This window comes from Domibacillus tundrae, assembly GCF_000970675.1.
GTDB lineage: Bacteria > Bacillota > Bacilli > Bacillales > Domibacillaceae > Domibacillus > Domibacillus tundrae.
Genome location: NZ_LAJA01000004.1, coordinates 1 through 219,928, shown reverse-complemented (window position 1 = coordinate 219,928; position 219,928 = coordinate 1). Strand labels below are relative to the sequence as shown.

At 42.0% G+C, this 219,928-nt stretch carries 217 protein-coding genes, 14 pseudogenes and 1 riboswitch; of the genes and pseudogenes, 42 read left to right on the top strand and 189 right to left on the bottom strand.

All coding sequences use genetic code 11. The features are described from left to right. Nucleotides 1-171: 171 nt before the first annotated feature. On the bottom strand, nt 172-948 hold the full coding sequence (locus tag VQ00_RS06490) for a PAS domain S-box protein (protein WP_046179324.1): 777 nt from the start codon (nt 946-948) through the stop codon (nt 172-174). A gap of 770 nt (nt 949-1,718) precedes the next feature. Beyond that, nucleotides 1,719-1,796: a DUF192 domain-containing protein gene (locus tag VQ00_RS19495; protein WP_425388354.1), complete on the bottom strand. Its 78-nt coding sequence runs from the start codon at nt 1,794-1,796 to the stop codon at nt 1,719-1,721. 702 nt (nt 1,797-2,498) lie between these two features. Here VQ00_RS19495 and VQ00_RS06480 point away from each other — a divergent pair. Next, nucleotides 2,499-2,948 carry a hypothetical protein gene (locus tag VQ00_RS06480; protein WP_046179323.1) on the top strand — a complete coding sequence of 150 codons (450 nt, stop codon included), beginning with the start codon at nt 2,499-2,501 and terminating at the stop codon, nt 2,946-2,948. 237 nt (nt 2,949-3,185) lie between these two features. On the opposite strand, the gene VQ00_RS06475 is transcribed toward VQ00_RS06480, so the two are convergent. The 5 genes from VQ00_RS06475 to VQ00_RS18490 form a co-directional block, all read right to left on the bottom strand. Further along, nucleotides 3,186-3,584 carry a hypothetical protein gene (locus VQ00_RS06475; protein WP_046179322.1) on the bottom strand — a complete coding sequence of 133 codons (399 nt, stop codon included), beginning with the start codon at nt 3,582-3,584 and terminating at the stop codon, nt 3,186-3,188. Nucleotides 3,585-4,428: 844 nt separating this feature from the next. Next, nucleotides 4,429-4,593: a DUF3954 domain-containing protein gene (locus VQ00_RS18040; protein WP_245618058.1), complete on the bottom strand. Its 165-nt coding sequence runs from the start codon at nt 4,591-4,593 to the stop codon at nt 4,429-4,431. Nucleotides 4,594-4,905: 312 nt separating this feature from the next. After that, entirely contained in the window at nt 4,906-5,163 is a 258-nt protein-coding gene (locus VQ00_RS06465) for a hypothetical protein (RefSeq protein ID WP_046179320.1), read from the bottom strand. Then, on the bottom strand, nt 5,142-5,450 hold the full coding sequence (locus VQ00_RS06460; protein ID WP_046179319.1) for an IDEAL domain-containing protein: 309 nt from the start codon (nt 5,448-5,450) through the stop codon (nt 5,142-5,144). The genes VQ00_RS06465 and VQ00_RS06460 overlap by 22 nt, the downstream gene beginning before the upstream one ends. 428 nt (nt 5,451-5,878) lie before the next feature. Then, a complete protein-coding gene (locus VQ00_RS18490) occupies nt 5,879-6,028 on the bottom strand; it encodes a hypothetical protein (protein WP_156153988.1) in 150 nt (49 codons plus the stop codon). Nucleotides 6,029-6,186: 158 nt separating this feature from the next. Between VQ00_RS18490 and VQ00_RS19100 the strand changes: the two genes are divergently transcribed. Then, entirely contained in the window at nt 6,187-6,471 is a 285-nt protein-coding gene (locus tag VQ00_RS19100; RefSeq protein WP_046179318.1) for a hypothetical protein, read from the top strand. Here the strand turns inward: VQ00_RS19100 and VQ00_RS18485 are convergent. The 5 genes and pseudogenes from VQ00_RS18485 to VQ00_RS06440 form a co-directional block, all read right to left on the bottom strand. After that, nucleotides 6,448-6,591: a hypothetical protein gene (locus VQ00_RS18485; protein WP_156153987.1), complete on the bottom strand. Its 144-nt coding sequence runs from the start codon at nt 6,589-6,591 to the stop codon at nt 6,448-6,450. The genes VQ00_RS19100 and VQ00_RS18485 overlap by 24 nt on opposite strands. An 11-nt stretch (nt 6,592-6,602) precedes the next feature. Beyond that, nucleotides 6,603-6,704: pseudogene (locus VQ00_RS18035) on the bottom strand (RusA family crossover junction endodeoxyribonuclease); the annotation flags it as partial. 428 nt (nt 6,705-7,132) lie between these two features. After that, nucleotides 7,133-8,538, bottom strand: a pseudogene (locus tag VQ00_RS06450) (methyl-accepting chemotaxis protein); the annotation flags it as partial. 226 nt (nt 8,539-8,764) lie between these two features. Then, nucleotides 8,765-9,178 (bottom strand): hypothetical protein, encoded by a 414-nt coding sequence (locus tag VQ00_RS06445; RefSeq protein ID WP_046179317.1) that lies wholly within the window; start codon nt 9,176-9,178, stop codon nt 8,765-8,767. Then, nucleotides 9,175-9,465 (bottom strand): hypothetical protein, encoded by a 291-nt coding sequence (locus VQ00_RS06440; protein WP_046179316.1) that lies wholly within the window; start codon nt 9,463-9,465, stop codon nt 9,175-9,177. Before VQ00_RS06440 ends, VQ00_RS06445 begins: the two co-directional genes overlap by 4 nt. 417 nt (nt 9,466-9,882) lie before the next feature. Between VQ00_RS06440 and VQ00_RS06435 the strand changes: the two genes are divergently transcribed. The 5 genes from VQ00_RS06435 (at nt 9,883) to VQ00_RS06425 (ending at nt 14,018) form a co-directional block, all read left to right on the top strand. Then, a complete protein-coding gene (locus VQ00_RS06435) occupies nt 9,883-10,062 on the top strand; it encodes a small acid-soluble spore protein H (protein ID WP_046179315.1) in 180 nt (59 codons plus the stop codon). A 507-nt stretch (nt 10,063-10,569) separates the two neighbouring features. Beyond that, nucleotides 10,570-10,740 (top strand): DUF8096 family protein, encoded by a 171-nt coding sequence (locus tag VQ00_RS18795; RefSeq protein WP_245618064.1) that lies wholly within the window; start codon nt 10,570-10,572, stop codon nt 10,738-10,740. Between the two features lie 382 nt (nt 10,741-11,122). Next, nucleotides 11,123-11,281 (top strand): hypothetical protein, encoded by a 159-nt coding sequence (locus VQ00_RS18480; RefSeq protein ID WP_156153986.1) that lies wholly within the window; start codon nt 11,123-11,125, stop codon nt 11,279-11,281. A 409-nt stretch (nt 11,282-11,690) separates the two neighbouring features. Continuing rightward, the gene (locus VQ00_RS06430; protein WP_046179314.1) at nt 11,691-12,284 is read left to right on the top strand and encodes a hypothetical protein; all 594 of its coding nucleotides are present in this window, start codon (nt 11,691-11,693) and stop codon (nt 12,282-12,284) included. Between the two features lie 435 nt (nt 12,285-12,719). Further along, nucleotides 12,720-14,018, top strand: a complete 1,299-nt coding sequence (locus VQ00_RS06425; protein ID WP_046179313.1) for an ATP-binding protein — start codon at nt 12,720-12,722, stop codon at nt 14,016-14,018. A gap of 255 nt (nt 14,019-14,273) precedes the next feature. Here VQ00_RS06425 and VQ00_RS06420 read toward each other — a convergent pair whose 3' ends face one another. The 3 genes from VQ00_RS06420 to VQ00_RS06405 all read right to left on the bottom strand — a co-directional run bounded on the left by VQ00_RS06420 (nt 14,274) and on the right by VQ00_RS06405 (nt 17,014). Continuing rightward, nucleotides 14,274-15,095: a methyl-accepting chemotaxis protein gene (locus VQ00_RS06420; RefSeq protein ID WP_046179346.1), complete on the bottom strand. Its 822-nt coding sequence runs from the start codon at nt 15,093-15,095 to the stop codon at nt 14,274-14,276. 156 nt (nt 15,096-15,251) lie between these two features. Then, nucleotides 15,252-16,193, bottom strand: coding sequence for a DUF2971 domain-containing protein (locus VQ00_RS06415; RefSeq protein ID WP_046179312.1), 942 nt, complete (start codon nt 16,191-16,193; stop codon nt 15,252-15,254). A gap of 494 nt (nt 16,194-16,687) precedes the next feature. Then, nucleotides 16,688-17,014: a hypothetical protein gene (locus VQ00_RS06405; RefSeq protein ID WP_046179310.1), complete on the bottom strand. Its 327-nt coding sequence runs from the start codon at nt 17,012-17,014 to the stop codon at nt 16,688-16,690. A gap of 257 nt (nt 17,015-17,271) precedes the next feature. Continuing rightward, nucleotides 17,272-17,362: riboswitch (cyclic di-GMP riboswitch) on the top strand. An 18-nt stretch (nt 17,363-17,380) separates the two neighbouring features. Between VQ00_RS06405 and VQ00_RS18025 the strand changes: the two genes are divergently transcribed. Further along, nucleotides 17,381-17,521, top strand: coding sequence for an anti-repressor SinI family protein (locus VQ00_RS18025; protein WP_082091486.1), 141 nt, complete (start codon nt 17,381-17,383; stop codon nt 17,519-17,521). A gap of 287 nt (nt 17,522-17,808) precedes the next feature. Here VQ00_RS18025 and VQ00_RS06400 read toward each other — a convergent pair whose 3' ends face one another. After that, nucleotides 17,809-18,189, bottom strand: a complete 381-nt coding sequence (locus VQ00_RS06400) for a DUF6173 family protein (protein ID WP_052728390.1) — start codon at nt 18,187-18,189, stop codon at nt 17,809-17,811. A 224-nt stretch (nt 18,190-18,413) separates the two neighbouring features. Continuing rightward, nucleotides 18,414-18,602, bottom strand: a complete 189-nt coding sequence (locus VQ00_RS06395) for a hypothetical protein (RefSeq protein WP_046179309.1) — start codon at nt 18,600-18,602, stop codon at nt 18,414-18,416. 265 nt (nt 18,603-18,867) lie between these two features. Here VQ00_RS06395 and VQ00_RS06390 point away from each other — a divergent pair, with 265 nt between their 5' ends. Continuing rightward, a complete protein-coding gene (locus VQ00_RS06390) occupies nt 18,868-19,818 on the top strand; it encodes a sporulation protein (RefSeq protein ID WP_052728389.1) in 951 nt (316 codons plus the stop codon). Nucleotides 19,819-19,959: 141 nt separating this feature from the next. Here VQ00_RS06390 and VQ00_RS06385 read toward each other — a convergent pair whose 3' ends face one another. After that, entirely contained in the window at nt 19,960-20,667 is a 708-nt protein-coding gene (locus tag VQ00_RS06385; protein WP_046179308.1) for a M48 family metallopeptidase, read from the bottom strand. A gap of 98 nt (nt 20,668-20,765) precedes the next feature. Further along, complete coding sequence (locus VQ00_RS06380; RefSeq protein ID WP_046179307.1) at nt 20,766-21,299, bottom strand: YehS family protein; 534 nt, start codon at nt 21,297-21,299, stop codon at nt 20,766-20,768. Nucleotides 21,300-21,670: 371 nt separating this feature from the next. On the opposite strand from VQ00_RS06380, the gene VQ00_RS06375 reads away from it, so the two are divergent. After that, complete coding sequence (locus VQ00_RS06375; RefSeq protein WP_082091485.1) at nt 21,671-22,024, top strand: MOSC domain-containing protein; 354 nt, start codon at nt 21,671-21,673, stop codon at nt 22,022-22,024. Nucleotides 22,025-22,111: 87 nt separating this feature from the next. Here VQ00_RS06375 and VQ00_RS19340 read toward each other — a convergent pair whose 3' ends face one another. Beyond that, nucleotides 22,112-22,237 (bottom strand): hypothetical protein, encoded by a 126-nt coding sequence (locus tag VQ00_RS19340; protein ID WP_281175903.1) that lies wholly within the window; start codon nt 22,235-22,237, stop codon nt 22,112-22,114. A 343-nt stretch (nt 22,238-22,580) separates the two neighbouring features. Further along, a pseudogene (locus tag VQ00_RS18475) lies at nt 22,581-22,694 on the bottom strand (LLM class flavin-dependent oxidoreductase); the annotation flags it as partial. 341 nt (nt 22,695-23,035) lie between these two features. On the opposite strand from VQ00_RS18475, the gene VQ00_RS06370 reads away from it, so the two are divergent. The 4 genes from VQ00_RS06370 to VQ00_RS06355 all read left to right on the top strand — a co-directional run bounded on the left by VQ00_RS06370 (nt 23,036) and on the right by VQ00_RS06355 (nt 27,305). Beyond that, a complete protein-coding gene (locus VQ00_RS06370; RefSeq protein WP_046179306.1) occupies nt 23,036-24,019 on the top strand; it encodes a glutathione S-transferase family protein in 984 nt (327 codons plus the stop codon). A gap of 29 nt (nt 24,020-24,048) precedes the next feature. Continuing rightward, nucleotides 24,049-24,570, top strand: a complete 522-nt coding sequence (locus VQ00_RS06365; RefSeq protein WP_046179305.1) for a GNAT family N-acetyltransferase — start codon at nt 24,049-24,051, stop codon at nt 24,568-24,570. A gap of 1,220 nt (nt 24,571-25,790) precedes the next feature. Then, nucleotides 25,791-26,789, top strand: a complete 999-nt coding sequence (locus tag VQ00_RS06360) for a metallophosphoesterase (protein ID WP_052728387.1) — start codon at nt 25,791-25,793, stop codon at nt 26,787-26,789. A 132-nt stretch (nt 26,790-26,921) separates the two neighbouring features. After that, a complete protein-coding gene (locus VQ00_RS06355) occupies nt 26,922-27,305 on the top strand; it encodes a helix-turn-helix domain-containing protein (RefSeq protein WP_046179304.1) in 384 nt (127 codons plus the stop codon). A 338-nt stretch (nt 27,306-27,643) separates the two neighbouring features. On the opposite strand, the gene VQ00_RS06345 is transcribed toward VQ00_RS06355, so the two are convergent. From VQ00_RS06345 to VQ00_RS19490, 3 genes and pseudogenes are all read right to left on the bottom strand, one after another. Then, the gene (locus VQ00_RS06345; RefSeq protein WP_046179302.1) at nt 27,644-27,832 is read right to left on the bottom strand and encodes a hypothetical protein; all 189 of its coding nucleotides are present in this window, start codon (nt 27,830-27,832) and stop codon (nt 27,644-27,646) included. A 250-nt stretch (nt 27,833-28,082) separates the two neighbouring features. Further along, nucleotides 28,083-29,528, bottom strand: a complete 1,446-nt coding sequence (locus VQ00_RS06340) for a DEAD/DEAH box helicase (RefSeq protein ID WP_046179301.1) — start codon at nt 29,526-29,528, stop codon at nt 28,083-28,085. Between the two features lie 212 nt (nt 29,529-29,740). Next, nucleotides 29,741-29,884, bottom strand: a pseudogene (locus tag VQ00_RS19490) (GTP pyrophosphokinase family protein); the annotation flags it as partial. A gap of 199 nt (nt 29,885-30,083) precedes the next feature. On the opposite strand from VQ00_RS19490, the gene VQ00_RS06335 reads away from it, so the two are divergent. Continuing rightward, nucleotides 30,084-30,893, top strand: coding sequence for an MOSC domain-containing protein (locus VQ00_RS06335; RefSeq protein WP_046179300.1), 810 nt, complete (start codon nt 30,084-30,086; stop codon nt 30,891-30,893). A gap of 916 nt (nt 30,894-31,809) precedes the next feature. Here the strand turns inward: VQ00_RS06335 and VQ00_RS06325 are convergent. The 3 genes from VQ00_RS06325 to VQ00_RS19085 all read right to left on the bottom strand — a co-directional run bounded on the left by VQ00_RS06325 (nt 31,810) and on the right by VQ00_RS19085 (nt 32,579). Further along, complete coding sequence (locus tag VQ00_RS06325; RefSeq protein WP_046179298.1) at nt 31,810-32,112, bottom strand: hypothetical protein; 303 nt, start codon at nt 32,110-32,112, stop codon at nt 31,810-31,812. 61 nt (nt 32,113-32,173) lie between these two features. Then, nucleotides 32,174-32,389, bottom strand: coding sequence for a hypothetical protein (locus VQ00_RS06320; RefSeq protein ID WP_046179297.1), 216 nt, complete (start codon nt 32,387-32,389; stop codon nt 32,174-32,176). Between the two features lie 46 nt (nt 32,390-32,435). Continuing rightward, a complete protein-coding gene (locus VQ00_RS19085) occupies nt 32,436-32,579 on the bottom strand; it encodes a hypothetical protein (protein ID WP_245618055.1) in 144 nt (47 codons plus the stop codon). Nucleotides 32,580-32,955: 376 nt separating this feature from the next. On the opposite strand from VQ00_RS19085, the gene VQ00_RS19485 reads away from it, so the two are divergent. From VQ00_RS19485 to VQ00_RS06310, 4 genes and pseudogenes are all read left to right on the top strand, one after another. Continuing rightward, complete coding sequence (locus VQ00_RS19485; RefSeq protein ID WP_156153985.1) at nt 32,956-33,078, top strand: helix-turn-helix domain-containing protein; 123 nt, start codon at nt 32,956-32,958, stop codon at nt 33,076-33,078. Continuing rightward, nucleotides 33,038-33,133: pseudogene (locus VQ00_RS19480) on the top strand (helix-turn-helix domain-containing protein); the annotation flags it as partial. The gene VQ00_RS19485 and the pseudogene VQ00_RS19480, both read left to right, overlap by 41 nt. A gap of 66 nt (nt 33,134-33,199) precedes the next feature. Continuing rightward, a complete protein-coding gene (locus VQ00_RS19080; protein ID WP_245618054.1) occupies nt 33,200-33,355 on the top strand; it encodes a hypothetical protein in 156 nt (51 codons plus the stop codon). A 54-nt stretch (nt 33,356-33,409) separates the two neighbouring features. Continuing rightward, nucleotides 33,410-33,697, top strand: coding sequence for a DUF5316 domain-containing protein (locus VQ00_RS06310; protein WP_052728386.1), 288 nt, complete (start codon nt 33,410-33,412; stop codon nt 33,695-33,697). Between the two features lie 1,061 nt (nt 33,698-34,758). Here VQ00_RS06310 and VQ00_RS06295 read toward each other — a convergent pair. Continuing rightward, complete coding sequence (locus VQ00_RS06295; protein ID WP_052728384.1) at nt 34,759-35,376, bottom strand: class I SAM-dependent methyltransferase; 618 nt, start codon at nt 35,374-35,376, stop codon at nt 34,759-34,761. Nucleotides 35,377-35,778: 402 nt separating this feature from the next. Here VQ00_RS06295 and VQ00_RS18465 point away from each other — a divergent pair, with 402 nt between their 5' ends. Then, nucleotides 35,779-35,940, top strand: coding sequence for a hypothetical protein (locus VQ00_RS18465; protein ID WP_156153984.1), 162 nt, complete (start codon nt 35,779-35,781; stop codon nt 35,938-35,940). 208 nt (nt 35,941-36,148) lie between these two features. On the opposite strand, the gene VQ00_RS06290 is transcribed toward VQ00_RS18465, so the two are convergent. Then, entirely contained in the window at nt 36,149-36,931 is a 783-nt protein-coding gene (locus VQ00_RS06290) for a TerC family protein (RefSeq protein ID WP_046179293.1), read from the bottom strand. Between the two features lie 244 nt (nt 36,932-37,175). Further along, on the bottom strand, nt 37,176-38,306 hold the full coding sequence (gene tnpB / locus VQ00_RS06285) for an IS200/IS605 family element RNA-guided endonuclease TnpB (protein ID WP_046179292.1): 1,131 nt from the start codon (nt 38,304-38,306) through the stop codon (nt 37,176-37,178). A 727-nt stretch (nt 38,307-39,033) separates the two neighbouring features. Here tnpB and VQ00_RS06280 point away from each other — a divergent pair. The 5 genes from VQ00_RS06280 (at nt 39,034) to VQ00_RS06265 (ending at nt 41,227) form a co-directional block, all read left to right on the top strand. After that, nucleotides 39,034-39,384 (top strand): hypothetical protein, encoded by a 351-nt coding sequence (locus tag VQ00_RS06280; protein ID WP_046179291.1) that lies wholly within the window; start codon nt 39,034-39,036, stop codon nt 39,382-39,384. Nucleotides 39,385-39,463: 79 nt separating this feature from the next. After that, nucleotides 39,464-39,922, top strand: a complete 459-nt coding sequence (locus tag VQ00_RS06275; protein ID WP_052728381.1) for a sensor histidine kinase — start codon at nt 39,464-39,466, stop codon at nt 39,920-39,922. Continuing rightward, complete coding sequence (locus tag VQ00_RS19075; RefSeq protein ID WP_245618053.1) at nt 39,873-39,995, top strand: hypothetical protein; 123 nt, start codon at nt 39,873-39,875, stop codon at nt 39,993-39,995. The genes VQ00_RS06275 and VQ00_RS19075 overlap by 50 nt, the downstream gene beginning before the upstream one ends. A gap of 215 nt (nt 39,996-40,210) precedes the next feature. Continuing rightward, on the top strand, nt 40,211-40,681 hold the full coding sequence (locus tag VQ00_RS06270) for an ImmA/IrrE family metallo-endopeptidase (protein ID WP_046179290.1): 471 nt from the start codon (nt 40,211-40,213) through the stop codon (nt 40,679-40,681). Nucleotides 40,682-40,768: 87 nt separating this feature from the next. Further along, nucleotides 40,769-41,227, top strand: coding sequence for a tyrosine-type recombinase/integrase (locus VQ00_RS06265; protein WP_046179289.1), 459 nt, complete (start codon nt 40,769-40,771; stop codon nt 41,225-41,227). Between the two features lie 561 nt (nt 41,228-41,788). Here the strand turns inward: VQ00_RS06265 and VQ00_RS06260 are convergent. Both VQ00_RS06260 and VQ00_RS06255 read right to left on the bottom strand, forming a co-directional pair. Then, nucleotides 41,789-43,528, bottom strand: coding sequence for a sensor domain-containing phosphodiesterase (locus tag VQ00_RS06260; protein ID WP_052728379.1), 1,740 nt, complete (start codon nt 43,526-43,528; stop codon nt 41,789-41,791). Nucleotides 43,529-43,676: 148 nt separating this feature from the next. Next, nucleotides 43,677-45,287, bottom strand: coding sequence for a sensor histidine kinase (locus VQ00_RS06255; RefSeq protein WP_046179288.1), 1,611 nt, complete (start codon nt 45,285-45,287; stop codon nt 43,677-43,679). A 145-nt stretch (nt 45,288-45,432) separates the two neighbouring features. Here VQ00_RS06255 and VQ00_RS18460 point away from each other — a divergent pair, with 145 nt between their 5' ends. Beyond that, complete coding sequence (locus VQ00_RS18460) at nt 45,433-45,606, top strand: hypothetical protein (RefSeq protein ID WP_156153983.1); 174 nt, start codon at nt 45,433-45,435, stop codon at nt 45,604-45,606. On the opposite strand, the gene VQ00_RS19070 is transcribed toward VQ00_RS18460, so the two are convergent. Further along, nucleotides 45,593-45,826, bottom strand: a complete 234-nt coding sequence (locus VQ00_RS19070) for a LytTR family DNA-binding domain-containing protein (protein WP_245618063.1) — start codon at nt 45,824-45,826, stop codon at nt 45,593-45,595. The two genes, VQ00_RS18460 and VQ00_RS19070, sit on opposite strands and share 14 nt — an antisense overlap. Beyond that, on the bottom strand, nt 45,784-46,323 hold the full coding sequence (locus VQ00_RS06250) for a LytR/AlgR family response regulator transcription factor (RefSeq protein ID WP_245618051.1): 540 nt from the start codon (nt 46,321-46,323) through the stop codon (nt 45,784-45,786). Before VQ00_RS06250 ends, VQ00_RS19070 begins: the two co-directional genes overlap by 43 nt. Nucleotides 46,324-46,825: 502 nt before the next feature. Here VQ00_RS06250 and VQ00_RS19065 point away from each other — a divergent pair. Then, complete coding sequence (locus VQ00_RS19065; RefSeq protein ID WP_245618049.1) at nt 46,826-47,050, top strand: hypothetical protein; 225 nt, start codon at nt 46,826-46,828, stop codon at nt 47,048-47,050. Nucleotides 47,051-47,154: 104 nt separating this feature from the next. Further along, nucleotides 47,155-47,535: pseudogene (locus VQ00_RS19060) on the top strand (transposase); the annotation flags it as partial. Nucleotides 47,536-48,096: 561 nt separating this feature from the next. Here VQ00_RS19060 and VQ00_RS19475 read toward each other — a convergent pair. The 3 genes and pseudogenes from VQ00_RS19475 to VQ00_RS06230 form a co-directional block, all read right to left on the bottom strand. Then, nucleotides 48,097-48,480: pseudogene (locus tag VQ00_RS19475) on the bottom strand (IS4 family transposase); the annotation flags it as partial. 176 nt (nt 48,481-48,656) lie between these two features. After that, nucleotides 48,657-49,871, bottom strand: a pseudogene (locus VQ00_RS06235) (gamma-glutamyltransferase). Between the two features lie 420 nt (nt 49,872-50,291). Further along, nucleotides 50,292-50,552, bottom strand: a complete 261-nt coding sequence (locus tag VQ00_RS06230) for a hypothetical protein (RefSeq protein WP_046179286.1) — start codon at nt 50,550-50,552, stop codon at nt 50,292-50,294. 340 nt (nt 50,553-50,892) lie between these two features. Here VQ00_RS06230 and VQ00_RS06225 point away from each other — a divergent pair, with 340 nt between their 5' ends. The 5 genes from VQ00_RS06225 to VQ00_RS06215 all read left to right on the top strand — a co-directional run bounded on the left by VQ00_RS06225 (nt 50,893) and on the right by VQ00_RS06215 (nt 54,691). Continuing rightward, nucleotides 50,893-51,078 carry a YjcZ family sporulation protein gene (locus VQ00_RS06225; RefSeq protein ID WP_046179285.1) on the top strand — a complete coding sequence of 62 codons (186 nt, stop codon included), beginning with the start codon at nt 50,893-50,895 and terminating at the stop codon, nt 51,076-51,078. A 387-nt stretch (nt 51,079-51,465) separates the two neighbouring features. After that, entirely contained in the window at nt 51,466-51,576 is a 111-nt protein-coding gene (locus VQ00_RS18005) for a YjcZ family sporulation protein (RefSeq protein ID WP_082091482.1), read from the top strand. A gap of 488 nt (nt 51,577-52,064) precedes the next feature. Next, nucleotides 52,065-52,205: a hypothetical protein gene (locus VQ00_RS18455; protein ID WP_156153982.1), complete on the top strand. Its 141-nt coding sequence runs from the start codon at nt 52,065-52,067 to the stop codon at nt 52,203-52,205. A 524-nt stretch (nt 52,206-52,729) separates the two neighbouring features. After that, a complete protein-coding gene (locus VQ00_RS06220) occupies nt 52,730-53,557 on the top strand; it encodes a protein-glutamine gamma-glutamyltransferase (RefSeq protein WP_046179284.1) in 828 nt (275 codons plus the stop codon). A 435-nt stretch (nt 53,558-53,992) separates the two neighbouring features. Further along, nucleotides 53,993-54,691, top strand: a complete 699-nt coding sequence (locus VQ00_RS06215) for a DUF421 domain-containing protein (protein ID WP_046179283.1) — start codon at nt 53,993-53,995, stop codon at nt 54,689-54,691. A gap of 351 nt (nt 54,692-55,042) precedes the next feature. Here VQ00_RS06215 and VQ00_RS06210 read toward each other — a convergent pair. Then, nucleotides 55,043-55,833, bottom strand: a pseudogene (locus VQ00_RS06210) (phosphotransferase). After that, nucleotides 55,826-56,166: pseudogene (locus VQ00_RS19050) on the bottom strand (IS1595 family transposase); the annotation flags it as partial. The pseudogenes VQ00_RS19050 and VQ00_RS06210, both read right to left, overlap by 8 nt. Nucleotides 56,167-56,357: 191 nt before the next feature. Between VQ00_RS19050 and VQ00_RS19470 the strand changes: the two are divergent. Then, the gene (locus tag VQ00_RS19470) at nt 56,358-56,726 is read left to right on the top strand and encodes a DUF7674 family protein (protein ID WP_046179338.1); all 369 of its coding nucleotides are present in this window, start codon (nt 56,358-56,360) and stop codon (nt 56,724-56,726) included. A 107-nt stretch (nt 56,727-56,833) separates the two neighbouring features. Then, nucleotides 56,834-57,514, top strand: coding sequence for a DUF2711 family protein (locus VQ00_RS06200; RefSeq protein WP_046179282.1), 681 nt, complete (start codon nt 56,834-56,836; stop codon nt 57,512-57,514). 384 nt (nt 57,515-57,898) lie between these two features. On the opposite strand, the gene VQ00_RS06195 is transcribed toward VQ00_RS06200, so the two are convergent. The 10 genes and pseudogenes from VQ00_RS06195 to VQ00_RS06155 all read right to left on the bottom strand — a co-directional run bounded on the left by VQ00_RS06195 (nt 57,899) and on the right by VQ00_RS06155 (nt 68,272). Then, entirely contained in the window at nt 57,899-59,074 is a 1,176-nt protein-coding gene (locus VQ00_RS06195; RefSeq protein WP_425388352.1) for a Gfo/Idh/MocA family protein, read from the bottom strand. Beyond that, complete coding sequence (locus tag VQ00_RS06190) at nt 59,062-60,030, bottom strand: sugar phosphate isomerase/epimerase family protein (protein WP_046179281.1); 969 nt, start codon at nt 60,028-60,030, stop codon at nt 59,062-59,064. Before VQ00_RS06190 ends, VQ00_RS06195 begins: the two co-directional genes overlap by 13 nt. A gap of 16 nt (nt 60,031-60,046) precedes the next feature. Further along, nucleotides 60,047-60,877 carry a carbohydrate ABC transporter permease gene (locus tag VQ00_RS06185; protein WP_046179280.1) on the bottom strand — a complete coding sequence of 277 codons (831 nt, stop codon included), beginning with the start codon at nt 60,875-60,877 and terminating at the stop codon, nt 60,047-60,049. After that, on the bottom strand, nt 60,874-61,806 hold the full coding sequence (locus tag VQ00_RS06180) for a carbohydrate ABC transporter permease (RefSeq protein WP_046179279.1): 933 nt from the start codon (nt 61,804-61,806) through the stop codon (nt 60,874-60,876). The genes VQ00_RS06185 and VQ00_RS06180 overlap by 4 nt, the downstream gene beginning before the upstream one ends. 48 nt (nt 61,807-61,854) lie before the next feature. Further along, nucleotides 61,855-63,108 carry an ABC transporter substrate-binding protein gene (locus VQ00_RS06175; RefSeq protein WP_046179278.1) on the bottom strand — a complete coding sequence of 418 codons (1,254 nt, stop codon included), beginning with the start codon at nt 63,106-63,108 and terminating at the stop codon, nt 61,855-61,857. Further along, nucleotides 63,105-64,121: a Gfo/Idh/MocA family protein gene (locus VQ00_RS06170; protein WP_046179277.1), complete on the bottom strand. Its 1,017-nt coding sequence runs from the start codon at nt 64,119-64,121 to the stop codon at nt 63,105-63,107. Before VQ00_RS06170 ends, VQ00_RS06175 begins: the two co-directional genes overlap by 4 nt. Before the next feature lie 212 nt (nt 64,122-64,333). Beyond that, a complete protein-coding gene (locus VQ00_RS06165; protein WP_046179276.1) occupies nt 64,334-65,368 on the bottom strand; it encodes a LacI family DNA-binding transcriptional regulator in 1,035 nt (344 codons plus the stop codon). 1,220 nt (nt 65,369-66,588) lie between these two features. Next, nucleotides 66,589-66,904: pseudogene (locus VQ00_RS19335) on the bottom strand (IS3 family transposase); the annotation flags it as partial. Beyond that, a pseudogene (locus VQ00_RS19035) lies at nt 66,895-67,167 on the bottom strand (DUF4372 domain-containing protein); the annotation flags it as partial. The pseudogenes VQ00_RS19035 and VQ00_RS19335, both read right to left, overlap by 10 nt. Before the next feature lie 466 nt (nt 67,168-67,633). Beyond that, entirely contained in the window at nt 67,634-68,272 is a 639-nt protein-coding gene (locus VQ00_RS06155; protein ID WP_046179275.1) for an esterase/lipase family protein, read from the bottom strand. 245 nt (nt 68,273-68,517) lie between these two features. Between VQ00_RS06155 and VQ00_RS17995 the strand changes: the two are divergent. Both VQ00_RS17995 and VQ00_RS06140 read left to right on the top strand, forming a co-directional pair. Next, nucleotides 68,518-69,562: pseudogene (locus VQ00_RS17995) on the top strand (IS630 family transposase). Between the two features lie 81 nt (nt 69,563-69,643). Continuing rightward, nucleotides 69,644-70,606 (top strand): annotated as a pseudogene (locus tag VQ00_RS06140) (tyrosine-type recombinase/integrase); the annotation flags it as partial. Nucleotides 70,607-70,725: 119 nt separating this feature from the next. On the opposite strand, the gene glnA reads toward VQ00_RS06140, so the two are convergent. The 3 genes from glnA to VQ00_RS06125 form a co-directional block, all read right to left on the bottom strand. Then, nucleotides 70,726-72,060, bottom strand: a complete 1,335-nt coding sequence (gene glnA, locus VQ00_RS06135; RefSeq protein ID WP_046179273.1) for a type I glutamate--ammonia ligase — start codon at nt 72,058-72,060, stop codon at nt 70,726-70,728. A 47-nt stretch (nt 72,061-72,107) separates the two neighbouring features. Continuing rightward, nucleotides 72,108-72,503 carry a MerR family transcriptional regulator gene (locus VQ00_RS06130; RefSeq protein ID WP_046179272.1) on the bottom strand — a complete coding sequence of 132 codons (396 nt, stop codon included), beginning with the start codon at nt 72,501-72,503 and terminating at the stop codon, nt 72,108-72,110. A 111-nt stretch (nt 72,504-72,614) separates the two neighbouring features. Further along, the gene (locus VQ00_RS06125) at nt 72,615-73,877 is read right to left on the bottom strand and encodes a methionine gamma-lyase family protein (protein ID WP_046179334.1); all 1,263 of its coding nucleotides are present in this window, start codon (nt 73,875-73,877) and stop codon (nt 72,615-72,617) included. A gap of 149 nt (nt 73,878-74,026) precedes the next feature. Between VQ00_RS06125 and VQ00_RS06120 the strand changes: the two genes are divergently transcribed. Continuing rightward, nucleotides 74,027-74,635 (top strand): trimeric intracellular cation channel family protein, encoded by a 609-nt coding sequence (locus VQ00_RS06120; RefSeq protein ID WP_256519623.1) that lies wholly within the window; start codon nt 74,027-74,029, stop codon nt 74,633-74,635. A 236-nt stretch (nt 74,636-74,871) separates the two neighbouring features. Here VQ00_RS06120 and VQ00_RS06115 read toward each other — a convergent pair whose 3' ends face one another. From VQ00_RS06115 to VQ00_RS06085, 7 genes are all read right to left on the bottom strand, one after another. Next, nucleotides 74,872-75,507 (bottom strand): TetR/AcrR family transcriptional regulator, encoded by a 636-nt coding sequence (locus VQ00_RS06115; protein ID WP_046179271.1) that lies wholly within the window; start codon nt 75,505-75,507, stop codon nt 74,872-74,874. A 37-nt stretch (nt 75,508-75,544) separates the two neighbouring features. Next, nucleotides 75,545-76,453: an AAA family ATPase gene (locus tag VQ00_RS06110; protein WP_046179270.1), complete on the bottom strand. Its 909-nt coding sequence runs from the start codon at nt 76,451-76,453 to the stop codon at nt 75,545-75,547. Nucleotides 76,454-76,530: 77 nt separating this feature from the next. Continuing rightward, entirely contained in the window at nt 76,531-76,764 is a 234-nt protein-coding gene (gene hfq, locus VQ00_RS06105) for an RNA chaperone Hfq (protein ID WP_046179269.1), read from the bottom strand. A gap of 43 nt (nt 76,765-76,807) precedes the next feature. Then, nucleotides 76,808-77,749 (bottom strand): tRNA (adenosine(37)-N6)-dimethylallyltransferase MiaA, encoded by a 942-nt coding sequence (gene miaA / locus VQ00_RS06100; RefSeq protein WP_046179268.1) that lies wholly within the window; start codon nt 77,747-77,749, stop codon nt 76,808-76,810. A gap of 54 nt (nt 77,750-77,803) precedes the next feature. After that, a complete protein-coding gene (locus VQ00_RS06095; protein WP_046179267.1) occupies nt 77,804-79,426 on the bottom strand; it encodes a glycerol-3-phosphate dehydrogenase/oxidase in 1,623 nt (540 codons plus the stop codon). Between the two features lie 150 nt (nt 79,427-79,576). After that, entirely contained in the window at nt 79,577-81,067 is a 1,491-nt protein-coding gene (gene glpK / locus VQ00_RS06090) for a glycerol kinase GlpK (RefSeq protein ID WP_046179266.1), read from the bottom strand. Nucleotides 81,068-81,080: 13 nt separating this feature from the next. Next, on the bottom strand, nt 81,081-81,896 hold the full coding sequence (locus VQ00_RS06085; protein WP_046179265.1) for an MIP/aquaporin family protein: 816 nt from the start codon (nt 81,894-81,896) through the stop codon (nt 81,081-81,083). A 240-nt stretch (nt 81,897-82,136) separates the two neighbouring features. Here VQ00_RS06085 and VQ00_RS06080 point away from each other — a divergent pair, with 240 nt between their 5' ends. Next, nucleotides 82,137-82,901 carry a polyphosphate kinase 2 family protein gene (locus tag VQ00_RS06080; RefSeq protein WP_046179264.1) on the top strand — a complete coding sequence of 255 codons (765 nt, stop codon included), beginning with the start codon at nt 82,137-82,139 and terminating at the stop codon, nt 82,899-82,901. A 31-nt stretch (nt 82,902-82,932) separates the two neighbouring features. Here the strand turns inward: VQ00_RS06080 and VQ00_RS06075 are convergent, their stop codons facing one another. From VQ00_RS06075 to VQ00_RS05985, 19 genes are all read right to left on the bottom strand, one after another. Then, a complete protein-coding gene (locus VQ00_RS06075; protein ID WP_046179263.1) occupies nt 82,933-83,493 on the bottom strand; it encodes a glycerol-3-phosphate responsive antiterminator in 561 nt (186 codons plus the stop codon). A gap of 12 nt (nt 83,494-83,505) precedes the next feature. Next, nucleotides 83,506-85,329 (bottom strand): DNA mismatch repair endonuclease MutL, encoded by a 1,824-nt coding sequence (gene mutL, locus VQ00_RS06070; RefSeq protein WP_046179262.1) that lies wholly within the window; start codon nt 85,327-85,329, stop codon nt 83,506-83,508. 11 nt (nt 85,330-85,340) lie between these two features. Beyond that, nucleotides 85,341-87,917 (bottom strand): DNA mismatch repair protein MutS, encoded by a 2,577-nt coding sequence (gene mutS, locus VQ00_RS06065; RefSeq protein WP_046179261.1) that lies wholly within the window; start codon nt 87,915-87,917, stop codon nt 85,341-85,343. Between the two features lie 85 nt (nt 87,918-88,002). Continuing rightward, nucleotides 88,003-88,503, bottom strand: coding sequence for an outer spore coat protein CotE (cotE, locus tag VQ00_RS06060; protein WP_046179260.1), 501 nt, complete (start codon nt 88,501-88,503; stop codon nt 88,003-88,005). Between the two features lie 152 nt (nt 88,504-88,655). Beyond that, a complete protein-coding gene (locus tag VQ00_RS06055; RefSeq protein WP_046179259.1) occupies nt 88,656-89,090 on the bottom strand; it encodes a YlbF/YmcA family competence regulator in 435 nt (144 codons plus the stop codon). Nucleotide 89,091: 1 nt separating this feature from the next. Further along, a complete protein-coding gene (gene miaB, locus VQ00_RS06050; protein WP_046179258.1) occupies nt 89,092-90,627 on the bottom strand; it encodes a tRNA (N6-isopentenyl adenosine(37)-C2)-methylthiotransferase MiaB in 1,536 nt (511 codons plus the stop codon). A gap of 125 nt (nt 90,628-90,752) precedes the next feature. Next, nucleotides 90,753-91,634: a 2-oxoacid:ferredoxin oxidoreductase subunit beta gene (locus VQ00_RS06045; RefSeq protein WP_046179257.1), complete on the bottom strand. Its 882-nt coding sequence runs from the start codon at nt 91,632-91,634 to the stop codon at nt 90,753-90,755. 2 nt (nt 91,635-91,636) lie between these two features. Beyond that, the gene (locus VQ00_RS06040) at nt 91,637-93,379 is read right to left on the bottom strand and encodes a 2-oxoacid:acceptor oxidoreductase subunit alpha (protein WP_046179256.1); all 1,743 of its coding nucleotides are present in this window, start codon (nt 93,377-93,379) and stop codon (nt 91,637-91,639) included. Nucleotides 93,380-93,609: 230 nt separating this feature from the next. After that, nucleotides 93,610-93,870 (bottom strand): stage V sporulation protein S, encoded by a 261-nt coding sequence (locus tag VQ00_RS06035; protein ID WP_046179255.1) that lies wholly within the window; start codon nt 93,868-93,870, stop codon nt 93,610-93,612. A 67-nt stretch (nt 93,871-93,937) separates the two neighbouring features. Continuing rightward, nucleotides 93,938-94,738, bottom strand: a complete 801-nt coding sequence (locus VQ00_RS06030) for a TIGR00282 family metallophosphoesterase (protein WP_046179254.1) — start codon at nt 94,736-94,738, stop codon at nt 93,938-93,940. Nucleotides 94,739-94,975: 237 nt separating this feature from the next. After that, a complete protein-coding gene (gene rny, locus VQ00_RS06025; RefSeq protein WP_046179253.1) occupies nt 94,976-96,535 on the bottom strand; it encodes a ribonuclease Y in 1,560 nt (519 codons plus the stop codon). A gap of 242 nt (nt 96,536-96,777) precedes the next feature. Continuing rightward, nucleotides 96,778-97,827, bottom strand: coding sequence for a recombinase RecA (gene recA, locus VQ00_RS06020; protein ID WP_046179252.1), 1,050 nt, complete (start codon nt 97,825-97,827; stop codon nt 96,778-96,780). Nucleotides 97,828-98,136: 309 nt separating this feature from the next. Next, nucleotides 98,137-99,429, bottom strand: a complete 1,293-nt coding sequence (locus VQ00_RS06015) for an O-acetylhomoserine aminocarboxypropyltransferase/cysteine synthase family protein (protein WP_046179251.1) — start codon at nt 99,427-99,429, stop codon at nt 98,137-98,139. A 78-nt stretch (nt 99,430-99,507) separates the two neighbouring features. Further along, nucleotides 99,508-100,743 (bottom strand): competence/damage-inducible protein A, encoded by a 1,236-nt coding sequence (locus VQ00_RS06010; protein WP_046179250.1) that lies wholly within the window; start codon nt 100,741-100,743, stop codon nt 99,508-99,510. Between the two features lie 189 nt (nt 100,744-100,932). After that, nucleotides 100,933-101,511 (bottom strand): CDP-diacylglycerol--glycerol-3-phosphate 3-phosphatidyltransferase, encoded by a 579-nt coding sequence (pgsA, locus tag VQ00_RS06005; RefSeq protein WP_046179249.1) that lies wholly within the window; start codon nt 101,509-101,511, stop codon nt 100,933-100,935. Nucleotides 101,512-101,535: 24 nt separating this feature from the next. Next, complete coding sequence (locus tag VQ00_RS06000) at nt 101,536-102,417, bottom strand: helix-turn-helix domain-containing protein (RefSeq protein WP_046179248.1); 882 nt, start codon at nt 102,415-102,417, stop codon at nt 101,536-101,538. Between the two features lie 18 nt (nt 102,418-102,435). Beyond that, nucleotides 102,436-103,227, bottom strand: a complete 792-nt coding sequence (locus VQ00_RS05995) for a DUF3388 domain-containing protein (protein WP_046179247.1) — start codon at nt 103,225-103,227, stop codon at nt 102,436-102,438. Nucleotides 103,228-103,416: 189 nt separating this feature from the next. Continuing rightward, on the bottom strand, nt 103,417-103,779 hold the full coding sequence (locus tag VQ00_RS05990) for a hypothetical protein (protein WP_046179246.1): 363 nt from the start codon (nt 103,777-103,779) through the stop codon (nt 103,417-103,419). Between the two features lie 237 nt (nt 103,780-104,016). After that, the gene (locus tag VQ00_RS05985; protein ID WP_046179245.1) at nt 104,017-104,769 is read right to left on the bottom strand and encodes a hypothetical protein; all 753 of its coding nucleotides are present in this window, start codon (nt 104,767-104,769) and stop codon (nt 104,017-104,019) included. Between the two features lie 220 nt (nt 104,770-104,989). Between VQ00_RS05985 and VQ00_RS05980 the strand changes: the two genes are divergently transcribed. Beyond that, a complete protein-coding gene (locus VQ00_RS05980) occupies nt 104,990-106,051 on the top strand; it encodes a beta family protein (protein WP_046179244.1) in 1,062 nt (353 codons plus the stop codon). Here the strand turns inward: VQ00_RS05980 and VQ00_RS05975 are convergent. The 11 genes from VQ00_RS05975 to VQ00_RS05920 form a co-directional block, all read right to left on the bottom strand. Continuing rightward, a complete protein-coding gene (locus VQ00_RS05975) occupies nt 106,013-106,582 on the bottom strand; it encodes a sce7726 family protein (protein WP_046179243.1) in 570 nt (189 codons plus the stop codon). The two genes, VQ00_RS05980 and VQ00_RS05975, sit on opposite strands and share 39 nt — an antisense overlap. Before the next feature lie 759 nt (nt 106,583-107,341). After that, nucleotides 107,342-108,385, bottom strand: a complete 1,044-nt coding sequence (locus VQ00_RS17675; RefSeq protein WP_052728372.1) for a hypothetical protein — start codon at nt 108,383-108,385, stop codon at nt 107,342-107,344. A gap of 441 nt (nt 108,386-108,826) precedes the next feature. Continuing rightward, entirely contained in the window at nt 108,827-109,039 is a 213-nt protein-coding gene (locus VQ00_RS05960) for a hypothetical protein (RefSeq protein WP_046179241.1), read from the bottom strand. 6 nt (nt 109,040-109,045) lie between these two features. Continuing rightward, nucleotides 109,046-109,579: an HK97 family phage prohead protease gene (locus VQ00_RS05955; RefSeq protein ID WP_046179240.1), complete on the bottom strand. Its 534-nt coding sequence runs from the start codon at nt 109,577-109,579 to the stop codon at nt 109,046-109,048. Further along, a complete protein-coding gene (locus VQ00_RS05950; RefSeq protein ID WP_046179239.1) occupies nt 109,576-110,106 on the bottom strand; it encodes a hypothetical protein in 531 nt (176 codons plus the stop codon). The genes VQ00_RS05955 and VQ00_RS05950 overlap by 4 nt, the downstream gene beginning before the upstream one ends. A gap of 29 nt (nt 110,107-110,135) precedes the next feature. Continuing rightward, nucleotides 110,136-110,978 (bottom strand): hypothetical protein, encoded by an 843-nt coding sequence (locus tag VQ00_RS05945; RefSeq protein ID WP_046179238.1) that lies wholly within the window; start codon nt 110,976-110,978, stop codon nt 110,136-110,138. A 376-nt stretch (nt 110,979-111,354) separates the two neighbouring features. Further along, nucleotides 111,355-114,057 carry a phage NrS-1 polymerase family protein gene (locus VQ00_RS17670; RefSeq protein WP_052728371.1) on the bottom strand — a complete coding sequence of 901 codons (2,703 nt, stop codon included), beginning with the start codon at nt 114,055-114,057 and terminating at the stop codon, nt 111,355-111,357. Between the two features lie 262 nt (nt 114,058-114,319). Further along, nucleotides 114,320-114,532 carry a YozE family protein gene (locus tag VQ00_RS05935; protein WP_046179237.1) on the bottom strand — a complete coding sequence of 71 codons (213 nt, stop codon included), beginning with the start codon at nt 114,530-114,532 and terminating at the stop codon, nt 114,320-114,322. Continuing rightward, nucleotides 114,529-114,984, bottom strand: coding sequence for a hypothetical protein (locus VQ00_RS05930; RefSeq protein ID WP_046179236.1), 456 nt, complete (start codon nt 114,982-114,984; stop codon nt 114,529-114,531). The genes VQ00_RS05935 and VQ00_RS05930 overlap by 4 nt, the downstream gene beginning before the upstream one ends. Before the next feature lie 70 nt (nt 114,985-115,054). Further along, nucleotides 115,055-115,387 carry a helix-turn-helix transcriptional regulator gene (locus VQ00_RS05925; protein ID WP_052728369.1) on the bottom strand — a complete coding sequence of 111 codons (333 nt, stop codon included), beginning with the start codon at nt 115,385-115,387 and terminating at the stop codon, nt 115,055-115,057. Further along, on the bottom strand, nt 115,387-115,620 hold the full coding sequence (locus tag VQ00_RS05920; RefSeq protein WP_245618059.1) for a helix-turn-helix domain-containing protein: 234 nt from the start codon (nt 115,618-115,620) through the stop codon (nt 115,387-115,389). The genes VQ00_RS05925 and VQ00_RS05920 overlap by 1 nt, the downstream gene beginning before the upstream one ends. Before the next feature lie 197 nt (nt 115,621-115,817). On the opposite strand from VQ00_RS05920, the gene VQ00_RS05915 reads away from it, so the two are divergent. Together VQ00_RS05915 and VQ00_RS05910 are read left to right on the top strand one after the other, a co-directional pair. Continuing rightward, nucleotides 115,818-116,429, top strand: a complete 612-nt coding sequence (locus tag VQ00_RS05915) for a helix-turn-helix domain-containing protein (protein WP_046179234.1) — start codon at nt 115,818-115,820, stop codon at nt 116,427-116,429. A gap of 32 nt (nt 116,430-116,461) precedes the next feature. Then, nucleotides 116,462-117,625: a site-specific integrase gene (locus tag VQ00_RS05910; protein WP_046179233.1), complete on the top strand. Its 1,164-nt coding sequence runs from the start codon at nt 116,462-116,464 to the stop codon at nt 117,623-117,625. Between the two features lie 223 nt (nt 117,626-117,848). Here VQ00_RS05910 and VQ00_RS05905 read toward each other — a convergent pair whose 3' ends face one another. From VQ00_RS05905 to recG, 100 genes are all read right to left on the bottom strand, one after another. Then, nucleotides 117,849-118,094, bottom strand: a complete 246-nt coding sequence (locus tag VQ00_RS05905; protein WP_046179232.1) for a DUF3243 domain-containing protein — start codon at nt 118,092-118,094, stop codon at nt 117,849-117,851. Between the two features lie 58 nt (nt 118,095-118,152). Further along, nucleotides 118,153-118,875 carry an elongation factor P 5-aminopentanone reductase gene (gene ymfI / locus VQ00_RS05900; protein ID WP_046179231.1) on the bottom strand — a complete coding sequence of 241 codons (723 nt, stop codon included), beginning with the start codon at nt 118,873-118,875 and terminating at the stop codon, nt 118,153-118,155. Beyond that, nucleotides 118,876-120,171, bottom strand: coding sequence for an EF-P 5-aminopentanol modification-associated protein YfmH (gene yfmH, locus VQ00_RS05895; RefSeq protein ID WP_046179230.1), 1,296 nt, complete (start codon nt 120,169-120,171; stop codon nt 118,876-118,878). Then, nucleotides 120,171-121,448, bottom strand: coding sequence for an EF-P 5-aminopentanol modification-associated protein YfmF (gene yfmF / locus VQ00_RS05890; RefSeq protein WP_046179229.1), 1,278 nt, complete (start codon nt 121,446-121,448; stop codon nt 120,171-120,173). The genes yfmH and yfmF overlap by 1 nt, the downstream gene beginning before the upstream one ends. Nucleotides 121,449-121,560: 112 nt before the next feature. Beyond that, nucleotides 121,561-122,520, bottom strand: coding sequence for an ABC transporter permease (locus tag VQ00_RS05885; protein WP_046179228.1), 960 nt, complete (start codon nt 122,518-122,520; stop codon nt 121,561-121,563). Further along, nucleotides 122,521-123,570, bottom strand: coding sequence for an ABC transporter permease (locus VQ00_RS05880; RefSeq protein ID WP_046179227.1), 1,050 nt, complete (start codon nt 123,568-123,570; stop codon nt 122,521-122,523). Beyond that, nucleotides 123,563-125,089, bottom strand: coding sequence for an ABC transporter ATP-binding protein (locus tag VQ00_RS05875; protein ID WP_046179226.1), 1,527 nt, complete (start codon nt 125,087-125,089; stop codon nt 123,563-123,565). Before VQ00_RS05875 ends, VQ00_RS05880 begins: the two co-directional genes overlap by 8 nt. A 155-nt stretch (nt 125,090-125,244) precedes the next feature. Continuing rightward, nucleotides 125,245-126,333: a BMP family lipoprotein gene (locus VQ00_RS05870; protein WP_046179225.1), complete on the bottom strand. Its 1,089-nt coding sequence runs from the start codon at nt 126,331-126,333 to the stop codon at nt 125,245-125,247. A gap of 46 nt (nt 126,334-126,379) precedes the next feature. After that, a complete protein-coding gene (locus tag VQ00_RS05865) occupies nt 126,380-127,105 on the bottom strand; it encodes a GntR family transcriptional regulator (protein ID WP_046179224.1) in 726 nt (241 codons plus the stop codon). 263 nt (nt 127,106-127,368) lie between these two features. After that, nucleotides 127,369-129,651 (bottom strand): FtsK/SpoIIIE family DNA translocase, encoded by a 2,283-nt coding sequence (locus VQ00_RS05860; RefSeq protein WP_046179223.1) that lies wholly within the window; start codon nt 129,649-129,651, stop codon nt 127,369-127,371. Nucleotides 129,652-129,753: 102 nt separating this feature from the next. Further along, nucleotides 129,754-131,421, bottom strand: a complete 1,668-nt coding sequence (locus VQ00_RS05855) for a ribonuclease J (RefSeq protein ID WP_046179222.1) — start codon at nt 131,419-131,421, stop codon at nt 129,754-129,756. A gap of 377 nt (nt 131,422-131,798) precedes the next feature. Next, nucleotides 131,799-132,665, bottom strand: coding sequence for a 4-hydroxy-tetrahydrodipicolinate synthase (gene dapA, locus VQ00_RS05845; protein ID WP_046179220.1), 867 nt, complete (start codon nt 132,663-132,665; stop codon nt 131,799-131,801). A gap of 54 nt (nt 132,666-132,719) precedes the next feature. Further along, the gene (dapG, locus tag VQ00_RS05840) at nt 132,720-133,916 is read right to left on the bottom strand and encodes an aspartate kinase (protein WP_046179219.1); all 1,197 of its coding nucleotides are present in this window, start codon (nt 133,914-133,916) and stop codon (nt 132,720-132,722) included. Between the two features lie 41 nt (nt 133,917-133,957). Beyond that, nucleotides 133,958-135,010 (bottom strand): aspartate-semialdehyde dehydrogenase, encoded by a 1,053-nt coding sequence (gene asd / locus VQ00_RS05835; RefSeq protein WP_046179218.1) that lies wholly within the window; start codon nt 135,008-135,010, stop codon nt 133,958-133,960. Nucleotides 135,011-135,179: 169 nt separating this feature from the next. Beyond that, nucleotides 135,180-135,785, bottom strand: coding sequence for a dipicolinate synthase subunit B (locus VQ00_RS05830; RefSeq protein WP_046179217.1), 606 nt, complete (start codon nt 135,783-135,785; stop codon nt 135,180-135,182). A 3-nt stretch (nt 135,786-135,788) separates the two neighbouring features. Then, nucleotides 135,789-136,661, bottom strand: a complete 873-nt coding sequence (gene dpsA / locus VQ00_RS05825) for a dipicolinate synthase subunit DpsA (RefSeq protein WP_052728368.1) — start codon at nt 136,659-136,661, stop codon at nt 135,789-135,791. Between the two features lie 103 nt (nt 136,662-136,764). Then, nucleotides 136,765-138,006: a M16 family metallopeptidase gene (locus VQ00_RS05820; RefSeq protein ID WP_046179329.1), complete on the bottom strand. Its 1,242-nt coding sequence runs from the start codon at nt 138,004-138,006 to the stop codon at nt 136,765-136,767. Nucleotides 138,007-138,566: 560 nt separating this feature from the next. After that, a complete protein-coding gene (gene pnp / locus VQ00_RS05815) occupies nt 138,567-140,690 on the bottom strand; it encodes a polyribonucleotide nucleotidyltransferase (protein ID WP_046179215.1) in 2,124 nt (707 codons plus the stop codon). An 88-nt stretch (nt 140,691-140,778) separates the two neighbouring features. Beyond that, a complete protein-coding gene (gene rpsO, locus VQ00_RS05810; RefSeq protein WP_018392393.1) occupies nt 140,779-141,048 on the bottom strand; it encodes a 30S ribosomal protein S15 in 270 nt (89 codons plus the stop codon). 109 nt (nt 141,049-141,157) lie between these two features. Next, nucleotides 141,158-142,120, bottom strand: a complete 963-nt coding sequence (gene ribF / locus VQ00_RS05805; protein ID WP_046179214.1) for a bifunctional riboflavin kinase/FAD synthetase — start codon at nt 142,118-142,120, stop codon at nt 141,158-141,160. A gap of 21 nt (nt 142,121-142,141) precedes the next feature. Further along, the gene (gene truB / locus VQ00_RS05800; RefSeq protein WP_046179213.1) at nt 142,142-143,035 is read right to left on the bottom strand and encodes a tRNA pseudouridine(55) synthase TruB; all 894 of its coding nucleotides are present in this window, start codon (nt 143,033-143,035) and stop codon (nt 142,142-142,144) included. 83 nt (nt 143,036-143,118) lie between these two features. Then, nucleotides 143,119-143,469 carry a 30S ribosome-binding factor RbfA gene (rbfA, locus tag VQ00_RS05795; protein WP_046179212.1) on the bottom strand — a complete coding sequence of 117 codons (351 nt, stop codon included), beginning with the start codon at nt 143,467-143,469 and terminating at the stop codon, nt 143,119-143,121. A 24-nt stretch (nt 143,470-143,493) separates the two neighbouring features. Next, the gene (gene infB / locus VQ00_RS05790; protein WP_046179211.1) at nt 143,494-145,494 is read right to left on the bottom strand and encodes a translation initiation factor IF-2; all 2,001 of its coding nucleotides are present in this window, start codon (nt 145,492-145,494) and stop codon (nt 143,494-143,496) included. A 37-nt stretch (nt 145,495-145,531) separates the two neighbouring features. Beyond that, complete coding sequence (locus VQ00_RS05785) at nt 145,532-145,840, bottom strand: YlxQ family RNA-binding protein (protein WP_046179210.1); 309 nt, start codon at nt 145,838-145,840, stop codon at nt 145,532-145,534. 1 nt (nt 145,841) lies between these two features. Next, nucleotides 145,842-146,117, bottom strand: a complete 276-nt coding sequence (gene rnpM / locus VQ00_RS05780) for an RNase P modulator RnpM (protein ID WP_046179209.1) — start codon at nt 146,115-146,117, stop codon at nt 145,842-145,844. Nucleotides 146,118-146,131: 14 nt separating this feature from the next. Continuing rightward, a complete protein-coding gene (gene nusA / locus VQ00_RS05775) occupies nt 146,132-147,274 on the bottom strand; it encodes a transcription termination factor NusA (RefSeq protein WP_046179208.1) in 1,143 nt (380 codons plus the stop codon). A gap of 42 nt (nt 147,275-147,316) precedes the next feature. After that, nucleotides 147,317-147,790 (bottom strand): ribosome maturation factor RimP, encoded by a 474-nt coding sequence (gene rimP / locus VQ00_RS05770; protein ID WP_046179207.1) that lies wholly within the window; start codon nt 147,788-147,790, stop codon nt 147,317-147,319. A 148-nt stretch (nt 147,791-147,938) separates the two neighbouring features. Continuing rightward, nucleotides 147,939-152,252, bottom strand: coding sequence for a PolC-type DNA polymerase III (locus tag VQ00_RS05765; protein WP_046179206.1), 4,314 nt, complete (start codon nt 152,250-152,252; stop codon nt 147,939-147,941). A gap of 59 nt (nt 152,253-152,311) precedes the next feature. Then, on the bottom strand, nt 152,312-154,018 hold the full coding sequence (locus VQ00_RS05760; protein ID WP_046179205.1) for a proline--tRNA ligase: 1,707 nt from the start codon (nt 154,016-154,018) through the stop codon (nt 152,312-152,314). Nucleotides 154,019-154,052: 34 nt separating this feature from the next. Beyond that, nucleotides 154,053-155,309 carry an RIP metalloprotease RseP gene (gene rseP, locus VQ00_RS05755; RefSeq protein WP_046179204.1) on the bottom strand — a complete coding sequence of 419 codons (1,257 nt, stop codon included), beginning with the start codon at nt 155,307-155,309 and terminating at the stop codon, nt 154,053-154,055. A gap of 162 nt (nt 155,310-155,471) precedes the next feature. Further along, nucleotides 155,472-156,623 carry a 1-deoxy-D-xylulose-5-phosphate reductoisomerase gene (locus VQ00_RS05750; RefSeq protein ID WP_046179203.1) on the bottom strand — a complete coding sequence of 384 codons (1,152 nt, stop codon included), beginning with the start codon at nt 156,621-156,623 and terminating at the stop codon, nt 155,472-155,474. Between the two features lie 12 nt (nt 156,624-156,635). Continuing rightward, nucleotides 156,636-157,424, bottom strand: coding sequence for a phosphatidate cytidylyltransferase (locus VQ00_RS05745; RefSeq protein ID WP_046179202.1), 789 nt, complete (start codon nt 157,422-157,424; stop codon nt 156,636-156,638). Nucleotides 157,425-157,448: 24 nt separating this feature from the next. Then, a complete protein-coding gene (locus VQ00_RS05740) occupies nt 157,449-158,210 on the bottom strand; it encodes an undecaprenyl pyrophosphate synthase (RefSeq protein WP_046179201.1) in 762 nt (253 codons plus the stop codon). A 117-nt stretch (nt 158,211-158,327) separates the two neighbouring features. Beyond that, nucleotides 158,328-158,870, bottom strand: a complete 543-nt coding sequence (gene frr, locus VQ00_RS05735) for a ribosome recycling factor (RefSeq protein WP_425388353.1) — start codon at nt 158,868-158,870, stop codon at nt 158,328-158,330. A gap of 16 nt (nt 158,871-158,886) precedes the next feature. After that, nucleotides 158,887-159,609, bottom strand: a complete 723-nt coding sequence (gene pyrH, locus VQ00_RS05730) for a UMP kinase (RefSeq protein ID WP_046179199.1) — start codon at nt 159,607-159,609, stop codon at nt 158,887-158,889. Between the two features lie 91 nt (nt 159,610-159,700). Then, on the bottom strand, nt 159,701-160,582 hold the full coding sequence (gene tsf / locus VQ00_RS05725) for a translation elongation factor Ts (RefSeq protein ID WP_046179198.1): 882 nt from the start codon (nt 160,580-160,582) through the stop codon (nt 159,701-159,703). Between the two features lie 106 nt (nt 160,583-160,688). Further along, on the bottom strand, nt 160,689-161,441 hold the full coding sequence (gene rpsB, locus VQ00_RS05720) for a 30S ribosomal protein S2 (protein WP_046179197.1): 753 nt from the start codon (nt 161,439-161,441) through the stop codon (nt 160,689-160,691). 145 nt (nt 161,442-161,586) lie between these two features. Then, on the bottom strand, nt 161,587-162,066 hold the full coding sequence (locus tag VQ00_RS05715; RefSeq protein ID WP_046179196.1) for a DUF6115 domain-containing protein: 480 nt from the start codon (nt 162,064-162,066) through the stop codon (nt 161,587-161,589). A gap of 121 nt (nt 162,067-162,187) precedes the next feature. Next, entirely contained in the window at nt 162,188-162,949 is a 762-nt protein-coding gene (locus VQ00_RS05710) for a FliA/WhiG family RNA polymerase sigma factor (RefSeq protein WP_046179195.1), read from the bottom strand. 125 nt (nt 162,950-163,074) lie between these two features. Further along, the gene (locus VQ00_RS05705) at nt 163,075-163,575 is read right to left on the bottom strand and encodes a chemotaxis protein CheD (RefSeq protein WP_046179194.1); all 501 of its coding nucleotides are present in this window, start codon (nt 163,573-163,575) and stop codon (nt 163,075-163,077) included. After that, on the bottom strand, nt 163,565-164,206 hold the full coding sequence (locus VQ00_RS05700) for a chemotaxis protein CheC (RefSeq protein WP_046179193.1): 642 nt from the start codon (nt 164,204-164,206) through the stop codon (nt 163,565-163,567). Before VQ00_RS05700 ends, VQ00_RS05705 begins: the two co-directional genes overlap by 11 nt. Before the next feature lie 12 nt (nt 164,207-164,218). Next, nucleotides 164,219-164,656 carry a chemotaxis protein CheW gene (locus VQ00_RS05695; RefSeq protein ID WP_046179192.1) on the bottom strand — a complete coding sequence of 146 codons (438 nt, stop codon included), beginning with the start codon at nt 164,654-164,656 and terminating at the stop codon, nt 164,219-164,221. A gap of 15 nt (nt 164,657-164,671) precedes the next feature. After that, nucleotides 164,672-166,708, bottom strand: a complete 2,037-nt coding sequence (locus VQ00_RS05690) for a chemotaxis protein CheA (RefSeq protein WP_046179191.1) — start codon at nt 166,706-166,708, stop codon at nt 164,672-164,674. Between the two features lie 6 nt (nt 166,709-166,714). Further along, entirely contained in the window at nt 166,715-167,806 is a 1,092-nt protein-coding gene (locus tag VQ00_RS05685; protein WP_046179190.1) for a protein-glutamate methylesterase/protein-glutamine glutaminase, read from the bottom strand. Continuing rightward, on the bottom strand, nt 167,803-168,693 hold the full coding sequence (locus VQ00_RS05680; protein WP_046179189.1) for a MinD/ParA family protein: 891 nt from the start codon (nt 168,691-168,693) through the stop codon (nt 167,803-167,805). Before VQ00_RS05680 ends, VQ00_RS05685 begins: the two co-directional genes overlap by 4 nt. 5 nt (nt 168,694-168,698) lie before the next feature. After that, nucleotides 168,699-169,805: a flagellar biosynthesis protein FlhF gene (locus VQ00_RS05675; protein ID WP_046179188.1), complete on the bottom strand. Its 1,107-nt coding sequence runs from the start codon at nt 169,803-169,805 to the stop codon at nt 168,699-168,701. Continuing rightward, nucleotides 169,802-171,838, bottom strand: coding sequence for a flagellar biosynthesis protein FlhA (gene flhA, locus VQ00_RS05670; protein WP_046179187.1), 2,037 nt, complete (start codon nt 171,836-171,838; stop codon nt 169,802-169,804). Before flhA ends, VQ00_RS05675 begins: the two co-directional genes overlap by 4 nt. A gap of 22 nt (nt 171,839-171,860) precedes the next feature. After that, nucleotides 171,861-172,940: a flagellar biosynthesis protein FlhB gene (gene flhB, locus VQ00_RS05665; RefSeq protein ID WP_046179186.1), complete on the bottom strand. Its 1,080-nt coding sequence runs from the start codon at nt 172,938-172,940 to the stop codon at nt 171,861-171,863. A 4-nt stretch (nt 172,941-172,944) separates the two neighbouring features. After that, nucleotides 172,945-173,721: a flagellar biosynthetic protein FliR gene (gene fliR / locus VQ00_RS05660; RefSeq protein WP_046179185.1), complete on the bottom strand. Its 777-nt coding sequence runs from the start codon at nt 173,719-173,721 to the stop codon at nt 172,945-172,947. A gap of 5 nt (nt 173,722-173,726) precedes the next feature. After that, a complete protein-coding gene (fliQ, locus tag VQ00_RS05655) occupies nt 173,727-173,996 on the bottom strand; it encodes a flagellar biosynthesis protein FliQ (protein ID WP_046179184.1) in 270 nt (89 codons plus the stop codon). 12 nt (nt 173,997-174,008) lie between these two features. Then, a complete protein-coding gene (fliP, locus tag VQ00_RS05650) occupies nt 174,009-174,674 on the bottom strand; it encodes a flagellar type III secretion system pore protein FliP (protein WP_046179183.1) in 666 nt (221 codons plus the stop codon). Further along, a complete protein-coding gene (locus tag VQ00_RS05645) occupies nt 174,667-175,338 on the bottom strand; it encodes a flagellar biosynthetic protein FliO (RefSeq protein ID WP_052728366.1) in 672 nt (223 codons plus the stop codon). The genes fliP and VQ00_RS05645 overlap by 8 nt, the downstream gene beginning before the upstream one ends. Before the next feature lie 13 nt (nt 175,339-175,351). Further along, nucleotides 175,352-175,717 (bottom strand): response regulator, encoded by a 366-nt coding sequence (locus tag VQ00_RS05640; RefSeq protein ID WP_046179182.1) that lies wholly within the window; start codon nt 175,715-175,717, stop codon nt 175,352-175,354. A gap of 22 nt (nt 175,718-175,739) precedes the next feature. Further along, nucleotides 175,740-176,951, bottom strand: coding sequence for a flagellar motor switch phosphatase FliY (gene fliY, locus VQ00_RS05635; protein ID WP_046179181.1), 1,212 nt, complete (start codon nt 176,949-176,951; stop codon nt 175,740-175,742). After that, nucleotides 176,941-177,942 (bottom strand): flagellar motor switch protein FliM, encoded by a 1,002-nt coding sequence (gene fliM, locus VQ00_RS05630; RefSeq protein WP_046179180.1) that lies wholly within the window; start codon nt 177,940-177,942, stop codon nt 176,941-176,943. Before fliM ends, fliY begins: the two co-directional genes overlap by 11 nt. Before the next feature lie 31 nt (nt 177,943-177,973). After that, nucleotides 177,974-178,423 (bottom strand): flagellar basal body-associated protein FliL, encoded by a 450-nt coding sequence (fliL, locus tag VQ00_RS05625; RefSeq protein WP_046179179.1) that lies wholly within the window; start codon nt 178,421-178,423, stop codon nt 177,974-177,976. Next, nucleotides 178,413-178,634 carry a flagellar FlbD family protein gene (locus VQ00_RS05620; RefSeq protein ID WP_046179178.1) on the bottom strand — a complete coding sequence of 74 codons (222 nt, stop codon included), beginning with the start codon at nt 178,632-178,634 and terminating at the stop codon, nt 178,413-178,415. Before VQ00_RS05620 ends, fliL begins: the two co-directional genes overlap by 11 nt. A gap of 63 nt (nt 178,635-178,697) precedes the next feature. After that, nucleotides 178,698-179,486, bottom strand: coding sequence for a flagellar basal body rod protein FlgG (flgG, locus tag VQ00_RS05615; protein WP_046179177.1), 789 nt, complete (start codon nt 179,484-179,486; stop codon nt 178,698-178,700). 84 nt (nt 179,487-179,570) lie between these two features. Next, nucleotides 179,571-179,957 (bottom strand): TIGR02530 family flagellar biosynthesis protein, encoded by a 387-nt coding sequence (locus tag VQ00_RS05610; protein ID WP_156153980.1) that lies wholly within the window; start codon nt 179,955-179,957, stop codon nt 179,571-179,573. Between the two features lie 13 nt (nt 179,958-179,970). Then, complete coding sequence (gene flgD / locus VQ00_RS05605) at nt 179,971-180,621, bottom strand: flagellar hook assembly protein FlgD (RefSeq protein ID WP_046179176.1); 651 nt, start codon at nt 180,619-180,621, stop codon at nt 179,971-179,973. A gap of 3 nt (nt 180,622-180,624) precedes the next feature. Beyond that, nucleotides 180,625-181,929, bottom strand: a complete 1,305-nt coding sequence (locus tag VQ00_RS05600; protein WP_046179175.1) for a flagellar hook-length control protein FliK — start codon at nt 181,927-181,929, stop codon at nt 180,625-180,627. Between the two features lie 53 nt (nt 181,930-181,982). Further along, nucleotides 181,983-182,600 carry a MotE family protein gene (locus tag VQ00_RS05595; protein ID WP_046179174.1) on the bottom strand — a complete coding sequence of 206 codons (618 nt, stop codon included), beginning with the start codon at nt 182,598-182,600 and terminating at the stop codon, nt 181,983-181,985. A gap of 7 nt (nt 182,601-182,607) precedes the next feature. Next, on the bottom strand, nt 182,608-183,054 hold the full coding sequence (gene fliJ / locus VQ00_RS05590; RefSeq protein WP_046179173.1) for a flagellar export protein FliJ: 447 nt from the start codon (nt 183,052-183,054) through the stop codon (nt 182,608-182,610). A 3-nt stretch (nt 183,055-183,057) separates the two neighbouring features. Beyond that, a complete protein-coding gene (gene fliI / locus VQ00_RS05585; RefSeq protein WP_046179172.1) occupies nt 183,058-184,374 on the bottom strand; it encodes a flagellar protein export ATPase FliI in 1,317 nt (438 codons plus the stop codon). A 3-nt stretch (nt 184,375-184,377) separates the two neighbouring features. Then, nucleotides 184,378-185,136 carry a flagellar assembly protein FliH gene (gene fliH, locus VQ00_RS05580; RefSeq protein ID WP_052728365.1) on the bottom strand — a complete coding sequence of 253 codons (759 nt, stop codon included), beginning with the start codon at nt 185,134-185,136 and terminating at the stop codon, nt 184,378-184,380. Then, the gene (gene fliG / locus VQ00_RS05575) at nt 185,129-186,142 is read right to left on the bottom strand and encodes a flagellar motor switch protein FliG (RefSeq protein ID WP_046179170.1); all 1,014 of its coding nucleotides are present in this window, start codon (nt 186,140-186,142) and stop codon (nt 185,129-185,131) included. Before fliG ends, fliH begins: the two co-directional genes overlap by 8 nt. Nucleotides 186,143-186,151: 9 nt before the next feature. Further along, entirely contained in the window at nt 186,152-187,720 is a 1,569-nt protein-coding gene (gene fliF / locus VQ00_RS05570; RefSeq protein ID WP_046179169.1) for a flagellar basal-body MS-ring/collar protein FliF, read from the bottom strand. 32 nt (nt 187,721-187,752) lie between these two features. Further along, a complete protein-coding gene (gene fliE / locus VQ00_RS05565; protein ID WP_046179168.1) occupies nt 187,753-188,058 on the bottom strand; it encodes a flagellar hook-basal body complex protein FliE in 306 nt (101 codons plus the stop codon). A gap of 13 nt (nt 188,059-188,071) precedes the next feature. Next, nucleotides 188,072-188,518, bottom strand: coding sequence for a flagellar basal body rod protein FlgC (gene flgC / locus VQ00_RS05560; protein ID WP_256519619.1), 447 nt, complete (start codon nt 188,516-188,518; stop codon nt 188,072-188,074). 2 nt (nt 188,519-188,520) lie between these two features. Further along, nucleotides 188,521-188,907: a flagellar basal body rod protein FlgB gene (gene flgB / locus VQ00_RS05555; RefSeq protein WP_046179166.1), complete on the bottom strand. Its 387-nt coding sequence runs from the start codon at nt 188,905-188,907 to the stop codon at nt 188,521-188,523. A 241-nt stretch (nt 188,908-189,148) separates the two neighbouring features. Further along, nucleotides 189,149-189,928 carry a GTP-sensing pleiotropic transcriptional regulator CodY gene (gene codY / locus VQ00_RS05550; protein WP_046179165.1) on the bottom strand — a complete coding sequence of 260 codons (780 nt, stop codon included), beginning with the start codon at nt 189,926-189,928 and terminating at the stop codon, nt 189,149-189,151. A 20-nt stretch (nt 189,929-189,948) separates the two neighbouring features. Beyond that, nucleotides 189,949-191,343, bottom strand: coding sequence for an ATP-dependent protease ATPase subunit HslU (gene hslU / locus VQ00_RS05545; RefSeq protein ID WP_156153990.1), 1,395 nt, complete (start codon nt 191,341-191,343; stop codon nt 189,949-189,951). Between the two features lie 26 nt (nt 191,344-191,369). Further along, nucleotides 191,370-191,912, bottom strand: coding sequence for an ATP-dependent protease subunit HslV (gene hslV, locus VQ00_RS05540; protein WP_046179164.1), 543 nt, complete (start codon nt 191,910-191,912; stop codon nt 191,370-191,372). 15 nt (nt 191,913-191,927) lie between these two features. Next, a complete protein-coding gene (gene xerC / locus VQ00_RS05535; protein WP_046179163.1) occupies nt 191,928-192,827 on the bottom strand; it encodes a tyrosine recombinase XerC in 900 nt (299 codons plus the stop codon). 62 nt (nt 192,828-192,889) lie between these two features. After that, nucleotides 192,890-194,194, bottom strand: coding sequence for an FADH(2)-oxidizing methylenetetrahydrofolate--tRNA-(uracil(54)-C(5))-methyltransferase TrmFO (gene trmFO, locus VQ00_RS05530; protein ID WP_046179162.1), 1,305 nt, complete (start codon nt 194,192-194,194; stop codon nt 192,890-192,892). Nucleotides 194,195-194,338: 144 nt separating this feature from the next. Continuing rightward, nucleotides 194,339-196,417 carry a type I DNA topoisomerase gene (gene topA / locus VQ00_RS05525; RefSeq protein WP_046179161.1) on the bottom strand — a complete coding sequence of 693 codons (2,079 nt, stop codon included), beginning with the start codon at nt 196,415-196,417 and terminating at the stop codon, nt 194,339-194,341. 204 nt (nt 196,418-196,621) lie between these two features. Beyond that, a complete protein-coding gene (gene dprA, locus VQ00_RS05520; protein ID WP_052728363.1) occupies nt 196,622-197,500 on the bottom strand; it encodes a DNA-processing protein DprA in 879 nt (292 codons plus the stop codon). A 65-nt stretch (nt 197,501-197,565) separates the two neighbouring features. After that, nucleotides 197,566-198,468: a succinate--CoA ligase subunit alpha gene (gene sucD / locus VQ00_RS05515; protein ID WP_046179159.1), complete on the bottom strand. Its 903-nt coding sequence runs from the start codon at nt 198,466-198,468 to the stop codon at nt 197,566-197,568. A gap of 34 nt (nt 198,469-198,502) precedes the next feature. Beyond that, on the bottom strand, nt 198,503-199,663 hold the full coding sequence (sucC, locus tag VQ00_RS05510) for an ADP-forming succinate--CoA ligase subunit beta (RefSeq protein ID WP_046179158.1): 1,161 nt from the start codon (nt 199,661-199,663) through the stop codon (nt 198,503-198,505). 154 nt (nt 199,664-199,817) lie between these two features. Beyond that, nucleotides 199,818-200,090, bottom strand: coding sequence for an EscU/YscU/HrcU family type III secretion system export apparatus switch protein (locus VQ00_RS05505; RefSeq protein WP_046179157.1), 273 nt, complete (start codon nt 200,088-200,090; stop codon nt 199,818-199,820). Then, nucleotides 200,087-201,823 (bottom strand): hypothetical protein, encoded by a 1,737-nt coding sequence (locus tag VQ00_RS05500; RefSeq protein WP_046179156.1) that lies wholly within the window; start codon nt 201,821-201,823, stop codon nt 200,087-200,089. The genes VQ00_RS05505 and VQ00_RS05500 overlap by 4 nt, the downstream gene beginning before the upstream one ends. Nucleotides 201,824-201,892: 69 nt before the next feature. Further along, the gene (locus VQ00_RS05495; protein ID WP_046179155.1) at nt 201,893-202,657 is read right to left on the bottom strand and encodes a ribonuclease HII; all 765 of its coding nucleotides are present in this window, start codon (nt 202,655-202,657) and stop codon (nt 201,893-201,895) included. A 73-nt stretch (nt 202,658-202,730) separates the two neighbouring features. Beyond that, nucleotides 202,731-203,585: a ribosome biogenesis GTPase YlqF gene (gene ylqF / locus VQ00_RS05490; protein ID WP_046179154.1), complete on the bottom strand. Its 855-nt coding sequence runs from the start codon at nt 203,583-203,585 to the stop codon at nt 202,731-202,733. Nucleotides 203,586-203,609: 24 nt separating this feature from the next. Continuing rightward, nucleotides 203,610-204,149 carry a signal peptidase I gene (lepB, locus tag VQ00_RS05485; RefSeq protein WP_046179153.1) on the bottom strand — a complete coding sequence of 180 codons (540 nt, stop codon included), beginning with the start codon at nt 204,147-204,149 and terminating at the stop codon, nt 203,610-203,612. A gap of 96 nt (nt 204,150-204,245) precedes the next feature. Further along, nucleotides 204,246-204,593, bottom strand: coding sequence for a 50S ribosomal protein L19 (rplS, locus tag VQ00_RS05480; RefSeq protein ID WP_046179152.1), 348 nt, complete (start codon nt 204,591-204,593; stop codon nt 204,246-204,248). Between the two features lie 129 nt (nt 204,594-204,722). Continuing rightward, nucleotides 204,723-205,454, bottom strand: coding sequence for a tRNA (guanosine(37)-N1)-methyltransferase TrmD (trmD, locus tag VQ00_RS05475; RefSeq protein WP_046179151.1), 732 nt, complete (start codon nt 205,452-205,454; stop codon nt 204,723-204,725). Beyond that, nucleotides 205,451-205,966, bottom strand: a complete 516-nt coding sequence (gene rimM, locus VQ00_RS05470) for a ribosome maturation factor RimM (protein ID WP_046179150.1) — start codon at nt 205,964-205,966, stop codon at nt 205,451-205,453. Before rimM ends, trmD begins: the two co-directional genes overlap by 4 nt. Nucleotides 205,967-205,970: 4 nt before the next feature. Continuing rightward, complete coding sequence (locus VQ00_RS05465; RefSeq protein WP_046179149.1) at nt 205,971-206,360, bottom strand: YlqD family protein; 390 nt, start codon at nt 206,358-206,360, stop codon at nt 205,971-205,973. Between the two features lie 81 nt (nt 206,361-206,441). Beyond that, on the bottom strand, nt 206,442-206,714 hold the full coding sequence (gene rpsP, locus VQ00_RS05460) for a 30S ribosomal protein S16 (protein WP_046179148.1): 273 nt from the start codon (nt 206,712-206,714) through the stop codon (nt 206,442-206,444). 102 nt (nt 206,715-206,816) lie between these two features. Next, nucleotides 206,817-208,166 carry a signal recognition particle protein gene (gene ffh, locus VQ00_RS05455; RefSeq protein WP_046179147.1) on the bottom strand — a complete coding sequence of 450 codons (1,350 nt, stop codon included), beginning with the start codon at nt 208,164-208,166 and terminating at the stop codon, nt 206,817-206,819. Between the two features lie 12 nt (nt 208,167-208,178). After that, the gene (locus tag VQ00_RS05450) at nt 208,179-208,493 is read right to left on the bottom strand and encodes a putative DNA-binding protein (RefSeq protein WP_046179146.1); all 315 of its coding nucleotides are present in this window, start codon (nt 208,491-208,493) and stop codon (nt 208,179-208,181) included. A 92-nt stretch (nt 208,494-208,585) separates the two neighbouring features. Further along, entirely contained in the window at nt 208,586-209,605 is a 1,020-nt protein-coding gene (gene ftsY, locus VQ00_RS05445; RefSeq protein WP_046179145.1) for a signal recognition particle-docking protein FtsY, read from the bottom strand. Between the two features lie 20 nt (nt 209,606-209,625). After that, complete coding sequence (smc, locus tag VQ00_RS05440) at nt 209,626-213,183, bottom strand: chromosome segregation protein SMC (protein ID WP_046179144.1); 3,558 nt, start codon at nt 213,181-213,183, stop codon at nt 209,626-209,628. Between the two features lie 17 nt (nt 213,184-213,200). After that, nucleotides 213,201-213,935, bottom strand: coding sequence for a ribonuclease III (rnc, locus tag VQ00_RS05435; protein WP_046179143.1), 735 nt, complete (start codon nt 213,933-213,935; stop codon nt 213,201-213,203). A gap of 117 nt (nt 213,936-214,052) precedes the next feature. Then, entirely contained in the window at nt 214,053-214,286 is a 234-nt protein-coding gene (gene acpP / locus VQ00_RS05430) for an acyl carrier protein (protein ID WP_045850123.1), read from the bottom strand. Between the two features lie 59 nt (nt 214,287-214,345). Next, complete coding sequence (fabG, locus tag VQ00_RS05425; RefSeq protein WP_046179142.1) at nt 214,346-215,089, bottom strand: 3-oxoacyl-[acyl-carrier-protein] reductase; 744 nt, start codon at nt 215,087-215,089, stop codon at nt 214,346-214,348. Next, nucleotides 215,086-216,033 carry an ACP S-malonyltransferase gene (fabD, locus tag VQ00_RS05420; RefSeq protein WP_046179325.1) on the bottom strand — a complete coding sequence of 316 codons (948 nt, stop codon included), beginning with the start codon at nt 216,031-216,033 and terminating at the stop codon, nt 215,086-215,088. Before fabD ends, fabG begins: the two co-directional genes overlap by 4 nt. 8 nt (nt 216,034-216,041) lie before the next feature. Further along, nucleotides 216,042-217,034, bottom strand: coding sequence for a phosphate acyltransferase PlsX (gene plsX / locus VQ00_RS05415; RefSeq protein WP_046179141.1), 993 nt, complete (start codon nt 217,032-217,034; stop codon nt 216,042-216,044). Next, nucleotides 217,018-217,608 carry a transcription factor FapR gene (fapR, locus tag VQ00_RS05410; protein ID WP_046179140.1) on the bottom strand — a complete coding sequence of 197 codons (591 nt, stop codon included), beginning with the start codon at nt 217,606-217,608 and terminating at the stop codon, nt 217,018-217,020. The genes plsX and fapR overlap by 17 nt, the downstream gene beginning before the upstream one ends. A gap of 88 nt (nt 217,609-217,696) precedes the next feature. After that, on the bottom strand, nt 217,697-219,754 hold the full coding sequence (gene recG, locus VQ00_RS05405; protein WP_046179139.1) for an ATP-dependent DNA helicase RecG: 2,058 nt from the start codon (nt 219,752-219,754) through the stop codon (nt 217,697-217,699). Nucleotides 219,755-219,928 lie beyond the last annotated feature (174 nt).

Sequence of the window (219,928 nt, the reverse complement as noted above, 5' to 3'; positions counted from 1 at the left end):
TCTAACAGGAATGCTGCCCCGTTAGCCATCCATGCAACACAACCACTGCACCACAAGATTATGTAAGGAAACTCGTTCTTACATGGAAGTTCAATAACCACTAAAAAAACCTCCAGTAGTGGAGGCTTTAAATATATGATCACTCATACTGATATTCCACTTTATTTTCAATCATTTACCCTTTAAAGAAGTTAAAGCCTTTTTAACCGTACTCTCGGTCCTGATATTTGACAGGTCTCTCCCAATTGCAACTACCCCTACAGCTAATTCAGGTCTTATGCCTGTAAAAATAGGGTTAATTCCAAGTAATCTCATAATCCCTTCAATTTTAAACAAAAATTCAATAACCAGTTCATCTATATTATAAATACCCGAAAAATCAATAATAATATGTTTTGTATCTTGGAATCCCTTGATTTGTGAAGGTAAATTTTCAATAAGCATTCTTGCCTTTTCCTCATCAATGTTACCTACCAATGGAATAACAGAGATTCCATCCAATAAAGGAACAATAGGTGTTGAGTATTCATTTATCTTATTCTTTAATTGTCTTTCCAATTCTTTTTTCTCACCAATGTCTCTAAAAACAGAAAGAACGGCTCTTTCTCCTTTAAATTCGAAAGGATGACAGTATAATTCTACTTCATATTGAGTTCCATTTAAGGATTGAATGGTTTCTTCGATTAGCCCGCCAGCCTTTTGTTCTTCTAAGGCACATCTAACCCTTTCTCGAATCGCTTCTTTTGATTCTTCCAAGAAGAGATCCAGGACGTTTGCTCCCCGTAGTTCCTCACTACTGTCTCCGAGCAGTCTTGCTCCTGTTTCATTTATATAAACGACTTTATAATCGGCATGTAAAACCATCGCTTCAAATGTATTGTCAACGATTAGGCGAAATAAATCATCGCTATAAAAATTAAAAATATCTTTTTTCGTATGCTCGCTCATTATGGGACACTCCCTTGCTTAATTACTTATGGAATAAAAAGAAACTTAGTGCCATCTTACCATTTAATCTGTGTAAAAAAATAGCAATAAAAAATAAAAGTCATGGATTAGGTTTTAATCGCACCCCAAATAGAGTTTTTTTACATATTTTATCATTTCTTCTTCAACTAACCAGCATGGTTAGTACTATAAGAAAATCAAAACATTCTTTTTTATTGGGAAGAGAAGGTTTTCTTTATATAAATATCATCATCTGCTTTATAAACTAAAGCGATCATCTGGGCGTAGCTTATGTCCTCTACAGGCGTTTTTCCACTTTTCATCTTGTGTCTATACTGCCTTCTTTATAAAATAGGCTACAAATGCCTTTAAGGGCTTGCTCATCATAGTCTATTCGTTTCATCATCTTTATCATAAAAATCAATCCATTTAATCGCTGTTTAAAATACGTTTAATTGTTTTTTTGGTCCTATCATAAAATTTCACTAGGAATTCTCCGTTACTTGAAGCCGTCTCCGCTAGGGAGTTTATGATACCTGCTTTTGTACGCTACCATATGTAAATAAGCGGAACAGCCAAATATGGGTTTATGGCATAGCTTAAATAAGGCACGTTTAATAAATAGGATCCGCTAATTTTTAACCAAAGAAAAAGACAACGATTCACGTTGTCCTTTCAACCTAATTTTGTAAAGATAATACAGTTATATAAAAATCTCTTACTTCCTCTTTACAAGGCTTCATATCCAGTATTTCGATAATTTTACCATCTCAATCAAGAAAAGCAATAGATAAAGGAATTAAGGTGTTTTTCATCCAAAAACCGCCATATGTTTTTTCTGGAAACATAAATAATATTCCCTCGTTGTCGGGTAGTTTTTCAACAAACATTAAGTCCTTTACGAGAAAAACCAGCAAGCTGCATTTACAAAAACCTAAATAACAGCAAACCGAGTGAAGTGATAAATCAAGTTTTAGAAAAATAAAAATGCTTTTATGTTCGTCTTAACTTTGAAAAAGCCTCCTTTTTGATCAAGGGAGGACTTTTTTATTTTGAAACAAATTGTCTCATCCAAGCATTTTAAATGATATGTACTTGAATCCGCTTCCCTCTCGGCTTCTATAATACCTGCTTTTGTATGCAACCATGTGCCCAAATGCGTCGCACCCTTTTGCATTAATATTTTTGCTTTGCTTAGCTACATTTGGAATAGTAATAAAAAGCAATACCGTAATCACCAAAAGGACGATCATCATTTCAATGAATAGGAGTGATAACCCATGTATAAGTTTTTTACACTGCAAAAAATAAAAAAAAGCCCCCCTCATTTTCTGAATAATCCTTCTTTCTTCTATTATAACGTTGCTTTCGTCCACCGATAAAGGAAATTTCGTGTAAAAACTTTGAGAATCGTGATTTTACTAGTTTAGATCAAATCGCTATCTTTTACATAGGCTCCATTAAAGAACGTTGTTGATTTTCTTGAACAGGCTGGCGGCTTGGTTGTTATACTAAAACAAGAAGGGAACCATTCGTAGAGGAGACAAAGCATGTTTGAAATCAAAACCTTTTTAGAGAAGCATTCATATGAACGTCCAAACTTAAACAGCCTTGAGTATACAAGAGCACACTATATTGGATTAGAGGAATTATCCAAGTTAAAGGACTACTTTGCTTATAGAAAGTTTACTCCTGAGTATATTCAGGTGCATGTGACCATTCAGTACAAAAATAAAGTGTTGGTTGGAATCGACGCAGTAAATGGATTAGATTTGTGGGAACAGACTTATTTAGATGCGATTGAACAATATGTAGAAATGCGCAACGCTGAAACGATGTATGGCATTGACCCTGTGATATTGAAGTTAACTGCATTAGATAACAACTTGTTACATTTTCTCATCATCGATGAGTGGAAAACAAAACATATTCACGCCGAGGCTGTGCTCCCTGAAAAAGAGTTTTTAGAAGCCCTTATAACCGAAGCAGAACATTTCTGACAAGTGCTGCTCGATTATAAGGTATTTGAAGAAAAAAAGATGCGAGAAACAACTCCAAGTGATTATCCAGCACAAATGATTAAAAAAAAGATTACCTATTATCTTTTTGTTTTCCATTTGATTGCCCGCTGTTCCAAGTTTTTAACAAACTCATCCTTACCATCACTATATCCTTTAATGTCTTAAGGTTTCAAATATCAACAATCTTCTTTAACACATCCTAAAATTAAAAACCGCTCATGAAAGAGCGGCTTCTTCTTCATATTCCTCAATCAATTGTTTGCAGTTTTCCACCTTTTCGTTCATGGATCTTTCTAAAGTGTCAGCTCGTTCCGTTTGATCTTGAGCGCGGATTTCCTCAATATAATTCTCCTGCGCTTCCCGAAACGCTTGCATCATTGATTCTAATTCGACCAACAGTCTTTCTTCTTTCGATATTTCAACTTCATACCCATTTTGCAAAGCCGAAACCAACAAAGTCATATTGTTTTCTTTATCTGCCCATGTGCGAATGTGTGCATTTTCCAGAGCTAACACTAGCCTTTTTGACGTTTTTACATCATCTGCGATTAAAAACACTTGTAACGTATCTCTTAAATGAGTATCGATTTTCTTAGATAGCTTTACTTTTTCCATCTTACTTTTCCCCCTCATTATTTTTGATGAGTCTTTTTAAATCTGTTTTATCTATAACCCGAGTTTTTCTGCTGCTTCCTTTACACCAATAACATTGTCGAGCGGATCCATTATCAATATCACCCCTAAGATATACTTATGCGTCACCACACATAAAATAATATTTAAGAATATAACCCCGGCCAAAACTGGGGATTTTTTCGGTTTATTCCTTTGTACCTTGGATCAATCCACGTTCAATAGCTATAAACAATAGACCTGTTGCATCAGATTCAGTCAATGTGCCATCATCCAGCTTTTTAACCCATTACGGATCAATGCCATTCGGATCTTTTGCTACAAGACGATTTAATACTGTACGAGTTGAATTTTTAAGGGATGCGTTCGATGGCTGGTACAATTTGATTTCCTCCTCTTTTTCAACTGGCGCCGGCGTTGCAGCTGCAGTCGTTTGTTTAAGCCGGCGTGCGATTTCCTGTTTAGATGAAGGTATTTTTTCAGCAGCTGTTTCGTTACAGTTTTTTATCGTTACAGCTTGTTTTGGAGCAAAGAAAAAAGCACCGCAGTGGGTGCTTTACATTTTAATAATTTTCAATGTATTCATGACCAGCCGTTATTTTTTGTTATTATTCATTAATGCAGTTAAAAGTATGTGTAATCGATGTTAAATCCAACTCAAGCGCTTATACTTCATATTCATCCCACTTTAAAGGCTCATTACTTCTAAGGTAGGAATAATGGGCACACAGCCAGCCAATCCTAAAATATTTCTTTGTAATTAAAAGCAGTTGATCCTCTTTCAATAATGCTGAGGTTTTCCATGTTCACACCTTCCTTTTGGTGTTCATCTCCAACGATTTACTCGACCGCCCATCGTAACGATGATGGTCTGGCCATAATCGGGCAATTCATGTGCAATGAGCCTGCCTTCTTTCACCACATACATTTTCTTTTCATTCATGAGATCGATCTCTGCTGTCATTTTTATATCTAATTTTGATTTTTCCACCCCGGACGCCCCCAGTCTGTTAAAATAGAATTGCGAGTAATATTGAAACAGGCCGGGGACTTTTTCTCGGCTTTTTTGTTTACTTTTTTCTAGACCGGGTACACTTAATATGGTTGGAATACATAAGTCTGTAATAGATTATCTCCGGGCCGAGAAAAACCTCGGCTTTTTTGTATAAATTTTTATCAAGTGGTTTATACTGGTACTGTCATTTGCAAAACCCAACTCCTACAACTCGAAACCATTTTTGCAGTCAGGCCTTTGCCTGGCTGTTTTTTTTGCAAACCCCCACCGCTTCTTCGCCATTTCTAATCATTTCGGCGTCAAATCCTGATACTTTGCTAAAATGTGTTCATCACTCAAGCCTTTCTCCATAAACCGCATGTATTGAGCTTTGCTGAGATTTCCGTTTGAATTGACTGTCCGTTTCCCGCGTGACGAGAAACGGTTCCACAGTTGTTCGTCTGCCTCTCTAACATAGGCCGGGCGCTTTGCTTCAAATTTCTTGCAATACGCTGCCATTTCCTCTGGCGTCCACTGCTGCTCAATTACTGCTCCACGATAGGCCATTTTTGTTTTCTTCCTGTCAACTCTTCAAACCATTTCTTATCTCTTGTCATAAGCGCTAGATCAATAAGTGCTGTCTTATCCTGCATATCATCCAGCAATGTGCCAAGGGATTCAAGACGATGCTCCTTAAATAGTGCCCTCGTTGGCGTTGTCCATTCCAGTTCACCGTTTTTGATTCTGGCGACTGTTATTATTTCAATTTGAATGCCGTAATAACCGATGTGACTGACATATCCAATGACTGTAACGTCCCCGATTTCGACTTTTTTCCACTCTCCGCTCTCCAAGTTTGTCTCCCCTTTTTTCAATAAGCAAAATACAAACCACATTAGGTATAAAAAGACGATAAATTTATGGATTTCCTTACAATACATACAAATTTTTAGAACTCTGTTATTGCGATTTTAGATGTTTTAGTACTAACATATCTGATAAAAATTTTTTTAAAACTCCTAAATCATTCGTTTCAACAATAGTACTGGTAATCGGCTTACAAATTTTAATATTTATAAGCCACAGAGGTCATTAAGTTGCCGGCTTGTTTAAAACTTCACTATTCAGCAAACTACGTTTCACTTCCTCAATCGTTACTACATATAATAAATTTGCCCGGATACTTTTTTGCACGTATTCAGAAATTTTCGAAGTAACTATTCTTGGTTGAGATAGTTACTTTTTTGTCCAATAATGCACCTCAAATCTCTACTGTTTAATGTCACTGCCTCCGCTCCCCCTGTTTATATTCTATTACCGTTACCCCCTGCCCGATTGCTTGTTCAAGCAATTTCCGACGGATCGAAAAATCCCATGAAGTTGTTCCGCCTCCAGACTCGACAATGACCCAATCCCCCTCTGAAAACTGCAAGGATCCCACCCCTTTAGAATAGTTTCACTGGTACTAGTATCAATATTAGTATGACATTAGTACTAACGAGGGTTTTAATGGCCTATGATTTATTCTGAACGTACTTTGAATAAAAAATGAAAACCTTGGCATGATATCGATAAAAAGGTGATATCTACATGGACTTCCCAACCATACATACAAATTTTTGGGATGCGGTTACTGCCGTCCCAATAGTTCTTATTCTCACACAGTTAATTAAAGTGTTCTTTAAGCCCTCGAAAGCATTAGTTCCAGCCATTGCGCTAATCGTCGGTTTACTTATTTCTGTCTTTATCAGCCATAGAGGGGATCTAGTTGCCGGTATGTTCATGGGATGGTTTTATGGATATTCCGCTATCGGTTCCTACGCCTCATTAAAAACGAGTATTGTATCGTATTTAAAGAAAGTTCGCCGTGAATAACTGGGACGAACTATTGAGCTTGCACTGGTCAGCAAGATCAAGATGCATTTTTGTCCGAACCTGGTTACCGTCTTTTTCATGCTTGGCTGCCTGCGCCATGTGGTATTCGTACGCTGTCATTTCAAGCTCCCTTATCCCTGTTCTAATTCTTCAATGAGCACTTCTACTCGTGGTGATTCGCTATAAAACTTTGAAACGATTAAATCCACTACCTGGCTGTCATCCTTCCAGATCACCTTGTATACTGTAAACTTTAATCACCTCTCGTATCCTCCTTCGAAGTTTTTATAGCTATTCGTTCATTTAAATTATTTTTTAAAATTTATGCATATTTTTCATACTTTAGAGTAGTTATATTATGATTCTAGTTTTTTAAACCTGTTTATATGTTTCTAGAAAGTATTAAAACTTTCATATAGAACACATTGTATCCAAATCAAAATACTCATAAAAGGGGCGATCACCTTGTTAGAAATAGCTATTATTCTATCCAATGAACTGATCCGATTAATAGACGATTACTATAAGTGCAAAAATTTGCACCATAGAGAACTAATACAAGGTGATATTCAACTTTTGAATGAAGCATTGTTGCAGTGTGAACAATCAGTGTAGAAGTATCTTGGTTGTTCTTTTTTGATTTCTTTTATTGATTTTTGCACAATGCTGCTTGATTCTGTGCAAGGCTGCTTATTTTGTCCATATAGGTAAGGATTATTTCAATAAGATTCTTCATTTCATTCAAACTGCTTTCGATATTCCCTGTAGCCTCTGCGCTATTGATTGCCAATTTTCTTACCTCATCCGCTACCACGCCAAAACCACAGCCTAGTTCACCTGCACGGGCAGATTCAATAGCGGCGTTTAGACCCAAAAGATTTGTTTGATCAGCAATTCCTTTTATAAAATTAGAAATATTTTGAGTTTCATCAGCACTGCTTTTTGCTTTAATCGCAGCATTAGTGGATTGTTCCTGAGCCGCAACGAGATCCTGTGCATCATTAGTTATGGAACTGATGCCTCTCACCACCTCTTCAATCGAATTAGAAAGCTCCTGCATTCTGGAAGTCATTGTTTCCACAATATGCTCTTTATTTCTTTCATGCGTTATATCATGTATAGTTCCGGCTACACGCAAGGGAATTCCCTTAGCATCCCGAATCGTTTCTCCACCTGCATGGAACCAGCGGTATTCACCGTTTTTTAATTGCAGGCGATAATTGAGATCAAATGGTGTCTTTCCAGTATAATCATTTAAGTGGGCAGCAAAAGCTTGAATTACACGTTCCGTATCTTCTGGATGAAGCCGATCACTCCAGCTGCTCATCACATTTGGAAAATCTGTCTCATCTTTGAATCCTAGCGTTTTTCGAAATTGCGGCGACCACCAAAATTCATTATTCGGATTTACTACATCGCCTGCTGCCACTGTCATATCCCAAGGGGCTTCAACCAAAGCCTTATTAATCAAGTCATAGCGTGTTACTAGATCTTCCAATTGCTGTTCTTTCATCTTCTTATCATGTATATCAAATAATGCACCTGCAACTTTTAGAGGGAGGCCATTCACATCCCTGATTGTCGCTCCAGTAGCATGCATCCAGCGATATTCACCATTTTTAAAACGCACACGATATTCTATATCAAATGGGTTCTTTCCCGTGTGGTCAATCAAGTGATCCCCAAAAGATTCAAGCGCCCAGTCCAGGTCGCCCGGATGTAAAATCCTCACCAGACTATCAAGGCTGTTAGGGAATTCCTTTTCATCCCGGTAACCACAAACATTCTACGGGCCGCGTCTCCCCATACAAACGAATTATCCGGATGATTAGGATCGCCTTCTACAATATCCATTTCCCATAAACCAACTTCAATAGCTTCGGTCACCAGTTCAAGACGAAGGCAGACCTTTTCTGTGTTCTTTTGCATCATCTGGAAAACCACATTCAGATTTTCCGCTATTTCTTTTGATTCGTGACTATCGCCAAAAACGTCAAACAACCCGGAAAAGTCATTTGCTTCTACCTTAAAAGGAACATTAGGTGCTGATTCAATTGAAGATGAGATGGGTTACGCTCGGGTTTGGCAAAATATTGGCGGGAAAATGAAAATTATTTCAGGCCATTGCAGTTCTGCTATGTAATAATTAAAAAGTATTTGGGACTTGTTTTGATCAATCTTTTTTTAATGATTTATCAAGGCTATTAGTATTAAATCCAAAATACTTCACTCGTTTAGTACAAATTAATTCTTTATTGAATAATTTGAGTTCAACTGTTGAGAAGATCTATTTTCAATGCCCTTCACGGATTACCGGCAAATACTCGACTACTTGAAGACCGGAAAGATCCGGCGGACGGTATGGATCTGTCACTTCGTATTTGGCCAGAAGCATTTTGACTGGCGTTTTATTTTCAATCGAATCTTTCATGAGCTCTTTCGCCTGGGCATTGCATCTTCTTTCATCATCAGAAGTCAGTTCCCTTTTTCCGTTCCCGATAAAGGCAGATGTGATTGACCGGCTGATGGCCGCGAAGTAAAACCAGTACTCTGTGGAACGTTTGTCGTGTGGCAGCCCCATCACAATATTGTCAGGAAGAATGCCAATGATTTCGCCAGCTTCTCCCCAGTATTTTTCATCGCCCCAGTGCCATCCGTTCGAATAATGCACCTGGGATTCGTTAAAAGGTGCTGCTGGCTGACTCATTGTTCCACCGCCGTTTTTTCAAGGCTGATTGTTTTTGCCGCTTCAACAATGCTTCGCTTTGCACCAATAACAATTTTGACAAGTTCGGCCAGGTTTTTGGCATTACTCACTTTCATTTCTCGTTCCAGAAGCGCTTTGCAAACAGACTCAAAGTTTTTGTGATAGCTCAGTGACTTTTGAGCAAATTCGCCGGTTCCCGCACCATCAATTTTCGTTTTATATACTTCGTTTACGTTCACATTTACGCTGTCTAATGTGAGCAGATACTTACCAACCGTAATATTCATCTGTTTTTTTCTCCTCGCTGGCAATGTGCCAAGTAATCAAGTCCAATGCCTCGTGCCGGCATGATCGGCGGACAGTGTTTATCGATGCCTGCAAAAGGAATATTGTTTCGGTCCGCTGTTTTTTGATACAAACCAGTATTTTTAAAAAAATTCTGCAGATACAAAGTAAGTTTTATGCAGCACCAAAAACTCTATAATGAGGAAGGCAATACCCAGTTGCTTATCAACCGTTTTAAAAAGTTTGTCTGGTGCTTATGCATATTATTCAGCGACAACAGGTTTCTTTCCAGATTTAAGTAATTAAGAGCATCACTATAAAAGATGTTGTATATTGCCGCTTAATATTTATTAATAAGAATAATTAAAGCTCCCTAAGTAAATGTTATTACTGTTACAAATTAAAAGGAGATCATGATCATGAATAAACAACGAGCTCAAGAAATTGCCGCTTCACCAGTGATGGTCAATGTCACTTTCAATGAAGTACCCGTCTTTATTCAACATGTGGAAGAAAGCAATGAAACGGCTAGAATTTATCCTCTTAATGAGCCGCAAAAAGAGCAAAATGTTCCTTTAGCTTCCTTAAGAGAACATTAATCATTTAGGTTTTCTCCATTAGAAAGTGAACCTGGTATTTATGGGTAGTTATTCAGATATTAAAGAAACCCCCAGTAAATAACCTTTACTGGGGGTTTCTTTTGATGCATAATCTCACTATAGATTTGTATGCATTCTCTACTCCGTCAATATCATTAATTGTTTGTTTTGGAGAAAAGAAAAAAAGCACCGCGATGGGTGCTTGTAGAGAATGAAATTAAAATTTATGTCGTACTCATAATTTTTAATTTATCTTTATTCGTATTCAATTTTTGGCTTAATGCTTCTTGAACCAGCACACTTACACTATCAATCGAGTTTGGATTTATCTTTACTTGTTCATAAATTTGACGTCCTTCAGGCATCCCATCACAGTCTAAGGTGTAATAACTCACTTTAATTTTTATAAGAACATCCCCTTTTACCTTATTTTCGACAAAAGGAGATAAATTCCTGCCTCTCTCGCCACCATTTAAGTGATATGATTATCCGGGTGAGGTGAATATGATGGAAACAGAACAGAAAATTGATTTAAGCGTGACCTACAACATTCTTGAGTATCCCGACATTAAAAGCGGCCGGTGCGATAATTGCGATAATGCCCAATTCAAGAGCTCCATCAAAAATGCTATTTTCTTACGTGAATGCCGTAATTGCGGTATGAAGAAGATTATTTAACCCTGTCAATTGACGGGGTTTTTTATTCCGTTCTTGTTATTTACATCTTTTATCCTTCATAGCATAATTGACCCACAAACAAATGTAGGAGGTATTAGAATGAACAAAAAATGATACTTAAAGTTGGTCTGTCTTTAATTTTATTATTATCGCTGACATTGCAATTTAATGCTCTCGATCTTAATGCTGCATCAACTAAGCCAGGATGGTCAACCCTTGCCATACCTTTTTGTTTATAAAAATTCAATTATAATTTTTGTCCTGTATAGTATTTATATCTCCCTTTGAATTTTCAGCTTTTTTTGTTTTTTTAGAAAATACCATAAATCTTCATGTATAATACATTTGAACTAAGATAAACTACTCAAAAGGAAGAGAGGAGATGTTCGCTCTGGAAGAAGTAACCGTCATTCTATCTATTGAGCTTGGCCGTCTAATAGATGATTATTATAAATGCGAAGATTCAAACCTTAGAGAATTTATCCAAAGTGACATTCAACTTTTGAGTGAAGCATTGGCGGAATATGAACAGCCAACATAAAAAAATGTTGGTTTTTTAAAATTTTAATTATTGAATTTTGCACATTGTTACTTATGTTTTTATTTATCAATGAAGTAACAGTAACTCTTGAAGAAGAAACTCCCGAGCCTGCAGAACCTGTTGAAGAAGAGCCTGTCGTAGAAGAAGAACCGAGAGTTATTTAAAAGTCCGTATCGCTTAATAATCATAATGAATTACAAAACCGACTATAAGTCAAAGACATAATACCCTCAATCTTTTCTGTTTTCCGAATCGGCTGTACAAAATTCATGAAACCGCGCCATTCAGCAATTCCCTCTCCTTTTTGCTCATATAAAGGGTAAAAGAAGAATATAAAAATGAAAGAAGCATTTCCAAGTAGTTGTTGAGTTCATTATATAGTGGATCATATACAGGGGGTGTTTAGAAAGTGCCAGCTGCCAAACTGCTGCGGCAAAAAAAGCCTTTCTATAAAACATGGTGGGCTCTTTTGCTGTATGCTTGTATCTGCTTCGTTCTTTTAAAAGGTGTCATAACAGAATTATGGGAACCTGATTCGGAAAAGCTCAACGCTGAATCAGCACAAATCAGAGATGACCTTGAAACTAATCTCCATACACTTGAAAACACTGGAAATAATACAGAAAATATTGTATTTAACCTAGAAAAATCTAAAATGGATGTCGATGATCTGGCAAAAGAATTAAACTCAGCCGCTGCAATGGTGAAAGAAGCAGACTCTGCAGCTTTAGAAGCTGCTGCCGATTCAGAAAAAGCCAGTGCTCAGATGATAAAAGCTATGGAAAACGCTAAGGCTGCTAATAATAAATTAGAACAAGCTGAGCGCGAGGCCGAAAAAGCAGAGGATAAAATTGAAGAGGCAGAGGAAGACCTTGAGGAATCAAATGAAAAAGTTAGTGAAGTAAGTGATGAAGTGAAAGAAACAAATACCGAGGTTAATAAAATTAATGAAGAAGCTGAGAAGGCATTAGAAGAGGAGGAAGTTGTTCAGCCATCTAAGTGAAAAGAGAAACTTCATTACGGGACTGCCCCCATAGAGTGAGACAAATAAAAAGCACCTTTAAGTTGGAAAACAGGTATTGGTTACCTCAAAACAACTTGGAGGTGTTTTTTATGGGCATAAGACGTGAATTTGCGCATGTGTTCTGTCCGCTGCTGCGCTCCGGAAATCAGCATACACTTTTCCCCTTTCATCTTTTAAAAATGCAGGAATTGGAATTCAAAATGAAACTTTACTTTAAACTTTCATTGCTGCTTTTGTCGTAATTTGACGGATGGAAAATGTAGGATTACTACTTATTTTGTAGGATAATAAAAAAAGAAATGCTGCTTGTTTAGAACCGTTAGCACGCTGCTGCATGTATTTATTATCTTATTAAGTAGTACTTTTCCATATTATACACAAATTGATAAGCGACGGTAGGAAGGGGTAAAAGAAATGATTAACGTATTTCATGATCTTCAAATCTTATTGTTAAATGTTTTTTTTATTTTCACTTTTTTCTTTGTATACCTTAAATTTATTGAAAAGAAAATTCATCAATTAACTAATAAACTATTAATTTTTCTGACCTCTGGGAGTTCAATTGTATTATGTATGACATTTTCTATTCAAATTGGGCCTGGTCAGTTAATCGATATGCGTTATGTCCCCTTTATAGTCGGTGCTTTTTATGGAGGCCGCAGAGTTGCTCTTCTTTTATTTCTTATTTTAATTACTTACCGTTTTGGTTTAGGTGGTTCTGGCTTCTATATAAATTTAGCCGGCAGTATACTGTTGCTTATTTCCCTTTGGTTTATGATTCCTTTTTTTGAAAAGACAGTTAACCTAGCGAAAAGACTGCGCTACGTTATGGAAGTTGCTTTTCTTTCAGCATTATATACAGGGGCAGCACTCAGTTTATTTTATTCAGAAATAATGAGCATAAAAAACCTTATGTCTTTTATCACGTTCATCTACATTCAAGTAATTGGGATTATATTATTTGTTAAATTTATCGAGAGAGCAAGAAATGATATGGCTCTTGCTACGGAAATAAGAAAACTTGAAAAGTTAAAATCAGTCAGTGAAGTTGCTGCAAGTATCTCTCATGAAGTAAGAAACCCACTTACGGTTACAAGAGGATTCATTCAATTACTAAGTGATGATAATCTTACAAATGAGCAAAAAAATTTTTATATCTCCACCTCACTTGAAGAGTTAGATAGGGCTGCGTCTATTATTACCGATTACCTTACCTTTGCAACACCTTCATTAGAAAACGTAGAGATGTTAGAATTGAATAAGGAACTCGATCATATTATAAAAACCGTTACCCCTCTTGCCTTGATGAATGCTGTAGGTATTGAAATCCAAAAAACAGAAGCTATATACATTGCTGGCGAACGAGAAAAACTTCATCAGTGCCTTATAAATCTCATTAAAAATAGCATTGAAGCAATGCCTGGTGGAGGGAAATTAATGATTACGTTACAGGTGCTGAACGATAAAGTAGTCATCACAGTGGCAGATACAGGGGCCGGCATGACAGATGAACAAATTGAACGTTTGGGAACACCTTACTTTTCAACAAAAGTAAATGGTACTGGACTCGGAACAATGGTGATTTTCAGTATTGTAAAAGCCATGATGGGTGAAATCAAGGTGGACAGCGAAATAGGAAAAGGCACTTGCTTTACTATCCTCTTTCCAACAGTTGCCCCCTTCCATTCTTCCACTGAGAAAACTGTTGATTAAGTGGTAACCCTTAAGAATTCTTATCACAAAATCTATGCAAAAGAAAAACCCCTTGAAGCTATACGGATCAAGGGGTTGTCCATCTTCGTATATTGACATGTATTGCTCGCGCTCCCAAGGGTGAACTTGTGTGCGGAACAGCTTTTATAGCGATTTCAAGCACTATATACTCTTTTAAACCTTTATTTATTAAGGTTTTCAAATATAAAAACATCATTAAAAACCTTTAAGCATTTATTCAAACCGGTCAAGTCTTTATAATTGATTAGCTAATTTACTTAGGCTTTTTGAAAGTTGCTCAATTTCTTCTATTAAGGAAGATATTTGTTTCATAGAAGCAGCTTGTTTATTGCCAACCCCAGCTATTTTTTCAATTGAAGTACCCATTTGGCTCGTAACATTTTGAATTTGGGATGTTATTTTACTTACTTTTTGAGTTGACTCCACTGTTTCTTTTGAAAATTTTCTAATTTCATTTGCCACGACTTCAAAACCCTTGCCTTTTTCTCCTGCACGCGCTGCTTCGATTGCTGCATTTAAACCCAATAAATTGGTCTGGTCTGCCACCTTCTTAATCATGGATAATACATGATCGGTTTCCTTTACACTCTCCCCAGCTTGATGAGATTTTCCTAAAAGTTCTTGGGAGGGCTGCGCAAGGGACGTTGAACCATTTGCGACTGTCGTCATTTGTTCGTTAGCTTGTTCCAAGGATGCAGAAATTTGCTCTGCAATAGTCCTTAACTCACTTTGTCTACGTAGTTGAACTGCCATCCCGCCAATAACCTTATTTGTTTTATCAAGAAGTGGAAGCGCTGTTCCCGTAAATTCAAATCCATAAAAATCAGCTGGAACTTCAGCTTGTAACCGCTTATTCTGGCGTATAGCAACAGAGAGAGGTTCTTCTGAATTTATTTTTTGTCCAACTTTAATATTTAGATTTATATTTCCACCTGGAAAATAAGCTATGAACTGTTCCAAATCACATATGGCAATTGAAAGATCAGCTGGAACTGCTGACTTTAAAATAGGAATCACTTTTATTAGACTGTCTAAAGAATCAATTTTATTAAACATGCAGCCATACTCCATTTCTAAATAAAACTTTTATTATTAAATACCATCCTCCTTATTATCGGCTAAAAATTTAAAAGATGAAGGGAACACTTCCCTGTAATATATCCTTCGCCACCTTTTTTCTATAAAAAGAAAAAGCATCCGTGGCGGGATGCTTTAGTACCTATAAGGTATTTTAGATTTTTTCACTTCAACTTCTGTCATGTCATTGTTATCTAAAAAGTGTTCCATACCTGCTTCAGCAATGTCTAAACTGTTTTTAGGACCGATCGTAATGCTTTGTATAAACTTCCTATTATTATAATTTTCAACAGAAAGAGGAATATAAGGAATAAAAATTCCATTCCTAATTCGGAATTTTGTGACCTTCTTTGCATAGCTTTCGTCTGTAAAATAAACAGCAAATCTAAATTCTTCTTCTTGATGAAAACTAGAATCTTTAAAAAATATAGAGTACGTTACAATATTTGCTAATGGCTTAGCTCCATATTTGTAATAAAGGGACTCATCATTTTTATCAAATGCATACAAGAAGATTTTATATAGATTTATTAATTCCTTTCTAAGTAATTTTAATTGCTTTTCCTTGTTATAAATAACAGCATAAGGAAAAATAAAAACTTTTTTTGGTTCATGGCTTTTAGCTATATTTTCACTTAATAAATGCAACAATTCTGAGTAGACAAATTCGATGTTATATCCATCATTATTTGCATAATTCGACCACAGAAGATTAGAGTCTTTATTTGTACTTAATGAGATAGTATAAATTTCTAGTGAAAAGAATTTATTTTGGATTGATCGTTTAATCCATTCTTTAAAAACTAATTCTTCAGTAATCTTATCTGCTCCCATGAATTGCTCTATCAACATCATAATCGTATCTAAGGTATATTTAAGTTCCAATTTATCATTTAAAAATTCACTTTTAGATAGCCATAATTCTTTATTCTTAATTATTCCTTCTAAGCCATAAATGCTTGTGTAATGATAAAGTGGGATCTCTTGCCCTGCCATAGGTAATTGATCAAATTCTAAAGAATCCACAAATTCATCTATATTTGCAACGCGTTTTATATCTTTAAATTTATTTTTCACTGAAATCCCTCTCGCTATTTCATTTTATAATGGGCATGCAGCTTTTCTTCATTAATTTTCATTCTTCGTTTTCTTTTTCTCGTCCTATGTGCTGGTTTAATTAACTCATTGAACGTTGGTTTTTTTGAATTCGGATACAGCTCAGCATACAACATTCCTTCAAATACTGCTCCGCACATAAGGGTAAATGACAACCGTGAACCCAGTTCGAAATTCTTTTCAGCCTCTTCGTAAAACTGGGGCTGAATATTTGAAACTCCACCCACTATTATAGACAGGTATTCAGCAGAATAAGCAGTTAATGCCGGAATACGAATTATTCAGGTGTATTTGATCGACAAGTCATATTCTCGGCAATCTTTTTGTACTTCATGCCTTTTACGTAATCTTTTTCAACCTGTTTATGCACATCAGCCATATCACCTCACCACCAGTCTCTTTTCCTTTGTGTTTGTTTTGGAGCAAAGAAAAAAGACACTCCTTTTTTGAGTGTCTTAGTCTATTGCTAGTTCATTTGTTTTTTCATAATAGTCCCTAGCAGCTTCTAACATTTCTTCATATACATCTTTACTAAACCAGTCCTCTGGAACAATCGATGCAGCAGTGTTGATCGGGAAAGTTCCAATAAACATATCACTAATGGTTAGTTGTACAATTTCCTCATCAGAAGTTACAGAACTTTTATTATTTATCCTATACTCACTAAATTTTCCAGAAAGAAATTTGTAAGCTTCGCTCGCCTTACTCATCGTTTCATAATTAAAGGAATTGTGAGTTCCTTCGCCATTAACCTCTAAAGAATATGTTGTCCCTTTCTCCATTTTCTCCACCTCCCGTCTGTCATTTCGTCTAAAAAAGTGATCCTCCCGCAATCATTGTCTTGTGCTAGTAGCTTTATTCCCTATACATAACCTTTAATAAACTTCAATAAACTTTTCATATATACGTCATCTGCATGACGTAAAACGTTCAAAAAATAGTTGAAATTCTTTATCGTTTTTTACTTTCAAAAAAGTTTTTACTAAATCCAATTTCCGACAAGATCCTTAAAAATCTTATGTTACACTATGAAAACAATAATGAAAAAAGGTAAACCGATCGAAAGATCGGGACACAAAGCTCCAGATCTAAGGTCTATATTAAAAGGCTATGATGGCTGAGCCGCTTCGGAAACGGGGGATACCTAATTGTTAGGGCAAAAAAGACTGATGGAAGAATGCTTGGATGCTGAATGGGTAGAGCTGATGAAAGTCGCTAGAAGTTTGGGATTGTCCATTGAAGAAATCAAAGAATTTTTGGCCGCAAACAAATTATCTAATCCGGCCTGATCAAAATAACTTTGAAAAACTTGCTTGTTATGCAAAGAAATTCCCCGCTTCAAAAGAGGGGTTTCTTTGCATTTAAACTTATTTCATTAACTATAAAAGACAATTTAATCAAAAATATGATCTTTTTTCGTGAATGCCAGAAATGCAGTATGAAGAAAATTATTTAGCCCCGCCAACTTACAAGATTTATTTTTTCAATCCTCATATATACGGAATCCGTACGACAAGAAATGGAGTATTTCATTTTAAGCAAATAAAAAAGCCACTCCTAATGAGTGACCTTTTTATTATTGGATGAAACCAAATGGAATTTTAGGTTCTTCAGGATTCGGTCGAGGCATTGCCATTAATAAAAAATTAAGCTGGGATACATGCTGCATCAACTGCACTTCCAGTCCACTCTCAGTAACTCCCGCAAAAATGATTAAGCTGGGATCACAGTAACCTAATGCAGTTACCTGAAAAGTAACCGACTGACCAGATGGAATAAGCCTAATCCCCACCCCTTGGCCGCCGTCTAGCTTATTGTCAAAATCTTCAGCTCTTTTTTTTAAATGCTTATAAAGTTCACTTGCCAAGTTTTGTCCCGTTGTATTCACTGGTTCAGGCACTTCATTGTAAATTTCGTTAACATCCGTTGTTTTGCATAGATCTGGCCTGATTTCCACTTTGTCATCTCCCTCATTGAATCGGATAGATCTGCCCTGAATTCCACTTTATTATCTCCTTTTTCATCAAATTATTACATTCAACGTCAAAAGGCTCCTTTCCTCCTTATACTGCTGTACATAGTAAAGCAATTAGTTCAGCAGCTACATGGTTGCGGCTTAGTAATTCTCTTGTAAATGTGTATTTTGAGCAAAGAAAAAAGCACCCCGCAGGATGCCTAAGCTTAGATTTCCGTGATATTTATAACGTTAAATGTGTCTTTTCCCATCCCTAGTTTTCTGCCCAATACTTCTTTAGCCAACGTATCTTTATCATCTTTTGGATGTGGCTCAATTTCTATTTTTTCGTATTGAACCGGACCGTCTGGCATTCCACTTTCACCTAATCGATAGTAACTTACTTCAACATCCATATAATCACGCTCCTTTTGATTTACATTTCGTCAAAAGGTTTTATTTTCCTTCCTCTTCGTCCAACTGCAGGAGTGGCAAGCACAGGCTTTTGCTTATCATTTTTATGTCCCTGCTTTTATGCTTCCAGAAGAAAATATAAAAAACGTCATTCAACGCATGAGTGAAAAGATTGAATTTTTAAAATCGACATCTTGTACTTGCAACGGCTGAGAGCTATGATAAAAGAAGTATGATAAATCTGCTAGAGGAAGGGAGAGGAAACACTTGTTTAAAAAGATACTGGCAAGTCTGGGAAAAGGCGCAGCAGTCGTCGATCTGCAGCTTCAAGGCAATGAATTTGAAATGGGGGAAACTGCAGAAGGGGAATTGATTGTAACAGGTGGAGAAATCGAACAGACGATTAACTCCATTCAAGTTGCTTTGTTTATCGAAATTCACAGGAAAAAGGGCACTGTAAGCCGCCAAATTGCTTCCGTTCATGTAAGCGATTCCTTTATCATTGGAGCAAATGAACAAAAAGTCCTTCCATTTTCATTCGAGCTTCCTAATAATCTGGCTGTGTCAAATAAACAGATCGCTTTTTATTTTGACACGCAGCTTGATATTGCAGCAGGTGTAAATAAAAAAGACGTGGATTATATTCATATTTATCCTTCGCAGTCTATAGCCAATATATTCAGCGCACTAGAAGCGCTTGGCTTTTACGAAGAAGAAAATTCCGGCCGTATGGATACGCATGGGCAGGAGTTCGCCCTTTATCCAACTACTCATTTTAAAGACGATGTCGCTGAAGTGGAAATTCGTTTTGCCGAAGAAGAGGAAGGCATTCAATTGTGGATGGAATTAGATGTGAGCCACTGGTTTGGTGAAAAAGAAGTAAATCGCGAAATATTTTTGTCTGAGGAAACAATACAAAATGAATCTCTATTGATAAAAACACTTAAAAAGCTTATTCAGGAATCGATTGAAAGTCCGGAACGATATGATCAAAAGCCTTCTTATTATTCCGCTTCGAAAAGCAGCACAACAGCTAACCGAGCATTTAAAGTGACCGTAGGCGGCCTCATTGCCTACGAATTGATGGATGAAATAGATGACCTGTATGAAGAAGAGGATGAAGAGGATGAAGAGGAATACGAAGAGGAGGATTACGAATCTGAGGATTCTTATGAATCAGATGACTCGTCTGATTTCTCCGACAGCGATGATTACTGAGTGGAATGACTACTCTTTCAAAAAAGCCAAACCTTGACCAATCAAGGTTTGGATTTTTATGGAAATTGAACTGTGAGGCAGTTAAACCTTTTCTTTGCTCATTAAGAAGCTTACATATGTAGTGCTATAATGCTGCGTATTCTAAACAGTCATTTTCCAACTTGATAATGCTAACCAGTTTTCTAGTTCCTTATAATCGGGTATTATTTTCCCAACAAGGCGCCAAAAGGATCGATCGTGATTTAAATGGACCATATGGCACATTTCGTGAACGACTACGTAGTCGATCACTTTCATTGGTGCCATTGCCAGCTTCCAATTAAATGTTAACTGCAAATTCGAATCACAGGTTCCCCAAGTACGGCTGCTGTCAGAAATACGGATAGAACGTGGCTTTATTTTAAAGTTGCTTTGATAGGACTGAATACTCTTCTCTACTAACGCTTTGCACTGCTGATAATAAAATCGTTTTAAGGCTTGTTTTATTTTTTCATCCTCAAGCTGTTTCACATATATATGTAACTTTTCCCCTTCAAGCACTGCATGGTCTTTCTTAATATTTATATCTTGGAAGATCTGTATAGGATATGCGTTTCCTAAATAAAGAAAGCTCTCACCGTGATCATAGACCTTCTCCACTGGCCCACGCATTCTTTCCTTCATTTCTTTTGATTTTTGCTGAACCCAATCCCATTTTTCCTCTAATAATTGAAGCACGCATTCAACAGGTGTCCCTTTAGGAGCCTGGACTTCAATATTTCCATAAAGATCTATATAAATGCCCATGGATTTCCGCTTCTTGTAATTTATATCAAAACTAATTGTCTCACCTGAGTATATATGTATCATTTAATCACCTGGATTATCCGTTAATGTTATTTTCGCATTTCATGTGTAAAAGATGGGTTCTAATTATAATTTCTATTAAAGAGTTAGTTGATGATCCCTTATCCCCTATATTTTACGGCTAATCCTTTTAAGAAATTCCTTGCATATCTATCGCCGCACTCTTTATAATTCTTATGGCCTTCTTTTCTTAATAAAGCACTTAATTCTCCTTTTGTTATAATGACTCCTGCTTCTTCTAAAATATCAAGCATATCCTCACTTGTTAATGCCAGTGCTATTTTCAATTTCTTTAGAATGAGATTATTCATACTTTCATTATTCTTTAAAGGCATTGCTTGTCTATCAGGCTGTCCTGGTTTTGGATCTTGTTTTCCTCTTTTAAAAATAATAAAGCCATTTAAAAACGACTCTAACATACTATTATTGCATTTTACCACGTCGTCATTTTGGGCTAAATCACCATCGTTGTCAGCTTCATTAGGGTAACTGTTTTTTGATTTTGTGAGCATCTTTAGCACTTCTTCTTTTGTTACTTCAATGCCGCCAAGTTTAAATATCTCTACCATATCTGTATTTTTTATATCCAGAGCATATCTTAATCTAATTAATATATCATCATTACTCATACTCATTGTTAACCCTCCTAAAATATTGACTATTTGCACAGCAGTCAAAGCGTATTCTCTAAAACACTCCAAATTCCAGCCCTTATCATGTTAAATATAGGAGTATCACCAAGAATAGTCCTTAAGATTGTATCTCCAACAATACAAAAACCTGCCACTTTTAAGCTAATGCCATTAAATTAATACTTTAACACTTTAAAGACATGTTTTATAGTTTTACCTGAATTAATATTTATCCCACCATCAAATGATCCTTAGTTTTTTACACTCTTAACATAAAAAATGAAAGAGAGCCTATCTAAAAAGACAGGCTCCGCTTTATAAACATTGGCGAAATTTATTCCTATTGAAATTTATTTCTTTTTATCTTCCTTGCCATGGTTCACATTATCACGACTTCCACCATTGATGCCCTCAGAAAACACATTCCTGAGAGCAGAATTGAACCAAGACGTTTCAGGCCAAATATCATTATTCATGTGCCGGATGCAGAAGGGTTTATCGAAAATGAGTGGGTGGGAAAAGTGCTGACAATTGGCGGCCGCGTCCAATTAAAGATTTTGCAGCCGACACAGCGTTGTTTGATGACGACTCTTGCGCAAGGAGACCTTCCAAAGGACCCAAATGTGTTAAAGTCGATTGTCAAAAACAATGCCGGCAGTTTCGGTGTTTACGCATCCGTTGTAAAGAACGGCGAAATTCGAACAGGAGATTCCATTCACATTCATTAAAAGTATCAAATAAAATCACAGTAAACATCCAAAAGCGCCTGCCTCTTTTGGGTGTTTTTCTTTATTGCTTTCTTCTTACGTTTCATTTCATTGCTGTTCATTCCGTTCAGCTGCAAATTCATCCAAGCCGTCCTCATCTTCGTCATCATTCGGCTCCATCTTGGAAAGGATGTTAAACAATTTGTCATAAGCAACCGAATAATGGTTCATCATCGTGTTAAAACTTTTCTGAGCTAGGTTTTCGCTAATCCATTTGCTGGGCACCCTATTTAAATAAATATGTTGACCCCTTTGTTTTTACCGTGTCTTCTAAAATTTGAGGTGTCACTGTCATAAAAGTGATTCGTTCAATGAGCCCCTGCGCAATTCGCCGCCGATCTTTCGGCAACTCCCTGAAATATTGTTAAGATTTTCAATCTCCTGCTGAATAAGTCCATCCCGCTTTTTATTTGCCAATTTTCCCATACTTTCAACCATACTCCTATGATTGCCAGAAAAAGTGGCGCCCCCATCAATCCTGCGCGGATGACCAATTCACTATTGTCCCCGCTCCCGGATCGGCAAGCTCAATTTCCTCAACTACTTCACGCAATTGTTGTGCATGGCTGATCACTTCCCCCGTTTTAACGTTTGGGGTTGTTTCTACAAACGTACTGATCCCTATCTCCATTAACAATTCCGCCTGGATTCGTGATGATTTTTGCGAAAGAAGAGCGGATTTTTTAGTTCATTCTTCATACTAATATCAATTTACTTTAATATATCCCACATTCGAAATTTATTCATTAGGAAGGAGTTTTGAAATAAAGTGGTGAATTCCTAATTTGTGGTGAGTTCTCGTATAAACTCTAGCCTGGAAACCAAGTCCAGAAAGCACAAAACAAGATTTACTGAAAATTTCGAGTACACTAGAGTTTTAAGAAATTATAATAATTTCATGATATCCTGCTTAATAGACTGAACCCGATTTATTAAAAAATTTAAAAACAAGAGAGAAAGGAAAGTTTTAATATGACTCAAAATAAATCAGCTGAAATTAACGCGGATGGATCCTTTAAACGCCAAGTGAATCGATTTACTACATCTTTTGGGAATAAGCCTGATGAACTCCCAATTGAAGCGGGGCGATATCGTCTCCTATGGTCAGCTGCTTGCCCATGGGCACATCGCTCTGTCATTGTTCGAAAAGTTCTGGGATTGGAAAATGCCATCAGTTTAGGAACTGCAAGTCCAATGCGTCCAAGACTGCCACATGTGGATTGGGAATTTTCGTTGGATACAGACGGATCAGATCCAATATTAGGCATTCAATACATGAGTGAAATTTATAATAACTCTGATCCAAACTATTCTGGTCGGCCTACTGTGCCAGCAATTGTCGATATCAAGTTACGAAAGGTCGTCAATAATGATTACTTTAAACTAACAAACTATTTGGAAATGGATTGGAAACCACATCATAAGAAAAATGCGCCGGATTTGTATCCAGAGCCTCTCCGCCAAGAAATTGATGTACTCAACAAAATCATTTTTTCTGATGTAAACAATGGCGTATACAAATGTGGGTTCGCACAATCACAGGAATCTTATGAAGCTGCCTATGAAATGCTCTTTAACAGATTGGATAAATTCGAACAACGCCTATCCAAACAGCGATTTTTATTCGGAGATACTATTACAGATTCAGATGTTAGGCTATACACGACACTTGCCCGTTTCGATGCAGCCTATTTTACAGCCTTTAATACGAATCGGAATTTAATTCGCGAATTTCAGAACTTATGGGGCTATGCACGCGATTTATATCAAACACCAGGGTTTGGGGACACAACAGATTTTGATGCGATTAAAAGACATTATCATTTATCCATTACGATTTCACCCGAAAAGGCAGAAGCAAATATTTTACCAAAAGGTCCTGACCTATCAGGCTGGAATTCGGAGCATCATCGAGATGTTTTAAGCGGGCAAGAAGAAAAGTTCCTCATTCATTAAAATTAAAAGTATCAGGAGATGATAACGAGATGAAGAAAATAGAGATTCGTGATGCAGAAAAAGAGATGTATCAGTCCATTCGTGAACAAAGAATTGACGCTTATCGGGAGTACATCGAGGTTCTTCCAGCAGATCATTGGAATGCTTTAAAAAAGGCCATTTCTTCGACTGTTGATGAACACGAAGGAGTGGAATTGATTGTTGCCATGTTCCACGAAAAAATTGTTGGAAGCGTTGCTTTATTCCCAGCCAAAACGAATGCCTATGAGGGGTATATCGGCGAACTGGACTATCCTGAAATCCGTATGCTTGCTGTAGCTTCGGATGCCCGGGGCCAGGGGGTGGCATCCGCACTGATTTCTGAATGTATAAAACGCTCGAAGGCAAAAGGATTCAACGCGATCGGACTACATACTGGGGAATTTATGAAAAATGCCATCGATTTATATGAAAGGGCTGGATTTGAACGCTTGCCCCAATTCGACTTTGAACCAGCCCATGACGGCATTATTGTAAGAGCTTATCAACTAAATTTTACAGACCAGGCGTAACTTCGGCTCGTTTCTTTATAATGGCTTATGCTCAGCACTTGAATTAAATATTAATGATTCCCAGTTGAAGTAAGAAACCAAACCTCCGCATATAAAGATTCCTTTTCAGAGTATTTTTCAGGCCGCAAAGATGGATTTGCGAAAAAATCAAAGAATTTATTAAGTATGATCAACCAGTAAATCCTCGGGAGTTGGATGGTTGGATGAAGATTTTACTGCACGACAATCATATAAATACATTTATAACGATCCCGAGTTAGAATTGTCGCTGTTCTAGCAAAGAATATTTATAATAAGTAAAAGCCGTACCCGCATAATGACTGACTGGATACGGCTTTTACTTATTGGTTACGCTTAAGCAGCTGATCTTTTATAGCTCTAGCTTTTCCCTTCACACTCTCTGTCTCTTCTTTCAAAAGTTCCATTTTTATACCCTCGGCAAAAGCTAGGACTTATATTAAGTCCCCTTCCCGTACGTTGGAATCAAATTTTTCAACTGATATTATCTCTTCAACCGATTTGTCTTCATGCCATAGCAGCTTTGCTGTTGTTGAATGACAAGAAAGTTGCTTAAGGCTTTCTGATTATTGCCTTTGAAACTAGGGCTTTTTCGTCTTCGTCTAACCGTTTTAATGTGTCGGATCAGTTGTTTTTTCCAAGATGTCGCACATATCTTTCGCTATACACCAAATTTTTTCTCCTTTAGTGATGGTTCCAACCTGGCTGACGCTATAATGAAAGACTTTTTGTAGCTAATTCGTTTTATAACTTATTTTTGAATTTTACACAATGTTAATTATGTGTATTAAAATGACCTAGATTTTGTTCAAGATATTATGGTTACACACTGTGAACACGGGGATGCATGAAAGGAAACGATTTATCATATAAGGTATGGCGTCTTCTGAATTATAAGGAAGACGCTTATCTTGCGTATGAATTTCCAACCCCAATCTCCGTATTTAAACTTTCCACTTTAGATACTAGCCACAATACCGTTTGATACCTTCATATCATTGTACACGGAAGAAAGAGTTAAACTTTTAAGTTATAACACCATTCATTTTAATGAATGAAAAAAGCCGATATCCCAGTTGCAGGCCTTGTAAATCTAATATTAAGATTTTAAAAATTCCTAAAGATTGAGTAAATATATCAATTTCTTCACTTTAATACATTATGATGAAAAAGTTAGTTGAAAAATGAGAGGGGTATCATCAATGTTAATCAAACTAAGAAAACCAGTCATGGCACAAAAATTCATGTATACGAGTGCTTCTGTCGCATTAGGATTATCTCTATTTGCATCAACATCTGTGTCTGCAGAAAGGAACGAGAACGAACGTACAGACAAAAAGCCTTCCTTTGAATTCGGGCTTATTACCGATATCCAATACTGTGATTGTGATACAGCGGGTGTACGCTATTACCGGAATTCGATAAGCAAACTGCAGGAAGCAACTGCTGAACTCAATCGGCATGATCTTAAGTTCACCGTACAGATGGGCGATATGATCGACCGGAACTTGGACAGTTTTCATACCATTCTTCCTTATTTCAACAAAATTGAAGGTCGCAAATATAATGTGCTCGGCAACCATGATTTCGCAGTACCAACAGACCAAGTGGTTGACATTTTGGGTATGAAGAATCAATATTATGACTTTGCTGAAAAAGGCTGGCGTTTTGTCGTGTTAGACACCAATGACCTGAGCCTGTATGCAAATGAACCAGGTTCCGCGAAATATCAACAAGCCGAAAAGATGTATAATCAACTAAAGGCGTCGGGAGCGGAAAATGCTCAGACCTGGAATGGTGGAGCAGGCTCCGAACAAATGACATGGTTACATAACGTTCTTAAAAAATCGGTTAAAAAGAATGAAAAAGTCGTGGTGATTGGGCATCACCCGGTATACCCAGCCAACGAGCACAATGCATGGAATGACGCTGAAATCATGCGGGAACTGGAGTCTGCGGGCAATGTAGCGGCTTACTTCAACGGGCATAATCATGCAGGCAATTACAGTGAGAAAAACGGAATCAAATATGTGAATTTCCGAGGCATGCTGGATACACCCGATACCAATGCGTACTCTGTAATCAAAGCATTCAAGGATCGTTTAGAAATTGATGGTTTTGGCCGGGAGCCGGACCGCACAATCAAGGTGAATACTATCCACGAACACGATCAAGAGCAAAATGAAAATGACGAACATTAATAAATAGCATCGTTTTCTAGAACTAAAACAAACCAAAGAGGCAAGCGGAAATCCGTGAGCCTCTTTGGTTTGTTTACCCTAACAATTTCAAAGTATTTTATTTTCTAGCTCTGTTATGCAGAATAGCGAATCATGAAAGGCTTGAGTACGTATAAACTTGCTGCTCTTGTAGGCGTTTCTCAAAGCTGCCTCTCACAATTAGAAAATGGTAGAAAAGATAAGCCCCCTTCCCCGGAGATCATCAGAAAGATGTTCAATGCTTTGGAAGTGGATTATTTCGAGTTAATGAGATTGGCCGGTTATATGGATCCTGTGGGAGCGCCAAGCGAAAAAGATATCCCGATAGATCATTCAGACCCTGCTTTTTACGAAAAAGCAGCAAAAAATATGAGAGAGAATGCAATTGAATTTTTGGTTAACGATCGTAAACTGAAATATAATTCTGACCCCATTGCGGTTTTACTAAGCAATAATTCCCTTCAAAAAAAGCTTTATAAAGCGATTCGATCAATTTAAAAAATTTCTATTGAGGAAATCAGCAAACGCCTTAAATATGAGCGCTTTTCCATTAGTTTGCTTAATCAAAACCTTTCCCCTGCTGTACAATAGTAGGTATAACGCAACCTGGAAAATTCGAGTTTCCTCCATAATAAAAGTCCATATGGCCTCAACAACTCGCCACATGGACTTTTCGGTTTCCATAGCTGCTCACTACAAAATAACGAAAGGTTTTTTGCCTAAATACGAAATCCATACAAAGTCCATACCTGCAAAATCCACAAAAATTTCGCTGCCTGTATGAAGGAATCTCATGCGTATAAACTTGTCACCATAAACCTATGTAGGTTTAATAATTAAGAACCACTGCTATACTCTCCTGTCATTTCTATCGCAGCCTCCCAATTTGGAAAATGATACAATGTATTTTTCATTAGCTCTGGATGTGACTTTTTTATTTGTTTTTTCCGAAGCTGTTCTCCGTCTCTTTGCTTTAGTTCAGAAATTTGATTCATAACTTCTTCAATGCTCATACTTACTTCCATTTCCTTACCTCCCTTCCCTGACTTGTTTTTATTTTCCCCATAATATTGGAGAGTCATACTCGGTTATTCCAGTAAAGTTGAATTCTATATAATGCCTTGTACAATCGTAAAGACAGACTCCCCCTGTAGAACGATTTGGTCATTCAATTCTGTTTAGAAAAAAATATATGGCATCGATCTCTTCAAATATAAATTAGACAATAATAAAAGACGATTATGATTGGCATAATCGTCCTTGGTGAGAATATAATCACTTAATTGCCTTGCTAACTTTGAGTTTCATTCCTTTTATTTTTGTTTCTTCCATAGCTTGTAAAACTAATGACCCTTTTCCATTAAGAATATCAACATATGACAACTGATCCTGGATGGTAATAATACCAATATCATCTGCTGTTACTCCAGGAATTTTCGCAATCGTTCCAACAAAATCTACAGCTCGAAGCTTCTTCTTTTTTCCGCCGTTGAAATGGAGTTTCATGATATCCTTGTTTATTCGTGCCGTTTTATTGTTTTTCACGACCCGGCGGCCACTCACTTTTTCCTCGAAAGCGTTTTTTCCTCTAGCTACTTCCTGTTGCGTCGGTGCTTCCCTTGTAGGTATTTCAAAGCCAATGTATTTTTCAATTGCTTTAAGGAATTTGCTCTCATAAGGAGTCGCAAACGTAATCGCTTTTCCTTTATTGCCAGCACGCCCCGTTCTGCCTGTTCGGTGGACATAGCTCTCTTTTTCCATCGGAACGTCATAGTTGATTACAAGTGTCACATTATCAACATCGATTCCCCTCGCAGCTACATCAGTCGCCACAAGGTAACGGAAATTCCCCGTTTTGAAGCCATCCATCACTGCAAACCGATCATCTTGTTCGAGTCCCCCATGAAGTTTTTCGCAAGAATAGCCGGATTCTTCCAGTTCAGCAAACACTCTATTTACATGTTCTTTCGTTCTGCAAAAGATCATACAGCTATCTGGATTTTCAACAACTGTAACGTCTTTAAGCAATGAAATCTTTTCTTCTTCTTTCACTTCCATTACACGATGTTTAGTCGCACTCGTAGTGATCCCTGCAGAAGCAATCTGAATATTAATCGGATTTTTCATATATTTATGGCAGAGATTTTCAACATCTTGAGGCAATGTAGCGGAAAATACCATCGTAACTCTAGTTGAAGGAAGTTTTTTTATGATCGCTTCTACTTCGTCGACAAAACCCATGTTCAGCATTTCATCAGCTTCATCTATAATCAGGTAGTTTATTTCGTCTAAAATTAATGTTTCTCTTTCAATATGGTCCATCACACGCCCAGGTGTACCGACGACGATATGGGTTTTTTGTTTCAATTCTTCTTTTTGTTTTGCAAAAGGTTCTTTGCCGTAAACCGCCATGGCTTTAATTCGTTTGAATCTCCCGATATTTGTTAAATCCTCTCGAATTTGAACGGCCAGCTCCCGCGTTGGCGTAAGAATTAATGCCTGGGGCTTTTTTTCCTCCCATTCAATTTTTTCGCAAACAGGGATACCAAAGGATGCCGTCTTGCCACTTCCCGTTTGAGATTTCACTACAAGATCCTGATTTTCCAATGCTCTTGGTATGACCTCGCTTTGAACCTCTGTAGGCGTTTCGTACTTTAACACAGTAAGAGCCCTTTTTATTTCATCGCCTAAATTATAATCACCAAAGCTTCTTTCACTCATGTATTTAACCTCTTTTTTTATATTATCCGACTTATTTATAAAATTCCTTAAAAAGAAATATTATATGCAAAATCTGACTAGTTTCATTATACTTAAAATGCCAGGCATACATACAGTTAAGATACCCAAAATAGTATGTAAATGTAAAAACCTGCCGGCTCACAAGCCATCTTCCCAAGGAATTTGTCCTGCTTTCATCTCCATTTATAATCAATGTGTTCGATCGGATTGTATTGATGAATGCGCTGAAATTCTTCGTTTAAAATTTACAGCTTTGTATTCACCTCCTCTACCGCAAATTTGTGAACAAGCATTTCCCGCTTCCACTCTTCTAAACCTGGATTTAATGAATTCATTTCGCCCTCCATCGTTCTTTTTCATAATAGAATTTTAGTGGGTTTACAGGTTTACTTCAAACAATGAAAGTGAAAAAAGATGAAAGGCTGACCGAAAATTTGAAAGTGTTTTCATTTTTAAGGATTGATAGTATGTATGTGGCCATACTTTGTGATTTAATAGGATATAACGACAACAAAAAGTAGGAGAGTGATAGAGGTGACTTCTGCAACAATTGCTTCATTGTGGAGATATCCGGTCAAATCAATGATAGGTGAAGAAATAAATGCATGCGATCTAACGGAAAAAGGGCTGCTGGGAGACAGAGCCTTTGGCGTAATCGACCTATCATCAGGCAAACTGGCAAACGCGAAAAACCCACTTAAATGGCCGGACATGTTTCAATACCGGGCCGCTTTTACGGAGCCGCCCGAATTGACTAAGCCAATCCCGCCAGTGCGCATAACATTTCCAGACGGCCAGACAATGTTAAGTACAGATGAAGAGCAAGACGAAAAACTTACGGAAAGCTTTGGTCGAACGGTTCAACTGGCCAATCCGTCATCACATGATATCCAGTTTGAAGGCTATATACCAGAGGATATGAAAGAACTGGAAAACCCGGGAACGATTTTTACGCGCAATTCTCCTCAAGAAACGTTTTTCGATATTGCCATGGTTCACATTATCACGACTTCCACCATTGATACCCTTAGAAAACACATTCCTGAGAGCAGAATTGAACCAAGACGTTTCAGGCCAAATATCATTATTCATGTGCCGGATGCAGAAGGGTTTATCGAAAATGAGTGGGTGGGAAAAGTGCTGACAATTGGCGGCCGCGTCCAATTAAAGATTTTGCAGCCGACACAGCGTTGTGTGATGACGACTCTTGCGCAAGGAGACCTTCCAAAGGACCCAAATGTGTTAAAGTCGATTGTCAAAAACAATGCCGGCAGTTTCGGTGTTTACGCATCCGTTGTAAAGAACGGCGAAATTCGAATAGGAGATTCCATTCACATTCATTAAAAGTATCGGATAAAATCATAGTTTTTCAAATTTCATATCATGAAATAGTCTCAACCATTTCTCGGCCAGGCACTTGCTCTGGCTGTTTTTTGCATTAAAAGCCTATCGACCGAATAAGATGACAGCAGGGAGAAGGAAGGCACGGTTAGCCCTTTTCTTCTTCCTCTACATATTAAACGAACTATTAACTAAAACCCTTATCTTTCCACTGACCAAATTGGGTCGTTTCGCCCTTTGTGTCATAATTATCCATAAAGAGGTGTTTATCATTGATTTTCTTTGAGCAATTATTTCCAGCAAAAGAAAAAAGCCTTGAAAAACAATGGCTTTCTTTTAAATTCCTCTTAAAACCTTCATAACATATGGCGAAATAGCCATCGTTCAAGTGAAGCCCAATACCCGCTAAATAATAATAATCCGTTGCGTTTTTTTACATCTTTCAATAATTTCAATTCCAATCACCCTTTTACCAATAGCGAAATTGAGTTCTTCTAACTTGTTCTTTTCCCAATTAAGTTTTAAATCTGTTCCATACCAAGAAAGGTCTTGGGAAACAAGGATTTTATCAAACGTAACAGCGTATTCATCTGTTTTATATGCACATAATTCTAATTGGCAATCTTCAAAACAGATAATCACGGGACAATCATTAAACTATTCATCTTCATCTTGTTCCCAGACAACCCATATTTCTTGTGCATTTTCACCAATCAGAGCTTCAAGTTTAGTTCTGCTGATCATATATAGAAGTGGTCAAGTATGGGGTGATACCTGACTTTAGCAATGCGCTAGTTTATTACAGAGCAGACGGAAAATTTGCTACGGTAAGAGCACTAACTCTATTTTCCGATGTTCCAGTGAGTAAATCACAATATAGTGTCACTTGGACTGTGTTTTTAAGCAACCGTACAATTTATCAATGCCATACTCCTTTTGCTGTAAATTGCCGCTGTTCCCCGTTAAGAAATCGAACATCAATAGCGGCTTGTTGTGGATTTGCCTTTACTTCAACAATATTTCCAAGCCCATAATGGTCACGCTCACTGTTTTTTAACGATGATAAGTGCTTTTGATGCGCTCGAATGAACAGACTGCGTTCAGCATCGGTTAGATTTTCATATCCTTGAATCGGTGTCACGCTGTTTTCCTCCTCTAATTTAAATACGTTTCGAATAGACGGCGCCCGGCCATAAGCTGTACGGCGTCCGTTTTGCCGCATGCTTGAATTAGTTCCATCACTCCAAGAATCTCTCCGGTAAGCTTCTCAGCAGCTGATATACTTAGGAACGGTTCACGGCATCACCGCCTGACTTCCCTTCCGCTCTGAGCCGCTCTCGTACTTCTTCCAGACGCTTTTTAAAAGCCGCGTCTTTTGCCTGCTGTTCTTTTTTACTTAGTGGTTTCCGTCCTGGCTGGAACATATACATGTCCGATCCTGATACGTCACTTGGCGAATGCTGCTGCTTTGTAAAAATGATTGTGTTTTGGTTACCCATGTTTTCTCAGCCTCCAGTCCTGACCTTCCGCGTCCATCAGGAATTTTTATTTTTCATCACTGCACTGCCCGATCAGCCGGCTGGCAGCTGCGTAACCGACCTTGTCAGTAAATGTGCCGCGATCCTCATTACTGTTAAAAACAATCGGCATCTGTTTTCGGTACCGCTCATTGATAATCTGGCAGTACATCGTTTCGCGTGCTTCGGTCCAGCTCGTTTTACCGATGTCATCCCAGATTAGGACGTCTGCCTCCGGTAACGATGCAGAATAAATTTACGTAATCAAGCGCCATCTTTTTCATTTCAAATTGATATCTCGTGTTTGTGACATAGTTTTCAAAATTCGCTTTCTGGAACTCGTCTGAGGTCATCGACTGCTTAAAACGGCACTTCCAGGCTTTCCGCTCCTTGCATTCGCAAAAAGTGGCAACGTCATACCCTTTTTCGTCTTTACCAAGAATCAATTCCGTGTCTTTGCAAATGGCGCATTCATACTTTTGATGGCCCACTCTTCATAGTTTTTATTAATTAAAATCATGCTAAGCTAAAATATTAAGGTGGAGTACATGACTTACGGGGACCGTTTAAAATCGTTAAGAACAGCTCGAAATCTTTCTCAGCAAGAAGCTGCAGATAGATTAAGCATTAATCGTTCCACGTACCACGTATGCTCGGTACGAACTAAGTAAGACTCAGCCAGATTTTGAAACGCTCGAAAAATTAGCTACCTTCTACGATGTTACGACTGACTATATAATCAAAGGACACGCTAATGATAATTCCAGTCTTGCCAAGGATGAAAAGGAAATATTGGAGTTCTTTAAAAATCCGGAACTAAACCTCTTCTTCAAAGAAATGAAAGAAGTGCCGGAAGATCAGCTGGAGGAAATGCAGCAGATTTGGAAAGTAATCAAAAAAAGAGGCTTAAATAAATTAAACACGCTGCGGCGTATAGTATTTTTATAATTATAATGTTATTTTTTGATTGAGATGTTTTATTTATGAAAAGGAGGAGAAGATATGAAGGCTTTTTTTGTGGGAATTGGTATTGTTGTAACAACTCTTCTTATTTCAGTTTTCTCCGATGATTTGACTCTCCTCTATAAAATTACAGGAGGGGTGGCTATAGCATCATTGGTAATGAGTGCTTCGATTTCCGGGGCATTTATAGACGGAGACAGGTTTGGGGGAAATGTACTTTCTGAAATAAAAGAGGACAGAAAGGAAAGATTCGTCTTAACTAATAGGCTGCTATTAATTGGATTACCTAATGCTCTTACTGCAATACTTGTTTATTTCTTGATGTAAATATTTCCGATAATCTAGAGAATCAAATAGCGATGCCTTAAAGTTCAAAGGGATATTTTGACCTATTATCTCCGTAAATGTGATTAATCTTTCAGAAGGGTCCATTCTTTCTATTAAGCTAATCGAAAGCTTAACAATCTCTATCCATTTAGAAGTTTCTAAAGCAAGCGAACCCTCTTCTAAACAAGAACACAATGCAATTGAAAGATATTTATTATTACTGATAGAGTCGATATTTTTGATAAAGAATCAAATGAGATAATTGGACTATCTTGTATTAGAACTTGTTTAACGTTTTCTAAAGAAGTCGATTCCAATTCAATCTTACTTAATAGTGTATGCTCACCATCTTTTACTACCGCATCAAGAATTTCGATTATTTTAGAGGCTTTTTGAAAATACATTATAATACTATTAATACTTACACTAGTGTTTTTACCGTGAGCAAGGGCGTTTCCCAAATAAAGCACAAACTGAAGTGCCAATTGTAAATGTTACTCGTGAAATTTATGAGGCAGAGAATAACACGGTTTATTTCCGTGTAAAAAAAGGCTGGAAACTGGATGGTGAACGCTTAAAAAAATATCACCACTTCTATATAGTGACAGATGCTCCCTTTTTAAATATGGAGAAATTAAATCCAGATCAAATTATAATGAATATATTTTTTTAATGTCTATCCGCAAATTAGAATAACTTAGTCTTTTTAACCGCTGTTTTTACTTCTAATGACTAGCAAGATCCTGCTTCAGGAGTGAAGTTTATACCCAGAGCATTCTCGATATTTTAGTGAGGCCCACTATTAAGGTTATATAGAAAACGTATATCACTTTCCAACAACATAAAGAATATAAGGGTTTAAGCATAAAATTTATTAAAAAGCCGTACCAGTGTAATGACAGATACGGCTTTTTTCATGCTTGAAGGAAAAAAGGATGCAAAAGCCGATCCTCTATTTATCACAGGATCGTCTTTTCTATGTATGTTAAAGTTGTTATAAATTTCCTAGTGCTAGTATGACAAGTAAAATTGAAACACCTATACTAACTATAGGATTTAATTTAAACGGGCAGTTTTTGAGCGGAAATATAACAAACAGAATTTTGTGAATTTATGCGGACGTCCCCAAAGCCATTATTCACCAATAATTGCTCAATTTCAACAGGATCAACAGATTTAAAATCGCTGGTTCTTTTCATTTTCTTCAGTTGTTCTCTCAGCGTAAAAGTAATAAAAATGGTACCATTTGGAGAGAGAACCCTATTAATTTCGTTAATTCCTTTCTGAACATCTGGCCAAAAATAAATCGTGTGAACGGTAAAAACTTTGGAAAAGGACGAGTCTTGATAAGGGATTTTCCCCACACTTCCTTTCCTTATATCAACGATATTATTACGGACAAGAGAACGATTCATTTTTTTTGCTTCCCTTACCATAGAGGAAGAAATATCAATTCCACATATTTTTTTCGGTTTATTATTTTTCGCAATATGATTAATCATTGTTCCATTTCCAATTCCAATTTCAAGAAGATAATCATTCTCTTGTATGTTCATCTGTTTGATTGTCCCTAGATTTTCTTTATGATTGCCTATTGCCATATAAGCACCTATCAAGGTAGAAAAAATTCCTCTTGGCTTACTTAATTGTTTTCCTAGCCACCTATCCAATATCGTCATAAAACAAAATCTCCTAACTATTTGAATTTTTTAAAACTGAAAATTTAGTCTTTAAAAAATAGGCCTCCTCTACACCTGACAAAAAAAGATAGATGTTTATTGGAGACACAATACACTATATGTTCATTCTTTGTTTCTTTATACGCCTTATGCCTTCGTAAACATTAAATATCGCCACGACAATAAACAGCCAAAAAAAGGTATCACCATAGCTTCTATAAGCGGCAATCGTCCAAATTAAAGCTATTATGAAAAATAAGATACTTATCTTTGGAGTAGATTTCTTATTCAAGCAGCATTCCCCCCTTAAAAACAATATATCAAACTTATGTAAAAAGTAGAAGAAGAGGCAATGAATTCCGCTATCCGAATAAAGAGCGAAATGATAGAGGGAAACAGTTTGTGAGAATTGCATCTTCGTGCAGCGCCGCAATGCCGGGTAAGAATCAACAGCGCATGTGTTTTATTCACATTCGAATAGGAGGAATGGCAGAAGCATATATAGTGAACACATTGATCATTGCGACGCCACACGCACATGTAAAACAAAAAGCCGCTTCATGAACATGCGGCCCATCGCTAAATCTTTCACACTATCATCATAGCATCTATAAACGGTAACGCTCTTTCGATATTCTTTCAAATCTCTGTTAAACATTAATGTTGCTATTTCAGCAAAAGAAAAAGAACCCATTTCTGAGTTCTTCTTATAGCCAGCTTCTTCAACTCAAGCATCCGTTAGTTTAAGTAGAATTATTCATATATTTACCTTTTATAATTTCTCTTTCTCTAATGACTTATTGGCCGGTGCAAACCAGCCGAGTAGAGCAATACCAACTAATACTCCATAGAAGATCAGAGTCCAAACGGTGCTGTGTGGGAAATGATGATCTAAGACACCAATGTCCTCGTGGGCAAGAGTAATTACAGCAAGTTTGACACCGACCCAGGCAACAATTGCATAGGCCGTTGTTTCCAATGCTGGACGTTGATCAAGAAGTTGCACAAACCATGTTGCTGCATACTTAATCAAGATAAGGCCAGCAATCCCTCCAAGAACAACTACAATAAACTTTCCTCCATCCATGCCGCCGAAATTACCGAGCGGTGAATCCGGAAGACCAAGGGCAATAGCAACCGCAGCTAAAATCGAATCAATTGCAAAAGCAAGATCGGCTAAACCAATCTTCCCTACTGTGGGCCAGAAACCTTTCCCTGCGGCTACCTCTGCTTCCTCTTCAACCTCCTCACGAATATTCTCATTTTCTTTCCCGAACCGGGCCTGAATGACATGCTTTAAGCCTAAGTAAAGAAGATAAGCTGCTCCTATCGCCTGTACCTGCCAGACGTTTGCGATAAAAGAAATTGCAAAAAGTGCAGCAAATCGGAAAAAGAAGGCCATAATGATTCCGTAATTTATAGCTTTTTTCTTCTGATCTTCGGGTAAATGCTTGGCTATAACTGCCAGTACAAGGGCATTATCAGCCGATAACAACCCTTCTAACCCGATTAAAATTAACAATGCCCATGCATACTCCAGCCAGATTGACTCCATCCTCATCTTTCCTTTCTAAAACTTAAAATGTGATGTAAAAGTTTCGCTAACAATAGTATTACCCTCATAACCCATAGGTAATCCTTTGAATTACCCCCAGTTACTCACTACGTTCGTTGAACGTGGGGGATTCCTAAGTACAGAAACCTATTGGCTCCTAATTCATTAGGCTACACCCGTCAATTCCGACGGTTGGCAGTACAAATGACTTTGCAGCAAGTCTCCTGCGGTCAAGCAAGTGGTCTTAATGCGAGATGGCTAACTCATGAATATTCCGGGAAGCATTGATGTCTGCATTTTCAGAATGGCCGCAGGAGACACAAATAAAAGCCGCCTGTGTTTGACGGTTTTCTTTCGCTGTGTGCCCGCATGAATAACACTTTTGGGACGTGTGGCGGGGATCAACCGCAATGATCTGCCTGCCATACCATTTCGCTTTGTATTCCAGCATCGTGCGGAACTCAGACCAGGAAACTTCACTGATGGCTTTCGCTAATTTTTGGTTCTTCAGCATGCTTGATACGTTCAGATCCTCAATTCCGATCACATCGTGGTTTTTGATGATTTCGGTGGTGATTTTCTGCAGATAGTCCGTCCGTGCATTCGCAATCTGTTCATGAAGACGAGTCACCTTGACACGCTGTTTCTGCACATTTTTTGCCTCTGCCAACGGTCTTTTCTGCTGAGTGGCTAGACACTGCCGCCGGGAAAGAATGCGTTGTGCTTTTGCCAGTTTTTCTTCTAATGTGCGAAAAAACGTTGGATTCTTGTACACTTTTCCATTCGACAGAATAGCAAAATCTTTTAAGCCAACATCAATACCAATAGTGGAATCTGTTTTTGGCAGGTCTTTCACTTCCGTTTCTACAAGAAAGGAGACAAAATACGTCCCGGATGACGTTTTTCGTACCGTTGCATTTAAAATACGGCCCTTCACTTCACGGCTATTCGCAAATCGAACCCAGCCCAATTTCGGCAGTTTCAACCGGTTCCCGGCAATGCTGACTTCAGGATTTTGGTTCTTCTTTTCAATGCTGGTCGTGTACGATTGCACGTTGTTCCGTTTATTTTTAAACCGGGGTGCCTCATTTTGTTTCCTGAAATAACGATCAAACGAATCCACAAGATTCTTTAAAGAGGACTGCAACGCATGCGAATCTACTTCTTTCAGCCACTCCAATTCTTTTTTCAGCTGAGTAAGATGCGAAGAACAGACATTAAAAGAAAGCCCTTTTCCGGTTGTTTTATACGTTTCTTTCCACAAGGATAAAAAGCGATTAAATACAAAACGGCTGGAGCCTATTGTTTTGGCAATCAATATTTCTTGTTCTTTGGACGGATATAATCGAAATCGATACGCTTTATTGACCAGCAACGCCAAACACCTCCATCCATCTTCTTATTATCACTATTTATAAGGATTATTTTATCGAATTTGGAATAAAAAACAAAGGCTGTTGCTTCGCAAACCGACATTCACCCCGCCACTTATCATCGGGCTTTGCCCTTCACATGATTGAAGTGGGGGTACTCTTCCGGTAAAATTTGATAGAATACGGCTTTATTCTTAGACATTTTCTCCTCTCTACTCTATTAATTATAATTTCAACAAAAACAAAAACAAAAACAATTGCAACTGTAACAGTTCCTATTTATCCCAAGGCGCCAGTACACTAGTACATTGTTATGGTCATCTTTTTTCCTCGTGATCTTTTTGACTATACCATAAAACATGGTGTGTTGCAGACAGCAAACTCCTCAATCCTTTGCCAGCCCTGCATTACACCGAATTCTTCTTTTCACTGCACTCTTCAATAATTTATGTTTCACTGAAAAGAACAAAAAAATCGGCTACCCTGAAAATACCCTTCTCTGTTAAAGAGCGTTGTTGATTTTCTTGTTAAAATAAAGGCACATGTTAATCTAAGAAGAAAAAAGTTTATAACCTCTTAGCTGCTCGATTTTGTTATTCTGCAAGCTTTAGCGAGGTAAAAGGCCATGAAAAACGACAGTCTTTTGCATTTTTTTAACAATGTATGATTAAAATGAGAATTGTAACATACATTTAAGTATAAGAGTTTAACAGAGAGAGGACGATAGATATGATTGTCAAAAAACGAAATGGCTGGTACCAAGCAGGCAATCATTTTGCGAAATGGACGGAAGAATCCATCTATACCGTAATACGGGTCGGCACGGCAAAAGGAAAGCCTTACGTCCAATGGTATGACAGCGTTAACATAGCGAATGCAACACCTGATTTCTTTCATCAAAATGGAAGTTATGAAGAGTATACAAAACAACAATCTGATATTGAGAAAGCCGTTTATCTTACCGTCCACTCACTTGATTACGATTCGTGCGTCACCTGTCGTGGCAATAAAGAAGTTGGGGAGATTTTGATTGAGGAGAATGTTTTAGCTGAAGACGACGTTTTCGATTTTGTTTGTTAGAATACAAATAAAATCGAAAATTGCACAGATTGAGTGTTATTATTCCCTTCTTCAAAAATACAAGTAAATTGAAACAGCCTTGGAGGGGCTTGATAAAGCGGAGTCTACGATCACGGATTATCTTACCTTTGCAAAACCCTCAGTAGAAAACGTAAAGATATTGGACCTTCCTAAGGAATTAGCAAGTATCAAAAATTTTATTGAACCTTATGCCGCTATAAATAATGTGAAAATTGAAATGAGTTTAGAAAAAACCATTTATAGTGCCGGTGAAAAGGAAAAACTTCATCAGTGCCTTATAAATATCGTGGAAAATGGTATTAAAGCTATGCCTCAAGGTGGAAAATTAAAAGTCGAGCTAAAACGCTTTAAAAGCAATGCCTTAATTACTATAGCAGACACAGGGATTGGCATGAATGAAGAACAACTTGAGCGTTTGGGCAGTGCCTTTCTTCACAACAAAAGATATAGGAACTGGACTTGGCACGATGGTTGTCTACAGTGTTGTGAAAGCTATGGGTGGCCAGATATATGTTGACAGCACTCCAGGAAAAGGCACAAGCTTTACTGTCCTGCTTCCAACAGTAGAAGGATTAGACACAGCCAGTTGAAGAAACTATATAGCGGTGTTGATCTCTTCCTTCTTCTGAAAAGGGGTGCCAGCAAATTAAAAAAATAATTTTTCTCAAACCAGTCCTTTTTTAGGACAAGTTTTTTTCTTTCTCTGACAATTATCTGCTTTTCTCTTTTCTTTTTGGCATGTTTTGTTATATACCCAAAAGAACATATATTTCCATAAATGTAAATAGTAAAAGAGGCAGTGACTTTGGTCTATACGAAAACGCATTTAGAAGATTTTATTGAAAACATTTATACCAACATTGGCATTTATCATCCCCGGCAGCTAAATCCTGAAGAAATTTCCGCAAGGCTCAGGATTGTGGTTGATTATGTGGATGGGACAAGCAAATGCGTAGAGCATAGTCAGTTCTCACTTATTATGCTGAACCAAAACCTCTCTTCAGCTGCGCAATGGCAAGAATTTGCGCATGAGCTTTGTCACCTGTTGCGTCATGCAGGAAATCAGCACACGCTCCCTCCATTCTTTTTAAAAATGCAGGAGTGGCAGGTCAAGAGCTTTGCTCTGCATTTTTGCTCAAAAAAACTCGACTTAACCGATAACAAGAAATCAGCCATCAGCATCATTGCCCAGACAATTGGTGTTGAACCAGATTTTGCAGGAGAATGGCTTGAACAATGGCTGCTTCAATGTTCTATGGTTTATTACGGAAACTAGTGTCCCTCTTCCCTGCTTACATTGTTCCAGCAATAGTAATAAGGTTGAGTATTAAGTAATCCATAAGTGGAAAGGAGATTGAATAAAGTGGCGTTCTTTAGAAAGTGGGGAAATACGTGGCAGTTTCGCATCAGCTATGTAGATCCGATAACCAATATATCAAAAGAAAAGTCGAAAGGCGGTTTTAAAACAAAGAAAGAAGCCCAACTGGCCGCCCATAAGAGGGAGAAAGAGCTTCAAAACGGATTTGAGCAAACTGGTATTTCGCTAAAGACTTTTCTTCAAGAATGGCTGCATGAACATAAGAAGGATACGATCCGCCGCAATACGCATGATATACATGAATCAAATATACGGAACCATATCAATCCATTCTTTAAAAACATAGCATTAAAGGATTCAACTCCGCTCCTATATCAACGATTCTTAAATAGTCTTCATGCAGCTCAATATAGCAAGAAAACGATTGAAATCGTACATGGTACGATGTATAACGCTCTCAATAAAGCCATTACGCTGCGAAAGCTGAAAACCAATCCTTGTTGAAAGGGCTACGGTAAAAGGGTTGTGAAAGAAAGAGAAGTCCAATTCATCGATTCTGATAACATCTCTATTTTCTTGAAGGAAGCCTATAAATCTGACATTCCGCATGTCAGTTAAAACGGTTGTAACCCATTAATCACTGAAACGTCCAAGCAAAAGAATACATGGGATGAATCGCTGGAAATGGTACATTTACAGCCCTAAAATCAGTATAAACTCAACAAGCGTTCATGCAATACACCGCATGAACGCTTGTTTTTTAGATTAAAGCGAATTTATGTGGCCGCGCGACAGAAAGAAACAGTTTACGATAGATAAAGTGAAAGGATTGCCATGATAATATATAGAAGATTGAAAATTAATTCCTTTCAAAATAACCAGCATATTAACATCCTTATTCAAACTGATTTTTAAGTTTGATTTTATTAAACTCAAAGAGACAACTGCAAATCTATAAAAGGAAGTGTATAAGTTCGAAAACAAACACTCACATATCAGTAAGCAAAAAATTAAATGCTTTTGAAAGGTGGTTGTTAACTTAAAAGTCAATTTTTTATTAAAAATCTATTGAGGGAAGTATTGGCTAATATCGATTTCTGCAATAGATTTAGGTTTCCCAAGGTAATACCCTTGTCCCCATTTACATCCATGCTTTTTTAGAAATGCTAAATGTTCTTTCGTTTCAATACCTTCTGCAACTGCCAAAATATCTAATGATTTCGCTAAACTTATAACAGCTTTGGCAATTTTTCTATTCACTTTATTGTCTAAATTTACTGTGAAGCTCCGATCGAGTTTTATACAATCGATCGGAAGTTTGCTTAAGTAAGAAAGAGAGGAATAGCCGGTTCCAAAATCATCAATTGCGATATGAATCCCCGTTGATTTTAAGGCTTTAATTAATGTTACAGTATGGTCAATATCGTTAATAAGCATACCTTCAGTTATTTCTACTTTTAGGAAGTGTGGATTATATCCAGTTTCTTCAAGAACCTGATCAATTCGGTCTGCTAATTCCTTATTTTCGAATTGTCTTGGAGAAAGATTTATTGATAAGAAGAAAGGAGGAATACCTTGCTTCTCCCATTGCACACCTTGTTTACAAACATTCTCAAAAACCCAATCGCCAATTTTTTCTATTAAACCGCTCTCTTCCGCAATAGGGATAAATTCGTTTGGTGAAATATCCCCCCATTCTGGATGATTCCATCTTATTAATGCTTCCATCCCTTGAAATCTATTATTTCTGAGATCAAATTGCGGCTGATAATAAATCTCGAATTGTTCCTTTTTTAATGCTTGTCGCAAAGCATTTTCAAGTTTGTAATACCTTGATTCCAAATCATTCATTCCTTGCTGATAGAACTGAACATTATTTCTGCCTTTCTTTTTGGCCGTATACATCGTGGCATCAGCACTCTTTAATAGGCTGTCCATATCTTCTCCATCTTTTGGATAGCAGCTGACTCCTATGCTTGCGGAAACAAAAAATTCTTCTCCTTCAACGCAGAGTGGGTCGGAAGATAGCATTTCTAAAATACCTTCTGCTACTCCTTTTGCCTCATCACATTCTAATGAATATTCAGGCAGTAAAATGACGAACTCATCTCCTCCAAGGCGCGCAGCAATACTATTTTGAGGAAGAAATTTTTGGAAAACAGCAGCCACTTTTTTTAATACAAAGTCACCCATATCATGGCCGAATGTATCATTTATTCTTTTAAAATGATCCAGATCTATATACAAAACGCTCATATTGTTACTCAATTCTGTTGTTTTACTATGAAAGTACCTTTTTATAAAAGTTCGATTATAAAGGCCTGTCAGAGAATCTCTTATAAGAGCTTCTTCCATTATAATTGTGTGACTAAGCAGGGAAGCAAAGGTCTTAAACAGTTTCACTTCAAATGTAGTAAATTCATAAGGCTTTGAGTCAAAAGCACAAAGTGTTCCAAATAATTTGCCTGCCTCCGTATAGATAGGAGTCCCAAGGAAAGATCCGTTACCGCTCTGTTGATTAATAACATGGTTCTGTGTTAAAGAATCTTTACTTAAATTAGGTACAACAAGGGGACTAGAGCCATTTTCTAATACAAGTCGACAAAGTGTATCTTGAAACGGCATTCGAGCCCCTTCTTCAACTAAGATCTCTTCCCGGTTAAATGACTTTATAATAAAATTGTCAATTTGATCATTACTAGCTAGAAAAATGGTATTGGCATTTATCGTCTTACTTAATAAATACAATACTTCCTCAGCTACAGAATCTAAATTTGCATAAAGATGTAGATCTTGACAGTTCATTTAAACACCTCCTCGTATAATACTTTACGAACAAAATGAAAATAGTCAAAAGATTATATCCGTTAAAAAAATGATCGTTCGTGATAACTTTAATTATCAAGGCAACATGTATAACTTCACTATTTTGTCGAGTTCCAAAAAAATCTTTCTACATTCCAATAGGAATTTTCACGACAAAACTGCTGCCTTTGCCTACGCTGCTAACAACACTTACGTCTCCACCCAGCTCATCTACAATTTGTCTCACTAGTGCCAAACCTATTCCAGTACCTTCAATAGAAGGAAAATTAGAAGGAGAACGATAGAATGGTGAAAAAATAAGACTAAGCTCATCTTCAGAAATCCCCACACCGGTGTCTTTAACTTCAATAATTAGATTTTTATCTTCTATTGTACTTTTTATAAAAACTTTTCCTCTTTCAGTATTATATTTAACAGCATTTGATATCAAATTAATTATTACCTGTTTTACACGTTTCGAATCTGAATAAATAAGCACATTCGTGTTTAATTCGTGATAATAAATGTTAATATCCTTCCTGTTTGCACTTGAAATTATGCTATGAATACAATCATTAATGATATCGTTTATATCGATGTAGTCGAATTCTAAGTTGAGCGTTCCAATATCATAACGGACAAAATCTAAAATATCGTTAATCATAAATTGCAGCTGTTTGCTGGCTTTCCTCATTTTTTCTAAACGATTTTTTTGTTCTTCCGATAAAGGGTTTTGTAAATCCGAGAGCAGTATTTGTATAAAACCGTTAATAGTGTTTAATGGCGTTCTAAACTCATGGCTCATGAGTAATAAAAATTCTGTTTTTGCTTTATTCCCCTGGTCAGACTCTTCTTTAGCAATACTTAATTCGTAATTTGAATGTTCTAACGCCTCATTTTTTTCTTCAAGTTTAGTGATTAAAAATCTTCTTTCTAAAGAAATAGCTACTTGTTTGCATACCTGATCGACTACTTCCAGTTCGTCTGATGTAAACTTTTCTCTTTTATTTGATCCAAATGATAAAGTTCCGAGCAATTTACCGTTAGAAAATAGAGGATGACAAACGTAAGATTTTACGCCCAATCCCTTAATCAACTGTACCATTGGGTCAGAAGAAGTGCTGACATCTTCAGCGACTATTCTCGTTTGGTCTCTTGCGACAGTTCCACAAACTTCCTGACCCATTTCTAACCATTCTATTTCCTTTGCTACCTCTTCTGAAATTCCTTGATAATTTGTCAGCCTTATTTTTTGCTTTTTATCATCTAAAATGTAATTGACATATAGATCTAAATCTAAATAAGCAGATATCTTATCAAACAATGATGTTAATAACTGTTTAGGTTCTTTGCTAAGAATAATATCATTGGAAACTTCCGACAAAAACGATGTCTTTTTGTTGCTTTCTTTTAAGATCTGATTAATATGCGTTAACTTTGTTTTATCCTTTAAAACTACTGTGGTTTGATAGCGGGAGGGATATATTTTAACTTCCATTGCCAGGTTATTTTTAATGGAAAATTCAAAAATGGCTGGTGTACCTTTTTGAATTTGAGAAAAAATGTGTTCGAAAAATTGTAAGTAGTCCTCAGTTAAAACATCTTTAAGCAGCCTTCCTTTTAATGAAGAGTTTGGTAAATTAAATAAATCACAGTTATCTATATGGACCTCTTTAATGCAAAGCTTCTCATCTAATATAAAATAGCTGTCGTTAAGAGGCTTTTGATATATTTTAATGTTTTTATCCTTTAGTTCCACACCGTATCACCTTGTTTTCTGTTATAAAAATTGATTTTTAATAGTCGTTTACCTGCTGTATTTTTTTACGCTCATCGTCCAAAAGTACATCCGGGTGACCCGAAGAACATTCAAGATTCTCAACCGGCTGCTGGTGGATTCGGCGATGATTACAGTAGAAATAACCGACCTCTATAGGCTGTGTATCACGGTGAATATTCCGGCATTAAGCTTTATGCCGGTTTCAACCAATATGCCGTTGGAATGGCATGCGGCAACGGGTTTATTGCTGCACAATTACTCTGCCCAGTGCAAAAACAGTCTATCTAATTGTGGCTAATAAGCTCACGTGCTTCTTTAATTTTCAACCTAGAAATATGTGCATATTTATTGAAATTTTGGAAATAAGCCAAGTATGTTTCGTACTTCTGTTTAATACAAAACACATTATCCATATTTATAATATTAGAACGATGAGCTAAATAAAATGAATCATCAAGTAATTGATATAAATCACTTAATCTCTCGTACGTTGCAAAAGTTTTTTCTTTTGTATGAATAAGGCATTTTTTCCGATTTTTTCAATAAAGAAAATATCCTTGAATGGAACATAGTACATATCACCATTAAATTTAAACGGCAATTTTTTAGTACTGCCTTTACTACCTTTTATTTCTTTTTCATTCAAGTTAACAATAAATTTAGCCTTTTCTAATGCAGCATACAGTCTGGCCATCTCTAGCGGTTTTACAACATAATCAACAGCTGAAATGTTAAAAGCTTCCACAGCAAAATCATCGTAGCCGGTTACAAATATAAACTTTAAGTCGTGACGAAATTGCATACTTTTTTTCATCGCTTCAATGCCATCTAATTTAGGCATTTTAATATCTGCGATCACTAAATCAGGTTTATGTTTTGCCACTTTTTCAACTAATTCTTCCCCATTGTTACATGTATCTACTACTTTAAAATCTGGATGTTGTTCTACAAAAATTTTTAACACTTCCAAAGAATCTTCGTGATCGTCTGCCAATATAATGTTAAGTGGAATCAAAATCACCACTCCTCTCAATAAAGACCCACAACTTTTATTTTACTATGGAAGAACCAATGTTTATTTGTGTAATCAATGGTAATTCAACCATATTTGCCCTTCCAATCTTTAAAAGATTATACTTAATTCATAAATTATATTAAAAAAGTATTTATCCAACAATCAATTCTTCTTAAAATTAAGATGTATTTTCACGCGTGGTGATTCTCCAGTAATATTCTGAAAAAAGCATACAAAAAAGACACCTTTCTTGTAGAATGTAAGTACGATCAAACATCTAAAGAGGAAGATGCCCCTATGAAGCAGAATACCATACTCCCGACATTGATTCAAAAGCTGATTTTTGATGACAGCCAGCTTGAAAGCGCTGCTTGGATATGGAGATACCGCCTGAAAATGCACAGCTGAAGTACCGGCACTATACCTGATTTCAGCGGCGCTTCACGAATGGAAAAGCTTCTGCCACTGTACGGATGCCGGTGTCCAGGCCGGGCTCCCCCAGTTGGAGCGTTCCACGCTTTCCAAAAAAGCGAGCCATCTTGACTTCCACGTGATAAAGGAGCTGTTCTACAAAACAGTGAAGCAGTGCAGCCGGGCGGCCCGGCCGGCGCTCGATAAAGATCCCAAACCAGCTCCTGCTGGTCGATTCAACGACCATGACCGTTGGAAAAACCCGGATCACGGCGAGCGCGCCGGCATCAAGCTGCACCTCAGCTTCACCCTCTAAAACAGGAATGCCGCTGAATGTGGTCGAGACGACGGGCCTCAAGCATGATGGACCGGTTGGCGAACTGCTGACGGACAAGCGTTTCATCTTGGTTAGTTGACCGTGCCTGTTTTAAAATCAGCCGAATCGATCAGTTTGTGGCAGACACACAGGACTTTGTCATTCGAATCAAGGAAAACGTCGAGCTGTCAGCCATCCGGTCACCGCAGCGCCAGAAGCAGGCAGGCTCGCGTGTGATACGCGACATCACCTGCCGCCTGGGCACCCCACAGTCCCGTTCGGAAAAACGGCACCGGGTTGTGTTTTTCCAGGATGACCACGAGCGGGAAATCCGCGTCGTGGCCAGCCTGATGAATATGTCGGCTGAAGAAGTGGCCGAGATGTACAAAGCGCGCTGGACGATTGAATCGTTTTTCCACTGGATTGAGCAGAACCTGAATGTGCCGGTGCTGTTTGGCACGACATCGAACGTGGTCTTTAACTAGCTGTATGCCGCGCTGATTGCGTATGTGTTGCTCAAATGGCTGTTTGACCAGACAAAAAAGAGACGTGTTTTTCGCCAAATGCCCCTTGTTTCCTTCCAGCATCAGCTGCTTCAGGGCAGCCTGCCGGTGGATTAGGAGTCGGAGCTGGTCCATTTTTTGTATGACTACCAGAATAACAGGATAAGTCTGTCTAATTATGGTTAATCACTGGTCGTGATGTATTTTATTTAATTTTCTGGTACTTGCCTTTGCAAAATATATAACTTTATAAATCCTAAGTCATAGAATTCTTTTTATCTATTTTTTACAGTCAATTCATAACGATAATACGCCTCTAAATATATAATCAGGAACATTTCAAGTCAGTTTATAGTCCGTTCACATGAAAATAAAAGAATTTAATTGTCAAAGATTTTTACGTTTATTTAGCGAACGCTGCCTTTATTTGTTTTCTACTATAGTAAAGGTTCATTTCTTTAATAGACCTTCCTTGAACTTTTTAAAGTGAACAAATAAAGGAGATGGAACGTGAAAAGATGTTCACACTCCATCTCCTTCTATTTTACTGCGGTTCCGATCGTAAGCCGAATCATCGATGATCAGCACTTTAGGCCGACCATGATTCATCAGACGGGCCACCTTTTGAATGGCCGCAGCGCTTAAAAGCAACAAGAAGCGGCGCCAGTTAAAGGTCGGCTGGCTGGGAAAGCGATAAACCGTATCCTTCGCTGGAAACAGCCCAGCCTTCTTGGATTCCAGCAGAGAAAACCAGTTTTCTGCTGGACAATCAGGCAAAAGACGAGCTTAAACAAATAAGCACAGCTGAAGCCAAAGGATTTGGTGATCCCGGCCTGGCGCAAATGCTTATGGCTCTCCAGCTCAGAAAAAAACAGAGTTCAATTCTTTCGGCAGTGGTTGATTAGATGGGTTGTTTGGGCCTATCACATAGGGAGCACCTCTTCTGTGTGATAGTGTTTTCTCGACAATTACACACAGAAGAGGTATTTTTTTCGTGTTTCATGATGAGTCAAGTCTCATACATGATAGCCCGTAAGCCTAGTACAGCCAGCGAATAGCCCTTATTTTCCAGGTGCGAAAGTTGAGTTATATAATATAAAAATTTAATTTGTGATAATATCGCCGTCTTCATCATCATTTGGATTATTATAGTCATTCAAGTCTTTTTCCAGCTGCAGTACTTTATCTTTTTCATCCCAGTTAACTTTATATCCTAATGAATTTGCGACTTCGATACCAGGGAGATACGAACCCCTGCTTGGTTTATAAAAGATTAAATCTTTTGCTTCAATGACCCCTAAGCCAAGCAGTAATTTATCGGATTGAATATACGGATTTCCTCTTATCAGTTTCATTTGCTGGGCTGTATAAGGATATACAGCGTTATTTACTTTTAAAATAAAAGGCCCTTTTCTCTCTTCTTTTATTTTTTCAGCCTGTTTGGATGTATACCTCACAGCATCAACACCTAAAACAGTTCCTTCCCTGGTATTATCTGCCCCGCCATACATTTTTCCGTTTTCATAATCATAAATAATCGCCTGAATATTGCCAAGGTGTTCTGTTTTTTCTTCAAAAACATGCCCTTTTGCCATGAGCTCTAATCTTGTGTTTTGATCAATTCCCGGTTCCCATCTAACCGTTGGATAGCCCGCTGAATAGATGCGGGGTGTTAAAATCGCTTTTTGGATAGGCATATTGTGATCAATCACATTTATGATGGTTTCAGCAACAGATGTGATAATCGTTGGTCCCCCTGGAGATCCAATCGCCATAAATGGATTTCCATCTTTCAGGAGAAGAGTGGGCGACATGCTGCTTCTTGGCCGTTTTCTCGGTTCAACTTGATTAACGCCGCCTGGTGTAGCATCAAAGTCTGTCATTTCATTGTTCAACATGAACCCATAACCGGGTACCATTATGCCAGATCCAAAAACCTGCTCAATCGTTGTCGTATAGGCAACCATATTGCCCCACTTATCCATGATGGAAAAGTGGGTGGTTTGGCCAATCGGATTTTCTTCTTTTACAGCCGCTTGGGAAGAAGTTTCTTGTTCTTCATATTTCCATAGATTTCCTTATTTCACTACAGCAGTTGCTTTTTCAGGGTTAATTAGTTTTCTTCGTTCTTTCATATAGATCATCATGAAACCGCCTCCGCCAATCCCTGACATCATCGGCTCTGTAACATTTAAAAATGATTGAATAGCGGCAGATGCATCGATCGCATTTCCACCTTGCTCAAGTATTTTTCTTCCGGCTTCAGCAGCTAAAGGATGGGAAGCGGAGACAATCCCTTTCGTTGCTGCTTCCTTCATTGTGTGGTCTACGCCGGGGACACTGGCATAGGCAGGAGTTATCATCATGGAAAAGCTAATAACGCTTAAAACAAGACTCTTCATGGGTCTCATATATGTTTTCCCCTCTCTGTTTTGGTTTATCAGCTATCAGCAACGGAGATGGACAAGGTACGTTATTTCTGCTTCTTGTAAAAAACTCTATTTTTGTAACGAAATCATGTTGATTTAAGGATTCTTTTATCAGAAGATCAGATGTATCCAGCGTTTATTTCAATTATTATTTAGAGTTTCTCGAAGTTTATCCGTAATGAAGAGGATGCCAATAAGTAAATAAAAACGGCACGGAGTTGATAATTAACTTTATTCTCATGAAAAGATGTTTGTACAGTTTGAAAAATCAGCCTAAGAGAAAACAACGCTGATTAAAATTACATTAATCTAAATCTCATCTGAACAGGGGACAGTACATAATGGGAATTGATTTTCAAACAGGTGGTTTGAAAATACTAAATGATCCTTATAATAATCGCTGCTATTTATCTGTTTTTTCCAGCCTCTTAAACCTTTCTTGTTGTGTGAATCAAAAAAACAAAAATCTTTAATAACTAAATTCTTAATCATATTTACAAATTCAACATCTTCGGTTTTGCTGTTCAATTCAATTTTTTGTATCAGTTTATGCAACGCAGCCTCAACCATTGGTATGACTGCGTTTGTGGCGATTACTGGCGCTAATTGCTGCGAGGATCTCCGACGGACAGCCAAACGCCTTCATAAAATTTTGCATAAACAAAGCGCCCAGATTTAAACTTATTTGCGGAAAATTGACGCACCCCTCGCTTTTTTAACGGTCGAGGCAAGACCCCATGATTCCGATGAAACGAGGCAGCTTATTATTCTCTCTGACAAAAAAGATTATCAGTAGAGACAATTGCTTAGTCCAATATATTTTTTTGTTCATATCCTATAGAATAGATCAATTAAGAGACGTTGATTTATATAATTGCTCGCTATCTTTTCATAAAGGAGGTGAAATGGTATGGGACTTTTCGGTGGTTACGGTGGTTATGGCCGTGGTTATGGCGGCTACAGTCATGGCTATGGGTGCGGTTGCGGTTGCAGCGGTGGTTATGTCCGCGGCGGCGGTGGCAGAGGCTTTGCGCTGATCGTAGTGTTGTTCATTCTTTTAATCATTATTGGCGCTACAATGAGCGGCCGCTATTAATTTAAAATGACTGGAAACGCCATATCAACCTTCTTTATTCACCTTTCTATCAGACGCCATTTCAGCGGCTTCCCCCTGAAGTTCTCAATCGCTTAGAAATGGCGCTCTTTGCCGTGCATCTGCGTCTTGCTTCGGTTTCGGCCTGTTGATTTCCATTGTGGAATCACAACGCATTGCTGGCATATCAGTCATTTTACAGTAAATGAAAAGATTTGATTCCCTTCATTCCTGCTGTACTAATTTCTTTCGCAAAAAAAAAAATGATCAGTAGAGACAATTGCTTAATCCAATGCGCCTCTCTGTTCATATCTTATTAAATAGATCAATTCAGAAACGTTGGTTTATACAATTGCTTCACTACTTTTTTGGTAAGGAGGTGGAAATTTAATGAGTGCAGTAGCAGGATACGGCGGCGGTTACGGCAGTGGCTTTGCTTTGGTCGTTGTCTTATTCATCCTTTTAATCATTATTGGAGCAACAGTTTGGGGAGGATACTAATTTTCTGGTTTACGCTCCACAATGCCAGTTAACGGTCATTACTTTTTAGGTAATGGCCGTTTTATTTTTAGCAGCCTTTTTGATCTCTTGAACAGCGAGCTGATCTTCCTTGTAATTCGGGACTAGGACGGGGCAAATTAAGCTATATGCACATATATTTGTGTTTACCGTTGGGAAATGGCTGCACACTAGGCAGCCATTTCCCAATGTTTTAATATAAAGCACACGATAAATTAAGCGTATGGAAGTTAAAAGCAACGTGGCCATGTTGACCACATGAACCCTCCGATAACCATTCAAGCGCCCACCGTGCAAGGGTCGCTTTTTTGTATAGACGGTTTATGGTTCCACTTCATAGATTCCGTGGTCTTTATATTACGTGCAATGACCTACCGGAAAGAATAAAACACCTTTTTTATTTAAAAATGAAAAGTAAGGCGATGATAAGACTGTTCTAAAGAAAAAGAAAAGGACTAGAGATGTTGCGAATGAAATTTGGAGTGACGTATCAAACATCAAAACGAGTGGGAAGTTTGTATATGCCTGCTGGGCCAGATCGATACGACGGCAGCACATTGTCAACGTGCCACGGCATATTTATCAACCCATTACAAGAAATGTCGTTGTAGACCCAGGCTATCCAAGACGTTGCGGCCGTCCTTATTACTAATAGAGAAAGGTCATTCCCCCTTTTTACACGACTGTCTTCACTGCAATCGATTTTTTTACGTTAGAAAACCAATGTACTTGATTCTTTATATTTTACTAATAAATAGGAAGGCACTTTCATGGCTCTGTGTCAGCATTTGCCCTTTCACTTTTCTGATGGTGATACATACGGTATATAAGACTGCCTCATCGGTTAATTTTCGCTCCACGAATTCCTAAATTAAGTGGCCGTTGTGGTTTTAAAATAAAGTTGCGATGTTTATAAAAAATTCGTATCATTTTGAAGAAACTGGTGTTTTTATTCCTGCAACATTCTAAACTAATTGTGAAGCTATAAGAATTAACAATACAAGTTCCTCGAGAAACCGAACAGGGTTTAACCCCAAAAAAAGATGGGCTTTTTTATTTTGAAGAGCTACACCTTAAAACGATGCTTGAATATGCTAAGTAATAATGCAAATTAATGCTTGAAAAGAGGTATATGATGATTCAACTATCGGGGAGGCCCTTTCAGCAAAGTGACATGTGGCCGTCTGGCAGCATTGAAAGGATAATCATTCAACGGATGAATGAAGATACAGCCGTTTACTCGTATCAATCCATAGGTGAACTATCGTTTGAGCTTGCGTTACGAAAAAACATCATAATGAGCGCAAGAACCATGAATCAAAGCCATGTACGGTTTGCAGACTTTGCGAATTCTCGCTGCAACCCTCAATACTGGAATTTGACGCGTACCGGTGGATTCCTGCTGCGGCAAGATGTAAAACCATCAGACGCCATTCGAGATATCTACAAGAACAGTTCACAGTATGCGTTTGAATGTGCAGCGGCAAAGGTCATTATCTATTATCATGCGGTCCTAAACCTAATAGGGGAATCCTTATTTAATCAATTATTTCAAAACATCTATTTATACAGCTGGCACGCGGATCCTGACCTCGGAGTAAGAGCAGCTTATACAAGGCATTTTTTGCCCGGGGATGTCGTCTATTTTAATAATCCGGACTTCGATCCGAAGACTCCTTATTGGAGAGGCGAAAATGCTGTTGTTCTAGGGGATGGCACGTATTTCGGACATGGGCTAGGAATAAGGACAGCTGAACAAATGATTCATGCGCTGAACCAAACGAGAAGGCCGGGGTCAAATCAGCCAGCCTATCTGACAAATGTAGTGGCGAGGCCATCTTTCAAGCATTTAGCAAAACTTTCGATGTCACAGCCCGTTTATTCGATTCATAAACCTCAGCATATGGTTGTCCAGCATAATGAAAGCTCGATTCCATTTGATCGGTATGTGTCCTATTTTTAATCACCAGCTTAAACGCATCGGGTGAACATAAAATTCAATCAAAGTATTGCTGGAAACGTTAATTTATCGATAAATAAAAGAACTTGTTTTGAAAAAAGATTGATGAGAACAAGATGATCCCAAGATATTCTAGAAAAAGAGGCTGCAAACACCGAGGGCACTGAAAAAGTCTATTTAGTAATAATTAAGTCAGGCATTCGATAATGAAACCATCGAGTGCCTGACTCTTTTGTTTATAATGAACTCAATACATACAGGCGGTGTCCCCAATGATATCAAACAGACAGGAAAGTTTTGAATACGTATAATTTAATACTATTAGCACTCCACATACATAGCTAATATACGCAGAAAAGCCGAGATTTTTTCTCGGCTTTTTTCGAGTAAGTATTTTTTCCGTTGAAGGAAACAATATAGTAAAAAGGAGGGATAGAATTGGGGGTTACAGAAATAATCATTAGAACGTTTTTGTCATTTCTCATTTTATTAAGCCTAACGAGGATTATGGAAAGAAAAGAGATTTCAGAAATGACGTTCTTCAACTTTGCTTCTGCCATTGCGATCGGTTCTATAGCGGGAAATCTTGCTTTCAATCAACATTTAAGCATTCTGAATGGGATTATCTCATTAATTGGATGGAGTTTATTAACGCTCTTATCGGGACGGATTGTCATAAAATCGAAAAAAGTACGAAAAGTCATCGAGGGGGAACCCCTTGTTGTGATCAAAAACGGCAAGATAATGGAAAAACCACTTCGCAAGGTTAGTTTGGATGTAGATGCGCTAACAGCATTACTGAGACAAAAAAATATTTTTTCAATTAAGGAAGTCGAATATGCTATTTTTGAAATTAATGGTAAATTGTCCATTATGAAAAAAGACCATAAACAACTCGTCACAACAGGTGACATGAATATTGTAAATTCGCAAAAGAAACTTTTGCCCACAATAACAGGAGTAGTATCAGATGGAGTGATTAACACAAGCAATTTGGAAAAGCTTAACCTTGACACAGAGTGGTTAAATAAGCAACTAATGCAAGCAGGAATTAAAACCATTTCAGACGTCTTTTATGCTGAAGTTCAACCAGATAATACGCTCTATATAGACCATAAAAACGACAATCGGTATTAAAAAATGAATGGATAAAATTGATGAACATAAAAAAACTGCCAAGATTTTCTCAACAGTCTGAAGCCGAGTTTTTTCTCGGCTTCAGACTGTAGACAAACTCGAATGAATTCGAGATTGCCTGCAGTCTTTTTGTTTTTTACAATAGAAAAATGCAATACTAAATCTTGCTTTATTCCATAAATCGTGTTCCTAAAACTCCAGTTTTCCGTTGGAATTTTTGTTTCATGAGTTTTTTTAAAATAAAGGCTATGTTAAATAATATTGTTGATTTTAGAACAAAATTAAGGGAACTTCCTTGTTTGGAAGTTCCCTTCCCTCTACCATTAAAGCCCTTTTTAATGGTAGAAAGATTTAAATCCAGTCATTCCTATGCTCAGAAATGAATTTAATATCATTTTGATAATGTTCAAGATGACCTTCATTTATCATCTTTTGAAAAGCAAGATCACCTTCACTCGCTCTTCTTATAATTGTTTTACATAATCCTTCTAGTCGCAGCAACACCATTTCTATATAATTTTCTGCAAACCCTTGACCGTAAGAATCAAAAAACAGTTTAACTCTGTTTTTAATACGGTAAGTATCTTGAAATGAATCATAAAAAACTTTTTCACCTGTTTCATTAAGATAAAATCTACTTAATGGAACACAAGGTAAAGAGTATAAGCTATGTCCCAAAGTCGTGGGCCAGGTGCAGCTACATCAAAATCAATAACACCTACTGGGCTTTCAGCGTGAAAAACAATGTTGTATATTGCAAAGTCGTTATGGCATAATACCTCCGCAGGTTGTGGGGTATTATCTAATGATTGCCAACTTTCATCAAATGAAAAGTCGCTTACAGAATCATGATAGAGGCGGAGCATTTTCGCAATTTCCTGTAAGACATCATCTGACCACATATATTTTTTTAAAGGGTAATTACCAGCTTCTCCTTCGATGAAGGATAAAATTTCTCTTCCTTTTTCATCGATACCAAGGTATTTAGGGGCATAATCGTATCCTTTGTTATCAAGATGTTTTAACAGTGCATGAATTTTTATGCTATTTGGCTTTAATTCTCGTCTAACTGTATTACCTGACCTATATACTTCTGAGACGTTGCCACCAGCTAACAATTCCTCATTTGAACGATTAGGCATATATGCACCTCCTTTTCTTGAGTAATGCAGGTTCCAATCTGGAAAATTCTGATAACATCAGTGTATCATAGGTTGAGAACAAACAACTATCTATATCATTTTACTCACAATCGCACCGTGGTTTCGATGCTAATGCCATCAAGAAATTGGAACCAACTCAAATAATGGTCGAGATACTTGGTTGCCACGCTATTGAATCGGTCAATCCAGCATTTGAGGCGGCTGTAATAACTATTCACTATGCTGAATGCGACAAATCTCTTTTACACGCTCATATCCATCCGACTTGAAGCGATAATGTTCCAATCCTTTTCTACTTTCATATTTTAAAAACTAGAGATGTTCGGTTATAAACTCACAACATTATACAACCGCCAAAACTCCTAGCATTTAATACGATTCCACGAAAAACATCTTGAACGCTTTCATTCAAAACCCGATTTGACATGTTATGATGGTTAACTTACTATCCACCCTCTCCTGTTCTTGTGGGTATTAAAGTACAAACCTTACTAACTCCAGTGATGTCACTCCTTCTTAAATGGTGTCCTTCCTATCAAGCTCGATGGGATCATTATATTCACAATAGTTATGTACCTGGAGAAGTACATTTACTTTATATCGACCTAGCTGATTTCTCTAACCATATTGTAGTTTTATATAAACAAAACCAAACAAATGAGTTTCCAGCCGTGTTTAATGTCATTGAATTACTGCATACAAATGGTGATGATGCTGTTCGAGAAGCAGCTACAATTGGATTGTTGGAGGATATGCAAAATAAATTACTTGATAATGAAATGGATATGGAGGCCTTTAAGCAGTTTTTAAAGAATGATTCGTTAAAGTGGTGGAACCACCTAAATGAGTTTTGGGATGGTAACATTAATTAAGCAGGTGGTTCAGAAATGAAGAGTGCCAAACTAGTCTTGGCTTAGCAGCTTAACAATCTACATTATTTTGTTTAGCCAGAAATGATGATTTAGAAAGGAGTAAAAAATTGTTAGACTATATTCATTTAGATACTGATGTTCCTGTTTTAAGCCAGCTTCCTTCACCTTTTATGTCTGCTGCCTTTTTGCTCCATCCATTTGTTCAAATGCCTCCTGGCTGGGAACAGGCAAAGCGAAAACATCCATCACATCATATTTATCCAAGTGATGGGGAAATCCTGCAGCTGGGCACTCCTGTTTCATGGGAAAACATGATGAAGCAAAGCGGTTTAGCTACGTTTAAAGAAGTCGCCATTGCTTTATCCAATGTTTGGCTTCACAAGAAGTATGCAAAACCACATTTAGCTAAAAAGCTAAATGCTATCTTTCAACAGAACTTATATGGTCCGATGGAGGATACGATATCCATTTTTTTAATAGAAGACGTTTTAAACGTTCTGGTATCTAAAGGGTCTGAATGGTTCTATTATGTGGATCCAATTGAAGAAAAGAAAGAAAAAATGAGAATTAATAATGTGTCTCCAGTAGAAGTAACTTGTCTAGCAACGTGCGAAATACTGCTTGTAGATGAAAATCGTGAATTTGCTTTCATGAGTGAATACGATGCTTATACAACGTTGCTTCTATCGAAAGAAGACAATATCCATACCCTTATTCAGGAATACGGCTGGGAAGCGGTGATTTGTGATAATGAAACGACTCCTGCTTGGTTTTTGCCTAAAGAATGATCTATCCTCTTTTCACAAGAGACAGTATTTATGCAGTGTTGACTAAACGTGCCAGTTTTGACTTCTACGTAATAGTCCATGAAAATGTTCACTGGCTAATCCATGCCACAGATGAAAAGACGATTTTACGGTATAGAAGCCTTCTTCAACTGGATGGCAAACAGTTAAAGAAATTAAACCACTTCCGTAAAGGTTGTAATTTAGTTGCGTTAGTCTGAAAGAATAAGATGGAACGCCGTAGGCTCATGTACGGTGTGGAGTAGGGGGATAACTTCAAAGCCTTACCTATTGCTATAAGATGTTCAAATTGATATCAGTTACACCTGTAACTATCTTTAATTAATAAAAGAGCTGCTTTATACAGCAGCTCTCATTTTGTGGTCTCTAAATAAATGCTTTAATAGACTGCCATTGATTCGTTTTAGAAGAAGCTTCGATTGCGTTTAAAGTAGCTTGATTGATATGTCCGTCTTTAAAGTTAGGAGATGGAACCGTGGAATCAGCTAGTCCCTGCATCAGCTCAGCTACTAAGTTATGAAAAGTGTGTTCATATCCAATAATGTGAGCAGATGGCCAATACACTTCACCATATGGATGTACTTCTTCTGTTACGTTAATGGTTTTGTATCCTTGAAAAGACGGATCATCTTCCGTGAAATACACCTGCAATTCATTCAATTGTTCCGCGTTCCATTTAATTGACCCTTTTTCACCATTGATTTCAAATTGGTTGGAGTTGCGATTTCCTCCCGCAAAACGAGTCGCTTCAAACGTGCCAAACGCTCCATTTTCAAAGGAAGCAATAACAACCACCGCATCATCTACTTCTACTTTTCTTTTATCCGTTAAAGAAGCCTTGCCGCTTAATCCTGAACTTTCGGCAACAGCCGGACGGTCTGTTACAAAGGTTTTTAACCGGGCAGACACTTCTTCGATTTCGCCAACTAAAAACCGTGCCAAATCCAGACTATGAGCAGCTAGATCTCCAAGTGCGCCTGAGCCGCATACCGACTTTTCGAGCCTCCAGACAAGAGGAAAGTCCGGGTCCATGATCCAATCCTGCAAATAGAGAGCCCGTATATGATTGACTTTACCGATTTTCCCATCAGTTATCATTTTTTTTGCCAGCTGGACGGCCGGAGCAAAACGATAATTAAAATTCACCATATGGATAACATTGTTTTTTTCAACCGCTTCAAGCATTCGTCTTGATTCTTCTATCGTCATCGCCAGCGGCTTTTCACAGTATACATGTTTCCCTGCTTCCGCAGCCGCGATGGCAATTTCGGCATGCCTATTGTTCGGTGTCACAATATCGATTAAATCAATATCCTCCCGTTCAATGAGCTTCCTCCAGTCTGTTTCCCAGCTATTCCAGCCCATTTTTTCTGCAGCGCTTTTTACACCTTCTTCATTCCTCCCGCAAATCGCCTGCTTAATCGGCTTAACAGGCAAATCAAAGAAGAACGGGGCGTTTTGATAAGCGTTGGAATGAGCTTTTCCCATGAACTTGTAGCCAACCATCCCAATTCTGACTTCTTTTTGATTTATGCCCACCATAGATCTTTAGCTCCTTCGTGGATAATCATTCCCTGCAAAAAGTCGACCGCTTTCGTAAAGCCTTCATCGATGCTCATCAAGCCATCCTCATGCTCGATGCTGATCGCCCCTTCATAGCCAATCACCTGCAACGCGCTGATGATATCCCGCCATTCTCCTTCACCATGACCATATCCAACAGTCCGGAATACCCAGGAGCGGCTGTTGATATCTTTATAGCTTTTTGTGTCCAAGACGCCATTTAACTCACAATTACGGCTTTCAATTTGTGTATCTTTTGCATGGAAATGGAATAATGCATTTTCCTGCCCCAGTGCTTTAATCGCTTGAACAGGATTCATACCCTGCCAGAAATAATGACTAGGGTCGAAATTAACGCCAATCTGTTCCCCGCACTCTTTTCTTAAACGAAGAGCCGTTTCCGTGTTATACACACAAAAGCCCGGATGCGGCTCGATAGCTGCTTTCACCCCATAATATTCCAAAAGCATCGCTTGCTCTTTCCAGTACGGAATCACTTTCTCCCGCCATTGCCATTCGACAACCTCTGAGAAATCATTTGGCCACGGACATGTAATCCAGACCGGGTGCTTCGAATAATCTGATTCACCCGGGCAGCCAGAAAAATTAACAACAGTATCAACACCCAGTTTAGCCGCTAATTTCACCGCATTCACAAACTTCTCATGATGATCCTTAGCAATCTCTGGATTGGGATGCAGCGGATTGCCATGGCAGCTTAAGGCGCTGATGGAAATGTCGCGATCATCAAATGCTTGTTTAAATGCACGGCATTTTTCATCATCAGCTAGCAACTCTTCTGGCTTACAGTGGGCATCGCCTATATAGCCACCTGCGCCAATTTCTACCGTGTGAATTCCTTTTTCTTTGATATGATCCAGCATATCCTCCAGTGATAAATCAGAAAATAAAACAGCAAATACACCTAGCTTCATTTGATCAGCTCCCTTGTTATTTTTCTGCGCCAGCCGTAATGCCGCTGACAATATACTTTTGTAAAAATAAAAATGCAATAAGAATGGGTGCGGCAGCGATCGTTGATACAGCCATCAAGTTGTCCCACTGCGTTCCGTATTGACCAATAAATTTCGTCAGTCCCATTGTCAGCGGACGAATTTTTTCATCCGTAGCCAGAGTTAGGGCAAAGATCAAATCACCCCAGGCAAATAAAAAGCTAAATGTGCTGACAGTCAGTACAACCGGTTTTGTCAGCGGCAGGATAATCCGGAAAAACGCCGTAAAACGATTGCATCCGTCAATAACCGCTGCTTCTTCCAGCCCTTTTGGAATCGACAGGAAAAACGGCCGCATAATCACAATGGCAAATGGCAAAGCCGATGTCGTGTTGCCGACAATTAAAGCCAAATAGCTGTTCAGTAAACCAATTTTGCTGAACAAAATGTAAAGCGGCATTGCCATCATAATGCCCGGGATCATTTGCGTTACAAGCAAAACCAGAAGCAAAATATTTCCCCACTTTAACTTAAAACGCGCCAGCGCATATGCACATGGTATAGCCAGCACCAATGTTAATAATGCTGTTCCTAATGCTACAATCAACGAATTTCGAATATACGGAAACAGGCTTCTATCTTCGATCAGGTTTTTTACATACGCATCGAATTGAATTGTTTCAGGAATGATCATCGGAGGCGTAGCAAACACGTCTTGGATCGGTTTCACAGACGTAACGATCATCCAATAAATCGGAAAGAGGAAAATCATCGTAATGATGATCGCCATCACAAGCAGCATATATTGCTTTATGGAGTATTTTCTCATTCTGCTTCCTCCTTCCGGATCATCATTAAATATACAAGCGCAATGCATAACAAAATGACTAAAATAATTGTTGCAACCGCTCCGCTTGCGCCGAAGTTGAAGTTCACAAACGCGAGCTCATAGCCGTAGAAAGGAAGCACCTGTGTCGCATTTACCGGTCCACCGCCCGTCATGATCAAGATAATGTCGAACACCTTGAACGTGTAAATAATCCCGAGCACTAAAATGATTAAAAGAGCCGGCCTCAATAGCGGCATTGTAACGTTTGAAAATGTCTGCAACTTACTGGCTCCATCTACCTTCGCTGCTTCATACACATCACTTGGCAGCGCTTGCATTGCTGCTAAAATCAAAATCATATTAAATGGAATCCCGACCCATGTGTTTGTGATGATCACGGCGGCAAGAGCCGTGCTTTCCTGCCCGAGCCAGTTGATCGGATTGTCAATGAGATGAAGTGACGTCAGCAAGTAGTTGATCACCCCATAATCTACATCAAACAGCCACTTGAAAAGAGTTCCTGTAATGACAAGCGGTGTCATCCATGCAAGAAGCATAATTGAGCGGAAAAAATTTCTAAATGGGAAATCTTGATTTAAAAACACCGCAAGCAAATAGCCAATGATTACTTGAAAAAAAATACAGCTAAATGTGTAAATAATAGTGTTTTTCAACGCAATCACAAACTTTTCTGTCTGCACGATTTCAATATAATTTTGCAGCCCGATAAAGCTTCCGCCCTGTCGCAAATTCATCAACGTTAAATCCTGAAAACTGACAATAATGTTGTAAACAATCGGGTACACCATAAACAAAAGAACAAACAGTGCAGCTGGAATAACAAACAAATATTGTGACAGGCTTTTCGTAAAATACCGCTTTCTTATCGAATTCTTTGCGATTGTTGATTTTGCCATTGATCCATTCATGAAAACATCCTCCTAAAAATAGGAGAGACAAATATCTCTCCTATCATATTAAGGAAGCAGCGGCTCGATTTTCGCGGCTGTATCTTCCATCACTTTGTCTACGTCTTCACCCGTCATGGCACGCTGGATCGCTTCTTGTACATTCGTCGAGATTTCTGGGTATTTCGTTCCGTACGCTCTCGGTTTTGCTGTTTTCAGCTGTTCCATAAAGACCTTCATATTTTCATCTTTAGCCCAACTGTAGGAATTATCAGATGCTACATCTTCCCGGCTTGGAAGACGGCCTCCAAGTTCATGCATCGGTCCAAGAACGTCTGGCTTTTGCGTCCACTTAATAAAATCCCACGCGGCGTCTTTCACTTCAGAGGATTCTGTAATGGCCCAATTTTCGCCACCTAAAATGGATGCTGATCCCGCCTCGCCGGCCGGCATTAGAAAGACACCCCAATTTATGTCCTTTGACTGCTCCATCAACATTGGGATTTGCCACGGTCCATTTTCCATCATGGCCACTTTTTTCGTTTGAAATTGGACAAGGACATCAGATTGATCCCAGTTAATCATATTCGATGAAAGAACACCTTTGTCCACCATTTGCTGCACGTGAGACATAGCGGATTTAGCTTCGCTGCTGTCAAAGGAATCCAGATCTGCTCCTGTCTGCCATAAATAAGGAAGGAATTGGAATGTGCCCTCTTCACTTTTTTTGCCTGACATCGCAAATCCTTTTACATCGCCTGTGGTCAGCTTCTTCGCTGCTTCATTGAACTCTTCCCACGTTTTTGGTGTCTCTGTAATACCGGCTGCTTCAAACATATCTTTGTTGTAATAAATCGCCAGTGCATTACTGTTATTCGGAATGCCGTAATATTTTCCATCCAGCATGGCAGAAGCCATCGGGCCTTCAAAGTACTTGTCTGCTTCTCCCCACTCTTCTACTTTATCTGTAATATCTGCAAACACACCTGCCTGCGAAAATGACTGGTGATCCGGGTTGTCAATTACCACGATATCAGGCAAATCTCCGGCCCCAACGCCTTGAAGCAATTTCGTTTTCATATCCGCAAACGGCATATACGTCCGCTCAAATTTAACCTTTGGATTGTCTTCCATGTATTTTTCCATTAAGGCGATCTGCTCGCGATCACTGGAAGTATCCGGCGCTAAGTAATCCCAAATTTTAATGGTTACTTGGCCATTATCCGCTGAACCACTCTCATCTGCTCCTGAATCAGAGGAACCACATGCACTCAGTACCAGCATCAAAGACAAGAAAATCATGAAAAACATTTTTTTGTTCATTTGGACGCCTCCATTTGTTTCAAGTATTGTTCCATTACAATTTCATTTGATGTTTGAATGGATTCCACTGCTGCTCCAACAATGCCAAAACTGTTTAAATTGTCATCAAGGCTTGTTACAGGCTCCCTATTTTCCTCAAGTGCTTTCACCATCTCATAAAGAGAATACTCACGATCTACCCGCTCCATCTCCGGCAAAGAAAGTAACGTCTTTTGGCCATTACTGCTTACAAAGGCTGGCACATCGTTCGTCAGTTCAATGACACCCTTTTGGCCGTGTAGCTTAATATCACCATTCCATGATGTTTCAGGACCACTGGTGACCCAGCTAGCAAAGTAGTTTACCAGTGTATCTTCAAACGTCATCGTGACACTCGCGGTCGGATTTCCTTTAAACCAACTCCAAGAAGGCCGCTTGCTTTTGGCGTAAACCGTGCTGGCATTTTTGCCAAGCAAATACCTCATCAAATCAAAATGGTGAATGCTCATGTCCTCGATCACAATTTCTTTATAGTGGTCCCGCCATCCTCCAAAGTTCGTCGCCCGTCGGAACACCCACTCCACGTACTCGATTGGTCCGGCAATTTGCTTTTCTACTGCTTTTTTAAGAGCCTGTATTTCCGGTCTCCACCGGTAGTTTTGGCTGATCATCACCCGCTGCGGATATTTTTTTGCTATGATCTGCAACTCGATTGCATCCTCGATTGTCTGCGCAATGGGCTTTTCCATAAACACATGTAAACCAGCTTCCAGTGCATCGACCGCTACCTGTTTATGTGTTTGGGGCGGCGTAACAATAATTGCGATGTCCGCCTCCAGTGCTCGAAACGCGTCAGCATACTGTTCGAAGTATTGTACCTTATCGTCTTTTAAAACTTCGTTCGCTTTCTCATGATTTTCCGGAACAAGGTCGGCTACACCGACGAGTTCGATTCCGGAAGACTTACTGATTACTTCCAGCCAAGAAAGACCAAATCCCCCAGCGCCAACTTGTATTACCCTTACATTTTTCATTCATCCATCACCCCTCTAAATTTTCAGAATATTGATTTACGTTAATCATTTTTAGCTAAAATTAATAAAGAAAGAGCAAACTTCTTTCTTTTATAGCTTTTTGTAAGCGCTTTACTTTTTTTCATCTTAATAGACAAAATGATGTACGTCAATCATTTTTTTAATTTTTTAATTAATTATATTTAAGAAAGGGTGTCTTCTGCCCTTCTTTTTTATCGATGCAAATAATATTTTGCATTTGTTTTTGTCACAATTTCCAGTTTTACAATTGTATCTTTTTCAGCTCCCTTATCTCCTGAATGCAAATAATCAAACACTTTTTTTACAGCCGTCGCTGCCTGTGAAGATGGATCCTGACAAATAGTCGCTTGAATGACATTCTGCTGTAAATGCTCATGGATAGTCTCACTAATGTCATGGCCAACAATAAACGGTGGGCGTGGCATAGAACATTCCTTAAAAAATGTGCCTGCTTCTCCCAAAATACCATTGGCAATATATACTCCATCTGCTCCAACAAAAACCTGTGTGTTTGTAAACAATAAAGGATTCGTATAAGAGCTGACCACCGGTAGCGTAATAATTTCTACATCAAGATGATGGTCCTGAAAATATGCTCGAAAACCGCGTTCTTTTCGGATCATTTGAAACATTTCTTCATCTTCTCGAACAATAACTACTTTTTTTAGCTCTTTTGAAAACATGGAAATAAGTTCCGCTGCCAAATAGCCGGCGTCATAATAATCACTTCCGACAAATGAAATCCGCTGGCTTTCTGGAACATCATTATTCAGAGAAAAAACGGGAATGCCGCGATTTATGGCTTTATTGATGGAGGCAATGAATGGTTTAGAATCGTAGGGAGTAATTACAATCGCGTCATACTCATTTTCTTCGATGACGTTTTCAAAATAAGCAATCTGAATCTTCTGTTCAGTAGATGAAACACGGGCTACCTCTACTTTGAATCCGAAATCCTCAAACAGCAAAGCCGTCTTCCGTATCTCTCTCTCTATCTCTCCCCAAAAGTAATCCGGAATAACCTGCAGAATAAATAATACCGTCATCGTTTTTTGAGTAGATAAAAATTTAGCAGCTTTATTTGGCTTATATCCCATTTCCTCTGCTTTTAACTTCACTTTTCGTATTGTTTTCTGGCTGACGCCTTTGCGGTTATTTAACACTCGGTCTACTGTTGCGGTGGAAATGTCAAGCTCTTCTGCAATCATCTTTGCTGTGACCTTCATCAAATTCACCTTCCTTATAGATTAAAATAAATCAAATTAATTTAAATGTACATTAAAAAAGTATTTTGGGTGGATTACCTTCTTCAATTCCAAGTTGCTTTGTCATCATATTATCTTTTGTACTTTTCTCTAGAAGCTCTATTTTGCTCTTCAGTTTACTCTTCGCCTCGTTTCCTTACCCATACTTCGTCCGTTCGGTATTCACAAAGTAGCCTGACGCCATTTGAGGCTGCTTTCGACTCATAGATATCTATACTTTCTTTTCCCATCCAATTAATATATCTAATTGAATAATAGAGTGGCTTCTTTCTTACTCTTGAATAGTTTACTTTCATTTTACTAACCGGTTACACAAATGTGCTCCTTTACAATATCCGTAAAATTTTTACTAATTTTGTTTTTCATAAATTATTCTGCTTCTTTTATTTTTATCATTGTTTCACTCTCTGCTTTTATTTATTGGTCAAATGCTCTCCTACATTATTTATAACACCAAATTAGATCTTAATTAATCAACAGTTCGTTTTCATATAGCGTACCACAAACCAATACGGATTTTATCAACATTAGACTTTAACAGAGACAGCCATGCTAATAAGATTCGCACCATGGCGCATGAAAAAACGTCTTTTTGGAAGGATATTTTCAGGGTAGCCTTAAAATAAAAAGAGTGTCTAAAACTTTTGAGTTTTAGACAGAACAAAAAAGCTAGAAAATACTTTCAAGCATTGAATCGAAAAAATATCAAAATCAAAAAAAGACAAGATAAAGCTGAGCAGCATTTTCTTGTCTTTTTTTAATTTTATTACACATTAAAAAGAGAAAAGTTACGATCATAATTATTTAAGCAAAGGAATAATTCACGATCCTTTACGTACCACTTACGATTTTTATTTTTAAGAATCATAAAATTTAGTAGTGTTTGTAATACACACCTGACTCTTCGGGGGGATAGAACCACGATCACCATATTTGCTAATGATTCTCATATATAAATCACTTGCTTGGATACCATCAATCCCTAAATCATTAAGTTTACTAATAACTTGCACGACTTCTTTTAAGAAGAGATTAGATTCAACTAGTAATATGAAACGGTATTGATTTCTTTGACTAGGAGAAAGTTTAACCATTTCTCTATAAAAAAGGATCAGTTTCTCATTTGATATTTCCGACAGTGGATTGTCAATACTAAATCAGACAGCTTTTTTAAGGGACGATCATTTGTATTCAATCGGGCTTACATAGCCTAGTGTTCCATGAATTCGCAGCTTGTTAAACCAGTTAACATAATCACTGAATTCAAGCGTAAGGTGCTCCAGGCTATCAAACTTCATTTGGCTGACAAACTCTGTTTTGATAATTTTAAACGTGGCTTCTGCCACGGTCAGTATGAAACATCTGGATGTCTCGCAGATCACCTTGAATGGAAGAAAAAGCCCGTGCGACAAGGCTTGCATCTTTGTTTGGTCCCGTGCTGAAGCCAATAATTTCGCGGTTAAAGAGATCGACAAAGATACATACGTAATGCCATTTAATCGCCGTGACAGCTGAGAAATACTAATCGAATCAAGATCGATTTGCTTTTGAAGCTGGTCATCGAAAAGACAGTCACTGAGCGCATGAAGGCTTTCGATTTCTTGCAGCTGCGCAAAAATCAGTAATTTTAGAAATGACTCTGTCGTTAATTTTTTCGTATAGAAATCTAATTTCTTGGTTTTTACCTGTACTTCAAAAACGCTCAAATTTATGGAGGAAAACCATTGTCCAAATGAAGTTTTTCGTGTAATCTTGTCCATGAGTGTTGTCCTTTATTAGTGGATTTGGACGGGTTACCACCTGACTTATCCGTTATAAAGGGCTTTTTCTTTGCACAAAACAAAATTATTGAAGTTTTTGAGTCTTTTTAATATTGAAATTTAATTAATGCAACACTAGTGCAAAAAAAGGACAAGAAAAAGAAGACTGTTGAGACTTTCTCAACAGTCTGGATTTCTGCTGAAAGCAGAAATTCTGTGTAATGTAACTCTTCACTCCGATCATATCTCGCTTCTGTCATATTTTCCATTTTAACTTGACGGGAAATTTAAAATAGGGACTCCCTTCAATTCGGTCAGTCCCTATTACGTTAAATGCTGCATGTTTATAGATTATTGTTATTCGTTCTGGCTTCGATTATCATTCTAGTAAAGCATTAGGCGGTCTGTGCTTACTATTCCAGTTTGTAATTGTTAAAAAAACTAAGTTCAAGATAAGAATCTTTTGTTAATTTGAATTTTCCCCTCCGCCATTCAATCCTTCTTTAATCAGCTCGTTGACTTTACTGTTCATGAGCATTGAAAGGTGGTCTGCACCGCTGATTTGAACGTTTTTCGCTCCCTGAAGGGGTGAAAGCCAATTGTTCACCACATAGTCGTTGGTGCTGTAAATCGAAGTATAAAGAATTTTATGGGTAGGATCAGTACCCACTGGAGCTTTCGATGTTACCATTTTGTTTGGAGAGCCAAACGTGACGACATCGTTCACCTTGCTTCCGCCACCATTGAGAATATAAGTCAGGGCATTCGGGCCTCCCATGCTGTGTCCAACAATATCAACCTTGCTCTTTCCTGTTTTCTTTAACACTTCATCTACATAAGAAGCAAGCTGTTTTGCATTATTTTGATTATTACCAGATTTATCGTTCATTTCAATAGCATACAGTTCATTATCGGACCAGCCTTGTTTTTTCAGGTAATTTTCAATGCCGTAAAAGCTTGTGCCGATACCGCCTGCACCGTGAATGAAGATAACTGGATCATGGCTAGTTGTCTGTGCTTTGGAACTAGAAGGCTGCATAGTAACAGCAGAAAAAGTAATGGTCATACCTGCAATTAGGGAAAGTAGCAATTTCTTCTTTTTCATAATTTCCCTCCTAATGTGTTTGACTGCTTTCTTGCTACTTTAATTGTTATACATTTTGGAGGGAGAAACAACCGGCAATTTTTTCTAACCCTAGTTACCTTCTAGTATTTAACAGGCAGATAAGAGAAAAACTCCTTCCCCTTAAGAAGGCAAGAAAAAAATCTGATAAAACTATATAAGTTGAACTAGGCATTTTCCTTGTAAAAATTTCGGGTATATTACAAGTAAAACGCCCGAAAGGATGAATGGCCATGATACATGATGAATCCGTTCGCGAACTGCAGGAAGCGATGAAAGCAGCGAAAGACCGGCGTGACTTTGAGCGGTGCCAGGCGGTTTTCCTGTCCCTTTCCGGCTATCCCCATAAGGAGATTGCCATGATGATCGGCCGGTGCAGTCATTCAGTCAGCCACTATGTCAAGGCGTATAGGCAGAGTGGGCTGGATGGGCTAAAAAGAGCCACCCCGCTAGGCAAAGCCTTCCGGCTAACGGTGGAACAAAGAAAAATCCTCAAGGAAACGGTCGCGTACAAGACACCGGACGAAGTGGGCTTTCCCTCTCGCTTTAACTGGACACTGTCGCTGGCCGCCCAGTTTATCCATCGGGAGTGGGCGAATCCTACACCCAGAAGGGTGTCTCGAAGCTCCTTCATTCCCTTGGGCTGAGCTACACGCGCCCAACCTACACTATGAAAAAGGCGGACCCTGAAAAACAGCATCACTTTCAGAGAGAGACCTTTCCAAATCTAAAAAAAAGCTGATCGATGGCGCCATTGACCATCTTCTCTTTGAAGATGAATCGATGACCCGGGACTACCAGGCAATCGGGCGTACCTGGTTCCTCAAAGGAAAGCAGCGCCTCATCCCAACGTATGGCCAGCACAAGGGCGTCAAGCTGATCGGCAAGCTTCATTATGAAACGGGCGAAATCCTTTGCGCGGAGGAAGAATCATATGACGCTGAAGCGTTTCTTCGCTTTCTCCATACGGTGCTGGCTCACTATCCAGCTGGGCGGATTGTGCTGGATAATGCTCGGATTCACCATGCCAAGCTGATTCAGCCGTTTCTTGAACAACACAAAAGCCGGCTGCAGCTTGTGTTTCTGCCGCCTTACAGCCCGCAGCTCAATCTAATGGAAGGCGTCTGGAAGTGGCTGGAAGAAATGGTGATTCAGAATGTCTTCTTCGGCAGTGTCCAGAAAATTGTGATAGCTGTCCGCGCCTTTCTTCGCTACGCAGGCGACCACCCTGACGAAGTGATCGACCGGCTATGTGTGAGTCAACTTATATAGCAATAAATCCATGACCAGACTTGGTCATTCGGATGATCAAATAGCGGAAAATGTGTACATCCATGTAATGATAAAGTATACACTCTGAAATCGTTCTTGACTAACTGGCTGATGGAATACAAGAAAGATTCAGTCCGTAAAAATACGTATCTTGTACATGAACGCAATATTCGAAACCATCTTCTTCCCTATTTCCAGAGTATCCTGCTAAAAGATTTAAAGCCCATTATGTATCAGAAGTTTTTGAATCATCTAACCGGGAAAGGCTACAGCAAACGAACTGTGGAAATTGTACATGGAACAATGTATAACGCCATGAGTAAAGCGGTTATTCTGGGCATTTTGCAGAAAAATCCCTGCTTGGGTGCAACTGCTAAAGGCAAGGAAAAGCAAAAAGAAATCCAGTTCATTGATTCATCTGACATTCCGGCCTTTTTACATGCATCTTACCAGGATAACTATCTTTACTGGCTCTTTTTTATGGTGCTTATTGAAACCGGGATGCGTAAAGGAGAAGCCGCTGCCCTTCAATGGACAGACGTTGATTTAAAAGGAAAAACTATTTCCGTTAATAAGACGCTGGACTTTGATCCGAAAGAAGATGAAGAATTATTTGGAGATACAAAAACGCATAAGTCGAAACGAATCATCACCATCAGCCAATCTTTGACCAATGCTCTTCAATTTCATTTAAAATACCAGAATCAAAATAAACTGGCATTGAAAGATTTCTATCACCATGACTTAAATCTCGTTCTGTGCCGTAATGTTGGAAATGTGATGCCCAAGTCCACTCTCTTTAATTCCTTTGCCCGGATATTGAAAAAAGCAGACCTTCCCCGACTTTCTATCCATTCGTTGCGTCATACTCACGTAGTTCTTTTACTGGAATCTGGCGCTGACATGAAATATATACAGGAACGCCTTGGTCACGGGAGTATGGGTATTACAGCAGATGTGTACTCTCACATTTCGAAAAAGCTGGAACAGGGGAATTTGAAAAGGTATGAGGATTATTCCGAACAGCTTTTTAAAAGAAAATAATATCTTGTGGGTGTTTTGTGGGTGCGGGGTTTTCCGCACTCATTTTTCATGTCTATTACCCACATTTTAAAACATAGAAAAAACCCCTTGAAGCCATACGGCTCAAGGGGTTGAGTTTCTTAGTACATTGACATGTATTGCTCGCGCTCCCAAGGGTGTACTTGAGTGCGGAACATATCCCATTCAATTTCTTTTGCTTCGATAAAGTGCTCAAGGATGTGCTCACCAAGCGCGTTTTTGATTGTATCACTTTTCTTCAATACATCAAGTGCGATTGACAAGTTTGATGGAAGATCGCGGACGCCTTCTGCTTCGCGCTCTTCTTTGTCCATTGCATAGATGTTGCGGTCAACTGGCGCTGGTGGAGCCAGTTCGTTTTTGATTCCGTCAAGACCTGCTGCTAAAAGAACAGCCATTGCAAGGTACGGATTCGCTGCTGGATCAACAGAACGTACTTCTACACGTGTGCTTAGACCGCGTGATGCCGGGATGCGGATTAGCGGGCTGCGGTTTTGGCCAGACCATGCAACGTAGCAAGGTGCTTCGTAGCCAGGAACAAGGCGTTTGTACGAGTTAACAGTCGGGTTACAGATTGCTGTGAACGCTTCTGCGTTTTTCACGATACCTGCGATAAACTGGTAAGCCGTTTCACTTAGTTTCAATTCGCCGCTTTCATCAAAGAATGAGTTTTTGCCCTCTTTGAATAGAGACAAGTTCATGTGCATACCAGAACCGTTTACGCCGAACAATGGTTTTGGCATAAATGTTGCGTGCAAGCCGTGCTTACGGGCGATTGTTTTAACAACTAGTTTAAATGTTTGGATGTTGTCACAAGCTGTAATAGCGTCCGCGTATTTAAAGTCGATTTCATGCTGGCCTGGCGCTACTTCGTGGTGAGATGCTTCGATTTCAAAGCCCATTTCTTCAAGCTCAAGCACGATATCGCGGCGGCAGTTTTCGCCTAGGTCAGTTGGTGCAAGGTCAAAGTATCCGCCATTATCGTTTAGTTCAAGGGTTGGTTCGCCGTTTGCATCCAATTTAAACAAGAAGAATTCAGGCTCAGGCCCAAGATTGAAATCTGTGAAGCCCAATTCTTTCATTTCGCCAAGAACACGCTTCAAGTTCGCACGAGGGTCACCTGGGAACGGCTCTCCTTCAGGAGTGTAGATATCACAAATAAGACGCGCCACTTTCCCTTTTTCAGCAGTCCAAGGGAAAACAACCCAAGTGTCAAGATCCGGATAAAGATTCATGTCTGATTCTTCAATGCGTACAAATCCTTCGATTGAAGAGCCGTCAAACATCATTTTGTTGTCCAGCGCTTTGTCAAGCTGGCTCACCGGGATCTCTACGTTTTTGATTGTGCCAAGAATGTCTGTGAACTGAAGACGAATATATTTTACGTCTTGTTCTTTTGCTAATCGCTGAATGTCTTCACGTGTGTACTTACCCATTTGTTATCCATTCCTCCTCAAATATGTAAACCTTGTATGGCAAAAGATTAGTGGAAAAATCGCCGGTCCATTCCTGGTGAGCGATTGAAGCGTCCCGCATTGATTAACTCTTTGCGAAGCAGCTTGCGAAGCTCCTCGTCGGTGAACTCTTTTTTCAATTTCACGCCACTATCTTTTGTTTCTAATTCAATTTCCTGCGATTCGTCTTTCAGCAGGATTTTTTTAATCCCGGCCATATTGATGCCCTGATCAAGAAGATCTTTCACTTCAAGCAGTCGATCAATATCGTTCAATGAATAGAGACGCCGGTTTCCATCAGAACGATCCGGGGTAATTAAATGATGCTGCTCATAATAGCGAATTTGCCTTGCAGATAAATCGGTTAATTTCATAACTGTTCCCATCGGAAAAAGCGGCATGGTCCGGCGTATTTGGCTGCTCATGTTTTCCCCTCCTTATTATCATCTGATACACTAACTATAAATCATGTTATTTCATTTGTCAACACCATGTAATGTTTTATCACACTGATTTATTTATTATTTAAAAGTTTGTCAGATTTTTTTGGATTCGATTAAATAGTCAATGGCGCTCGTTACGGCAATTTTTACGTGTGCATAGGTGAGGCCGCCCTGTATGTAAGCTGCATAAGGCGGACGCAGCGGACCGTCTGCTGTCAGCTCAATACTCGCGCCTTGAATAAATGTGCCGGCTGCCATAATAACATCGTCTTCATACCCGGGCATATACGCAGGCTGTGGCGTTACATGCGAGTTGACAGGTGAGGCGAATTGAATCGCCTGGCAAAACGACACCATTTTGTCGCGGTCCTCGAACTGTACCGCTTGAATTAAGTCTGTGCGCGGCTCGTCCCACGCAGGTGTTGTTTTCAGGCCGAATTGTTCAAGCATGGCGGCAGTAAAAACGGCCCCTTTTAAGCTTTGCGCAACCACGTGCGGAGCAAGAAATAACCCTTGATACATTTCCTGAAGGCTATATAAACTTGCCCCTGCTTCTGCACCAATTCCAGGTGACGTCATACGATACGAACAGCTTTCGACATGCTCTTTTTTGCCCGCAATGTAGCCGCCTGTTTTTGCAATGCCGCCGCCAGGATTTTTAATAAGCGACCCAGCAATTAAATCGGCGCCGATATGAAGCGGCTCTTCCCTCTCCACGAATTCTCCGTAGCAATTATCAACAAAAACAACGGCGTCCGGCTTGATATCCTTTACAAATGAAATCATTTCCCTTATTTCGTCTATTGTAAACGACGGACGCACCGCGTATCCTTTTGAACGCTGAATGGCGATCATTTTTGTTTTTTTGTTTATACTGCTTCGGATTTCATCAAAATCCGGGCGCCCGTTTTCGTTTAAGTCAACATGCTTGTACGAAATGCCGAAGTCACGAAGCGAGCCGTTTGATGGACCGCTAATGCCGATAATTTCATCTAATGTATCATACGGCTTTCCTGTAATATACAGCAGTTCATCGCCGGGGCGCAAAATGCCGAACAGCGAGATGGTAATGGCGTGTGTACCGGAAATAATCTGCGGCCGCACTAAGGCACTTTCGCCGCCAAACACATCAGCATACACGTTTTCCAGCGTTTCTCTTCCGGCATCGTCATAGCCGTATCCGGTTGACGGCGTAAAGTGAAAATCGCTTACTTGGTTTTTTTGAAAGCTTTGCAGTACACGGAATTGATTGTATTCCGCCATTTCGTCAATTTTCTGGTGGACACCGGTAATTTTCACTTCTGCCTCAGCCGCTTTTTCGCGAATGATGGCGCCGTTTTTCAATAAGTCAAACATGCTTGTCATGAGCTGGTTCCTACTTTCTTCTTCACTAGTTTTATCATAGCAAAATCCTGGTTTTCTTGAAAGAAAAAGTAGCTGCCAAAACATGAATCGTTTATAATAATATCCGAACATTAAACATTTTGGATGAAGGAAGGTTCGGAATGGACATTACGTGGGATATTTTTACGGTAATTGGCACGATCGCGTTTGCGATTTCGGGCGCGATCGTCGCAATGGAAGAAGAATATGATTTGTTTGGCATATATATTTTAGGCATGATTACCGCATTTGGCGGCGGGGCGATCCGGAATTTACTTATTGGCGTTCCGGTCTCGGCTTTGTGGGAGCAAGGGGATTTTTTTACGATTGCGGCTCTTTCAATTACAGCTGTCATTTTATTTCCGCAAAATCTCCTTCGCCATTGGCCGGTCTGGGGGAACTTTTTTGATGCGATCGGTCTTGCCGCTTTTGCGGTGCAGGGCGCTTTATATGCGGCGGGCATGAATCATCCGCTCAGTGCGGTTGTCGTGGCAGCAGTTTTAACTGGAAGCGGCGGCGGGCTCGTCCGTGACGTGCTGGCGCAGCGGAAACCGGCTTTACTTCGCGATGAGGTGTATGGAGTATGGGCGGCGCTTGCCGGGTTGATTATTGCCATTGGAGGGGCCCAGACGCCAGCTCAGCTTATTATTTTGTTTATGTTTATTACCGTGCTTCGAATTCTTTCTTATAAATATGGCTGGCATTTGCCAAAGAGAAGAGTTAAGTTTTAACGACCCACTCGCCATCTGGCGGGTGTTTTTTGTATAATGTCCAGCTCCAGACGCCATCAGCTCGATGTCTCACAGGATGTGAGTCACAAAGCCGTTGCAGCAGGACGCTGCGTTCTTAGACTTTGCTCTAAGCCAAGCCCTTCTGGAGGCAAAAAGCGCCTCCGCCAGGGCTCGTCTTATGCTTGTCGCTGATAAACAGGCACCTTCTGCTTTTTTAATAAAAAAAAGAAACCGCCTTATTGGACGGGTTCTGTTTTCAAGAGGAACATGTCGCCTTTCCCTGCTTTCATGGCTTCTTCGGTTAAAAGGGAATGCAGCATCATGTCGTTAAAAACACGGGCAATGTCTTCGATAGTCAATTCGCCTTCTTTTTTAAACCATTTGTACATCCAGTTGATCATCCCCATAATGGCCATTGTAGAGATTTGGGCCGGCACCTCAGGACGAAAATCACCATTTTCCTGGCCTTCCCGAATAATTTGCAGAAGAAGCTGGCGGTACTGTTCACGTTTTTCATTAATTTGTATCTCAAAATCACCTTTTAAATACGTGCTTTCCTGATAAAACACCGTAATATGCGATTTATATAAATCGAATATTTTCGTAAATGACGTGATAATGCCACACATTCTTGAAACGGGATCCGTCTCCTTTTCGTACGATTCCTTCGCTTTATTCAGCAAATAAGAAATAAATACGTCATGTATATGATACAGCAGTTCATCTTTTGATCGGAAATTATGATAAAATCCGCCTTTTGATGTGCCGCATTCATCAACGATCTGATCAACGGTCACTCCATGATAGCCGTGCTTTTCAAACATGATTAAAGCGGTTTCAATGATTCTTTCCTTGACGGGCTTTTTTTTCATCTTCATCATCCTTTTCGACATTTTACCATATGTGTCTTTATTCTGACAATTGAAAATCTTCTCCTTTCAGCATTTTAAGCTCTTTTTTTGAATGAGCAGATTGCTTCATCAGCCGGATCGCCTGCCGGCGGGCCGCTTTTTCGATTAATGTCCGGATGTTCCGCCCGTTTGCGAAGCGAAATCCCCCCAGTTTCTTTTCCTGCTCAATCCTAGCCAGTAATACGTTCCTGCCTTCCCGGTCAATTTCATAGTTTTTTTCAGTAGCAATCACGTCTGCAATTTCAAGCAATTCGCTCGTCGTGTAGTCGGGAAAATGGTGAATAATCGGAAACCTGGACTGGAGTCCTGGATTCATTGATAAAAAGTGAGCCATTTCCCGCGGGTATCCAGCTAATATGAGGATGAAGCTGTTCTGATGATCTTCCATTTGCTTAACGAGCGTGTCGATCGCTTCTTTTCCAAAGTCTTTTTCTCCGCCGCGTGCAAGGGAATATGCTTCATCGATAAACAAGACACCGCCAAGTGACTTTTTTATGAGATCGCGCGTTTTTTGCGCCGTGTGGCCAATATATTCCCCGACAAGGTCCGCCCGTTCTGCTTCGATAAAATGACCTTTTTCCAATAAACCGAGCCGCTTAAACATCGATGCAAAGAGCCGTGCAGCCGTGGTTTTACCGGTGCCGGGATTTCCGGTAAACAGCATATGCAGCATTTGCCCCTTTGTATCAATACCGGCTTCCATCCGCTTTTTGCTTATATATGCAGCTGCATACAATTCTCTTATAAGTGTTTTTAAACCGGCGAGACCGATTAAGGTTTCTATTTCTTCTTCGATTGTGCGGAGAAGACCGTGCTCCGGATGATCCGGCCAGCCTGCCGCTGGTGCTGGCTTTTCTTTTGGATTCAGGACGACATGAATACGGCCTTCTTTGTTTGTCTGCTTCATGTGACGCCCTCCTTTATAGAAAAAGATATGCGCACGCACAAAAAAAAGACCCGCTGTGAGCGGATCTTCGTTGTTTCTTATTCTTGTTCGTCAAAGTTTAAGCTGACGCTGCGTTGAGGAGCAAATGTCGAAATGGCATGTTTGAACACAAGCTGCTGTTTCCCGTCTGTTTCCACGAGAACGGTAAAATTGTCAAACCCCTTAATGAGGCCGCGCAATTGAAATCCATTCAATAAAAATACAGTAACCATTGTGCTTTCTTTACGCAGCTGGTTCAAAAATTGGTCTTGAATATTAATCGGCTGTTTCATGCTTCGTTCCTCCTCTTTCTATCTGAATCCATTATTACTAATTCTACCTCAGATTCAGCTTTCCTGCCAACAGCGAGCAAATTTGTTGTTTTTTTTCATCTCGTGTAGATTCATCGGTTACATCAAACCAGTTGATATCCATTTTATTGCGGAACCAAGTCAGCTGACGTTTAGCGTAGCGGCGAGAATTTTGTTTTAATATGTCTACTCCTTCTTCAAGCGGCTGCTCGCCGCGCAAATATGGAAACAGCTCCTTGTAGCCAATCGCCTGAACAGCCGGTGCATTCACTAAATTCGTCTCATACAGCCATTTCGCTTCGTTTAAAAGCCCTGCCTTCATCATCAAATCGACACGGCGGTTAATGCGATCGTACAATACTGCCCGTTCCATCGAGAGACCGATCATCACATTGTCGTATTTTTCATCAGGTATTTCCGAGTTTTTTCGTTTAGACGCAGGCTCGCCGGTTGTCCGGTAAATTTCAAGCGCGCGAATCGTCCGGCGTACATTGTTCGGATGAAACGAAGCAGCCATTGCCGGATCTACTTTTCTCAATTGTTCATGCAGCGCGTCAGCACCCATTTTCTCCGCTTCCGCTTCAAGTTCTTTTCGAATCGTATGATCTATGCCATCTTCAGCAAATTGGTAATCATACAAAACGGATTGAATGTAAAGACCCGTGCCGCCGCAAATAATCGGCAGCTTGCCGCGCGCATTGATATCAGCGATCTTTTCACGGGCAAGCTGCTGGAATTCAGCGGCAGAAAAAGATTCATCCGGATTTTTAATATTAATTAAATGATGCGGCACACCGTTCATTTCTTCTTTCGTCACTTTCGCGGTTCCAATAGAGAGGCCGCGGTAAATCTGCATGGAATCCCCACTGATCACTTCGCCGTTAAATTCTTTTGCGAGATAAATGCTTAAATCCGTTTTTCCGGATGCTGTCGGGCCAATGACGACAGCCACTTTGTCTTTCTTCACTTTGTTTCACAGCCTTTTACGTATAAGTATCCTTATTATAGCGGATACCGGCCGTTACGAACAGGCGGCGATTTCTGCTTCCAGTTCTGCCGCATGTTTTGTTTTTTCTTCGTCCGTCCAGTTGAACAGCTGCGCCATTTTGTTCGTAACCGGCTGTTTATACGTTAAAACTGTATCAATGTCGAACAGCAAGGCACCTGTGCGGCGAATAAAAAAGTCCGCCGGCGTGTAAGCCATTTCTTCCCCAATCGCGTAAAGCAGCTGCGCGTTTAAAACTGCAGGAAGCCCACTTTCTTCTTTATAAGAAAATACCTTTTCGGCATTAGATCCGTACATATGCACGATCTTTTTTGCTTCTTCTTCTGTAAAGCCTTTTGAAACACCAACAGCCGTTTTTGCTTTTACAAACGTCAGGAAGTTCGCTGATCCTCCGACATCCCCACCTGAAATCGGCAAATGCTTCGTTTCAGACGGGCTGTATAAAACCCCTTTTTCTTCTTTGAAGCGCTTAGCGACTAAGTCCACAATGGTTTCAGCCATTTTCCGGTAGCCTGTTAATTTTCCGCCTGCAATCGTCAACAAGCCGGATTCTGCTTCCCAAATCTCATCTTTCCGGGAAATTTCAGAAGGATCTTTGCCATCTTCATAAATAAGCGGGCGGACGCCTGACCAGGACGATTCAATATCACTTTCTTTTACGTCAACCCCAGGGAACATAAATCGAATAGCACCCAGTAAGTACGAACGGTCTTCTTCTGTGACATCAGGACGAATCGGATCCGTATTATAAAACGTATCTGTCGTGCCGACGTACGCCTTGCCTTCACGCGGAATCGTAAAAACCATCCGCTTGTCCGGTGTGTCAAAATAAACAGCTTGGTGAAGCGGGAAAACGGATTGATCAATGACGATATGAACCCCTTTTGTCAGGCGCAAATGTTTTCCATTTTCACTGCCGTCTTTTTTGCGCACTTCATCCACCCACGGACCAGACGCGTTAATGACCTTTGCGGCGTAGATCCTTAATGGTTCGTTTGTTAATTGATCAACTGCCTGAATACCGGTTAATTTGCCGTTATCGTACGTAAATCCATCCGCTTTAATATAATTTAAGCAAAGCGCTCCTTTTTCAGCCGCTTTTTTCATCACTTCAAGTGTTAGTCTTGCATCATCTGTCCGGTATTCCACATAGTAACCGCCGCCTTTTAAACCTTCTTTTTTAATGAGCGGCTCTTTTTGAAGTGTTTTTTCTGCAGAAAACATTTTCCGGCGCTCTGACCGCTTCACGCCCGCCAAAAAGTCGTATACACGAAGGCCAAATGACGTTGAAAGCGGACCGAAGTTGCCTCCTTCATGAAACGGCAGCAGCATCCATTCCGGCGTGGTCACATGCGGACCGTTTTCATATACAATAGCACGCTCTTTGCCGACTTCTGCCACCATTTTCACTTCAAACTGTTTTAAATAGCGAAGACCGCCGTGTACGAGCTTTGTCGAACGGCTGGATGTACCTGCCGCAAAATCCTGCATATCTATTAATGCCGTCTTCATGCCGCGCATTGATGCATCAAGCGCGATCCCGGCACCGGTAATCCCGCCGCCGATTACTAACACGTCAAATTGTTCGTTTTGAAGAGCATTTATTTTTTCCGTACGCTGATGATTAGTAAAATTCATTTCGTCATCCCCTTTATGATTCCTCTATTTTTATACCCCAGAATAAACAAAAAGAGACCTGAAAATGCAAACAGCTATCGCTGCTTTGCTTTCAGGTCTCTCCCGTTTCTCCGGACAATGTATTAACTTATAATCATTCTACCATTAGTGTTATTGAAACGCAATAGCCGCTTTCACAGCTTTTTTCCAGCCACTGTACAGCTTTTCACGTGTTTCATCGTTCATGTCTGGTTCAAATGTACGGGCAACCTGCCAGTTTTGCGCGATTTCCGAACGGTCATTCCAGAAGCCAACAGCAAGCCCCGCCAAGTAAGCTGAACCAAGCGCTGTCGTTTCGTTAATTTGTGTCCGTTCAACCGGCACATCAAGCATGTCGCTTTGGAACTGCATTAAAAAGGCGTTCATTACGGCGCCGCCATCAACACGCAGCGTTTTTAACGAAATGCCCGAATCAGCTTCCATCGCTTCAAGCACGTCTTTCGTCTGGTAGGCAAGTGATTCAAGAACTGCACGAATAAACTGTTCTTTCTCCGTTCCACGAGTTAAGCCAAACACTGCCCCGCGCACATTGCTTTCCCAGTATGGCGTTCCGAGACCTACAAAAGCCGGCACGACGTACACACCATCTGTTGACTCTACACGTTCTGCGTATTGCTCACTGTCTGCCGCATTTTTAATCATCCGCATCCCGTCACGAAGCCATTGAATCGCAGACCCTGCCACAAAAATACTGCCTTCAAGCGCATATTCCACTTTGCCGTCGATGCCCCACGCGATTGTTGTGAGCAAGCCGTGCTCTGACTTCACCGCTTTTTCGCCCGTATTCATGAGCATAAAGCAGCCGGTGCCATATGTGTTTTTCGCCATACCTTTGTCGAAACAAGCTTGTCCAAACAAGGCAGCCTGCTGATCGCCTGCCGCACCGGCAACCGGGATTTCCTGCCCGAAAAAGTGGAACGGAGCAGTTGTCCCATAAACTTCAGAAGAAGGGCGCACCTCTGGCAATAGTTGCTTTGGTACTGTTAAAATATCGAGCAATTCCGCGTCCCACTCTAATGTATGAATGTTAAACATGAGTGTTCGTGCCGCATTCGAATAATCCGTCACGTGCGCTTTTCCGCCAGTTAATTTCCAAATCAGCCACGTATCGATCGTGCCAAATAACAATTCGCCTTTTTCCGCCCGCTCGCGAGCCCCTTCGACATTATCTAAAAGCCATTTTACTTTCGTTCCGGAAAAGTATGGATCAACTAAGAGTCCTGTTTTATCCCGGAACGCCTGCTCATGGCCTTTTTCTTTAATATCTGCACAAATGTCTGATGTTTGACGAGACTGCCAAACGACTGCGTGATAAATCGGACGCCCTGTTTCTTTATCCCAGATCACCGCTGTTTCACGCTGATTTGTAATCCCGATCGCTTCAATTTGGCCGGCTTGAATTTCCACTTCATTCAATACCGTCGCCATGCACGATAAAACAGAAGCCCAAATTTCGTTAGCATCATGCTCCACCCAGCCCGGATTCGGGAAATATTGCTTAAATTCTTTTTGTGCCGAGTGAACGATTTCTCCTTTTTTGTTAAATAAAATCGCCCGTGAGCTTGTTGTGCCTTGATCGATTGACATAATATACTTTTCCATGTGAAAGTCCCCCTTATTTATGTGTATATGCCTGCACAGCTGTGCCGGCTGAAACAAATTTAATGAGCATAATCGATACAATTGACGCAGCTAACGTGATGTAAAACGCGCCTGTTCCTTCATTAAGGAAAAAGCCTTTATAAAAAAATGCGGCAAGGACAGCGCCAATCACAGGTCCTGCTACAGGAATCCACGCATACTTCCAATTGGAGCCCCCTTTACCGGCAATCGGAAGAAGGAAGTGCGCGATCCGAGGACCGAGATCCCGAGCCGGATTAATCGCGTAACCAGTTGTACCGCCGAGTGATAACCCGATAGCAATGATTAAAAAGCCGACAATCAACGGGTTTAATCCATCTGTAAATTCGTTGGCGCCAATCGTTAACAAACCGATAATTAAAATAAATGTTCCAATCACTTCACTAATGATATTGGCATATGGACGATCAATCGCTGGCGATGTGGCGAAAACTCCAAGCTTTGCGCCGGGATCTTCCGTTTCTTCCCAATGCGGCAAAAAGTGTAAGAAAACAACCGCTGAGCCAATAATAGCACCGATCATTTGAGCTGTTACATATGATACGACATCTGACCATGGAAATGAACCGGTAATCGCCAATGCAATCGTGACAGCCGGGTTTAAGTGAGCGCCGCTGACGCTGCCTACTGCATACACAGCCATTGTTACAGCAAGGCCCCAGCCAAATGCAATAACAATCCAGCCACCCCCATTTGCAAATGATTTTTTCAAATTTGTGTTAGCACAAACTCCTGCCCCAAAAATAATAAGCATTGCCGTTCCAATCAACTCTCCCATAAATGGTGTCATTCCATCCTCATCCCTTCTTTTTTATCGCCTTTTTACGCCCGGGATCGTATCAAAAGGCAAAAAATAAAAAAACTCACACTGATCCCTGTAACGGGTGTCAATGTGAGTCTCCATGTTCTCGGTCACAAATTTATGAACTTGTTGTTTATCATAACGGCAATTGAAAGCGTTGTCAAACATTTTTTAAAATTGTTGAAATAAGGTGAGTTATGGGTATGATAAAAAAAGGGAGGAATGACCATGAACATAAAGCTGGAAAAACTAAAGCAGGACAAGCAATTAACCGACAAAAAAGAATATAATCTAAAACTGGAAAAATATCAGCGCCGTCTTCTCGCTTTGCAGCAAATGCTGTTTCAAGAAAAAATCGGATTGATTATTGCGTTTGAAGGAATGGATGCGGCCGGCAAAGGGGGAGCCATTAAACGAATGAACGAGCAGCTTGATCCACGCGGTGTTCTCGTTCATCCGATTTCAGCACCGGCTGCTCACGAGCTTCGGTATCATTATTTGCAGCGGTTTTGGCGAAAGCTGCCCCAGCATGGGCAAATCGCCATTTTTGACCGGTCCTGGTATGGGCGCGTACTTGTTGAACGAATTGAAGGATATGCCGTCGACCACGAATGGAAACGAGCCTATGAGGAAATTAATTCATTTGAAAAATCATTAACCGATGAACGATACATAATGGTGAAATTTTGGGTGCACATTTCAAAAGACGAGCAGCTGCGCCGGTTTGAAGAACGAAAGCTGGATCCGGTGAAGCGCTGGAAAATCACCAATGAAGACTGGCGCAATCGAAAGAAATGGGATAGGTATGTAGAAGCAGCAGAAGAAATGCTTAGCAAAACGGATCACTCCTATGCTCCGTGGCATGTGATTGAAGGAAACGACAAAAAATATACACGAGTAGCGATTTTGAAAAAAGCGGTCGCGCATATTGAAAAGTCACTTATTCAAATGGGCCAGCCCCTGCCTGAATACGAACTATTTGGCGCAAAATAACAAAAAAGCGAAGCGGGCTGGCTTCGCTTTTTTACGCTTTAGAAAATTCCTTCCACAATTCAACATTTGACGTCGTTACTGCGGAAGCACCAGCTTCCATTGCCGCTTCGACTTCTTTTTTCGTTTCAATTAATCCACCGGCAAAAACTGGTTTTCCTGTTTCGCGGCGGATGACATCAATAATTTTTGGTGCCACACCAGGCAGCACCTCAATATAGTCTGGATTCGCTTTTTGCGCGAGTTTTACACTCCGGCTTAATGCATGCGAATCGAGGATAAACGCTCGCTGTGTGGCAACGAGTCCTTTTTGCTTCGCTTTGATCAGGGCGCTGCCTTTAGTCGAAATAATGCCGTATGGCTTTGCATATCGGGCAATAAATTCAACGCCATGTTCGTCGCCGGAAAGCCCGCTAATCAAATCAAGGTGAACAAACATGTTTTTCTCATTTTGCCGCGCAAGGTCCAACACACTTTTTACCATTCCGATGTGCAAATCCAGAAAAACACCATATTCATAATTCATTGCCAGCATTTTTTCAAAATCTTTCATCGACCGAATGGCGGGCAAAATCAGTTGTCCCTTAAATGACATAAGATCACCTCTTCACATAATTCGTTTAAACATTTTTTCAATATCATAATTAGAAAGATGAATCGCGATTGGCCTTCCGTGTGGACACGTGAACGGATCTTCACTGCGGCGAAGGTCCGCCAGCAGCTGCTCAATTTCATCCTTCCGTAGATGGCGGTTTGCTTTGATCGATCCTTTACAGCTCATTAAAATCGCTGCTTCCTCACGAATTTTTTTCACTTCCGGCTTTTTCATCGCAAGTACCTCTTCAATCATTTCTTCAATGACGTCACGTTCTTCATTTTTCGGAAACCAGACGGGATGCGACCGGACAACATACGATTTATCACCGAACGGTTCCAAAAATACACCTACTTGTTCCAACGCCGCTTTATTTTCCTCGATTTTCATCCATTCATCTGCGGAAAAATCAAATGTCATAGGAATAAGCAGTTCCTGAAGCTCCGGCTCCGTCTGTCCTACTTTTTCACGGAAATATTCATATTTCAGCCGCTCCTGCGCGGCGTGCTGGTCGATCATATACAAGCCGTTTTCATTTTGGGCAAAAATGTACGTCCCATGCATCTGCCCGATTGGGTAAAGCATCGGCATGCGCTCTTGCGGCAGCTCGTTCATTTTTACCGGCTCCGGCTCTGGCGCGGATACGGGTACGTCGATTTTTTCCTCCAAAACGATTTCTTGCGGTGCTTCTTTTATCGGCTCATTATAATAGTCAGGCTTGTACAGCTTTTCAACTTCCTTTTGCGGCGGCATGACCGGTTGTTTCGGGCGTGGCGCCTCAAATTGAAACGCCCGCTGTTCGGTAAAATCTTTTCGCTTTTTCAATACAGGCAGTGCATCTGGAATTAACGTCTCTTTCCGCAATACGGCTTTCACCGTCTCCGCAATGAGCGCACACAGTTCCTGTTCCTTGCTGAAACGCACTTCAAGCTTTGCCGGGTGAACATTCACATCGACGAGCAATGGATCCATCTCAATATTTAATAGCACAATCGGATAGCGCCCGGTCGGCAAAAACGTGTGATAGCCTTCTAAAATGGCATTGGAAACTTTAAAATTTTTAATAAACCGGCCGTTCACCATCATTGACATATAGTTACGTGAAGCACGCGTTACTTCTGGCATTGACAGAAAGCCGGATAACCGAAAATCAAGGGACTGTGCGTGAACCGGAATCATTTGTTTCGCAATGGAAATCCCGTATATGGCCGCCAGCACTTGTCTTGCATCACCATTCCCATTCGTTTTTAACAGCTCACGGCCATTATGGCGCAGCCTGAATGAAACGTCCGGCCGGCTAAGCGCCATCCGGTTAACGGCATCCGTAATGTTGCCGAGCTCCGTATGGACACTTTTCATGTATTTCAGCCGCGCTGGTGTATTAAAAAACAAGTTGGATACGGTCATTTCCGTTCCTTTCCGGGCAGGACCCGGCTTTTTCGATTGAATGGCGCCGCCGGATAAAACAATTTCAGTCCCAGCAGCGTTTCCTGTGGACGTTGCCATTGTGACATCGGAGACAGAGGCAATACTCGGCAGCGCTTCACCGCGGAAGCCGAGCGTCCGGATGCGAAACAAATCGTTCTCGTCTTTAATTTTGCTTGTCGCATGGCGATAAAATGCCCGCTCCACGTCATCGGACTCAATGCCGGAGCCGTTGTCTGTAATACGGATCAGCCCAAGTCCCGCATCTTCTACGTCAATTTCAACGACGGTACTCCCCGCGTCAAGCGCGTTTTCCGTTAACTCTTTTACGACAGACGCCGGCCGTTCTACGACTTCACCGGCCGCAATTTTATTTGAAAGTGATTCATCGAGCTGGCGAATAATCCCCATTCTAGTTCACCTCATTTTTTCGCTTCTTTTTGCAGCGTATATAGCATATTCATCGCTTCCATCGGTGTCATTTCCATAATGTCATAGCTTAACAGCTTTGATAGAATAGACGGATCTTCTTTCCGAGATGGCTTTTGCTTCGACACCGGCTTCTCCTCAAAAAAGGACAGCTGCCCTTCTTGAACGAGCGCGGCAGGCGCGGCAGGCGCCGCTTTTTCTTCTTTATTCTCAAATGAATGCAGCAGCTCTTCCGCGCGAATTAGGACGGACTCAGGCAGACCAGCAAGCTGCGCCACATGGATCCCATAACTTTTATCGGCTGCACCGTCTTTTACTTTATGTAAAAATACAACCTTGTTATCTTGTTCCGCTGCGGTCACGTGGATATTTTGCATATGCTCAAGCGATTCATCGAGCACTGTCAATTCATGATAATGGGTCGAAAACAATGTTTTTGCGCCAATATTTGTATGAATATACTCAATCATCGCCTGCGCAAGCGCCATTCCATCGTACGTGGACGTCCCGCGGCCGATTTCGTCAAATAAAATAAGCGAGCGGCTCGTGGCACTCACGATCGCATGTTTTGCTTCAAGCATTTCGACCATAAATGTACTTTGTCCAGAGACTAAGTCATCTGCAGCGCCGATCCGTGTAAAAATTTGATCAAAAATCGGCAGGACCGCTTCCTCTGCCGGTACGCAGCACCCGATTTGCGCCAATATCGCAATTAAAGCAGTTTGGCGCATATATGTACTTTTACCAGACATGTTCGGTCCGGTAATAAGCAGCACATTTCGCCCCGCTTCCATCTGGCAATCGTTCGGGACAAATCCTTGCGCATCTATCACTTTTTCAACAACCGGATGGCGCCCTTCTTTTATCCACATGTTTCCGTCTGGTGAAAAGGACGGCCGGACAAACCGGCGCGATTCGCTCACCGCAGCAAAACATTGCAGCACATCAATTTCACTAACCATACGGGCAAGATTTTGAAGGCGGGGAATAAACTGCTTCACATGCTCACGCAGTTGTGAAAACAAATCGTATTCAAGTTCCATCATTTTGTCATTTGCTTCTAAAATAAGCGTCTCTTTTTCTTTTAATTCCGGTGTGACAAACCGTTCGCAATTGGCTAGCGTCTGCTTTCGTTCATAACGTCCTTCTTTAAGCAAGCCGAGATTCGCTTTCGTCACTTCAATGTAATAGCCGAAGATGCGATTGTAGCCAATTTTAAGCGATTTAATACCGGTTTTTATCCGTTCTTCTTTTTCGAGCTCTGCAATCCACTGCTTGCCGTTTCGTGCTGCATCACGGTATTCATCAAGCTGCGCGTGGAACCCGTCCCGAATCATGCCGCCTTCTTTCACAGAAATCGGCGGTTCTTCAATAAGAGCCAGGTCAAGCTCTTCAAACAGCTCTGTACATGGATCAAGAGAATCGGCCAGTCTGTTTAATTCGATCCCATTAATTCGTTTCAGCAAATTTGCCAACAAGGGAATTTGTCCAAGTGATTTTTTCAGCTGAACGAGGTCGCGTGCATTGACATTGCCAAAGGCAACTCGCCCGGCAAGCCGTTCTAAGTCATACACTTCTTTTAGCTGTTCACGCAGCTCTTCCCGTTCAAAGAAAGCCGCGATAAACGTTTCAACAATACCGAGACGGCGGTTAATATCTTTTTCATTTAAAAGAGGCCGGTCGATCCATTGTTTCAGCAAGCGGCCTCCCATTGCCGTTTTCGTTTCATCAAGGAGCCAAAGCAGCGACCCTTTTTTTCCTTTCGACCGGATCGTTTCGGTCAGCTCCAAGTTTCGCTTTGAGAAATAATCGATGTTCATATAATCGCGAATTTCATACGGTTCTGCCGCCTGTAAGTGATCAAGGCTGCGTTTTTGTGTCCGGTGCAAATAATGATAAAGACGGGCTGACGCTTTTCGGGCGGTTTCTTTTTTTACTTGCATCAGCAGTTCATCAAATGAAGCCGGGTCCGTTGCTTCTTCTACCGAAATCACCGCGTCAAGCCGGCCGTATATTTGTTTCGCTTCCAACTCGGTCAAAGAACCATCTGTAATTACTTCTTTCACACCGTACGACGACATTTCATGAAGGGCCGCGTCAAATGTCGTGAAAATAGCTGTTTTACACTCGCCGGTTGTTAAATCCGCAGCCGCTATCGCATATTCAGTGTCTGAATGTTCCAATGCCGCAAGATAATGGTTTTCTTTTTCCTGAATGCCAGCGCCTTCCATCATGGTGCCCGGTGTAATAACCTGTACGACTTCCCGTTTAATGACCCCTTTCGCCTGCTTGGGGTCTTCACGTTGCTCGCAGATCGCCACTTTATGGCCTGCCGCAATTAACCGTTCTATGTACCCTTTCGCGGAATGATACGGCACACCGCACATCGGAATCCGGTCCGCGCTGCCGCCTTCACGCGACGTTAACGTGATTTCTAAAATTTGACTCGCTTTTAACGCATCTTGAAAAAACATTTCGTAAAAATCTCCGAGGCGAAAAAATAAAAAGGCATCTTCATAGTCTGCCTTCACACGCAAATATTGCTGGATCATTGGAGTATATTGTGACATGTCGTTTTCCTCTCTGTCTTTCTTCTTTTGTTAGTATAGCACACAGAAAAAAAGCGGGAAAATAGTTCGTTTCCCGCCACCCATTTTACTTTTCGTGATGTTCTTCCGCTGTTTCCCGCTCGCAGTCCCACTCGTCTTCGTAGTCATGAAACGCTACAGTCACTTTCGTTTCTCCCGTCACTTCCACCGTCAATTCCCGTTCTGCCTGCACATTAATTTTCGTGCCGGATTCCGAAATGACCGCTTCCTGACAGTTTGGCTGCTGCAAGACTTTTACCCAGACGTCGTCATCGCCTTCGCAGTCGTCGTCACGATACGTTAAATTGAGGACGTCTTTATATTCTACTTTATCCGTGACAACAGCCGTTTTCGTATGGTTTTGGTACGAGTACCAGACGTTAATTTCATACGTGCCAAATACGTCTACTTTTTTGTCTGATTTTTTCGCTTTGTATTCGTGGTTGATAATCCAGCACCCTAAAATACCTGACGGTTTATTCGGCGGCAAAATGGTATGGTGCGTCTGTGTATATTTCCGGCCTTTGGCAACGACGGACTTCGTAATGATCTCTCGGAATTGGCTCAATCTGTTGTCCCTCCTCTGATGTGGTCTTTGTATTGTATGCAGGGAGAGTAAGACGGGTGCCCAATAATTTAAAAGCGCGGAGCGGCTGTTATGAGCGGCAAGCACTCACTAAAAGAAAAAATCCTGCCCGTTACAGGCAGGATGAAAAATGATCAGCAGCTGCCCGGTGTGCTGTTTTGCACGTGAGCGCCTGTTTCGCCGCGAAGAATATCGCCGCCTGTTTCGTTAATGATGTTATCCGTTACTTTATTAGAAATCGCTGTTGCAACCATTTGCAAAATTTCGTTTACATCGGTCTGTGACTGCTTAAACTGCTGAACAATCGGCATTTCATCAAGTTCCTGCTCAATTTTGGCGATTTTTTCCTCCACCATTTTTGAGGCTTCTACTTTTTTATAGTGCTGAAAATTAACGGCTTGTTTTTGCAGACTTTTTAACCCGGCCATTTTTTCACGCAGCTTTTGGTTTTCATGAATTTTCGCTTCTGCCTGTTTGAAAAATTCCACTTCTTCTGTCGCGGAAATCATATTGGCGATTTCCGTTGCTTTGGCAATAATCTCATCTTTTGTATAGATTGTTTTTTCCATATTAGTTCACCCCGGCCATATTTTCGATTTCTACTGCTTCTCCGTCCATTGACCACGACTTCGTTTCAATGATTTTCACCGGAATGATTTTTCCGATCGCGGATTTCGGTGCTTTCACGTTAACGAGCTTGCTTTTTGATGTATAACCTGCGAGAACGTCCGGGTTTTTCTTGCTTTCCCCGTCGATCAGCACGTCGACAATTTGTCCTTTATACCGCTTCATTGATTCACCTGATAATTCGTTCACAAGCGCATTTAAACGCTGCAGTCGTGCCTTTTTCACGTCCATCGGTACATTGTCCGTCATTTTAGCGGCTGGTGTTCCTTCACGCGGCGAATAAACGTACGTATACGCCATTTCAAATCCAACTTCACGGTACAGCGACATCGTTTCTTCAAACTGTTCATCCGTTTCGTTCGGATAGCCGACGATAATATCCGTTGTCAGCGCGACGTCCGGCATTGCCGTTTTAATTTTGCGGACAAGCTCTAAAAACTGCTCACGTGTATATTTGCGGGCCATAATTTTCAATACATCTGTTGAACCGCTTTGTACGGGCAGATGAATGTGATCCATTAAATTGCCGCCTTTTGCAAGGACTTCAATTAAATGATCGTCAAAATCACGCGGATGACTTGTTGTAAAGCGCACGCGCGAAATGCCGATCTGGCGGATTTCATCCATTAGATCGCCAAGTCGATATTCTATATCATCAAAATCTTTTCCATATGCGTTCACGTTTTGTCCAAGCAGCATCACTTCCTGATAGCCTTGCGCGGCAAGCTGGCGCACTTCCTGGATAATCTCATCCGGGCGTCGGCTCCGTTCTTTTCCGCGTGTATACGGCACGATGCAGTACGTACAGAATTTATCGCAGCCATACATGATGTTTACCCATGCTTTGACATTGCCCTGACGCTTTTTCGGAAGATTTTCAATAACATCGCCTTCTTTAGACCACACTTCAATGACCGTTTCTTTGGACATGTATGCTTCATTTAAAATTTCCGGCAGGCGGTGAATGTTATGCGTACCAAAAATCATATCCACATGGTGGTACGATTTCAAGATTTTGTTGACGACGGATTCTTCCTGTGACATGCAGCCGCATACGCCAAGCAGCAAGTTCGGATTGTCCCGCTTTAAATGCTTTAAAAAGCCGATTTCGCCAAATACTTTGTTTTCCGCATTTTCACGGATAGCACACGTATTTAACAAAATCACGTCCGCTTCCTCCGGTGTTTCAACCACATTGTAGCCTAGTGCCATGAAAATGCCCGCCATCACTTCAGTGTCATGCGCATTCATTTGGCATCCGTACGTCCGAATATAAAAGTTTTTGCCTTTGCCCATTCCTTGAAAGCGTTCATCAATTTTAAAGTCGTGATGATACGCCACTTCTTCTTTCCCGCGCTTTTTTGCATCTTTTAAAGAAGGCGGCGTATAGACGGTTTCGAAATACTGGCTGTAGTCCTTAGCGGATTTTTTGTCCGATGGATGAGCCTGTTCGCTGTCTTTTCGTTGTTCCTCGTTCATGGTAAATCCCCTTTCCGATCTTTCAAACTATCGTGCACATTTCCTAAGTATATACCGTCGAAAGACTCTACTCAAGCGCGCGCCAGAAAAAGACGCAGAGATTTCTCTCCTCTGCGCCATAAAAATTACATAAATTCTTTGATAAGCTGATCAAATGCTTCCGCGCCAAGATTCAGTTCCGCTTCAGAAAGCGGTGTTTCGGCATAGCCTTCTACAAGATCCTGGTACGATGGACGTTCAGTATCTTGATAAATGATGCCTGTGACAAGGTCATCATGCTGCATAAGTGTGTTCATCGCGCCTTGACGGTCGGCCGGGTCGTAGCCTTCAATTGTTGAAAGCTTTGTTAAATTTTCTTTAAACCAATCATACGTGTTCACTTTATTGTACGTGACACACGGGCTGAATACATTAATCAATGAAAAGCCTTTATGGTTAATCCCGGCTTCAATGATCGCTGTTAAATCTTTTAAATCAGTTGAAAAACTTTGTGCGACAAATGTCGCGCCGGTTGTAACGGCGAGCTGCATCGGTGATAACGTCTGTTCAATCGAGCCGAGCGGTGTCGATTTCGTTTTAAATCCGGCCGCTGAACGCGGAGACGTCTGTCCTTTCGTCAATCCATAAATTTGGTTATCCATGACGATATATGTTAAGTCAATGTTGCGGCGCATTGCGTGAATGGTGTGACCCATTCCGATCGCAAAACCGTCGCCGTCGCCACCGGATGCAATAACAGTCAACTCTTTATTGGCCATTTTCACGCCTTGAGCAATCGGAAGAGCGCGGCCGTGAATGCCGTGAAGTCCATATGAATTAATGTAGCCCGAAATACGTCCAGAACAGCCAATGCCAGAAATAACCGCCAGTTTTTCAGGCGTCAAGCCGACATTCGCCGCCGCACGCTGAATCGCAGCCTGTACGGAGAAGTCACCGCAGCCTGGGCACCAGTTTGGTTTGACGTTATTACGAAAATCTTTAAACGTTGCAGTTGCTGCTGTTGCCATAATTAAATCAGCTCCTTGCTGCTCTCAACAATATGATGCGGCAAGAACGGATTGCCGTCATACTTTAAGATGCTTTTAATTTTTTGCGGATAGCCGGCGTTCATTTTGATAATGCTTGCCAGTTGTCCAGTTGCATTGTTTTCGACGACCGCGACATTTTTTGCCGATTCAATAAGTGGCAAAATGTCCGCTGTCGGGAATGGATGTACGAGACGGACACGCGCGTGGTTTACTTTCACACCTTCTGCTTCAAGACGCTCCATCGCTTCTTCAATCGCACCGCCTGTTGAATTAAAGCCAATTAATAAAAGATCCGCTTCTTCGTGTTTTGCATTTTTGTAAATAGGGTTCGGGAAGACATTTGCCAGCTGGTTAAGCTTTCTCATACGCTTGTCCATTTGCGCTTTCCGATTTGCCGGTGATTCTGATGGTTTGCCTGTCTCATCGTGCTCTACGCCAGTTACGTGGTGAATCCCGCCGCTTACACCTGGAATCACACGCGGCGATACACCATCTTCTGTCACTTCATATCGTTTAAAATACGATTTATCCTCGCGTGGTTCAATGCCTTCTTTCATAAGTTTGCCACGGCGAATGTTCACTTTGCTGTAGTCAAGCTGCTCAACGGTATGCTTGCCGAGTGACAGCTGCAAGTCGGATAACAAGATGACCGGTACTTGGTATTCTTCGGCAATGTTGAACGCTTCAACCGTATCATAAAAGCCTTCTTCCGCTGTGCCCGGCGCAATGACGACTTTCGGAATTTCGCCGTGCGTGCCGTAGATCATCGCCATTAGATCTGATTGTTCCTGTTTTGTCGGAAGACCCGTTGATGGACCGCCACGCTGTGTGTCAATGACAACAAGCGGCGTTTCTGTCATGCCTGAAAGACCGATCGCTTCCATCATAAGAGACAAGCCTGGTCCTGCAGACGCCGTGAATGATCGAATACCGCCGTAATTTGCCCCGATCGCCATCGTTGCTGCCGCAATTTCATCCTCGGTTTGAATGACTGTACCGCCGACTTTGGGGAGTTTTTTAATTAAATACTCCATAATTTCGGAGGCCGGCGTAATCGGATACGCTGCCATTAAGCGAACACCCGCTGCCAATGCACCAAGCGCAATCGCGTCATTTCCGATCATAAACATGCGTTTCTTGCCGTCCGCAGGCGGAAGCTGAAGAGCGCTCGTGTCACCATTAAGCTGTTCTTTCATATGGTCATAACCTTGCTGGATCGCTTCCATGTTCTTTTGAACGACCATTTCGCCTTTACGGCTAAAAATTTCTTCAACCACACCAAGAAAAACAGAGACATCCAGGTTAATAATTGAACACGTTGCCCCTACAGCAACCATGTTTTTCATTAAAGAAGTGCCTAGCTCTGTCGCAATTTCCGTAAACGGAACTGCGTAAAAAGCCGCTTCCGTATCATCAGGCTTTACCGGATTGAACTTTGTATCGGCAATAATAATGCCATTTGCATGAAGTTCATGGTAATTCACATCAATTGTTTCCTGGTCGAATGCTACTAATATATCAAGATCATCCGCAACCGCACTCACTTTTTTAGTACTGACACGAATTTTATTGTTTGTATGTCCGCCTTTAATACGGGATGAGAAGTGGCGATACCCATATAAATAGTATCCAAGGCGGTTCAACGCCATGGAGAAAATTTCTCCCGTGCTTTCAATTCCTTCCCCTTGCTGTCCTCCCACTTTCCAAGAAAGCTGCTCTGCCATTGTTCCAAACACTCCTTTAAATATGACCGCATCATTTTTCTGCTTCTTATAGTGTATCATTTTTATATATAAATCACTATATGAATACTCTACAACTGGTAAACGTTCGATCTATGTAAAAAACTAACTAATTTAATCGGATTAAAACAATGTTCCTAGTGTACTTCTTTTGTTGGAAAAATGCAAAAACATTTATATAAAAAAACATTCCAGCCAAATGGCTGGAATGTTTAACGGCACTGGATAATTAATTTCATCGCCGTGCGTGCTTCTCCTGCGATCATAATACTTGTAAAAGCCGGTATGCAAATTAAATCAATGCCGCCGGGTGCCACAAATCCTCTTGCAATCGCGACCGCTTTCACCGCTTGATTCAGCGCGCCTGCCCCGACGGCTTGTATTTCAGCACTGCCTTTTTCCCGCATCGTTCCGGCCAATGCACCGGCTACCGAGTTTGGATTTGATTTTGATGATACTTTTAAGACATCCATTCCCTAATCCCCCTTTTGAAGCCTCCATTCGTCTTTCATATATATTCAAATGAAGAGGGGCTATGAATTAATAATCGTTAAAAGGATAATCGTCGTTTATTAAAATGCGTTGAATCGATTTTGCAAGCCCCGTTTTTCGATCTGTTTGAACGAGACATCCGGACAACTGCGTGCGTCCTTCTTTCGGCACTTCAAATCTCGCCGGCAGCTGATTTTGAAACTTTTGGATAATCGATTCTTTTTCCATACCAAGAATTCCGTCATATGGACCCGTCATTCCTGCGTCAGTTAAATAAGCAGTTCCGCCTGGCAGCACGCGGTTGTCCGCTGTCTGCACGTGCGTATGCGTTCCGACAACCGCCGTAACCCGCCCATCTAAAAACCAGCCCATCGCCTGTTTTTCACTCGTTGTCTCAGCATGAAAGTCAACGAAGATAAACGGTGTCCGCTTTTTTGCTTCTTCCACAAGTTGATCTGCTTTATGAAACGGGCAGTCAAGATCGTTCATAAAAACACGGCCCTGCAAATTAATAACGGCTACTTCAAACTCTCCCGCTGGTACGTATGCAATGCCCTGACCTGGAACCGAGGCTGGAAAGTTTGCCGGACGGACGAGCCATTTCGCTGTATCAATAAATTCAAAAATATCTCTATTATCCCATGCGTGGTTGCCGAGTGTGACGACATTGGCACCATCCTGCATAAATTTTTTATAAATTTTCTCTGTAATGCCGCGCCCGCCCGCAGCATTTTCCCCATTAATGATCGTGATGCCCGGACGATATTTTTTCTTTAATCTCGGTACGTACTCACTAACCATGTCACGGCCTGGCGATCCGACGACGTCCCCTATAAATAATAGATCCATTTTTCTCCTTCTTTCTTTTCGCAATAAGAAAAGCGCAAGGCGCCCGTCTTTCAGCGACAAGCATAAGACAATCTGTCTTAGAGCAAAGGCTAAGAACGCGGCATCGTGCCGCAACGCCTTTGTGACTCACATCCTGTGAGCCCTCGAGCTGATGGCGCCTGGAGCTGGCCATCATTGAAAATATATTCTTTTTTAACCTAAAAGAAAAGCGGTGCTTTTTTCGCACACCGCTTTCACTTATTTTGCATATTCAACTGCTCTTGTTTCACGAATAACGGTTACTTTAATATGACCCGGATAATCAAGTTCTCCTTCAATGCGTTTGCGGATATCACGCGCAAGGCGGTGTGCCTGCAGGTCATCAATTTGCTCCGGTTTTACCATGATCCGTACTTCACGACCAGCCTGGATGGCAAATGATTTTTCGACACCATCATATGATTCCGAAATTTCTTCGAGTTTTTCTAAGCGGCGAATGTAGTTTTCGAGTGTTTCACTGCGTGCGCCTGGTCTTGCGGCAGACAATGCATCTGCTGCAGCGACTAAAACGGCAATAACCGATGTTGGTTCTGTGTCGCCATGGTGTGATGCAATACTGTTGATGACAACCGGATGCTCTTTGTACTTCTGACCGAGCTCAACACCGATTTCAACGTGGCTGCCTTCCACCTCATGGTCGACCGCTTTGCCGATGTCATGCAGAAGTCCTGCTCGGCGGGCAAGTGTTTCGTCTTCACCGAGTTCGGCTGCTAAAAGACCGGATAAATACGCGACTTCAACCGAGTGTTTCAGCACGTTTTGTCCATAGCTTGTCCGGTATTTTAGGCGGCCGAGAATTTTGATGAGGTCTGGATGCAAACCGTGAACACCAACGTCAAATGTTGTCTGCTCACCGATTTCACGAATATGCTCATCTACCTCACGCCGCGCTTTGTCAACCATTTCTTCAATACGCGCCGGATGAATACGTCCGTCCTGCACCAATTTCTCCAAGGCGATTCGGGCTGTTTCGCGGCGGATCGGATCAAAGCCGGACAAAATAACGGCTTCAGGCGTGTCATCGATAATTAAATCGATGCCTGTCAGCGTTTCAAGTGTACGGATGTTGCGGCCTTCACGTCCGATAATGCGCCCTTTCATCTCATCGTTCGGCAATGTGACGACAGATACAGTCGTTTCAGCCACATGATCGGCTGCAAACCGCTGAATCGCAAGTGACAACACTTCACGTGCTTTTTTGTCGGATTCTTCCTTCGCACGATGCTCGTTCTCTTTTACCATGATGGCAATATCGTGGGATAATTCTTGTTCAGTCCGTTCTAAAATGATGGAGCGCGCTTCGTCACGTGTCAGAGCAGAAATTCGCTCAAGCTCGGATTGCTGCTTTTTCACCATCTCATCCACTTTGCTGTCCATCTCTTCAATATGTTGTTGTTTTGTGTTTAACGCTGCCTCTTTATGTTCGAGCATATCTTCCCGCTTGTTTAGGGAATCATCCTTTCGATCAAGGTTTTCTTCTTTTTGAAGGAGGCGATTTTCTTGTTTTTGTAATTCATTTCGTCTTTCACGGAGATCATGTTCGGTTTCCGTGCGCAATTTATGAATTTCATCCTTTGCCTCTAAAAGAGCTTCTTTTTTCGACGCTTCTGCTTCCCGTTTTGCATCTTCTACAATTTGGTCTGCAGCGCTGCGTGCGCCCGCGATTTTTGATTCGGCAATTGATTTTCGTACAAAATAGCCAACAACGACACCAATGATAAGGCCAAGCAAAATGGAGATGATTGTAATGGGTTCCATCATTTCACCTCCTCTTGCTATAAATAATTGTCATGTGTTTCACATGTTGGCTGCTGTCGCATAAAATTATGAAACAAACAGCGCTACATTTCCATTTTCAAGATAAAAAATGTCAAATATACAACTTTAATTTTATCGGTGTAAAATTTTATTGTCAAGGTTTTCTCCATGAAACCCCTTATTTCTAAAGGGGTTAACAAAAAAAGCAGGAAAACGGGCGGCCCGTCTCCTGCTTTTTTCAGTTATTTTTCTTCGAAAAGTGTATCTGCTCCGTTGTTTTCTTCTGCAGACGGAACTTCCGGCACCTTATCTAAACCGTAACGCTCACGAATTTTCATCATGATCTCATGGCGTATTTCCGGATTTTCTTTTAAAAATTGTTTTGCATTTTCACGGCCTTGTCCGAGTCGTTCGCCTTTATATGAATACCAGGCGCCGCTTTTTTCGACGATATCTTCCTCTGAACCGAGATCGATAATTTCACCTTCACGTGAAATGCCTTCTCCATACATAATATCGACTTCTGCGACACGAAACGGTGGTGCCACTTTATTTTTCACTACTTTGATTTTTGTTTTATTCCCGACAATATCATTGCCTTGTTTTAACGCTTCAGCCCGTCTTACCTCAAGACGGACAGAGCTGTAAAACTTAAGGGCACGGCCCCCAGGCGTTATCTCGGGATTTCCGAACATAACTCCAACCTTTTCACGAATCTGGTTAATAAAAATAGCGATTGTGTTGGACTTGTTAATCGCACCTGACAGCTTGCGAAGAGCCTGAGACATAAGACGGGCCTGCAAGCCAACGTGTGAGGCACCCATTTCGCCTTCAATTTCTGCTTTCGGCACAAGCGCTGCAACCGAGTCAATGACAATAATATCAACCGCACCGCTTCGTACAAGCGCTTCGGCAATTTCCAATGCCTGCTCGCCTGTATCCGGCTGCGATAAAAGAAGTTCGTCAATGTTCACACCGAGCTTTTGAGCGTAGACAGGATCAAGGGCATGCTCAGCATCGATAAACGCCGCCTGTCCGCCTTGTGACTGTATTTCCGCGATGGCATGAAGTGCAACCGTTGTTTTTCCTGAGCTCTCAGGACCGTAAATCTCCACTACACGTCCACGCGGATAGCCGCCTATTCCCAGTGCTGAATCGAGTGCAAGCGACCCGCTTGGTGATGTAGAGACACGACGTTCCGGTTGTTCACCTAGCTTCATTACCGATCCTTTTCCGAATTGCTTTTCAATTTGTTTAAGCGCCATATCTAAGGCAGCCTGACGATCGTTCACTATAAAATTCCTCCTTAAAAAATACGTATCTATATTAGGAACAGCTGTTTTGCAAGTTGTGTTGGAACCTGACTTAACTATACCGTAATCAGCAATAAATTACAAGCAAAAAACGAACATTTATTCGACTTTTTTCACCTGCTTTCAAAAAGAAAAATAACGATAAAATGGAAGGAATTCCGTAAAGTACTGTTAGTGAAGAACCAGAAGAGTAATAGAAGAATTTTCTGCAGCAATCGGCTGATCGCTTGTTTATTATATCATGGATCATAGAAAAAAAGCCCGCCGGAACAACCGGCAGACTCATATTTATGAAGAAATCCCGCTTCCCTTTTCAATCGCCTGCTTCAAATCAGCAATTAAGTCCTCTGGGGACTCCAAACCGACAGAAAGACGGATTAATTCTTCTGTAACCCCGGACTCTTTCAGCCCATCAGCGCTTAGCTGCTGATGTGTAGTAGATGCCGGATGGATAATAAGCGATTTACCATCGCCGACATTCGCCACATGTGACCAAAGTTCAACGGAATCGATAGCTTTTTTCCCTGCATCACGATCGCCTTTAATGCCAAAAACAACAATAGAGCCAAATGTGCCATTTAAATATTTTTTCGCAAGCTCATGAGAGGGATGATCCGGCAGCGACGGATGTTTGACCCATTCAACACCTGGATGTTCTTTCAAAAAGGCAATGATTTTCTGTGTGTTTTCGTGATGGCGCTGAATACGAAGATGCAGCGTTTCAAGTCCTTGGAGCAATAAAAACGCGCTGTTTGCACTAATCGACGGACCGAAGTCCCGCAAAAGCTGCACACGAAGCTTAATCGCAAAAGCCGGCCCTTCAATATCAGCGAATTTCAGGCCGTTGTATGACTCATCCGGCGTCGTAAAGCCTGGAAACTTATCCGTGTTCCAGTTAAAGGTCCCGCTGTCCACAACAACGCCGCCGATTACCGTTCCATGACCGCTGATCCACTTTGTCGCTGAGTGAACAACGATGTCCGCCCCCCATTTAATTGGCTGAGAACCATATGGCGACGCAAACGTATTATCTATAATAAGTGGTATGCCACTTTCGTGAGCGATAGAGGATATTGCCTCAACGTCTAATACACTCAAAGAAGGATTGCCGATAATCTCTGCAAACACTGCTTTCGTTTTTGGCGTAATGGCTTTCCGGAAATTTTCCGGGTCAGCCGAATCAACAAATGTTACATTAATGCCGTATTTCGGAAGTGTGTTAGCAAATAAATTATATGTACCGCCGTAAAGGTTAGCAGCGGCGACAATTTCATCCCCGGCATGCGCCACATTCATAATCGCAAATGAAATGGCAGCCATCCCCGATGACATAGCCACTGCTGCTGCGCCGCCTTCTAAAAGCGCGATCCGTTTTTCAAACACGTCAACTGTCGGATTCGTAATACGTGTATAAATATTTCCCGCTTCTTCAAGCGCGAATAGCGCCCGCGCATGGTCCGTATCCTTAAATACGTACGATGTCGTTTCGTAAATCGGCACCGCCCTGGCACCGGTAACCGGATCCGGCTGCTGTCCGCCATGCAATAAATTCGTTTCTGCCTGCCATTGCTCTCTCGCCACGCAAATCCCCCCTGATCTAGTATGTTCGTCGTAAGTATATCGATTTTCCCAAAAAACGTCAATCTATTATCTGAACATTCAATCAATCATTTGAAGCAAATAATGGCATCCGTATTTAACCGTGCGTTTCCGGATTCCCGTACGGCTTCCGGCCATTTTCAAGGGGTGAATGATCGTTTCCTTTCCCTTTGATGCAATCGCCAAAAATACAGTACCCGGCTCATGTCCTTCGAGCGCATCTGGACCTGCGACTCCTGTAAAACTGATTCCAATTTGCGATCCGCATAACTTGCGCACATTTTCGGCCAATTCTTTTGCACATTCAGCGCTGACTGCACCGTGAGTGGCTAATGTTTCTTTTTTCACTTGCAAGATTTGTTCTTTTACTTCGTTTGTATAACAAACAATGCCGCCTTTTACAAAAGCGCTTGTACCGGGAATGCCTGTCAACTCTCCTAAAAACAAGCCGCCAGTCAGGCTTTCCGCCGCCGCAATCGTAACTTGCTTTTCTTTAAGCTTTGCGGCCAGTTCAGCGGCAATCGTAGTTTCTTCGTATCCATAGAAAAAAGTGCCGACCCGTTCCAAAATTTCATCCTCCGCCTGCTGAATCAAGCGATAGGCTTCTTCGGGAGATTCATGTTTTGCTGTAATGCGCAAAATCACTTCTCCATCTCCTGCAAGCGGGGCAATCGTGGGATTCGTCTGCTTCATTAAAATATCATCAATTTCTGTCTCAAGAGTAGACTCACCGATCCCAAAGAAACGCAATACTCTTGATTCAATCCGCTCCACTTTTTCCATCGTTTTTAAAATTTCCGGGCGCCCATAGTTTAAAAACATTGGCTGCATTTCACGCGGCGGACCAGGCAAAAGCATATAATACGTTCCATCCGCTTTGGCGAACATGCCAGGCGCCATTCCATTATCATTTGTCAAAACGATACTATCTTTTATAACAAGTGCCTGCTTTTTATTGTTTTCTGTCATGACGCGGCCTGTCTTCGTGAAGTATGCCTCAATGCTTTGAAGCGCATCTTCGTTGTATTCAAGGGTCGTCCCAATTAAATGGGCAATTGTTTCTTTCGTCAAGTCATCCTTAGTCGGTCCGAGTCCCCCAGAAAAAATAATAAGATCCGCACGCTGCTTTGCAAGTTTCACAGCATCTTCAAGCCGCTCTCCATTGTCACCGACAACGGTATGATAATAAATATTCACGCCAATTTCTGCTAGGTGCTGCGATAAAAAGCGGGCATTGGTATTCGTAATTTGGCCAAGCAATAATTCTGATCCTACAGCAATAATTTCAGCATTCATCGTATGTATACTCCCCTTTTGGTAGACGAAAGGCACCATTGGAAATCCAAGGTGCCTCAGGCTGTTGATAAACGCTCGCTTTCTGCGTTGCTTGCCGGCTCCGGTGCTCATGACCCCTCACGGTCACTCCGCTCCTCGCACGGCTGCGCGTCTTGAAAGACAAGCGTTTTCAATCAGCCTGCCTTATTGTTATTTCGAGTTTTTAAAAACATCTTTATTTAATTTAAAGTAATCCCATCCAGACCAAAGTGTAAAGAACAATGCAATCCAAAGCATAAAATCCCCAAACGGAATGCCCATGCTTTCAAAAGGTGCATTATGCAGCAATAATACAGCTATTGCAATAATCTGCGTCCACGTTTTAATTTTCCCAAGCGTATTCGCAGCTACAACTTCACCGGTTTCCGCTAAAATAAGACGCAGCCCGGTCACCGCAAATTCACGACAAATAATCGCAATGACAATCCACGCCGGCGCCAATTGAAGCTCCACTAAAATAATGAGCGCCGCCGATACAAGCAACTTGTCAGCAAGCGGATCAAGAAACTTGCCGAAATTTGTGACGAGGTTGTACTTTCTGGCAATGTAGCCGTCGATCCAATCCGTCGTAGATGCCACAATAAAAAGAAGCGCTCCGATTAAATGTTCAACCGGCATGTCTGTACCAAACACGCGAACCATTCCCCAGCCAAAATCAACTGACATAATTAAGATGAAGAATGGAATCATTAAAATGCGTGAAATGGTTATTTTATTAGGTAAATTCAAAACTATTCCCTCCAGAAACGACCGTTATTGTGCTTTCGGGCGAATAATAATATCCTGCAGCACTTGCCCATCCGCTGGCAGCTTATACGCAAGTGTTTCGCCATTCACCGTAATAACGGTAGCCGGTGCAAAGCCGACTTTAATCCTTGCTTCCTTTTGACCAGTCATGTTGTGTGTTTGGGTTTGACCGTTTGCGAGCATGCCGCTGAAATAACTTTTGCCGCTTCCGTCTGTAATTTCAATCCATGTTTCACCTTTTGACGCAACTGCCACTTCAAACGCTTTTGCGCCCGAAAGTTCATACACCGTCTGGCGTCCGCTTGTTGAAACCGCCGAAAGTGTCTGTACTGGTGCAGCTGGTACAGGTTCTTCCTCCACAACAGGCTCTTCTTCAGCAGCAGGTGTTTCTTCTACAGCCGGTTCTTCTGTTGTTGGTTCTTTTTCTACTTGCACTTCTTCTTCTACAGCTGGATCACTTTCAGATCCGCTTTTCGGAATAAGTACATACACTAAAACGAGTGCGCCGATAATAAAAGCTGTTACTAAAATCTTTGGCAAGTAATCAAGCAATTTAGAAGACTCGCGAACGGGTTTGGACGCATCAACACGTGTCTTCTGATCAGCAGCGGCAGCGGTCCCTGTTGGCCGAAGCGGCACTTCATCTTCTTTAGAGGATGGCACTTCGCTTTTAAACTCTTCAAATAATTCTTCTGCATTTAACCCGACTGCTTCTGCATATTGCTTAATAAACGCCCGGACATAAAACTTGCCCGGCATAATGTCATAAGCCCCTTCTTCAATGCCTTCAAGATACCGCTTTTGAATTTTCGTCGATTCCTGAACGTCAGACAGTGACATCCCTTTTGATTCGCGCGCTTCCTTTAATTTTCTCCCTAATTCTGTCACCCATAACACCTTCCAATATTAAAAGTTAAACCCACCGAACTCCGAGTCCTGAAACATGTTGTTTTTTTCGACCGCCTCATACGTAATCTCTTCATCCGGTTCGTTGCGGAGCTCAATGATATAGTCGAAATCATCAATTGAATAGTGGCTGTTTTCTGCAAATACGTCTGGGTGTTCCACGACTTTTACCGCCGGAAGCTGCATTACTTCACGAATAAGCTGCCAATGCTTTTCACCAGCACGATTAGCAGAAATAACACCATCCAAAATAAAAATATTTTTCGGACTGTATTCATCGCGCAATAATTGTTCACGAACTGTCTGTTTAATCATTGTCGACGACATGAACAGCCATTTTTTATTCGCACATACACTTGCAGCAACGATCGATTCGGTTTTGCCGACTCTTGGCATGCCGCGAATGCCGATTAATCGGTGTCCATCCATTTTGTACAATTCTGCCATAAAATCAACAAGAAGTCCAAGCTCACTTCGTACAAAGCGAAATGTTTTCCGGTCATCCGCGTCCCGCTCAATATAGCGGCCATGCCGCACAGCCATTTTATCGCGCAGTTTTGGTTCGCGCAGCTTTACGACTTCAATGGTGTCCATTGTGTGTAAAATCGATTCAAGACGCTTAATTTGATCTTCGCTTTCCGCTCGCATCAATAAGCCACGGCTTTTATCGTCTACACCGTTAATTGTCACAATATTGATCGACAGCATACCAAGCAAGGATGAAATATCACCGAGCAGGCCAGGGCGGTTTTTTTTAATTTTGTATTCAAGGTAGTATTCTCTTTTCACCATCATATTCCTCCATTACGGCATGCCCTCGTTCAGTCATTGATCCTTTTACTATAATAAAGGATATCGTTTATAGGTACAAGCTGATAAATATACCTATAAGGAAATCAGCCATTAAAGGCTATGATTAAATTCTTCCATTATAATAGTCTATATTTATTTAAAACAGTATGAGAAAAAGTATGAGTTTTTTCATTCACTTTTCTCATACTGTTTTTGTTTCTCTGTTTGTCTCTTTTCCAATGATTCTTTTACTTTATTTAATGCGTGCAATTCCAATTCGCTGATCGTTCCATCTCTTTCTTTATCACAAAACTGTACATATTCTCGGGTAGTTAAATCCCCCTTCTTGAGCCTTCTATTGTATCTACTTTGATAAGTCGCCTTATGATAAGTCACTTTAATTAATTTTAAAAGCCACCGACCACCCACTAAAAAAGAAGCTTTAGAAAGGTTTACCAAAATAATAGATAAGATAGAAGAAGTCACAGCAATAAGCAATGTATCTAAGAGGGTGATTTGGGAGCTTTTATTTAAGTAATCCATAATTTCCAATTATTTTCACCTCCATAAATCTAATAAGTGACTAAAAGTGGAGATCGCCTCCTACTGAATGTTAATGTTGCTCAACCAATAACAAATTTTATATTATTGGTTAGAAGGAGGTGGAATAAATGACTAAAAGAGTTGTCAATATTGGAAAATCCCTGAATAAGCCATCAATGACTATCAAACCCGGTACCCAAAACTCGGCTGATAAGCCCTCGATGACTATTAAACCATCTTCAGGTGTTACTCCAAAGAAATAGAACCGTTTTCTAGACGTTCATTGAATAGAGATTGGGCCTCTAAGGCCCCTTCTAAATTATATATTTTTATGGTTACTCCCGTACTAGTATCTATATAGACTTTATCAACTGGCACATTGTAGTATTCCATTACTCTTGTCCAATGTGCCACACCATCTAATACAATACCTTTTTCCACTTCATGTGCTCGCGGCACGTTTACCAGAGATCCAATTAAGCTAAAATTAACATCCTCTACTTTACAGTACTCCACAATTTGTCCGGCGTTCCCTAAAAACATCTCATTCCAAACCGTAGTTTTGCTTGAAAAGGGCGCTATCCCATTTTCTTCTCTTACCATATTTACCTTATCCATTAAAAACTTATATCCTTTATTGGAAACCCACCGAGCCACGTAAAAGCTCGTTATTATACTAGAAACAACATAGTATAAAAGAAACCATATATTATCAGAAAGCTTATTGATGTCTGCGATCTTGCCCCCCATCAACATCCAATCTTGTTTTACTATAGGGACGTCAAAAGATGGATCAATAATCTCCCAATTAGAAACCCAGGCTAATATTTGATAGATAAATAATACAATCGAGACGATCGGTATCCAAAGTAACGCACTTAATGCTACTACTTCGCTGCTGTCCCGTTTTGTGGTCGGTGTCAATCCGAATAAATTAATCCAAAAATAAGCCAGCAAACCCGGCAGTGTGAAAATAATCAAAGAAATTAAACTATCCACTTTCTCACCTCACTTATATTATAGATATTTTCAGCGTGGAGAGCTATATTCATTTGTTTATACTTGTATTCAAGCGAAAATTAATTTCCAGTCTAGGTTATCGCGCCTATTTATTCCATATTTCATCAAAATAAATCAAAAAAATACAAAAAAAGAAGGAATTTTCAACTACATAACGAATGGTATTTATGTGACAAATAACTTCATGGAGGAGGATTTTATGTACTATCCATTATTGAAAAATTCCAACAATGAAATGAAGGCTTTAAAGGAGTTAAAGGAAGAGTCACGGCAGAAATTGATTCCGATCATTGAATCGAAAAGAGTCAAAAGGGCGAACTTACAAAATTGGGAGGCATCTTTCAAAACGCTAGGACGCTATTTAAAGGAACGTGTTAAAGAAACTAAATTTATTTATGACTTTAACTGTGCCTTAGAGGAACTTGGAGAAGAAGACCAACTGACCTCAACAACCGGGGAAAATTTAGTACAGCATTGCTTGCGAAAAATGCGGGATGAAGAACTGGATGTAATCCCTTGCTTTCAACATGATTCACCATATTGGTTGATCCGTTCCGTTCTTGAATCTGGATACCAAGAAATCGCTATTAGAGTACGGTGTCATGATTTCCAAGAATCGTTTGACCCGTTTGTCGTACAAAAACTGAGAAACGATTTAGACCCAGTGGATGGCAGTGTTGAGGTAACAATCATCTTAGACTTTTTCGACCATCCCACCACATCGAGAAGGATCCAGAACACGATCCATGAGTTTTCAAGAATTAACCACGCTCACATGGTGTATCTAGCAACAGCTTGTCCGGAAAATGCAAGTGACGCTGAGTCCCACTCTCTCACTTTAATTGGACCGCGCACAGAGTTTAATACGTTTCTTGAATTAAAAGCTCAGAACTCAGATTTAAAGTTCGGGGACTATACTACGAGGTTGAAAGGTGAAGTTCTAACCGGATTTAACCATTATAATTCTTATGTAAAAATTTTCTACTCCACTGAAACTGACTATTGGATTGCAAAGTCAAAACTTATCGGGGATGATGGGGAATTTACATTCCACGAAGTATGTCAGGAATTAGTGGAGCAGGATTTTTATCCAGGTGCTGATTTCTCTTTTGGAGATGGAGAAATCCAAAAATGCGCTAATCGAGAAATCACTATCGGTGACCATCAAAAGCCTATAGCAATCGGCGTGAATCACCATATTGAAACTACCATTGCCCAATTATCAAATTTCCCTCCAGTTGTCCCTACTCTTGAGCGTTGAGTAGACATAAGCCTTGATCACTTCAAAATCAGCTTCTGCTTGTAAAAAAGACAGGAGCTGCTTTTTTCTCATTTTTTTCAAAGATTTCGGTAAACCTAAATGGTCAATCAAGCCTTCAAGTTCTTTTTTCCACAGTAGCTTGATGATGATCTCAGGATCTTGAAAAGACACTCGGCGTCCTTTTCTCACATTAACCAATCTTGACTGATCTGCGCTGATAATCTTAATGCCCCACCATTCCGGCACAAGGGTCTTCACTTCTAAAAGATATTTTCTAGACACCACAATTGTCATTCTTTCAAACGCTCTATTGTAATATTCCATCTGGCGCGGCAGCCTTTTAAGGGTGTCCAAATCACTTTTTATCTCATATCCATGCATTATCCCGTTTACCACTGCTATATCCACTCTGGCCGCCCCAAAATCCAAACCAAGCTCATTTATAATTCTTGTATCTTCACAATCGCCATATATACTGATCAGTTCATTTGTGAGCAGCGCCCTCACTTTTAAATCATTTAATAATTCCATCGCTATCACCCAAATACATCATATTTCTAAATAAAGCCAATTTCAAGCCATGAAGACAAAAAAAATAATGTTCGATGTTTTCAGATCATTGCCTTAACAATGGAGAATTTGCTGCCATGCGGATTTAGTAGACCTACAGGGAGGGCTGCACTTCATTTTTACTCATCCTTTATCCTATTTACTCTTTTTCTTACCGTTCGTTCTAATAACCCTCGATTCATCCCACTCAAGATGTCGGTTGAAGATCTCAAAGATTTTCTTTATTAAAGGCATCGGCACTTCCACTTTTGACAGCTCCTCAATGAGCTTGCCATTCCAGTCATAGTTATATACACCGGACGCTTTTTCTTCATTTTTCTTCTCACTCTTTCTTTGCTTTTCCCTCACGCGTCTGTTGCACTTGGTCAAAGATACCTCTTTCCGACAGCTACTCCTCCACATCTTTTCGGACATACGGCGGGATCTTAACTTTTTTCTCTTCCATGTGGACCATCCCTCTCTTTTATACGTAATATTCCCAATTAAACACGAAAAAGAAGCGGTTGTACAAATTTGAGGTCTGATTTAAAAACGAGCACAAAAAAGACCGGCCGTTGCCAGTCACAATATCCCCCTTTTAAATCCTACTGTTCAGACAACCATTGAAGCAAAAACTTTTCTGTTTCTTTTGGGAGGAACCTAATTAAATAGAAAAAGACAGAACATCAAATGTACTGTCTTTAGGAATCACTAATTGCTATTTCTGGTTTAATTTTTTCATCAAATAAAGATATTAAGAGTATTGTCAAAAACTAAGGGTTTATTGAAGGTCAAAGCCGTTTCCATAAAAGCACTCGCTATTTTTTCCTGTTTTTTAGCCCCTAGTTCTCTCCATTTAATCGGAGATACCACAAAGTTCTCCACATGACTAATTACTATATTGGAAATTATTATTGCCTGCTCCTCCGGCTCTTTAGCAACAATTTGTTTTTTTATAAACTCAAATTTGAATTTATCGTTTTTATAATAACTAAGTAAAACAAAAGTTTTTCCATTCTGCGGGAATATAGTTACAAACAGAGGCGCCAATGGCACATTTAATTTCCCATAATCGTTTATTCTATTTCCAAGCAAATCATTTTCTATATTGCATACCGCGGATACAGCCAAATGATATTCTTTATCGAACACTATACACTCCGTTTGTATCTTAAAATAACGCCCATTTTCTAAATTAATATTCATCGCTGCTCGTTGTTTTTCAAAGGCTTTAACGGCTTCATTGGTACCCGACATATGGCTATCAAACATAGAAGTCATGAATTCTACATGTTCTTTACCAGGGGGGCTTCCATCGTCGAAGAGCTTGCTTAAACTACTGTAATCCCCATTTTCTAAAAATCCTAAGCTCTTTCTTGAAATCTCAGCAGTCGATTTTTTAGCATGATACTCTTTAGCCAAAGCTCGATAAGCAAATAGAAATTCCTGTTCTTTATTACCAGGAACATACTCGGTATATTCAATTGGCCTAAACAAGTCGCTATCATGTTTGCCACAAAAACCGGTAAATGTAGTGGCTTTCTTTCTCCCTTGTGGTTTCATAGTTGTTTTCAAATCCAAAGAATTATTTAATTCTGGTCCAAACATTAAAACATTTCCATCTTCCGAAATATAATTTAAAATTCTATTATTTTGAATGGAATGAGCTTTAATTATCTCTTTACTACAGTCACTATTTTCGTGAAAGCAACCTTTCCAGAGAGATTGATTTTTAAGTTTTGAAAACCCTGCAAAAAAATCTTGTTTAACTTTCTCACTATCCATGAATTACCTCCGAGTTGCTTAATAGGGGGAATCTTAAAGGTCATTCTTTCTATGAGTTTCCTTAATAGTAATTATATCATGATAGTACTAGAATTCTGCACAAATCGTATTTAGATCAGCTTAGATTAAGACTTTTCCACTTGGAGCATGTGGCGATTGAGCAGAGGATTTTTTTCTTTTATAAGCTACTTTTTTATACAGAGCATAATTCACTGTAAGAACAGGGTCGTTTATATTCTGAGCATCAATATAAAACAGCCCGCATTAGTTTTATTTTTAATTAATTTTAAAAACTTTTAGCCATTTTTCGATTGTATAAATCATGCATAAAGGGTGTATAAACTCAACGCCCCCCTTTCATGAAAAATTTATCCGCGTTGCAAACGAAGGGCCTCCTCCGGTCCTCTGAAAAATTATTGAAAATTTCCGAGGGCAGGGGGGCTATTCCCCCAACACCTCCTTTAAATCTGAGAGACTTTTTTTGCTACTTTCTACAATTTCGAGTCTTGTTTTTATGTCCTCAAGAATTGCAACGTGGTGATAAAATTCCTTTGTCCCTTCTGGCGTTGTATCATTTCTTAAGTTTTCTATCTTTTGTGACGAAACTCTGGCTTGTTCAGCAAATATCTCTTTCGCCTCTTCAGCTATCCTCATACCAGCTCACCCCCTTCCCATGCGCCAATCAATGCCCGCTAATCTTGGATCATGGCCATTCGTTGTGGTAAACGTATTATGGTTAGCTGGATGATCACAGACGCATATTTCAAAGATAAGGATCTCTGTGTATTCATTGACCTTCACAGTTGCATGCTCCCATCCTAATGCACGTGTTAACTGTGCTGCTTGTTGTTCCTTCTCTATTATCTGTCGGCTCTTGTAAGTGAAAGAAAGGCTGCAGTGTTTTAGCTCACCTCTTCTTATACGCGCATGTGTCCGTCGCGCCCGGTCAGTCATGCAATGGATGCGGAAGTATACACCGGTATCATTCACCACAATGTCCAGCGTCCCTTTGTCACTGCGTCCTATCTCTTCACAGTAGTCATGCTGGACTGTTGCGCCAATGATTGTATCCAGCTGAATGACTGAACGATCTGGTATTAGCTGTACCTCGTACTGTTCGCCGGTAATGTCAGTGCTTGCCTCCACATAAGAATCATGAAGAGGCATTGCCCTGCCATAGATATACCTGGTCATTCAGGTACCTTATGAATCAACAGATTGTCAATCAGGATTCCCGTTTCAAATCCAGCATTCAATGTGCCTGGCATCCCAATACGTCTTGCTGCATCATTGTATACACTGTTTTGATTGCAGTAGTTGCGATGGAGCTTCACTAGCTCCTGCATCCCTTTCAGCAGCTCCCGACGTTGATCCTCCAGCTTCTTAGCTAGATCAACAGCCTGTTGTTTATACAAAGCAGCATTTGTTTCATACTGTTCCATCTGCTGCAAATAACAGCGGCGAATCACTGGGTTATTCTGTTCATTTGCCAATAGGGCAATCTGTTCTTTCCTGCGTGCAGTACGGACAGACACTTCTTTTATTTGTTCATTGATTGTATCCAGTCGTTGATCATCTCCCTTGATTAGTGCAAGGCGATAATCTTCCTGCAAGCCTTTTAGTTTGTCGTCATCAAGTGCATCTTGATTTGCTGAAGTTTCACGCAATAGATTTACACGTTTACGCTCTTCCTCGATTTGCTGATGGATAGTTTTTGCCATGGTCATGGCCTCCTTTTAAAATATGGGTTTCACACAACTGTGGAACGAAACAGCTTAATCAGTTCAGCTACATTGTCAGTCGAAACATCATCACGTTGCCGGTATGCATGGTAAGCGGCATACGCTTTCTGATTTTTGACTTTCTCTTGTTCTTCCTCTTCTCGTTGAAGTTCTGGAAACAATCTTACTACCAAGCTTTCTATGTTTGGATCCTCCAGACCGTGCTCGAAATAATTTCTGAAGCGCACACTGGCGAACGGTGGAAGACGAGACAATATAGATTGCCAACGCTTCGCCTTTGCCTTATAACTCTTAATCAGACGATCATACGCATCTTTCTCGTCAATAATCTCCAATGCTTTGCTTTCTGTATTGACTCCATGCCGACAAATACCGACCGGATCCTCATAATCCGTATAAGTCGAACTAAAGTCGTATAGTGAATTAAAGTAATCAGTGCGATTCGCTTCCAAGGCAGCTGCTTTAGCTGCCGATCCAGCTAAATGATGCAGGTCCCACATATAATGGCGTTTGTCTTGCTCTTCCTGCGGCTGCTTCTTATAAGCGGTCTTGCTCACTTTTGCCACTATTTCAGCGCTTCGCTTTTGATAAAGCTCATACATCATCCGCGCAAACCGGTTCATATCTAAATCCCAGTTAATCAACAGCTGATATGATCCGCCGCATACAGCCGTCATGATCCCCAGCACTTTCGCTTTTAGGCTACCGCTAAATATGCCTTCTACTGTGTGCGTGTGTTCAGATCCACAGTATGGACATGCTCTCACCAGCAATTCTGTCAGCCCAGTATGAAAGTCTGGCGGCTTTGCAATTTCGGCGGTAGCCGTTAAAGCCGGTTTAGCTCTGTCCATACTCCCCCATCTCCCTTTTCTAAGTACTATCCGAATAGTTTACGAGTAGAAAAGTTACCAAAGTTCCAAGCGGGTAACCTAAATTTTTTTTTGCGGTAACCTACTGAAAACCTTGATACACCAACGTTCTAAGAACTTAAAAAACCAAAGTTACCAAGTTACCAGTTTTCTAGTGAATATACTTATATACGAAACACGTATTAGATTTTTATAAAGTCCACATGGATAGAAAACCTTTCACGATATATATAATATTTAAGGTAACTTTGGTAACTTTGGTAACTTTATATAGAAAACCCTTGATACATAAGTTTTTTGAAGAGTTACCAGTTTTTCAAAAAGAAATTTCCACTGGTAACTATGGTTACCTTTTTAGTTATTCCAGCACGCTAAAATCATCTTCTGTTGAATTGGTTTCATGTTTGCTGAAATCGAATCCAGAAGATCCTAAAATTTCGGTATTAACAAGAACAATACGCATCATTCTGCCGGCAACCTTGACTGGTTTATAATCAACCGGCTTTCCATCCCTTGTGGATCTAACCGTCATGCCCCGATTCATCCACTCCTGCCTGATCATCTTCTCATCCGCCCCAAGCATTTCTTTCAAGTAAGCCGGCGTAAAACCAATAGTCCCTTTGTAAAAAACTGCTTTTGTTTTTACACGTGGCTCATAGTCATAAAAAATAGCATTCCGGTCTGCATCCAAGTCGGTTAGAAGCGTGTTCATCCACTGCTTTGGCTTGTCCAGGGATTCATTCTCTTCTGCCATATCCTGAAAGACCTGGTCAAAAGCATGACCGTCTATACGGACATTGAGTGCCTTTGTCATCACAGCGGCAGCAAAGACCACAGCAGCAAAGTGGCGGGCGATCCGGCTTAATACATCATTGTCACCCGCTAATTCGCGGTAATGGCTTTCCACGGATTTAAACTGCTTTTTCAGCGTGATCTTATTCGCCTGCCAGTACGCCAAAAATACAAGCCCTGCATGGCCATAATGGTTTTCCATTCCGTCCTCATCACATATGAGGCTTCGCTCTTCCGATGTCAGTTCCGGCTCAAACGGACGGCCAACAATACTGATCGCCCTGGCAGTCGCTCCGCCGCCTTTAGCAAACTCTAAAATCGAATGTTCCCCGTTTGAAAGAAGGATGTTACGCCAGGTATATTCTTTCTGCATACCTCGGATAGATGCCCTCCCTTTTGAGCGCCCGCCGCTGAAATTGTAGACAATGGTTTCCATCCAGATCGGATTGGCTTTTTTCGTGTCATCGAATATAGCCGGGAAGTTTTGCAGATATGCTGCCTTGCGTTCTACCGCGTTTGCGGTGGCGTTGAATTCATTCACCAGCTGCCGGCTTCCCCATACCGATGCACATGCTCTGAGCAGGACCGACTTTCCTTGTGACGTAACCGCTGAATTATCGACAATAATCGGATCAAGTCCTAAATCAGATAGGATCACGGAAGCAAAAGATGAAGAAAGCATGAACATGGCGCGGGGATGCTTTTTAATTGGCTCCAGTACATTCTGCTTCCACATCTCAAGGCTGCCTTTTGGCTGGAACGCATCAAGCAATTGCTGGTCCGCTCCTGCATCACCCTGATCGATAACCTCAAAGCCGTTTTCTTTGGCGGTTGCCGGGTGGACAAAACCGCCGCCTGCTGCATAGCCTAAGCGATCTACCGCCTGCTCTTGTGGAATCTGATTCCTTCCGATAAAGGCACTGAAATAGTCCACGAAATACTTGGCGTTGTTATCGTTTACGTTCATGCCGCCGTCTGACAGCTTCACCAGCTCCCGCTTGGTGGCAAGCCATGAAGCCGGAACCGTCCGCTTTCTTGTTCTATCCTTGCTTTTCCATGCAATCTCATAAAAAAGGCTGTCAGTTTCATAATTAAAAAAGGAGCGGGTAACAGTCGGCACACAATAAGCGATATGGTGCTGCACTTCTTCAATCTTTTCGCCGCGCCGCTTGTATTCGACACGGTAAAGTTCGTCCCTTATCACACGGAAAGGCTCTGGAATATGCACCAGCCGGGCGCTCTCACCTCCCTTTTCATCATTAAAGTCTAAGTGAGGCGGATCTTTCAGCACTTCCTGTGCCCCCTTAAATGCCTCTCTGATCGTTCTTACCTGATAGTCAGTCCGTTTCCGCCATTTATCACGCTGGGATAAAGCCGATTGCTCAAACATAGCTTTCATGCGTGGTACATTCATCAGAGTGAAGCGGGCTAGATAATTCATAAGTGCTTGGTCCGCGCTACTGTCATCGCCGTCGTAAAATCGTTCTGTAGCGGTTCCATCATGCAACGCCCGGATCACATCACCTTTACGCTGTCCGATCTGCGCCGGAAAACGGTTATTGGCGATTATGAGCTCCAAACAGCCAAACATCGTCTTCCAGAGCTGTGCGTCTGGCACATCATCAATCGGCTGCGGATCTCTCTCTTTCTCCCAGGCTTCTACATCCACAGAAGAAGCTTCACTTTGAGCTTGTCCGAAATAAGTCTCTAACAGCCCCGTGAGCGTTTCTTCTGCTACGTCGTGTATTTCATCCATTCCGCCAAAAACATGCCCTGTGAAGGTGAAGAAGCGGTTATGTGTGTAGATTTCCTTGCCGCTCTTCTTCCTGCCTTTCTCCATATGAAGCGGCGTCCTGAAGATCACATGCAGGCCGGATCCGCTTGGCGATAATTCGGTATAGCTTAAACTGTGGACCATATCAGCAAACCGTGCTGCCTGCTCGTCCTCATGGCTCATCTGGCCGTCTTTTACAACGCCATCTATATCAATGCCAGCGTATTCGTTGTCAGATGAAAACACGAATCCGATTCCATCAAACCTGCCGCCGTTGTATGCGATCTGGACCGCTTCAAAAGAAGTCCATGTTTCCGGCTTGTCTACGGATGCATTGCGCCCATTTATCTGCTTTAAAACTTTCGTCCATTTGTTTCCGTTAGGCTGGTATCTCCACAGTACCCAGCTGTTTAGTTTCCTTAATTCAGCTGGGATCCGCTCAAATCGCGGCCGAAGCGGATCCGGCTTCTCTATTCCCTCTCTTAAGGCTGCCATGATTGCAGCACCTCCTGTGACGCGAACCCTAGACATGTGGCCGTTTCAACCCTGTTTGTGGCACAATATAGATATCGAAAAAAGTTTACATGTCCGGGATTCGCTGAATAATGCGAATCCTTTTTTCTTTGGTGTAGGTAATTATGGAATAGCCTCCCTGACCGTCCCGATTTTCTTATTGATTGGGGGGCCCTTTCTTTTTAAGCTTTTTTCTGATAAGATGTTAGTGAGATATTAAAGCATCCGCATTGCTGTGCGGGTGTTATTTTTTTTGCTCTTTTTGATACGCTGCCCAGGCATTATAGGCAGTTGTCATAACTGCTGGCATAGCGTGGCGATTATTCAGATAAGCCTTTAGCTGTCTCCATGTATCAAGCTGATGTGGAAACTCTAAATCTCTTCTAATATCGCGAGCCAGATCACCGCGCGGGCTGTCTTTTTGTGTGTACGTTAGAATCCAAGATTTGAATGTCATCCTACTTTCACCTCTTCCTTTTCCTTATCCACCCAGCCGGGCAATAAGCCGCAGGCAAAGCAGAATGCTGAATATTGATCCATATTTAAATTACCTTTTGACTGTCCTTTTTCGAAAGACTGCCACCAATTTGCGGTACGCCCAACGACCTGACCTGCATCGTATTCTGATAGTCCCGCAAACACCCTGGCTTCAAAATACGTTAAACAAGCAGGATTACCTTGCTCTCCAATAAGAGATAAAAACTTTTCCGTCCCACTTACGAACGCTTCAAATAATTTACACGCTGCTTCTTCGCTTTCCGCCTGCATCCGGTTCACTTTGCATAACCCACCTGAAGGTGTAAATTCTTCAAGATCAACAACGTAAACCGCCCCAATTTTATCCGCGTGAGCCGTGTAACGACGGCTATCTACCGTGATTTTCTCTAATCGATTTTGATTTTCACTCATCACTCACTACTCCTCATTGTTAGTTTTATCCCGTGTTGCCCGGTGGAGTGCTTTTCAAGAGAGCTTCCTTTTATTCCGCTTTAGTCATAAGAATTTTTTTTGCTACGTTCTTTGACGCTCTCGCATGCCCTCCATGATCTTCAATCACTTCCTTAACCCATTTTTCTAAATAGGCATCTACTTCTTTTTTCGGAAAGAGCATTTTCACACCTACACGAATCACTGGAAACTCTGGATCGCTTAGGAAAAGATCATAAACTGTGGTGTTGCTTACTTTTGTATAGCGACATAGATCTTTGAAGGTTAAGAAAAATGCCGTTTTCTCGATCTCATCTAAACGACGCTTTAATTCAGCTTCGTACACTGCTTTCAACTTTTCGTCATCAATAGATATTTCAAGCATTACTTTTCACTCCTTTTATCTTTCAGTTTTTTTTCTTTAATGATGAAAATATCATCAAAGCTTAATTCCAAACCGTCGCATATCTTTTTAGCCGTATTCGCTCGAGGCGATTGCTTGCCATTTGAGACTCGGTTGAATGTCGACTCAGTTAAACCACATTGACGGGCAAAAGCTCGTTTAGAAAAACCCATCTTCAAGATCATTTGACTAAATTCCTCGATGTTTCTTAGCATAATCAATTTTATACACCCCTTTCTATTCCGAAAACTAACAAAATGATTATTTTGATTAACATGCTGGTTATTTAAAATACTAGACTCAGCATAATATCGATTATATTGGTTGTCAAGTCATTTTGATTAGTTCATTGGTTATTTTGATTAGTTATGATATTATTGTATAAATTAAGAAGAAAAAAGGAGATACGGATATGGGTTTAATTCATTGCAATTTAAGGGTTTTAATGGCTGAGCGAGGACTTAATATTCAAAAAGTGAAAGATCAAACTACTTTATCTAGAACTACTATTTCAAATCTATACAATAACCTTGGCTCAGGAATTCAGTACGGTACGCTACTTGAATTATGCGAACTACTAAAATGCCAGCCTGGTGATCTGCTTACCTATGTTGACATTGATGCAAACTTTGAACTATTAACTGAAAATCCGCTCCTTGACGTAGAAGAAGATATTCACGTCGTGGACGAGGAAGGTAACGGAATTGAATATGTTTCGTCTATGAAAACCGAACTGTCTATTCGGTGCAAACTTAGATATGAGGGAGATACGCACGAAATTAATTTTCAAGCGGAAATAAAATATGGAATAAACGAAAAGAAAGAAATTGAAAGCCTGGACGTCGGAATATCCCCGCATTTCGAATACAAATTATATGAGTTAAAATTGCTTCCGTATGTTGAGGGCTATATTAGTGACGAACTAGATAACTTTTTAATTAACTGGGGTCATGATTCGTTTTATGGAGAAGAAATTGAAGGAATATCATCCGTAAGCATTCATCATTACACCCTTTTAAAGTGAGCAAAACGACTAATTGAAAGGATTGATCCGCAGTGGCATACATCTATCAAACAAAAACCGGCAAGTGGGGCTATACTGTCAGCTTAGGGATTGATCCAGTTACGATGAAACAGCGGCAAAAAACAAAATCTACTTTCAAAAACGAAAAGGAAGCGATCCGGGCCGCTGCTCTTTTGGAGAAACAATATGAGGATGGAGAGCTTCAATCGGAATCACGAAAGAAGCTCTTCCCTTTCATTGTGGAGTTCCTGGACTGGTATGGCCGTCATGCGAAAGAGTCCAGTGTGGTTGTTCGGCAAATGTGCCTGGACCGCTTATGTGAAGGATGGGATAACCTACAGCTACGCCAGGTTACAAAGAAAATGTATCAGGACCGGATTTACACGCTGTCTGAGCAGTACAGCAAAAGTTATCTGACCAACATACATACAAGCGCCCGTATACTGTTTCAGCGGGCTGTTGAAATGGAGTTGGTAAAGAAAGACCCGACGGAAGGCGTAAAGCTTCCAAACAAGGAGAAACAGGCGTTAGATGATGGGGACGAAGACGAGAGACTGAATTATTTGGAAAAAGACGAATTGATTGAGTTTCTGCAGCTGGCGAAAAAGGACGGCCTTAAATACGATTATCTGTTTTTTACACTCCTGGCCTATTCGGGTATGCGGATCGGTGAGATGCTGGCGCTGAAATGGGCCGATGTGGATTTTGAAGAAAATACGATTAAGATTAGCAAGACGATCTTCTTCCACAATTGTAATACGAAAAACTTTAAGCTGCTGCCGCCAAAAACAAAAAGCTCCAAGCGGATGCTGCGGATGGATGACGGGGTTATGTCCCTTCTCAAAAAGCACAAGGCGGCTCAAAATGAGCACCGGCTGCGCTACAGAGAGTATTATGAGGACATGAATTTTGTTTTTGCCAGGGAAGATGGTTATCCGATGATGACCTGGCTTGTCAGTAACCGGCTCAGGAGGCTTCTAAAAAAGTCCAACATACACAAGCAGATCACGCCGCACGGCTTCCGGCATACGCACACATCCCTTTTGATTGAGGCAGGTGTCGGTGTGAAGGAGATCCAGCAGCGGCTTGGCCATTCCGACTACAAGACAACGATGAACATCTATGCCCACATGACAAAGAACATGGAAGAAAAGGCAGCAGAAAAATTCAGCGCATTTATGCAGAATTTGCTTTAAAACGAGCCGCTTTTCCCGCTGTAAATTTCTTCCCTATGAGTTTTTTATGAGTTTTTGCCTTTTTAACATAAGTTATAAACGCCATAAACCCTTTTATACCAATGAATTAGGGTCATTATGTCGATTTGATCCACTTAATAAAGGATATTATGTATTTTTAAAAGCAGAAGTGAAAAGAAAACCCTTCCCAGCATCAAACGGCCGGGAAGGGTCCATACTTACATTATTTTTGAACGAGCTTCATCATGCATGACGCCAGTGCTTTTTGTTCAGATTCGCTTGCAACAGACCACAAATCTGACAGCACTCGTTCTTGTTCGTTCTTCGGATCCACATTGGCATGCAGATAATCGCCGATTTCAAACGCCAGCTTGTTGACCGCTTCTTCTGGCATCCCGCGATGTGCCGCGTTATCCATTTTGTTCCCTAAAAACCGTTTCCAATCTTGCCAGTTGTCGAGTACAGACATATGAGGCATCCTCCTTTTCAAGTAAGAATCCTCTTTAGTGTGTACTCAACACGTGAAATTATGCGTACCATCCACCATTTACCGACAGTGTATGCCCGGTAATATATCCTGCTTCATTTGATGTTAAAAACAAAGCAGCAGCCGCAATTTCATCCGGCAAAGCAAAGCGACCCAGCGGGATATCTGCGGCAATCTCTTTCTGTTCTTCTTCAGAAAACCCCTTATTCATGGGTGTGTCGACCGCGCCTGGTGCAATTGTATTTACACGAATACCGGACGGACCCAGCTCTTTGGCAAGCGCTTTGGCAAAGGCAATTTGCGCGCCTTTAACAGCTGAATAAACGGACTCACAGGAAGCGCCGGTTTCTCCCCAAATGGAAGAAATAAACGTAATGGAGGTGCGCTGCTTCGTTAACAAAGCCGGTATCAGTTCCCTCGATAAAATCATCGGTGCTTTCACATGAACGAGCCAGAGCGCCTCCATTTCCTCGTCAGACACGTCTTGCAGCATGCCATATTGATTCATTCCAGCGGAAAAAATAAGCGCTGTTGCTGATTTGGATGCATCGATAATTCGCTGTACTTCTTCCCGATCCGTTAAATCAGCTTGAACGAGCGTTACTTCTTGGCCTGCACGTCGAATTGCTTCCGCTGTCTCACACGCTGCTTCTTCATTCCGGCTGTAGTGGAGAATAATATCCCAGCCTGATGACGCCATTTTTAGCGCAATGACGCGGCCGATGCCGCCTGATGCTCCAGTAATTAACGCCGTCTTTTTCATTTAAGCCGTTTCTTTCGGCAAAACAAAACAAGAGGAAAAACGATTTTCATCGATCATTTCTTTCGCAAATGCCGCCACATCTTCAAGCGCCATCTTTTCAAGAACAGGAACTATTTCAAACAAATTTAAACCGTTAAATTGATAGCGGGTAAACTGATTGGCGATAAATTCAGGTGAGTTAAACGCCCGCAGCGTTGTACCGATTTTTTTCTTGCGTGCGCGTTCGAACGCTTCTTTTGTTAAATGACCGCCTTCTTTCGCATCGAGAAGCTGTGTTTGAATGCGTTGCGCTAATTGCTCGGGATTGTCAGTATCTCCACCCACAAGGGCAAAACCAAAGCCGCGCTCACCTGTGTAGTCAAAGCCAAATGTATCGTCGATCAATCCGGAGTTATACGCTTCCTCGTAAAATTTGGCTGTTTTTCCAAATAACATTTCAAGCAAAAGACCAGCCGCTAGTTCTTCACGCAGCTTATCCCTTCCTGAGCGGTCCGATGATGGCATTTTAAAGCCAACTTCACATTTTGGCGTGTTGACACTCATGCGGATCTCATTATGCTCCAGCGCTGCTTTTTCCGGCTCTTCCGGAAAGCGCCGTTCAACCGGAACAGGTTCCGGAAATGACTTTTTCGACTGGTTTTCCTTAACAAGCTGCATCATCCCATCTGGGTCGGTCGGACCGACGATAAACAGCGTCATATTCACGGGATGATAAAACGTGTTATAGCATGTGTACAGGTGATCTTTCGTAATTTCAGCAATCGATTCGACGGTACCGGCGATATCAATTTTTACAGGATGATGCTTATATAAATTTTCGATTAATCCAAAGTAAACACGCCAGTCCGGGTTATCATCATACATCCGAATTTCCTGTCCAATAATCCCTTTTTCTTTTTCAACTGTCTGCTCGGTAAAATAAGGAGCCTGCACGAAATCAAGCAGCGTTTCCGTATTTTCTTTTATATTGGATGTTGCTGAAAATAAATAAGCTGTCCGTGTAAAAGACGTAAACGCATTGGCAGATGCACCTTGGCTGCTGAATTTTTGAAACACATCACCATCTTCTTTTTCAAACATTTTATGTTCAAGAAAATGAGCGATACCATCCGGCACGTGAATAAAGTCTGATTCCCCATTCGGAATAAACTCATTATCAATGGATCCGTAGTTCGTTGTAAACGTGACGTACGTTTTGTTAAAGCCTTTTTTCGGCAAAATATAGACGTTTAGCCCGTTATCAAGCTGTTCATGATAAACCGTTTCATTCATTTGATCAAAAACAGTTTTTCCCATTAGATTTCCTCCTTACCCGACAAAAAGTACACCGTATCAACAGAAATAGTTTGTGCCGCCGCGGCTGCTTGTTCTTTCGTCACGGCGTCAATGTCTTTCAGCCACTGTTCGATTGGGCGATTCGTATCCGATGCAATGTTATGATAAAGCACTTCGACCATTCCCCGCGCTGTATCCGCCGATTCCTGCAGCTGATTTTTTAAGAGCGCTTTTGTTTGGTTCATCTCAAGGTCTGAAATATTGCCTTTTTTCATTTCATCAAGCTGCTCATTCATAATTTGAACCGTTTTATCATAATTTTTTTGATCAATGCCGGCAAGCATCATGACAAAGCCCTTATGACTGTCTAAGCGGCTGGCAGCATAATACGCCAGGCTTTCTTTTTCACGCACATTCATAAATAATTTCGAATGGGCGAAAGCCCCTAAAATGCCATTGCTTACCTGCATGGCGACAAATTGCGGATCATTATACGTAATCGTTGTACGGCAGCCAATGTTTAACTTGCCTTGATTAATATCCTGCGTTTCACGAATGACCTGCACTTCTTTTGAGCCTGCTCCCGTTTCTGTTTGCGTCGTGACGGCCAATCTGTCTGAAAACGGCAGGTGCTCGTTAATTTTCTTAACCGCTTCCTGTGCGTTTACATCGCCGATAACAAAAATATCAATCACATCTTCTGCAAGCGCTTTTTGGTAATACGCATATAAAGAAGACGAATCAATTGGCTCCACTTTTTCTAAAAGACCACCCGCAGGCAGGGCATACGGATCTTCTTTATACATTTCTTCAACAAGCTTAAGCGATGCATAACGTGTTTTATCGTCGTAAATAGACCGAATCCGCTGCTGAAGGCTTCTTTTTTCCTGCTGCACCGTTTTTTCTGGAAAAAGACCTTCTTTTAAATTTGGCCGGAACAAAACGTCCGCTAAAAGAGCAAGTGCCCGGTCAAATAAATCATTTTCCCCATGCAAATAATGTTCATTGGCTGTTTCCATCGTAAACGTGAGCACATGCTCATTGCCTTTTTTTGCCGAATCCGCAAAGAAAAGCGCTCCGTACAGTTCATCCAGCGCAGTGCGAAAAGCGGCAGCTGATGGTGCATGTTCTGTTCCCGACTGCAAAACGTGTGGCAAGAGCGCCCGCATCGTCACCGTTTCTTTTTGGAGCGGCGCCCTCATTTTGATCATAATCGTATTTGTTTTGTATTTTTCTGTTTCAATGACGTGGATGCTGTATCCTGATGCATTGAACGTCTGTTCATGTGTCGCTTCCATCGAATTCCTCCTCTAAATCCAGCTGTTGCACATCTCTTTCTAGTATATCTTCACTATACAGGACCATTCACAAAATGAAAAAGAAAAAGAATCCCGCTCTCAGCGGGATTCTTTATCTGTTGCCTTTAATGTATGGTGTGCCTGATGCTTTCGGTGCATCGGCACGGCCGATAAAGCCGGCAAGAGCTAAAATCGTCAGTACGTAAGGCGCAATAAGCAAGTAAACAGCTGGGATGCTGTCCAAAAACGGAATGCTTGAACCGACGATGCTGAGGCTTTGCGCAAATCCGAAGAAAATGGCCGCACCCATGGCGCCAAGCGGATGCCATTTACCGAAAATCATCGCAGCCAGCGCCATAAATCCCTGGCCGGTAATCGTGGCATGGCTGAAATCAAGAGAGATGGACTGCGCATAAACCGCGCCGCCAAGACCGCCAAGCAAGCCGGAAATAAAGACGGCAATGTAGCGGGTTTTTGCTACGTTGACACCCATCGTATCTGCTGCCATCGGGTGCTCTCCGACAGAACGAAGCCGCAGTCCAAATGGCGTTTTGTATAAAACGAACCATGAAACAAAGGCGATAATAAATGCCCAAATGGTCGGAGTCGCGATACCGCTGAAGAAAATATCACCGATAACCGGAATATCACTCAAGATCGGAATATCTTTTTTAATAAAACGGCTGTCAATCATGTCGGTCTGACCTTTATCATAAATTAATTTGACGAGGAAAAGCGACAAACCGAGTGCTAAAAAGTTAATCGCCACCCCGCTGACAACTTGATCTGCACGAAACGCGATGGATGCAACACCATGCAGAAGAGATAATAAACCGCCGGCAAGCATCGCAGCAAGAAGGGCAACCCAAGGCGTTGCACTGCCAAATGTCGTATCGAATGTTAAGTTAAATACGATCGCTGTGAACGCGCCAATGATCATCAATCCTTCCAAACCGATATTGACAACACCGGACTTTTCAGAAAACACGCCGCCCAGCGCTGTGAAAATAAGCGGTGTGGCTGCAAATAAGGACGAAGAAACGATCAACGCAATAATCGTTAACGTATCCATTTATTTCGCCTCCTTCTTTTTGAAGCGGCTAAGAAGCCAAGTAATCATATAGCTTGATGCCACAAAGAAAATAATAAGCGCGATGACAATTTCAACAAGTTCATTCGGTACACCGGATTCAATTGGCATATTTAGCGAGCCGACTTTTAACGCACCGAACAGCAAAGCTGCAAGGACGACTCCAATAGCTGTATTCCCGCCAAGAAGCGCCACCGCGATTCCGTCAAAACCGATGCCGGAGAAGCCGGAATTGATAAACATGTTGCCGAATGTGCCAAGCCCCTGCATCGACCCGCCGATTCCTGCGAATGCGCCGGAAATGACCATCGATAAAATAATGTTCCGATTGACGTTCATTCCCGCATACTCTGACGCATGCTGATTATATCCAACCGCGCGAAGTTCGTAGCCGAGCGTCGTTTTTTCAAGCATAAACCACATAATAATGGCCGCAATGACTGCTAAATAAATACCGTTATGAAGAGAAGAAAAGTCCGTTATATTTTCAAGAAATGGCGACCGGAGACTAGCTGTTTCATTGACAACGTCTGTCGCATCCGATCCGTCACTGATGACATTCCGGATAAAATGATTCGTCACATGAAGTGCTGTATAGTTCATCATGATGGTCACAATTACTTCATGAACACGAAGGCGCGCCTTTAAGAAGCCGGGAATGAATCCCCATAGTGCTCCTGCTAAGGCACCTGCCGAAATAGCCAATGGCAGATGAATGACTTTTGGGAGGTCCACAAACGCAACACCGACCCATACGGAAGCAAGCCAGCCGACAAGAAGCTGTCCTTCCACCCCAATATTAAACAGGCCCGTCCGGAATGCAAACGCGACAGCAAGACCTGCAAAAATGTACGGCGTCATTTGCCGCAGGGTTTCCCCAGTATAAAATGAATCACCGAACGCACCGTTCCAGAGCGCCATATAGCCTGCAGCCGGATTGTTTCCGCTCGCAATCATAATAATTGCTCCGGCTAATAAGCCGAGCAGAACGGAAATAACGGGAACGGCCAATACAGTCCATTTTTTAGACACGTTCACCCGCTCCTTTCTTTGATCCTGCCATAAGCAGGCCGAGTTCTTGTTCAGTCGTTTCTTTCGGATCGACAACGGCCACGATCTGCCCTTCATAAATAACGGCAATTCGGTCCGATACATTCATAATTTCATCCAATTCAAATGAGAGAAGCAACACTGCCTTGCCTTTATCACGCTGCTCAATAAGACGGCGATGAATAAACTCAATCGCTCCGACGTCCAGTCCACGAGTCGGCTGCGCAGCAATTAATAAATCAGGATCACGATCTACTTCACGTCCGATAATCGCTTTTTGCTGGTTCCCGCCTGAAAGAGCCCGGGCCAGCGTCGTTTCAGATGGTGTTCGCACATCGAACTCTTCAATAAGTGTGTTCGCTTTTTTGTACACTTCTTTGTAATTCATAATGCCCGCTTTGGAGAACGGTTTTTGATAATACGTCTGAAGGACCATATTTACGCCAATAGGGTAGTCCAAAACCAATCCATGTTTATGACGATCCTGCGGAATATGAGCCACACCGGATTCTGCCACTTTCCGCGGCTTATAAGACGTAATGTTTTTCCCGTTCAGCGTAACGGCTCCACTCGAAACTTTTCTGAGTCCTGTAATCGCTTCAATAAGCTCCGTCTGTCCATTGCCGTCGACACCGCAAATACCGACAATTTCTCCTGCACGCACATTAAGGTCAAGATCGCGTACCGCTTGAACACCGCGGGAATCATTCACAGAAAGACCACGTATTTCTAGTACATTTTGTTCCGGAACAGCATCTGCTTTTTCCGTTGTAAATGTGACATCGCGGCCGACCATTAAGCTTGCTAAATGATTCGGGTTCGTTTCTGACACATTCACCGTGCCAATTCCTTTTCCTTTGCGAATAACGGTAACGCGATCGCACACTTCCATAATTTCTTTTAATTTATGCGTAATTAAAATAATCGATTTCCCTTCTTTAATAAGCGCGCGCATTATTTGAATTAATTCTTTTATTTCCTGCGGCGTTAAAACAGCAGTCGGTTCATCAAAAATAAGAATTTCGGCCCCGCGGTACAACGTTTTTAAAATTTCGACACGTTGCTGCATACCCACGGAAATATCAGCAATTTTCGCCGTAGGATCAACAGCAAGCCCGTATTGCTCCGAAAGCTCACGTACTTTTTGCTCAGCCTGCTTCATATTCACAGTGCCGAATTTTTTCGGTTCATTGCCAAGAACGATATTTTCCGTCACCGTAAACGTATCAACGAGCATAAAGTGCTGATGCACCATCCCAATGCCTAAATCGTTTGCTTTGTTCGGGTTCGTAATAAGCACGTTTTGTCCATTGACTCGGATTTCGCCTGCTTCCGGCTGGTAAAGACCAAAAAGGACGTTCATTAATGTTGATTTTCCGGCTCCATTTTCACCGAGAAGGGCATGAATTTCTCCTTTGGCGAGTTGCAGCGTAATGTCATCATTTGCAACAAATCCGTTAAATTCTTTCCGAATGCCCAGCATTTCAATTACATAGTCCACGTTTCTCACTCCTTTATAAAAGTGTTTATGCTCCTGTAGGATGTCTGACCTTATAAACAAAAAAATTTTAAAAATCAAGGCAGTACAGTTTCCCTGCACTCCCGTCATTTTTAAAAACAGATGCCGGCCTGCAAACCGGCATCCTATTATATTAATTAATTTTTGCCTGGTACAGTTGGCACTTCCACTTCACCATTTTTAATTTTTGTAGTCCATTCTTCAACTGCTGCAATTGATTCTTCTGACAAATTATCTTGTGTTGGTGCAATGCTGACACCTTCCGCTTCAAGACCATACTCAATTACTTCGCCGCCAGGGAATTCGTCGTTCATCGCTTTTGTCGCAACATCTTGTACAGCAAGGTCAACACGTTTAACCATTGATGTCAACGTTACGTTCATTTCTTCGCCGTTTACTGTTACTTTTCCTTCTTCTGACTGGTCACGGTCAACACCGATAACCCATACTTCTTTTTCCGGAGCTGTTTCTTTTAAGCTTTTCGCTTCTGCAAATACACCATTTCCTGTGCCGCCAGCTGCATGATAAATAATATCAATGCCAGAAGAGTACATAGCTGATGCCATTTGCTGGCCTTTGTCCGCTTTATCGAACGCACCTGCAAACTCAATTGTTACATCCGCATCTGGATTAACGGCTTTAACACCTGCTTCAAAACCGCCCGCGAATTTGTTGATCAAGTCACTTTCAATCCCGCCGATAAAGCCGATTTTGTTTGATTTTGTTTGAAGACCTGCTACCACACCAACAAGGAATGAGCCTTCATGTTCTTTAAACGTAATGCTTGTTACATTATCAAGCCCCTCAACGACGTCATCGACGATTGCAAACTGGCTTTCTGTCCGTTGTTTTGCCACTTCTTCAATGGCCGGTTTTAGCTTGTATCCAATTCCATATGTTAAATCAAATTCGTTTCGTACCGCTGTGTTTAAGTTTGTTTTATAATCGGCATCACTTTTTGATTGAATGTAGTCGTAGCCGTCTGTTCCTTTTTTGAGCCCATTTTCTTCACCGAACGCCTGCAGTCCTTCCCAGGCAGATTGGTTGAATGACTTATCGTCAACGCCGCCGACATCTGTTACCATTGCAACGGTGAACTTGTCCGTTTCTTCGCCGCTGCCGCCATTGTCAGTTGCTTCTTCCTCTGCCCCGCCGCCACAAGCACCTAAAATCGTGCCTGCTGCCAGAACCATGGACATCACAAAACCAAATTTACGTTTTTCCATTTATTTACGCCCCCTACAAATAGTTTAATTAACGTGAATGCTTGTCCTACATACGTCTGCGCAATACGTGAAAACTGAACTTGTCCGCACGGAAATAATTCATAGAGTATAGTACAGGAACATCTTCCATCGTGTAGTGAAGCTGTTTGAGCGCAAGGAGTGCTGTTTCGGGTTCACACTCAAGAATCGGTGACACTTTTTCATGCCAGCCGTACGGCTTAATATCAGCGACGGCATGAGAAATGAGGTGTACTGCCTGTTCATCGAATAAAGTGAACAACGACTCCTGTCCAGCATCAAACTGCCCTGGGAATAACGCTTTTGGTATTTTATCAATACAATACACAACAGGTGCTCCGTTAGCAGTACGAACCCGCTCAATGACCATCAGTTCCGCGTCCGGCGCACACGTTAGTCGGCGTGCATCCTCCTCAGTCGCCTGCATCACAGCGGACGAAAGAAAGATGGTGCCCGGTTCCATACCTGCATTTACAATCATGTCCGTGACACTGATCAATTGTTCAATTCCAGACATAAATAATGGCTTGGAATGAACAAAAGTGCCGACACCGTGGCGCCTAATTATCACATTTTCTTCTTCGAGTATACGGAGCGCTTCTCGAAGTGTCGCGCGACTCACACCGAGCTGTTTTGCGAGTTCAAATTCAGAAGGAAGCTTTTCTTTTTCTTTGTAGACTCCTTCTTCGATGTCTTTTTTCAGCCGGTCAATTACTTGTAGGTATAAATGTCGGTTATCCTGCTTTATGGACATGGACTCATCACCACCTTTTCATTTCATTCGTATGAGACATCAGACCTCTGAGGTTTAACATTTACGCTAATTTCATTTAACATATCATTTTTTTAAATAATTGAAAAGATAATATTTGATCGAAAAAACAATCAATTAATTAAATATTCTCCTTTCCGTATCATTATACAACTAAAACAATAAAATGGTTGAAATCGCTTACCTATAGATGAACAAGCTGCAAAAAAATTTCCAAAAAAAAGAACAGCACGAAGCTGTTCTTTTTACATTGACTCATCAGATGGTTTTGGAATGAGGACGGTCCGTGGCTTGCTACCTTCATATGGACCAATCACACCTTTCATTTCCATCTCATCGATTAAACGTGCTGCCCGGCTATAGCCAATTCGGAAGCGCCGCTGCAGCATCGATACGGATGCTGTCTGCATTTCTGAAATAAGCTGAACGGCGTCGTCATATAGTTCATCTTCTGACTGGCCAGTCGTTTCTGGAATGTCATCCGGAATCATCTCTTCCTGATATTGCGCTTTTTGCTGCGAGATAACAAAATTAACGACGTCCTCTACTTCTTCATCAGACAAAAAGGCCCCCTGCACCCGAACCGGTTTTACAGCCCCCGAAGGATAAAACAACATATCTCCACGGCCAAGCAATTTCTCAGCTCCACCCATGTCAAGAATCGTCCGGGAATCTGTTGCAGATGAAACAGAAAACGCGATACGCGACGGAATATTCGCTTTAATGATCCCTGTAATGACATCAACGGATGGCCGCTGCGTCGCAATGATCAAATGGATACCGGCCGCACGGGCCATTTGGGCAAGCCGTGTAATTGAATCTTCCACGTCACTTGATGCAACCATCATTAAGTCCGCCAGCTCGTCCACAATAACAACAATGTACGGCAAATGCGGCTGCTTTTCACCTGTTTCATTATTATGTTTTGTCACGTGTCCATTGTAGCCTTCAATGTTGCGCGTCCCTGTATGAGAAAATAAATCATACCGCCGCTCCATTTCCCCCACAACTTTTTTCAATGCCTGTGATGCTTTCTTTGGATCGGTTACAACAGGGGCCAACAGGTGGGGAATACCGTTATAGACATTTAGCTCCACCATCTTCGGATCAATCATCATCATTTTGACTTCATGCGGTTTGGCCCGCATTAAAATACTTGTAATAATACCATTAATACACACACTTTTTCCGCTTCCGGTCGCACCGGCAACAAGTAAATGCGGCATTTTATTCAGCTCGGCTGAGATTGCTTCGCCGGTAATGTCACGCCCGAGCGCTGCCAGCAGCTTCGATTCCTTTTTCTCATTCTGTTTTGCTTCAATTACTTCACGGAAGCTGACCATCGCCACCTCGGCATTCGGCACTTCAATCCCGATGGCAGATTTTCCCGGTATCGGCGCTTCCATACGAATATCTTTTGCTGCCAATGCCAGCGCGAGGTCATCGGTCAATCCAACAATTTTGCTTACTTTTACACCTGTATCAGGAAGTACCTCATATTTCGTTACAGCCGGTCCAAGGTGAATTTGTGTCACTTTCGCTTTCACTCCAAAGCTCTGGAAAGTTTTTTCGAGCTTTTGAGCATTTTTTTGAATGTGTTTTTTTTCATTGCTTTGATCCGCTTGCTGCGGCTTTTGTAAAATGGAAGAAGGCGGCAGCTGATAGTCTGTATTCTCTTCTTCTGTAAAGGATAAAACAGCTGGCTCTGTTTCTTTCGCTGCTTCCGTTTCCTTTTTTTTCGGTGCTGCAGCCGGTTCATCTTTATATGCTTTTTCAGCAAAGCTTGAAATGACAGGTACGGGTTCAGGTGATATCACGTCTTCTTGAAAATCGGGCGCTGGTTCCATCATCGCTGCCGTTTTTTCTTTGTCAGGCTGCTCTCGTTTTTTTTCTTCTTTTCGCTCTGACCATCGTTCTTTTAATTGCTGCCATGATTCGTTCAGTTTTTCACCTGACAACATCATGGCATGAACAGCTTTTTCAATAAGTGGCTTTCCACCAATCAGGGCAATGCCTGCAGCAAACAGCATAAGCATGAAAATCCATGTACCCGGGCGGCCGAAAAGGAAAAAAAACAAGTGAAACAACGACCCGCCAATCATTCCGCCTCCAACGTCTGCATCCTGAATACCTGAAATGCTTCCTTTATAAAGCAGCCACGTTTCAGCAGTGTAATTCGTTCCTTCTGACGGATTAACAAATAACCGGATATGCAGAAACACAAGCAGACTCGCAATAATAAATAGTAGTCCGGCTATCTTGTGTTTCCAAATAGGCGGCTGCTCTCTTTTGACGATCATATAAAGCGCCATGCCAGCAAGTCCGAGCAGACCAATCACATAAAGGGTGCCAAAGAAAAAAGAAGCCGCTCCTTTTATGATTTCCCCCGCTGCTCCAGTACCGACAAGACCGATCGCACTAAGAGCGAGCAAAAGTGCCCCAGCTCCTTGAATTTTCAGCGAGTCGATTCGTTTTTTTTCTTTATTTGTCCGGCGCCGGACCGGTTGTTTTCGTTTTTTTTGTGCCACGTCGTTCACCCTAACCTTTATGATCTTTAAACAATTGAAAGCAGCCAGTACTGGCTGCTTTCACATTATATCATGTATCGACACATGGGAACATACGAGCGTTTATACTTCCATAATGATCGGCAGGATCATCGGACGGCGTTTTGTTTTTTCATGCAGAAACGAATTAAGCTGATCACGAATATCTTGTTTAATACCTGACCATTCGAATGTTTCACCCGCCAGATTTTTTTCGACAATGCTTGCCACAAGCTTGACGGAATCGTCAATGAGTTTTTCCGACTCTCGCATGTAAACAAAGCCCCGTGAAATAATTTCTGGTCCTGCTACAATTTTCTTTTGTTTTTTGCTTAACGTGATAACCACGGTGAAAATCCCATCTTGCGACAACAGCTTCCGGTCACGCAGAACGATATTCCCAACATCTCCAACACCGATTCCATCAATGAGCACATTACCCGCTGTGACACGGCCAGCCGGGCGCATTTGCCCATTTTTAAATTCAATAACATCGCCTTTTTCCGGAATATAAATGTTTTCTTCTGGAACACCTGTCATTTGGGCAAGCTTTTTATGGGCTTTCAGCATGCGGTATTCGCCTTGAACCGGGATAAAATAAGTTGGTTTCATTAAGTTCAGCATAAATTTCAAGTCTTCCTGCGACCCATGTCCCGAAACGTGGACACGACGGCTGCCTGTTAACACATTCGCACCGGCACGGTAAAGCAAGTTGACAGTTTTCGCCATAAGAATTTCCAAACCAGCTGAAGGAGTCGCTGTAATCAGCACCGTATCACCTTCTTTAATCTTCACATGGCGGTTTGTTCCTTTCGCCATTTTTTGAAGCGCTTCGATCGGCTCACCTTGCACGCCAGTTGCTAAAATAACGACTTCATGGTCCGCATGTTTGCTGATTTCATTTAAATTAATTAAAATATCTTCTTCTACATGCAAATAGCCAAGGCGGATCGCAATGTCATTGACACGCTGAATGCTTTTTCCGCTTACGGCTACTTTACGGCCATTTTCATAAGCTGCATCAAATACTTGCTGCATCCGAATCAAATTGGACGCAAACAGCGATACGATAATCCGCCCATTGGCAGAGTGAAACGCATCAGACAATTGTGAAGCGATGACCGCTTCTGACGTCGTATAACCCGGACGCTCTGCTTCTGTAGAATCAGAAAGCAATGCGAAGACGCCATTTTTGCCAAGGGCCGCCATTTTACTGATGTCGGGTGCATAATGACCTTTCGCACTTTGATCAAATTTAAATTCACCGGTATGCACAATCGCGCCTTCTGACGTATGAATCGCTACGCCGACTGAATCTGGAATGCTGTGCGTCGTCCGGAAAAATGTCACGTCCGCATGATCAAACCGCAGTTTTGACTCTGAGTGAACATTGTAAAATTTCACGTCTTCTTTCACGTTTTCTTCACGCAGGCGCATTTTCGCAAGTGCCAGCGTCAGTTTCGTTCCATACACAGGTGCCTGCACTTTTTTCAGTACATATCCGAGCGATCCAAGTGCGTCTTCATGACCGTGTGTAAGGAAAATACCTTTTACCCGTTCTTTGTTTTCCTCCAAGTACGTTATATCCGGAATGACAATGTCAATGCCGAGCATTTCGTTCTCAGGAAACATGAGACCGGAATCGATCACGAAAATATCTTGATCCACTTCCACTACTGTCATGTTTTTCCCGATTTCTCCAACTCCACCGAGCGGAATGATTTTAATTAACTCGTTTGTTCTCTTGCTCACATTATTTCCTCCTAAACATTTAAGAAACCCGATCCACACATTACGTCTATTATAAGCGATGGAGAAAATGAAAGCCAATACTATCTTTCAGAAAAGCGCAATGCGCCCGTTTATCGGCGACAAGCATAAGACGAGCCCTTCTGGAGGCGCTTTTTTGCCTCCAGAAGGGCTGGGCTTATGCCAAGGAATAAAAGCTAAAGACTCGTCATTGTGCCGCGGCGCTTCAAATCTGCCACGTCCTATGGCATTCATCATCCGCATCGTCGCAACGCTTTTGTGACCCGCATCGTGCGGGCCTTGATGGCGCTTGGAGCTGGATACTGTCTCAAAATAAGAAAGGCCGGTTTTTGCAGTAAGTCTGCAAAACCGGCTTTCTTTTAAAGCAGTGTAGACAATATGGTCCGTTCATCTTCTGTTAATGGAATGAGCGGCAAGCGGACGCCGCCGACATCCAATCCTTTCATCTGAAGCGCCGTTTTAACCGGCACCGGGTTTGGTGCAGCAAACAGCCCTCGGAAAAGCGGAAGAAGGCGTTGATGAATAGATGCAGCCGTCTGTACATCGCCAATTAAAAAGGCGTTCACCATTTCTTTCATTTCATTGCCTGCCACATGAGACGCCACTGAAACAATACCCGTTCCTCCGATGGAAAGAATAGGCAGTGTCAGGCCATCATCACCGCTGTATACGAGAAAGTCATCTTCGGTATTTGCAATGATTTCCGTAATGATGTCTATACTGCCGCTTGCTTCTTTCGTCGCCATAATATTCGGTACTTCATTCGCCAGGCGGATCGTCGTTTTTGGATCAATTAAAACGGAAGTCCTGCCTGGAATGTTATAAATCATCACTGGAAGTTTTGTTGATTCCGCAATGATTTTAAAGTGCTGAAATAACCCTTCCTGGCTCGGCTTATTGTAATACGGGGCAACAAGCATAATCGCGTCTACGCCTTCTGCCTCCGCTTTTTTGGACAGTTCAATTGACGCCCTTGTGTTATTGCTTCCTGTGCCGGCAATGACTGGAATGCGGCCATTTACCACTTTTACAGTATGACGGAAAAGCGCAATTTTTTCTTCAGCTGTAAGGGTCGGTGATTCGCCGGTCGTGCCTGCTACGACGAGCGAGTCCGTACCGCTTTGAATTAAATGTTCAATCAGTTGAGTTGTTTTGTCGAAATCAATGTTTCCTTTTGAGTCAAACGGCGTCACCATTGCCGTCGATAACCGGCCGAAAGAAATCATATGCAATCGTCTCCTAATTCCGGCTTCCTAAATCTATTCAGCCTATTCGTTTATTTATTGAAGTAAAAATGTATCGTGCAGTGCATTAACAGCAGCCGGCATCTGTTCTTCTTTCACAAGAACCCAGATCGTCGTATGACTGTCAGCCGACTGCATAATATTAATTCCCTGGGCGGCCAGCGCCGAAACAATTTTTGATGTAACTCCTGGCACACCCGTCATGCCGGCTCCAACAACCGATACCTTTGCACACTCCGGGTCAATAATCGGTGTATAACCGCTTTCTTCTAAACATTGTTTCGCTTTTGGAACATCGGAATCAGCAATCGTGTATGTAACACGATCTTCAGAAATATTAATAAAGTCAACACTGATCCCTTCCGCCGCCATCAATTGAAAAATATGCGCTTGTTCCCCTGTCTGCACTCTCACACGTGTGATGCCGGTCACATGGGCAATGCCCGTTACGAGCCGATCCCGCGTATCAGATCCTCGATTTTCATCCGGTGAAGACGTTACAAGCGTGCCGGTTTCATCTGAATACGTAGACCGAATGCGCAGCGGCACTTTCGCCTGCATCGCAATTTCCACTGCACGCGGATGAATCACTTTCGCTCCTTGGTACGCCATATTGCATACTTCTGTATACGTGACAACGGATAATGGCCGCGCATTTTGAGCAATCCGCGGATCTGCCGTCATAATGCCGTTTACATCTGTGAAGATATCGATAAAATCTGCCTGCAGCGCCGCACCGAGCGCAGCCGCCGACGTATCGCTGCCGCCCCGCCCCAGCGTCGTCACCTCGCCTGCTTTAGATGCACCTTGAAATCCTGCAACGACAACGACGTCACAGGCTTCAAATTCCTTGAGCAATCTGGCAGGTTCTATTTCGACAATTTTGGCGTTCATATGATCATGATCTGTGACAAAACCGGCTTGACCGCCTGTCAATGCGACAGACGACAAACCGTTTTCTTTCAGCATAGCCGAAAAAACGAGGCTGGAAATAAGCTCGCCCGTTGACATGAGCAAATCGGTTTCTCGTTTCGTCAGCATGCCGCCTCCGCTTCCGGCAAGCGAAAGAAGCGTATCCGTCGCATACGGATCGCCTTTTCGCCCCATTGCAGAGACCACAACAACGACTTTATATCCTTCGCGGACTGCGCGCTGTACATGAACCAGCGCGCTCAGCCGTGACTGTTCATCACGTACAGAGGTGCCGCCGAATTTTTGAACGATAATGTTCACACTTTACACCTGGCTTTCTCGATTAGGAGGTGGCAGCCGGCTTATTTTTCTGTGACAATCCCCATCTCGATTAACGTTTCAGCGATCTGCACAGAATTCCAAGCTGCTCCCTTTAACAGATTATCAGAAACAACCCACATATGGAAACCATTATCTGTATCAAGATCTTTACGGATCCGTCCGACAAATGTATCATTTTTGCCGACGCAATCTGCCGGCATCGGATAAATTTGTTCAGATGGATTATCTTGAAGCACAACACCTGGTGCATCTTTTAGCAATCCTTGAATGTCGGCTGCTGTCAAGCCGCCTTTTTCTGTTTCAATGTAAAGAGATTCAGAATGACCTGTCGCAATTGGCAGACGAACACACGTTGCCGCTACCGAAAGGTCTTCCATATGCATAATTTTTTTCGTTTCATTAATCATTTTCATTTCTTCATATGTGAAGCCGTTGTCCTGAAATTTATCAATTTGCGGAATTGCATTAAATGCAATTTGATAATGCTTTTTATCGCTGCCAACCGGCAAAATTTGCGGTTCGAAAGGCTCATTATTTACAATTGCTTTTGTTTGTCTGTAAAGTTCTTCAACTGCTTTAGCTCCTGCACCCGATACTGCCTGGTAGGTAGAAACGATTACTTTTTTCAGGCCGTAAGCCTGACGGATCGGCTCAAGCGCCACAAGCATTTGAATCGTTGAACAATTTGGATTGGCGATGATGCCGTTATGATTGCGCAAATCTTCTTTATTCACTTCGGGCACTACAAGTGGCACATCTGGATGCATACGGAATGCGCTAGTATTATCAATGACGACAGCACCGCGTTTCGCCGCTTCTGGTGCGAGCGCTTCAGATACACTTCCACCCGCCGAAAACAAGGCAATGTCAATGCCTTCAAAGCTTTCCGGCTTTGCTTCTTGAATTGTTACATCCTCGCCTCTAAAAGAAACGGTTTTTCCCGCTGAACGGGCGGATGAAAGAAGCGTCAACGTCTTAATCGGGAAATTGCGCTCTTCCAATGTTTTTAGCATTTGCTGTCCGACCGCTCCCGTCGCACCGACGACGGCTACGTGAAAACCTTTGTTACTCATGTAAATCTTCCCCTTCCAGAATAAAAAGTTCATCTTTTTGTATACAGATACAGTGTTGAATAAAAGTGAATGTTGAAAAAAGTATCTTGATACTGATAATAGCATTATTTTAACACAATAAAGTGTGTTGAAAAGAAGAAAATCAATTGCAGGCAAAAAAAGCAGTCATTTATTGATTGATATCGGGATATTCTTTTAAAAGCGGCTGAATTTGTTGATGCAAAAGCGCCTTTGAAACCGTTGCAGGAATCAAATCCATGATGGCGACAAGAGAATTTGGTTTTTTATATGGGTCATCCTGGCCAAATGGAACAAAATAAATATTTTTCATATTTAATAGCTTCACAACATTTTGGCTGTTTAATCCCAGTGCATCATTTGTTGAAATGGCCAAAACGACAGGGCTCCCGTTACGAAGCGTTGCTTTCGCAGCCATTAACACAGGTGAGTCTGTTGCCGCATTGGCAAATTTACTGATCGAGTTTCCGGTCATGGGCGCAATCACCATGCAATCAACGGGTATTTTGGGTCCAAGCGGTTCTGCATCTTGAATCGTAGAAATAGCTTTCCGGCCCGCCACTTCTTCTACTTTATTCAGCCATGCCCCAGCTGATCCAAACCGGCTCGCTTCTTTTTGGGCCGTATATGTCGCAACCGGAACGACATCAGCACCTAACTCTTTTAATTTCGCCACGATTGGCACGATTTCCTCAAATGTACAATGTGAGCCCGTCAAGCCAAATCCGATCCGCCGTCCTTTTAAAAGTTGATCCACGCTTTACAATCCCCTTTCATTTTTCCATTCTTTCACAGCATCTATCAGCACATGCCCCAGTATTTCTCCAGCTGTTTTTGGCGCTATTTTGCCTGGCAGACTAAGCGCATGAATCACTTGAATGCCCGCTTTTTCAGCTGCTTCAAAATCTGTTCCACCCGGCTCAGAGGCAAGATCGATAATAATAGACGCTGGATTCATTCGAGCCAGAATATCTTCTGTCAGGACCAAAGCTGGTACTGTATTGATGACCACATCAGCATATTCTATTTCGTCTATCAGGCTTGCCATATAAAAAGGGTAAATGTTCATTTCTTTTGCTCTTGCAAATATGCCCGTCTCTCTTACTGCTGTAGTAACGCGGGCACCGACTTGATGAAATAAACGGGCGGTTGTCGTGCCGACGCGGCCAAAACCTATGACCATAACGTTAGCGCCATGGATGGTGTGATCTGTTTTTTGCATCGCAATCATCAGCGCCCCTTCAGCCGTCGGGATCGAATTTAAGATCGCTGCATCTTCTCTGTCAAAAATGTAAAGAACATCGCGCTGCACAATGTTTTTTAAGGCTGGAGTAGCAATTCCACTAATTATGATACAATCTTCTGATAATGATTCCGCTATTTCTTTCGTCATAAAAAGTGGACTTGTCGAGAATGGAGCATCCACATCTCCACCTTTTTTCACACCAGATACTGGTAAAATAAACAGATCCATCGATTCATAAGACAGGTCTTCATTTTTGATGACTTGTGCACCCATCAATTCGTTTTCTGCTTGATCAAATCCGGCCATATATACGTGGATGCCGCGCTCCATTAATATGCGGCCCACTTCAATCTGCCTAGCATCCCCGCCAAAAATCAATGCGTTCACATTCATCTCCTCCAATTGCGGCCTATTCTTTTTATTGTATGAATTACAATATCCGCTGTGCGTTCTGATTTCGGCAAAAAAAAGAATCCGCTAAAAAGCGGATTCAAATTGCAGCTGTTTTTGGCCACTTGCCGTCCGGGCTAATAAGCGATGCCGAGAACGGTTTATCAAACAATTTTTTTGCCAGTTCATCCACACGTTCTTTTGTTACATTGTCAATGAGTGACACCACTTCATCCAATGTACGGTGGCGCTTTAAGAGTAACTCATTTTTCCCGTTGCGGCTCATACGACTGTTTGTACTCTCTAAGCTGAGCATCAAGCTGCCTTTTAGCTGCTCTTTGCTGTTATGAAGTTCTTTTTGCGTGATACCTTCCGCCTTCACAAGATCGATCGATTCAATGATGGTCGCGTATAATTCATCCAATTGTTCAGCACCTGTACCGCCATAAAACGTAATGAGGCCAGTATCTTTGTAAGAAGAATGATAGGAATAGACCGAATACGCAAGACCCCGCTCCTCACGAACTTCCTGGAAAAGACGGCTCGACATGCTTCCGCCAATAATATTGTTCATCACAATTAAATTGTAAATGTCTTTATCCCCAATAGAAATGCCTTCATAACCGAGGCACAAATGCGCTTGTTCTGTTTCTTTTGAGCGTGATTTTTTGTCATAGTAAAAATCAGAAACGGATTCCATAATCGTTGCTTTGCCGCCTTTATATTCGCCAAACAAAGCTTCTGCTTTCTTGACAATATCTTCGGTAATATTTCCGGCGATGGAAATAACGACCCGATCCGGCGTGTACATGTTATACATGTAGTCTTTAAGCGTATCTCGCGTAAATGAAGACAATGTCTTTTCTGTTCCTAAAATTGGCAATCCGAGCGGATGGCTGCCATACGCGGCGCTGCTGAGCAAATCGTGGACGATATCATCCGGAGCATCTTCGTACATTTTGATTTCTTCTAAAATGACATTCCGCTCTTTTTCAAGCTCCTCACTGTCAAATTTCGAATGAAAAAACATATCCGCAAGCACATTTAACGCATGATCTGCATGATTATCAAGCACTTTTGCATAGTAACATGTATATTCTTTTGATGTAAAGGCATTTACTTGCCCGCCAATACTGTCAAAGCTTTCAGCAATTTCTTTCGCGCTTAATGTATCCGTGCCTTTAAAAAACATATGTTCAAGAAAATGTGACACACCATTTAATTCCGGCGACTCGTCGCGTGAGCCTGTCGCGATCCAGATCCCGATTGCGGCTGAGCGAACAGTCGACATTTCTTCCGTTACAATGGTCACACCGTTTTTGCATGTAAATCGTTTTATCAACGTAATCATGTCCCCCTAATTTCTGTTTCTTCTTGACAGCGGTATAATATCAATGAATAACAATACCACATTTCGCTTTTGAATGCTAGAACAAAAGCGCAAGCGCCCTGTTTAGCGCTGCATGGACTGGAGCGCTCTGCTCGAGATAAAGAAGATCAAAGGCTAGGAACGCGGCATCATGCCGCCGCGCTTCAAAGCTGCCACGTCCTGTGGCATTCGCCCGACTAGATCATCCGGATCGTCGCAACGCCTTCGTGATCCACATCCTGTGGACCCGCGATTCGATGTTGATTTATCGCCAGGAGGAATGCGAAGTACACGAGGCGCTAGGATGCTGGAGCTAGACGTAGATATACTTTCTTATAAAATAAAAAAAGCGGTGACTCTGAATGGAGTCTCCGCTTTTGAAAGATAAGAAAGTATATATTTTCAAGGGTGTCCAGCTCCAGGCACCATCAGCTCGAGATCATAAGCCAAGTCCTTCTGGAGGCAAAAAGCGCCCCCGCCAGTCCTTATCTTATGCTTGTCGCTGATAAACAGCACCTTTTGCTTTTCTTATCTTATTGCTGCTGTTTAGCCGCTTCTTCTTTTTCACGTTGTTCTTTTAAAACCGCTTTTCTAGATACGTTCACACGGCCTTGATTGTCAATGGCAATGACTTTCACAAGGAATTCGTCGCCTATTTTCAATACATCTTCCACTTTGCCGACACGTTCTTCCGAGAGTTCAGAAATGTGAACGAGACCGTCTTTTCCTTTGAACAATTCAACGAATGCGCCAAACTTTTCAATTCGTTTTACTTTGCCCATGTAAAGTTCGCCCACTTGCACTTCACGAACGATGTCTTCAATAATTTTCTTCGCACGTTCGTTATCTTCTTGATTAATCGATGAAATAAAGACCGTTCCATCTTGTTCAATGTCGATTTTAACGCCCGTTTCTTCGATGATTTTATTAATTTGTTTGCCGCTCGGTCCAATAACATCACGGATTTTATCCGGATTAATTGTCATTGTCATAATTTTCGGCGCGTAAGCCGACAATTCATTGCGCGGTGTATTAATGACAGACAGCATATGCTCTAAAATGTGCATTCTGCCTTCTTTCGCCTGCTGCAGGGCTTCTTCTAAAATTTGGCGGCTTAAGCCGTCAATTTTAATATCCATTTGCAAGGCGGTTACACCTTTAGCCGTACCAGCCACTTTAAAGTCCATATCGCCAAGGTGATCTTCCATTCCTTGAATATCAGATAGCACTGTATAATGCTCCCCGGATTTAACAAGACCCATTGCAATACCAGCAACTGGTGCTTTAATCGGTACACCGGCATCCATCATCGCCATTGTACTTGCACAAATACTTGCCTGTGACGATGATCCATTTGATTCAAGCACTTCAGATACAAGACGAATCGTGTAAGGGAAGTCTTTTTCATCTGGAATGATTGGATAAAGTGCACGTTCCCCTAGTGCCCCGTGCCCGATTTCACGGCGGCCTGGTGCGCGAAGAGGACGTGTTTCTCCCACACTGAATGAAGGGAAATTATAATGATGCATAAACCGTTTTGATTCTTCTGTTCCTAGACCGTCCAAAATTTGAACGTCCCCTAATGCACCCAGTGTTGCGATGCTGAGCACTTGTGTCTGCCCGCGTGTAAACATAGCTGATCCGTGCGTGCGCGGAAGCAGTGTTGTTTCAGACGCAAGTGGACGAATTTCATCAATTTTCCGGCCGTCCGGACGAATTTTTTCAACGGTAATTAACCGGCGGACCTCTTCTTTGACGATTTTTTCAAGAATAGCAGACGCTTCTCCGATTGATTCACTTTCGCCTTCTGACTCAAGTGCATCCTTCACCGCTTTTTTCACTTCTGTAATCGCTTCTTCACGTGCATGTTTTTCAGCGGTTTGAATCGCTTGTTTCATATCTGCCTCGCACATAGAGCGAATTTTCGCTTCAAGTACCTTGTCATTCTCATAAAGAGTCACTTCACGTTTTTCTTTTCCAAACGCTGCGACAATTTCTTCCTGGAACGCGATTAACCGCTTGATCTCTTCGTGTCCGAACATAATCGCTTCAAGCATGATGTCTTCCGGCACTTCATCTGCTCCGGCTTCAACCATATTGATTGCTTCTTTTGTACCGGCAACCGTTAGATCAATATCACTTTTTTCCAGTTGTTCTACATTCGGGTTAATAATAAATTCACCGTTAATGCGGCCGACGTTTACACCTGCAATTGGACCGTCAAATGGGATGTCTGATACAGACAAAGCCAATGAAGAACCAAACATCGCCGCCATTTCTGATGAACAGTTTTGATCTACACTCATGACCATGCTGATCACTTGAATTTCGTTGCGGAAACCATCTGGAAAAAGGGGACGGATTGGACGGTCAATTAACCGGCTTGCCAGCGTCGCTTTTTCACTTGGGCGTCCTTCCCGTTTAATAAATCCGCCTGGAATTTTACCGGCAGCGTAAAGACGCTCTTCATAGTTTACCGTTAATGGAAAGAAATCCACTGCTTTTGGTTCTTTTGAAGCTGTTGCAGCACTTAATACAACGGTCTCGCCATAGCGAATAAGCGCTGAACCATTGGCCTGCTTCGCGATTTGCCCAACTTCAACAGTCAGTTCGCGCCCTGCCCAGTCGATGGAAAATGTTTGTTTTCCCTGCTCCATTTGGTTGCACCTCTCTTTATTTCAAAAGTTATTTAAAAAACGTTTTTTCCCTAACAAAAAAGCGGGAAAAATCCCGCTTTATCGTGAATTATCGGCGCAAACCGAGTTTTTGGATCAACTCGCGGTAACGAGCTACATCCTTGTTACGAAGGTATGAAAGCAAGTTACGGCGGCGGCCGACCATTTTCAATAGACCGCGACGTGAATGGTGGTCTTTTTTATGCGTACGTAAGTGGTCATTCAACGTGTTGATTTGTTCAGTCAATACAGCGATTTGCACTTCTGGAGACCCAGTGTCGCTTTCGTGTGTTCTGTACTCCTGAATTAGTTCGTTCTTGCGTTCTTGTGATAATGCCATTTGTAATTCCTCCTTTATAATGGTTCATCCCCGTCAGCCGAGCACGCGTTGGAGAATCGCAATGCCAAGCAGCGGTTCAAAATGTCAAGCACTGTATATTATACGAAACTTATGCTTTTTCGTCAAGGCGTTTGCTGTCGAAGAATTGGATTGACGCTTCTTTATCCCGTTCAATTTGAGCAGCGAGTTCTTCAATTCCATTGAATTTTTGTTCACCACGCAGCCTGATAAACCAGTCCACTTCCACTTCTTCACCATAAATGTCTCCAGTGTAGTGAAAAATATGCACTTCAATTGATAAAACCGGCTTGTCCGGACTTTTAAAAGTCGGCCGATACCCGACATTGCAAACCCCTTCGTGCCACTTATTCTGCACGCGAATTTTCACTGCGTATACACCGGTCAGCGGCAAAAAATAATCATCATCCGGTTCAATATTTGCAGTTGGGAAACCCATTTTCCGCCCACGCTTATCTCCATGAATAACCGTACCATGCATACGGTAAGGCCGGCCAAGCAAATCAGATGCATCGCGGACGAGACCTTCTGCCAATAGCTCTCTTACTTTTGTCGAACTGACTTTTTCTTTTTCAAATTCCAGCTTCTCAACCGATGTAAACGTAAACTCGCCACGCGAATGAAACATTAACGTTTCCATCGTTCCTTTGCCAAGCCTGCCATATGTATAATCAAAGCCAGCAGTCACATGTTTAACGTTCAGGCCGATCATGTATTCATCGACGAATTGCTGCGGTTCAAGCGCTGCAAAATCAGATGTAAATCGGACGATAAACAGATAATCGATACCGAGCTCTTCAATGAGCTGCTTTTTTTCTTCGAGCGGCGTAATATGGCGGATATGCCGGTGCTTTCTGCCGAGAACGACAGATGGATGTGGGTCGAATGTCATGACAGCACTTTTCCAGCCATGTTGATCTGCCATTTTTTTCGCTGCAGCGATCACTTGCTGATGGCCTTTATGTACGCCATCAAAAAATCCGAGCGCAAGCGCCATCGGTTTAAAATCCTCTTTTTCGCGCCTATGCGGATGGCGCAGCATGATAACATCCATCTCTTCACACCTATCTCTCTATCATTGTGGCATTACTTTAACCGGCTTGATTTTCCCTGTTTTTTCTGGATGAAGCCGGTAAATCGCCAAAAGCTCACCATGTAAATAAACAGCAGCTTCCGCTTCCCCAGACGGCCATTGGGCAGGTACCGGCAGTACTGCTCCGTTTTTTATCATTACTGCTACTGTATCATTTACATGCCACTTCGGCAAATGAGAAACAGCGATTTCAACCGGCTTCAATACCTCTTCAGGCGCGCATTCGGCAAGCGCTGATAACGTGACACAGTCCTCTTGTCCAAATCCGCCCGAATGTGTTCGGACGAGGCGGGACATGTGGGCCGGATAGCCAAGCTTTTCACCAATCATCACAGCCAATGTTCGAATATATGTCCCTTTTCCGCAAACGATCCGAATCGAAAAGCGGGCATTTTTTTCATCCTGTTCAATCGGACTGATTTGTTCGATACTATAAATGGAAACAATCCGCGCAGGACGCTCTACCGCTTCACCAGCACGTGCATACTCATATAAACGCTTGCCGTTCACTTTAACAGCTGAATACATCGGTGGTGTTTGTTCAATGTCGCCTGTGAGCTGTTGAAGAACTGGCGTGAGTTCCATTTCAGTAAGTGGGGAATCAATTTTTTTAGATTCCACTACAGTGCCCGATGCATCTTCTGTTTCGGTGGATGTCCCAATTGTCACTTCCGCTTCGTAGGTTTTGCCACTATCGGTAATGTATTCGGCAAGCCGAGTTGCTTTTCCAATGCAGAGCGGCAGCACGCCTTCTACATCTGGGTCAAGTGTGCCCGTATGGCCAACTTTTTTCGTTTTAAGAATTTTGCGGGCTTTAAACACGCAATCGTGCGATGTCATGCCTTTTTCTTTCCAAAGCGGTAAAATGCCATTCATAATGATTCACTCCTTTTTTCATGAAAAAAAGCGCCCGTCGAAGCAGCGAAATAACTCCGCCGCTTCTCCAGGCGCCTTTTTTATTACGACGGGTCTGAATCTTTAAGTTCTCTTAGAAGCGTATCAATTTTATTCCCGTACGCAACCGATTCATCAAATTCAAACATAAGCTCCGGTGTTTTCCGAAGACGGATACGCTGGCCAAGCTCTGAGCGGATGAACCCTTTTGCTTTTGCCAATGCTTTTAACGTACCTTCCCGTTCTTCTTCGCCGCCAAGCACCGTAATATACACGGTTGCCTGCTGCAAATCACCGGTTACTTCTACATCCGTTACCGTTAAAAATCCAATGCGTGGATCTTTCACTTTACGGCTTAAAATTTCCGTCAATTCTTTTTTCATTTGTTCTGCCACACGATTTGAACGCATCGACATACTTTTCACTCCTTCAGGTGAAGGTTACTTGCGCTCGATTTCCTGTTCGATGAACGCTTCAATAATATCGCCTTCTTTAACATCATTGAAACCACGAATGGTAATTCCGCACTCATAACCTTGCGCTACTTCTTTTGCATCATCTTTAAAGCGTTTTAGCGCATCGACTTCGCCTTCGAAAATAACGATGCCGTCACGGATCAAGCGAACGCCTGAATCACGTGTAATTTTGCCTTCTGTTACATAGCTTCCCGCAATTGTACCGATTTTAGACACTTTAAATGTCTGGCGTATTTCTGCCTGCCCGATAATTTTTTCTTCAAACTCAGGATCAAGCATTCCTTTCATCGCTGCTTCAATTTCTTCGATGACCTTGTAAATGATCCGGTGCAGACGGACTTCCACTTTTTCGACTTCCGCTGTACGCTTCGCATTCACATCCGGACGCACGTTAAAGCCAATCACAATCGCATTTGAAGCAGATGCTAAAATAATGTCAGATTCTGTAATTGCACCGGCACCTGTATGAATGATTTTAACATTGACGCCTTCTACTTCAATTTTTTGGAGAGCAGACGCTACCGCTTCAACCGAACCTTGTACATCTGCTTTTAAAACAATGTTCAAGTCTTTCATTTCACCTTGTTTCATATGTTCAAACAAATTATCGAGACTGACTTTCGTTTTTTCGCTCCGCTGCGCCTGAAGCGCCTCTTGTGCACGAGATTCACCGATTTGGCGTGCCGTTTTTTCATCCTCAAACACGACAAAACGATCACCAGCAAGCGGTACATCATTTAATCCAGTAATTTCAACCGGCGTAGATGGACCTGCTGTTTTTACACGGCGGCCGACGTCATTAACCATCGCACGGACCCGGCCAAACTTGTTCCCGACTACGATTGGGTCGCCAACATTCAACGTACCGTTTTGAACGAGCAGTGTTGCAACAGAGCCACGGCCTTTGTCAAGCTCAGCTTCAATAACCGTGCCCATCGCTTTTCGTTTCGGATCGGCTTTTAATTCTTCTACTTCAGCGACGAGAAGAATCATTTCAAGCAACGTATCGATTCCTTCTCCATGTTTAGCTGAAAGCGGTACAAAAATCGTTTCGCCGCCCCATGCTTCCGGTACAAGTCCATGCTCAGTCAATTCCTGCATGACACGATCCGCATTCGCTGCCGGCTTATCAATTTTATTCACTGCCACAATAATTGGAACTTCGGCTGCTTTCGCGTGATTGATCGCTTCAACGGTTTGCGGCATTACACCATCATCCGCTGCAACAACTAGAATTGTAATATCTGTTATTTTTGCTCCGCGCGCACGCATTGTTGTAAAAGCGGCGTGGCCTGGTGTATCAAGGAACGTGATTTTCTTGCCGTTCGTTTCTGCTTGGTAAGCCCCGATATGCTGCGTGATACCGCCTGCTTCGCCTTCTGTCACTTTTGTGTTGCGAATTGAGTCAAGAAGTGTCGTTTTTCCGTGATCAACGTGACCCATAATCGTTACAACTGCTGGACGTTCAATGGCATTTTCATCCGTATCTTCATCTTCGAAATACGTTTCAAGATCTGCTTTGTCGATTAAAATTTCTTCTTCAACTTCTACGTTAAACTCGCCTGCCACAAGTTCAATGGCATCTTTGTCAAGCTCTTGGTTTATAGTAGCCATCACGCCGAGCATAAACAATTTTTTAATAACTTCGGATGGTTCAACATTCATTTTCTTTGCCAGCTCTGTTACTGTCAAAGAACCCGAGAAGACAATTTTTTCTGGTATTTCTTTCTTTTTCACTGGAATCGGTTGTTTTGGAGCACCTTTACGCTGCCCTGAACGTCCTTTTCCACGTGGTCCACCATTAATGCCGCGTGAACCCGGTTTTGAGCCACCGCGAGCAGCGCTGCCGCCTTGTCCTTGTTTTTGTTGTCCTGGCTTAGAGCCTGTCGGTTTTGGTTTTGCCGGTCCACGGTTTCCTGCCGGCTTATTAGTAGTAGATTGTTGATTATTCGGTTTGTTATTCAAATTTGAACAGCCTCCTTGTCATAACAGTTTTCAACTGTCATTCCCCATCGATAAGCGTTTTGAGCTTTTTAGCAAAACCGGCGTCTGTCACGGCCACCACAACGCGCGCTTCTTTGCCAATGGCCTGTCCGAGCACTTCACGGTTTTCCACACGACAAACCGGTACTTTGTAAAAAGCCGCCTTATCCGTTATTTTCTTTTCTGTATTGCGTGATGCATCTTCTGATAATAAAACCAGCTTTGCGTTGCCGCGCTGAATTTCTTTTACGGCCATTTCTTCACCGGTAATGAGCTTTCCGGCCCGGTTTGCAAGACCGAGAAAAGATGCCCATGGATGCGCCGCCATGTTAGCTGCTGCCTTTCATGACAAGATCAAGCAGCTCATCATAAATCGATGGCGGTATATCCGCGCTAAGCTGTCGCGCAAGCACATTTTTCTTTTTTGCCGCTTCAACCGCTTCTTTCGTTTTGGAAACGTATGTGCCGCGTCCCGATTTTTTGCCGGTCGGGTCTACGGATACATCGCCTTCTTTTGAACGAACGATGCGGATCATCTCTTTTTTAGGCTTCATTTCACCTGTTGCCGCACATTTTCTGAGTGGGACCTTTTTAGGTACTGGCATCGCGATGCGCCTCCTTATTCGATTTCTTCTGAAAAGAAATCTTCAAGGTTATCATTACCATCAGCCGGCGAGGCTTCATCCTCTTCTTGAATGACGCTGTTTCCGCTCGGATAAATCCCTGCCGCACGGGCGTCTGTTTCGCTCTTAATATCGATTTTCCAGCCGGTTAATTTTGCGGCAAGGCGGGCATTTTGACCGCGTTTACCAATCGCAAGCGACAATTGATAGTCCGGTACAACCACCTTTGTTGCTTTATTTTCTTCATCAACATTTACTTCAATGACTTTTGCCGGACTTAGAGCATTGGCTACAAAAATTACCGGATCGTCCGACCATTCAACGATGTCGATTTTTTCGCCTTTCAGTTCATTCACAATCGCCTGAACCCGGTTTCCTTTCGGGCCGACACATGCGCCGATTGGATCGACTTCGGAACTTTGGGCATGCACAGAGATTTTAGAACGATCGCCCGCTTCACGGGAAACGGACCGAATTTCAACTGTACCATCAAAAATTTCCGGTACTTCGATTTCAAACAAGCGTTTTAAAAGACCGGGATGTGTACGGGATACATAAATTTGAGGCCCTTTTGTCGTCCGTTCCACTTTTGTAATAAATACTTTTATTCGATCATGCGGTTTGTACGTTTCATTCGCCATTTGCTCCGCCTGTGGCAAAAGCGCTTCAATTTTGCCAAGACTCACATAAATAAAGCGGGCATCCTGGCGCTGTACGATGCCGGTCATAATATCTTCTTCACGATCGATAAATTCTGAATAAATAATGCCCCGTTCTGCTTCACGAACACGCTGCGTGACAACCTGCTTGGCTGCTTGGGCAGCAATGCGGCCGAAATCTTTCGGCGTTACTTCCATTTCAACAACATCACCGATTTCGTAAGCAGGATTAACTTGTACCGCATCAGCCAAAGCAATTTCCAAACGGAAGTCAAACACTTCGTCTACAACTTCTTTACGGGCAAATACACGCATGGAACCGCCCTCTAAATTCAACTCTACCCGTACGTTTTGCGCTTGGTTAAAGTTGCGTTTATATGCTGAGACAAGTGCGGCTTCAATTGCTTCGATTAATAAACTGCGCTCGATGCCTTTTTCTTTTTCAAGATAAAGAAGCGCATCATATAGTTCTGAACTCATTGGCTAAAAAGCCTCCTTACATCCATATCTTATTAAATTTCTTTAAAATGTGACAGCAAGACGCGCTTTTGCCACTTTTAAAAGCGGGACCGAAATTTGTTTTTTACGTGTTTTGATCATGTACTCCACGGTCAATTCATCTTCAACAAACGAAAGAAGCGTTCCTTCATATGTTTTTTCCCCGTCGATCGGCTCATAAAGCTTAATATTGACATGCTTGCCGACAGCTCGTTCAAAATCCTGCTGTTTTTTTAATGGCCGTTCCGCGCCCGGTGAAGATACTTCAAGAAAATAGTTGTGCGGAATCGGATCCGGATCGAGTGCATCAAGCTGTTCACTTACCCGCTCACTTACAACCGCACATTCTTCAATTTCGATGCCATTTTCTTTGTCAATGTACAGACGCAAAAACCAGTTTTTACCCTCTTTTACATACTCTACTTCCACTAGTTCAAGGTTTAATTCTTCAATGATTGGTACGGTGATTTGTTCTACCGTTTCGATGATTTTACTCATTTTTTATCCTCCCGCATGAAAGAATTTGTTTCGGAACATCCCCGCAACAAACACGAAAGAGTGGGGGCGGCCCACTCTTTCGAAGAGAGTTATCATGCAATTTCCATCTTCAAGGATACCATAAATAGGTCCTTTTTGCAAACGCGCATCAAAATAACGACAACTGATTTTGATCAGGCAATGCGTCCAAACAGCCCATCTTATCCAAATACTCCATAATCGTTTTAGATACTTTACCTCGCTGCTGCAAATCTTCTTTTGATAAAAACTCACCATTTGCCCGTGATGCCACAATATTTTTTGCCGCATTTGTTCCAAGTCCAGGCAGCGCATTAAATGGAGGAATGAGTGAATTTCCGTCAATAACAAATTCGTCTGCACTTGAGCGGTACAGGTCGACTTTTTTAAACGTAAAGCCCCGTTCTACCATTTCAAGCGCCAATTCAAGAACGGTCATCAAGTTTTTCTCTTTCGGCGACGCATCAAGACCTTTTGCATTAATTTCCTGCAGCAGCGCTTTGATCGCTGATGATCCTTTAGACATCACATCTATATCAAAATCCTCTGCCCGAACGGTAAAGTAAGCGGCATAATAAAGGAGCGGCAAGTGCACTTTAAAATAAGCAATACGAACGGCCATGAGCACATATGCAGCAGCATGCGCTTTCGGGAACATGTATTTGATTTTTTTACAAGAATCAATATACCATTCCGGCACTTCATTTTTGCGCATTTCTTCTTCCATTTCATCAGAGAGCCCTTTTCCTTTACGGACGGATTCCATAATTTTAAACGCAAAAGCGGGGTCAAGTCCCTGATAAATTAAGTAAACCATAATATCATCCCGACAGCCAATCACGTCAGACAGCTGGCAAATCCCTTTTTGAATAAGCTCCTGCGCATTGCCCAGCCAGACATCCGTGCCATGGGAAAGACCGGAAATTTGCACAAGCTCGGAAAAGGTTGTTGGTTTCGTTTCTTCAAGCATTTGCCGGACAAATCTTGTGCCAAACTCAGGGATCCCAAGCGTACCCGTTTTACACATAATTTGCTCTTCGGTTACACCAAGTGATTTGGTTCCGCTGAAAATTTTCATCACTTCCGGATCATCGGTTGGAATCGTTTTTGGATCAATACCCGATAAATCTTGGAGCATGCGAATCACAGTCGGATCGTCGTGGCCGAGAATATCAAGCTTCAGCAAATTATCGTGAATTGAATGGAAGTCAAAATGCGTTGTTTTCCATTCTGATTTATCGGAATCGGCCGGATACTGAATCGGCGAAAAATCAAAGATGTCCATATAGTCCGGAACAACGATAATACCCCCTGGATGCTGGCCTGTCGTCCGCTTAACACCGGTACAGCCGGATACAAGCCGGTCTACTTCCGCACTCCGATACTGCTTCGTATATTCTTCTGCATACTTTTTCACATACCCGTACGCCGTTTTTTCTGCCACCGTACCGATTGTCCCTGCTCTGAACACGTACTCTTCTCCAAATAGTTCCTTTGTGTAGTTATGAGCACGCGGCTGATATTCACCGGAAAAGTTTAAGTCAATATCAGGTACTTTATCGCCTTTAAAGCCCAGAAACGTTTCAAATGGGATGTCGTGGCCGTCTTTTTTATATGGAATGCCGCAATCTGGACAGTCTTTATCCGGCAGGTCAAACCCTGAGCCGACGGAGCCGTCATCGAAAAACTCCGATTTTTTGCAGGTTGGGCAAACATAATGCGGCGGAAGTGGATTTACTTCCGTAATTTCCGTCATCGTTGCGACAAAAGACGAGCCGACGGAACCACGTGAACCGACGAGATAGCCATCATCAAGCGATTTTTTCACGAGTTTGTGTGAAATCAAGTAAATAACCGCAAACCCATGACCGATAATGCTTTTTAATTCTTTTTCAAGCCGCGCTTCAACAATTTCCGGCAGTTCGTCTCCATAAATTCTTCGCGCCATGCCATAGCTCATTTCACGCATTTCTTCGTCAGCGCCGTCAATTTTCGGCGTGTACAGATCATCTTTAATCGGTTTTACGTCTTCAACCATATCGGCGATTTTATTTGTGTTGGCGACAACAATTTCATGCGCTTTTGCTTTTCCTAAAAAAGAAAAAGCATTAAGCATATCATCGGTCGTCCGGAAGTGAACGTCCGGGAGTGTCTGCCTGTTTAACGGATTCGCTCCGCCCATAGAAGAAATTAAAATATGGCGGTACACTTTGTCTTCTTCATTTAAATAATGAACATTACCGGTCGCAACAACGAGTTTATTTTGTTCTTCACCGACCGTTAAAATATTTTGAATGATGTCTTCAAGTCCTGCTTCGTCGCGGACAAGTTCCATTTCAATTAACGGGGCATAAACGGCTTTCGGCTGCACTTCAAGGTAATCATAAAACTCAGCCGCCCTGCGCGCTTCGTCCATTCCTTTTTGCATCATTGCTTCGAACACTTCACCTTTGTTGCAGCCTGAGCCGATTAAAAGACCGTCCCTGTGTTTTTGCAATACAGAACGCGGGATGCGCGGCACACGGTAAAAGTAATTAATATGTGACAGTGAAACGAGCTTAAATAAGTTTTTTAACCCTTCTGCGTTTTGCGCAAGAATTGTGCAATGATAGGGACGAGCCCGTTTATAGGCGCCGCCTTCTCCCATATAATTATTAAACTCGTTATGCTTTTTAATGCCTTTTTCATCAGCATCTTTTAATAGCTTCAGCAAAATATAGCCGGTCGCTTCCGCATCGTAAATCGCCCGGTGATGCTGCGTTAATTCAACATCGAACTTTTTCGCCAATGTATTCAGTCGATGATTTTTCATATCCGGATAAATAAGCCGTGCCAGTTCAAGTGTATCAATGACCGGACTCGATGTTCGGCCGATGCCATATTTATCATAGCCTGTTTGAATAAAGCCCATATCAAATGACGCGTTATGAGCAACCAATATCGCATCGCCGGCCCACTCTTTAAAGTCCCGGAGCGCCACGTCTACATCTGGCGCGTCTTTCACCATATCATCGGTAATACCCGTCAATTCGATCGTTGTAGCAGAAAGTGGGTGATGCGGATTGGCAAATCGTTCAAACCGATCAATGATGTCGCCGTCTTTAATTTTTACCGCGGCCAGCTCAATAATCGTGTCATACACCGCAGAAAGACCAGTCGTCTCGACGTCAAAGACAACATATGTATCTGTTGCCAGTTCCCGATCCGCATCTTCATAAGCAATCGGAACACCGTCATCAACAAGGTTTGCTTCCATGCCGTACAAAATTTTTACGCCGTTTTTCTTGCCGGCGCTGTATGCTTCCGGAAACGATTGGGCAATAGCATGATCGGTAATAGCGATTGCTGAATGCCCCCACTTTTTAGCCTGTTCAACTAGTGCGCTCACAGATGACACTGCGTCCATTTGGCTCATTGGCGAATGAAGGTGCAGCTCCACCCGCTTTTCTTTAGACGTATCTTCCCGCATGGGCGGCCGAATTTCATTAATATCGTTGGCAATCATAACAAGGTCGCGGACGAACGTATCATTTTGAACAGAACCTCGGACGCGTACCCACATGCCTTTTTTCACTCGGTTAAATATCGCCGCATCCTCTTTATCGCGAGAAAACATTTTCACCATTAAGGAATCAGTGTAATCGGTAATCTTAAATGTAAGCAACGTCCGGCCGCTGCGCAACTCTTTCGTTTCCGCATCAAAAATGTATCCTTCTGACGCAATGCGGCGTTCTTCATCGATAATTTCTTCAAGCTTTTTGAATTCTGCATCCTGCTTGATCGTGTAGCCAATTGTGACAGGACCGGAATCTTCTGAAGCAGCATCTTGTTCTTTCGCACGGTTTTGCATATCCATAACTGCCTGCCGGGCTCGTTCAGCATCTTCTTTCCGTTTTTCTTCCAAAAACTTTTCATATTCTTCGTTTTGCGTGTTTTCTGACACTTGCACGTCAAATGTAAGTGGCGGAAAGCCTACGCTTTCATATATATCACAAAGGCGGCGGCCGTATTTATTTTTCAGCGCCATTCCTTCCATTTCATTTTGAGTGCGGATAACCAGCTTTGTTCCAGATACACCCGGCTTTTGTTCATTTAAAGCAGCTAAAAGCGGCGGAGCGATTCCATCAAGCTGACGGACGCAATATTGCCAGTAGTCAGTAATGTGATCAGGTGTACAAACACGGTCCTCTATTTCAATTGAGAATGTAACCGATGCAAATGCTGAAAAAGTGCCGGTCAGCGCGTCGGCAAATCGCATTAGTACATTACATGGGATCAGTGCCGGCGCTGAAAAAACGAAGTGCCACTTTTTTTCCTGCTTTAATACAGTCAGTTTTTTTATTTCAATTTGGTCAAAATGGCGAACTATCTCATCTTCTGTCAACCGAAGCTGGTCAAGCAAAATCAAAAACCGGCTTCGGCCGCTTGATGCATCTCCATTCATTTGGTTTCCCCCTTACACAGAAAAGGATGAGCGGCACAGGCCGGTCATCCTTTTTCTTTTTAAAGTGCAGCTTGCAGGTTACGTACAGCCTGCACAATCTCATTGACAGACGCTTCAACAACGTCGCCTGTTTTACGAACTTTAATCTCGACAATGCCTTCAGCCGCTTTTTTTCCAGCAGTTACACGGATTGGCAAACCGATTAAATCACTGTCTGTAAACTTAACACCCGCCCGTTCAGCGCGGTCATCAAGCAGGACAGTTATACCGGCTGAACGCAATGCAGTATAAATATCATCCGATGCTTTTACTTGCGCCGCGTCTTTCACGTTAACCGGAATCACATGCACATCAAATGGTGTTAAATTCACCGGCCAGACAAAGCCGTTTTCATCGTTAAATTGTTCTGCGATCGCCGCAACAATACGGGATACACCGATACCGTAGCAGCCCATAATCATCGGCTGTGTCCGCCCGTTTTCATCTAAATAAACAGCATTCATCGCTTCACTGTAACGGGTGCCGAGTTTAAAAATGTGGCCAACTTCAATGCCTTTAGCAAATTGAATTGTTCCTTCACCATCTGGAGACGGGTCGCCTTCTAAAATAAAGCGAAGATCAGCAAATTCTGTTACGTTAAAGTCGCGCTCCATGTTGGCATTCACATAGTGCCACCCGTTTTCATTCGCGCCACAGACGACGTTTACCATTGAATGAACGGCATTATCGGCTAACACTTTTACATCGTCAGGGAGCCCAACCGGTCCAAGCGATCCAAACGTGGCACCGAATAATTTAGCCGCTTCTTCTTCCTGTGCCATTTCAACCGTTTTCGCATTCAGGACATTTTTTAATTTAATATCGTTAATTTCATGATCACCGCGCGCTAACACAACAACCATTTCATCATCAACGTTAAAAAGGAGCGTTTTAATGCACTGTTCAGCTGAAACATTTAAAAAAGCGCCGACGGATTCAATCGTTTTTGAGTCTGGTGTTTCTACTTTTTGAAGCGGCTTTTGCTCTTCACTGCTTTTTTCGTGAACCGTTACAACAGGGGCCATTTCGACATTCGCCGCATAATCAGATGTATCTGAATAGGCAATCGTGTCTTCCCCAATTTCAGACAGTACCATAAATTCATGAGTGTCTTTTCCACCCATCGCGCCCGAATCGGCAATAACAGCCCGGAAGTTCAATCCGCACCGGCGAAACACATTAGAGTATGCTTCAAACAAGCCGTCGTATACTTCATCTAAACTTTCCTGGGATGCATGGAATGAATAAGCGTCTTTCATCACGAATTCACGGCCGCGAAGCAAGCCAAAACGCGGACGCTTTTCATCACGAAACTTTGTTTGAATTTGATACAGGGTTAAAGGCAGACGCTTATATGATTTAATTTCGTCCCGGACAAGTGACGTAATGACTTCCTCATGTGTAGCGCCGAGTGCGAAGTCCCTCGAATGACGGTCTTTTAGGCGCATCAATTCCGGTCCGTACGTCTGCCAGCGTCCGGATTCCTGCCAAAGCTCTGCTTGCTGCAGTGCTGGCATTAACAATTCAACCGCTCCCGCATCGTCCATTTCTTCACGAACGATGTCTTCTACCTTGCGGAGCATTTTTTTCCCAAGCGGCAAATAGCTGTATATACCGCTCGCATTTTGCCGAATAAAACCGGCACGAAGAAGGAGCTGATGACTTTTTACTTCTGCATCAGCCGGCACTTCCCGCATCGTTGGAATTAACGTTTTGCTTTGTTTCATTCAATCGCACCTCAACTAAGATCATAATAATTTACTATAAAAAGAACCGCTGAATGTCGTTCCACGTAACAACAATCATTAACAGCATGAGCAGCGCAAATCCGACAAAATGCACCATGCCTTCCATTTGACGGTCCACTGGTTTTCCCCGCACCGCTTCATAAAGGAAAAACATGAGGCGTCCGCCATCAAGGGCAGGAAGCGGCAGCAAGTTCATAATCCCTAAATTAATACTTAAGACGCCTGCCCATTTCGCCAAATTCATGATGCCGGATTGGGCAACCGTATCGGTCGACACATAAATGCCAACAGGCCCTGACAGCATATCAATGGAAAATTGACCGGTCACAATCGTGCCCAGCAATTCAAAAATAAGCTTTGTCCAATTGTACACTTCTTTTGCTCCGTACGTAAATGAACCGACAATAGAATGTTCAAACGGACTATATACACCAATCCGCCCGAATGTTTTTCCTTCCGCTTCTTCTGCAGAAGGTGTGACTGGCACCGTTAACTGGTCTCCTTCACGGTCAATCGCAAACGTCAATTCCTTTTCCGGATTTTCCTGAATGACGGTAACAATTTCTTCCCAGGATGCCATGCTTTCTCTATTAATAGAAACAACACGGTCTCCTTCTTGCAAGCCGGCTTCAACAGCTGGCCCTTCATTAATGACTTCACCGAGTTCCGGCTCATTCGTCGGAATTCCTTGAATCATAGCCAGCACGACAAAGATAATAAAAGCAAGAATAAAGTTAAACAGCGGTCCCGCAAAAATGGCCATTGCCCGCTGCGGCAGCGTTTTTGAATTAAACTGACGGTCATATGGTGCAATTTGTGTGCTTAACTGGTCTTCTGTCATAAGTGCTTCACGATGAACAGGATAGGTTTTTAATTCCTCTTCCCCTTCTTCATAACCACTGATCGTCAGGCCATGTTCAAGATCTGCTTTTTCAACCTCAATGATGCGTGCATCTTTAAAGCGGTCTCGGCCGTTTACAATAAGGTTAACAGCCTCTCCTTGACTATTAAACACAACGCCGATTCGCTGGCCGGCTTTTAATTCTGTCATTTCCGGGTCTTCCCCTGCCATTCGGACATACCCGCCGAGCGGAAGAAGTCGAATGGTATAAACGGTTTCCCCTTTTTTGTGGGCAAATACTTTTGGCCCGAACCCAATTGCAAATTCACGGCATAAAATGCCTGCCCGTTTGGCAAATATAAAATGGCCCAGCTCATGGAAAAAAACAAGCGACCCAAATATAACGATAAACGCTATGACGGTATTCAAACGTTTCTAACCACCTTTTTTATGATAAAGTGAAACTTCTATCCGAGGAAGGTCACCCTCCTCGGATGGTTAGTTGAACTAATCGGACCTTTACGGGCAGTTAATATCACGCCTAGTTTCTTTGCTTCCCATCACCTTGAGGCGTGAGGATCTTACTGCCCGTTAAGTGTGGGGTAAAAGTGAGCGTACTGTCGCTCTTGCCTGTGCATCTGCTTCCAAAATGGCGCCAAGTTCTGGTGATTGCACAGTTGAATGGCTTTCCATTGCCCGCTCCACCATTTCTTCAATTTGAAGAAATGAAAGCTTTCGATCTAGAAAAGCAGCCACTGCTTCTTCGTTCGCCGCATTCATAACTGCCGGCATCGTTCCGCCAATTCTTCCTGCCTCATAAGCAAGATAAAGCATGCGATACCGCTCCAAATCCATTTCTTGAAAATGAAGCTGGCCGATTTCCGCTAAATTTAACACTTTTGTATCCGGGAGCGGCAGCCGGTCCGGCCATGTCAGAGCATATTGAATCGGAACACGCATATCAGGCGAACCGAGCTGAGCCATAACCGAGCGATCATGGAACTCAACCATGGAATGAATGATGCTTTCCCGATGTAAAATAACATCAATCCGCTCATATGGCAAGTTAAACAGCCAATGTGCTTCAATCACTTCAAGCCCCTTATTCATCATTGTAGCAGAATCAACTGTAATTTTCGCGCCCATTGACCAGTTTGGATGATTTAATGTTTCTTCTACTGTCACCTGTTTCAATTCTTCCCGTTTTTTATCGCGGAAGCTTCCACCTGAGGCTGTTAAAATGAGGCGGCTTATGTTTTTTTCCTGTTCACCTTGCAGGCTTTGGAAAATAGCCGAATGTTCACTGTCCACCGGCAATAAATGAACTCCAGCTCTTTTTGCAGCCGCTGTGACAATATGACCGGCTGTCACGAGTGTTTCTTTATTTGCAATGGCGATATTTTTCCCTGCTTCAATCGCTTTTAACGTCGGCTCAAGTCCGACACTGCCAATCACTGCATTGACGAGTGTATCCGCCTCTGCATGAACAGCCACCGCTTCGAGCCCTTCCTTTCCATACAGAACCTTTACATGCGGGAAATTCGATTGTAGACGATCCGCTGCATCTTTCTCCAAAACCGACACAAGTGCAGGATTAAATTCACGAATCGTCTTTTCCGCAACGAGTTCATTCCGTCCTGCGGAAAAAGCCGATAATCGAAACGAATCCGGATGCTGACGGATAATGTCAAGTGTCTGCATTCCGATAGACCCGGTCGCCCCTAATAAACTTATCGTTTTCAATACATCATCCTCCTACAATAATTGAAGCATATGTAACAATGGAAATACGAAGAGCCAGCTGTCTGTCCGATCTAAAACGCCTCCGTGCCCGGGCAGCAGTTTACCAGAGTCTTTTACGTTACAATGACGCTTCAATGCCGATTCAGCTAAATCGCCAATTTGCCCGGCTACAGAAAGAATCGCGGCAGCAACGAGTACCCATACAGCCGGTGCATTAAAGTCAAGGATGAATAAAAAAACAGCAGCGACAAGGACAGCCGAAGCAATCCCGCCGTAAAATCCGGCTACCGTTTTATTTGGGCTGATATCCGGCCAAAGCTTTCGTTTTCCAAATGAACGGCCAATGAAATAAGCACCTGAGTCTGATGCCCACGTAATAAGCAGGGCAAAAAACACAAACGCGATGCCCGCTTCTCTCGTTTCGATCAAATAAGAGAAGCCAAAGCCAATGTATAACGGCAGCAGGACACAATAACCTGCGTCTTCAAACGTAAAATGATTTTTTGTAATGACCGTATTCACAAGAAAGAATAAAACAAATAAAACAAGGTATTCCAATTTTCCCAGCCCTAAAAAGGACCATACCTCTGCCCCGCTCTGAGGTATGAGCATAATAAAACAAAGCAGTATTGATAAAAAACCCGGCATTGAAAAAACAGGGATTTTTTTCATTTTTAATGCTTCCATCACCGCAGCCGTGGTCATTATATAAATAAGAAGAATAAATGGCAGACCACCAAGCAGCACAATTGGCAAAAATGCGGCAGCCGCAATAATTCCTGTAACGATTCGTTGTTTCATTTCAATTAATCCTCCACCATTCCATTACGACAAACCGCCAAACCGCCTTGATCTCTTTTGATAAGAAGCAATTGCTTCAAGCAAATGTTTTTCAGAAAAATCTGGCCATAGAACGTCCGTAAAGAAAAATTCAGTATAAGCTAGCTGCCATAACATAAAATTGCTTAACCGGTGCTCTCCACTCGTCCGAATCAACAGATCCGGTTCCGGCAAATGGCTGGTCATTAAATAACGGGAAATGGTTGCATCCGTTACCTCCTGCTCAGATAATGTTCCTGCCCTTACATCTTGGATGATCGAATTTACAGCCTGGACAAGTTCGGTGCGGCTGCCATAATTTAATGCGAAATTAAGAATAAGTCCGTCGTTTCCAGCTGTTCGATTCATCGCATTTTGAACAGCTTTTTTTGTATGTTCAGGCAGCTGCTCTATATCACCAATCATTTCCACCCGAACATTTTCTTCTATCAATTCAGGTAAGAACGTAGAAAGAAATTCTTCTGGTAACTTCATTAAGAAATCAACTTCCAGCTTAGGCCGTTTCCAATTTTCTGTAGAAAATGCATAAAGCGTCAGCACATTGACGCCGAGCCGATTTGCGGATCTCGTAATTTCTCGAACGGTTTTCATTCCCTCGTTATGGCCGGCAATACGGGGCAAGGCTCTTTTTTTTGCCCAGCGGCCGTTTCCGTCCATAATGATGGCAATATGTACAGGGATACCTTCTTCAGAAATCACAACATCTTCTGTATTTTTTGATTGCCAGAACCACTGTTTATGTGCCATACAAAATCCCCCATATCGCTTCTTCCAACCTATTTTACCATACATACCGATTTCGTAGTAAGTGGAGCAATAAAATCCAAAAAAAGAAACCCTCCTGCCAGCAAGAGGGTTTGCTTTTTACACTTCCATGATCTCTTGTTCTTTTTCTTTGGCAATCTCGTCCACTTTGCGGATATAATCGTCCGTCTGCTTTTGAACATCTTCTGTATAGCCGCGAAGATCATCTTCAGTCAGATCGCCGTTTTTTTCGCTTTTTTTCAAGTCGTCATTTGCATCGCGACGAATGTTGCGAATCGCCACTTTTGCCTCTTCAGCTTCTTTTTTCACGAGTTTCGCCAGCTCTTTCCGGCGCTCTTCTGTTAAAGCAGGGAAATTCAAACGGATGATAGAACCATCATTTGATGGCGTTAAGCCAAGATCCGATTTCATAAGCGCTTTTTCGATATCTCCCATAGACGATTTATCGTATGGGGTAATAGTGAGCAATCGTGCTTCCGGAATATTAATAGAAGCAAGTTGATTGACCGGTGTAGGCGCTCCGTAATAATCAATCGTAATCCGGTCTAACACATTCGCACTAGCCCGCCCGGCACGGATAGAAGCAAGCTCACGGTTAAACGCTCCAATGGCTTTTTGCATTTTTTCTTTGGACTGGTTCATAATTTCTTGAGACACCTTATTTCCCCCTTACCGTTGTTCCAATATTTTCACCTAATACTACACGTTTAATATTGCCTTTTTGCATAACAGAAAACACAACTAACGGAATATCGTTATCCATACATAAGGAAGAAGCTGTAGAGTCCATCACTGCAAGCCCCTCTTTAATAACATCCAGGTAAGACAGTTCTGTGTATTTCACAGCATTTTTGTCTATTTTTGGATCTGCACTATAGACGCCATCCACATTGTTTTTTGCCATTAAAATCACTTCTGCTTCAATTTCAGCAGCGCGTAATGCGGCTGTTGTATCAGTCGAGAAGTAAGGATTTCCTGTACCTGCAGCAAAAATGACCACACGCCCTTTTTCCAAATGACGAATCGCGCGCCGGCGAATGTACGGCTCTGCAATTTGGCGCATTTCAATGGATGTCTGTACACGGGTTTCAATGCCCAGCTGCTCTAAGCTGTCTTGCAGGGCCATCGAGTTCATAACGGTTGCCAGCATGCCCATATAATCCGCTGTTGCCCGGTCCATGCCCATTTCACTGCCGATTTTGCCGCGCCAAATGTTGCCGCCGCCAACAACAACTGCTACTTCAACACCCAGTTCGCTTACTTCTTTTACTTGTTCAGCAACAGATTGAATGACAGTTGGATTAATTCCAAACCCTGCCTCACCTGCTAATGCTTCACCACTTAATTTTAATACAACGCGTTTATACTTGGGCTGGCTCATATAGACCTCCATCTGTAATGTACATGAAATCCCTCACCAAAAGCGGTAAGGGATTCCACTTATTCCTTTCCGGCTGGCGGATACGGAATCATTATTTTTTCACTTGGTTCATAACTTCTTCAGCAAAGTTTTCTTGACGTTTCTCTAAACCTTCGCCAACTTCATAGCGAATGAATTCAGTCAATGTCGCACCTTTAGATTCAAGGAATTGACCCACTTTTTGATCCGGATCTTTAACAAAGCCTTGATCCAAAATACATACTTCTTCAAAGAATTTGCCAAGACGGCCTTCAACCATTTTCGCAACGATTTTTTCAGGTTTTCCTTCGTTTAATGCTTGTTCTGTTAATACTTTGCGTTCACGCTCTACTTCTTCTGCAGAAACTTGATCGCGTGAAACATATTTCGGATTTAGTGCAGCAGCATGCATCGCAACGTCTTTCGCTGCAGCAGCATCTGTTGTGCCTTCAACAACGGCTAAAACGCCAATGCGTCCGCCCATGTGAAGGTATTCACCAAAAGCAGCGTTTTCGCCTTTTGTGCGAATTTCAAAGCGGCGAAGCGTGAGCTTTTCCCCGATTTTTGAAATGGCTTCACTAATATAAGTGTCAACTGTTTTGCCGTTTTCCATTGTTTGCTCAAGCGCTTCTTCTACAGAAGCCGGCTTGTTAGCAAGAAGGTGTGCTGCAATTTCTTTTACAAGCACTTGGAAGTTTTCGTTTTTCGCTACGAAATCTGTTTCCGCGTTTACTTCAAGAAGAACAGCTGTGTTGCCTTCGCTTGTAATATATGTTGTACCTTCTGCTGCAATACGATCCGATTTTTTCGCCGCTTTTGCAATTCCTTTTTCACGAAGGTAATCAATCGCTTGATCCAAATTACCGTCTGTTTCAACAAGTGCTTTTTTGCAGTCCATCATGCCTGCGCCTGTTTTCTCACGAAGTTCTTTTACCATTTGTGCAGTAATAGCCATTTTTGTTCCTCCTTTGAATATGTAAGGCCGCTTTTTGCGGGTTCATCTTTAATTTCTTTAAAAAAAGGTGATAAGGGTATCCCTCTTATCACCTTTATCTGTTTGATTACTCAGCTGCAGCTTCTGCAGTTTCAGCTTGTTGCACTTCTTCTTGAGCAGCTTCTTCAGCAAGTTCTTCGCCTTGTTTCGCTTCAAGAACAGCATCAGCCATTTTACCTGTTAGAAGTTTAACCGCACGGATTGCATCATCATTCGCTGGAATCACGTAGTCGATTTCATCCGGATCACAGTTTGTATCAACAATTCCAACGATCGGGATGTTTAATTTACGTGCTTCTGCAACAGCGATACGCTCTTTGCGTGGATCGATGATGAAAAGCGCATCCGGAAGACCTTTCATATCACGAATACCGCCAAGGAATTTCACAAGACGCTCATGCTCTTTTTTAAGCTGAACAACTTCTTTCTTTGGAAGCACATCGAATGTACCGTCTTCTTGCATTTTTTCAATGTTTTTCAAACGTTGTACACGTTTTTGGATTGTAGAGAAGTTTGTAAGTGTACCACCCAACCAGCGTTGGTTTACGTAGTATTGACCTGAACGTTCTGCTTCTTCTTTCACAGAATCTTGTGCCTGTTTTTTTGTTCCCACGAACAATACTTTACCACCGTCACCGGCAACTTCTCTTACAAATTTGTACGCTTCTTCCACTTTGCGAACTGTTTTTTGAAGATCAATGATGTAGATCCCGTTACGCTCCTGGAAAATGTACTTCTTCATTTTTGGGTTCCAACGGCGAGTCTGGTGACCGAAGTGAACGCCTGCTTCAAGCAATTGCTTCATTGAAATTACTGACATGTGTTGTTTCCTCCTGTTTGGTTAAATTTCCTCCGCCTTTCTCGTTTTCAGCCAGCTTCCGTCAAGAACGGCACCAGTTGGCGAATCAAAAGGCGTGTGTATTAACACCGTTAGTTACTATATCATATTCACTATTGCCCCGCAACTATTTTTGTTCAATTTTGTTAAATTTAAGCGCAAGCTTTACTTCCGTCATGCCGACATGCAGCGCTTTTGCTATTTCTTCGTCTGTCATTCCTTGTTTTTTCATTTCACCCATTTGCAGTGCAAGCGGCATATCTGCCTGTAGTTCTGTTTCTTCTTTAGCAGATTTCGCCCCAGCATATGCTTTTGCTGCTGCTTTTCGCGATGTAAGTGGTGGTAAAAGCTTGTCTTCATGTTCAATCTCGACAGGCGGTTTTACTTTTTTTATCGGTGCTTCTTTTGTTAACTGGGCAATGAACTGTTCATTTTCTTCTTTTATTTCCATTAAAAAAGCCGTCATCATCTCTTCCATTTCCACTGCGGTCTGCTTCATTTTTTTCTCTGAATTATGCAGCTTGTTCTGCCGCTGAAAAAGGATGATCAAGGCGAATAAACTCATCGCATGAATTAAAAAAGAAATCGTGATTAAAAATGTTGTCATACGTCCCTCTCATCCGCTGAAGTTGATTTGCTGCCCCTTATATGGATGCGCATACGCCTTCTTTTGCTGTTTCTTTTTTCGCTGTTGCTGTTCCCCTTGCTGCTTTTCAGGGTTAGACTGGCTAATTTTTCAGCAGCTGCTGCTTTAGTTTAAAAAGTGCTTTTGAATGAATTTGAGAAATACGTGATGTGGAAAGGTTCAGTACTTCACCAATCTCAGTTAACGTGAGCTCTTCTTTATAAAAAAGATCAATAACAAGCTGTTCTTTCTCTGTCAACTTCTTAATTTGAGCTGACAATTCCTCAATTTGTTCTTGTTTTACTACTTCTTCCTCCGGCGTTTTCGTCAGCTGATCTTTTAAGACAAAGCCGGCTCCTTCCGGTTGATCCTGGTCTTGAAGCTGCTCATCCATTGATAGTATATGAGCGAAAAAATGTTCTGCCATCGTGTCTTGCACGTCCTCGACAGAAAGCCCAAGTTCTTCCGCTACTTCATCGGGTGTAACAGCCCGTAAATATTTCTGCTCCAGCTTTGAAGAAGCAGCTTCAATTTTTTTCGATTTTTCCCTTGCTGCTCTTGGGAGCCAGTCCTCTTTTCGAAGTCCATCTAAAATGGCTCCTCGAATGCGAAAGGAGGCATATGTGTCAAACTTTAAATCCCGCGACGGCTCAAATTTCAGAAGGGCGTCGTAAAGACCTGTCATTCCATAGCTCGCCACTTCTTCTCTGCTCACTGTTTTCGGGAGAGCAGCGCCAATACGCCGGCAATGAAACGTAACGAGCGGCATATAACGGGCAACGAGGACATCCCCATCGTCCGGATGCTGCTCTTCTTTCCACCTCTCCCATAATTTCTGCTCATCCTGGGGCATTTGTTTGGCCATCTAATCTCTCCTCCCAGCGTAATAAATGACAGCACGTTGCAAGTCTTTCTTTTATTTTAAAGAAAAGTCTCCTTCTTGCCAACAATATACACAAAAAAGCAGCGGAATGCTTGCCGCTGCTGTAATTAAATCGTTTGTTCACCTTTATCCACAGTTCGAATATGAAGCAGAGAAGTGGAGGGGTTAAATTCAATTGTCCGACCGCTGCTGCCGCCGGTATCTTCCGAAAGAATCGGGATACGCGCCGCTTGAAGCTGCTCTTTGACAGCGGCTACATTTCGGGGACCTATTTTCATTAAATCAGTCCCGGATTTAAATTGAAACATTTGAGCACCACCGGCTATTTTTGCTTTTAAGCGGACCGATCGCGTGCCGCGTTTTTCCAGTTCCTTAATGAGCGCCTGAATACCGGTATCCGCAAATTTCGCTTTATTTTTTATATCCGCTTTGGCAAGGCTTGAATCCGGAAGCATAACATGCACCATGCCGGCAATCTGAATCGATTCATCGTACAGAACAACACCCACACAAGAGCCGAGTCCTGACGTTCTAATCATGTCAGGCGGCTTTACAACATTCAGATCGGCAATACCGACTTTTACGATTTCGCCCGTCTTATTTACCATAGCCAGCTCCAAGTGCTTCGAACAACACCGGAAAGGAGTCGGGTGACAGAAGAAGAAAAAAATGACCTTTTACAATTTCCACATTCCCTTCATCCATTTCCGTTAAAATGGTGTCAATGACAATTGTATAATCACTGTATTGAGAGATTTCAAGCAGTCCGTAGCTAATAATGGCTCCAAACATATCAACAGCAAGTTCGGGTACAGATGGCTGCAGCTTTAATTGTGTAAAATCACCTAGTGCGGATAAATAGGAACCAGATAAAATATTGCCCATTTCCTGCATAGCGGAAAAGCCAATATTATGGACATTGCGATCATGAAACGTAAACGATTCATCGTTCATTAATTTTTGAATAAAGCGGTTTGCTTCTTCTACTGTCAGCATAAAAAACATATTGCCGCCTGCTTCTCCTTCAATACCAAGGCTGACACTAACAACCTCTTTTTCAGAACCACCTGTCAACTCCATCATTTCTGCAAAAGGAACAATCCGGACGTTTGGCACTTTCATATCAATTTTTCGGTTTAATAGGCTAGAGAGGGCTGTAGCAGCATGACCCGCCCCTATATTGCCGACTTCTTTTAAAATATCGAGATGAATGGGCTGAATTTTATCAATGTAGTTCATAATCGGCCGCCTTTATTTAAAAATCTTTTGTAGACTTAGCATAATCAGCAATCTTTTGTCGAGCTTAGCCACGCCGGTTATATATTCATCTCCGAGTGAGCCAACTACTTCAGGCTGGGGCTCAATGGCATCAACTGGAATATCAAGTACATCATTTGCACCGTCGACGATGAGCCCGACTTCTATATTGTCGAGGGCCGCAATAATAATGCGGGTCGAATCGTCATATTGTTCATCAGATAAGCCAAATCGACTGCGCAAATCAATAATCGGTGTCACAACACCACGCAAATTAATGACTCCTTTAACAAATGAAACAGTTCCTGGCACACGTGTAATATGCATTAATTTTTCAATCGAGTACACCTGATGAACTGGAAGTGCATATTCTTTATCTATCAATTGAAAAGCAATAACTTTTACTGTTGTGGATGCATGAATCTCACTCACTTTGTGCACCTCCCCTTATTTGATCAGCGCATTACAGTCTACAATTAGCGCTACTTGTCCGTCACCTAAAATAGTGGCACCGGAAATGGCAAAAACGTTTGATAAATAGTTCCCAAGCGATTTCAGTACGACTTCTTGCTGACCAATAAATGAATCAACAACTAAACCAGCCATTTTCTCGCCTTTACGAACAATCACAATCGAATAAAAGCGGTCGTCTTCCTCTTGATGAGGTACGGAGAAAATATCTTCTAAAAACAGAAGAGGAACCACTTTTCCTCTAAAATCAATGACTTGCTGATTGTGCGCGTTTAGCACTTCTTCTTTTTTGACAATAGCTGTTTCGATAATAGAGGAAAGCGGAATCGCATACTTTTCTTTTTCCACTTCCACGAGCATAACGGAAATAATCGACAGTGTCAGTGGCAGTTGAATAGAAAAAACAGATCCAGATCCTTCAACGGAATCAATTGTTATCGAGCCGCCTAAAGATTCAATCGTCGTTTTCACCACGTCTAATCCAACGCCTCGTCCAGACAAATCAGAAATGACTTCAGCGGTTGAGAATCCCGACGCCATAATTAATTCAAAAATTTGACGATCCGTCATTCCAAGTGCCTGCTCTTCCGTTACAATACCTTTATCCAGCGCCTTTTTCAGTACTCGTTCTTTATTAATGCCTGCGCCATCATCTTCAATTTCAATGAAGACATGATTACCGCTGTGATAAGCTTTTAGCTTTATTGTTCCTTCAGCCGGCTTTCCTTTGGCAAGACGCGCTTCCGGCATTTCAATTCCATGATCACCCGCGTTTCGAAGTAAATGGACGAGCGGGTCACCAATCTCATCAATAACGGTACGATCAAGCTCCGTTTCCGCACCAATGATTTCTAAATTGATTTGCTTGTTCAAGTCCCTTGACAGCTGGCGAACCAGTTTTGGAAAACGGTTAAAAACGGTTTCAACGGGTACCATCCGCATATTTAGAATAATATTTTGCAAATCTCCTGAAATACGTGACATGTGTTCCACTGTTTCATTTAATTCGCTGTGATTCAGTTCTGCCGAAATGGACTCAAGACGCCCTCGGTCAATGACGAGCTCTTCGAACAAATTCATTAAAATATCGAGACGCTCAATGTTCACACGAATCGTTTTGTTGGAAACGGGCTGCTTTGATGATTTTGCTGCACGTTTCTCTTCTTCAGCTGGCTGAATTGTCTCTTTTTCTAGTACTGGATTAGTCTGTTTGGCTTCAGGAACAGCCCGTTGTACAGGAGTTTTTATTTCCTCCTGGGTACCAGATACAATTTCTGTAATACGAACATGCTCTACTTCGGAGACTTTTTTTGTTTTTGCCTGAATATCTTCTACGGGTTCTTGTGTAATTAACGTGACTGTGAAAGTTTCATCAAATTTTTCTTCTTCCAGCTGATCTGAAGAAGGAACAGACTTGATTACTTCTCCACACTTTTCGAGTACTTTAAATACCATAAAAACACGGGCTGCTTTAAGTACGCAGTCTGCCCGGAGTGAAACAGCCACCTCCAAACAAGTAAATCCCTGCTCTTTCGACTGGTCAATAACTGTCCATTCAAATTCATCATATTGAAGGCTGTTTCCTGCTGCAGCATCCGCTGGCGCTTCAGGAACGTCTATTGCCGCTGCCGCTTCCCCTTGCTCAATGAGAAGAAGCTTCTGCACAATTGCAGCTACATCCCGCTTCCCATCGCCTCCTGCCGCAATATCTTCTACCATCGCTTCAAGGTCATCCACTGATGAAAAAACCGTATCCATTATGGCTAATGTGACAGATATTTGTTGATTGCGAATTGCATCGAGCACATTTTCAAGCTTGTGCGTTAAATTAGCTAAATCCTCATAGCCCATCGTAGCCGACATGCCTTTTAATGTATGGGCTGAACGGAAAATTTCGTTCACTATTGTGATGTTGTTCGGCTCTTTCTCCAATTGGAGTAAATGTTCATTCATTGCCTGAAGATGTTCTTTGCTTTCGTCAATAAAAATTTCTAAGTACTGATTCATATCCATCCGTGTTCACCTCTTATTGTATACGTGCTTAACAATAGCTGAAGCAATTTCATCGACCGGGACTACGTCATCGATAAGATGGGTCGCAACGGCTGCTTTTGGCATCCCATAAACAACACATGTTTCTTTCGCTTCCGCAATCGCATTAACAGTGCCGGTTTCTTTTAATTTAATCAGCCCTTCTGCTCCATCTGATCCCATACCCGTCATAATAACTGCCACTTTTTCAATATCATGGATTTCTGCCGCCGAACGAAACGTAGCGTTAGCTGACGGCCGATGCCCTCCCTCAGAAGCCAATTCATCTAATACTACAACAATAGACGTTCCCATTTTTCTTAACCGTAAATGTTTTCCGCCTGGTGCGATATAAACTGTCCCATTTTGCAAAATTTCCCCGTCTTCGCCTTCTTTAACTCGGATATCAGACAGCGAGTCAAGTCGGTCTGACAGAGACTTCGTAAAACCTGGCGGCATATGCTGCACAACGATCACCGGTGCCGGAAGTGAACCAGGCAGCTTTGTAACTACGTGCTGCAATGCGCGTGGGCCACCTGTTGATGTAGCAATTAAAACAAGCTTGTTCATTTTTTTTTCCCGTGTTTGGGAAAAAAATGTGTTAGTCACTGAATGCGGATTGTTAACCGGCGGCTGAATCGTCACCGGCTTTGCTGACAAAACAGGCTTCATGCTAATATTCGCTTTTGATGCAGCTAAGACTTTCTCAATAAGCACATCTTTAATTTTGTGAAGGTCTAACGAAATTGTCCCAGATGGTTTGGCGATAAAATCCACAGCACCAAATTCCATTGCTTTCAACGTTGTTTCAGAGCCTTCTTTTGTTAAGCTGGACAGCATTACAACAGGGCAAGGCTGTTTTTCCATAATCACTTTCAATGCTTCGAGCCCGTCCATTTCCGGCATTTCAATATCAAGAGTAATGACATCTGGTTGTAATTCTAACGCCTTTTTCACAGCATCTTGTCCATTACGTCCGAAAGCAATGACTTCAAGTTGAGGGTGTTCAGATAAAAACTCGGAAATTAGCTTTCTCATAAAAGCGGAATCATCCACAACGAGAATTTTTTTTGTATTCATTCGTGATCCCCTCTTTCTGTAAAGAAGCGGCGGAGCTTCGCAATAAAGCGGGGCCGGTCTTCAAGAATCGTTTCTGGCACATCAGCATATTGATGAACAATTTGCTGAAAAGATACCGAAATCTTTGTTTTCGGATAGGAGAGAATAAATGGATGTCCTATTTTCACAGCTTTTCTTACGTATGAATCTTCCGGAAGCGATCCAAGGAAAACAGGCGTTACGTTCAAAAAAGCTTCCATTGTACTCTTTAAGCGATTGGCTGTTTCTTGTCCTTCTTTCGTTGTCTCAACCCGATTGCAGACTAAGTAAAAAGATTTTTGACGATCGCGCATATAAATAAACTTGATCATGGAATATGCATCTGTCATCGCTGTCGGCTCAGGTGTTGTGACTGCCAGCACCTCATCTGCTGCTTCAAGAATATTCAAACTTTCTTTCGTGGCACCCGCACCCATATCAAAAAGCAAGAAATCATATTCTCCAGCAAGCGATTCAAGTGCTGAGATCCATTTTTCCTTATACGCTTTTTTCCATTCAAATAGCTGCGAGAAAGCGGAGCCTCCATGAATATAAGAAATGCCCTCAGGACCACCTTGAATTAATTGAACCATCGGGCGATCTTTTTCAAAAAAGTCAGCAATTGATAAAGATGTGTTGCCATTAATTAAATGATAAATATTACCCATCCCAATATCCATATCAAACAGCAAAACTTTTTTATTTAATTTGGCGAGCCCAATTGCCAAATTAACTGAAATGTTCGTTTTACCAACGCCGCCTTTGCCGCTGACAATCGCTAATGTCTTGGCATGTTTTTGATTCTCATGCGTTGGTCTTAATGACTTCTGCATCATTTTTTGGCGAAGTAATGCTGCTTGATCATTCATATTCTTCAGTCCTTAAATAAGCATTCTATTAGAATATCGTTTGATGATTCAATTAAATCATCTGGTACATTTTGACCATTGGTTATATATGAAGTACCGACTTTATAAGTATACATCAAATTTATAATTAAACCTTTTGTTTTTGTCTCATCTACTTTTGTAAAAATAAAACCATCCATTTTTACAGATGAAAAGTTTTTGATAATCTCATGTAAATCTTCTTCTTTTGCTGCCGCACTTAAAACAAGAAAGTAAGCTGATTCTTTTATACGCTGCCTGATAAAAGGCTGAAGATCCGCTACATATTGTCCTTCAAGATAATTTCGGCCCGCTGTGTCAATAAAGACACTTTCAAAAGAATCAAATTCTCGAATCGCTTGTTTCATATCCTCTTCGGAATAAGCAACGTTCATCGGAGCATTTAAAAGTCCAGCATAGGTTTTCAATTGTTCAATTGCTGCAATTCGATACGTATCCATTGTAATAAACGCTACTTTTTTGTTTTCTTCCAATACTTGCTTAGATGCAAGCTTGGCAATAGTTGTCGTTTTTCCAACTCCCGTCGGCCCAAGAAGGTAAAAATACTTTACTGTTTTTTTCTGATTCGGATTTATGGACGGCAGACAGTTCTTTAAATAATCAAACGCCCACTCTTTTGTTTGCTGTTCTGTCACGGCTGCTTTTTCTACGTTCCATTTTTCAAGCAAATAGGATGCCGTTTGATCGCGAAGCTCCCGTAATATGCCTTGTCGCTCTAACTGATCCATTACGGACTTCATGGCGTCCGGATATAAAACAGGCGAAGAAGCAGATTTTTGCAGCTCTTGAATCATTTTTTTCATGTTGTTCATCTCACTTTTCAACTCTGCCGGCATCGTCAAAACCGGCTTCTGCTGGACAGGTGATAGGGCAATATCCGGCACATCTGCGACGAGTGCAGCGTTAGGATCAACAGCCGCTACAACTTCAATGTTTTTTTTCTTAAATAAACCTAAAAATCCGCCTGAATAAACCGTTTTTGATTGCAAAATAACCGCTTGGGCACCAAGTTCTGCCCTCACCTTTTTCATCACTTCCGGCATGGAAGAAGCCCGGTATTTTTTTACTTTCATTCGATTGTCACCACCCCTGTACTCTGCACTTCTACACTTGGTTCAAGTTCATTATAAGACAGTACTGGAATTTGTGGAAAATACCGTTCCAGCAGCTGTCGCACATACATACGAATAGCAGGTGAACAAAGGATCACAGGCGATTGCTGCATGAAAGATGCCTGTTCGACTTGCTGAGCTGTCGCTTCTAGTATGCGTTGTGAATCATTCGGGTCAATCGATAAATAATTTCCGTGTTCCGTTTGCTGCACGCCATCTGCAATTAACTTTTCAATCCGCCCTGAAAGCGTAATAACATTTAAGGACCCGCCTTCATCAGCAAATTGCGTCGTAATTTGACGGGCAAGCGCTTGACGAACGTATTCTGTTAATAAATCAGTATCTGATGTCATCTTCCCAAAATCAGCAAGTGTTTCAAAAATAATGGGCAAATTGCGAATGGATAAGTTTTCTCTCAATAATTTCGCCAGCACTTTTTGAACTTCACCCACAGACAACGGATTTGGTGTGACTTCATCTACTAAAATAGGATAGGTTTCTTTCAAATGGTCAATAAGCTGCTGTGTTTCCTGGCGGCCTAAGAGTTCGTTCGCATGTTTTTTAATCGTTTCTGTTAAATGAGTCGAAACAACACTTGGCGGGTCAACGACCGTATAGCCAAAAATCTCCGCCTGTTCTTTTGCTTCTTCTGTAATCCATTTAGCTGGAAGACCAAATGAAGGTTCAATTGTGTCAATACCTTCCACCATGTCGTCCTCTTCACCAGGACTCATCGCTAAATAATGGTCAAGCAGCAGCTCTCCGGCTGCCACTTCGCTGCCCTTAATTTTCATACGGTATTCATTTGGCTGAAGCTGAATATTATCACGAATCCGGACAACCGGAATGACAAGACCCATTTCAAGCGCCAGCTGCCGTCTGATCATCACAATACGGTCAAGCAAATCTCCACCTTGATTTGTATCAGCCAGCGGAATTAGCCCGTAGCCAAATTCAAATTCAATGGGATCCACTGTCAACAAATTAACGACAGATTCAGGGCTTTTCATTTCTTCTGTTTCCGTTTCTTCAACTGATGGCAATGAGTCGTCCACTTCTTCTTTCGGTGCACGTGAAATTCTATAACCGCCAAAAGCAATACCAGCAGCAACCGGAATCGTCAAGATATCATTAATTGGCGTGGCAAGGCCCAGCAGAAAAATAGTTCCGGCTGCAATGTACAGCATGGACGGATAGCGCAAAAGCTGTTCAGTAATTTCTTCACCTAAGTTCCCTTTAGAAGCGGCTCGTGTGACCACAATACCGGTTGCGGTTGTAATCAGCAAAGCTGGTACTTGGGAGACAATCCCATCGCCAACAGTTAAAAGAGAATAACGAGCGGCGGATTCTGCAAACGATAATTCCTGCTGCATCACACCAATCACGATGCCGACAATTAAGTTAATAATGACCATGATGATTCCGGCGATCGCGTCTCCTTTAACGAACTTTGTTGCTCCATCCATCGCGCCGTAAAAGTCGGCTTCGCCGCTGACTTTTTCGCGCCGTTCACGCGCCTGTACTTCTGTAATCATGCCAGCATTCAAATCGGCATCAATACTCATTTGCTTCCCCGGCATAGCATCGAGTGTAAACCGGGCTGCAACTTCTGATACACGTTCGGCCCCTTTTGTGATAACAACAAATTGAATAATGACGAGAATGATAAATATAACCATACCAACGATTAAATTGCCGCCAACAACAAATGTGCCGAATGTCTCGACAACGCCCCCAGCTTCACCATGACTCAATATGGAACGCGTTGTCGACACATTCAGACCAAGCCGGAATAATGTCAATAATAAAAGGAGCGATGGAAATACTGAAAACTCCAACGCTTCTTTCATGTTCATGGAGATGAGCAAAACGAGAAGCGCAAGAGAAATATTTATGATGATTAGCACACTTATCAGCCATGTTGGCAACGGAACAATAAGCATGGCTACAATTAAGATGACGCTTAATAAAACTATGAGATCTCTTGCTTTCATTTTTTTCTCTCCTAACAAAAAATTACAATTTATTTTTTATCCGATATACGTACGCCAAAATTTCAGCAATCGCTTTAAAAAATTCTTCCGGCACCGAATCGCCAATTTCTGCCTGACCATGAAGCGCCCGGGCAAGCGGACGATTTTCAACCGTCATTACACCATTTTCTTTTGCGACCAGTTTAATTTTCTGGGCGACGTAGTCTGTTCCTTTTGCGACAATATAAGGCGCGTCCCTTTTTGACTCATCATACTTTAACGCAATGGCATAGTGGGTCGGATTCGTAATGACAACATCCGCATTCGGCACTTCCTGCATCATACGGCGCATCGCCATTTCTCTTTGTGTCTGGCGGATTCTTGATTTGATGAGCGGGTCCCCTTCTGAATTTTTATGCTCATCTTTAATATCCTGCTTTGACATGCGTAAGCTTTTTTCAAAATCAAATTTTTGATAAAAATAATCTAAGACCCCCAAAACAAGTAAAGCTGCTGCTGCAACTAGCCCCATCTGGACTGTTAAAGAACCGACAAAAGGCAATGTATCTTCAATAGGTTTCAAGGCAGTTTTTAATACCTCATCCATATTCGTCCATAAAATTACGAAAGCGGCAGTGCCGACAAAGCCGATTTTTAAAATAGATTTTAATAATTCTACAATCGATCGTAAAGAAAATATTTTTTTAAATCCTTTAATCGGATCTAATTTTTCCAATTTTGGCATAAGGGGTTCCGTTGTCACAAGCCAGCCGACTTGAGCGTAATTTGCAATGACCCCAGCCGCTACGGCTGCGAGCATTAACGGAGCCAGAATATAGAAACATTGTTCCATAATTTCAAAAACGATCGTTTTTAAATTCGCTTCTGTTACATCCATTAACATGTAATATTGAATCGAATGCTGAAACATATGAAAAATATTTGTCCCCATCGAAACTGCAAATATTGATAAAAAACCGAATAGAACTAATAAACTGACCGCTGTATTTAAATCCTGGCTTTTCGTAACCTGTCCTTTTTTACGGGAGTCCTGCTTTTTTTTCGGCGTTGCTTTTTCAGTTTTTTCACCAGCAAAAAACTGCAAGTTCAGTTTAAGCAGCATAACGTTACCCGCCTCCAAAAATAGTCATTAAATCCCGGATTGTATAGAGCATCAGACCGAACAAATCACGTACTAATGTAAAAATAACACCTATGACAATAAATAAAACCGCAAAGCCTGCGCCTATTTTTAGCGGAAAGCCGACGACAAAAATATTCAGCTGTGGCACCGTACGTGCAACAATTCCGAGCATCACGTCAGTTAAAAAAAGCACTGCAACAACCGGCATTGACATTTGAAATGCGATCAAAAATACACCGCTGAATGTTCTTGCCATGTAATAGGCAGCTTCTCCATTGCCAAAAGGCAAATAAAGCTGATCGATTGGAATAAATTCATAGCTATAAAAAATGCCATCTAATATTAAATGATGGCCGTTTAATGAAAGCAGCATTAAAAGCGAAAACATGTATAAATACTGTCCCATTAATGGACTTTGAGCACCCGTTTGCGGATCGATGACATTTGCGATGGCAAAACCCATCTGAAAGTCAATAAACCCACCGGCAATCTGAATAGCGGATAAGACAATAAACGCTGCCAGCCCGATCAAAAGACCTGTCATCGCTTCTTTTAAAATGAGCAGAATGTATTCCCCGTTAATTTCAAAAGGCGTGGCATCGATTGTATAATACATTGTCCAGGCGAGCACCAATGAAAAAGCAGCCCGGTGCTGTGCGGGAATCGTTCGGTATGAAAACAAAGGCATCGTCACAAAAAAGGACGATACACGAACGAGAATAAGCAGAAAAACAGATAAATTTGGGATAAGCTCTGTCATACTCGCTACCCGACAAATCTCGTTAAATTAGTGAAAATATCGGTTGTATATGTAATAATTCGTTCAAGCATCCAAGGACCAAAAAAAATCATCCCAATCATTACCCCAGCAATTTTAGGCACAAAGGCAAGAGTTTGTTCCTGGATTTGGGTTGTCGCCTGAAAGATGCTAACCGCCAGCCCAATACCGAGCGCAAGAAGCAGGAGCGGCGCGCAAACGATGAGGATTGTATATACACCTTTTTCAGCAATAGAAATAACCATTTCCGTGTTCATTTTTTCACCTTCCTAGAAGCTTTGAAGTAAAGATTCAATCACTAAATACCAGCCGTCAATGAGAACAAAAAGCAAAATTTTAAATGGAAGAGAAATCATAACCGGCGGGAGCATCATCATCCCCATAGACATCAGGACACTCGCCACGATCATATCAATAACAAGAAACGGAATAAAAATCATAAAGCCGATTTGAAAAGCCGTTTTTATTTCGCTTAACGCAAATGCTGGTACAAGTGTCGTTAATGGAATATCGTCAATCGATTCCGGCTGTTCAGCTTGCGTGTAGTTTAAAAACAGCTGCAAATCTTTCTGGCGGGTTTGCTCACTCATAAACTCTTTAAAGGGCCCGCTTGCGAGTGTATATGCTTCTTCAAGATTAATTTCTTCATTAAAAAGCGGTGTCAGCGCTTTATCATTCACTTCCTGAAGGACAGGAGACATAATAAAAAAGGTTAAAAAAAGCGAAAGTCCGAGCAGCACCTGTGTCGGCGGCATTTGCTGCGTTGCGAGTGCCGTTCGAACAAATGACAGCACAATAATGATCCGCGTAAAACATGTCATTAAAATTAAAATGCTGGGAGCAAGGGAGAGAATCGTCAGCGTTAACAGTAATTTTACAGATGTAGAGACATTTTCAGGATCACTTGAATTGAAAAACTCCATAAATTCATTCATCCTGATTTCGCTCCCTATCTGCTAAATCCCGCATCGCTTGTTCCCGGTTTTTTTTCAGCTCGTTTATTTTCTTCTCGAATTCCCGTTTAAATTGAACTGGTTCTTTTATTTCTGCCTGTTTATTAAATCGGTTTCTCAGCTTGTTCACAATGTCAGCAGGCTGAATCATCATCTCAGACTGATCTTCGTAACGGCTGATCAAATCTTCGCGTTCAACTGGATCCTCAATTTCTTTTAATAATGAAACGTCCTCCCCAACACCTAGGACAAACACTCGGTCTCCCACTTTCACAATTTGGACAGAGCGGCTGCCCCCAAGCGCAGTCCCTCCTAAATGTCGAACAATGTGACTTTCCTGATAAGAACGACTTTTTTTGTTAATAAACCTCAATAAAAAATAAAGAAGCGCCACTACGAAAGCAAGTGCCGCAATCATCCGGACAATATCTAAAAAGCCGATGCCAACCGGAGCTGCCACGTCCTCTGTTTCTGACTCTTGATTATTTTCCTCTTTCGGCTGTTCCTGCTCGCACAAATCCGGATTTTTTATACAATCTTGTACACTACTTTTATTGGATAGGGCTGCTCCGGCAATGATTTCATTGCCGGAAAACAACACAAATGTCAATAATAACGCAAAGATGCATTTTATCAATGATTTCATGAATAATCACACCTTAAGAAGAAAGCACTTTGGAAATTGCTTCAATAACACGATCCGCTTGGAACGGTTTTACAATAAAATCTTTTGCGCCAGCTTGAATCGCATCAATAACCATTGATTGCTGTCCCATTGCCGAACACATAATAATTTTGGCACCTGAATCGGCTGCTTTAATTTCTTTCAATGCAGCAATCCCATCTTTTTCAGGCATTGTAATATCCATCGTGACTAAATCCGGCTTTAATTCCGCATATTTTTCGACAGCCTGTGCTCCATTTTCAGCTTCTCCCACTACCTCAAAACCGTTTTTCGACAAAATATCTTTAATCATCATTCGCATAAATGCTGCATCATCCACTACTAAAATTCGATTACTCATTCTTTTAACCCCCTGTGATTAATTAATTCAAATTTTTTAATCGGTCTGCCGGACTAGCGATATTTGTAATTCGGACACCGAAGTTTTCTTCTATTACGACAACTTCACCTTTTGCAACAAGGCGATTGTTGACGAGAACATCAACGGGTTCTCCCGCTAATTTATCTAACTCAATAATAGATCCAGAAGTTAACTCTAAAATATCTTTGACATTCCGATTTGTACGGCCAAGCTCAACCGTCACTTGAAGTGGAATATCAAACAACATATTTAAATTACGCGCTTCATGTTCGCCAAGCTGCGGTGACTGGAAAGATGAAAAAACTGCCGTTTCCACATTTCCTTGTGCAGCCTGCCCAAACGAACTGCCTCCTATGTAAGCAGGCTCGTTTGTTGGTCTAGAAGGAAGCGGTGGCTCCGCGTATGGAGGAGGCTGCGGGATTGTTTCCTTGGTTTGTGTATGAGACGGTGGCGGCAGTGAAGGATCTGCTGCTGGAGCCTGTTGAATCGGTGGTGCCGCCGGTTCGTTTTGCGGCTGCGCCGGGTTCATTAATTCGGTTACGAGCTGTTTTCCAAATTGAAGTGGGATCAGCTGCATAATATTCGAGTCAATCAATTCCCCGACAGTTAGCCGGAAAGAAATTTTGATTAACAGCTCTTGTTCAGGTATTGTATCAGTTCCTTCTCCTTCATGAAGGTTTAAAAGAGAAATGGATGGCGGCGAAATATCCACTCTTTTATTAAAAATGGTCGACATAGATGTTGCGGATGAACCCATCATTTGGTTCATCGCTTCCTGTACTGCACTCAACTGTAATTCCCCAAGGTCATGAGCCACATCTACACCGCTTCCCCCAAGCATTAAATCCGCGATAATGGCAGCATCATTTTGATGGATCACAAATAAATTAGCCCCAGAAAACCCTTCGGTGTATTGAACTTCAATCGCCGCATATGGGTGAGGGAATTCGTCTTTCAACCGACTTTTTTCTACAACTGAAACAGTCGGAGTCGTTATTTCTACTTTCTGATTAAGCAGGCTTGAGAGTGCAGTAGCTGAACTGCCGAAAGAAATGTTGCCAATTTCGCCAAGCGTATCCTGTTCAAAAGCATCTAAGTATTCTTCAACACTTCCCACTGAATCGAGCGCTGAACTTTCTTCTAAATCTTCATTGTCTCCGCCTTTTAACAAAGCATCAATTTCTTCTTGTGATAACATGTCATCACTCATCATCGTTTTCCCCTCCTTTCGCATAATCAAGCACTTGAACGGCTAACTTGCGATTAACTCGTCCAGGCTGAGCCGAAAATTTTGGCACATTGCCGACTTTTATTGTCAATGCATCTCCGACCCTTGTGTTTAAACCAATGACATCCCCTTCCGACATCATCAAAAACTCTTCGATCGTTATGACGGTTTGTCCAAGTTCGGCTATGACAGGCAATGATGCTTTCTTTATTCGACTGTCTAGATTTTCAACTTCGTTCGGACTCCGTTCTTTTTTATCCGGATTTTGCATCCAATAATGAACAGACAGTTTCGGGATAATAGGTTCCAATACAACATGGGGAATGCAAATATTGATCATGCCTGTTGTTTCACCAATCGTTGTATTCAAAGAAATAACTACGACTGTTTCATTAGGTGAAACCATTTGCAAAAATTGTGGATTTACTTCAAAATCGGTCGCAATTGGATCAATTTCAACGATGTTTGACCATGCTTCCCGGTAATTTTCAAATGCATGATCAAACATATTGGACATAATCCGTGTTTCAATTTCCGTTAAGTTTTCCACTTTATTAACACTTACTCCACGCCCGCCAAGAAGCCGGTCCAGCATCGCATAAGCGACATTTGGGTTCACTTCCATTAATATTCGGCCTTCAAGAGGCGGCACTTCAAACACATTTAAAATCGTTCGATTCGGGATGGATCGAATAAACTCTTCATATGGAATCTGGTCGGCAGATACGACTTCGAGCTGTACGTAAGTTCGAAGCTGAGCCGCAAAAAAGGTTGTTAAAATTCGGGCGAAGTTATCGTGCATTCTCGTTAAACTTCGAATTTGATCTTTTGAAAAGCGCAATGCTCTTTTAAAGTCGTATACTTTTACTTTCTTTTCTTCTTCTTCTTTTTTTAATTCTTCTGCATCCATTTCTCCGGTCGATAAAGCGGACAATAATGCATCAATTTCATTTTGAGACAAAATTTCTCCTGACAATTGCCTCACCTCCGATCAATTACAGGCATCGTTATTGAATAATGTATGAGGTGATGTACACAGCCTCTACTTCTCCATCTTGCATAATACTATTTAACTCTGTTTTAAGCGTTTCTGTAAGTTTTTGTTTTCCAGCCTCGCCTTTTAAATCTTCAGCCGTCATTTCTGAAAGCTTTTGAATAATTAAATCCTTCGCTTGAAAATCACGCTTTGTCATTTCTTCCATCGCTTCCGGACTGTCTGTTTGGATTTTAAACGAAATCCGGATAAAATCATCGGATGCAAGATTTGTCGTCATTTCAGGAATATCAACTGACGATTCAAGTACTTCATCAATGGTCGGTTCTTTATCCGCTCCATCTCCGCCTGATGACCGTAAAATAATGACTACGGCGATCGTTCCCGCTAGCAAAATGACAGCCAGCAAAACAACCATAATCATCATTAATTTATTTTTAGGCGCCTTTTGTTCATTCTCCATCGTGGTCCTCCTCCGCTTTCACTTTCCCGAGAAGCGAAATGCGTGTGTAAAACAATTCAATATCCGTCATGACTTGATCATGTGGCTCGCGGACGACATATTTTTTTCCATTCGTTAACGTAATGGTTGTGTCCGGAAAGCTCTCGACTGTTTCTATGTAAATAGCATTTAACGAGAACGGTTTGCCGTTCAGCCTCGTCACAGTAATCATATATGCCAGGGCTGAATAGATCAGCCCTGTCCCTCCCCTGCACTCAAGAGTAAAATAAGTATATTAACGCTTCATGCTCATTAATTCCTGCAATATCTCATCTGATGTTGTAATGATTCGCGTATTTGCCTGAAAACCACGCTGTGCCACGATCATTTCGGTGAATTCTTCAGATAAATCAACGTTGGACATTTCTAATGAGCCAGGAGCAATTGCACCTCGACCATCTAAACCCGGTATACCAATTTCCGGCTCACCCGAGTTGTCGGTAATTCCATAGAAGTTCGCCCCTGCTTTGCTGAGGCCCTCAGGATTCGCAAATTTTGCGATTTCAATTTGTTGTGCCGTATTTAAAACACCGCCATCAATGTAACTGATTGTCCCACCGGTCCCAATGCTGAGGCTTGTGGCTGTTGTCGGAATGTTAAATGGCGCCCCAACTTCCCCCAGGTAAAACCCATCAGAATTAATAAGATCTCCATTTTGATCCATATAGAAGTTACCTGCACGCGTATAGTACGTGTTCGTACCGTCATTCACTTGAAAAAAACCATCGCCAGAGATCGCTAAATCAAGTGTTCTTCCTGTTGTCTGTGTGGATCCTTCTGTATGAATCGTATCAATAGCAGCCAATTGTACACCGAGCCCTACCTGCTTAGGGTTTACACCTCCACGCCCTCCAGCAGTTGGTCCATTTGCGCCTGCTATTTGCTGAGATACAAGATCTTTAAACACTGTCCGTCCTTTTTTAAATCCATACGTATTAACATTGGAAATATTATTCCCAATCACATCAAGCTTTGTTTGAAAGTTTTTCATGCCGCTGATCCCTGAGTACATTGAACGTAACATAATTTTGTTTTCCCCTTTCGAATTCGTCTGCGTCGGTCGGTCGGCAGACGGTTGGCTTCCTTTACGGTCCAGCCAGTTTGAAAATTAATTATCCATGAGAATAGTGCCGTTAATATTTGTAAAAATATGTGTGTTTGCTTCTTCTCGGTTCATTGCCGTAATGATTGTGTTGTTTTTGGCGCTTGCGACAAGTGCTGCATCTTTCAATACGACAAGTGAATCCGTGACGCCTTTTGATTTTGCTTCTGATAACTTTTGGCCAATTAAATTCCATTCATTTTCATTGATTTGAATGCCCCGTTCGTTTAACCGCTGCGCCGCATGTTTGGAAATGGTGAGCGATTCAGAGAGCGTTGAAATAGTTTTCAGCGTTTCATTAAAACTCGTCGAAACACTTTGGCTTGTCTCTTTTTTTGCAGGCGGCATAATCGGCTGGCGTGTTCCATGTACGATCGGGTTGATTGATTTCATACTTATCACCCGCCTATTCTATTTTCGTTAAGGTTGAAGCAGCTATTTTTTCTCCATTTGCAAGCTGCAGCCAAACTTGTCCATCCTTCATTGAAACGGACTGAACCGCTGCGTTTTGTTCTGAACCGTCTGCTCCCCACGTAACCGTACGACCAATCAGATAGCTCGCTTCAACTAATGGATTTGAACTAATGATACTGCCAGAAGAACTTTCGTCGCCCATTAATTCAGAAATATTACCAGGCTCGAGTACGGTTCCATCTGCTAATGTAAACTGCACATTTTCTCCAGCGAACTTAATTGATGCTACCGTGCCATTTCCTGTTTCCACAACGGGCTGTCCATCTGCATCCTTTTGATCCGTTAATTTATGCCAAACAACATTTTTGCCGACGAATGACTGATAATTGATCATTTGGGAAGCGGTTTGAGCTTGAACCATTTTTTCAATCATAGACGTCATGTTGGTCATTTGCTCAAGTGATGAAAACTGGGCCATTTGTGCAATAAAATCTTTGTCTTCCATCGGACTGAGTGGATCCTGGTTTTGCAGCTGGGCCATTAAAATTTTCAAAAATTCGTCTTTCCCAAGCGCACTATTGCCTGTTTGTTTCGTTTGGGCCGGATTGTTCGCTAAATAAAGCGAGGGATCAATTTTCGACATGGGTTATACCTCAACTTCCGCATGTAATAATGCCTCTTCAAATGAAGAAAGCTTTTCGCTGTCATTTTGCTCTTCTGACTGTTCATTCGACTGTTTTTGTTCTTGCTGACGCTGCTGTTGGGCACCCCGGTCAAACAAATGCTGTCTCGTATCCGGACTTGCAATATCAAGTTTGTCGACTGTTACATTTTGCTGGTTAAATGCGTGCTTTAACTGGTGGGCGTTTTGCTCAAGCAGTTCTTTCACCGCTTGGGTAGACGACAAAATTTTAGCCGTCATGACACCATTTTGCTGCAGCAATTCAATACGAAGCGAGCCAAGCTGCTCGGGGTAAAGCTTAATAAGCATTTTAGTCCCGTTTGGTGTTTTCATCATATTGGCTTTCCCTAAAATTTCTGTGAATTTCTCGATAAACTGTTCCATGTTCATCGGCCGCGGATTAGTCTTGACGCTCATGACAAACTGTTCTGTTTTAGACAACTGATTTAAAAACGGGTTCACTGATTCAGCTGACTGCGCAACAGATTTTACTGATGGAGCCTTACTGCCAGTGGCTTCTCCTACCTCTTGAGCGCTGTTATAGTTTGCAAATGCGGTTTGTAAACTAACTTGTCTTGTACTTGATTGTGAAGAGGTGACAGTTTGTTGTTCCAACAGTACTGCCTCATTTTTCAACGCTGCCTGCAGTGTTTGAAAACGAGCCTCCTGTTTCGGAAGGTGTTTCGCAAAATAGTTTACTAGCTGCGCTGCTTTCACTACAGAAGCTATCAACTGCTTATCCGTTTCTTTAAATGGCAGTGACGCATTCTCTGTTATCAGCTTTATAAGGATCGTTAGTTCTTCTAAAGGCAATTTGTCTGCTGGCTGGTTCGTACTCACTTCATTTAGCATAGAGTCAATTGCTTTTTTTAATGATTCGCTCAATTCTCCTTTACTGCTAAATAGCTGTGCCAGTTTTCGTAATGAATCTTGTAAAGCCTCTGCATCTACTTGCAGCAAAAAAGCCAAGTCCTGAACCGAGGGCATTTCTCCTTTTTCAAGAAGTTCTTCGGCCATGGCCGCGAGCTCCATCTTATCCTCTACTAATGCTTCTATTGAATCTGCCGGCTTGAATAATGAAGCGAGCATCGTAGAGAAATCAGATGAAACGTCTTCAATTGTTTTATTTGATGCTTCTGTATTTTGAGCGCTTTGCTGAACCGAGCCGAGAAGCAAGCTGCTGAAGCCGCCTGCTGTTGGCAGCAGCGATGGGCTTAAAGATGCACCGTTAGATAACGATGTAGAAATCGAGCCTAAAACAACCTGCATGTACTACACCTCCTTTTCCTTCAACATTATCTCACATTTCCAGTCATTATTCTTTACTCATTCGATAATATTTTTGTATATTCAGCGGCTTTTTTCGCTTCCAGATTTTCTAATACAGCCGCTTGTTTCTCCACACTCAGTTCCTGCAAAATAGCGACTGCTTCATTATTAGTTAAGTTGATGATAATACCGGCAATGCTTTCTTCATCCATTGATTCATATGTTTTTGCTACATTGTTTGTTGTTTCGGTTTTCACCGTATCTGCTGTTTCTTTTTGCTGCTGTTGAAGCTGCTTTAGTTCCGCATTCAGCCGGTCCTGTTCTGTCAGCAATTCTTCAATTTCTGTTTTTGAGCTTTCAAGGTCGCCTGATAACTGCTCAATTTCTGCTTCTTTATTTTTCATTTCAGCCTGAAGCTCTACTACTTTTTCGCTATCTGATTTTCCATCCTGTTCTGCAGGTGCGATCCACTCCGAAACATACGGCACATTTCCTGCTATTTCTTTCGTTTTCTCAAACACATTGACACCTGCAATGGTCATGACAACTAATGCAATTGTCAGTGCAAACAGGATAGGAATGACGGCTACAAACAAGATCCATTGAAATGTGTTATATCCCTTTTTTTCTTCCATTTCAGCCGGATCGACTTTTTTCTTTTTTCTTGCCATTTGCCTATCACCTGATCTTTCGGTTCATAAACTGGATAGAGGAAAGCTCGTCCATTTGTTTCATTTCTTCTAAAGCCATCGACTTGCGATAATGCGTTAAATCGTTCGAGCGGATTTTACTATATTTTTTCACTTCAATATTTTTTTCTTTGAGCTGCTGTTCGCACCATTGCATTCGACCGCGTGCGGTTACGACTATTCGCTGCTGCTGATCAATTAACTTTTCTAAATTAGAAATAAATTGCTGATAGTGTTGAATGTCAAGAACCGAAAAGCCTGACTTCATTTTTTGTTCCTGCATGACAATTAAATCTTCTTTTTTCTTTAGCAGCCCATAAAGCTTGTTTGCTTCTACTTCAAATTGATTTTGCGCTTCTCTAAAAACGGTCTCTGATTCTTCTTTTTCACGCTCACGAAGCTGCATGATTTTTTCGAACTTGTAATCAAATGCCACGTCCTATCCATCCTTTCCATCTACAAGACGAACTAATCCAAGGGCTGTTTCATCCAACGTTGCTTGTTCATCAGTTCGCTGCTTTAAAAAAGAGAGAATCGGCTGATAGTTTTGTATCGCCCGATCGATTTCAGCAGACGAACCTTTTTTATAGGCACCGATATTAATTAAATCTTCCGAGTTCAAATACGTGTTCAGCGAATCCCGTACGGCAACAGCTGCATCGTAGTGACTCCGGCTGACGATATGCGGCATAAGCCGGCTGACGCTTTTCAGTACATTGATGGCCGGATATTGCCCTTTATTTGCAAGTTCGCGATCCAGCACAATATGTCCATCTAAAATTCCGCGCACTGCATCTGCAATCGGTTCATTCATATCATCACCGTCAACGAGGACTGTGTAAAAAGCTGTGATCGTGCCATGTTCATTTGTACCCGTCCGTTCTAACAGCTTTGGCATAATCGCAAAAACAGAAGGTGTATATCCTTTTGTTGCAGGTGGTTCGCCGACCGCCAGACCAATTTCACGCTGCGCCATAGCCACCCGTGTAACCGAATCCATCATTAGCATTACATTGAGCCCTTTATCACGAAAGTATTCGGCAATCGCTGTTGCTGTAAAAGCACCTTTAATACGCATCAATGCAGGCTGATCCGACGTTGCGGCGACCACGATTGATTTTTTCATTCCTTCAGGACCGAGATCACGCTCGATAAATTCCCGCACTTCACGTCCACGCTCACCGATTAAAGCAATGACATTTAAATCAGCTTTTGTATTTCGAGCAATCATGCCGAGCAATGTGCTTTTTCCAACGCCGCTCCCTGCAAAGATTCCGACACGCTGGCCTTTTCCGACTGTCAGCATACCATCGATAGCCCGAACGCCGACCTCAAGCTTTTCACGAATGGGCGGTCTTGTCATCGGATTCGGCGGTTCTGCTTCTGTTTCGATCGCTGTTAATGTGCGGGGCAAAACAGAATCATCAAATGGCTCACCAAGCGGATCAATAATTTTCCCAATCAATGCTGGACCCACTTTTACTTGAAGTGGATGGCCCAGTGATTCAACAAGGCTTCCTGGAGAAATTTCATTTATATTTCGATACGGCATTAATATAATCATTTCATCACGAAATCCGGTTACTTCCGCCATAACTGTCCGCTTGTTGTCTTTAGAGTGAATCAAGCAAATATCACCAATTGAACTTTCCGGTCCTTGTGATTCAATCATTAAGCCAACTACCCGCTTCACACGCCCATACCGTTTAAATGAATCAAGCGACGGAATCTTATATTTTAAATCGTGCGCTTTCATCTTTTACTCACTCTCCAATAATTGAAGAAGCGTTTTACGAAGCTGATGCAGCTGTGTGTCAATTCCTGCATCAATTCGGCCATTTGACGTTTCAATAAAACAAGTATTTTCGTACGCTTCTTCGTTGGGGAAAATATAACAATTAACCTCACTTGGAAAAAGGGCTTCGATTTCATCTTTTTGAGAAATGACTAATTCGTACCTTTCGGGATGGACATGGATTTGCACTTCTTTTTGATTTCTCACTTCTTTTAATGCAGAGCGGACAATGCCCATAAACGATTCATCGTCTTTTTGCAATTCTGAACGAAGAATTTTTTCCGCACAGATGATAGCAAGCTCTACAATTGTACGTTCTGATCGCTCAACATTTTTTTCATATTCAATTTTCGATGAATCGACTATCGATCTTGCTTCAGCGATCAGCGCACTTGTTTCCCGGTAGCCGGCGTCTCTACCTTCTTCCGCTCCTTGCTGGAAAGCTCGTTCATACGCCTCAAGCTGCAGCCGTTCTTTTTCATGCTCCCATTGCTGCTTCCAATTTGATGCTTCTGACATGATTTTCTGCTTTTTCGCCTCAGCTTGTTCAATAATAACTTTAGCCTGACGATTTGCTTCTTCAATAACCGTTGACCGTTCTGTGGAAAAATCAGGAACTGCTATTTCTTCATGCTCACTATTTGCATAAAAAGGCTTTATTCCAATAACTCGCTTTGGGCTCTCATTCACGTTTGGAAACCCATTTTGGCTAAAATTAGACAATAATATCATCTCCTCCACCGCGGGCGATAATAATTTCACCTGTTTCCTCTAGGCGGCGGATTGTTGCAACAATTCGGGACTGGGCTTCTTCAACATCACGAAGCCGGACAGGGCCCATATATTCCATTTCTTCTTTAAATGTCTCAACCATGCGCTGTGACATATTTCGGAAGACAACTTCTCTTACTTCTTCACTGGACACTTTTAGTGATAGCAGCAAATCTTCATTTTCACAATCGCGAATAACACGCTGAATGGACCGGTTATCAAGCGTAACAATGTCTTCAAAGACAAACATACGCTTTTTGATTTCTTCAGCAAGTTCGGGATCTTGTATTTCCAGGGCATCGAGAATGGTTTTTTCAGTTGAACGATCTACACCATTCAGCACTTCAACAACTGCTTCAACACCGCCCGTTTGCGTATAATCCTGTGTCACAGTAGAACTTAATTTCCGTTCCAAAATCGCTTCGACTTCATTAATGATTTCTGGCGACGTACTATCCATTATCGCGATTCTTTTTGCAATATCTGCCTGAACTTCCTGCGGCAATTCAGATAAAATCTGCCCTGCTTGCTGTGGATCCAGATAAGAAAGAATAAGGGCAATCGTCTGCGGATGTTCATTTTGAATAAAATTTAATATTTGCCCCGCGTCCGCTCGGCGCGCAAAGTCAAATGGACGAACTTGTAATGAGGACGTCAAACGGTTAATAATATTTTGCGCCTGATCTTGTCCAAGCGCTTTTTCAAGTACCGTTTTTGCATAGCCAATTCCGCCTTGGGAAATATAATCCTGTGCGAGTACAATGTTATGAAACTCTTCGAATACTTCTTCCTTTACATCCGTATCCACTTTTTTCACACCCGAAATTTCCATAGTCAGCCGTTCAATTTCTTCTTCCGATAAATGCTTATAAACAGAAGCCGAATGATCGGGTCCGAGAGAAATAAGCAGGATCGCGGCTTTTTGTTTTCCAGTTAGTTTTTTCTCGCGTGCAGCCATCTAATCCCCCTATTCCTCAGTCAGCCATGTACGAAGCAGTTTTGCAAATTCTTCCGGCTTTTCTTTCGCCATTTTTTCCAACTGCTTACGGCGTGTGCTGCTTTCCGTTTCATTCAGTAATTCTTCTACATCTTCTTCAAACTCATCTTCAAATTCTTCTTCCTCTTCTTCACGACGTCTTCTCACCATCATGAAGATCAACACACCGATGATTACAATCAAAATACCGCCAATGAGGTATACCCACCATGGAATAGAAGAAGTTGCTTCTTCTTCAAATGTAACTTTTCCGTTCAGCTCTTGAACCGATACGGTGATTTTTTCTTCAAGGGCCTGATCAGTCAAATCGGTATTATAGCTTTCATCAACGGAAGTTCTAACAATATTCCCAAGCAATTGTTGAATATCTTCTACGCTTTGGTCAGGCATTGTATTTGGATCATCCGGTGTCGGCGGCTCAACCATCACTTGAATGCCTAGATCACGAATTTTATACGGGCTCTCGGTAATTTCACGACGGATTCGATTGACTTCATTATTGATTGTTTCTTCTGTCCGTTCATAATCGCCACTGCCTGTTGCTCCTTCAAGATAGGTAGCTGTATCCCCCGCATCTTCTGCCTGAGGAATTCCTCCTGCACCTGCCGCATCGCCCGTATACGTTTCGGTAATTCGCTGGGCACTAATTTGAATACCTTCCATGTTTTCTTCATCAACCGGCTCTACCAGGTTTTCTTCTCGGTTTTCCTGGGTAAAGTCTATATCGGCTGTAACGGTTGCAACAACCTTATCAGCACCCATTAGCGTACCTAGCATACTTTGAACTTGACGCTGGACGTCGCGCTCTACTTGCTTTTTCACAGCCATCTGCTGTTCAAATGAATCTCCTGAACTGCTTCCTCCACCAGCAAGATCAAAATACTCAAAGTTTTGATTCATAATGACGATATTATTAACAGGAAGGTTTGGTACACTTTTCGACACTAAGTGATAAAGCGACTTGATTTGTTTTTCATCAAATTGATAACCCGGCTCTGTATTTAAAACAACAGATGCAGATGCCTGTTCGGCTTCTTCTGTAACGAAAATTTGTTCTTGAGGAAGGTTGATCATGACATTTGCATCTTTTACCCCTTCAATTCCTTGAATGAGTGTTCCAAGCTCTGTCTGCATTGCATCAAGCTTCAATACATTGAATTCATTATCTGTCATACCAAATCCCGCGTTTTGGCTAAAAAAGCTATAATCGATCGTTCCGGATTGAGGAAGGCCTTCTGCCGCTAAATCTACTTTTAGTGTATCGACAGACTCTTCTGGAACGAGAATACCCGTCCCGCCTTCCGTAATTTCATACGGAATGCCGCGTCCATCCAGATTTTCTTTTACCGCGCCGATTTCAGAAGGCGCAAGCTCACTGTAGAGTGGAGCCATTGTTGTTCTTGTCGCAAAAAAAACAATCAGTGACAAGGAAAGAACGAAAAAGGCAAAGAGTGCCGTTCCAACCACTTTTTGTTTTTTTGATCGGGTGTTCCAGTATTCTTTTATTCTTGCCATCTGCTTTTTTATATTTTCGTTCATTACAATCCCCCGGTCACTTCAATGCCTCTACATTACATTTGCATCCGCATGATTTCCTGATATGCTTCTACCGCTTTATTACGAACCTCCAGTGTTAACTGCATCGTTATTCCTGATTTTTGAGCTGCTGCCATTACTTGATGAATATCAACGTTTTCCCCGTTAATCATTTTTGTTGTTAATGAATTGGACCCCGCTTCTGCCTTCATAACACCATTCAACGAATCTTTTAAAAAGTCAGCAAATTTTTGCTGCGATTCATACGGCGTTGCTGTTTGTTTCACATTGCTGGGTCCTGTCATTACGGAAGAGACAGCATTTAATGCTTCTATAGCCATTTATTTCATCTCCTTATTTTCCAATTTCAAGCGCTTTTGTCATCATTGCTTTCGATGCATTAAACACAGTCACATTGGCTTCATATGAGCGAGTTGTACCCATCAAATCAACCATTTCACGCAGTGGATCCACATTTGGCATACTAACGTATCCTTCTTCATTTGCATCTGGGTGTTCAGTGTCATAAATTAATTTGTTTGGCGTTTCTGTATCTTCAACAATTTTTGTCACTTTTACCCCATTACCCGCTTCCTGGCGATTCGAAGCCATTTGTAAAAAATTTGAAAACGAATTTCCCTTTGGCTGCATGACAACCGATTTACGTTGATACGGCTGCCACTCTCCATCGACGAGTTTAGCCCGCGTAGATTCAGCATTCGCCATATTAGATGAAATAACATCCATTCGAAGCCGTTGGGCCGTTAAAGCAGATGCCGTAATATTCATACCGTTAAACATATTTATCTGCCTCCTTTAATGACGTTTGTCAAAGAAGAATATTTTGAATTCAACCGATCGGTCAACGCATTATAGTAAATTTGATTTTCAGCCATTTTTGACATTTCAGCATCTAAATCAACACTATTGCCACTTTCGTTGTAGGACATGTTACGTGCAGCAATAACCGTGCCATTTGGTTGCATTGAAAAATCAAAATGTCTCTTGTCTGTACGGTTATTTTGAAAATCACTTCGATTATCATCCAATATTTTCTTGAAATTCACTTCTTTAGATTTGTAATTTGGTGTGTCAACATTCGCAATATTATTTGCAATTGTTTTTTGCTTTAGCGATGCGTAATCCAAACCTCGTTCTAACGAGGTTATTGAATTTGAAAAGAGGTTCAATTAAACCACTCCATTTTCATAAATTCTTATTTTCACAAATTATATACTTTAAAAAATATAACATAAAAGTCATTTTTCGACACGTTTCTTAACAAAAATAACAATAAAATTTCATATTTCATAAATATAGGCTGTAATTTGTCATAAACCTACGTGTATTATACATTGATGTAAACTTTTGCACAAAATAATTATTTAAAAAAGGCACCAGCGGAGTAAAAATTCCGCTGATGCCTTAAAATTACTTAGATTTCAATTTTTCCAATTCCATCAAAAATTTATTATTCAGTACTTTAATATAAGTGCCTTTCATTCCAAGTGAACGCGACTCAATGACCCCCGCACTTTCAAGTTTGCGAAGTGCATTTACAATGACTGAACGGGTAATGCCGACGCGGTCCGCAATTTTAGATGCCACAAGCAGTCCTTCTTTCCCATCGAGTTCTTCAAAAATATGTTCAATTGCTTCGAGTTCGCTGTAAGAAAGAGAACTGATCGCCATTTGAACCACTGCTTTGCTGCGTGCTTCTTCCTGCATCTCTTCTGCTTTTTCACGCAAAATTTCCATTCCAACAATGGTCGCACCGTATTCCGCCAAAATTAATTCATCATCATGGAACTGCTCTTCTAATCGGGCTAGTACGAGCGTTCCCAGACGTTCGCCAGCACCCACAATTGGTACAATAGTGGTTAAGCCATTTTGAAATAACTCTTTGTTTTCAACTGGGAAAGCTGTGTATTCGCTGTTTACATCTAAATTTGATGATGTTTCCGTTAAGTTAAACAAGTTTTTTGTGTATTGCTCAGGAAATTGCCGCTCCACAAGCATTTGCTTCATTCGTTCATTTTCAATTTGCTGGTTTACGCCGAACCCAAGCAATTTACCACGGCGGCTGACGACGAAAATGTTTGCTTCAATGACTTCAGAAAGAGATTCAGCCATTTCTTTAAAGTTTACTGTTTTACCCGCTGCGTTTTGCAACATTTTGTTCATTTTTCTCATTTTTGCTAAAAGATTCATGTTGTGGTTCCTCCGATTGATTATAAAATAAATTCACTCAAGTCTTTGTTTTGTGAAATAGCAGATAATTTTTCATCTACGTATTGTGGTGTAATCGTGATTTGCTCCATCGTAATATCTGGCGCTTCAAACGATAAATCTTCAAGCAGCTTTTCCATAATGGTATGCAGACGGCGTGCCCCGATGTTATCGGTTTCAGCATTTACATGAAAGGCAATTTCAGCTAGACGCTGAACGGCTTCGTCGGTAAAATCGATTTGGATACCTTCTGTTTCAAGCAATGCTTTGTACTGCTTTAAAAGCGCATTATCCGGCTCGACTAAAATACGAACAAAATCGTTTGTCGATAATTTTTCTAATTCAACCCGAATCGGAAAGCGGCCTTGAAGCTCCGGAATTAAATCTGATGGTTTTGACATATGGAAAGCTCCTGCAGCGATAAACAAAATATAATCTGTTTTCACAGCACCATATTTCGTTACAACAGTAGATCCTTCCACAATTGGTAAAATATCGCGTTGAACACCTTCACGCGAAACATTTGCTCCTGACTGCGCACCGCCTTTTACCGCAATTTTATCAACTTCATCTATAAAAATGATACCCGTCTGCTCTGCACGACGAACTGCTTCCTGTGTCACTTCGTCCATATCAATCAGTTTTTGCGCTTCTTCCTGTTCTAAAACAGGACGGGCGTCTTTCACTGTAAATTTTTTCTTCTTTTTCTTTTTTGGCATAAGGCCGCCAAGTGCATCCTGCATGTTCATGCCCATTTGCTCCATCCCGGAGCCTTGAAACAAATCAAACATAGAGGGAGGCTGTTCCTCTACCTCAACTGTAATGACTTCATGTTCAAGCTCGCCGGCTGAAAGCTTTTGTTCAATGACACGACGTTTTTCAAAAATAGACATATCTTCTGCGGTTTCTTCCGGTTCTTCTTGCTGCCCATTATTGCCGCCGAAAAGCATTTCAAACGGGTTTTTGACTGACGTCCCTTTTTTACGCGAGGGGACAAGCAATTCAACAAGACGGCGATTCACAGCTTCTTTTGCCGGTTCGCGCACATCGTTCATTTTCTCTTCTTTGACAAGCCGGACAGCGGTTTCGGCTAAATCCCGCACCATTGATTCTACATCTCGTCCAACGTAGCCGACTTCCGTAAACTTTGTTGCTTCTACTTTAATAAACGGTGCACCTGCAAGCTTCGCCATACGACGTGCAATTTCCGTTTTCCCGACACCTGTCGGTCCAATCATCAGCATATTTTTCGGAATTACTTCGTCGCGAATTGTCTCATCTAATAAACTTCGGCGATAGCGGTTACGCAACGCAACAGCAACAGCTTTTTTTGCTTCTTTTTGTCCAACTATATATTGGTCAAGACGCTCAACGATTTGACGAGGCGTCATATTCATTGCATTTGGCTTCATTTTTTCACTCCTCACTGCAGTTCCTCCACAATGATATTATGGTTTGTATACACACATATATCCGCCGCTGTTTTCAACGCAGCTTCTGCAATTTCTGCCGCCGATAATTGAACAGCATACTGCTTTAATGCCCTTCCTGCAGACAATGCATAATTGCCGCCTGAGCCAATTGCTAGAATCCCATCGTCCGGTTCAATGACTTCTCCTGTTCCGGAAACAAGCAGCAAGTTATCTTTATCCATGACAATCAGCATTGCTTCTAAACGACGAAGCATTTTATCTGTACGCCACTCTTTTGCAAGTTCTACAGCCGCCCGCTGCAAATTGCCGCTGTATTCATTCAGCTTTTTCTCAAACAGCTCAAACAGTGTAAATGCATCAGCAACAGAACCTGCAAAGCCGGCCACCACTTTGCCATTAAAAAGACGGCGTACTTTTTTAGCTGTATGTTTCATGACGACGGCATTTCCGAATGTTACTTGTCCGTCCCCTGCTATAGCGGATGATCCGTTATGCTTTACTGCAAATATGGTTGTTGCGTGAAATTGTCCCACTTCATTTTCTCTCCTTTACGCGCGTGGATGATGATTCCGATATGTGTGCTGCAAATGCTCTTTCGTAATATGTGTATACATTTGGGTAGACGACAGACTGGCATGTCCGAGCAGTTCCTGCACTGTTCTCATATCTGCACCATTGTTTAACATATGCGTTGCAAACGTATGCCTTAACATGTGCGGATGAATTTTTCCTGATAACGATGCTTTTTGGATTAGTCCATTTAAAATATGGCGGATGCCGCCTGTCGTGACCGGCGCGCCTCTAAAATTAACGAACAGTTTGTTATGATCTACTTTTTTCATTAATAAGGGTCTGCTATTTTGTATATAGCTTTCTACTGCTTCTGCGGCAAAGCTGCCATATGGAACATACCGCTCTTTGCCACCTTTTCCGTGTACGAGCAAGACACCAAGGCGCGTATCAAGGTCTGTAAGTGTAAGACCGGCACATTCACTTACGCGAATACCCGTTCCGTATAAAATTTCAAGCAATGCACGGTTCCGAATGGAAAGGAAGTCTGACCCTTCAACTGTTTCAAATAATTCCCGCATTTCTTCCTCATAAAAAAAAGACGGCAGTTTTTTCGTTCCTTTCGGGCGATGTATAAGTAAAAACGGATTTTCTTTTACAACATCTTCCCTCATCAAAAAACGGTAAAACCCGCGGATGGCGGATATTTTTCGAGAAACAGAAGCACGGGCCATTTTTTTCTCGTGAAGCAGCGTTAAGTATAAACGAGCCGTCTGGTATGTGACATCTGTCAAATCTGCTAACTGCTGTTCGTTCATAAACATAAAAAAGTGCTCCAGGTCATCACGATAACTTTTCATCGTGTGAACAGAGCTGTTTTTTTCAATTTGCAAATAAGCAAAATAAGAATGTGTATAATTTTTGAAAAGTTTAGACATTTCTCCACCTCATAAAAGGGCTACTAAATGATAGCACATGTTAGTAACCCTCCGCAAGAAATTTACAAACTTTTCGAAAAAGTTTGAATTTTTCCTAATGCACGTTCAGCAAGCGCCTCGTATCGTTCTTTCTTTCCTTTAATCTTCATCGGCAATACTGGAAACAAGCCAAAGTTTGCATTCATTGGCTGAAAGTTGTCCGGCGAGGCGTGCGTAATGTAGTGCGCCATGCCGCCGATGGCTGTTTCCTGTGGCGCGGTAACAGGTTCTTCTCCCAATGCAAGTCTTGCTGCATTTATACCAGCCATTAAGCCACTCGCTGCCGATTCCACATACCCTTCTACACCGGTCATTTGCCCGGCAAAAAACAAATTCGGACGCTCTTTCAGCTGATACGTTGACAGCAGCGCTTTTGGCGAGTTAATAAACGTATTGCGATGCATGACCCCGTAGCGGACAATTTCAATATTTTCAAGACCCGGAATAAGCTGAAGCACTTCTTTTTGCGGTCCCCATTTTAAATGTGTCTGAAAACCAACAATGTTATAAAGTGTTCCAGCTGCATTATCCTGACGAAGCTGAACGACCGCATATGGACGTTTTCCAGTACGTGGATCTTCAAGACCAACTGGCTTCATCGGACCGAACAGCATTGTTTTTTTGCCTCGGCTGGCCATCACTTCAATCGGCATGCATCCCTCAAAGAAAATCTCTTTTTCAAATTCTTTTAGCGGCACTGTTTCTGCCGCAATGAGCGCTTCATAGAAACGATCAAATTCTTCTTCATTCATCGGGCAGTTTAAATAAGCGGCTTCTCCTTTGTCATAACGAGACTTCAAATACGCCACATCCATATTAATACTGTCTTTTTCAACGATTGGCGCAGCTGCATCATAAAAGTATAAATAATCTTCGCCTGTCAGCGCCTGAATTTTCTCAGCCAGTCCGCTCGTTGTTAATGGTCCTGTTGCAATGACGGTAATGCCTTCTGGAATCTCAGTTACTTCTTCATTGATCACCGTTACGTTCGGATGATTTTTTACACGCTCTGTTACATGTCCTGCAAATTCATGCCTGTCAACAGCGAGCGCACCGCCAGCCGGAACTGCACAGGCATCGGCTGAACTAATAATAACAGAATTCAAGCGGCGCATCTCTTCTTTTAAAACACCAACTGCATTTGTTAGTCCATTCGCGCGCAGCGAGTTGCTGCAGACAAGCTCAGCAAATTTATCCGTGTGATGGGCTGGTGTTTGCTTTATGGGCCGCATTTCGTATAAACGAACCTGCAGACCGCGTTCTGCAATTTGAAAAGCGGCCTCACTTCCAGCAAGTCCGGCGCCGATTACATTAATTGGTTGAGTCATATTTAGTTCCCCCCACTTTAAAGGTACGTACCTATATATCCATTTAGCATTGTACACTACCTGCTTATAGAAAAAAAGAAAAATGTTTTTAATCAACATGAAAAACCGCCTGATATTAAATAAAATCAGGCGGTCCAATCTGGTTTATGCTTGAGGCTGTTCTTTATAATCGCATTCTGTACATTGAATCTGTACACCTTTTTTAAGCTTTTTCTCAACAAGCAGCTTTGCACATTTTGGACATGGACGTTCAATCGGCTTATCCCACGAAAGAAAGTCGCATTCTGGAAAGCGATCGCATCCGTAAAAAATACGCCGCTTTTTACTTTTTCTTTCTATTATATTACCCTTCGTACATTTCGGGCATTTCACGCCGATCTCTTTGACGATCGCTTTTGTGTTCCGGCATTCAGGAAAATTACTGCACGCCATAAATTTTCCATAACGGCCCATTTTAAAGACCATTTCGTGCCCGCACTTTTCACAGTCCTCACCAGCAGGTTCATCTTTTATTTCTACCTGCTCCATTTCTTTTTCAGCTTTTTCAAGGTGGCCCTCAAAACCTTTGTAAAACTCATCGATGACAGCGACCCATTCCTTCATGCCATCTTCTACGTTATCAAGGTCCCGTTCCATTTTTACAGTAAATTCAACATCAATAATATCAGCGAAAAACTCAACCATCAATTCATGAACGATAGTCCCGAGCTCCGTTGGGACAAATCGCTTATTATCAAGTGCGACATATCCACGCTTTTGAATTGTATCAAGTGTTGGCGCATACGTAGACGGGCGCCCGATACCCTGCTCTTCCAGCGTTTTCACAAGACGGGCTTCCGTATAGCGTGGCGGCGGCTGCGTGAAGTGCTGCTTAGAATCAAGGTCTCCTGACTGTACCGCATCCCCTTTTTCGAGATTTGGCAGGAAGTTTTCTTTTTCTTCATTCGCATCATCTGATCCTTCAACGTAAACTTTCATAAAGCCTTGAAATTTCACTTTTGACCCCGTCGCTCGGAACATTACGTCCCCATTCACAATATCTGCGCTGACTGTATCCATTACTGCAGCGGCCATTTGACTGGCGGTAAACCGTTCCCAAATGAGCTTATAAAGACGAAGCTGGTCACGCGACAAAAAGTCCTTTAATGAAGATGGTTCACGCAGCGTACTAGTTGGACGAATCGCTTCGTGTGCATCCTGCGCATTCGTTTTTTTCGGTTCTTTTTTCTGTCCTTGTTCTTTTACGTACTCTTTTCCATATTGGGAAACAATATAATCCAGGCTTTCTGACTGTGCCACTTCTGACACCCGCGTTGAATCCGTTCTCATATACGTAATTAAACCGACGGTGCCTTCTTTCCCAAGATCAATTCCTTCATACAATTGCTGGGCAAGCATCATCGTCTTTCTAGCTCGGAAGTTTAACTTTCGGGCTGCTTCCTGCTGAAGTGAAGACGTTATAAAAGGGGCTGCCGGATTTCGGCGCCGCTCTTTTTTTGTAACAGATCCCACTGAGAATTGGTTTCCATTAATCGCAGCTAACACTTTTTTTACATCTGCTTCTGATGTGAGTTTTTCTTTTTTTCCGTTTAAGCCATAAAAAGAAGCGCTAAATGTGTCACGATCTTTCGTAAATTCTGCTTCAATTGTCCAATATTCTTCCGGAACGAATGCTTTAATTTCATTTTCACGATCAATGACAAGGCGAAGTGCCACCGACTGAACACGTCCGGCACTAAGTCCTTTTTTCACTTTCTTCCATAATAACGGGCTGATGTTATAGCCAACAAGCCGGTCTAAAATGCGGCGCGCCTGCTGGGCATCCACCAAGTCCATATTAATCGGCCGTGGGTGCTTAAAAGATTCCTTAATAGCATCTTTTGTGATTTCGTTAAAAACAACCCGGCAGTCAGATGACGTATCAATGTTTAATGAATGAGCCAAATGCCAGGCGATGGCTTCCCCTTCACGATCCGGGTCAGCCGCGAGATAGATTTTTTTCGCTTTTTTCGCAGCAGTTTTCAATTCTTTTAAAACGGGTCCTTTACCGCGGATGGTAATGTATTTTGGATCGTAACTATTTTCCGTATCAACGCCCATTTGGCTTTTCGGCAAGTCCCGAATATGCCCCATTGATGCGCGTACTTTGTATTTCTTCCCGAGATAGCGTTCAATTGTCTTCGCTTTCGCCGGGGATTCCACTATTACTAAATAATCTGACATAAAATAAAGCCTCCCCCGAGAGGTAAAATGAATAATTAGACATATTATTATGCGGATGCCGCTTGTTTGTCAAACGTTTCTCTTTTACATTATTCATTTTTGTTCTCTATATGTTACAAAACAGGACATGTTTTGCAAAATCATTCTGTTGCAAAATTTATATGATATTGACAGAAATTGCAACTGTTTTCGCAAAAAGTTTTTTTATTCCTGCTTGAATTCCATTAAAATATCGTCAGCACAATGAACAATTTTGGCTCCATCTGCAATTAACGAATGGACCCCTTCGGAAAGCGGATGTGTAATAGGTCCCGGCACCGCAAACACATCTATTCCTTGTTCCATTGCAAAGGAAGCGGTAATGAGCGACCCGCTTTTTTTCGCCGCCTGAACGACGAGTACACCTTTAGACAATCCGCTCACAATCCGGTTTCGGGCTGGAAATTGCCATTTTTCCGGTTTTTTATCTGGCGCATACTCAGATAAAACTAATCCTTCTTTTGAAATCCGCTGAGCCAGCTGTATATTTTCCTGAGGGTAAAAGTGCCCAAAACCGCCCGCAATAACCGCAATTGCTTTGCCGCCTGCCTGTAATGCCAATTCATGTGAAAATGCATCAATCCCTTTAGCAAGCCCACTGACAATTAAAATGTTTCTCTCTATTAAAGACGGAATGATCGACTGAAGTGCTTCTTTTCCGTACTGATCACCATTTCTGGCGCCGACAACAGCGAGCATGTTTTCTGTTGTCAATAATTTGACGTCCCCCATCGCAAACAACCCCCACGGTGGCTGTGGCAGCCTTTTTAGCTGTTTAGGGTACAGCTTATCGTAAATCGGAATAAAGATCGATGAGGACTTCATTAATGATGAATAAAGATGATTGAATGATAAAGAGTGGAGCTTTTGTAAAATGAGGTCTGCTTGTTGAGTGGATCGACCAGTAATCTGGGCGTATTCGGTACTTGGCATTCGAGAGAGCGTTTCTAAATAATGATCATGTTTTAATAATAAATATTGATCTTTCCAACTAATATTCTCACAATATTGCAGTTTTAGCAGCCATTTTGTCGTTTCATCCACGTTCATTTCCCTCCTTTAATTCACACAAAATGAGACGCCTGATCCAATCAGGCGTCCATTCACGATTAATGTGTTTTACACTCTTCCAATAGTCCTTTTTCTTCAAGAACTTTAATCAATGTTTCACCCATAACAGAAGGCGTTTCTGCTACTTGAATACCGCACTCGTTCATGACGCGGATTTTTTCATCAGCTGTTCCTTTACCACCTGAAATAATCGCGCCGGCATGGCCCATACGTTTGCCTGGAGGTGCTGTACGGCCGCCAATAAAGCCGACAACGGGTTTTGTCATGTTGGCTTTTACCCACTCAGCCGCTTCTTCTTCAGCTGTACCGCCGATTTCACCGATCATGATGACCGCTTTTGTTTCTGGGTCTTCATTGAAAGCTTTTAATACATCGATAAAATCCGTTCCATTTACCGGGTCGCCGCCGATGCCAACTGCAGTGGACTGACCGATGCCTGCCTGCGTCAGCTGGTGAACCGCTTCATACGTAAGCGTGCCGGAGCGTGATACAACGCCGACATGGCCTTTCGTATGAATGTAGCCCGGCATGATGCCGATTTTGCACTCGTCCGGCGTGATAACACCGGGGCAGTTTGGTCCGACAAGGCGTGTTTTCTTGCCTTGCATATACCGTTTTACTTTGACCATATCAAGCACTGGAATATGCTCTGTAATACAAATGGCCAAATCAAGATCCGCGTCAACCGCTTCTAAAATCGCATCCGCCGCGAATGGAGCTGGAACGTAAATAACTGAAGCGTTTGCACCAGTTTCTTTTACCGCTTCCGCCAGCGTGTTAAATACGGGTACGCCTTCAACTTCAGTGCCGCCTTTTCCAGGTGTGACACCGCCAACGATTTTCGTGCCGTATTCAAGCATTTGTTTTGTATGAAAAAGGGCAGTAGAGCCCGTAATGCCTTGGACGATTACCTTTGTATCTTTATTAATAAATACACTCATGCCTGTACCTGCCTTTCTATTGTCAACATCTTGATTATTTTACGAGACTAACGATTTTTTGCGCGCCATCTGCCATTGAATCTGCTGAAACAATGTCAAGTCCTGACTGGTTCAAGATTGCTTTACCGGCATCTACGTTCGTACCCTCTAACCGGACGACCAGCGGTACAGATAAGCTTACTTGTTTCGCCGCTTCTACGACACCCGTTGCAATAACGTCGCATTTCATAATGCCGCCGAAAATGTTGACGAAAATTCCTTTTACATTTTCATCAGAAAGAATAATTTTAAACGCTTCTGTTACTTTTTCAGCTGTCGCGCCGCCCCCAACGTCAAGGAAGTTGGCGGGGTCGCCGCCATAATGTTTAATAATGTCCATTGTGGCCATTGCAAGACCGGCGCCGTTTACCATACATCCGATGTTTCCGCCAAGCGAAATATAGCTGAGGTCATATTTGGATGCTTCAATTTCTTTTTCATCTTCTTCATCAAGATCGCGGTATTCCAAAATGTCTTTATGACGGTACAGAGCATTTGAATCAAAGTTCAATTTTGCATCAAGCGCCATAACCTTGCCATCACCTGTCACAACAAGCGGGTTAATTTCTGCAATCGAGCAGTCTTTTTCCACAAATGCCGTATAAAGGCTCATCATAAATTTCACAGCTTGTCCAACGAGCTCTTTCGGAATGTTAATGCTGAACGCAATACGGCGCGCCTGGAATGGGCTGAGACCTGTTACTGGATCAATGTACTCTTTGAAGATTTTTTCAGGCGTCGCTTCTGCCACTTCCTCAATTTCTGTTCCACCTTCTTCAGACGCCATTAAAACGACTTGAGATGTGGCACGATCCAGGACAAGGCCAATGTAGTATTCTTTTTTTATGTCGCACCCTTCTTCAATAAGAAGGCGCTTTACTTCTTTACCTTCAGGGCCTGTTTGATGCGTGACCAATACTTTGCCGAGAATTTCTTCTGCATATGTACGTACTTCATCAAGATTCTTTGCAACTTTCACACCGCCCGCTTTTCCACGACCGCCCGCATGAATCTGTGCTTTGACAACGTTTACTTTTGTGCCAAGTTCTTTTGCTGCTTCAACCGCTTCTTCAACAGAAAACGCAACTTTCCCATTCGGTACGACAACACCGTAGCTTCTGAGAACTTCTTTCCCTTGATACTCATGAATATTCATCTTTCAGCCTCCTATCGATCTCAAACACAAGTCTCATTGCAAAACAGACTGCGACTTCATTGTAGAGAAAAAAAGAAATTATGTCTAGTTTTTTCAACATAAAAAACCCGCTCTTTTTTTCAAGAACGTTTTTTTTGCAAAACGCTTACAATGTTTATTTACCTAGACGCCGATCGAGACGGTACACGAACGCGAATACTTCAGCGACGGCCTGGTACAAATCCTCTGGAATCGCTTCATTTATTTCAAGCTGACCGAGTAGTTCAACAAGTGCCGGGTCTTCTTGAATCGGAATATTGTTTTCTCTTGCAGATTCAAGAATTTTATCTGCAATGATTCCTTTTCCTTTTGCTTTTATGATTGGTGCACCCGCTGAATCCGGATTATAGGACAGGGCTGCTGCCTGCTTACGATTTGTTCGATTCATATGCGGATATCCACCCCCATATAGCCGTCATCATCCATGATGCGGGCAAGTGGCGGCTTTGATTTATCCTCAACTTCTTGCAGGGATGGTTCTTTAAAATGGACCCCTGACAGACGGTACCCGCCTCCTTCAAGTGCTTCTTTCAAAGAGTCAAATGCCGGACTGCTTATTTTTTTCAAGAGAGGGATAGGTGCATCTACACTAATATTGATATGCACGATCCGGTTTTGTACTTGCATATCAATAACCGTATTTCGTAAATTTGGCATTTCCACGTAAAACAAAACACGACAAAAATCGGCATCGATTTTCCCGTCCTCTTTTTTCTTCCCTTGCCACTTGATCGTGACATCTCCCTTAAATTCACCGAATTGAACAGGAGACTGCATAACGAGCTGCTGCAGCGGACCAGATTCAGCAGATAAAATATGCTGAGCATTCAGACGGCCGACTAGCTGCTCTGCCGCTTCTCTGACCGGTACAGGCATTGTTTCCGTCATCAGCTTAATCAATTCCTGCTTGACAGTTTGCGGCACGGCTTCCGGCTTATTTTTTGACGCAATCATTGCTTCATGATCCAGTCCAAGAAAGCGAAACGCATCGCGCAATGACGCATTCGCTGTCGGTTCTGGGAACGAAAGAGTTTCTGCGCCGAGAAGCATAGCCATACGCGCAGCTGCTTGATCGGGAATGGATGCAGCAGCTAAGGAAGCGAACTGAAACAACGACGCGGTCATTTTCGCGTCAGGCATCTGGCCCATTTTTAGTTCACCTGTCAGCTGCGCTAATTGCTGCATCATTGCCAGACGGTCTGGGTGCTGCAGTGGAATCGATAAGGAAACAGCTTCTTTAAACACCGCCACCGCTTCTTGGGACGTGGGACGGCTGACAAGTTGGACAAGTGTTTCTTTTATCATTTGAACGGGTGCAGCCACTTCATTTGCACCACGATTTGTTATCGGGATGCTTCTTACAATGGCAGCAAGTGATTCCTCTCCGCTTCCTCCTGTCATGGCAGCGCCAGGCGCAAGCGATTGATGAAGTACTCCAATAGCTGCTGCTTTTAATGATGGATTTGTACTTTGCAGAGCCAGGGCTAACTGGGCTGCTTTTTCATTTGGACTGCCTTGAAAACTATGGGCACTAGAAGGCTTTTCCCCAAGCAGCCGGCTAATGGCCTCGACAGCATTTTTGTTATCAACACTGTTTTGTGGAAGCATTTGCTGCAGGGAAACCATTTTTTCCGTCATCGAATCTGGTGAACGGGCTGCCACAAGAGCTTGAAAAACGTTTTCCGTCATCGGCAAATTGCGGTTCATCATAAAACGGAGTACTTCTGTCCCATCTGCTAATCCGGATTTCCCCAGCCAGCCTGACACCGTTTGAATGAGCTCTTTAGACAGTGTCTTTCCATTTTCAATTGCTGCTGTCGTAAAAGCAATGTTTTCTTTTGTCGGCTGAATCTGCAGCTTTTCAAGCAGCATGGACGCTTGATCCGCGGACCGGTGAAACGGCGCATAGTCCGTCAGAACATTGAGCTGGATTCCTTTATTAAGAGAAGCCACTTGAAAAAAATAACGTTCTCCCATTTGCAGCGGCACTTCTAACTGTGCCGTTATTTTTTGCCCAAGCACGGCGAGCTCCGCCATTTGACCCGGCAAAAGCTTGATGGCTTTGCCGGAAAAAATTTGTCCTTCTTTTAACATTTCAACCGGATTACGCCCTTGCTGCACTCTTAGCCCTCTTTGTATTGCCTGTTGGCCAATTTCCATGCGTCTTCACCCCGCTTTATGCTTTGTCATTTAAATCATCTCTTTTATTGGTGCAAACGTTTTACGGTGCTGTGGTGTAATGCCGAGTGTCTGCAGTCCATTTAAATGCTCTTTCGTTCCGTACCCCATATTTTTCTCAAATCCGTATCCGGGATATTCAATCGCATATTGTTTCATAAGTCGGTCGCGCGTCACTTTGGCAATGATGGATGCTGCAGCGATGGAGGCGCTTTTTGCATCCCCTTTTATAATCGATTCTTGGCTAATTGCACATGGGAGCGTCATCGCATCAACAAGCAGATGATCCGGCTGTTCTGAAAGTCCATTCACAGCAAGAACCATCGCTTTTTTTGCCGCTTCGTAAATATTGATTTGATCAATTTCTTCTGCACTGACGATACCGACACCTGTTATGGCTTTTTCTATAATGAGCGCGTATAATTCGTCCCGAACAGACTCTTTTACTTTTTTCGAATCATTTAACCCTTCCGGCAAAAAATCTTTCGGCAATATGCAAGCAGCCGCTACAACAGGACCGGCAAGCGGCCCTCTTCCTGCTTCATCAATTCCGGCAATCAGCTGCATTCCTTGTTTCATAGCGTTTCGCTCATACGCCATTATTTGATGCAGCCGTTCCTGCTCATCTTTATTTTTTTGAATGCGGCGCTTGCACGCTTTAACAGCTGCTTGAACACCGCTTCTATCATCCATGGTCCATTGGATGAGCCGCTTATCTTCTAACGTCGTAATCGATACGAGTTGTTCTTTTATTTGGGCAATCGTTTCGTTTTTCATTTTCACTTTGCTCCTTACGTTTATTATCGGCTCCTCATTCTTTTTTTCCACAAAAAAACGCGAAGGAAATCCTTCACGCTTTTTTTGGGGGAATATCAAATGTAAGACGGCCAAATTGCGTTGTGCGCACATCACGGATAATAATATCCGTGACTTTGTCATAATCTATGCCGCCCCCCGGGGATAAGGATCCCCGCCGCCCTCCAATTTGTTCAAATACAGCTGCCATATCATCCGGCAGCTCCCTATAGCCATATCGTTCTTCCAATCTGGACGGATATCGGCTTTCAAGAAATCGCAAACCCCAAATTGCGACGTCCTGCAAGTTTAAAATTGAATCTTTAATCGCTCCTGTTAAGGCCAGCTTAAAGCCAGTTTCCGGGTCCTCGAACTTCGGCCATAAAATACCCGGCGTATCAAGAAGCTCCAGATTTCTTGCAGTTTTAATCCACTGCTGCGCTTTCGTTACACCCGGCATATTTCCGGTTTTGGCAATGTTTTTCTTCGCGATACGGTTAATGAGTGTCGACTTTCCGACATTGGGAATGCCGACAATCATTGCTCTCATCGCACGTGGCTTTATACCTCGTGCACGCATCCGGTCGAATTTTTCTTTTAAAATGTTTTCGGCTGCTTTCACTATTTTATCAAGCCCATTCCCGGCTTGTGAATTAACCGAAACCGATTCAACACCATGCTCTTTAAAATAATTGATCCATTCTTTTGTAATCACCGGGTCCGCCATGTCCTCTTTATTAAGAATAACGAGCCGTGGTTTTTGATTTAAAATTTCATCGATCATTGGATTGCGTGAAGACAACGGCAGACGCGCATCAACCAGTTCGAAAATAATATCAACGAGCTTCAATTTTTCGGTCACTTGCCGTCTTGCTTTGGCCATATGGCCGGGAAACCACTGTATCGTCAAGCTTACACATTCCTTTCTGTCCGTTTAGTCTACTAGATGAACCTGATCAAACGGCCAGTAGACAAATTTTGTTTCACCAACAATCTCATCTATTTTGATTGTGCCAATGTGGCGTCCATCTTTACTAAAGCGCCGGTTGTCGCCGAGCACAAAAATCTCACCCTCCGGCACCGTTTCCTGCCCGGTAATTTCAGCGAGTGTAAAGTCCGGCGTAAGCGGTCCATCTGTTACTTCGCTTTTGTATTCATCTAAATACGGTTCATCGATTGCTTTGCCGTTTACATACAGCACATCATCTTTATACTCGACTGTTTCGCCAGGAAGGCCGATCACCCGTTTTATGTAATCTTTATTTTCCGGCGCATGAAAAACGACGATATCAAAACGATCTGGATCGCCGAGTTTGTTGACAATCATTCGATCTCCGCTTTCAAGCGTCGGCATCATCGAAAGTCCATCGACCACAATCGGTGCAAAAATAAAATAACGGATAAGAGCAGCAAGCCCGACTGCGATCAACAGTGCTTTTGTCCATTCCCAAAATTCATTTTTCCCTTCAGCCATGCTGGCACCACCTTCATTCTAAGTACATCCATCATATCATGATGTGTGTAAAACCTGAAAGAAAAAGGAGTCTGCAGGCAGACTCCTTTTAACATCCTAGTATCTGATTTCTTTAATGCGCGCTGCTTTACCGCGTAGGTTACGCAAGTAGTACAATTTCGCACGACGAACTTTACCACGGCGCATTACTTCGATTTTCTCGATTTTCGGTGTATGAAGCGGGAATGCACGCTCAACGCCCACACCGTAAGAAATCTTACGCACTGTGAAAGTTTCGCTTACGCCGCCGCCGCGACGCTTGATTACAACGCCTTCAAATAACTGAACCCGCTCACGTGTACCCTCGACAATTTTAACGTGTACACGTACAGTGTCTCCGGGACGGAATGCTGGAAGATCGGAACGAAGCTGCTCCTGTGTTAACTCTTGAATCAATTTGTTCATTGTGTTTTCCTCTCCTTCTAACAAATGCTCATACCCGCGCAATCACGACAGCGGAACACCGTTGTAATGCAGTGTGTTATTTTGCACACTGACTCCAAAATTTTATCATATTCTTATATTGAAATCAACTTATTTTCGTATTTTCCATGAATTAATTTGCTGCTGTTCTTCTTTTGTCAGCTCAATCAATTCTAATAAATCCGGACGTCGTTCCAATGTACGCTTTAATGACTCTTCACGGCGCCATTCGTCAATATGTTTATGGTTGCCGGACAGGAGCACATCGGGTACTTTCATGCCTCTGAAATCAGCCGGCCGCGTATAGTGGGGATGCTCCAAAAGCCCGGATGAGAACGAATCCTGCACTGCCGAGTCTTCATTTCCAAGTACACTTGGCAGCAGCCGGACGACACTGTCTGCCACAACCATCGCACCAAGCTCGCCGCCTGTTAATACATAATCCCCAATCGAAATTTCATCAGTGACAAGATGCTGGCGGACTCTTTCATCATATCCTTCGTAATGTCCACATAAAAAGATAAGATGCTTCTCTTTTGAAAGCTCCTCGGCTTTTTGTTGCGTGTATCGTTCGCCTTGTGGACACATCAGAATAACGCGGGGGTTCTCCGCTGTTTTTTTCAAGTCATCAACTGCGTCAAAAAGCGGCTGCGGCTTTAAAACCATTCCTGCTCCGCCGCCATACGGATAATCATCGACCACTTTATGCTTTCCTTCCGCATAATCCCGGAAGTTCACAGCCCGAAATGTGGCTTTCCCTTTATCAGCTGCTTTTTTCATAATGGAAGCAGAAAAAACTCCTTCAAACATTTCCGGAAACAATGTTAATACATCGATTTTCATTCGAGCAATCCATCTATCGGCTCGATGATGATGAGCTTTTCATCTGGATCAACCAATTTCACGACGTCATCGATATAAGGAATATAGACTTCTTTGGCGCCGTTCTGCACAACCCACACATCATTGGCGCCGGGCGTAAGCACTTCTTTCACGACACCAATCACGTCACCTGCAGCTGTTTTCACTTCACAGCCGACGATTTCATAAAAATAAAATTCTCCTTCATCCAAATCGCCCAGGTGCGCTTCATGGACTTTTAAGACAGCGCCTTTAAACGGCTCCACGTCTTGAATCGATGAATAGCCTTCAAAAGTTAACAGATCAAAGGTTTTATGAGTACGATACGATGCGACAATAACTGGAGTGCCTTCCTTATCTCCTTGTTTAAAAACTGCTAGTTCGCTTCCTTTTTTGTACCTTTTTTCAGGAAAGTCTGTCTGCGACAAAACACGGACTTCCCCGCGCAGGCCATGTGTATTGACAATTTTTCCAACGTTAAACCATTTGCTCATTTTTTCACCCCTCGGTGCGGATTTCGATAATGATGCCATCTTTTACAACGATTGTGCCACTGGTTTTTCCATCAAAACGATCACCGGCTTTTATATCAACAATCGATTGAATGTCCCGTTCTTTCAGTTCAGTGCCAAGCGGCAGCTGGTCAAGCTGGCTCATTTGAAATTCCACCACTGCTAATTTTTCATGGCGCTGATCAATTTCAATTTGAAACCGGGCCGCTGCTTCCGCTTGCTTAGAGCCGCCGCGCTCCGCTTTTTTCTTTTCGAATAACAGCTGGGCTGTTTCCCTCTCTAACCGGCGCTTTTGCTGTTCATATGCATCCATTCGCATTTGTTTCAGGGAATCTGTTACCACTTGAACGACTGATACTGTTTGTAAAATGTGCATCCCCACCGCTCCTTTACATGGAACAAAAATGGCAATTCCCCAAAAGAAAATTCTTTTGGGGAACTGTTGTCTCGTAATAGCTTACTTGCTATATTTGGCATTATGGAATTTTTCCATAAGACCTTCTTTTGAGAAAAGATTGCGGACTGTATCAGACGGTTTCGCACCATCTTGAAGCCATTTAAGCGCAAGCTCTTCATTGATTTTCACTTCTGCTGGCTGAGTAACCGGGTTGTATGTTCCGATTGTTTCAATTGAACGGCCATCACGCGGCGCGCGGGCGTCAGCTACTACGATACGATAGAATGGGGATTTTTTTGCACCCATACGTTTTAAACGAATTTTTACTGCCATGCTAATAAGCACCTCCGAAATAGTTTCACACAAGATAGAATAATACCAAATAGTTAAAGTGTTGTAAAGTGTTTTTTCTTTACAGATTAAATCTGTTTTAGATTACATAAAAGGAAGCTTTGGCATGCCGCCTTTTTTCTTGCCTTTTTGCTGCATCGAAGACATTTGTTTCATCATTTTTTTCATGTCTTCAAACTGTTTTAACAAACGGTTTACTTCCTGAATCGATGTACCGGAACCGCGGGCAATCCGCTTACGACGACCAGAATTAATAATTTCCGGCTGCTGTTTTTCATTCTTTGTCATGGAGCGGATGATCGCTTCAACACGGCCGATTTGTTTTTCGTCAACCTGCACATTGTTTAAGCCTTTCATTTTGTTTGCGCCCGGAAGCATTTTTAAAATTTCATCGAGCGGTCCCATTGAACGCACCTGCCCCAGCTGTTCTAAAAAGTCATCAAATGTAAACGACATCGTCCGCATTTTTTGTTCCAGCTCTTTTGCTTTCGTCTCATCCACATTTGTTTGGGCTTTCTCAATAAGCGATAGCACATCGCCCATCCCTAGAATACGGGACGCCATCCGCTCTGGATGAAACTGCTCAAGAGCGTCTAGTTTTTCACCCATCCCGACAAATTTGATTGGCTTTCCGGTTACAGCGCGGATCGACAATGCAGCTCCGCCACGTGTATCCCCATCGAGCTTTGTAAGCACAACACCGGTAATGCCAAGCTGCTCATTAAAGCTTTCCGCTACATTTACGGCATCCTGGCCGGTCATTGAATCGACGACGAGAAAAATCTCTTCTGGCGATGACAGGTCTTTAATTTGTTTTAGCTCATCCATTAACCCTTCATCAATGTGAAGGCGGCCGGCTGTATCAATCAGGACATAATCCAAATGATCATCTTTTGCTTTTTGAATCGCCTGCTTGGCAATTTCAACCGGGCTCACTTGATCACCAAGTGAAAAAACAGGCATATCAAGCTGTTTCCCTAGCGTTTCCAGCTGTTTAATCGCCGCTGGACGATAAATATCCGCCGCAACGAGCAGCGGCTTCCGATTATACTTTTTACGAAGCAGGTTCGCAAGCTTTCCGGTCGTTGTCGTCTTCCCGGCCCCTTGCAGCCCGATCATCATAATGACGGTTGGCGGGCGCTTTGCTGTGCTTATCCGGCTTTCTTCGCCGCCCATTAATTCTGTTAATTCTTCTTTAACGACTTTAATGACCTGCTGGCCTGGCGTTAAGCTTTTCATCACTTCCTGGCCGACAGAACGCTCGCTTACTTTTTTGACAAATTCTTTGACGACTTTAAAGTTAACATCCGCTTCTAAAAGAGCAAGACGTACTTCTCGCATCATTTCTTTTACATCGGATTCGGATACTTTCCCTTTGCCGCGGATTTTCTGCATTGTTCCTTGCAGTCGTTCGGCTAATCCTTCAAATGCCATCATGCAGTCCCCCTATTCAAGCTCCTCAATCGCCTCGATTACTCTCAGCATGTTTTCATCAGCTCGCTCTTTCAGCTGATCAATTAACGCCTGGCGCTCTTGGAATTTCTTTAGCAGCATTAATTTCGCTTCATATTCTTCAAGCATTGCTTCTGTACGTTTTATATTATCATAGACCGCCTGGCGGCTCACTCCATATTCATCGGCAATTTCGCCGAGCGAATAGTCATCCAGGTAGTATAGGGACATATAGCTGCGCTGTTTGTCGGTCAGAAGCATCTGATAAAAATCATACAGATAATTCATCCGCATCGTTTTTTCAAGCACGGCTGTCCCTCCTTTGTTAAGTGAAAAGCCTTTACACTAAAATAGTGTACCTGCTTCTGTCTTTTCTGTCAAGAAAGGTGAAAAACAGCCGATTATTCGGCTGTTTCATCCTCTGACTCGGATTCTTTTTGTTCAAATGCCTGGGCAAACAGTCCATAAGCGTATTTTTCGGCATCAAACGGCTGCAGATCGTCCATTTTTTCGCCAAGACCGACAAATTTAACCGGTACGCCAAGTTCTTTCCGGATGGCAAGTACGATACCGCCTTTGGCTGTCCCGTCAAGCTTTGTCAGCACAATACCCGATACAGCCGTCGCTTCTTTAAACGTTTTTGCCTGAATGAGTGCATTTTGTCCCGTTGTCGCATCTACAACGAGCAGGACTTCATGAGGCGCCTCTGGAATTTCCCGTTCAATTACGCGCTTTACTTTTTGCAGTTCGTTCATAAGATTGACTTTGTTTTGCAGACGTCCGGCTGTGTCACATAATAAAATATCGGCGCCTCGTGACTTAGCTGCGCGTACAGCGTCATACATGACGGCCGCCGGGTCGGATCCTTCCGCCTGCTTAATAACATCTACGCCAGTCCGTTCCCCCCATACTTCGAGCTGCTCAATCGCGCCCGCGCGGAACGTATCGCCGGCCGCAAGCATCACTTTTTTGCCTTCCGTTTTAAATTGGTGCGCAAGTTTGCCAATTGTTGTTGTCTTTCCGACGCCGTTGACACCAACAAACAAGATGACCGTTAATCCTGTTTCTTGAATATTTAATTCAGATGACATCTCATCATCGCCAGCGTAAATACCCACAAATTTTTCAGTAATGATTTCCCGGAGCGCTTCGGGTTCATTTGTGTTTTGGCGTTTCACTTCCAGCTTCAGTTCATCAATCAACTCCACCACTGTATCAAACCCAACATCCGCACCAATCAGAATTTCTTCAAGCTCTTCAAAAAAATCTTCATCGATCTTGCGGTAGCGTGCAAATAAGTTATTCATTTTTTCGGAAAAGCCGGACCGTGTTTTCTTTAGCCCTTCCGTATATTTTTCCGTCGTTTGTTCCTGCTCCTGCGAGCCGGAAAGTTTCTCTTTTAATTTTTTAAAAAAGCTCATCGTTTTCATCCTTTCTTTTATTATGTCACTGCCGCTTCTTCAAGTCTCACTGATACAAGACTTGTAACTCCGGATTCCTGCATGGCAACTCCATACAGTGCATCCGCTTCTTCCATCGTCTGTTTACGATGCGTAATAACGATAAATTGCGTTTCTTCACTGAACTCTTTTAAATAACGGCTGAATCGGTGAACGTTCGCTTCATCGAGTGCTGCCTCCACTTCATCTAGAATACAAAATGGCACCGGCCGCACGCGCAGAATCGCAAATAGGAGCGCAATCGCTGTCAGCGCCCGCTCGCCACCCGACAGTAAGCTTAAGTGCTGCAGTTTTTTCCCCGGAGGCATCGCCGAAATATCGACACCTGAATTCAGAATATCTTTCGGGTCCGTCAATTTCAATTCCGCCCGGCCGCCGCCAAACAGCTGAATAAATGCCGGCTGAAATTCAGCTTTAATCGCTTCAAATGTTTCCGAAAAACGGCGCATCATTTCAATGTCCATTTCGCTCATAACGTCCCGAAGTGTTGATTTCGCTTCTTCCAAGTCTTCCTTTTGACCACGCAAAAAAGCCACCCGTTCAAACGTCGTTTCATATTCTTCAATAGCGCCAATATTCACATCGCCCAGTTCTTCTATTGCTTTTTTAATGAGTCGCACGTTCCGTCTCGCTTCGTCAATTGGGCGGGTCAAAGGATACAGTCGCTCCGCTTCTTCAAATGACATGCCGTATTGCTCATTTAGCTTTTGCAGCCACGTATCAATCTCAACATCTAAACGGGCAATGGCTACATCATGCCCACGCACTGATTCTGTCAAGCCTTTCAGCAGGCGGCGTGATTCTTGCAGCGAAGCCGCTTCCTCTTCCAACTTTTGCGCTTTGTCATTTCGTTCTGCCTTAAACGAGGCAATTTGTTTCACAAGCCGGTCTTTTTCAATTGCCAGTTCATCCGACTGCTGTGCAAGTGTCAATCCGGTCGATCCACTGTCAGATCGCTCGTTTTCCATAAACGCTTGTTCATCTTTCAGCTGCTTCAGCTGCTTTTGGACATCTGTCAATTCCATACGCAGCCGGTTTTCCTGCTGATTGTTATATGCAAGTTGTTCTTCAAGCACCGCTATTTGTGGACGGAGCGTATTGACCTGCTCCGCCAGCCGGTCCCGTTCGGAGGAGTCTGTTTTTTGCTTTTGTTCGATCGAAGCCATTTGATTATCCAGCAGGTGAATCGCTTGCTGTTTTTCGGATAAAAGCTTGAATGCTTCGTGTTTCCGCTGCTCAAGCCGGTCTTTTTCTTCCTGAAACTCTCGTTTTTCCGCGTCATATACAGCGAGCCGGTCGTTAATCGACTGTTCATTAAAGGACCATTCCAGCTGCTGATTTTTTGCTTCCTGAAGTCCCTGCCGATACAGCTCGCCTGTTTCCTCAAGCCGCCCGACGAGTTGGTCGCATTCAGCGGCGCGAATCTGAAATGCTTTCACTTCTTTTTCCACTTGAGCTGTTTTTTGCTCCATCTGTCCAATTTGTCCGTTTAACGTTTCTAGTTCATTTTTGCGGCCAAGCAGCGACGCACCTGTTTTTTTCATTGAGCCCCCGGTCATTGAGCCCCCGGCATTCACCACGTCACCTTCAACTGTTACAACGCGATACCGATGATTCACTTTACGAGCGATGTTGTTTGCTTCTTCAAGTGCTGCTGCAATGATGACATTTCCCAGTAAGTGGCGGGCTGCGCGCGCATACTGCTCATCGTAGTCCGTCAGTTCCACAGCTGTTCCGAGAAAACCGTTCTCGTGCCGGACAGATGCTAATACATGATCCGGAACAGATTTTTCTTTTACGGTTGACAGCGGCAAAAACGTCGCCCTGCCATATTTATGCTGCTTTAAAAAAGTGATCGCTTTTCTGGCAGCTGGCTCATCGGTCACAATAATATGCTGAAGGGCACCGCCAAGTGCTGTTTCAATTGCCAGTTCGTATTGTTTCGGCACCCGGATTAATTCAGCGGCAGCGCCAATCACGCCGGACAGACGGCCTTTTTTCTCTTTTAATACTTCTTTAACACCAGAGAAGAAGCCCGAATAGTCTTCTTCCATTGAGACTAAAAGATCACGGCGGGACGACGCTTCCTGCAAAATTTGGTATGCCTTATATAAAGCATTTCGTTTTTTTTCAAGCGATTCTTTTACTTCATTCCGCTCCCGTTTTGCCCCACGATAAGCGGTCGTATGTTCATCAAGCTTTTGTTCTGCTGACAAACGTGCTTTTTCAATTTGCTCCTGTTCTTGCTGAAGCGCGGCTCGTTCAGACAAATATTGATCGTTGTGCCCGCCGAGCCGCTCAAACCGGGCCGTCAGCCTTTCAAGCTGGCGGTCAATTTCAATCAGCTCATTTTTAGCGGCTGCTTCTTTGCTTAAATGGTCAATGTAATCTGCTTTGAGCGACTCAAGTGTATCGCCGCTGTTTTGGGATAAAGCGCGCAGCAGTGCTTCTTTTTCCGCTGCTTCTTTCTTTAATGTCCCAAACGCCTGCTTTTTTGTTTCGGACAACGTTTTTACTTCCGCTAATGCTTGTTTTAACGAAGCTTCTTTTTCTTCCGCTTCCTTCATCGATTGGACGAGCTTTTCTTCATTATAAGAAGCATTTTTTTGGCGTTCATCCATCAAACGCCGTCTTCCCTCAATTTTTTCGAGTGATTCAATAATAGTCATAAGCTTCTGCTGGGTCGATTCTTCTTGAAGTGAAAGCTTTTTCACTTCCTGTTCTAATGTCCGGATGTGTGATTCAGCTTTTTCCGCCTCTTCACTAAAATAGGTAATCTGCCCTTCTTGATGATGCCGGTCCTTTTTTCGTTCTTCCCATTCTGCATGTGACTCGGCAATATCATGCGCCCAGACAGATGCTTCCACTTCTTTTAATTCTGCTTTTTTTTCAAGAAAATCTTTTGCTGCAGCCGCCTGAATTTCCAGCGGTTCTACCCGCTGCTCCAGCTCATATAAAATGTCCTGCACACGGCTGACATTTTCTTCTGTTTCAGCAAGCTTTATTTCCGCTTGTTTTTTGCGGGTTTTATATTTCAGCACACCAGCCGCTTCTTCAAATATCGACCGTCGTTCTTCAGGACGGCTGTTTAAAATTTCATCGACGCGTCCTTGTCCGATAATAGAAAATGCACCGCGGCCAAGTCCGGAGTCCATAAACAATTCAATAATGTCCTTTAGCCGGCAGCTTTGTTTATTGATAAAAAACCCACTGTCGCCATTTCGATTTACGCGGCGCGTGATGCTTACTTCACTGTAATCAAGCGGAAGTGCCCCATCCCGATTATCGAGCGTAATGGTCACGTCCGCTTCATTCAGCCGCCTTCTCGAATCACTTCCGGAAAAGATAACATCTTCCATTTTTCCGCCCCGCAAATTTTTAGCGGACTGTTCACCAAGCACCCAGCGAATCGCTTCGGTAATATTGCTTTTCCCTGAACCATTCGGCCCGACAACAGCTGTCACACCGGGCATAAAGTCGATGGTTATTTTCCCTGCAAATGATTTAAATCCCGCTATATCAAGCTTTTTCAGGATCATGTCTATCCACCTGTCTCCTACTTCGATTGTTTTACATGTTCAAGCGCCATGCGCGCTGCAAATTGCTCTGCTTCTTTTTTTGACCGTCCGGCACCACGGCCGAGCACGGTGCCATTTAACGAAACTTCTGTAATAAATTCTTTATTGTGCGCAGGGCCTTTTTCTTCTAATATCCGATACGATGGCGCCCCTTTAAGTTCACGCTGCACAAATTCCTGCAGCTGGCTTTTAAAATCCATCACATGAGAAAAAGCACCGGCGCTGATTTTCGGAAAAACGATCTTTTCCAGAAAAGGAACAACCGCTTCCATTCCCTGATCTAAGTAAAGGGCGCCAATATATGCTTCAAATACATCTGCTAAAAGAGCGGGCCGCATTCTTCCTCCAGTCATCTCTTCCCCTTTTCCAAGCAAGATGAGCTTGCCGAGTTCAAGCTCGTTCGCAAATGTGACCAGTGATGGTTCACAAACGACCGCTGCCCGGAGTTTCGTTAATTCCCCTTCTGACATAACCGGATATGTTTTATATAAAAATTGCGAAACAGTCAGTTCTAAAACAGCATCTCCTAAAAACTCCAGCCGCTCATTATCTTCATACGGTTTTCTCCGATGCTCATTCACATATGATGAATGCGTAAATGCCTGCTTTAATAACGATTCGTTTTGAAAATGGATGTCCATTTCCTCTTGAAATTCATGAAACTCCATATTTTTCCGTTCGGAATAACGCTGCTCCCGATTTGTTTTTTTCATTCTTGTTCCTCCGCAATGTTAAAATGCACACAAAAATAGTTTAGCCGAAAAAAATGTATAGCGCAAAGAGAATTAAAAAAGCAGACCCGATTAGCCGGATCTGCCGTTAATGGACGATTAGTTTTTGCTGTTTATGTACGTTACAGCGTCGCCTACCGTCGTAATATTTTCCGCATCATCATCGGAAATTTCCATATCGAATTCGTCCTCAAGCTCCATTACAAGCTCAACAACATCTAAAGAATCTGCGCCAAGATCTTCCTTGAATTTTGCATCAAGGTTGATTTGTGATTCTTCGACACCTAGACGATCGACGATAATTTTTGTTACACGTTCTAATACATCTGCCACTATGATTCACCTCCCCTCAAGTATTATAGACGATTCAATCCGTCAAAACACGCTTTTTCTTACATCGCCATGCCGCCGTCGACACCGAGCACCTGCCCGGTAATATATTTAGCGCCATCACTTGCTAAAAATGCAGCCGCGGCGGCGATGTCAGCAGTATCACCGAGCGTTCCAAGAGGAATCTGGCCGATCAGCTGCTCTTTTGCCTCTGCCGGCAGTTTATCCGTCATATCTGTTGCGATAAAGCCAGGAGCAATTGCGTTGACGGTAATGCCACGTGCAGCGAGCTCACGCGCAGACGCTTTTGTTAAGCCGATTACACCTGCTTTAGCTGCCGTGTAATTGGCCTGACCTGCATTTCCGATCCGGCCGACAACCGAAGAAATATTAATAATCCGGCCGCTTCTTTGCTTCATCATCTGGCGGGTAACCGCTTTTGTACATAGGAAAACACCTTTTAAATTCGTGTTAATAACGTCATCCCACTCCTGATCTTTCATACGCATAATCAGGTTATCGCGCGTAATGCCCGCGTTGTTCACCAAAATATCAAGGCGGCCAAATTGAGCAACTGTTTCTTTTACCATCGCCTGTACAGCATCACTATCTGAAATATCGCATTGAACGATAAATGAACGTCGTCCCATTGCTTGGATTTCATCGGCTACTTCTTTTGCTTTTTGTTCATTCCCAGCGTAATTGACTGCAACATCCGCACCGTGACAGGCAAGTTCTAATGCGATGGCTTTACCGATGCCACGGGACGCGCCTGTGACAAGTGCTGTTTTCCCTTCAAGATTCATTCCGTTTCCTCCTTCAGTGCTGCCACTGTTTTTACAATCGATTCTTCATCGCTGATGGCGAACGTCCGAACACGCCGATTTACTTTTTTGATTAAGCCGGACAAAACGGTACCTGAACCGATTTCAATAAACGTGTCAACTCCTGCCTCAAGCATCGTTTGCACGCTGTCTTCCCATAAAACCGGTGAATACAGCTGTTTCACAAGGTTTTCTTTAATGGTCTCTGCATCGGTAACCGGCTGTGCATTCACATTGGCAATGACCGGTATCTGGCTCGGTTGAATATTTGCCTCATCAAGTACTAACTGTAACTTTTCAGCAGCAGGTTCCATAAGCGGCGAATGAAAAGGACCGCTTACATTTAATGGAATGACTCGTTTCGCGCCTTTTTCTTTTAGAAGTTCAGATGCTTTTTCAACACCTTCTTTTGACCCTGAAATCACAATTTGACCCGGGCAGTTAAAATTGGCTGCTGCCACTATATCGCTGCCTTTTGAAACTTGTGCTAACACTTCTTCAAGTGCCGCTCGTTCCATGCCAAGCACCGCTGCCATTGCGCCTTGGCCGGCCGGTACTGCTTCTTCCATTAAATTACCGCGCTGATGAACCGCATAAACCGCTTCTTCATATGTAATCGCGCCAGCTGCTGCTAAAGCAGAATATTCTCCGAGGCTATGACCGGCAGTAAAGTCTGGTATAATACCTTCTTCTTCAAACCGTTTTAACACAGCCATGCTGACTGCTAAAAGAGCTGGCTGCGCGTTTGATGTGAGCGTCAGCTTTTCTTCCGGTCCGTTAAACATAATGTCCGTTAATGAATAGCCGAGTTTTTTATCCGCTTTTTGAAGCATCTCTTTTATATATGCATGCTGATCAGCAAGTGATTTTCCCATGCCGACCATTTGGGAACCTTGTCCCGGAAATACAAACGCGATTTTCCCCATCTGTTTCGTCATTCCTTCCCACTGGCAATTTGTGATTCAATAATAGCCGGCACATTCGCCTGCGCCATTTTATGAGCTTGTTCGATTGCATGATAAAAAGCATTTGCGTCAGATGATCCGTGTGCTTTAATAACAGGCGCTTTTAAGCCAAATAAACCGGCGCCGCCATATTCAGCGTAATCCATTTTATTTTTCAAGCCCCTCAATTCATCTTTTAAAAGCAAGGCACCAATCTTTGATTTTGTTGAAGCGGTTAACGCTGTTTTTAACATAGAGAAAATAGACAGTGCACTGCCTTCAATCGTTTTTAACACCATGTTGCCAGTAAAGCCATCTGTCACAACAATGTCCGCCACTCCGTTCAACAGCTCACGCGATTCAACGTTGCCGATAAAGTTCATTTCGGGCGCATCACTTAACAGTTTATATGCCGCCTTTGTTAGTTCATTCCCTTTTTTTTCTTCCGTTCCGATGTTTAATAACCCGATGCGCGGTTTTTCAATGCCGCGGACTTTTTCAGCATAAACAGAACCCATCACCGCATATTGCAGCAAGTGCTCCGGCTTTGCATCTGCATTCGCTCCGGCATCGAGCATGACAAATCCTTTGCCGTCAACAGTCGGAAACGTTGGCGCCAAAGCTGGCCGTTCCACCCCGTCAATACGGCCGATAACGAATAATCCTGCTGCCATAAGCGCACCCGTATTACCCGCTGACACGCAAGCAGCTGCTTTTTTATTCGCCACAGCTTCAGCCATCATAACGAGGGATGACTGTTTTTTTCGACGAACGGCCCGAACGGGTTCGTCTGTACCAAGAATAACATCCGGTGAATGAACAACTTCCACCCGGCTGCCTGCATCTAAAAGCGGCTGAATTTTCTCTTGATCTCCAAAGATCATTAATTCCAGTTCCGGTAATTCTTTCAATGCCCGGTTGACACCAAAAATAATTTGCTCAGGCGCATGATCACCGCCCATTGCATCAATTGCCAGTTTCATCTTTTTCCTCCTTTTCTACAGATGGTGCGCGAAACATCGAGAACTCACCCCGGAATACAAGATCACTGCCAACAAAACTCGCCACATCTACAATGGTTCGTCCTTTTTCAGATCGCGTGACTTTTGCTTTTGCAACGATGCGGCTGCCTTCTTTAACCGGCTGCGTAAACCGGATTTCAGCTTTACCTGTCAATGCCAGTTCATCATTAATGACTGCTACAGCCAATGAATTGGCTTGCGCAAATAAATGATGGCCGCGCGCAATGCCATTGCGTGTAAACACGTGCTCTTTTTTTACATCAAAAATCGAAATGGCGCTTTTGTCCAATTCGATATCAATAATATCGCCAATCACTTCTTCAATTGGAAGCGAGCGGATCTCATCCTGCATGTTTTTCTCTGCTACATATTTAATGCGTTCTCTCAGCTCCGGAATGGACAGCTCCATTCGATCAAGCCGAATCGTTTGAACGCTTACGCTAAATTCCTGCGCCAGTTCTTCATCGGTCACAAACGGATTTTCCTGAATCGTTTTTTGCAGACGCTCCTGACGTTCTTTTTTTGATTGTTTCATCTTTCATCCCACCATCCGATATTAGGACTAGGTACTAAAAAACAGTATAAAGATAACAAAAAAAGAATGCAAGAGGCAACTTGCATTCTTAATCAAGCTTTTCGCCGGCGAGCACGCCGGAATCGGTCAAAGCGCTACGCAAATGGCGATATTCATCGTTCGTCCAAAAAGCTGGATCATTGATCAACGTATTGGCATCTTCTCGTGCGGTTTCAAGCGCTCGATAGTCGTGCACCATATCCGCCATTTTAAATTCAGGCAGACCGCTTTGCTTACGGCCAAAAAAATCGCCGGGTCCGCGCAGTTCCAAGTCTTTTTCACTTAATACAAATCCATCATTTGTTTCTGTCATCGCAGTCATGCGCTCTTTGCCGGTTTCGGATTTCGGGTCGGCAATAAGCATACAATATGACTGCTCCGAGCCCCGTCCAACACGTCCACGCAGCTGATGAAGCTGTGACAGGCCGAATCGTTCAGCATCATAAATAATCATGACTGTCGCATTTGGCACATTCACACCGACTTCCACAACAGTCGTTGATACTAAAATATTTAGGTCATTTACGCTGAACGATTTCATCACAGTTTCTTTTTCTTCGCCACTTAATCGCCCATGCATAAGACCGACAGTAAATTTCCCGTGAAAATGGCTTGTCAGCTGCGCATGGACATCAAGTGCATTTTGGAAATCGAGCTTTTCTGATTCTTCAATGAGTGGACAAATAACATATGCCTGCCGTCCTTTTTGAAGCTCTTTTTCCGTAAAATCAAGAACGCGGCCAAGCATCTCTTCTTTCGCCCAGTACGTTTCAATCGCTTTTCGGCCTGCAGGCATTTCGTTAATGATCGACACATCCATTTCACCAAAAACGGTAATAGCAAGTGTCCGTGGAATTGGCGTTGCAGTCATAAACAAAACGTCTGGGTTTTCTCCTTTTGACCGGAGGACCCGGCGCTGGTTGACGCCAAACCGATGCTGTTCATCTGTGATCACAAGTCCGAGATTATGAAATATAACATCATCCTGTATAAGCGCATGTGTCCCAATTAAAATATCGATGTCGCCTGCTTGAAGGGCGCCAAGCAGCGCTTTCCGGCGTTTGCCTTTTACTGTGCCTGTTAACAAAGCGGTCGAAATACCAAATGGCTCAAGCATGTCATGAAGCGATTTCGCATGCTGCTCAGCCAAAATTTCAGTTGGCACCATTAAAGCACCTTGAAATCCAGCTGTTACCGATGCATAGAGTGCTAGTATGGCTACCGCTGTTTTGCCGCTGCCGACATCTCCTTGCAGCAGCCGGTTCATCCGGTACGGCGCCTTCATATCCGCACAAATTTCATTAACGGCTTTTTTCTGTGCATTGGTTAATTCAAAAGGAAGCGAGTCAATTAATTTCTTCAGCCTGGCAAGGTCATATTTTTGTATGATTCCGCCGGACTGCTCCCGAATCGTTTTTCGGAGCGCCTGCATTTTCAGCTGAAAATAAAAGAATTCTTCATACACAAATCGGCGGCGCGCCTGCTTCATTTCATCGTGTGATTCCGGAAAGTGAAGCGCCCGAATCGCCTCTTTTCTTTCCATCAACCGATACTGCTCAGTCAAGCGGACCGGCAATGTTTCTTCAATGTAATCACCGTACAAGTCGATCGCCTGCTTGACGAGTTTTCGAAATTGCTTAAGCGGGAGCGCGTTACGCAGCAAATAAACCGCTTCAAAATCAGTTCCACGCGAATAGGCGCCGGTCTCCATCATCTGTCCGGAAATCGCCAGCCGGTGACGGTCCCACTTTCCAGTCACGGTTACTGTATCGCCAACAGCCGCTTTTTTCTTCAAATAAGGCTGATTAAAAAACGTTACGTTAATCAAATGGGACCCAGACAGCATTTTAAACGTCAGGCGTGATTTTTTCTTTCCGTAATACATGACTGACGGCTCTGTTTGAATCACGCCTTCGATTGTTACTTTTTCATCATGGGCCGCTTCTTCGGGGTTTTTCAGCCGCATATCATCATAGCGGGCTGGAACAAATTCCATTAAATCGCCAACAGTCAGCACGCCAATAGAGGACAGTGACAATTGAGCTTCTTTCCCCGCTCCTTTCAATACACTGATTGGCTGATTAAGCGGATGGCTGGTTTCAAGCATCGTTTTTCCTCCTTTCATATACAAGGATCAAATGCTAGAATCACGACGTCCCTGTCGCAACGCATTTGTGACCTGCTTCCTGCAGGCCCAAGGATCAAATGCTAGAATCACGACGTCCCTGTCGCAACGCATTTGTGACCTGCTTCCTGCAGGCCCAAGGATCAAATGCTAGAA

Excerpts from the sequence above, each read along its gene's own strand:
- VQ00_RS06490 (WP_046179324.1), bottom strand. The coding sequence starts at position 948 with ATGAGCGAGCATACGAAAAAAGATATTTTTAATTTTTATAGCGATGAT.
- VQ00_RS19495 (WP_425388354.1), bottom strand. The coding sequence starts at position 1,796 with ATGTTTCCAGAAAAAACATATGGCGGTTTTTGGATGAAAAACACCTTA.
- VQ00_RS06480 (WP_046179323.1), top strand. The coding sequence starts at position 2,499 with ATGTTTGAAATCAAAACCTTTTTAGAGAAGCATTCATATGAACGTCCA.
- VQ00_RS06475 (WP_046179322.1), bottom strand. The coding sequence starts at position 3,584 with ATGGAAAAAGTAAAGCTATCTAAGAAAATCGATACTCATTTAAGAGAT.
- VQ00_RS06465 (WP_046179320.1), bottom strand. The coding sequence starts at position 5,163 with ATGGCCTATCGTGGAGCAGTAATTGAGCAGCAGTGGACGCCAGAGGAA.
- VQ00_RS19100 (WP_046179318.1), top strand. The coding sequence starts at position 6,187 with ATGGACTTCCCAACCATACATACAAATTTTTGGGATGCGGTTACTGCC.
- VQ00_RS18485 (WP_156153987.1), bottom strand. The coding sequence starts at position 6,591 with ATGACAGCGTACGAATACCACATGGCGCAGGCAGCCAAGCATGAAAAA.
- VQ00_RS06445 (WP_046179317.1), bottom strand. The coding sequence starts at position 9,178 with ATGAGTCAGCCAGCAGCACCTTTTAACGAATCCCAGGTGCATTATTCG.
- VQ00_RS06440 (WP_046179316.1), bottom strand. The coding sequence starts at position 9,465 with ATGAATATTACGGTTGGTAAGTATCTGCTCACATTAGACAGCGTAAAT.
- VQ00_RS06435 (WP_046179315.1), top strand. The coding sequence starts at position 9,883 with ATGAATAAACAACGAGCTCAAGAAATTGCCGCTTCACCAGTGATGGTC.
- VQ00_RS18795 (WP_245618064.1), top strand. The coding sequence starts at position 10,570 with ATGGAAACAGAACAGAAAATTGATTTAAGCGTGACCTACAACATTCTT.
- VQ00_RS18480 (WP_156153986.1), top strand. The coding sequence starts at position 11,123 with ATGTTCGCTCTGGAAGAAGTAACCGTCATTCTATCTATTGAGCTTGGC.
- VQ00_RS06425 (WP_046179313.1), top strand. The coding sequence starts at position 12,720 with ATGATTAACGTATTTCATGATCTTCAAATCTTATTGTTAAATGTTTTT.
- VQ00_RS06420 (WP_046179346.1), bottom strand. The coding sequence starts at position 15,095 with ATGTTTAATAAAATTGATTCTTTAGACAGTCTAATAAAAGTGATTCCT.
- VQ00_RS06405 (WP_046179310.1), bottom strand. The coding sequence starts at position 17,014 with ATGGAGAAAGGGACAACATATTCTTTAGAGGTTAATGGCGAAGGAACT.
- VQ00_RS06395 (WP_046179309.1), bottom strand. The coding sequence starts at position 18,602 with ATGGATGTTGAAGTAAGTTACTATCGATTAGGTGAAAGTGGAATGCCA.
- VQ00_RS06385 (WP_046179308.1), bottom strand. The coding sequence starts at position 20,667 with ATGATACATATATACTCAGGTGAGACAATTAGTTTTGATATAAATTAC.
- VQ00_RS06380 (WP_046179307.1), bottom strand. The coding sequence starts at position 21,299 with ATGAGTATGAGTAATGATGATATATTAATTAGATTAAGATATGCTCTG.
- VQ00_RS06375 (WP_082091485.1), top strand. The coding sequence starts at position 21,671 with ATGGTTCACATTATCACGACTTCCACCATTGATGCCCTCAGAAAACAC.
- VQ00_RS19340 (WP_281175903.1), bottom strand. The coding sequence starts at position 22,237 with ATGATGAACCATTATTCGGTTGCTTATGACAAATTGTTTAACATCCTT.
- VQ00_RS06370 (WP_046179306.1), top strand. The coding sequence starts at position 23,036 with ATGACTCAAAATAAATCAGCTGAAATTAACGCGGATGGATCCTTTAAA.
- VQ00_RS06365 (WP_046179305.1), top strand. The coding sequence starts at position 24,049 with ATGAAGAAAATAGAGATTCGTGATGCAGAAAAAGAGATGTATCAGTCC.
- VQ00_RS06360 (WP_052728387.1), top strand. The coding sequence starts at position 25,791 with ATGTTAATCAAACTAAGAAAACCAGTCATGGCACAAAAATTCATGTAT.
- VQ00_RS06355 (WP_046179304.1), top strand. The coding sequence starts at position 26,922 with ATGAAAGGCTTGAGTACGTATAAACTTGCTGCTCTTGTAGGCGTTTCT.
- VQ00_RS06345 (WP_046179302.1), bottom strand. The coding sequence starts at position 27,832 with ATGGAAGTAAGTATGAGCATTGAAGAAGTTATGAATCAAATTTCTGAA.
- VQ00_RS06340 (WP_046179301.1), bottom strand. The coding sequence starts at position 29,528 with ATGAGTGAAAGAAGCTTTGGTGATTATAATTTAGGCGATGAAATAAAA.
- VQ00_RS06325 (WP_046179298.1), bottom strand. The coding sequence starts at position 32,112 with ATGCGGCAAAACGGACGCCGTACAGCTTATGGCCGGGCGCCGTCTATT.
- VQ00_RS06320 (WP_046179297.1), bottom strand. The coding sequence starts at position 32,389 with ATGGGTAACCAAAACACAATCATTTTTACAAAGCAGCAGCATTCGCCA.
- VQ00_RS19085 (WP_245618055.1), bottom strand. The coding sequence starts at position 32,579 with ATGTACTGCCAGATTATCAATGAGCGGTACCGAAAACAGATGCCGATT.
- VQ00_RS19485 (WP_156153985.1), top strand. The coding sequence starts at position 32,956 with ATGACTTACGGGGACCGTTTAAAATCGTTAAGAACAGCTCGAAATCTT.
- VQ00_RS06310 (WP_052728386.1), top strand. The coding sequence starts at position 33,410 with ATGAAGGCTTTTTTTGTGGGAATTGGTATTGTTGTAACAACTCTTCTT.
- VQ00_RS06295 (WP_052728384.1), bottom strand. The coding sequence starts at position 35,376 with ATGACGATATTGGATAGGTGGCTAGGAAAACAATTAAGTAAGCCAAGA.
- VQ00_RS06290 (WP_046179293.1), bottom strand. The coding sequence starts at position 36,931 with ATGGAGTCAATCTGGCTGGAGTATGCATGGGCATTGTTAATTTTAATC.
- VQ00_RS06280 (WP_046179291.1), top strand. The coding sequence starts at position 39,034 with ATGATTGTCAAAAAACGAAATGGCTGGTACCAAGCAGGCAATCATTTT.
- VQ00_RS19075 (WP_245618053.1), top strand. The coding sequence starts at position 39,873 with ATGGTTGTCTACAGTGTTGTGAAAGCTATGGGTGGCCAGATATATGTT.
- VQ00_RS06260 (WP_052728379.1), bottom strand. The coding sequence starts at position 43,528 with ATGAACTGTCAAGATCTACATCTTTATGCAAATTTAGATTCTGTAGCT.
- VQ00_RS18460 (WP_156153983.1), top strand. The coding sequence starts at position 45,433 with ATGATTACAGTAGAAATAACCGACCTCTATAGGCTGTGTATCACGGTG.
- VQ00_RS06230 (WP_046179286.1), bottom strand. The coding sequence starts at position 50,552 with ATGGTTGAGGCTGCGTTGCATAAACTGATACAAAAAATTGAATTGAAC.
- VQ00_RS06225 (WP_046179285.1), top strand. The coding sequence starts at position 50,893 with ATGGGACTTTTCGGTGGTTACGGTGGTTATGGCCGTGGTTATGGCGGC.
- VQ00_RS18005 (WP_082091482.1), top strand. The coding sequence starts at position 51,466 with ATGAGTGCAGTAGCAGGATACGGCGGCGGTTACGGCAGTGGCTTTGCT.
- VQ00_RS18455 (WP_156153982.1), top strand. The coding sequence starts at position 52,065 with ATGAAATTTGGAGTGACGTATCAAACATCAAAACGAGTGGGAAGTTTG.
- VQ00_RS06220 (WP_046179284.1), top strand. The coding sequence starts at position 52,730 with ATGATTCAACTATCGGGGAGGCCCTTTCAGCAAAGTGACATGTGGCCG.
- VQ00_RS19470 (WP_046179338.1), top strand. The coding sequence starts at position 56,358 with ATGTCACTCCTTCTTAAATGGTGTCCTTCCTATCAAGCTCGATGGGAT.
- VQ00_RS06195 (WP_425388352.1), bottom strand. The coding sequence starts at position 59,074 with ATGGTGGGCATAAATCAAAAAGAAGTCAGAATTGGGATGGTTGGCTAC.
- VQ00_RS06190 (WP_046179281.1), bottom strand. The coding sequence starts at position 60,030 with ATGAAGCTAGGTGTATTTGCTGTTTTATTTTCTGATTTATCACTGGAG.
- VQ00_RS06185 (WP_046179280.1), bottom strand. The coding sequence starts at position 60,877 with ATGAGAAAATACTCCATAAAGCAATATATGCTGCTTGTGATGGCGATC.
- VQ00_RS06180 (WP_046179279.1), bottom strand. The coding sequence starts at position 61,806 with ATGAATGGATCAATGGCAAAATCAACAATCGCAAAGAATTCGATAAGA.
- VQ00_RS06175 (WP_046179278.1), bottom strand. The coding sequence starts at position 63,108 with ATGAACAAAAAAATGTTTTTCATGATTTTCTTGTCTTTGATGCTGGTA.
- VQ00_RS06170 (WP_046179277.1), bottom strand. The coding sequence starts at position 64,121 with ATGAAAAATGTAAGGGTAATACAAGTTGGCGCTGGGGGATTTGGTCTT.
- VQ00_RS06165 (WP_046179276.1), bottom strand. The coding sequence starts at position 65,368 with ATGAAGGTCACAGCAAAGATGATTGCAGAAGAGCTTGACATTTCCACC.
- VQ00_RS06155 (WP_046179275.1), bottom strand. The coding sequence starts at position 68,272 with ATGAAAAAGAAGAAATTGCTACTTTCCCTAATTGCAGGTATGACCATT.
- glnA (WP_046179273.1), bottom strand. The coding sequence starts at position 72,060 with ATGGGTAAGTACACACGTGAAGACATTCAGCGATTAGCAAAAGAACAA.
- VQ00_RS06130 (WP_046179272.1), bottom strand. The coding sequence starts at position 72,503 with ATGAGCAGCCAAATACGCCGGACCATGCCGCTTTTTCCGATGGGAACA.
- VQ00_RS06125 (WP_046179334.1), bottom strand. The coding sequence starts at position 73,877 with ATGTTTGACTTATTGAAAAACGGCGCCATCATTCGCGAAAAAGCGGCT.
- VQ00_RS06120 (WP_256519623.1), top strand. The coding sequence starts at position 74,027 with ATGGACATTACGTGGGATATTTTTACGGTAATTGGCACGATCGCGTTT.
- VQ00_RS06115 (WP_046179271.1), bottom strand. The coding sequence starts at position 75,507 with ATGAAAAAAAAGCCCGTCAAGGAAAGAATCATTGAAACCGCTTTAATC.
- VQ00_RS06110 (WP_046179270.1), bottom strand. The coding sequence starts at position 76,453 with ATGAAGCAGACAAACAAAGAAGGCCGTATTCATGTCGTCCTGAATCCA.
- hfq (WP_046179269.1), bottom strand. The coding sequence starts at position 76,764 with ATGAAACAGCCGATTAATATTCAAGACCAATTTTTGAACCAGCTGCGT.
- VQ00_RS06095 (WP_046179267.1), bottom strand. The coding sequence starts at position 79,426 with ATGAATTTTACTAATCATCAGCGTACGGAAAAAATAAATGCTCTTCAA.
- glpK (WP_046179266.1), bottom strand. The coding sequence starts at position 81,067 with ATGGAAAAGTATATTATGTCAATCGATCAAGGCACAACAAGCTCACGG.
- VQ00_RS06085 (WP_046179265.1), bottom strand. The coding sequence starts at position 81,896 with ATGACACCATTTATGGGAGAGTTGATTGGAACGGCAATGCTTATTATT.
- VQ00_RS06080 (WP_046179264.1), top strand. The coding sequence starts at position 82,137 with ATGAACATAAAGCTGGAAAAACTAAAGCAGGACAAGCAATTAACCGAC.
- VQ00_RS06075 (WP_046179263.1), bottom strand. The coding sequence starts at position 83,493 with ATGTCATTTAAGGGACAACTGATTTTGCCCGCCATTCGGTCGATGAAA.
- mutL (WP_046179262.1), bottom strand. The coding sequence starts at position 85,329 with ATGGGGATTATTCGCCAGCTCGATGAATCACTTTCAAATAAAATTGCG.
- mutS (WP_046179261.1), bottom strand. The coding sequence starts at position 87,917 with ATGTCACAATATACTCCAATGATCCAGCAATATTTGCGTGTGAAGGCA.
- VQ00_RS06055 (WP_046179259.1), bottom strand. The coding sequence starts at position 89,090 with ATGGAAAAAACAATCTATACAAAAGATGAGATTATTGCCAAAGCAACG.
- miaB (WP_046179258.1), bottom strand. The coding sequence starts at position 90,627 with ATGAACGAGGAACAACGAAAAGACAGCGAACAGGCTCATCCATCGGAC.
- VQ00_RS06045 (WP_046179257.1), bottom strand. The coding sequence starts at position 91,634 with ATGGCAACAGCAGCAACTGCAACGTTTAAAGATTTTCGTAATAACGTC.
- VQ00_RS06040 (WP_046179256.1), bottom strand. The coding sequence starts at position 93,379 with ATGGCAGAGCAGCTTTCTTGGAAAGTGGGAGGACAGCAAGGGGAAGGA.
- VQ00_RS06035 (WP_046179255.1), bottom strand. The coding sequence starts at position 93,870 with ATGGATGTCTTAAAAGTATCATCAAAATCAAATCCAAACTCGGTAGCC.
- VQ00_RS06030 (WP_046179254.1), bottom strand. The coding sequence starts at position 94,738 with ATGGATCTATTATTTATAGGGGACGTCGTCGGATCGCCAGGCCGTGAC.
- rny (WP_046179253.1), bottom strand. The coding sequence starts at position 96,535 with ATGGAACCCATTACAATCATCTCCATTTTGCTTGGCCTTATCATTGGT.
- VQ00_RS06010 (WP_046179250.1), bottom strand. The coding sequence starts at position 100,743 with ATGAATGCTGAAATTATTGCTGTAGGATCAGAATTATTGCTTGGCCAA.
- VQ00_RS05995 (WP_046179247.1), bottom strand. The coding sequence starts at position 103,227 with ATGGTGAAAAGAGAATACTACCTTGAATACAAAATTAAAAAAAACCGC.
- VQ00_RS05980 (WP_046179244.1), top strand. The coding sequence starts at position 104,990 with ATGTACTATCCATTATTGAAAAATTCCAACAATGAAATGAAGGCTTTA.
- VQ00_RS05975 (WP_046179243.1), bottom strand. The coding sequence starts at position 106,582 with ATGGAATTATTAAATGATTTAAAAGTGAGGGCGCTGCTCACAAATGAA.
- VQ00_RS17675 (WP_052728372.1), bottom strand. The coding sequence starts at position 108,385 with ATGGATAGTGAGAAAGTTAAACAAGATTTTTTTGCAGGGTTTTCAAAA.
- VQ00_RS05960 (WP_046179241.1), bottom strand. The coding sequence starts at position 109,039 with ATGAGGATAGCTGAAGAGGCGAAAGAGATATTTGCTGAACAAGCCAGA.
- VQ00_RS05955 (WP_046179240.1), bottom strand. The coding sequence starts at position 109,579 with ATGACCAGGTATATCTATGGCAGGGCAATGCCTCTTCATGATTCTTAT.
- VQ00_RS05950 (WP_046179239.1), bottom strand. The coding sequence starts at position 110,106 with ATGGCAAAAACTATCCATCAGCAAATCGAGGAAGAGCGTAAACGTGTA.
- VQ00_RS05945 (WP_046179238.1), bottom strand. The coding sequence starts at position 110,978 with ATGGACAGAGCTAAACCGGCTTTAACGGCTACCGCCGAAATTGCAAAG.
- VQ00_RS17670 (WP_052728371.1), bottom strand. The coding sequence starts at position 114,057 with ATGGCAGCCTTAAGAGAGGGAATAGAGAAGCCGGATCCGCTTCGGCCG.
- VQ00_RS05935 (WP_046179237.1), bottom strand. The coding sequence starts at position 114,532 with ATGACATTCAAATCTTGGATTCTAACGTACACACAAAAAGACAGCCCG.
- VQ00_RS05930 (WP_046179236.1), bottom strand. The coding sequence starts at position 114,984 with ATGAGTGAAAATCAAAATCGATTAGAGAAAATCACGGTAGATAGCCGT.
- VQ00_RS05925 (WP_052728369.1), bottom strand. The coding sequence starts at position 115,387 with ATGCTTGAAATATCTATTGATGACGAAAAGTTGAAAGCAGTGTACGAA.
- VQ00_RS05920 (WP_245618059.1), bottom strand. The coding sequence starts at position 115,620 with ATGCTAAGAAACATCGAGGAATTTAGTCAAATGATCTTGAAGATGGGT.
- VQ00_RS05915 (WP_046179234.1), top strand. The coding sequence starts at position 115,818 with ATGGGTTTAATTCATTGCAATTTAAGGGTTTTAATGGCTGAGCGAGGA.
- VQ00_RS05905 (WP_046179232.1), bottom strand. The coding sequence starts at position 118,094 with ATGTCTGTACTCGACAACTGGCAAGATTGGAAACGGTTTTTAGGGAAC.
- ymfI (WP_046179231.1), bottom strand. The coding sequence starts at position 118,875 with ATGAAAAAGACGGCGTTAATTACTGGAGCATCAGGCGGCATCGGCCGC.
- yfmH (WP_046179230.1), bottom strand. The coding sequence starts at position 120,171 with ATGGGAAAAACTGTTTTTGATCAAATGAATGAAACGGTTTATCATGAA.
- yfmF (WP_046179229.1), bottom strand. The coding sequence starts at position 121,448 with ATGGAAGCGACACATGAACAGACGTTCAATGCATCAGGATACAGCATC.
- VQ00_RS05885 (WP_046179228.1), bottom strand. The coding sequence starts at position 122,520 with ATGGATACGTTAACGATTATTGCGTTGATCGTTTCTTCGTCCTTATTT.
- VQ00_RS05870 (WP_046179225.1), bottom strand. The coding sequence starts at position 126,333 with ATGGAAAAACGTAAATTTGGTTTTGTGATGTCCATGGTTCTGGCAGCA.
- VQ00_RS05865 (WP_046179224.1), bottom strand. The coding sequence starts at position 127,105 with ATGTCCATAAAGCAGGATAACCGACATTTATACCTACAAGTAATTGAC.
- dapA (WP_046179220.1), bottom strand. The coding sequence starts at position 132,665 with ATGATTTCTTTCGGCCGGTTATCGACGGCAATGGTGACGCCGTTTGAC.
- asd (WP_046179218.1), bottom strand. The coding sequence starts at position 135,010 with ATGAGTAACAAAGGTTTTCACGTAGCCGTCGTCGGTGCGACGGGAGCG.
- pnp (WP_046179215.1), bottom strand. The coding sequence starts at position 140,690 with ATGGAGCAGGGAAAACAAACATTTTCCATCGACTGGGCAGGGCGCGAA.
- rpsO (WP_018392393.1), bottom strand. The coding sequence starts at position 141,048 with ATGGCATTATCACAAGAACGCAAGAACGAACTAATTCAGGAGTACAGA.
- ribF (WP_046179214.1), bottom strand. The coding sequence starts at position 142,120 with ATGGATGTTATCATGCTGCGCCATCCGCATAGGCGCGAAAAAGAGGAT.
- truB (WP_046179213.1), bottom strand. The coding sequence starts at position 143,035 with ATGAATGGCATTTTACCGCTTTGGAAAGAAAAAGGCATGACATCGCAC.
- rbfA (WP_046179212.1), bottom strand. The coding sequence starts at position 143,469 with ATGTCGATGCGTTCAAATCGTGTGGCAGAACAAATGAAAAAAGAATTG.
- VQ00_RS05785 (WP_046179210.1), bottom strand. The coding sequence starts at position 145,840 with ATGGCGGCGCATCCATGGGCATCTTTTCTCGGTCTTGCAAACCGGGCC.
- rnpM (WP_046179209.1), bottom strand. The coding sequence starts at position 146,117 with ATGCCAGTACCTAAAAAGGTCCCACTCAGAAAATGTGCGGCAACAGGT.
- nusA (WP_046179208.1), bottom strand. The coding sequence starts at position 147,274 with ATGAGTTCAGAACTATATGATGCGCTTCTTTATCTTGAAAAAGAAAAA.
- rimP (WP_046179207.1), bottom strand. The coding sequence starts at position 147,790 with ATGAGTAAAATCATCGAAACGGTAGAACAAATCACCGTACCAATCATT.
- VQ00_RS05765 (WP_046179206.1), bottom strand. The coding sequence starts at position 152,252 with ATGAATGGAGATGCATCAAGCGGCCGAAGCCGGTTTTTGATTTTGCTT.
- VQ00_RS05760 (WP_046179205.1), bottom strand. The coding sequence starts at position 154,018 with ATGAAACAAAGCAAAACGTTAATTCCAACGATGCGGGAAGTGCCGGCT.
- VQ00_RS05745 (WP_046179202.1), bottom strand. The coding sequence starts at position 157,424 with ATGAAACAACGAATCGTTACAGGAATTATTGCGGCTGCCGCATTTTTG.
- VQ00_RS05740 (WP_046179201.1), bottom strand. The coding sequence starts at position 158,210 with ATGGCACATAAACAGTGGTTCTGGCAATCAAAAAATACAGAAGATGTT.
- frr (WP_425388353.1), bottom strand. The coding sequence starts at position 158,870 with ATGAACCAGTCCAAAGAAAAAATGCAAAAAGCCATTGGAGCGTTTAAC.
- pyrH (WP_046179199.1), bottom strand. The coding sequence starts at position 159,609 with ATGAGCCAGCCCAAGTATAAACGCGTTGTATTAAAATTAAGTGGTGAA.
- tsf (WP_046179198.1), bottom strand. The coding sequence starts at position 160,582 with ATGGCTATTACTGCACAAATGGTAAAAGAACTTCGTGAGAAAACAGGC.
- rpsB (WP_046179197.1), bottom strand. The coding sequence starts at position 161,441 with ATGTCAGTAATTTCAATGAAGCAATTGCTTGAAGCAGGCGTTCACTTC.
- VQ00_RS05715 (WP_046179196.1), bottom strand. The coding sequence starts at position 162,066 with ATGACAACATTTTTAATCACGATTTCTTTTTTAATTCATGCGATGAGT.
- VQ00_RS05710 (WP_046179195.1), bottom strand. The coding sequence starts at position 162,949 with ATGGCCAAACAAATGCCCCAGGATGAGCAGAAATTATGGGAGAGGTGG.
- VQ00_RS05705 (WP_046179194.1), bottom strand. The coding sequence starts at position 163,575 with ATGGTAAATAAGACGGGCGAAATCGTAAAAGTCGGTATTGCCGATCTG.
- VQ00_RS05700 (WP_046179193.1), bottom strand. The coding sequence starts at position 164,206 with ATGAACTACATTGATAAAATTCAGCCCATTCATCTCGATATTTTAAAA.
- VQ00_RS05690 (WP_046179191.1), bottom strand. The coding sequence starts at position 166,708 with ATGGATATGAATCAGTACTTAGAAATTTTTATTGACGAAAGCAAAGAA.
- VQ00_RS05685 (WP_046179190.1), bottom strand. The coding sequence starts at position 167,806 with ATGAATACAAAAAAAATTCTCGTTGTGGATGATTCCGCTTTTATGAGA.
- VQ00_RS05680 (WP_046179189.1), bottom strand. The coding sequence starts at position 168,693 with ATGAATGATCAAGCAGCATTACTTCGCCAAAAAATGATGCAGAAGTCA.
- VQ00_RS05675 (WP_046179188.1), bottom strand. The coding sequence starts at position 169,805 with ATGAAAGTAAAAAAATACCGGGCTTCTTCCATGCCGGAAGTGATGAAA.
- flhA (WP_046179187.1), bottom strand. The coding sequence starts at position 171,838 with ATGAAAGCAAGAGATCTCATAGTTTTATTAAGCGTCATCTTAATTGTA.
- flhB (WP_046179186.1), bottom strand. The coding sequence starts at position 172,940 with ATGCTGCTTAAACTGAACTTGCAGTTTTTTGCTGGTGAAAAAACTGAA.
- fliR (WP_046179185.1), bottom strand. The coding sequence starts at position 173,721 with ATGACAGAGCTTATCCCAAATTTATCTGTTTTTCTGCTTATTCTCGTT.
- fliQ (WP_046179184.1), bottom strand. The coding sequence starts at position 173,996 with ATGAACACGGAAATGGTTATTTCTATTGCTGAAAAAGGTGTATATACA.
- fliP (WP_046179183.1), bottom strand. The coding sequence starts at position 174,674 with ATGAATGAATTTATGGAGTTTTTCAATTCAAGTGATCCTGAAAATGTC.
- VQ00_RS05645 (WP_052728366.1), bottom strand. The coding sequence starts at position 175,338 with ATGAAATCATTGATAAAATGCATCTTTGCGTTATTATTGACATTTGTG.
- VQ00_RS05640 (WP_046179182.1), bottom strand. The coding sequence starts at position 175,717 with ATGAGTAATCGAATTTTAGTAGTGGATGATGCAGCATTTATGCGAATG.
- fliY (WP_046179181.1), bottom strand. The coding sequence starts at position 176,951 with ATGATGAGTGATGACATGTTATCACAAGAAGAAATTGATGCTTTGTTA.
- fliL (WP_046179179.1), bottom strand. The coding sequence starts at position 178,423 with ATGGAGAATGAACAAAAGGCGCCTAAAAATAAATTAATGATGATTATG.
- VQ00_RS05620 (WP_046179178.1), bottom strand. The coding sequence starts at position 178,634 with ATGATTACTGTGACGAGGCTGAACGGCAAACCGTTCTCGTTAAATGCT.
- flgG (WP_046179177.1), bottom strand. The coding sequence starts at position 179,486 with ATGTTACGTTCAATGTACTCAGGGATCAGCGGCATGAAAAACTTTCAA.
- VQ00_RS05610 (WP_156153980.1), bottom strand. The coding sequence starts at position 179,957 with ATGAAATCAATCAACCCGATCGTACATGGAACACGCCAGCCGATTATG.
- flgD (WP_046179176.1), bottom strand. The coding sequence starts at position 180,621 with ATGTCGAAAATTGATCCCTCGCTTTATTTAGCGAACAATCCGGCCCAA.
- VQ00_RS05600 (WP_046179175.1), bottom strand. The coding sequence starts at position 181,929 with ATGCAGGTTGTTTTAGGCTCGATTTCTACATCGTTATCTAACGGTGCA.
- VQ00_RS05595 (WP_046179174.1), bottom strand. The coding sequence starts at position 182,600 with ATGGCAAGAAAAAAGAAAAAAGTCGATCCGGCTGAAATGGAAGAAAAA.
- fliI (WP_046179172.1), bottom strand. The coding sequence starts at position 184,374 with ATGAAAGCGCACGATTTAAAATATAAGATTCCGTCGCTTGATTCATTT.
- fliG (WP_046179170.1), bottom strand. The coding sequence starts at position 186,142 with ATGGCTGCACGCGAGAAAAAACTAACTGGAAAACAAAAAGCCGCGATC.
- fliF (WP_046179169.1), bottom strand. The coding sequence starts at position 187,720 with ATGAACGAAAATATAAAAAAGCAGATGGCAAGAATAAAAGAATACTGG.
- fliE (WP_046179168.1), bottom strand. The coding sequence starts at position 188,058 with ATGGCTATAGAAGCATTAAATGCTGTCTCTTCCGTAATGACAGGACCC.
- flgC (WP_256519619.1), bottom strand. The coding sequence starts at position 188,518 with ATGTTTAACGGTATGAATATTACGGCATCTGCTTTAACGGCCCAACGG.
- codY (WP_046179165.1), bottom strand. The coding sequence starts at position 189,928 with ATGAATCTTTTAGCAAAAATGAGAAAAATGAACAAAATGTTGCAAAAC.
- hslU (WP_156153990.1), bottom strand. The coding sequence starts at position 191,343 with ATGAATATGACGCCTCGTCAAATCGTTGAGCGTCTTGACCAATATATA.
- xerC (WP_046179163.1), bottom strand. The coding sequence starts at position 192,827 with ATGTCTAAACTTTTCAAAAATTATACACATTCTTATTTTGCTTATTTG.
- trmFO (WP_046179162.1), bottom strand. The coding sequence starts at position 194,194 with ATGACTCAACCAATTAATGTAATCGGCGCCGGACTTGCTGGAAGTGAG.
- topA (WP_046179161.1), bottom strand. The coding sequence starts at position 196,417 with ATGTCAGATTATTTAGTAATAGTGGAATCCCCGGCGAAAGCGAAGACA.
- sucD (WP_046179159.1), bottom strand. The coding sequence starts at position 198,468 with ATGAGTGTATTTATTAATAAAGATACAAAGGTAATCGTCCAAGGCATT.
- sucC (WP_046179158.1), bottom strand. The coding sequence starts at position 199,663 with ATGAATATTCATGAGTATCAAGGGAAAGAAGTTCTCAGAAGCTACGGT.
- VQ00_RS05505 (WP_046179157.1), bottom strand. The coding sequence starts at position 200,090 with ATGAATCGAACAAATCGTAAGCAGGCAGCAGCCCTGTCCTATAATCCG.
- VQ00_RS05495 (WP_046179155.1), bottom strand. The coding sequence starts at position 202,657 with ATGAAAAACGAAACGATTGCCCAAATAAAAGAACAACTCGTATCGATT.
- lepB (WP_046179153.1), bottom strand. The coding sequence starts at position 204,149 with ATGGCTGAAGGGAAAAATGAATTTTGGGAATGGACAAAAGCACTGTTG.
- rplS (WP_046179152.1), bottom strand. The coding sequence starts at position 204,593 with ATGAACAAATTGATTCAAGAGTTAACACAGGAGCAGCTTCGTTCCGAT.
- trmD (WP_046179151.1), bottom strand. The coding sequence starts at position 205,454 with ATGAAAATCGATGTATTAACATTGTTTCCGGAAATGTTTGAAGGAGTT.
- rimM (WP_046179150.1), bottom strand. The coding sequence starts at position 205,966 with ATGAGCAAATGGTTTAACGTTGGAAAAATTGTCAATACACATGGCCTG.
- VQ00_RS05465 (WP_046179149.1), bottom strand. The coding sequence starts at position 206,360 with ATGCACATTTTACAAACAGTATCAGTCGTTCAAGTGGTAACAGATTCC.
- rpsP (WP_046179148.1), bottom strand. The coding sequence starts at position 206,714 with ATGGCAGTAAAAATTCGTTTAAAACGTATGGGTGCAAAAAAATCCCCA.
- ffh (WP_046179147.1), bottom strand. The coding sequence starts at position 208,166 with ATGGCATTTGAAGGATTAGCCGAACGACTGCAAGGAACAATGCAGAAA.
- ftsY (WP_046179145.1), bottom strand. The coding sequence starts at position 209,605 with ATGAGCTTTTTTAAAAAATTAAAAGAGAAACTTTCCGGCTCGCAGGAG.
- smc (WP_046179144.1), bottom strand. The coding sequence starts at position 213,183 with ATGATCCTGAAAAAGCTTGATATAGCGGGATTTAAATCATTTGCAGGG.
- rnc (WP_046179143.1), bottom strand. The coding sequence starts at position 213,935 with ATGAAAAAAACAAATCGGGAGCAGCGTTATTCCGAACGGAAAAATATG.
- fabG (WP_046179142.1), bottom strand. The coding sequence starts at position 215,089 with ATGAATCTTGAAGGGAAAACAGCACTTGTCACAGGCGCGTCCCGTGGC.
- fabD (WP_046179325.1), bottom strand. The coding sequence starts at position 216,033 with ATGGGGAAAATCGCGTTTGTATTTCCGGGACAAGGTTCCCAAATGGTC.
- plsX (WP_046179141.1), bottom strand. The coding sequence starts at position 217,034 with ATGAAACTGGCAATTGATGCAATGGGCGGTGATCATGCGCCTGAGCAA.
- fapR (WP_046179140.1), bottom strand. The coding sequence starts at position 217,608 with ATGAAACAATCAAAAAAAGAACGTCAGGAGCGTCTGCAAAAAACGATT.
- recG (WP_046179139.1), bottom strand. The coding sequence starts at position 219,754 with ATGCTTGAAACCAGCCATCCGCTTAATCAGCCAATCAGTGTATTGAAA.